A 230686-nucleotide genomic window follows, 5' to 3' on the forward strand; every position below is an offset into this window, starting at 1 on the left:
AGCGGATACCGGCCAATGTCATTAAGTTAAGGATTATATTGCTCTTTTGTAATTAGTTAAGGTTTTGTATTTACCAGACCTACGTTTGAGTTTTTTCACTCTTGGTAGTTTTCTGTTCGGCCTTATTGGTTCAATATATTGAGCAAAGAGGTTTTGTAATTGTATTAGTATTTTTTCAGGGTCTTTAAAAAGTAAAAGGCCTATGACTCTGTTCTTCATAATGCCAATGGCGGTATTTTTATTTATTTGATAGTCGTATTTGCGCTTGGAAACTTCATGATCGATTTTCTCCTGGGCTGGTTTGCTAATGATTTCCTGTAAGTTGGATAAGAAAACTGTTGCATGGAAATCCTGTAGAATTGTTTCAACTTTTTGTCCGCTGAAGGCTTCTAATTGCAACTGGTTCTTGAAGGAGCTGAACCTTGTTTCGATTCCCCAGCGCATAAAATAAAGTGCTTTAAATTCTTTATAAGGATATTGTTGTTGGTCAAATAGATTGGTAGCCAGCACTTCAATCGTTCCATCATCTAAAACAATGCGGATCAACCGTATCTTAATAGTTCCCTTTACTTTTACAATAAAACCCTGCTCTCTAAGCTCCCTCCGAATGGGTTTACTTGCTTTAATCATGCTGATCGCATCATTTACCCCGCTTTTTACAAATGCTGTTACCTCAGTACTGAACCCTACAGGGCAGCGCATTAAGAAGGGCTGTGGTGTTTCTTTGTTTTGATGATGAAACATGCTGATAAAGCCAGGATATGCACGATCGTAGATCAATAACATATCCGGCCCATAAGAAGGTATCCAGCTCAGAGCAATCTTTTGCTCAGAACAGCTGATGGGGTACATTCCCGCCTTTATAGTGATTTTATTCAAAACATCAAAGGCACACAGAACGCGGCCTAAAGTTACTGTACCCCGCTGATTTCCATGCGTTCCAAAATGTTCTGTTACTTCCTTCCTGTCGATCAGGTACGCTGTAGAACCATCTACCGCAATCACCCTAAATCCATTCCATCGTTTAATGTCAGCTTTATAATGAGTATAGAAACTATCGACTAACGTACTGTTTAAACAGCTGAAAAAGAAACTACTAATCTTTGAGCGCTGTTGACTGAAAGCAGACTTGGTGGCTTTCAGTTCCTGAAAACCCATATGATCGAAGAATGTCGATAACTCTATATCATAACTTCTTTTAAAAAAATTAAGCAGCATACATACTACCAGTTCAAAATGAAGCTTACGCCTTCTACTAAAGGCATTGCAAGAGTTGGTGAATAGCTGTCTTAACTCGCTATTTTGAGATGAAAGGGCAATAAAATTCCGTAAATCTGAAATGATCTTTAAGTTTGCTGACATACCACAGTTTTTTGATTCGTAACCATAAAGAACCGGATTTTATCCGGTTCTGAACTGTGGTGTTTCCTTAACTTAATGACATTGGGATACCGGCCCAATCACGTTTTTGAATATAACAAAGATGGCAACAGGTTTGAAACATACATCGGGGATATTAGGTGGGATGATGGGTTTACAATTGAGCCCGGTGAAGAAAAAGCAGTAACTGTAAGATTCCTTTTAGGTTGGAAAATAGAGCGCTACTTAAATATCGGCAGAAAATGGTGGATACACGAAGGGCCAAGATGCGTTGGAGAAGCGGAATTGTTTGAATTTTTATAAAATTAATCATAGCATACGCCGCCTTTAGTTGGTGCACGCGTGCCGCCCCCGCTGGCGCTTGCGGCAGCGTCGGATTTTATAGGCTAATCCCCCGTCACCTCGAAATACTAAAACTACCGCTTATTTCCACCACCTCACCGGGCGCCGAATTTTATAAGCTAATCACCTACAGGCGCAAGCGTAATCTACATCAGCAACACTTTCCAGGCATCCATTACCCGGCCGTTATCTAACAATTGTTTGGCTTTTAAATGCAGGTGCAGAGTGTGGGTGTCACTGGTGGCAGCATCAACCAGTTCTTTCATTTCATCGGTTTTGCTAAAAGCGCTTACCTCCTCATGGGATGGCAGCGTTTCAACAAGCCCCAATAGCCCCAGATCATTCCCGGTTAATACTTTGGAGTATTTAACCTCTATTGGAAAAGCATCTACACCGATACCTATGCCGGCGCTGCCTGTTGGTTTGGAAATTTTAAATAAATTATCACTGGTTACCCTGCAATACCAATCGCCGCCTAAACGGGCCACCAGATCTATTTTATGCGGGTCTATTTTATCATTAGCGTCCAAAATAGCTTCGCTGATATGGATCCGTTTCACCTCGGCAATAACCAAATTACCTGCGCCCCCGTTTTTTCCTAACGATATCACATCATTCACTGCACATTCCAATTGAACGGTCGACTCCGCTACCCTCGGTGGCTTTACCGTATCCGAAGCCAATTCGGTAAAGCCCGCTTTTGCAAATTCGTTTACCCCTTTTTTGTAATCCATACTGGTTAAATAGGTCTGTTGCACCATCTCGTAGTTCACAATATTGATCACACATTCAGGCACTTCCAAAACGTTTTCGAGTGTGTGCTTAGTGGTATTATCCCGCGCCCTGCTTGTGGGCGAAAAAACACATATTGGCGGGTTGATACTAAAAACATTAAAAAAACTAAACGGACTTAAGTTAACCTCGCCGCTTTTGTTGATAGTGGATACAAAACATATTGGCCGGGGTGCAATGGCATAGTGCAGATAAACCTGCATTTCCGCCGGTGTTAACGATGCTGCATCAATAGTTCTTAACTTCATTCAAGTTTTATTTAAAGCTTAATCGGCCAACCAGCTATTTCCTTTAATCCGGTACCAACCCTTTACGAGGAGCCAGGCGCCCCCGTTTTATTTAACACCGGCCTGGCCATCCGGCGAACGCCTCCATCTGAAATAAGCATCCAACACTTTAAGCGACGCAAGGTCCGGAACAGGGCCGGTATGCGCCGTTTGGGAAAAGTACATTACTACCGGACGGGCAGGGCTGTAGGCCGGCCATTCGGGCTTTCCGGCACCATTGGGGTCGCCATACTTTGCAAAGTTTGTCCAGTAAGTACTCATCGCATCCGAAATATCCAGGTTTGCTTTAGCCTGCGCACCTGAGGCATTAAGCAGGCCGAATACGTAAGCCACTTCCTGTGCATGCGGCGATCCATAACCTGTCTGCGGGGAACCTGCCGGATACTCGGGGTGTTGATCAAAATAATAATAAAAAACCTTAGATTTACCCCTTTTTGCCTGTAATGTAGCCCAGCTCCAGGTATGCCAGCCAAACGCCGCATCACGTGTTAAGTCGCGCGCGGTTTTTGCTACCGTACCTGTGCCGGGCGGATAAGCCTTGATAAGTTCATCGGCGAATTTTCCATAGCGGTTTTTTACTGCGGCGATATAGTCATCCGTAGTTTTAGGCGGCGAAAAACTGGCTCCTTCATCAGAGTTATAACCAACCAGTATCGGTATGTCGTTGTACTTCCCGGCTTCGTAGAGCCTGTACTGATCATCGGGAATCACCCAACCATCAACAATGGGCCATGCAAGCCCGCGTACGGCAGGGAGCTTATCAGCATCAACTTTTCGCAAACTGTCAATTGAGGGATACCCGGCACCTTTAGCATATGCTTCGCCGGCAGCCTCGGCATCATGCAGCTTTTTCATATTTTCGCCCGGAAAGGTTGTGGTACGCGTTGGGCCGAATGAGCCCCCGCTTTCGGAAATAGCCCCGCGAAACAGTCCTTTAGCCAATGGGCTTGCACATAACATACTAACCGCGATGCCTCCTGCCGATTCGCCAAAAATAGTTACCTTGCCAGGATCGCCCCCAAAGGCCGCGATATTTTGTTTAATCCATTTAAGTGCCGCTATCATATCAAGAAGGCCGTAGTTACCCGAAACGTGGTTGGGGCTTTCGGCGCTTAATTCGGGGTGCGCCAAAAATCCAAGCTGGCCCACGCGATAGGCGATGCTTATCAGCACTACATTTTTTTTTGCCAGATTGGCACCGTTATAAGCCCATTCGGCAGTGCCACCTGCATTGAAAGCACCGCCGTAAATCCATACAAGGACCGGAATTTTGCTATCGGGCGATTTAGCAGGCGTCCAAACATTCAGGTACAAGCAATCTTCACTTTTTCCCGACACAGGGTTGCCCCCCTGCATGGGTTCAGGGGCAAATCTGTCCGCCAAGCGCACACCATCCCATTTCGCGGCGGGCTGCGGAGGGCACCAGCGCAATTTGCCTACCGGAGGAGCGGCAAATGGAATACCTTTATAAACTGTGAGGCTATTTTCAAAGGTACCCTGCAGCAGCCCTTCATTTACCTTAACAGGAGCCGGTTGTGCATTGGCAGCTACCACAGTAAGCACTGAAGCAAGCATAAAAATTAAACGTCTCATAAAATTGCGATTGGTTGTTCAAAACTACCATTAAACCGCTAAATCGCAACTGTGAAAACAAGTATTTTACCGTGCTGGTGCGCGTTTCGCGGGTATCTCTAAACTAATATCAGATAAAGCACATGCGGCACATGTGCACGGTAATAAAAGTTACTCAAGCCTCGGGGCTGACGAAGCGAAGCTTCGTCATATACACAGATAAGCGCAAAGCTAATCTTCCCGGATTTAAGCAATGGTGGCAGTACTTTGTCACCATCAAGACTCCGTCAACTAGCCTCATCTAAAAAACATCAAAAAACGGATAAAAATATGCTAAAAAATCAGCCCCTGTTTGGATTAAGGGTGAAACACTAAACAAATACTCCAAAAAGTTTTAAATACTGATTATCAATAATTTAACTATGTTCGATGCAAAAACACAAACCACTGATTATCAACGAATAACATTTTTAACCTGTTCCGTTATTTTACACTTAAAAAATGGAACACATGGATTTTAAAAAAAAGAAGCACCGGCCTTTTTTCATTTTTTTTTCGGGAATCAAAAAATTGGGACAGCCCATTTGTTACAATGGTTTCTGGCCACAAACGCGCCTGCACATTATTTAAGAAACAAAAAGGGGCAGCAACCTACACCAGGCACTGCCCCTTTTTTGAAAAACTGTAATAAGCAAACCATTTAATACAGACGATTAATCTGCCCGGCTCTCCCCGCTCCCAAATATCATCCTTAGTGCCTGGTCGTGTGTTAAAAAGGCTATCGCCCAGTTATACAAAGTTTTAATTTTATTATTATAATTCACTAACGACATCAGGTGGATAAATAGCCATACGAATAAAGCTGCAATACCACTAAGGTGTACCTTGTGCTTAAACAAGTCGACCACGGCATTATGCCGGCCAACAATGGCCATATCTCCCCTGTCGAAATATTTAAATGGTTTTATGGCTTTGCCTTTTGCCATGGCTATAAAGTTCTTGGCGGTATTGCGTCCCATTTGTATGGCAACCTGTGCCAGTTGCGGGTGTCCTTTTGGATAAACCGGGTCGGTTATTTGCACACTGATATCGCCTATGGCATATACATCTTCAAGGTCTTTAACCCGGTTATATTCGTCAGTGATCATCCGGCGGCCTATGCCTAAACTACTTGCAGGGATCCCCTCAAAAGTATTGGCTACGATACCGGCAGCCCAGATCAGGGTTTTAGCTTCAAGTGTTTCACCATCGGCAAAGGTTATCACACCATTATTAAAATCGTTTACATGGGCATTTAATTTAACTTCAACACCCAACTCAATCAGTGCCTGGCGGGTTTCCTTGTGGGTTTTATCACTCATGGGGGCAAGCAAATCAGGGCCGCCATCAACTATGTAAATTTTACCTTTTGCATTCATTAGCTCGGGGTAATCCTTTTTCAGGATATAGTTTTTCATTTCGGCAAGCATACCAGCTACTTCAACACCAGTTGGACCGCCCCCGGCAACTACTATGGTTAAAAGCTTTTGACGCTCTATCGGATCGGTAGTAATGGCTGCCTTTTCCATTGTTTTAATAAGGCTGTTACGCATTCGGAGCGCGTCATCAATTTCTTTAAGGGAGATGGCATTTTGTTTGATACTCTCAATCCCGTAAAAATTTGTACTTGCACCGGCCGCGAAAACGAGGTAATCATAAGATAGCTCGCCATTACTCAAATAAAGAATCTTTGCCGCAGGATCAACCTTAACCATGGCTGCCATACGGAAACTCAATCTTTTATCCCTGAAAAGCTTACGGAAGGGATAGCTGATACTTGATGGTTCAAGGAAACTGGTTGCTACCTGGTAAAGCAGCGGTGTAAAATAATTGTAGTTATTTTTATCAACCAGGGTAACATCATAATACTTGTTTTTATATAGCTGCTGTGCAATGTTAAGCCCGGCAAAACCGCCGCCAACAATTACTATCTTTTTTTTGCCGCTTTGGGGTGTTATACTTGTCATGATACTTAATATTTTATAGGCAGGTAAAGCAGGATCAGGTCCCGATCTGAAAAATATTCCGGCTTCATTTGCCTCGTTTTTCTAACATAAATTTACTAAAGTTTATGGCAACCAGCCTCATCTTAGTGTAAATATTACACACTTAAAAACTCAACCCATTCCGCTGCATTACCTCACCTATGCGATACAAAATTGCGCAGTAATACCTGATTAAAAATGGCTAAAGTTCTGATGTTTTGGTCTATTTTACGGTTCGGGACAATTAATGATTGCAGTATGACAAATCGCAACCAAAACTGTTAATTCGAAGAAGATTTGAAAAACTAACTAAAGTAATTATTTAGAGTCTACTAATTTCATATAAAATATTTGAATAGAGTTAATAGACAATCTTTGGATTTAAGCTTAGCGCTTTTTGCGTTCCGCTTTTAGCTTTCAAATCCTGATACCTAACGGCTACTTAACCAGGTATTGAAGATTAGAAATATGAATAGGCGCGGGTTTATATTTTAATGAATATCCCTGGCGTGCTGATAACACCGCTTTAATTTCAGACATAATCGATAAAGCTATCTCTTCGGCCCCCTCTGCGCCTATATCCAAGCCTACCGGGCCATAGATGTTGTTCATTTGTGCTTCGCTGATAGATATGCCTGCATGTTCAACTTCTGCCAGCATACGCTCCAATTTCTTTTTGGGGCCGAGGATACCGATATAAGGTAACGATGTCGGTAATAGTTCTTTAAGCAGCGCTATCTCATAGTTATAATTGTGGGTCATCATAACAATAGCCGTACGACCATTGATCTTTATATTTGATAATACCTCAGCCGGTTTGGCAGTTACAATATTTTGAGCAACCGGGAAGCGCTGCTTAATGGCATAATTAGGCCGGCCATCTATCACGGTAATATTCCAGCCTAAAACCGCAGCTATCCGTGTTAAAGGAATTGCGTCGTTACCTGCCCCAACAATCACGAGCGAAATCACAGGTTTAATATGTTCTACAAAGGCAGTATATTCAGTATCAGCCTGGTAAAACCGTATTTCTGATCGCTGTTCCTCCAGTACCCTTTCGGCATCACTTACCAAAGTAACCTGGTATTGCAGGCGCCCGGGATGGCTTATCGTAAGTTTATCTTCGGTAAGGCAAAGGCAGGTACCGGGCTGTGGCGCTTTTCGGTCTTTAATAGAAAATACCGTTGCAAGTACGGCATGCTGACCATTGCTGACGATATTTTTCAACAGACTAATTGGGTTATTGATATCGCTGGTTATGGGTTCAATGAGAATATGGATAATACCGTTGCAACCCAATCCTACGCCCAGCTTGGCATCATCATCGTCGGTAGTATCATAGGTTACCAGTAAAGGTTGCTGCTGCAGGATCACCAGGCGGGCTTTGCGCAGGGCATCGCCTTCCAAACACCCGCCGCTGATGGCGCCGGTAAGTTGCCCGTCCTCAGTAATCAGCATACGTGCACCGGCCCGACGATAGGCAGAGCCTTCCACCAATACAACAGTAGCCAGGGCAGTTTTTTTTCCCAGCGCATATGCCTCATCATAGGCAGCAACAATATCAATGATCTCTTTCATCAGCAGCTTTACAGCTATATCAGTTTGTCGGGTGTTATGGGCAGTTCCCTTACCCTTTTGCCCGTAGCGTTATAAATGGCGTTTGCCAAAGCAGGAGCTACCCCTATCAACGAAATTTCGCCAATACCTTTGGTGCCTACCGGATTCAAAACCGGATCGGGCTTATCAATAAATATAGCTTCTATCTGCTGGATATCGGCATTTACCGGCACGTGGTAATCGGCAAAGTTACCGTTAATGTAGCGCCCGTAACGCTCATCAAAAACAGCTTCTTCAGTCATGGCCATGCCAACGCCACCAACCGCGCCGCCAATCATCTGGCTGCTGGCGGTTTTGTGGTTAACTATTTTTCCGGCATCAACACAGGCTACAATCTTCTTGATCTTTACCTGCCCTGTAAGCGGGTGTACATGCACTTTGGCAAAATGCGCCGAAAACGAGTACATGGAATATTTTTGCGCTTCTGGATTGCCTTTTGATTCTTGTGTAAGCTCAACCGAGGGCATATTGTTTTGCTTTAACACAGCAACGTAATCAATAGGCTCCATACTATCGGCAGGTTTGCCGGCCATGGTGTACAGCTTCTGTTTTAAAGCCACACACACATCATGCACCGCCGAACCAACAGATGATACCGTTGCCGATCCACCCTGCGTTGGCGCATTAGGAAAAGCCGAATTGCCCAGCTCAAACGTGATCTTATCCGCGGGAATCCCCAAAGTATCAGCAGCTATCAATACCATCGATGTGCCGGTGCCTGGGCCAATATCGCTCGTCGCACTCTGAATATTTACGCTACCATCAGCCATTAACTTTATTTTAGCCATGGCATTGCCCCGGTATGCACCAAACGCACCGCAGCCTATCCCGTAGCCTACCAGCCATTCGCCCTCTTTATTGGTACCAGGTTGTGCTTTACGATCGGCCCAGCCTATGGCCTCGGCCCCTTTCTGGTAACATTCCTTTAGGTATTTGCTCGACCATGGCTTGTTCCGTTCAGGATCGGTATCGGTATAGTTTCTTAGTCTTAGCTCTATGGGATCGAGGTTAAGCTTGTAAGATAACTCATCCAGCGCCGATTCAAGTGCGAAAGAACCTGTAGCCTCCCCCGGACCGCGCATAGGCGCAGGTACGCCTACATTTAAAGGCACTACCTTGTAAAGCGTATTTACATTAGGGCTGTTATATAAAAACTGCGATACATTTACTGCCCCCTCAGTAAATTCCTCATACACTGCCGTTTGCGAATGCGATTCATGGGTAATGCCAATCAGCTTACCATCGGCAGTTGCGCCCAGTCCTATTTTTTGGATGGTTAAAGGGCGATAACCTACCTGCGTAAACATCTGTTCGCGGGTAAGTGTAAGTTTAACCGGGCGTTTTACCAGCTTGGCTGCCTGTGCGGCTGCAATTTCATGTGGCCAGGTACGTAATGAAGAGCCGAAAGCTCCACCAACAAACCTCGAATTGATCTGCACATTATCGGGGTTAAGCCCGAACGCCGCAGCAATGGATCGCTGGGAACCTTTTACCCCCTGCGATTTGGTATACAGTGTAACCTTATCATCCCCATCCCAAAAAGCGGTGGTGACGTGCAACTCCATAGGGTTATGCACTTCGGTAGGAAGCAGATATTCCTCCTCAACCATTACCGGGGCATTTTTATAGGCATTTGCCTCACCGCGCACATAATCTTTATAATTACCTTTTTGCGGGGTTACTCCTTTATCTATGTTTTTATGAAAATCAGTTTCAAAAGGCTCCGTATTGTAAGTTGCTTTAACCAGGCTTGCCGCATAGGTAGCACGTTCAAAGGTATCAGCAACTACCAGCGCGATGGGTTGCGCGTTAAAGTAGATCTTATTATCATTAAATAACTTAAGCCCGCGTACCGGCCTTTCGGCTCCGGCCTGATAACCCGGTACTTTTGGCGCATTAAATGGCGTAATGACAGCAAGCACCCCCGGCGCACGCTCGGCAGACCTGGTATCAAGTGCAGTTACTGTACCAGAAGCAATGGTTGCCGATACCAGCACCCCATAGGTGAGGTTGGGGACTTTATACTCACCGCTGTATTTAGCTCCGCCGGTTACTTTTAACCGGCCATCAACACGGCTTAAGGAATCGCCAATTGCGTCTTTTTTCATGAAGATCAGTATTAAATCTATTAGCTAAATAGTTGTTAATTTATGATGCAAGGCCGGTGGCCAATTTTAAGGATTGTACAATAGCATTAGGTGCAAGCTTTAACTTAAACTTGTTGTACTCATAAGCTTTAGCTCCCTGCATGGCAATTTGCGCTGCATGCTTAAAATTATCTTCATTAACAGCTTTACCTTTTAAAAATGTTTCGGCAGTGGATAAACGCCATGGCTTATGTGCTACCCCACCCATCGCCAACCTTGCGCCTGTAATGGTATTATTTTCGATATGCAAGGCAGCAGCCACCGAAACCAGGGCAAAGGCATATGATGTACGGTCGCGGATTTTTAAATAGTAAACGTGTTTGTTATAAGCAGATGATGCTGTGGGCAGATCAACTGAAGTGATCAGCTCACCTTTTTGCAGGGTATTATCAAGTTCGGGATGGTCGCCTGGCAAGCGGTGAAAATCACCAATCTTAATGGCTCTCGGGCCTTTTACACCCGTTACGTGGATGGTGGCATCCAATGCGGCCAGCGCCACATTCATATCACTGGGGTTAACGGCAATACATTTATCGCTGGCGCCAAAAAGGGCATGCATGCGATTAATCCCCTCCAACGCTCCACAACCGCTTCCGGGTGTACGTTTATTGCAAGGCATGGCAGTATCAAAAAAATAAGGACAGCGGGTGCGCTGCATAAGATTGCCCCCAACGGTAGCCATATTGCGCAGCTGCGGCGAAGCACCGGCATTGATAGCCAGCGCCAGCAACGGGTATTGCGCCTTTATATAAGCGTGCTCAGCAACCTCACTATTGGAGGCTAAAGCGCCGATGTGCATACCTGTGGCCGTTTTTTCTATCTTTTTAAGCGGGAGGCGGTTAATATCAATCAACTTATCCGGTACTACCAATCCCATCTTCATCATATCAACCAAATTGGTTCCGCCTGCCAAAAAGTAACCGTTTGGTTCTTTTGCCAATGATTTAACGGCGACAGCCGTTTCGGCTGGTCGTGTGTATTGAAACTGGTTCATACCATACCTCCTTTAACTTCCTGAATAGCCTTAACAATATTGGGATAAGCGCCGCAACGGCAAATATTGCCGCTCATAAACTCCCTGATCTCTGTTTCAGAACCGGAATGGCCTTCTTTAAGCAAAGCCACAGCCGACATGATCTGTCCCGATGTGCAATATCCGCATTGAAAACCATCATGCTTAATAAAAGCCTCCTGCATAGGGTGCAGCTCTTCCTCTTTGGCAAGGCCTTCAATAGTGGTTATCTTTTTACCATCATTTGTTAATGCAAGACTTAGGCATGAGTTAACGCGTACGCCATTTACATGCACCGTACAAGCGCCGCACTGGCCGCGGTCGCAACCCTTTTTGGTACCCGTAAGGTCGAGGTATTCGCGCAGCACTTCCAGCAAGGTCACGCGCGGTTCAACCATCAATTCATGTTTTACACCGTTCACCTCCAGGTGCAGGGCTTGCTTTTCAAAAACGCCGGCAAGTTTCTCATCCCATTGGTTTTCGGCCGCTTTAACTACAGTACCCGGTGTTAAGGCAATGGCCGTTAACAGCGATGTTTGCTTAAGAAAATCACGGCGCGTTCCGTTTGAATTGTCTTCGCCGTCGGTTGGAGTGCAGGGCTTTGTTGTAGACATATACAGCGATTTATAATTACACCAAGATAGCACTTTTAATATCAATAACTCCGTAACAAATTTGTTTTGAACAATGAAAAATCCAATTATTCAATCGCTGCGCTTTTAATATTTCTTCTAACAAAAGTTTAGGGCTAACTTTAAGCAAATACTTCACAATGAAAATGATCCCACTTTTTAAATGCCGGGACTTACACCAGGCCGTTGGTTTTTACACTAACGTGCTTGATTTCAGGCTCAAATACCCAGAAGCCACCGCTGACGACGGCGTTATTGACCTAATAAGCGAATTTGGAGAGCTGCAGTTATCAGTATATGAAAGCGACCACTTATTTGGTTCGGTGGTAAATGTTTGGGTTAATGATATGGATAGCCGGTTTACATATTACCTATCCCGCGGGTTGGATACCTCAGTTAAAAAAGAATCGCCCATTCACCAGGGACCAACCGACCAAACCTGGGGAACGCGCGAGTTTTATGTTACGGATACTGACGGCAATACTTTACGGTTTTGCCAGCGGCAACGGTAGATATTTATTGAATTACCCTAATCCCGGCTGGGGCATTAATCACCGATTTCACTTTACCATCAGCCTGCTTAACATGTTTAATTTTCACAATACCATATGGCGTTGGATAAGTACCTTCGACAAAGCTCAGATCGCCCAAATGGGGTTCAATCTTAATTACCTTACAACCCGGCGCTATTACCTTTACACCCAATACATACTCGGTTAACCACGGTGTTGGCCCTGATGCCCAGCCATGCGAAAGGCTATGCCTGAAACCTTTATAACAATAAGCGCCATAATCACCATGGATATCTTTTTTACCATCGGGCACCAACTCATCTATCCGCGAAGCGTTGGGCAGCCAGTCGATATTAAAATCTTCCCAAAAAGTAGTAGCGCCAAGGTTCAGCATCGGTCCCCAAAAGTTACGGATAGCATCAATGCCACCCTGGTAGTCGCCGGCTTTGGCTTTGGTCAACAGCATATAATAACCAAAAAACGTTGAGTAATTGTGTACTCCATCTTTAGAAAGAATATCGTTTGCTTTTTCGGCAGGGAGTAAACCCGATAAGCCCAATAAGGCTGCTGCCTGTTTTGAACCGCTGGCATCCGGCACATTATTTTTTAGTTTAGCAACCGCGGCTTCGCATTTTTTGGCGGTGGCCGGATCTTTCAATATTTTGCAGAGCTCGGCACCGGCATTCAGGGTCATCACCAGCATGGCCTGTAAGCCGGCATGAATAGCAGGTTTATTTTCGCTCGATGGCCAGTCTAAAAACCGACCGGCACCGTCCAGCTTTTCGCTGCCGTTTGCATCAACCTGTACAGCGTACTGATCCAGCAACTTTACCAGGTAAGCTTTCTGCTGCTGCAGATATTTCAAATTACCGGTATGCATATACCAATCGCGTTGGATCAGGATCCACCACATGGAATAGGATACCATCCCGTTCATGTAGCCCGGCAAAGGGGTAGTGTTCCGTGCCAGATCAAGGCTCTTTGACACCACCGGATTATCGCCAAATACAGCGGCAATGGTTGATGTTTCGGGATGCATATCACCTACCCAAACCAGCTTATCGCGCTTGATTCCGTCCCAAAGATAATCCTGCATGTTAAGATGGACGGTGTACGCACCGGTAAGCCAGATTTTGTTAAGCAACGTATCACTGCATTTAAATGAGCCGAGGTAAGGGATATCGCGGTAAACAAAAATGGCCCTTGCTTCTTTCAGCTTAAGTTGACTGTTATCATCCACCAAATCTATCCGTACAAAACGAAAACCGGTGTTGCCGATTTCCAGCTTACCCAACCATGGCAGGGACACGATCATGTCGCGCATAGCGTGGTCGTTAGTAGCGCCTTTTATGGTATCGATATCTGACATAGCTTCGCTCGCCGATTCGCCAAAACGGATACGCACCCTCACCGGCTTGCCACCCCTCGACTGATCGGTTACCAATTGCAAACCGCCGTGCAATTCCTTACCAAAATCAAGCAATAAACCGGGCTTTCCCTTTTCATTACTTTGAAGAATGCACAAGTCATTACCTGAAAGATTGGCTTGTCCATCACCTTGCTTCAGCAGTTTTTCGGCATTGATAATATTGGTAGCGGCATCAGCCGATTTCCAAAGGATGCGGATCGGAGAAAGATATTTCCTCACCGTTTCTGTCGATTGCGCTTCGGCAGATCGCTTAGCATCAAAAACCGGAGGAAGCTTTTGGGCCTTGCAAATAAAACAGATGATAGTCAATATGAGTATACCGATGATTTTCTTCATGTGAAAATACCTTTTTGCCTACTTTTATAATTTCCCTCTGAAGAAGGTACACAATGGAAAATGCCACAGCAAAGGTGTATTTCGCACTGCTTTATTAGTTGCCCGGTTAAACATAGTCTTTTTCATCGATTCAAGTTCGTTAACCGCGCTTTCTTTGAAGATATTACCGAAGACTAAATACCAAATGATACAGATTTATCGTAAAAGCTGGTAAGTTTATAATTAAACAATACTAACGCTTTCATCATGATCTGGCATCCTGTACTATCTTTTTTAATACATTATATTATCGATTGTATTTAACGCTCTCCTCTGGAGATCTTACTTCAGGAACAAGTAAAAAATGTGCCGAAGGTGCAAAAGGTTTGCATGGCAATAGGATTATCATCTGCAACTAAACTCACCATGAGCAGGCCGAATAATATTGCAGACATAATCATTTTACGTTCCGCTCACGGTCTTCCGTTTGCATCCGGAAGACCATATGAGCCGAAAAGTGTTATTTAAACGGGGATCTTATCTGAAATGTGACCTCAGCATCCAGGCCATGCCTTCATGTGTTTCCATAAGGCCGGTAATAAAATCACTGGTACCGGCATCATTGTACTTGCTAACAAAAGGATCGATATTACCGCGGATAAACTCGATGATGCTTTCATGGTCTTCAAGCAATTCTTTCAAAAAACCAAGGCTATCATTTTTATGATCAAGTTTTTCGGTTAAATGGGTAAGTTGTAATAATTGGGTTAAAGTAGCAGGCGCGTAATGGCCTATCTTACGGATGCGTTCGGCCACGCTGTCCATAATTTCATCAAGCTCGTTGTATTGCTGTTCAAAAAACACATGCATTGAATGAAAGTCGGGACCTTCAATATTCCAGTGGGCATTACGGGTTTTGGTGTACAGTACAAATTCGTCGGCTAATAATTTGGCTAACTGATCTGAAACGACCTGGCGGTCGGCTTCGTTAATTCCGATGTTTGTTTTCATGATATATGTAATTTGTGATTGCTATTTCTTGTTATAACTTATTCATATTGGGGCGAATGCTTACACATGCTGAACTGTGTTTTTACTGGGCCAATATAACGTAAATGCGGTTACCTCAAAGTAAAAAATAAACAGTGCATGATGATCATGGTATGTGTATGACAAATCCCAACCAATAGATGACAGTACAGGCGTGATAAACACCATCGCCCCGCAGATTATGACTTTCATGCTATGTAGTTTTTTTGGAAGTGTCATCATACAATTTAGTCAGTACCACATTTACAACTGCATCAAATTAGTGAAGCGGGCAACGGCAATCATCAACGCTCTTTTCAGGTAGAGATCTATCAGGACAGGATCATTTCAATATGGTCGATACCATCTTCATCATAAATTTCACCATCAATTTTAAAGCCCGACTGTTCATAAAACTTGACAGCATAGTACTGTGCCCCTATCCGGATAGGCACATCCCCATAGATCTTTTTAGTTTGATCGATAGCGGCCTGGGTTAGTATTTTACCTACACCTGTACCGCGTACTTTTTTGCTGCTAACTATACGCCCAATTGATGCTTCGGCATATGATTTACCCGCGGGTACAATACGGGCATAAGCCACCAGTTCCTGATCATCATCAAACAATAACAGATGGTGGCAAGCGTAGTCTTTATCATCGGTGTCTAAAAACACACAATTTTGTTCAACTACAAATACCTCGCTCCTGAGCTTTAGTAATTGGTACAACTCGGTAACGGTTAAATCGTTAAAAGCTTTGCAAATTTGAGTGTAGTTCATGGTGTTTGATTTTTCTCTCGCAAAGGCGCAAAGTTTTTTTGCCGATTTGCTTGTGTCGCTAAAGTAAATATTTCTGAGAAAAGCAGAAAGTATGGCCAGTTACTTAAAAAAAGTCATACCGAACTTGTTTTGGGAATGCACAGAACAAGCCATCTGTTAAACATCCATCAACTTAGCATGTGGGCGCCTAAATAAAAGTGATGCCCAGTTGCTATATAAACTGCCACTTGTAATAAAGAGGCATTACCTTATCCCGTTGAAATCACATTTTTTTCAACAATCCCTTATTGCAACCTGGTAAAAAATTATTTTCGCAGCCTGATAAATTAATCATTCTATTACCCAACATGTCTGCATCTCATTCCCTGTCGCCGGTACAGGTCGATCTTGTACGAATTGTTTCAAAATATGTGTTGCTTGAAGAAAGCCGGAGAAATTTAAAAGGCCGCTGCCCTTTCCATAAAGACCAGGCAACCTCCCTGATGGTATCGCCCGAAAAAAATATTTTTCAATGCTTTGGCTGCGGTAAAGGCGGCGGCCCTGTTGAATTTGTAATGGCCATTGAACACAAAACCCGCGAAGAGGCAATTCAAATGATTGCGGGAACTAATTAGGGAAAACTTAATACAGCTTTTTAACCGCCTTCATCCACTCCCGGGCAATAAGTTCATGCCCTGCCGGCATGGGATGAACACCATCCCAGATCCAATGCTCAGCTTTGGCTTTTTGCAAGGCCTTATTAAACACATCCTGCAAAGGCACAAAAATGGCGTTAAATTTTGAAGCAAGTGAGTTAACCATAACCTGTCGTTTTTGAACTTCAGTTGTCCATAGCTCCGGGTTCTTGCTTACCATACCAACTGGTAAAATAAAAGGCTCTAACATGATCAGCTTAACGTCGGGTAACGCAGCTTTGGTTTGTGTTAACATCCTATCATAAGCATTGGCGAAATCTTTGGCGGTTGCTTTATCGCCCTGCATAATTACCCTGTGCACATCGTTAATGCCTATCAGTATGCTTAATACATCGGGCTTAATATCCAACGTATCCTTTTGCCAGCGTGCTGCAAGGTCATTTACGGTATTCCCGCTAATGCCCCTGTTAAAAAATTGGTAATCACGGCCGGGATAGTCAAAATTAATGCGGGCGGTTATCAGGTAAGCATAGCCCTGCCCGTAAACATGGTTCCAGTCTTTATCATAACTACGACCGCCATCGGTTATCGAATCACCTTGAAACAGGAAGGTTTTGCCTACGCCATCATCGGGAAGATATTTATCATCTGTGCCAGATGCTGATGCCAATCCTGGTGCTGCCACCACCGCGGCTCCGGCCAGCGATGCTTTCTTTAAAAAATCTCTCCTGCTGTTACTCATAAGCTGCTTACTAACTGGTATGATTTGCCTTTTTCTGTATTGATCACCAACTCATACCCCTCTTTTATTTTAACAGGAGTAACACTTAAACCTTTAACTGTCAGTTTAGATTTAGATAAAACACGACAGGTGCCTCCTGCTTTTGATAAAATATCGGCGGTCACAACCTTGCCCGCTGCCCATTTCATGTCAACTACAAATGCGCCCCTTGCTACCAAACCTTTAATTTCACCATTTGCCCAGGCATCGGGCAATGCAGGTAGCAGGTGTACATTACCGTTCTGGCTTTGCAGCAGCATTTCGGCCAAACCAGAGGTGCCACCAAAATTTCCATCAATCTGGAACGGCGGATGGGCATCAAACATATTTGGATAGAGGCCCCCACCCTCGCTGTAGTTGTATCCACTTTCGCCGGTTAAGCGCAGCAGATCGCGGTAAAGTTTGTAGGCATGGTTGCCATCTCTCAACCGGGCCCAAAGGTTTACTTTCCAGGCCAGGCTCCAGCCGGTGCTTTCATCACCGCGTAACTCTAACGATCTTTTAGCCGCGGCTGCCAACTCAGGATTTGTAGCTATCGAAATTTCATTAGCCGGGTAAACCGAATATAAATGCGATACATGGCGGTGATGCGGGTCAGGCGATTCCTGGTCTTTGTACCATTCCTGCAATTGGCCTTTACTGCCTATCTGATACGGGATCAGTTTAGCTTTTTTGGCGATAAGCGAATCCCTGAAAGCTGCATCAACGCCCAGTACCTTAGTTGCTGCTATCAGGTTATCAAACAGATCGCGGATGATGCCCATATCCATTGTAGTAGAAACAGAAACATCCCCGGTTTTACCCTCAGCATAAATAAAATCATTTTCGGGCGACATAGACGGTGCAGTTACCAAATGGCCCTGACCATCGGGCACTAACCAATCAAAAGTAAATTCGGCGGCGCCTTTCATTAAAGGGTAAGCTGTATTTTTTAAAAACGCTTTATCGCCGGTATATAAATAGTGCTCCCAAAGATGACGGGTTAGCCAGTCGCCACCCATTGCCCAGTTTGCCCATTTAGGGTCGCCATGACCAAGGTCGCCTACGGGGTTAGCCAAAGCCCAGATATCTGTATTATGGTGGGTTACCCAGCCCTTAGCATGGTAGAAATCTTTAGCAACACCAGCGCCCGTTTCCGACAATCCTTTGATCAGCTCAAATAAAGGCTGGTGCATTTCAGACAGGTTACAATCCTCTGCCATCCAGTAGTTCATTTGCACGTTGATGTTGCTGGTATAGTTTGAGCTCCATGGTGCACGTAATTCTTTATTCCAGATGCCCTGAAGGTTAGCAGGAACGCCCGGTGTTCTGGAGCTGCTTATCAACAGGTAACGGCCATATTGAAAATATAAAGCTTCAATGCCAGGATCAGTACCATGATTCTTATTGTAAAGCGCAAGTCGTTCATCAGTAGGCAATTCGGCATGACTGCCCTTGTTATCGTTAATTTTAAGGCTTACCCTGTTAAAAAAACGATGATAATCGGTCAGGTGGGCGGCGAGCAACTGTGCATAAGGTTTGGCAGCAGCTTTATCAAGGTATTTGGCCGCAACCTTTTCGTCGCCATCAGGGCATTGGTTGTATGCTTTAAAACTGGTGGCTGCGGTAACATACAGCGTTAAACTTGATGCCCCTTTTACGGTGATCCCGCTTGTATCGGCAGTTATTTTACCATCACTGCTTACGGCCTTTGCCAACACCTCATAACGCATACCCCGGCACTTATCATCATCGGCATAAACTATGGGATTTTTTGAATCAACATAGCTTGGCTCAACATGTGCTGGGGCCTTGCCGCTTAATTGTAGTATATTTTTATTCAGCACCTCTTTTTGAAACCTGAGCTGGCTGTTAGTATTTATTTTAAGATTTAACTGTTTAGGCTTATCGGCAGTAAACCGGATCACGATCACCTTATCGGGTGCCGAAGCAAAAATCTCGCGTTTATAGTTTACACCGCCAATCGTATATTTTGTTGTGGCAACAGCATTACCGATATTCAGGTCGCGGTAATAGTTTGCACTGTTAACTCCATTATATGATTGTTTGATATGCAAATCGGCCATAGGCAGATAGCTTTCAGAGTACAAACCCTGCATCTTTTTTGTCAGTTCATGCGCCTTTTGATAATCGCCTTTAAATAATGCCTCCCTCACTTGGGCCAAATACTGAAATGCACCGGGATTTACATTTTGCTTCACCGGCCCACCCGACCATAAAGTTGATTCATTGAGCTGCAGCAATTCATCATTAACCCCTCCAAAAACCATGGCACCCAACCGGCCGTTGCCTATGGGCAAGGCTTCCGTCCATACCTTTGCGGGTTGTTTATACCATAAAGTATTGTTTTGGGCGTTTGCGTTAAACGCAACCAGTTGCATGCATAGTGGTAAAACTGCAGACAGGAGTGCTGCTTTCAGAGCTTGGTTCATAAAATAGGTTACAATTGTTTTTACAAGTATAACAACGGGATATCTATAAAAAATAATGCTTATTGGCATTTTTATATCCAAAACGGTTAGTGCTCAATAAAAAAACCCGCTTTGCGGGCGGGCTCTCATCAGTTAGTAGTTAGTTATTGTGTAATTATCTTCTTTCGTTATAAACCTGGAACTCGGCTATTGATACCTGGTGATCGGCCTTATCTATCGAGATCCGTACTTTACCAGCCCATACCCTGTCAAAACGATGAACTTTAATCTTGTTAGCATTCTCACCGTCAAACAATGGCTTCCAGCTTCCGTTAAGGTAATATTCTAAACGGTAATGTGAAATATTCGGCTTTTCTTCGGCAATAACAATGGTATTCAGGGCCTGGTCTTTCTTAAAGTCGATCTCGTACCATGGATTCTTAACTGTTGGGTTTGATACCCATGAACTATGAAAATCATCATCGTTCGCAAAATCCATAATGGCCGAATCATCGCTCCAGCTTGAACTTGCCGGTTGATTTTTAGCAATATTTGATGAGATGATAGGCGCATCCAGTTGAGAGAGTTTAGCAAGCGGACCTTCGTTTTTCCAAAGCTTGCCGATCTCCTTAAGCGCGGCAAGGGCGTTATCGTCAAACAAGCCATCGCGATTAGGCGCTACATTCAGGATAAAATTGCAGTCAACGTTGTTCAACGGTTTCAGGATATCATTAACCAACTTGGCAGGTTCTTTAACCTGGGCTGCCGGGTGCTTTGTTTCCCAAAACCAGGTTGACTGCAGCGGTAAACAGGCAATGGCCGGCATGCGGTTATCTTTAGTTGATACACGTTGCCCTGCACCCATTTCATAAGTTTTGATATCGGTATAATACATGCCCTCGGCGGGGTATTTGGCTCCGTTAAGGTCCATTACGAGGCAGTTTGGCTGTAATGATTTTACCAGTGTGTAGATCTCTTCAAACGGAACATCATCATACGAGATCCTGGACCATGGGGCATCCCATCCGTCAATGATCAATGCAGAAACCTCGCCGTATTTGGTCATCAGTTCTGTGATCTGTGCTTTTACCATTTCAATATGCTTTGGCGTGATCATGTTTGGCCTTAACCTGTGATGGGTATCCAGAATAGAATAATACAGGAACACTTTTAAACCGTTAGCCCTGAACGCATCGGCATATTCTTTAACCACATCCTTTTTCAGCGGACTGTTCATTACGTTATAATCGGTTGTTTTGGTATCCCAGATACAAAAACCGCTGTGATGTTTGGTAGTGATACAACCGTAAGTCATGTTGGCCGATTTTGCCGCCTTTGCCCATTGATCGCAATTGAGTTTTTTTGGATTGAAGATGGTTGGCAATGCTTCCGGATCGGCCCAGTCCTGATCCATATAGGTTGGGATGTTAAAGTGGATAAACATGCCAAAACGCAGGTCGACAAATTCCTGCTGAAGCTGGGCAAGCGGTTTTACAGGCTGCTGCGCTGTTTGTGCTTTTAGTGAGAGTGAAGCCGCACAAAAGGCTGCTAAGCATATAGCTCTTAATTTAAACATGATTGGGTTGTTGGTTAAATTGATAAAACGTTTTAACAATCGCAATATCACATTTAAATTTAATGTTTAGATTATCGAAAATTGACATTACATTCAGCTTATTTGGCGTGGCGAGGATAAAAACATATGCCGCCGCTCGGCTCCAGCCGAGTGGCAACTATTTTGCGGCCTCTGGCCGCCGTGTTTAAACTTACGTTTGTTTGCAACGAGCGCTTAAAATGATTTGGCGATTGTATCGCCCGGTTGCGTTACAAACGCAAGACCATATTAAGCACTCATTATAAATGAGCGCAGGAGTGAGCAAGAAATAAACGCTTGTATTATTTGCGGCGGCCGGAGGCCGCGTGATAGTTGCCACTCGGCTGGAGCTGAGCGGCGGCAGGTTGTTTCACTAAAACAAATCCGGATAATCCGTAATCACACCATCAACACCTAAACTTTTGAGTTGTTCTATTTCCTTTTTGGTATTTACTGTCCATGGTAGTACTTTAATCTTTGCATCATGGCATTTCTTTACCAGGTTGGCATCAACCAGTTTATAGTCCGGGCTGTAGATGAATGGGGTAAAGCCCAAATCGGCCATATTATCTTCAAACGTTTTTTTGTTTTCGATGAGATAGGAAGTGCGTACATCAGGGTATTTTTTGTGGATGATCTGCAACGTGCGTTTATCAAATGACTGGATCACCACGTAAGGCAGGATTTTCTTTTCGACCAAGACAGCCATCAAACGTTCAACAAACTCCTCAGGGCTTGGATTATAGATACCATCTCCTTCGGGTGAGCATTTGGTTTCGATGTTGTAGAATACCGGCTTTTTATGATTTACCTTAATATAATTCTGAACCGAATCAATTAATTCAGACAGCAGCGGCATATAGGTTTTGATCTTCTGCTGGCGCGGAAACTTGCTGTACGGCTTTGAGCCTACATCATATTTTTTCAGATCCTCATATTTCATTTTATAGAGGATCAGGTTTTTTGCTTCCTCCTTGCTGATCTCCTTACCATCGGGCGTAAGCGAAAACAGCGGATTGATGTATTCATCATGCGATAAAACCACCTGCCCATCCGCGGTAACGTGCGTATCCATCTCCAGCGTGGTAACAACACCAAGATCAATGGCGTTTTTCATTGCCGGAATGGTGTTTTCGGGCCTCAGTCCCCTGCCGCCGCGATGCGCTTCGGCGCTGAATGAAGGAAAATCCGCGTTTTTAAATTCCATTTTTTTGACAACGGTAAAACCTGATAACAAGATAAGACTTATTCCGGCAACAATGTTCAATTTATTTTGCATCTAATTCGCTTGTATATTTATTCCCAAAACGATCCGTAGCCTCAACCCTAACCTTTTTAACCGACGGATCAAAGTGCGCCACAAACAGGTGCCCGGTTTCATGAGGTTCCACAAAATGACGGCCTGCAGGTAATTGATCGCCTTTATACAAACTTACTGATAAGGGGTCATATCCCTGTTCTTTTGTTAGGGCTCCCATTGGTTTGTCATCTAAATAATACACCACCTTCCATTGCGGGTCATAGTTCCAAACATTAGCAATCAGGCGCATCTGGTCGGTTAATTTTTCTGCATAAACACTGATCTGATTTTCGGCCGGTAACCCTGTAGATTTATAGTACCACTTTAATTCGGTGCCATTTACTGAGTACACACCATAACCTCGCGGGGTGCCATCAACGCATATGGGGCCTGTCCACCAGCCGCCGCATACGGTGCCATGATTATGTTCAAAAATGGCGTTGGTGATATTGTTATCATGGTAATGCGTGTGGCCCGACATGATGTGCACATTGCTGAAGCCATCCAGCACTTTATAAAAATCCTTATTATTCTTTACCTGGTTATACACAGGGATATGCAAGTTAATGATTAGCAATTCATCTTTCTTTACATATTGCAGATCTTTTGCCAGCCAGTTTAGCTGATCTTCGGTGATATAACCGTCATACTCGCGCTCAATGCCCAGGTAACGAACATTATCCAATACTACATAATGTGCTTTACCACGGTTAAAGGAATAATAAGTTGGCCCATAAATCTGCTTAAAAGTAACATCCGAGGTTTCGTCTCCGCCCATACGGTAATCCATATCATGGTTGCCTATAGCCTGGAAAAACGGGATCCCCATTTGAGCAACAGCTTCATTATAGGCCGGGAAAAGCTCATGGTTATCCCAAACAATATCACCTACGCAAATACCATGCACCAACGCGTTTTTCCCCAATGATTTTATGGTAGCGATAGTGTCCGGAACCGACGTGTCCATCATTTGCTTAACATCCTTTTTATTTTTCACCTGCGGATCGGCCCAGATAATGAAATGGTGATTACTGTCGTCAACTTTTAAGGGCTGCAGCCTAAAATCAAAATGTGAACTATCGCCTATGTTTTCGTAATGTTTGGCAACATTATAATCTGTTTTAAACTCATACCCCGATGGGGTACTCATGAAAATGCTTTTGGCTTTTTCACTGGGAGTAAGTTCGTAATAGCCCTTGTCATCGGTAATAACTACTGAAAAACCGTCGGATATTACTACTCCTTTAATTCCTTTTTTGCCTGCGGTAACACGACCTTTTACAACGTCTGTTGTGAGCAAGCGGGTAAGTCCGTTGGCACGCAGCGAGATGAACGCGCCGCCGGTTATAAGGCCTACGCCCTGTAAAAATGATCTTCTGTTCATTTGATGATATTTTGACCTCACCTAAATCCTCTCCAAAGGAGAGGACTTTAATAGATGAAATTGTAAAGCCCTCTCTTTTGGAGAGGGGTTGGGGTTAGGTTTTAGTTCTGAACCGTTGTAACGCCTGTAGCTGTTTCAATGGTGCTGATTGGCGACGTCAATGTTAACGGAATGCTGGTCACCGTTCTGCCGGTTACCCATCTGCCGGTAAGCGCGTCATAAACGCCACCAAGCTGGGTAAATTGGCCATCGGTTGGTAAAGTAAGTTTTGAGGTATTAGAACCACCGCCATAAAAGCCCTGCTCGGTATGGGTTACCGGGTTAATGGTGCTATAATAATCGCTGTTGGTTATGCGGTAACCAATTTCCGGCGGGCCAGCTGAGTACACTGTACCACCGCCACCGTACATGATCACATCAAGCGGAATGCTTCCGGCATTAACTGTTGTTCCCGCGAAAACTGCAACGCCTGCTACGTTACCACTATTAGCTAACAGGTTGGTAGTTACATCACCGAAATCAGCGCCGGGCACTTCGGCATACATAGTACTGTTGATCCAGTTTGATGAGCTGATATCGGTTGAGCCTTTACCCCAGATATTTTTATTACCACCTACATAAAAGAACTGGCCTTTTTTAACGGTGCCCGATGTAAGGTTAAACTTGTAAGTTTTTGCCAAACCTTGCGCCCAGCCATTGGCAGGTGCCGGGTTGGTACCCGCGTTATTACAGGTTACCACGGCATAATTGGTTACCGAAAAATCGATATCCTTAGTTGCCTTGAACTGAATATATTCATAATTACCATCGCTGCCCGAAGGATTTGTAAGGTATCCGGTTATAATAATCGGCGATGGCTTGGTTGCCGCAAGTGTAAACACATCATCAATAGTACGCGGCCAAAGCTGCAACCTGGTATCCGTACCAGATGTTACCGCAAACGGGATACCTGTAAAATTAGCGCTGAACGGCAATTCGGTACTTGCGAAAGCAGCGTTTGCCTCTGTATGCATGGTTATTTTGCCAAAACCATCATTAAGTGTTTTATCACCCGCGTAGGTTTCGCCCTGCTGCGGCTCCGGATCAGTAACCGCTTTGGCTATAGTAACCAGCGTGCCTTCATAAACGTCCAGCGAAGCCAGTAAAGTAGCTGACGGAACAGATTGTACTTTGATAGGTCTGTTATCGGCAACTTTACTTACTGATGTTTCAGTAAGACCTTTAACACGCATACTGCCATTTACTTTGGTAAGTGTAGCGCCATCAACTTGCACTATTACCGAATCGCCCGGAACATAATTTGCAGCTGCGCTGCCTATTTCAAGAGAAATACCTCGTACAGCATTGCGGCGGTTATTTTGTACCACCAATACGCCGGCCGGACTGTTACCTGCCGCCGCATTTGATATTATTACACCCACTATTTCCTTAGCCCCACCCATGTTGTTGCTGTTCAGCACAACATCCGAGCCTTTGTAAATAGCGCGAAGGTCAACAACTGCTATGATGGGGCTTAATGTACCTTCGGCATAATTATTCTTTTTACATGAACTTATACCGGCGGCCATTGCAAGCACCAGTAATAAATATACTTTTTTCATTTTATGGATCTCTTAGTTTAAAACCGGGTTATTATTGTTTTTGCCACCACACCTGTGTGCTTATCTCATCGGCACCCTGTGCAGCTACCGCAGCCTTGTAACTATCAGGATTGGCCGATTGTACATAAACCGGGTATTGCAGCCTGGCCGGCATAATACCGTTGTTCTTTAAACCATTACCTTTCGGCAATACCGGGTGGCCGGTACGGCGATATTCAAACCATTGCTCAAAATCAGTGTAAAACATGGAGTAGTATTTCTGAACATGGATCATCTCCATTTTTTCATCAAGCGGAGCAGCATTATCCCACGTAATATCAGCGCCTGCTAAATAGGTATCAATAGGTACTGTATATGTCGGGATCCAGAAAGTGATACCAGCCTGAACACCGTTTTTATAATAAGTAGCAGCATCGCCGGCTATCCAGCCCTTGGCAGCGGCTTCGGCAAGGATAAATTGCAACTCCGAATAGTTCATGATGTTACCCATCAACGGATCGTTCATTAACGTAGTTGTTGATGTGGTAGATTGGAAATATGATTTGATACCAACATTTTCACCTGGGGCATAACCACTTGGAATCCCCTGTATGCCACCCTGGTAACTTGATATCGACCAGCGGTTGTTAACCAGCCTCGGATCGGCCCATTTAGCCAGGTTGTTTACAAAAAACTCGCAAATACCGGGTTGCCGCCAGTCCTGTTCGCGTACTCCCCCAATAAATGGAGATGTCAAGGCACCGGAGCCTGTCCACCGCAAAACTGCCGAATCATCATTGCTGCCCATAATGGGGTAAGCATCCGGATTGGTATCAACAATTTGTTTGATCTTGGCGATCACATCAGCCGAAACATCGGCTTTGCCCGATACCCTTAACAACAACCTTAAATAAAGCGTGTTACCAAACTTGCGCCATTTTAAAGCATTCCCGTTAAACACCGGATCGCTTCCTGCTACAACATTTGCCGATGCATTAAGCAGGGTATCAGCAGCTTCCAGGTTTTTGAAAATATCCAGGTAGATATCTTTCTGCTTATCAAACTTAGGCGTAAAATTCCCGTCTTTGCCTTTATTCGAATCAAAGTAAGGCACATCGCCATAAGTATCGGTAAGCATTGAATACAACCATGCCTGGCATATCAGCGAAATGCCCATGTAAGTTTTATTATAAGTAACCTCCTTGCTGGCAATGGTATAAATATCTTTAAAGTTGGTTAACTGGGTATACCAGGCATTCCAGGTAACATCGGCCCAGGTACGTTTAATATCATACCTGAACACCCTGCCCTCCGAATCGCCGGCATCTACAGTAACCTGCATCAACTCGTTATTAAAATTACGAGCGCGAAGCATATTAGTCCCCAATGTGTTTACCAGTGCGGGTGCCAGCAATTGCTGTGGCAAGGCGTTTGGCGTGCCGTTGGGATCGGTATTAAGTGCAATAAAATCCTTTTTACATGACGACATTATGCTAACGAACAACATCATCATTGATATAAGTATATATCCGTTCCTTTTCATATTGTTAATTATTAAATGCCAATAACTATGTTAAAACCAAATGTGCGGGTTGATGGAAACTGCGCCACTTCAAATCCCTGCACAATGTCGGTACCCGAAAGCGTACCAAATTCAGGATCGAAGATTGGCCACTTAGTCCAGATGTATAGGTCACGACCATATACACCTACCGTAGCACGCGTTAATCCGAGGCGTTTAACTAAACGAGGGCTCAATGAATAATCAAACCTTGCCTCGCGGAATTTCAGGAAGTTGGTTGAAAACGTATTACCTTCGGCATTATCAATACCATAGTGTGAGCGGTAGTAACCGTCAACATCTGTTGCAATAACATCGTTCGGTCTGTAACTGCCGTCCGGGTTTTGGATAACGCCTTTGCCTATGATACCGTTATACCTGCCGGGTAGGGTGAGCGTTGTTTTACCCTGCTCGGCCAGTTTATAGTTTGAAAGCGAATATGATACACCGCCAACCTGGGCATCAAACAACAGGTGCAGGTTAAATTGCTTATACCTGAAATCGTGCCCCATGTTTGCTTTCCATTTAGGGATAGTGTTGCCTAAATAAACCAGGTTATCAGCTAATTTGGCAAAACCTGTAGAAGCATCATAAACGATCTGCCCATCAGGCGAGCGCAAATAACCGCGACCGTACATATCGCCCATACTGCCGCCTACACGGGCAACAATCTGGCCACCGCCGGTAGGGCCATTCCGCAACACAACCGCGCTATCGGCAAGTTGCTCAATGGTGTTTTTATTGGCGCTGAAGGTTGCAGTAACATTCCAGCTAAACACGTTGGCTTTGCGTATAGGCGTTCCGTTCAATGTAATTTCGATGCCTTTGTTGTTTACCTTACCTACGTTGATAACTGCCTGGTTATAACCTGACGATTGATCCACAGTACGGCTCAGGATCTGGTTTTTAGTGTTACCCGTATATAAAGCTATATCAAAACCTAAGCGATTGCTGAACATCCTGGTTTCGGCACCAACTTCAAGCGTTGTGGTGCGTAAAGGTTTCAGATCGGGGTTTGATAGTGTACGCGGATTTTGCAAACCACCTGCATAAGTGCTACCCGCCGATACATAATTAAATGAGGTTTGATAAGGATTTGTTGTACCGCTACCAACACCTGCAAGCGATGCCCTCACTTTTGCATAGTCAATAAATTTAGGCAGCTTGAATGCTTCAGATGGCAAAAAGCTCATGCTTGCCGATGGATAGAAGAAACCAACCTGATCGGTACGGTTCGCAGTAGCCAGCGTGCTGATCCAGTCCTGGCGGGCTGTTAAATCCACATACAAGTAATCTTTAAAAGATGTAGATAACAAGCCGTAAAAGCTGTTGATAGCATATTTTGACTTAAACGGCAACGTAACGAGTGGGCCGGCATTGTTGGCCATTGAATATACACCGGGATACACCAGTGAATCGGCACGTACCTCATCGCGGTTATAATTGTTGCGGAGCATGCTACCACCTGCCGTAGCGGTGATGTTAACATCGTGTGTTATTTTCTTATTGTATTTCAAAAGGAAATCGGCACCCTGCTCTTCCGAATAAATGTTTTGTGTACGGTACGAGCCTTTAGGGTATTTACTTCCGGCATCATACGGACGCTGCTGTGCGCGCTGCTCATAGCCCATGTCTAAAGTAGCACGAACCTGTACGCTAAACTCTTTTGTTACATTGTAAAGTGCTTCAACGTTTCCGGTAACCGAATTACGGTTTGATTTATTGATAAACTCGTAAGATACAGCATAAGGGTTTTCTGGGAACGAGCTGAAAGGATAAAAGATCGCTTTACCATCTTGCCCGTTTTTCCAGTAGTTCTTCAACCAGTTTAAATTGGCATTGGGCTGCCAGAATATAAACCAATACATCAGCGACTGGTTACCATAACCTGCACCAGGTAAGTTATCGCTGTTTTTATTATTGTAATTTACTTTTGCATTGATGGTTAACTTATCATTGATTTTGGAGTTAACCGATAAAGCAATGCTGTTACGGGTGTACCCTGTATTCGGCGTAATCCAGTGATTGGTAACGTTGGTTGCCGAAAAACGGGCCGTTGTTTTATCGCTGCCGCCGTCAACACTTACCGAGTTGGTGAAAGTTTGGCCAACATCAAAAAAATCACGGATCTGGTTTTTATATGGTACCCATGGCGTACGTGTTGTGCTTTGCTTTTGCGTAACCGGATCCAACTGATAAAAAAGCTGGCCATCAAATTTAGGGCCGTAAGCCGAGCTTGTCGAGCTGGTGCTTGCACCATCCGGCCCTGCCCCGTACGAATAATAACGGGAACCCGCCGTACCTTGTCCGTATTCATATTGTAAATCAGGCCAGCGGTTTACACTTTCAAGGCTTGCATTTGAGTTAAAGGTGATGCCCAGGCCACTATGCTTTTTACCCGATTTTGTTGTGATGATAATAGCACCATTGGCACCGCGCTGGCCATAAAGCGCCGCCGCGCCCGGGCCTTTCAATACCGTTACCGTTTCAATGTCCTCTGGGTTGATGTCGTTCAGGTTGCTGCCATAATCGGCAGGCATGTTATCGCTGCTGGTACCATAAGCCGATTCGCCGGAGTTGCTTGTACGTCTGCCGCTACCCTGGTTAATTACAACACCGTCAACCACTATCAAAGCTTCGTTATCACCGGTCAGGTTATTTTCACCACGCAGGATAATTTTGTTTGATCCCGCAGGGCCGCTGTTTGAACGGATGAGGTTTAAACCCGCTACTTTCCCCGATAATGCATCAGTCCAGTTGCCAGAAAGGGCGCCTGTTAGCTGATCACCTTTAATAACCGGGGCGGAATAACCCAAACTTTTATCTTCCCTTTTTATACCGAGTGCCGTTACCACAACCTCGTTAAGTTTATTATCGACCGGATTAAGGATGATATTTAAAACAGTATTGGCATTTGAACTAACGCTTACATTCTGAATTCTCTTAGTTTCATAGGAGATAAAGCTTGCTTCAACCGTGTAAATGCCCGGCACAATATTTAACGTGTATGAACCGTCAACACCGCTGATAGCAGTGGCGCCGGTTCCCGGAACTTTTACAGTTGCACCGGGAAGTGGTTCTGATTTTTCATCAACCACTTTCCCTTTAATGCTACCCCTATCCTGTGTTTTTGCAATGATGAGGATATTTCGTTCGCCTGCTGCCCTGTAAGTGCAGGTAGTTCCTTTTAAAAGCACGTCGAGTGTTTCGCCTAAAGAGCGCTCTGCTTTTGTTACATGTACTTTGCGTTTATCATCAAGCAGGCTATTGTTATAGCTGATAGAGATATCGCTTGATTTTTCAATTTGCTGAAAGGCATCCTTTAGCATGGTGCCCTCGGCACCAAACGTGATCCTTTTGTTTATTACTGTTTGAGCCTTAGCGTTTATGCCGCCAAAAGGCAATTGTAAAAAGAACAGCATGGTTAATAACCATAACTTTTTCATATATTTACTTTAATTTATACTTGTCTAACCGTGAGTTTAAATTGTCAAAATTCTGAAGCCTGGGGTTGTTACCAGCAACGTCCAGGCTTTTACCAATAGCCGGGTAAATACTATTTCATTATACTTCCTCCTTTTTGATTATTGTTTGAAATAAATAGCTGATTGCCTTTTTGTGTGTAGCCCAATCCGGATAGCGCGCTGAGGGTTTCCATGGCATCTGTCAATGTCATTCCCCTTAATTTGGCTGTAAGCCTTACATTGCCTAAGTCCTGTTCTGTAAACCGAATCTTAGCACCGTAATGATGCTCAAGCGAAGCGGCTATCTCCCTGTAAGTTGTATTGTAGAAAACAAATTCGTTATTGATCCACGAGCTTACTGATGATGCATCAGTGTTGTTAAAAGTATAGATACCATTTTGGGTATTGATGCTGATCTGTTCATTCTTTACCAGGTATTTAACCATTTGAGGTTTTCCCTGCACATTGGCCATTACCCCTACTTTACCGCTTTGCACGGTTACAGCTACTTTATGATCGGCCAGATAGGCTTTAATATTAAATGAAGTACCCAATACCACTGTTGTGATATCGCCGCTTTTAACTACAAATGGTTTAGCCTGATGGACCACATCAAAAAAAGCTTCGCCATTAAGCGTTACATCACGTTTTTCGCCGCTAAAGTTTTTGGCGTATCTGAGTCTGCTACCACCACCCAGATAAACTGTCGAGCTATCTGGCAGTATTATTTTTGAATGCTTGCCATCGGCATTGCTGATTTCTTCATAAACCAAAACCGGCGACTGTTTAAAATAACGGTATCCAAACCAACCGGCAGTACAAATAAGCAAACAAGCGGCGGCATAAGCCATCCAGTTAAATTTAGAACTGCGTTTAATTACCGGTATCTGGGGTTGGGTTATATGCGCATTGATTTTTGCCCAGGTGCTTTCGGCATTTTCCGGCTGTTTAAAATAAACTTTGGATGCTTCCAGGATCTGGATGGTTTCACTGAACTGGGCAAGGTTTTCGGGGTTCTCCTCAATCCACTCCTGTAACTGTGTTAAGCCATCATCACTGATGGTTTTTTCAAAATATTCAACTATTAAGCGGTAACTGTTATCTTCCATTAAATCTGTCTCTGCAATAAAGACTGATTTTACGTACCCGATACGTAGCGAAATGAGTTAAGTTTATATTAAGAAATCATTAACCCTCGGAAGTGAAATTATGCTGCCCTTTTAACAGCTGGCGGAGTTTTTTGATAGATTGATAAAGTGTAGTTTCAACCGTACGAACAGAAATACCCAACACTTTGGCTATCTCATTTTTATCAAGGTTATCAATACGGCTCATGAGCAATATCTGCCTCTGGCTGACAGGCAAGGTATCAATAAGGTTTAGTATTTTATTGTACGATTCGCGGCCAGAAAGAATTTTAAATGGATTATCCCTATCTTTTAACATGTGGCCCTGAAGGTCGATATCTTCGATAGAATGTACCGGATCTTTCTTTTTTTGGATATGATTTAAAGAGAGATTTTTGGCAGCAACAAACAGGTAACTTTTTACATTAAGGATGGCCGTATCGCGGTTGTCCCAGAGTTTAATGAAAAGATTGGCGGTGATCTCTTCGGCAACGGTATAATCTTTAGTGTACACCGTGCACAACTGACATAAGGTTTTGTAGTAACGATTAAAAAGAGTTTCAAGGGCAACGGGGTTGCTTTGCTGGATAAGCCCCATCAACGCTTCATCAGTAAGTGCAGGATACATGCCAAAGAGTTGTTTTGGCTCAAATGTAAGGCTGCTATGTTAGCATAATGTTAACAGACGACAAAACCTTTATTACCGAAAAATCTGACAATGGCTATTAAGCTATTCAATGATCAGGTTTTTTGATTGAGATGTAAGTTTCTGATGTGGGTTATCTAAAAATAGTTTCACATAATCAGTCCCATCTACACTAAAACCCGGAGCATGCCCCCTGTTATGGATGATCAATAATTGGCTATTAGGCATATACCGTTTTATCAACCTGTTATAAAACGGCCTGCAATCGGGGTCGACGTCACCTGCCGAAATTAATGCCGGTACTGTAGAATAAACAGGCTGCTTTGCTATAGCAGGTTCTGCCTTCACCTTCCAACAATTGCATATAGCATGATTTACATCATTAAACGGATACCCGGAAAGCCACGGCAATACCAAATGTTGTTGCGCTTCCAGCGTAGCATCATCGTATGAAATTTGTTCTGAGCAATAAACAGAATACCGCATACCCAGTGATACACTTAAGTTGCCCGCGAAATAGCCATCAAATACCTCCTGTATATATTTATCATGACGGCCTTCAATTAAATCGATCATTACCGCAGGCACTGTGTTAACCTGCCGGGAGTTCATCCGGTTTACAATGGCGTCAAGCATTTCATTTTTTGTATAATTGAGATTAACACTTTTATCACTTCCTTTCTCCTGATAAACTATATTAAACTTTTTCCCGGTGATGGAGCTGAAGTACTGATGGAACCTCATTCTTAAATCTTTATATTTTGTGGCAGCAGAATCCATTTCGCAGTTATGAAATACCTGCTCAAGCGCTTCGTTGATATTAAACAAAGCGTGTTCCTCAAAATTAACATAACCCGGCAGCGGCGAATTCAAAAGCAGCGCGCGAACGCCTTCAGGGTGGTTTCGCGCCACGGTAAGCATCAAACCGCCGCTATAAGATATACCAACCAGGTTAAGCGAATCAATATTCAAGGCTAATCTTAAATCATTTATATCCTCTGCGCTTTCAATGGTGTTATAAGCTGATAAATCGACACCTTGTTGTGTAAACCGGTTTCGGCATTGTGTAACGGCCTGTGATACGAGGCTGTCTTTATTTTTACCTTCCCTGTAACTGCGTTTAATAGCCGCTGCTACTTCCATGCAATCCAGGCATGGTTGCGCACGCTTTGTACCACGTTGATCAAAGGCAATAAAGCCGCCGTAAGCTAACCAACCGGAGTTATAGCTGATGCTATCTATATTAAGCGTGGTACTATAACCCGGCCCGCCTGTAGTGTAAAGCGAGATGTTTGTACGCGGGTCCTGATCCGGCCGGCGTACAAATAAAAACGGGATCTTCACTTTGCGCCCTTCGGGCTTGCTTCTATTTTCTGGTACAACGAGGTAACCTGTTTTTAAAACAAGCCTGGGGTCTGCCTTAACCAGCCCGGGGTAAGGTTCTAATACAGGCTTATATTTCTGGCTGTATACTTTTTGAATAAAAATCGTGACGCAGAGTAAGATGATAAAGATTTTTTTCATGACCGTTGTTTAGCCTACAAAGAAAGGGATTGACTTTACCCACTAAAAGTAAAAAACGGACAAATTAAAATTGATGCTTCGTTATCCTTTGGCCTGTAAGGTTCATGACATCCTTGTGAAAATGGCTCAAATCATAATATCCATAATCTATCGGAATGAAGTTTTCCCTGTCATTTACAAATGCTGTTAATGCGCTTCTGCCCCGCACAATTGAGAAATAATTTTTAGGCGGGGTGCCAATCACCCTGTTGAAATACCGATTGATAGTTTTAGAAGTAATAAACAGCCTCTCAGCAACTTTTGATGTATTCAACTGCATGCCAGTAGCCTGATATTCCCCAATGCTATCGTTAACAATTTTAACATAATGATCCTGGCTTACCTGTTTAATGAGCTTCTCTAACAAAAATGATTCAACAATGATTACACGCTTCTCGAAACTTACAGGCCGTTTTACTTTTTGAAGTAATTCCCAGGGCAAAATTTGATTAAGGTTAATGATCTTGTCAATAACCGGGACTTGATTTAGACCTAAAACGGCTTCTAAACCGCCCGGATTAAATTTAACCGTGAATATATTATCGGCAGGTAGTTTATGCCTGGTAACGTCCTCGTTTCTCAATATTAAAACATCCTGCTGCTTCCCTACATAATACCTCGTATTCTTCAAATCAATATAATAAGGCGAACCAAGGTTGATATAAAAAGTAGGTGTCCAACTGGGGAACATTTTCACCGTTGAAAACTCAGCTTTCACCTGCTGTGCAGATAAATCTAAAACTGATTGCGAATAAAATTCTATATAGTTAGCCAACTCTTCGCAAGGTGCGCTGAACCTGTATATTTTACGGATATTCTGAAATATCTCAACCATACCTATTGAGGTTAGCTATATCTGTAAAAATAATTTTTTTAATTAAGATACAACGTATACAGCAAGGTGAAAGCCAGGCATATGCTATCCATAAAAAACAAAAATGGCCGTCACAAAGGCGCCTGCCGCAGCACGCTCTTTATGACAACCAGTTTAATAATAGCAATATTCGTATCTATGGCAAAAAGAACACCTCTTTCAAAGGCACACTCACTGGCGAATGATCGGCATTAGTATCCATGATATCGGCCATGTATAACCACCATTTTTTCATAATAGGGCTATCAGGCAAATGATCAAGGGCTTCCTGATCTTCAACATCCATTACGCCAAAAAGCCAATGCGTGTCTTCATCTAAAAAAATAGAATAATTACTGATCCCCACATCTTTAAGCAAACTGCTCAATTCGGGCCAAATGGCATCATGCCGCGCCTTGTATTCGGCGGTTTGCCCTTCATGAAGCTTCATTTTAAACGCTACCCTTGCCATTGTAAATAGTATTTATATATGTCTGTTATCAAAAGAGCCTCAAGGCTTAAAGCAAAAAGCTCAAAGCTTTTAATAGTTTATTTGCAAAATAGGCTTTGAGCCTTTAGCTTTCGGCTTTAAGCTTATTTGAGGTTTTACCACATCCAATATCGGTTTATCGACGCCAGCTAACTGGTCTCGCTCAGGCTTTAACAGTTCCAAAACCTCAACATCATTATATCCCTTCTTTAACCATTCAACCGGCAGGTATAAAGTTTGCTGTGGACCGATGCCCCAGTACCGGCCAAGGTTATGCCCGTTTACCCATACCACACCCTTGCCCCAGTTACTCATGTCAAGGTAGGTATCCCCTAATTGATCCAATTTAAAGCCACCTTTCCTGATTACCGGCGATTGAGCATTTTGCCTTGCGGCAGAGAATTTCACAGTGCTTAGATCATGAAACGGCAGCGAATACATTTTCCAATGCTGCAATTCTGTTCCGTTTAAAAGCACCTGCTGAGTGATCCCTTTTTTATTTTGCAAAAGATACTTACCAAAGTTGATGCGGCCAAGGTTTTCTATCAAAATATCAAGCGTTACTTTACCTGCAGGCAACTTTAAGTAAAGGCTGTCCTGGTTAAGCCTGCGGTCGAGCGTGCCTACCTTTTTACCGTTAATCATGATCACTGCGTAATCCCTAAGCTCTTTTAGCTTGAGTTGCCCGCTTTGGCTTCCATTTAAAACCGTGCGGTACAACACAAAGCCATAGTCCTGGTGTAAGTCTTCAAACGTAAGCGGACTTATATTTTCTTTAGCAGCCGGCAGAGTATTTAATAAACTTACCGATTGTGTTAGTTTAACAGCCGGTATTGTTATTACTGGTTTGGCTGCCGGTACATCGGGCAATTGCACACCGGCAGGCAAATGCTTTTGGATCACCTGCCTGAATTGCATAAATTTCGGCGTGGCATTACCTGCCTCATCTAAGGGAGCATCATAATCATAGCTACTCGTTTGCGGTTCATAAGGCGAGGTATCTTTAAAATTTGCGCCATTCATAAACGCACGGGTGGTGCCACCATGAAACATGTACATGTTGATAGAAATCCCTGCTGCCAGTACGGAATCAAGCCTACCGGCATAACGTTCGGCAGGGATAGTGTGATGGGCAGTTCCCCACCAATCAAACCAGGCCGGATACCACTCGGCAATATAATACGGGCCCTTACCATCGTGATTTTCATTAATGATCTTTTTAACCTTTGCAGGATTATCAAGACCGTTAACAGCAGGAAGTAATCCCGGCAAATGACCAGCTACCAAATCGGGGGCAGGGTCGCAGGTGTACAGCAATCCATCAAAACCGGCTTCTTTAAATAGTTTTTGATTAATCCCCAGATACTCTTTATCGCTGCCATATGAGCCGTATTCATTTTCAATTTGTACCATCAGGATATTACCGCCATGATTTATCTGCAGCGGAGCTAATTGCCTGCCCACCTCTTTGATGTAGCTCTCATACTCCTTAAGATATTGAGCCTCTTTACTGCGTACTTCAAGACCTTTTTCATTCTGTAGCCAGTAAGGATATCCTCCAAACTCCCACTCGGCACATACATACGGGCTTGGGCGAAGGATCACCCACAGGCCTTCCTGCTGGGCAATGCGAACAAACTCGGCCACATCGTTATTACCGGTAAAATCAAACTTGCCTTTTTGGGGCTCGTGCAGGTTCCAGAAAACGTAGGTGCCAATGGTATTTAATCCCATAGCCTTCGCCATTTTCATACGGGCACGCCAGGCTTCGCGCGGTACGCGGGGATAATGCATTTCACCCGAGATCATCTGGAAAGGTTTCCCGTCAAGCAGGAAGGCTTCATCGCCTAACGCAAATGTATGTTTGGGTGCCTGGCAGAAGCCGGTTATACCCAGGGTTAAAAATGTTAAAAAGAATATAATAGTTTTTTTCATTGTGGTGGCTATCGGTTCAGCGCTTCCGCTTTTTTTTGTTTGTAATAGTTTTGAAGAATATAAAATGCTTTCTTTTTGTTGCCTTTATCATCATAAAGGCCCTTGCGGTTCCAGCCTTCCTGGTACACCGGGTTATTCCGTTTGGGCGACCGGAAATCGGCCATTACCCATGGCGACAAGCCCACGAAATTTGCAGGCATCCGTTTAAACATGGCCACCTGCTCTTTAAAATACCATTCCTGGTATTCCTCGCTGAAGCGGGTCAATGAATCGGCATGAAAACCGGTTTTAGCTTCGGCCCCGGTTTCGCTGATAAATAAAGGTTTATTGTATGGCGTGCTCCAGTTTGTAGTGCGGCATTTATCAGGCAGGCCGCCATACCAGCCAAGGTATTCGTTAAAAGCAACGAGGTCAACAAACTCACCCAGCGGATCATCCACCACATTCAAATCTTTACCTGAACCATAATTTACCTCAAGCGCCGCCGAAACCAGGCGCGTATCATCCAGTTGTTTGGCCCTGATAATCAGATCGTGCATAAAATTCGTACGTGTTGGGCTCACCGGTGTTTCGTTCCCAACCGACCAGATAATGATACTGGCACGGTTATGGTCGCGTGTAATCATTTCATTAAGCTGCGCTTTTGCCTTTTCAAGTACTGCTGCGTTGCCAAAGTCAATCGTCCAGTAAACCGGGATCTCCGACCAAACCATAATACCCAGCGAATCGGCCAGTCGGGTTATTTTTTCATCGTGGGGATAATGTGCCAGCCTTACCATATTGCAGCCAAGTTCATGCGCCTGATTTAACAATTGCTCAGCATCCTGCTGGGTGTAAGCCCTCCGTACATCCTGTGGTATTTCGCCATGGATACAGATCCCCCGTAAAAATACGGGCTTGCCGTTTAACAACAGCTTCGGGCCATACGCCTCAATGGTACGGAACCCGATCTTATCTTCAGTTTTATCAGCACCAGTACTTACGATAACCTTATACAGCTTAGGGGCTTCGGGCGACCAAAGCTGCACTTTTGGTAATTTAAAGCTGACCTGTATAAGCGCACCCGTGGCAGCAAACTGCTTACTAAACTTAAGCTCGGGTATTTGCACGGTGATATTTTGACCAGTTGGCGGAGAATTGCTCAATTTAACCCATCCGCTTACCTCCGGCTGTTTAGCAGGAGCGGCACCGTTAACAGGCTTTTTAAGCTGGATCACAAAATCGCGGATATAGGTAGACGGTACTTCCACCAGTTTTACATCGCGGGTTATACCACCGTAGTTCCACCAGTCGGTATTAAGCGTGGGCACCTCATCCGCATAGCGTTTGTTATCAACTTTAACCACTAAAAGATTATCCTTTTCCTTAAGCAGCCCGGCAGGTACTTCAAAATTAAAAGGCGTAAAACCACCTTTGTGCATCCCCAATTTTTTTCCATTCAGGTATACATCGGCCCTATAATTTACCGCGCCAAAATAAAGGTACTGCCTGCCGCCATTGGCCGGTTTAACGTAGTCGAACGATTTTTTATACCAGATAGTTCCTTCGTAATAAGTAAACTCCGGCTTTTGATGGCTCCAGTCGCCGGGTACATCAATGCTATATTTATCGATGTAGCCGTGCTCCTTTTTCTCAGTTTTATTAGCCGGGATGCCGCTGTTCCAATAGGCATCCCCATTTTTTTCGTTGAGCTCCTTATAGCGATAATCATAAAACCCGGTTTCGTACGGATCAACAATGTATTGCCATTTGCCGTTCAGATCAAGTGCTTTACGGCTTTGAATATTGGTAATGAGACTGTCCTGAGCAGTCGCCGTAACGGCAATGAACAGCAGACAGCACAAGCTTATAAAATTTCGCATATTATTTCTTAAATACGTCAAGGTTCCAGTTATCTACCCAGTTTATTTCGATGTCATCACCTTTAAAGCTGATGGGCAGCCAGAGGTAACGGCCGTCAATAGCGTCTTTTGGAGCCCATTTATCGGCTATAAATATGAAGGCATCTTTTTTACCGGCAATAGGCAATACATGCGTGCTTTGACCGCCGTAAGTTATTTTGCTATCCTGTCCCTGGCAGGGGTTGCCGTGGTAGGTCCATGGCCCCCAGATTGATTTTGCACTGAACCAACGGGCGGCGTTGGGTGCCCAACCTGTACAGCCCGAGCCTATCATGTAATAAATTCCGTTACGTTTAAATAATGCAGGAGCTTCAGTTTGGTGGCCTATATAAATACGGATAAACTTACCTGTATGCCCTGTATAATCGGGAGTTAGTTCGGCCAGGTCAAGGGTGTAGTTTTCTTCGGATGAAAAAACGTGGTAAGCCTTGCCGTCGTCATCAACAAAAACGGTCATGTCGCGGGCCATCTGGCCACCGGGCAAATCGCGGCAAAAAAACTTATCGGTTTCGTGAGCCGGATTAATACAGTTTATTTTATCACCTTCGGGTGTAAGTGCCGGATAAAACGGCATCTGCCCCGGGTTGGGGCGATAGCTTTTAATAAACTTGTACGGGCCGATCACCTTATCGCTTACAGCAACCCCGGCGCGGGCAGCGCTGTAGCCTTTGCCTAATAGTTCCAGGTGAAACCACATTACATATTTCTTTGTCTTTTTGTTATAAACAACTTTGGGCCTTTCCAGGATGCAGCCTTTTGCTATATCATTTGTGGTATCGGGCGAAACACTCAGCGAGATCCCCTCATCCTTCCAGTTGTATAAATCTTTTGACGAATAGCAATGAACCCCAACCATTGCCCGGTTGCCTGCATCACCGGCAATTTTGTGTTCGCCAAACCAATAATAAACCCCATTATTATACAGAATGCCTCCCCCGTGGGCATTAATGTGCACCCCTTTATCATCTGGCCAGATTGCGCCCGGACTAAAACTGGTTAATTTGGTTTGCGCACGACCGAGGATACTTAGCAGCAAAAAGGCCGGCAATAAAAAACGATAGTATTTCATATAAAGATGTTGTATTATTTTCTAATATCAAGTGCATGATCGGCAGGTGCATCCTGGCCGCTCCAGATTTTAACTGCGGTCCAGGGTTCGTCCGCATCAGTCCAAAACGGATCGGTTTCGGGCAAGCCTAATGGTACAAAAACAGTAGCGCAGAAATAAAGGCTGCCGGTTGTAATATAAAAATCGGCCAGGCCGGGCTGCTTGCCATATAAACCCATATTAAGCCAGCCATCGGCAGTAAAAGTTTGCGGTGCGCCAAGCGTTTTTTTGATCATAGCTGTTAGCGCGCATCTTACCTGTGCCGGTTTCAGGTTTGCAGGCAGTTGTTTTTTGTAGGCGATATTTGCTAAATGATGAAATGCGCCGCCGCGATAAACTATCGACCGTCCGATAGCCGGGAAGCTTCCATCAGCATTAATAAGGCGCTCAAGCACTTCGGCATAACGTTGGCCAACAGCCAACTCACGTTGTTCCTCACGCACATAAGTTTTCTTTTTAGCATCTACCTCTTCCAATATGGTACTCAGGTTTGGATGGATCACGATGCTATTATAATAATCGAGATGAAAGCTCATCCCGTCCGAATACATACCGTCGCCAACATACCAATGTTCTGTAAATTCGCGGATACCAAATTCAACCCTTACCGGATCGTAGCCAAGGTCATATTTGCAAAAGAATGCCTCTATCATCCCCGAAAACAAAATCCAGTTGGAATAAACCGGAACAGTTGCCCGGGTAGTTTTCATTACTTCAACCACTTGTTTTTTGGTAGCATCATCAAGATGCTCCCATAACAATGGACTCCGCACCAAGGCAAAAGCAACAAACGAGGCATCAACCAATGGCTGGCCACCGCTCCATTGCATATAGTCTTTAGCCTGCGGATTAACCGCGTTTGCAATAGCCTTTAAAGACCAGGCCCTGTATTGTTCGCGAAGTTTTACCTCGGCTGGATCACCACCTTCTAATTGTAACCACGGTGCTATACCACACAATGTACGACCAAAAGCTTCCAGGTATCCCACCTTAGCACGACTTTCCTTATTATCAACCCTATCAGACAATTCCATGGGCATTTTCTCTTTAAGCTGATCGGCAGCAAGGTTGCTAATCACCGGCCGGGCTACCTTATCCATGTAGCTTAACCACAATTTCCTGTCGGACACCTGGGCGATATTCTTTTTGCTTTGGGCGGATGCACAAAACGGAGCGCTTATCAATAGAAAGTAAAATATGAGTTTCTTCATCCGGGATGTTTATTTGTTTATTATACTTTGATTCAAGTTCCATGTTGTAAGTCTCAAGTCGAAAGCTCTAAGTCTTAAGTCGTTTTTTCTTAAAATATGTCTAAAGACTTTCGACAGACTTTCAACTTTAAAGCGTCCATTCCAATACCTGTATGTTAGTGGGCGGTATACTGGCTTTCCCTTCACCATCAACCTGGGCTACCTGTTGTACAAACAGGTTAAGAATCTTTTTATCTTTCCATAGCTCGGTATCATAAGTCGGTTCCCATTCCTCTACAGGCGTGGTAGTTAAATCACTAACCTGCCAGTTTGAAGTTTTCAGGTCGGCATTCATCGCCACCGAAACTTTATTACCGCGTTCAGCGTCCCTGAAAATTAGTGCTGCTGATTGCATCCCGCCATTGTTCCAGGTAATGATCTGCGGGCGAGATATCGGGATCCGTTTGGTACCTGTGCCTCCAAGGCTGAATGCCGTTTTCCTAAAACCAAGATTGGCCGAGTGCCAACCACTGCTGGTTTTAAAAACAATATGATACTGCGGTGCAGTTGAACTGCTATCGCGCCAATAGGTTGCGATAAAAGGGTTGCCCCCGTCATCGGCAAACATGGATGTTTGATTGATGAGCTCGCTGTGCTGCGGAATCCGGCATGCGTACTCAGCATTAGCAGCATTAATCGGGAGCATATATTTTTCGCCAGTCGATTTTTCCCAGGTTAAACCTGCGTCGTTTGATCGGGCGTAGCACATGTCATGATTACTTGCTACGTCTGGCGTTTCGCGCCATACCCATGAAATATGGATTGTCCCTTTTTTATCGATGCACATTTGCCAGTAGGCATTGCGTTTACCCTCACCGTCAATAAGATTTTGCTGTATGTTAACCCATTTTTGAGTAGTTATATTATACCTGTTCATGACCAGGTTTCCGTTACCCGAACCTCCGTCGCGGTAAACAAATAACAGATCGCCATCTTGTAAACGATAAAATTCGGGATAGCTGACCTTGTTTTCGCCACCCCCTGTCATGCTTTGTTGGGCCGACAAAGTTAGGCTTCCGGGCTTAATGCTTTTAGCATAGTTTAAAGTCTGATTATGGTGCCCCCAGGCAACATGCAAATAACCGGCACCATCAACCATGATACTGATATCCTTATGGGCATCAGCAGCATCGGCTTTATATTGCGTTGCAGCAACCTGCCAGTTACCAGATCCGCTTTTTCTCTTAGCCAACACTAAAGCCTGGTCGTTGTTATAATAAGCGGCGTATTGTTCACCCTTAAAAGTAACTAATGAGTTTTTGCGAAAAACAACTGTATTGACAGAGTTATTAGCCCAGCCCAAACCAATAGTGGTAGTAGTTACTTTGCCGGTTTGAGCAGATACAACAATAGTGCTCCCAAACAGGACACATGTAAAAAAAAGTGATCTTAAATGGTATAGCTTCATAAAAAGTAAAAGTAAGGGCAATGGATATTGCCCTTACTTTTTATTTGTGTTTTAATTTAATAACCCGGATTTTGCTCCAGCACCGCATCTTTATTCAATTGAATTTCAGACAGAGGGATAGGTAGCAGCAGATTCTTAGCTGCGAGCCCGGTTGTTGGGTGAACGGCATCGTTACTATTAAGCCGCGTGGCACGGTCAACCAGTGTACCTGTACGCATCAAGGTTTGGCGGCGGTTTTCCTCGCCGATCAATTCCCTGGCACGTTCATCAAGTATAAAATCAAGTGTCATTTGCGCGGCCGTTACCTGTGGTGCATTAGCCCGCGTCCTTAACACGTTAATAGAAGTGGCCGCATCGGCAGTTTTGCCTTGTTTAAACTGTGCTTCGGCGAGTAGCAGGTAAGTTTCACCTAAACGCATCATGATAAAATCCTTGATCATGGCGTAGCCAAAAGTATCGTTAGGATCAAACGCGCCCCATTTAGTTGTACTCGGGCAAATCCTGAATAAGGTATCCGCGCCAGCAAATGGTACAGGTTTTCCTAATAACGCAGGGTACTTAGGATCATTGTAATAGTATTGTCTTTTAATACTATATTGTGAATTACGAATGTCCCCTTGTGGATACAGCCCATAAAGCACCCAGTTACTTAATCTTAATCTCCCGATACTACGACCACCTAAGGAATCGCAAGGCAACATTCCCGGAATCTGATAGTATGCCGCGCCCCACACCCTGCGTTGCTGAGCATTATCCACATTTCCACCTACAACAACTGATGAATTTTCCTGTTCAAGCACCCAGATAGCTTCGGCGTTGCCTTGTGCACGGCGTTGATTGCCATATACAAACATATCTGAATAGTAATCGCCGGCGCCACCTGCCCTTACGCCATAACGGGCTTTGATCAGGCTAAATTTGCCACTATTGATAATGGCCTGAGCTTGCTGCTCAGCAAGGTCGTTTTTACCCATACGCAGATAAGCTTCGGCTAACAACTGCATTGCCATGTATTTGTTAGCCCTGCCAACCGGCTTACCCTGAGCGTTTGTTTTCGCGGTACCGGCATTAAGGTCGGCCAGGTTAGTAACTGCATAGTTAAGGTCACTGGTAATAAGCGCGTTTAAATCATCAAGAGACGCACGGGTAAAGTTTATCTTCGGAACAGTTAAAGCGTGATCAGTAAGCGGCACTTTACCAAATAAGGTAACCAGGTTATTGTAGGCATAGGCTCTGAAAAACTTGGCCTCTGCTTCCACTTGTTTTTTTCCTATAGATCCTAATTTTGTATTTGATGGATTTTCAGCATTGTCAATTATAATATTAGCGTTATTGATCATCGCATAATATTTGCCCCAGATATATTTGGCGGCGTCATCCTGTGGTGCCAGCGCACTATAATTATAATAAGGCACCTCTATCCCCTGCTGCTGGGCTGTAGCGTTCGCCACATCTGTACCTACCTGCCAAACACTTGGCCAGCCCTGCGCACCTGAATAGGTTAGGATACCGGTTTCAAGGTTGTATAAACCTATTGCCGATGCCTCCATACCCAATGAATCGGTAACAGTAAGGGGAGTATATGACGAGTATGGTTTTTCGTCGAGATATGATTTTTTGCAAGATGCGAATGCTGTTAACACACCTGCAAAGAGTAATATTGCTGAATAGTTTTTCATGTCTTTTTACGGGTTAGTTATTTTAAAGAAATATTAGCACCTAAAATGATTGTACGGGTTTGTGGATAATTATTTACCCAATCGCCCGATCCGCGGGTTGAGTAATTGGCCTCAGGGTCCCATCCTATCCAGTTTGTAAACGTTTTCAGGTTTCTACCGCTTAAATAAAAGGTTAAACCGCTTATGCCTGCTTTATCAAGCAACCTTTGAGGAACTACGTAACTAAAAGTCACATCTTTAATACGTGTATAGCTGGCATTACGCGGATAACCATAACCACGCGTGTTGGTATAAGTTAATGACTGAAACTCGTTACTGTTATTGGTTGGTGTCCAGTAACCAACCGCGGCAGGCGTATTTCTTCTGCCCGATTCATCGGCGTAATTTAAATCGGCGTTATTTTTTAACATACCCTGTGCCGTTTGTACAAAGATGCTCAGGTTAAAATTCTTATAATGAAATGTGTTGGTTAAACCGCCGGTCCATTTAGGGTCCTGCTGTCCTAATATTACCCTGTCCCCATCGGCAGTAATTTTACCATCACCGTTAATATCGGCAAATTTCAAATCCCCCGGCTTAGCAACGGGATCCTGCTTGGAAGGATCTTCGCCTGTTTGCCAAACACCCGTCATTTTGTAATCATATATCACATTGATAGGCTTGCCTATAAACCATTTGTTACCTATGTCATCTTTCCCATCGCCATAAAGGGCAACAATTTTATTTTTATTTGCTGCAAACACAATAGTACTTTCCCATCTAAAATCTTTGCCATCAATATTGCGGGTATTTAATGTTACCTCAATACCTTTATTTGCTACCTTACCTATGTTATCAACAACCTGGTTGTAACCGGTAATGGTTGGTAAGGCGCGGTTTAACAATAGTCCGGTTGTTCTTGAATCATAATATTCCACGGTACCACTGATTCTGCTATTCAACACAGAAAAGTCGGCCGCGATATTAGCCTGGTTAGTGCTTTCCCAGTGCAGGTTTCCGTTACCAAGATTGTTTGCCTGTATACCTACGGTACTTACCCCATTAAAAGGAAACCTTACCGTACCATCCGATGTAATGGTTCTGTAAACACTTACCGCCTCGTTACCGGTTTTACCGTATGATGCCCTAAGTTTTAAGTTATTGATCAGTTTGGAGTTTTTGAGAAAATCTTCGTTACTTACATTCCAACCAAGAGCTGCAACCGGGAACCAGCCATATTTGGAAGTATTGGCACCAAATACTGATGAACCGTCACGCCTTACGGTCAGGGTTACCAGGTACCTGCTGTCATATGAATAATTCAACCTGGCCATTTGCGAATTAAGCGCATACCTATCTGAATAACTCCCTGAAAAGCCATTTACACTTGCACCTGATACTGTTGCACCAATACCAATCTGGTTAAATGACAGTTCGTCGTTTATATAACCAGTACCGGCTATTCCCGAAATGAAATATTTACGTTGTTGAGCACTGTATAAGCCGGTGAAATCGATCCGGTGCTTACCAAAATCGCGGGTATAATGCAACAGGTTATCCAGCGTGTAGCTATTTGTTTCGGAACTTACCGCGGTTGCCGAACCTAAAGGTGTATTAGCTAAACGGCCGCTATAGCCGTCTACACGGGTAGGCAGGTAAGTATACCCGGCATTTAAGCGGTATTTTAAGCCTTTGAGCACACCTCCAAATTTCACTTCAGCATAGCCATTACCGCTAATGTTTACACTGCGGTTTATCTGATTTGTAGTTAAGCCAAGCAATGGATTAACATATAATTGCTCAGGCGCCATCGGGTAAATAGTATAAGTGCCATCGGCGTTATATACGTTGCCATAGGGACTCATGGCTGTAGCGTTCAGTAAGTTTGCCCTGCCGCCATCATAGTTATTATTAGCGAAATACAAATTTGCGCCCACGCTCAGGTAGCTGGTTACGTTTACATCCAAGTTTGAACGTACGCTTGCACGGTTATACTGATAGCCTTTTATCACACCTTTTTGTTTCAGATAATCGCCTGATAAAAAGTATTTAACATCGGGGGTACCGCCTGTTACACTCAGGTTATGATCTTGCATAAAGCCTTGCTGGGTAGTTTCTTTTACCCAATCAATAGTACGGCCCGCTGCATAGTTAGCCCTTTCTGAGTTATTATACACCGGCTCCGGGAATTGTTGAGTTAAGTGGTTTTGAGATTCATAATCAAGGAACTTCTGGGTAAATGAGGCCGGATCGCGTGGTTCAAGGATATGCCCAAGATTTTCATAACCGGCATATCCGTTGTAACGAATTACAGGTTTACCAGTAGTACCACGTTTTGTAGTGATCAGGATAACGCCTTGCGAGCCGTTAGCACCATAAATAGCAACTGCGGAAGCATCTTTAAGGATTTCCATTGACGCAATATCGTTGGGGTTAATATCATTAAGTGATCCCCCACTTTTTGTAAGCGGGATACCATCAACTACCACAAAAGGCCCCGAAGCTGCCGATATGGAATTTTGACCCCTCACCGTAACTGAAGGCTGGCGACCAGGAATTGATGATGTGGTGGTTACAGTTACCCCGGCAACGGCACCTTCTACGGCCTGCAATACGTTAGTTACCGGCAATTGTGATAAGCGGGACTTGGGTACCGTTGTAACCGAACCGGTAACGTCCGATCGTTTTTGCGTACCGTAACCAACCACTACAACCTCATTAAGCTGCTTGTTACTATCTTCAAGTACGATATTTAATGTGGTGGTATTTTTTGTAACCGCAACGAATTTGGCTACCATGCTCACAAAAGAGATTTTCAGTGTTGAGCCTTCGGCAACCTCTATTTTAAAAGCGCCATGAACATCGGTTGTGGTTGATTGGGTTGTGCCCTGGATGTTTACAGTTGCACCGGGCAACACATTGCCGGTAGCATCTTTTACAACACCTTTTACATTAATTTTTGTTTGCGCGTTTGCCAGTTGAGCAATGCCTGTGAGCATCATCATTAAAAGCAATACGGAAAAACTTTTTAAGAGAGTAAATCTATATTTCATAATTTAATTTGGTTTATAAGGGTTCATTTAATTTGGAATTTTGTGTGGTAACTGAGCCTATCCGGGCCGATTTAACACCACGGCATTAGCTGCCCGGTTGCGCATTTTTGAAATTTTCATTGCATTAATTTTTAGTTTATGAATTGCCGGCAATAAAATATTGGTACTGATTATTGCCTGTCGGTTAAAACGAAATAAGCGGAATTTGGCTTTGCGAGAGAGGGGTAAAACTATAAATTACCGGGGTCAAAATATATAAAAAACCCTCTTTTTGATAGTTTTTGTAGAATAAGCAATAAAATAAGTGTCAAATTCACTTTTATTTTTCCGGAAAGCTTTTCCGGCGACAACGTACTATCCCGGTAAGGCAGGGTCTTATTTGGAAGAGTTTTTTTCAAACTCGTTCATACGATACGAAATTTGAAAATTTGCGCGGTGTTTTTTGATAAAATCAGACGGATTGATCCCGTATTGTTTGAAGAATTGTTCGCGAAAGTATTTCACATCGCTAAAGCCAACCTGGAATGCAGCTTCATTAACATTACAATTGGTTTGAATGAGTAATTCGGCAGCTTTGCGCAGGCGCACAAACCGGATAAAGTTATTGACCGATTGCCCCGTGATGTTTTTAAGACGTTTAAATAAGGTTGCATAGCTGATACCAATCTCTTTGGCCAGCACATATACATCAAACTTATCGTCGGTAAAATAATGCTCAATTACCGAAATACAATTATTCAGAAAGTCCTTATTTTCCTGTGAGATACTGCGACCGGTGCTTTTCTTGGTAACCTCCTTATAAAAGTAATTCTGAAGCTCGGTTTTATTGCGTAGCACACTTTTTACGCGCGCTATGAGTAATTCTTTATCAAAAGGCTTGCGCAAAAAATCAATGGCCCCTTCCTCTATACTCTTAAGCATTATATCCGGCGTTGTATCGCCGGTTAAAAGGATAACAGGGATATGGCTTATGGCCTGGTCTTCTTTAACAATCCGGCACAGTTCAAGCCCGCTGATACCATCCATCACGATATCGCTTATAATTACATCGGGGATATGCTTTTTAATAAGTTCAAGGCCTGTGGTACCGTCCTGCGCCTCGATTACGTTATAGCCCGGCGTAAAAATCTTTTTGATGTATGAACGGATCTGGTCGTTATCATCAATCACCGTAAGCGTATGCCTGGCCGAACTGAAGAGCTCCAATCTCGCCAAATCCTCGTCTTCCGGCACAATATCTTTGTTATCTTCGCTAATAAGCTCATTTACATACGTGTAATCCGGCACAACATCATCGACAATAACCTCTCCCGAAAAATGTGCTTTACCCTTTGGCAGCGCCAGGACAAAGGTTGTCCCCCCATCAGGGTTGTTGGAGTAGCTAATATTACCTTTATGGCTTTCAATAAAAACCTTAACCAGGTATAAACCTATGCCAAAACCCTTACGGAAATAGTTTTTATCCTTTGCCTGGTAAAATTTATCAAACAGCCTGTCGCCGGCCTCGGTATTTATGCCTATGCCATTATCGATTACTTTAAAATATACATAAGTATCGTCCTGTTCAATTACAACATGGATAGTACCACGGTCGGGAGTAAATTTTATAGCGTTTGAGATGAGGTTAAACAAAGCTATTTCTATCTTTTCCAGGTCGCAGTACACCTCAATGGCATCTGAGCCACCCTCGAGGGTATAACGAAGATGTTTAATTTTGGCTTGCTGAATAAAGCACGAATAAACCTCGTTACATAAAGTCACAAAATTTAACCTGCTTACTTTCAGCGAAGCATTTTCGCTTTCGGTTTTCCTGAAAAGCAGCAAATGATCAACCAAACCAAGCAGTCGGCGCGCATTGCGGTAAATTGTGCTCAGCTCTTCTGCATTTCCTTTACTTTGATTAAGAAGGTCCTTTATAGGGTTAATAATAAGCGTTAACGGCGTTCTGAACTCATGCGATACATTGGTAAAGAAAGTCAGTTTCTTTTCGTTGAGCTCCTTTTCTTTCTCCACCTGCAGGTTGGCCAGCTTTACCTTAAACCTGAGCCTGGCCTGGTTTAATCTGTACCTGTAAAACGCGTAGCCTATAGCAACTATTAATGACAGGTAAACTATATAGGCCCACCAGGTACGATACCAAGGTGGCAAAACAATAATTTTAATGGTAATGGGTGGCGCTGTCCACTGTCCTTCCGTATTGGTAGCCCTGATTTTCAGTGTATAGGAGCCTTCATTGAGACGCGAAAAGTAGGCCGACTTTAGCTTGCCTACATAGTTCCAGCCATGGTCCCAGCCTTCAAGGTAATATGCATAGGAGATCTTTTCGGGAAATGAATATTCAAGCGCTGTATAACTGATGTTCAGCGTTGCCTGGCTAAACGGGATGGTTATATTTTTTAATTCATTTAACGGCAGTTTTGGGCCATATACACTATCGAGCTCAATTGAAACGTTGTTTATTTTAAAATCAGAAAGCATGAGCCGGGGCTGGTGTGCATAAGGAGCGATACTATCGGGCGAAAACAAATTAAACCCTTTGATGCCGCCGAACAACATTTTGCCCGATGCCAGCTTTAAGGCCGCGTTGTAATTAAACTGGTTGCTTTGCAAACCATCAGATGCATTGTAATTGGTGATCTTTTTTGTGATTACATTAAAACAGGAAAGGCCATTATAAGTACTGCACCATAAATTGCCGCTGTTATCAACCAATATATTCAGTACAGTATTGCTCGGTAACCCTGCCGATTCGGTGTATCTTTTATACTGATGGGTGTTGGTATTATATTGAAGCAGCCCTCCGCCTTCGGTACCAATCCATAAATTGCGTTTATTATCTTCGGTAATAGCCCTGATGGCCTGGCCGATAAAATAAACCTGGTGTTTTTTATGCTGAACATCAATTTTGATGAGGCGACTATAATTTCCCGCCCACAAATTACCTCTATGATCTTCAAAAAGCGCGTGGAGGTTTACCAGGCTGTTATCAAAAAGTTCAAACTGATCTTTGGCCCGGTTGTACAAAAACAATGCCCCTCCCCAGGTACTGCCTGCCCACAAACGGTGCTGCGAATCTTCATAAAGCTTCCAAAAATTCCGTTCTTCTTTTTTATCCACCGGGTTATAACAGCTATAATGTTTAAACCGGCCGGTTGCATTATCAAACGCATCAATGCCACCATTAAAGGTTGCCACCCAAATCTTATTGGTATAGTCGTTTAAAATACTTACAACAAAATTACTGCTGATAGATCCCGGAATATTTTGGTGTACATAGGCAGTAAACGTATTTGTTTTAGTGTTCCAGTAATTTAACCCGCCGCCGTCAGTGCCTATCCATACATTATGCTGTCTATCTTCGCAAAACGACAGGATAAAATTATTGATAACGCTATTTTTATTAAAAGCATCATGCGCGAATACATGAAATGAGACCAGCTTATGGTCAATAATGTTTACACCACCCCGTAAGGTTGCTATCCAGATCCGGGATTCATCATCCTCATAAACAGCATCAACAGCATCACTGCGTAAGCTATTAGGTGTTTCGCCAGCATTGATATAGGTGAGCGTGTTCGCCTCGGGATTCCAAACTTTTATACCTCCCCCATTGGTTGCAATCCAGATATCGCCGTTTCTTGTTGTGGTGAGGCTAAAAATATTGTTATTGGTCACTTTGTTAAGCCCGTTCTCCAGCCTGGTAGTTTTCAAGGTGACAGGATCATACATCCATAATTCATTACCTGCGCCTGCAATAATTTTACCTTTTCCATCAATGGTGATACAACCTGCATATGCCAGTTCTGGTGATACAATTTTTATCTTTTCAGCCGGTGCATCGTATCTGCCAAGCCCAACCCCGTTTACCAGAATCCAGATAGTGCCCTGTGTATCCATCTGGGCAGCAATGGTATTAAACTGTTGTTTTTTGACATCATACAGGATCTCTTTGCCAATGGTATCTGTTTTCCCAAATTTTAGGAAGCCGTATGTACCATTGGTAGCGAAAATATTACCCGACCGATCGGAGACTATCTCATTGATATTAAACCCAATTTTAATTGGCTCATGCTTTTCATTATAACAATAAAGCGCATGAAAGCGCGAGTCGGCATAATCAAAATACATGAGTCCTTTTTCGGTTCCTACATATATTCGTCCGCCGCTGGCGTTAATGGATTTAATGTGATTATTGACGAGCGAGTTTTTATCTCCCCAGATGTTCCGGAAGACTTTAAATGTGTAACCGTCATACCTGTTGAGCCCGTCATAAGTTCCCATCCACATAAAGCCATATTTATCCTGTGTAATACAGGTTACCGCATTGTTTGAAAGACCATCTTCAATACCTAAATACCTAACTGGGAAACCAGGGCCTTTTGCTATGGCTGCTAAAGAATAGCATATAAAAAAAATGAGCAAAAAGGCCTTTAATCGCTGAAACATTCGCCGTATAATCAATAACTGGTTGTTTTCAAAGGTATCAAAATGTAGCAGGCTTTCATTCGCAAATTTTATCCTGTTTTGGTACATCATAAATTACAATACATCAAAAGTGTATCAGAAAATATAAAGAAAATAGAGCAACCAGCAACGACAAATAATTAACAATTAATTATATTTGGGAGATTGTAAACCTGTTCTTAATAAACATTATTGTGTATGACCGTCATCCCAAAAAATGGGAGAATGCAGTAATTATGCATTTTAAATTATTGCAGGCCATACTACTTATTGAAAACATTTGATTAAACATTTACCTGCATTGACTAAGTACTTATTTATTTTTTATGTATGTCTGTGGGCACTTACTTCCCGTGCTCAAAATATACTCCGGGTTGATAAAGGTATTCAGCAACATAAGTTTACCCTTAACGAGGTAAAATACCTGCAGGATAGCACCGGGAAACTAACTTTCCGGGATATACAGGAAATGAGCTCCTCTTTTACCGAAAACAGCTCATACTACCCCAGCAATCACCATAAAAACTCTGCTTACTGGTTTCGCGTGCGGATGTACTTCAGCGAACCTGTAAACAACAACAGCATTATTGAGCTGTTTGATCAAACAACCGATGAGGTAACGGCTTATATGCCTGATGCGGCAGGTAACTATATCAAAAGTGAATCGGGCGCTAACCTTAATTTCAATAGCAGGCTTTTCCATCATAAAAACTTTGAGTTTCTGATCGGGGATACCAACCCTGGTTATCATACCTATTATTTCAGGATCAAATCGCACAATGCGGTGAACGTTATCATAGTTTATCGTACTATTAATTACTTTATTCATTATGCGCTTAATGAATACTTAACCTATGGCTTGTTTTATGGCATGATCCTTATTTTTTGTTTCCATAACCTGCTTATGTTCCTTGCGGTTAAAAAGAAACAATACCTGTACTACGTATTTTACATTTTAAGCGTAGGCCTTTACGAAATGAGTGCCGATGGCATCGCGTTCCAATATTTATGGCCGGGAGCGCCAGCTTTAAATAATTACGGGAACGGCACTGCCCTATATTTTACCAGTATTTGCGCCCTGATATTCAGCAAGGAGCTATTGCAGGTTAAAATAAAAGCTCCGCAGTTTAACAGGCTAATCAATTGTGTGATATTGCTGCGCACCACCTATTTTCTGTATTGCCTTATCTTCAACAATTCGCTGTTTGTATATAAGTTTGTTGAAGTGATCCCGCTATCGCTGGCTTTTGCTACCGGTGTGTATATCTATAAAAACGGCTACAAGCCGGCCCGCTTTTTTGTGCTGGCCTACTCAATTTTGTTTGTGGGCTTTATAGTTAAAGCGTTTACCGCCCTTGGTTACGCTTACTTTTTACCCGCACCTATAAGCTACTATAGCCTTAGTTTTTGTTTTATTATTGAGATGATACTGTTATCATTTGCTATTGGCGACCAGGTAAGGATCCTGCGGAAAGAGAAGGATGCAGCCCATGAAGAAACCATACGGCAAATGCAATTGAACAGCCAGTTGAAGGATTCAATAAATGAGGAATTGGAGCGCCAGGTTGAAATCCGCACACACGAACTGGTTGAAAAATCAAACGAGGTGAGGCAACAAAGCCAGATCATCGAAAACCAAAACAAAGAATTGTTACGGGCCAACGAGCAGTTGGAAAAGCAGGCCGGTGAAATATTAAGAATGAATATTTTACTTGAAAAAGATAATGTTCAGCTCAAAACAAACATTGAAAAGGTTACCGAATCACGAGCGTTATCCACAGAGTTGGGCTATGAAGAATTCAGCGCAAAGTATCCCGACCAGGAAACCTGTTTTAAATTCCTGTCGGCTTTAAAATGGAAAGATGGCTTTATCTGTACCCGCTGCTCGAATACAACGTATTGTGCCGGCAGGCTGCCACACAGCCGCCGGTGTACCAAATGCAGTTATGAAGAATCGGCCCTGCATAATACCATATTTCAAAACAGCCGCATTCCTATCAATAAGGCTTTTTATCTCACCTATCTTATTTACAGTACTAACGGCACGATATCATCGCACCAGCTTTCCGAAAAGCTCGATATCCGCCAAAGCACCTGCTGGACTTACGCCATCCGTATAAAGAAAGTATTGCAGGAAAAGAAAAAATCAAGGAAAAAGAATGATCAGCAGGGATGGACGGTGTTGGTGATGTGATGGCTTTGTTGGACTGAGCGATTCATGTTCTCTTTTACATTCTACCAGCGCCTCTTGTAGATTTAAGTTAATCCGGAAAATTACTTGTCGTTCAATCAGCAATATGTCTTGTTTTGTCCCCCTGAGGCAGGGCCTACAAACCTTTTACACCTCTCACCTGTACTTCAGTACATCTCAATTAACGTTTATTTATCAAATTATAAAAGTCCCCCAGAGGGGGAAAAGGTTTGTAGAAATAATATTCCTGAAATAATATCCACCCCGCCTGCACGAACCCCAAAGGGGTTCAACCCACGCTGATCAATCAATCGACAATAGCCGTTTGCCATTAGTTTTGTGCGTTAACCCAGACTCACGGAAGGTCCTCACTGCGCGAAAACTTCATTTTTATCATAATAAAGCAGGTTTTAACCACTGCCTGTCCCCACTCAAATTATCATTTTTCAAATTATTTTCACTTTTTTTTCTTGTTCACAAAGCGTATCAGCTGCAAAAACAAACCGGGTGTAACCTGCTGTAAATACGCCACTTCAACGTTTGAGTTCCTCGTTATCAAAACGTATCAAAATTGATTTAAATATCTTAAAATCAACAACTTACAAACAATTCACCTATTGCATTATTGGTTTATTCCACGTTAAATTTACCCCCACCAATACCAATTAGTAATACGCTTAACCAACAAATCGCTTATATGAAGTAAAGATTGCACAGCAGTTATTACCTGCATCGCTATGGTGTAAACCAGGTTTGCCTATAGCCCATTCCGGCAGCCACGGGCTGCTTAACCAATTAAACAGCAATTAATTATGAAGAAAAAAATTACGCTAATTTTTGTTTTACTTATTACAATACTAACACGCACGTTCGCACAGGACATTACCGTGAAAGGTATTGTTAAAGACAACCAGGGTCTGCCAATACCTGGCGCCACTGTAAAAAACAAGTCAACAGGTGCGGTAACCGTTACGGATTTAAAAGGCAGCTATTCTATCACAGCCAACGGCAACGCTACACTTGTTTTCAGCTTTGTGGGTTCGGCCACACAAGAGCAGCCGGTTAATGGACGCACAACAATTGATGTAACACTGGCCGATGCCAACAAACAGCTGGAAGAAGTTGTAGTAATAGGTTACGGCACACGTGCCGTTAAAGATGTTACCGGTGCCATCAGCAGTGTTAAGGCCGAGAAATTAGAAAATGAACACCCGGCCAGTGCTACGGATATTATCAGGGGCAATATCCCGGGTATATCGGTTGCCTTGAATACCTCGGCCAAAGGCGGCGGTACCGGCGATTTGCAGATCAGGGGTAAAGCCTCCCTTTCGGGCAACGTACAACCTGTTATCGTATTGGATGGGGTTATTTATCCGGGTCAGCTGGCTGATATCAACCCTAACGATATCGACCGTGTCGATGTGTTACGAGATCCAAGCGCACTTGCCGTATACGGTGCACAATCTGCCGGTGGTGTTGTAGCCATTACTACCAAAAAAGGTAAAAAGGGTGGTACTCAAATCACTCTGAATGCCAATTTCGGTATTGCTCAACTATTGCAAAATCAAAAATACTATACAGGCGATGGCTTCCTTAACTGGCGTGCCGACGGAGCCCGTAGTTCTAATACTTCAAATCCTTATTATTATTACAGCAACCCCAACAAACTGCCTGAGGGTGTAACGCTTGACCAGTTCCTAAACGGTGCTACAGGCGATCCTACCACCATCTGGCTGCAGCGTTTGGGCTTATTCCCTAACGAGATTGCCAACTACCAGGCTGGTAAAATGACCGACTGGTCAAAACTGATTTTCCGCAATGGCTTCCGTCAGGATTATACAGGCAGCTTTTCGGGAAGTTCAGAAACCGTTAAATATTATGTATCGGGCAACTACACTAAAAACCAGAACCTGATCCAGGGCGGACAGTATACCGACGGCCGTTTCCGCGTAAACCTGGAAGGTAAGGCAGCTAAGTTTTTAACCCTGGGCGTAAATGCACAGTTTGCAAGCCGTGATGAAGGCGCTGCCAGTACCCCGCTAAGCGGTCAGGGCATTGATGGTACCGAAGCCGACTGGACGCAGATCATTAACTCATCTCCTTATGGAGATGTGTACAATGCCGATGGCTCATTACGCCGTATCGATACCGATGACAGCGGTTTAAATCAGCGTAACCCATTTCTCGGGAACCGCTATAATCAAAACGTAGCGGTTCAAAACACGCTGTTCTCGGTACTTTTTGCCCGTTTGGATCTTCCTTTCGGTATTAAGTATACGGTGAATTATGCACCAACCATCGAATCGTACCGAAACTTCTTTTTCCGCCCGGTAGCTAACCCTAATGAACTTTCGGGTGGTACTGCCATCCGTACACAGGAAAACCGCTACAGGTACAACCTCGATAATATTTTAAGCTGGAACAAAACATTTGGCATACATAGCTTTGATGCAACCTTCCTGCTTAACAAAGAAAAATACCAAACCTGGTATACCAATGCTTCAAACACACAGTTAACCCCAACCGATATTTTGGGTTACCACAACATAGGCGCCGGTAATTTACCTGTTGAAAGCAGCGATGACCGAATTTATAATGCCGATGCCATCATGGGCAGGATCAACTACACCTTGTTGGGCAGGTACATTGTTACCGCCACTGTACGCCGCGACGGTTTCTCTGCATTTGGCTTGCAGCATCCACGCGAGGTATACCCTTCTGGAGCAATTGCCTGGGTATTCAGTGATGAAAGCTTCATGAAAGGTGACGCTTTTAAATGGCTTGACTATGGTAAATTACGTTTCAGCTACGGTGCAAATGGTAACCGTACCTCTACAACCACTGCCGATCCATCTATCTCATTAGCTGTATTGGGTGGTATCAAATATCCAACAGCAAACAATTCAGGTACTGTAACCAACAACAGCGGCATTTATGTAAGCACGCTACAAAATGCCCAGTTAAAATGGGAACGTACTGTAGGTCCTAACATCGGTTTGGATTTCACCATATTACACAACAGGCTTAGCGGTTCGATAGATGTTTATGACCGTAAAACTACCGACCTGCTGGTTAAACGAAGTATTCTTGATGTTCAGGGCTACAACTCATCGGGCGATTTAGTTGGTGGGGCTAACAACTCCAACCCATACACCAACATCGGCCAGGTTAACAACAAGGGGTTTGAAATTTCATTGGATGGCAAGATCATTAAAAGCGAAAACTTTAACTGGAATGCCAGTGGAACGTTTTTCTTAAACCGCAACAAAATTGTTCACCTGTACGGTGCATTCCCGGTTACTGATGCCAACGGCGTTACCACCAATGTTGAAAAAGATGATATCGGCAACGGCTGGTTCATTGGTCACGATATCAACGCTGTTTGGGATTACAGGATCCTGGGTGTTTGGAAAACCGCAGATGCTACTGAAGCAGCTAGATACGGCGCTAAACCCGGTGATTTTAAACTGCAGGATGTAAACGGCGATTTTAAATTCACCAATGATGATAAGCAATTTCTGGGTTCAACCAATCCACGCTTTAGCTGGTCTTTACGCAATGATTTCAATTTCCTTAAACATTTTGATGTATCGTTCCTGCTGGTATCAAGCATTGGTCAGTTAAGGCAATACAACCAGGCTTTAAACAACCCGGGCAGCGTAGGCTTTGCGCGTATGAACTCATACGTATTGCCTTACTGGACACCTGATAACGAGATTGACGATTACGCCCGCTTAAACTCAGGTTCATCAGGCACAACCATTAATGTTTGGCGTAAAGCTTCGTTTGTAAGGCTGCAAACCGCTTCTATCGGCTATACTTTCAGTCCGCAGCTTATCAAACGCCTGGGCATATCAAGCGCCAAATTATTTGTGAATGCAAGCAATGCAGCTGTGTTTTCAAGCTGGCCGCTTTGGGATCCGCAAAACGGCGGTCCTACTCCAAGATATTTATCAGCCGGGTTTAACGTAGTTTTTTAAAGGAGGGATTTAATACATGAACAAGATAAACAAAAACATCATGGCTGCGGCTTTAACAGCGGCAACCATATTTATAACCGGGGGTTGTACCAAGCGGGCCGATCTGTATCCGCAGGCACCTTCAAAATTTACACCCGACGTAACTTATACCTCACCTGCTGCATTTAAAGCAGCTTTGGCTACATTAAATGTAAGCGTCAGATTTGAATACTTTGGCGACTCGGCCCCGTTGCTTACCGAATCGATATTTACCGATGCCGCGGTTGAGGGTACTACCGATAAAACCACACCTGCACAGGATCTGAACGCGCGTATCACCCCTACCGCCAACCTAAACAGTGACGACTATAACAAGATAGGTCGCTACTGGAGCGCATGGTACCAGGGCATCCATGACTGTAACGTTATTTTATCGAGGCTGGATAACATTAAATGGCCGTCAGACGCCGATAAAAACCTGGTAAAAGCGACAGCTTTATTTCACCGGGCTTACCGTTACTATCGCTTAGTACATGAGTTTGGCGATGTGCCATTGCTGCTAAAAGAAGAAACTGCGGTAAACACCGGCTACTTCAGTACGCAGCGTATCGTTATCCTAAAGCAAATGAAAACAGACCTGGAGTTCGCCGTAGCTAATCTTACCGATGCGAACGCTAAAGGCGAGATCTCCAAAGGCGGTGCTGCTCACCTTTTAGCTAAAGTTGATTTGGCACTTGGTTTATTTGATGATGCCATTGCGGCTGCCAACGTTGCCATCAACGGCCCGTATCACCTCATGACCAATCGTTTTGGTATAGTTGCGGGCGATGCTTCAAAAAACATCATCTGGGACCTTCACCGACCCGAAAACAAGGCTTTGGGAACAAATGCCGAGGCTTTATATGTAGTACTTGACCGCGAAACACTTGACGGCGCTACGCCAAACGGATCGCAGGTGATGAGGAACTGTGTGCCGATGTGGCATAACGGTACTATACTTACCCCCGGAGCGCTGAAACCGGGCATTTCAGATAAAGTAACCGAAGAATTCCCGCTTACTTTATGGTATGGCCGTGGTATTGGTCGTTTACGCGGTACGCCTTATGCTACCAAATACATCTGGACAGATAATACCGACTTAAGGCACGCTCCCGGAAACTGGATGAACATGACTGATCTGGTTTACAATAGCCCGGCCATTAAAACCTCCGATCCGGCATGGTATGGCAAGCATCTTGAGCAATATACCGATGCTAACGTTAAGCAACGCTTCCTGAATGGTGCAAAAGATACCATCCGTGCCTGGTTTGGCTGGCCGCATTACAAAGTGTTTATTGGCTCGGGCCCTATCGCGCTTGATAAATGGTGGAGCCCGCCGCGTGGTACCAACACCGACTGGTATGTTTTCCGCTTAGCCGAAACCTATCTGTTACGTGCCGAAGCCTACGTATGGAAAGGCCAAACCGCACTTGCTATGGATGATATCAACAAAGTAAGGGCACGTGCAAATGCACAGTTGTTAACAGATCCAGGCAAAGTTAATATCGGCACTATACTTGACGAACGCCAGAGAGAACTGTATTGGGAGGAGCCACGTAAAACTGAGCTTACCCGTATCGCTTTCATCTTTGCGCAAACAGGAATTGCCGCTTATAATGGAAAAAGCTACAACGTAGCTAATTTTTCAACAAGCAACTTCTTTTACGACAGGATCATGGAGAAGAACGACTTCTATAAAAACCCTAATGTTGTAACCAATTCGGGTAATCACTATACTATTTCGCCATACCATGTTTTATGGCCTGTCCCGCAAAGTGAGATCGACCTGAATGTAAATGGTCATATTAACCAGAGCAAAGGATACGCAGGTTCAGAAACCAATATCCCGCCTCTTGATAAAGTAGTACCATAATTTAGTTGATTTGTAACATTTGAGCCGGGCATTAGTCAATTGATTAGTGTCCGGTTTTTTGTTTTATATAGATTTAAAAGCATAAATAATTAGCCGGGAGCACATTCATTTATTTGTTTTTTTACATATTTAATCATTATTTAAACCTGACATCCAAAAATATGGGCCTGTTCAATATCCTTCGTAACGAATTTATAGATGTAATAGAGTGGGTTGATACCACCCAGAATACGCTTGTATGGAAATTTCCGCGCCATGATAATGCCATAAAGATGGGTGCAAAACTCATTGTTCGCGAATCGCAGGCCGCTGTTTTCATGAACGAGGGACGCATCGCCGATGTATTTACTCCCGGTACTTATGAGATTCAAACGCAGAACATGCCTTTGTTAACCACCCTAATGAGCTGGAAATATGGCTTTGAAAGCCCGTTTAAAGTTGATATATTCTTCGTAAGCCTGCGTCAGTTCACCAACCAAAAATGGGGTACCAAAAACCCGGTAATGATCCGCGATGCTGAATTTGGACCGGTACGGCTAAGGGCATTTGGTTCGTTTAACTTTAAGGTTCAGGATCCTAAAGTATTTATTAAGGAAATCGCCGCCACTAATCCCGATTTTATCATTGAAGATATCAATGAGCAGTTGCGGAACACCGTTGTTTCGCGGGGGATGGATGCCGTAGCCGAATCAAAGATAAACGTGCTTGATCTGGCAGCCAACTACAACGAAATGGGCAAATTCATAACAGAATCTATCCAACCCGATTTCGCTGAGCTTGGTTTAAACCTAACCAAACTATTAGTCGAAAATATCTCCCTGCCACCCGAAGTTGAGCAGGTGCTGGATAAACGCAGCGAAATGGGCATATTGGGTAATCTCGGCGCTTATGCACAATTCCAGGCTGCCAATGCTATTGAAAAATCTGCCGAAAATACTATTGGTGGTAACTTAGGAGCTGCCGGTATGGGTTTGGGGGTTGGCGCTGCGATGATGGGCCAGGTTGGCAATATCTTTCAGCAAAATCAGGTTACTCCTAATAATACCGGTGGTGACGTACCGCCTCCGCCGCCCCAGCCAGGCATCCAATATCATATTGTGAAGGACGGAAAATCAGACGGGCCGCACACTATCGATGAGATTAATGCTATGATCGCCAGCAGAACCTTAAGCAGGGAAAGCATGATTTGGAAAAAAGGAATGGCTGCATGGGCGGTTGCATCATCTGTTGAAGAGATAGCAGAATTATTCAACAATGTACCTCCACCGATAGCCTGATCTGCAACTATTCCTAAATCTATATTTTCGAGATGAACAACCAGGTTAATCCGTCAGCAATAAACAATTCTTTAAATTGTTCGGGCTGCGGAGCATTACTGCACTTTAATCCCGGCACTCATAATTTGCTGTGTGATTACTGTGGCGTGAGCAACGCTATTGAAAGTGCCCCCGACAGCCGCGATATTCTAGCTTATGATTATGAGGAATTTGTCGCCGGTATTGACAATAATAAACAAAGTGCCGATCTTAAGGTAGTGAATTGTAAAAGCTGCGGCTCGCAAACCATCCTCGATCAGTTTGTAACCTCGGATAAATGCCCGTTTTGTACAGCTCCCCTGGTTTTGGACCTTGAAAGCGGACAGCAATATGTGCCGCCTCATTATATTTTGCCATTTGCCGTTACCCAACAACAGGGCGTTGATTTTTTTAAAAAATGGCTTAAAAGCCTTTGGTGGGCGCCAAATGACCTGGCTAAAAAGGTAAGCGACGCATCATCAGCACTAAAAGGTGTTTACCTGCCACACTGGACATACGACACCTATACCATAACCGATTATAGCGGTGAGCGCGGCGATTATTACTATACCACCGAAACCTATACCGAAACCGTTGACGGAAAAACGCAAACCAAAACAAGGCAGGTACGCCATACTGACTGGTCGTACGCTTCGGGAAGAGTAGAGTGCGATTTTGGTGACTTGTTGGTACCCGCCAGCAACTCATTGCCCGAAAAAACGCTTACCAAACTCGGCCCATGGAACTTTAATATGCTGGTTAAGTTTGATGAACGTTATATGAGCGGTTTCCATTCCGAAACTTACCAGTTAGACCCGGAACAAGGTTTTAATAAGGCAGTTGAACAAACTGTTGGAGCGATAAATTCGGCCATACGAGACGACATAGGCGGAGACGAGCAAAGAATTAACAGCACCGATACCCAATATCTTGATAAAGCTATAAAATACCTGATGTTACCGGTTTGGGTAAGCGCCTATAACTACAATAACAAGATTTATCAATTTACAGTTAATGCCAGTACCGGTGAAGTTATCGGCCAGCGCCCGGTAAGCGCCATTAAAATTATCCTGGCCGTGATTTTTGTAATTGCTTTAATAATAACTGGGGTGATATTGTATCAAAATGCCCATGCTGCATAAAAAACTGCCCTAAAGCACAAAGCGTCCAATCATTTTTTAGTAGAGATGCATCACATGCGTCTCCCATAAGACAAACAAATATACGGGAGACCCATGTGATGCGTCTCTACATTTTTAATAAGACATCCAAAATAAAAATGAAAATAAATTTGCGTAACTCACAAGTTACATATAAGTTTGAGTAACTTAAAAGTTACCTATCATGGCAAAAATCATTCAGCACCAATTATTTTACCCGCATCCACCCGCAGTGGTTTGGGAATTTTTAACCGATCAGGAACTGATATCGCAATGGCTCATGCCCGGCGATCTGAAACCTGTACTGGGTCACGAATTTCAGCTTAAGGCCAAACCTATGCCCGAGATGGATTTCGACGGGATTTTTTATTGCAAGATCCTGGAGGTTATCCCCTTCAAAAAACTCTCTTATTCATGGAAATTCGGCTCAGGCAATGGTGAACTAAGCAATTCGACAGTGAACTGGATGCTAATAGAAAAAGATAACGGCACCGAACTTTTGCTGGTACACCGTGATTTTGCAGACTCTGTAAACCCGTTGATGTTTAGCTCGATGGAAAAAGGCTGGTTGGTGCTTATCAACAAAATGCTGCAGATCATAAACGCAGAAAAAGATGGAACAGCACAGGCTTGATGTATTCCAGGTAATTGCCGACCCAAGCAGGAGGCAGATCCTGCACCTGCTTTCAAAAGATAGTCGTACAATTAACTCACTGGCTGAGAACTTTGATATGAGCAGGCCGGCAGTTTCAAAGCATATCAAAGTGCTTTACAACGCCGGGTTTATCTCTATACAAGACATCGGCAGGGAAAGGCATTGTGTTTTAAAACAGGACGGATTTAAAGAACTTAATGAATGGTTAGCCTACTATGGTAAATTCTGGGGCGATAAACTGGACAAACTGGGAGTTTTAATGAACGATAAAATGAACAAAAAATGAAAGATCAGGATTTAACTATAACCATTTCGGTAGATAAAACCTCTAAAGAGGCTTATGATGCCATCAATAATGTTCGCGGATGGTGGTCGGAAGAAGTTAAAGGCGGCACAGAAAAACTCAATGACGAGTTTACCTACAAAGCCAGGGACCTTCACCGCTGTACCTTGAAATTAACAGAAGTTGTTCCCAACCAAAAAGTGGTTTGGCTTGTACTGGACAACTATTTTAGTTTCACCAAAGATCAAACCGAATGGAAAGGCACCAAAGTGATTTTTGAAATTTCCGAACAGGACGACAAAACACAAGTCCGCTTCACCCACCAAGGCTTGGTTCCACCTCATGAATGTTATGAGGTTTGCTCAAACGCCTGGGCCAGTTATATTACGGGAAGTTTGTACAACCTCATTACCACAGGTAAAGGAGAGCCTAATCCTAAAGAAAGTTAGTTAACGAAATTAAAGCTAACCAAATAAAACATCATATTCTATTAGTCAATATATTGAAACTAAAACCTGAAAGTTTCGAACAACTTTTAGGCAAGAAAGCGCCTTTCATTTTTCATGAAAGGCGCTTGAGGGTTTAATCAATTATCAATTAGGGTTTTATCTCAAACTTTATACTGCTAAAAATCAGGGTTGCTTAACCAATTAGCTTAATTAAATATTAACCTGTTACATTTCAAACCAGGACATTAAAGGAAATCTGATTTACAAAAAACAGTATTATTGTTACATTAACAGTTAAAAACGCTATTGCTTTTCAATTCTATTCTTCGATATTTGATTTAGTCGCGCATAAGCACCGGCTTTAACCAGTTTACCTTTTAATCAGCAAAAAATGAAGGTGTCCGCCCCCTGACGGCACCCGTATTTTGAAGAAAAACAACCTGCAAATAAAACTATTTACTACATGGAAAAATCACGCCGTACCTTTATCAGGCAGGCCTCGTTAGCCGGGGCCGGAATTATGCTTGCCCCCAAAAGTTGGAGCGCACAAAGTTATAAACGTATCATTGGCGCCAATGACCGGGTCAGGATTGGGGTGGTAGGCTTTTCAGACAGGCACAAAAGTTCGCACGTGCCCAGTTTCATGAACCATTATAAAGAACTCAACTTTGATGTGGTAGCCGTATCCGATATCTGGAACAAACGGCGCGAGGAAGGCTCTGCCCTCTGGAAAGAAAAAATGCAGCATGACGTAAAAGCTTACCGCAATAATGAAGAATTATATGATAGTAAAAGTGTGGACGCCGTATTCATCAGCACTGCCGATTTTCAGCATGCACGCCATGCTATTGAAGCTGTGAAGGCCGGCTGCGATGCTTATGTAGAAAAACCATTTGCCGAAACCATGGAAGATAACCGGGCTGCCTTAAAGGCAGTAAAGGAATCGGGCAAAATTGTGCAAATTGGATCGCAGCGCAGAAGCGGCGCTAATTATCATGCAGCCAATGAATTTATCAGTTCGGGCAAGTTTGGTCCTATCACCATGGTTGAGCTCACCTGGAATGTGAATCAACCAGGCCGCTGGCGCCGGCCGGAGTTATTAGGACAGCTGAAGGAACAGGATACCGACTGGAAACGTTTTATAATGAACCGGCCTTATGAAGATTTCGACCCGCGTAAATACTTGGAGTACCGCCTGTTCTGGCCATATTCGTCAGGACTGCCGGGGCAGTGGATGAGCCATCAGATTGATACGGTACACTGGTTTACGGGCTTAAAACACCCGCGTAGTGTAGTTGCCAACGGCGGCATCTATATGTGGAAAGATGGGCGCCGCAACTGGGATACCATACTGGCCGCTTTTGATTATGGCCCGCTTAATGATCCTTCAACCGGCTTCCAGGTTACTTTTGGCTCACGCATGCACAATGGCGATGAGCACCCAGCCGAAATTTACTATTCAAACGGCGGCGAGCTTAACCTCATCACCAATACAGTATCGCCAAAAGGAGGTCTTACTCAAAAAATGGCCGATGCCATGCATATGAAGGCAAACCTGCTGCCTGAGATTAGCCTGGCTAATACCGAAAAGGTGGTAGCATCAGCCAATACCGGAGGTGATATACTTACTTCAAACCACGTACGCAACTGGATGGAATGCGTGCGCAGCCGTAAGCAGCCAAACGCCCCGGTTGAAGCCGGTTACAGCCATTCGATAGCCAATATCATGACCAATGCAGCTGTTCATACCGGCTACAAGGCCACTTTTGATGAAGCTACCCAGGAGGTAATGGCTAATGGAAAAGTTTTTAAATATTAATAGCTGGATAGGTCACAAACATTATTGACATCGGCTGTGCCTTGCCATTAGCGCACAGCCTTTTTAACCTTACATCAAGCAATGAAGATCATAAAAAAACTGGGACTTGCCGTTGCCGCAAATATGCTATTGTTTCCTGTAGTACACGCTCAAAAAGCCGAACCGGTAAGGCTGGTAAAAACAACAAATAATAAAATAGATATCCTGATAGGTGGAAAACCCTTTACCAGTTTCCTGTATTCGGACAGTTTAGAAAAACCCGTTCTTTATCCTTTGCGGTCGGCAAACGGCACATTGGTGACCCGCGGCTTTCCGCTGGCCCCACGGCCTGGCGATCCTACAGATCATCCGCATCACATAGGGTTATGGTTTAACTTTGAAAACCTGAACGGTCTTGATTTCTGGAATAACTCTTATGCCATACCGGCCGCTAAAAAGAGTGGTTATGGTTGGATCCGAACCGACAAAATTTTGGAAACAAAAGATGGGACAAAAGGCATATTAGCCTATCATGCAAACTGGACAGATCAGCAAAAACAAGCAATACTGGAAGAGCAAACCCGCTTTGAATTTAGCGGAAATGCCCGGGAACGGATCATTGACCGTGTAACTACGCTTACTGCGGATAAGGACGCTCTTTTTAAAGACGCTAAAGATGGCATGCTTGGCCTGCGCCTGGCCCATGAGCTGCAAATCCCTGATCCTGCCGACCAGAAATTTACTGACGATAAGGGTAATGTTACCATAGTAAAAGGTGGCACCGATAAAGTTGCCAACGGTACTTACCTCACCAGTGAGGGCAAAACAGGTAACGACGCATGGAGCACCCGCGGTGTATGGTGCAAGGTATATGGTAAAATTGGAGCAGATTCAGTAAGCGTTACTATTATTGATCATCCTCAAAACCCTAATTATCCTACTTTTTGGCATGCCCGTGGCTACGGCCTGTTTGCAGCCAATCCGCTGGGCGAAAAGGTGTTTACCAACGGCAAATCTGAAAAGAACCTGACTTTAAAGAAAGGCGAATCGGTAACATTCAGGTATCGGATCATTATACACAATGGCCCGCAAACTAACAGCGCAGCGCAATTAAACCAGGCTGCGGAGGCTTTTAAGTCATTTAAATAGCATCACCATATCAAACAAACCGGTCCGGGATATTTATCAGAATTACTTTTTATCATTTTTAAATATCCCGGCAGGTATGTCACGGCCCGCTGATCCCGGCGCAAGGTTCAGGTAATTACGGGGTTGTTACTTTTCGTTTCAGTCGGGCTGTGTGTCGTTACCGGCATCAGTTCGTTGGATATAGCCCATATAGCCATCATTTTACCGTGATAAGGGTATTACTCAAAAAACTCTCCCTCAATATTGTCTATCAATTTTGCGCCCCTTGCCCATTGCTGTCACCCTGTTTTAAATCATCATTGTTAACGCCGCGTTTCTTCTTAGGCATCTGCGGACCAAAATTCATTTTACCGAAATTGTAGGCAAAGCTAACGCCAAAAGATCTGAACGGCACTGAGAACCTGCTGCTTTGACTAAGCGGGCCGCTATTGATATTGGAAGTAAAGTCTTTATAATCCTTAAATGGCTGGGTAATGTTCAAACCAATAGTTCCGCGTTTTTTCCAAACATCCTGCTTCAAACCTATCACCCATAAATTGAAAGAGGGGTTTGTTCCCTGGAAAGTTCTCCTTGCCGAGTTCTGGATCAAAAAAGTTTCGGCAGACAAAGCCTTGTTTATTTTTACTGTTCCGCTAATGAAGGCATTGTACTGAACATAGGTAGACTGGCTTGCTTGCTGTAGGCTACTGATCACCTGCGGTTTATAGGTAAATGCATTAACGTTGCCCCGTATGGTTAGGACCTTGAACAATTCTGTTGAGCCAAAGAAGGTTACACCAACGGAATTATTGTTACCCACGTTAAGGTAATTGGTGAGGGAAACATCCCTGGTAACCGGGTTCCCGTTATTATCCACCGTGGTGTAAGGCACTGTACGCACGTAGCTTTCAATAATATCATCGGTCTTCCTATAATAGACGGAGGCATTGATCACACTGCTTTTGATGAAGGTAGAATAAGTCATTTCCACGGTCTGCGTAATTTCTGGCGACAATTCCGGGTTACCCTGCGTTTGGTTGAGAGGGTTGCTGGTATTCAGAAACGGGTTTAAATATTGCAGGCTCGGCCGCTGGATACGCTTACTATAGCTTAGTTTCAGCGTTTGGGTAGGCGTTAAAGCCTTTGAAATCACAAAGCTTGGAATAAAATTGGTATAGGTATTATCAAAAGGTGCCAGGCCCGCACTGACATTACCCGAATTTCCATTAATTTTTGTATTCTCTAACCGGGCACCTGCCTGTACAGTAAAACCATCTTTCAAATTTGCAGTAAGCAAGCCGTAGCCCGAGTACACGTCCTGGTCGTAACTATAGGTGTTGGATGTGGCCGTATTAAATACGTACGCGCCTGAAGCATCTGGATTGAAAAAATCGTATTCGCTGGATATCCTCCTTAAAATACTTTTCGCACCTGTTTCCAGCTTAAATACCCTGCTGATTGGTAGTACGTAATCCAGCTGGTAAGTATACTCGTTATTGGTACCGTTATTAACCGCACGCTGGTTTTGGGTAAAAGCAGAATATTCTGACAGATAGTTTACATCTGATGTGCCATGTGTCCATTGAAAAGCAAAGCTTAATTCTTCACCTTCCTTTTTAAACTTATGGGTAAAATCGTTATTCCAGTCAAAGTTGGAGACTTTGAATTCGTTGCTTGTTAAGGCTGTATAATCGATATTTCCCTCTGATGCAGAATTATTGCTATTGACCGAGTTACCTTTATTTTTAAATGCCCCTCCCCTTAGGCTAAAAGTAGAGTTAAACGTGTTTTGATCATTAAAATCATATCCCAAAGATGCCGAGCCATTGGTAAAATGACGATTTGATGTACTTTGCCCGTTTGACGAGGATGATGTACCCAGTTCGGTATTTTGACTGTTAAAGGATTGATAGGTGGTTTGCGGCCATCCAACGTTATAACCAAGGTTAGCTGTAATGCTTAATTTATTTTTGTTAAAATTGATATTTCCGCTCTCATTGTTTTGACGGGTACCTATACCCATATTGATAGAGCCGCTTACACCGGCAACCTCCTTCTTCTTGGTAATAATATTGATAATGCCGGCCGAACCTTCCGCATCGTATTTAGCCGAGGGCGCCGTTATCACTTCAATATTCTTGATCTGATCGGAAGGCATGGATTTCAAAACGTCGCCCGCGTTGGTTACCAACGCTCCTGAAGGCTTGCCATTGATCAGTATCCGTACGTTCTGATTTCCGCGGAGGGAAACATTCCCGTCCATGTCAACCGAAACCATGGGCACTTTGCGCAGGATATCAGAAGCATTGCCGCCGGCACTGGTTACATCTTTTTCTGCATTAAAAACTAATTTGTCAATGTGGTTTTCCACCAGGGCTCTTTGCCCGGTAACCTGAACATCAGCCAGCATCTTAGCGCTTGGCGAAACGATGACCTGCCCAAGGTTTCTGTCGGTTTTGGCTCCCGTTAAAACAACGCCGTCAATTGTTTTGGTGGAGTAACCTATAAAAGCGATTTGGACGCGATAAGTTCCCGGCGCCACACCAGTGATTTTGAAACTCCCTTTCTGATCTGCCAGGCTACCGTTCACTGGAGCAGTTGTACCTGCTTTAAATAAGCTTACTGTCGAATAGTCCAGTGGCTTTTTAGTCAGGGAGTCTATTACGGTTCCGAAGATAGTTCCATTACCCAAAGAGGCACCTGATGGCGGGCCTGCGGGCTGTTGGGCTCGCACGGTCCCTGCTGCCAATAAAAACCAGGTTATCAGTTTCAATGTCCGCAGGCTCGTTGTATTTTTTAAGTTGAACTTGTAATTTTCAGTTCCCATATTCGAGATTTTGAAACAAAACAAAGTAAATACATTGATCAAAATCTGCAGAATAGACGGATCGGCCTTAATAATAGACCAAACGAACGTTAGAGTCTATGGCTTTGTGATTGGAGGAATTTTCAATATAAGCTATAGATCAAAGTTGTCATTCTGTCTATTAATTCCTGTAAACCATCTATTCCTTAAAAAAAATAAAAAAACATTTTGTCATTTGCAGCATCCCGGTGAGATGGGATTTAGTTGATTACTGTATTTGATACAGTATGGTGCGTTTTGCCTGAGAAACAAAACGCACTTTTTTCCGCTATTTTTATGGTAAAATTCGCGATATGGCTTTTTCAGGCTTAAAGAAGATCTTTTTCTCAGTTCACTTTTATATAGTGGCCTGTTTATTAGCGTTAATGTTATTCCCATTATCCTGGCCCTTAAAACTCCCCGGTGAATTTTGGATCAAACAGGTATTGATACATTTGGTATGGGCAACATTATTCTATGCCAACCTGTTTTATTTTACTCCCCAATTGATTTACAAAAACAAGGCTGTATTATTTGTTCTTTTGATGATAGCTATTCTCGTCTCCGTTGTGTACTTAAACAATTGGTTAGATGAAATAACCGGTTGGAAGGCTGTATTTACCAAAGTTTACAAAAACCCGGCTAAAAAATCATCTGACGATAACCATGTTTATAATTATTGGACTATCATAACTGCACTTGTTTTACTCGGAGTAAGCACAATCATCGCGGTCTCCCGGAAGATCAAGGCCGACCAGGAAGCCTTCCGTGCCACCGAACAGGAAAAAATCAGCTCAGAGCTTTCTTTTTTAAAAGCGCAGATCAATCCGCACTTCTTTTTTAATATCCTGCATACCATTTATGCACTCGCCGATAGCAACCCTGTGGCGTCTAAAGATGCGGTTTACACGCTTTCGCATATGATGCGTTATGTTATTTATGAAACCAAGAACGATCTGACCGACCTGGAAAAGGAGATCAAATTTATTGAGGACTATATCAAGCTGATGAAGCTGAGGCTGAGCGATGATGTACAGATCATTTTTGAAAAACAGGTCAACCTAAAAAATCATGAAATAGCCCCCATGCTTTTCCTGCCATTTGTTGAAAATGCCTTTAAGCATGGCATCAGCGGTGTACACCCAAGTTACATTTATGTAGAGATCAGCCAATCTGCCGACGAGCTGAAGTTGGAGATCAGGAATTCCCTTTTTGAAGAACAAACGGCTCAGTTGGAAGATAGTAATGGCATCGGTATTGTCAATACGAAAAGAAGGCTCGACCTGCTATATCCCGGGCGCTACACATTATCGGTTGACCGCGACTCCAATATCAGGGAATTCATTGTAAATTTAACGTTCCGATTCAAATGAAAATTGACTGCATAGCTGTAGACGACGAACCGATAGCTTTAAAGCTAATTACTTCGTACATTGAACAAACCCCGTTTTTAAATTTACAGGGTAGGTTCGGCAACGCTATCGAAGCGCTGAAAGCTATTCATCAACAACCCGGCCTTCAATTGATATTTTTAGACATTCGGATGGCCGACCTAAGCGGTGTTGAGCTGGCAAGGATCATAGAGCAAACCGGAAAGAAAAAAGGTCCGCGCGTTATATTTACAACGGCTTATGATCAATATGCTTTAGAGGGCTTTAAGGTGAACGCGTTAGATTACTTATTGAAACCGTTTAGTTTTGTTGATTTTTCAAAGGCGGCTGCTAAAGCATATGATTATTTTGAGATTTTGGAAAGCGCTCAAAATAATATAACTCCCGGAACGCCTGTTGAAAAGAACTATATTTATCTTAAGGTCGATTATCAGCTGGTAAAAGTTAACATAGCAGACATCCTTTATATCGAAGGACTTAAAGATTATGTAAAGATTTTCCTGGCGAACCAGGATAAACCCTTATTGACCCTCACAAGCCTGAAAAACCTTGAAGAGAAACTCCCGGCCAGTATTTTCCTGCGAATCCACCGCTCATTTATCGTATCCAAAGAAGCAGTCAAATCCGTTACCAAAAATTCTGTCCAGATTGAAAATACTACGATACCTGTAACCGAACAATATAAAGAAGTTTTTACCACATTCCTGAAAGATTGGTCTTGATCATCATTGGTTGTCTATCAGGGGTTAAATATTTATGAGCCGGCATAACCCTCGTTTCTCCAAAACGGCTCTGCATGTTCCAATACAAACTTTACAGATCCTGCCAGAAAGGAATGGAGTTTTGCATGGGTCGTAGACGCCCATCCTACTTTGTGAAATACTTTAAGAAGCACACGCAGCAATCACCTGCTGATTTCCTCAGGAACGGTTTCCCGAATATGTCTTTTCTTTTGGGACCGTCGGCTTTGGGAATAAATAAAAAAGTTAAGGACGCTAATTTTTATAAAATGAAATTTTATCAATTACTACGCCAGGGTCAATAGCCCTGATAGATAATTTATGTGTCCCGGTGGTTAATGCTGGTAAGTCTATTAATGCACTAACGTAATTATTTCTAATACCCTGGTTACGGTTGGGTCCATTCTCATCTTCCTTGCCATTTGACCCCGGCACTTCTGTTGTTGAAATAAATTTATTATCAACTAAAATGGCTACCCTTAATTGCATACCCGGATAAATTCTAAAAGTTGGCATAAAATCAATCCTCACCTTTGCTGAATTACCATCAGTTTTAAAATTGTAATTCAATGTTGGAGCTTTTACATCACCAGGTTTCCATAATAAATTAAGGTTAACCGGTGTCAATGCCATAGCCTGGCCGCTATTGCCCAATCCTGGTATAACCGACCATTTTGCGGTTCCAGCTGTGGTTTGTTCATCGGCAGATGAAGCGTTTATTATTATATCCGCCTGAATTGCTTTTTTGGTGGTATCCGGTTTCCTGGTTTCGGCCCATGGCCATGCTACCTGGCTATTCCATGATAGAAGATTTTGACCGGTTACTGTTCCCGGCATCATATATTGCCATTTCCCCCCCGCTATTTTATTGTTGTAATTATCAACTTCGGATTCCAAAGCAGCTTTAAGGCGATCTATCTCGACCTGATGGGCAGCTTGATTTGCGCCATAAACAATTGCCCTGTCATGCATAAATATAAGTCCGGTTTCTGCCATGATACGGGCCGGAAAACCAATCATTTCTGTGTAAGGATCCTGCTTATTTAAAGGTACAGACTTTGCTACAGAAGTTTCAAGATTTAATAATCTCTGATAATCAGCTTGTAATTGCACAGCTTCGTTATCCGACAAAGAAATAGCCCAATCACGATTCATTAATTCAGGTTTTCGTACTGTGCCTAAACGATAAAATTCTGTAAGCAAATTGTTAAGCGTAGTTACATTTTCATTAAAATGTTCTGTAAGAAATGCTTTTAAAAATTGGGGTTGTGCATCCGTCTTTTGACTTTCCGGGTTCCATGATAAGCGTGAAAAATAGTCGATCCCCAATTCCATCGGTTTAACATCACCTACGTTAATCACCCACATCGTCCGGGCCTGATTTTCCCAGGCCTTATGAAACTCTTCCCACATCAATGCCGGGGCGGTAGAATTGATCCAGGTATACGAATGAGGACCACCGTAGTAAGATAAGTGCCAGTATAATCCGCTTCCGCCAGACCGCTTCCTTTCGGTTGGATTCGATAAGCGGCGAATGTACCCAAAATTGTCATCTACCCAAATCAGAGTTACATCATCAGGTACCTTTAAGCCGGCATCATACACAGGCAATACCTCTTTATAAGGAACAAAACATTGGGCAACAGGCCCCCATTGTTTATTGACGTATTGATTAATAAGATCTCGCTGGTCTTTAAATACCTTTTCCAAAAGGGTTATCCTTTCAGGTATACCTGACGGTGGCGATTCCATACCACGATCATGTATACCGCGTATACCCATTGTCCAAACTGCTTCTTTGTCTTTTCTGTGCTTAGCAGTTTCTTTCCAGTATTTATAAATACTATCAGGATTAGTGCTATAATTCCATACACCTTTAAGTTTCTCGTTCCAATGCACGTTATTATACAGCATCGGTTCGCAATGTGATGAACCTGCAACAATACCATAATGATCGGCCAAAGCTACATTCTCGGGAGTGTCGCCAAATTCTTTAGACACTTCATGCATAGCAGGCCAAATATAGTTGAGCCGCAAACGCAACATCAATTCAAATAATTTTTCATATATTTTGGGGCCAATGCCATGTGCAAAATCCTTTTCAAAGTTTTTCCTCGCCCATTGATTTATTCCCCAGTCTTCATCGTTAATAAAAATGCCGCGATATTTAACTGCCGGTTCATCCCAAGTTGGTTTAGGTACGGAGATCGTAACTGTTTTTCTTTTAGCAGTAGGAACATCTGCCCACCAATGCCACGGCGATACACCTATTTTCCTTGAAATTTGTAAGAGTCCATAAACTGTCCCTCGTCTATCGCTTCCAACTATAATGAGCGCTTTTTTTACACCAGGTGCGGGGTTGTTAACTATTTGCCATAATGAAGCCTCCCAACGGCCTTTAATTTTATTAATATCTTTGATCTTGTGTGCAGCTATCAACCTATCAATAGCTGGGCTTTTACCAATAGTGCCGGCAATAATCATTTCACCGGCGGGGTGTTGCAAAGTAGTAATAGCAGGCGAAGTTCCGGTAACCTGTTTTATATCGTCAGCAAAAAAGCCAGCCGCAAGTTTCACCGCCTGGTAATCAGAATTATCAATAGCTAAACTTATACTTTTTTGAGCAGTGGCCACTGTAATATCTGTTGATTTTGAGGCTAAAGCAGTTTTTACAATCAAATTTTGAGCACTAACGCTTATTGTTGTTAAGGTTACCAGTAACAGTAGCGGTGTTGCTTTTAATATACTGCGGTTATAATATCTATAATAACTTATGCGGGTATTCAAGAGTGATTTTAACATTTATAATATTGTATCATGTGACCGTATTAAAAATCAACCGAACTCGTGAGTTAAACCACCAGTTTAGTTAGATTATTAATATCCGTAATTCTGCTCTAATTTAGCGCCTTTATTCTATTTTTCAGCGGCCTTTATAGGCCGTAGTTATCGGCAGCCATAGGTAACCGTAATATCGGTTACATTTTTTCACCCTATCATAAAATAGCCCAGGCTGTTAATGTCGATCGGGGTTGTCCAGGCAGGATTAGCATTTCGCCCGCTCTATATTTGATAAAAAACAGTGAAAATTTACGCAAACGTTTGTCTTTGCAGTAACAAACGTTTGCGTAAGTTTCAAGGCTCCAGGGCATAGAATTATGCATAATCTTTCCATAAAATTTTAGTTAGTTTCGGACATATTAACAGAAAAAAACCAACAAATTTTTATGCGAAAACCAACCTGTCTGCTACTTTTATTATTGCCTATACAGCTTTTAGCGCAACAATTTGATCCTGTAAAAGCACTGGTTAAAAGGCGCGCGCCGTGGTTAAGCAACCATATCGTTTTTGAACCCTTAAAAAACACCAGTTCAGAAATAGTTGAACTGCAAACCATCAAGAATAAACTGGTTATCCATGCTTCAGGAGCCAATGCGGCGGCTGTTGGTGTAAACTGGTATTTAAAATATTATTGCCATCGTTCTATGTCGCACATGGGTGATAACATGTCGCCCGTGTTTCCTATTCCTAATGTTAACAAAAAAGTAACCGTACAAGCTGCGGCCAAGTATCGTTATGCGTTAAATTATTGCACCTATAACTATACCATGAGCTTTTATAGTTGGCCCGACTGGGAACGGGAGCTTGACTGGATGGCGTTAAATGGTGTTAATACAATGCTTACTGTTGAAGGGATGGAAGCGGTATGGCAAAACACGCTGAGGAAAATAGGATACACTGAAAGTGAAATTAACAGTTTCAGTGTTGGGCCTGCTTATACCGCATGGTGGCTGATGGGAAATATTGAAGGCTGGGGAGGTCCCATGCCGCAAAGCCAGATAGACAACAGGAAGCTGATTCAACAGAAAATGATGAAGCGGATGCAGGAGTTGGGTATACAACCTGTGTTGCAAGGTTTTTATGGCATGGTGCCAAGCACATTAAAAAACAAAAGTAAAGCACATATTATTGATCAGGGTACCTGGGGTGCTTTTAAAAGACCTGATATACTTGACCCCACTGATCCTGAGTTTAGCCGCATTGCCGGCATCTACTATAGCGAAATTCAAAAATTATACGGTAAGAACATCCATTTTTTTGCCGGCGACCCTTTTCATGAGGGTGGTAAAACGGAAGGTGTTGATTTGAAAAAAGCAGGCACCGCCATACAGGCATCGATGCAAAATTATTACCCCGGTTCAACATGGGTATTGCAGGGCTGGCAGGATAATCCCAAGCAGGCCATGCTTGATGGCCTCGATAAATCAAAAGTATTGGTACAGGAGCTTTTTGGTGAATTTACAAATAACTGGGAAAAGCGTAAGGCTTACGATAATACACCATTTATATGGTGCAGCGTTAATAATTTTGGCGAACGGCCTGGCGTATATGGAAAACTGCAGCGCTTTGCCGATGAGGTATACCGTGTCCGTAAAAGCACTTACAGCAATTATCTTAAAGGTGTGGGGATTATGCCTGAAGGCATCAATAACAACCCTCCTGATTATGACCTGATGCTTGAACTGGGCTGGCACCAGGAACATGTGGATACCCGGAACTGGATCGATAAATACGCTCTATATCGTTATGGTAAAAGCAATGGGCATGCAAGTAATGCCTGGCAAGGATTTTTACAAACCATTCATCAAAGCCTTCCCGGTTACCAGGAAGGGGCTGGCGAATCCATTTTTTGCGCAAGACCCGCACTTAAAGTTAAATCAATTTCCAGTTGGGGTACGCTCACTCGTAATTATGACACGGTTGCTTTTGCATATGCGGTAAAAGAATTTGCAAAAGCAGCACCAGATCTTAAAAATTCGGCCACTTATAAAATAGACCTCATCAATATGGTGCGGCAACTGCTGGCTAATAAAGGCACGCTCACATTTAATGAAATGGTAACTGCTTATAACAGCAAGAATCTGCAAACATTTAACGCAGCCAGCGCAAAATTCCTGCATATGATAAGGCTGACAGATGACCTCTTAAATACCGATCAATATTTCAGGCTCAACACCTATCTCAAACAAGCTATAGATAACGGCAATACCGCGGAAGAAAAAGCAAACAATTTAAAAAACGAATTAATGCAAATTACCTATTGGGGCGAAAATGTGCGTACCGAAGACAATCTGCATGAGTATGCTTATAAAGAGTGGGCCGGCCTGATGGATAGCTATTACTTGCTCCGCTGGGAGATTTATTTTGATTATCTGCGCAGCAATTTGCAAGGTAAAAACGTTCAGGAACCTGATTACTTTTCCTGGGAACGAAAATGGGTGGACGACAACCAAAAGCTAAACCCTGAAAAGCCTCAAAGGCCTTTACTGGAAGTGGTTGATGAAATTTTATCAATGTAAAAACATCGCCCTTTTTTAACACTCTTTCTTAAAACTGACGTCAGCTATCCTCCAAATGAAAAAAACGTTAACAGGTATTTTATTGGTTTTTATTGCATTTTCCCCTTTATATGCCCAAAAGAAAATAGGAACAGAAACACCCGAACAAAAAGCCAAACGTATGTCCTGGTGGACTAATGACCGCTTTGGTATGTTTATCCATTGGGGGCTTTATTCGCAGGCAGCAAGGCATGAATGGGTAAAAAGATGGGAGCGCATGACGGATGCGCAATACCAGCCTTATTTTGATGAGTTTAATCCAGATTTGTTTAATCCCAAAGAGTGGGCAAAGAAAGCTAAGGCAGCCGGGATGAAATATGCTGTGCTTACTACTAAACATCATGAAGGGTTTTGCCTGTTTGATTCAAAATATACTGACTACAAGGCTACTAAAACCGCTGCTAAAAGAGACCTTGTAAAGGAGTTTGTTGATGCATTTAGAGCCGAGGGTATAAAAATAGGTTTTTATTATTCACTGTTGGATTGGCATCACCCAGACTTTACCGTTGATGTTTTACACCCCCTGCAACCGGCAAGCGAAAAAGATGAGGATTATGATAAGCTGAACAAAGGCCGCGATGTGGCCAGGTACCGCACCTACATGCATAACCAAATTAAAGAACTGCTTACCAATTACGGCAAAATTGATATGCTATGGCTCGATTTTTCGTACCCTGATAATGGCAAACATGGGAAAGGGGCCAAAGACTGGGGATCTGTTGAACTCGTTAAAGAAATAAGAAAATTACAGCCCAATATTATAATTGATAACCGCCTCGATTTAAATGAATACCAGGATGGTTGGGATTACCTGACACCCGAACAGGTAAATTTATCGGAGTGGGTCAAAAAAAACGATTACAAAACTTATTGGGAAACCTGCCAAACGTTTTCTGGTTCCTGGGGTTATTTCCGCGACGAAAACAGCTGGAAAAGTACCACGCAATTAATTACCATGCTGATAGAGGCTGTAAGCAAAAGAGGTAACCTGTTGCTTAACGTGGGCCCTACTGCACGCGGTTTATTTGATAAACGTGCTAACGAAAGGCTGGACGGAATAGCAGCCTGGATGAAATATAACAGCCGCTCCATTTATGGATGTACCGAAGCTCCGGAAACCTTTGTAGCCCCGGAGCACACCCTGCTTACCTATAATGCAAATACCCGGCGCTTATACGTGCATTTGTTAGCATATCCCGGCAAAACACTTACTTTACCAGGCTACAAGGATAAAGTAAAATACGTTCAGTTTTTACATGACGCGTCGGAGATACAACAGGATAGCAAATCAAAAGGCACAGGTAACGACCTGATATTAAATCTACCGGAAACCAAGCCCGATAGTGAGATACCGGTAATTGAATTGGTTTTAAATTAATGTTTGCTCATCTACCTATGAAAGCAAAACTATCAATGTATTATATCATCATGATCCGAAAACTTTTACCCTGCCTGTTTATTTTAGGATGCACCCAGGCGGCATTGGCACAAAACGAACATAAAATGTCAGATACGTACCAGCTTCCTAAAGATTCGCTGGTACGGCAAAAACTTGCCCGCTGGCAAGACCAAAAGTTTGGTTTATTTATGCACTGGGGAACATACAGCCAATGGGGTGTGGCCGAAAGCTGGACTATTTGCCCTGATGACTGGGTTACGCGTACCGGCCCCTACAGCAATGATTATTTCACTTATAAAAAAGCATACGAAAACCTCCAAACCACTTTCAACCCCGTCAATTTTAACCCCGAAAAATGGGTTAAAGCGGCCAAGGCTGCGGGGATGAATTACGTGGTATTTACCACTAAACATCACGATGGTTTTAGCATGTTTGATACTAAACAAACAGATTATAAAATTACCGACCCTAAAACTCCGTTTTCGAAAAATCCGCGAAGCAATGTAACCAAAGAAATATTTAACGCCTTCCGTAAAGACAATTTTATGATCGGGGCATATTTTTCCAAACCCGACTGGCATAATGAAAATTATTGGTGGCCTTACTTTCCTCCTAAAGATCATAATGTAAATTACGATCCGCAACGATATCCTGAACGCTGGCAAAAATTTAAAGATTTTACCTACAACCAAATTGAAGAGTTAATGACCGGTTATGGTAAAATAGATATTTTATGGCTCGATGGCGGCTGGGTACGGCCATCGGTTACAAAGGATAACGACCCGCAACATTATAACCAGGACATTGATATGGCCCGGATAGCAAAAATGAGCCGCAGCTATCAGCCAGGTTTGATTATGGTAGACAGGACAGTGACCGGCGAATTTGAAAACTATACCACGCCCGAACAGGAAGTACCGGACAAGCCCTTATCCTACCCATGGGAAACCTGTATGACCATTGGCAAATACTGGAGTTATGTTCCTGATGACGAATTTAAGCCCAGCCGCCTATTGGTGCAAACGCTGATAAAAATAGTTTCAAGAGGAGGTAACCTCTTGCTTAATATAGCCCCCGGACCGGATGGCGACTGGAATCCGATTGCCTATCAAAGGTTACAGGACATTGCGAATTGGATGAAGATTAACGAAAAAGGAATTTACGCTTCCGAACCTGTTATACCTTATTCTGTTGGGAACATATATTTTACAAGGTCAAAAACAAAAAAAACATTATATGCCTTCTGGCTATCAGAAAAAGATAATGTAACCCTTCCGGCCGAGGTAAGTTTCCCTGTAAACAATATTAAACGGATTAAAAAAGTAAGCCTGTTGGGCAACTCTGAAAAGTTAAAATGGGCCTATCAAAATGGGCAGTTGCGTATTCAAATTCCCAAATCTTTACAAAAGAGCAGCATATTAAAGTATAGTGACACTTTTGAATTGGAATATTAAAGAGTATACAAACAACAAGCCTATCAACTTCTACCTTATAAATTCAAAAAAAACGAGGCGGTATGATGAGCCTCGCTTTTTTGGGATTTTTCAGATACTAAGCGATATATAGTGTTGGGTTGGATTTACCCTGTTAACAAAGAGGGGTTAACAGGGTTAACACAATTCGGGGTTAACACCCACATATATATTTAATAATCAACTTATTAAGTGTAATTTCTAAAAAATATGCAAACCCCTTTTTGTATAAATATTACCCGCTAATGCTTTATGCAAATCAAAACCCGAACTTCTTTATAACCTTATCCTATACATTGGTACGCCCTCTGTGAGACACCATACTGGAATCAAATACCGCATGATGGAAAACCGGGGTTAACGACGCTTCACTGATGCGATCATCAATTATTTTAAAAAGTATTTCGGCCGCTTTTATGCCCTGCTTTTGGGGAAATTGTTCAATGGACGCCATTGGGGCACTATCCATAAAACTCCAAATAGGAGAATTTGCAAAACTGACAAAGCTAATATCGTGATTGGGAGCCAGATTATAGTTCTTCAACAACTTAATTGCATCGCGTGCCACATAATCGTTAAAAGTGATAATAGCTGTAGGTTTATCTGCTAAAGATAATAGCCGCCGCATAGCATAAGTATTTTGGGCAGACGACAGATCCGAAGAGACTATCAGGTCCGTATTTACTGCTATCTGATATTTATCAAGCCCCTGTTTGTAAGCATCCAGGCGCTCTTTACTCGCAGCCAGTTGCGATGGACCATTAATTAACCCAATACTACGATGCCCTTTTTCTATTAAGCAATCAATGGCTTGTAGCATTCCCGATTGGAGATTACAAACCGAGTAATGAATATCTTCCATGCCAGGAATACGGTCAAAAAACACAACAGGAATGTTATATTTTTTCAATTGTTCAAACACTTCATAATTCGTGGTATTTTTGCTTATCGAAATGATAATACCGTCTAACCGATGGGTTTTCATTGTTTCCAGGATACGTTTTTCCTTATCAGGGTTTTCTAACGATTGCCCAATAAAAACGTTATAATTCCTTTTGCTGGCGTAATCTTCTATCCCACTGAGGGCCGAAGAAAAAAACGCGTCAGAAAAATCCGGAACAATTACACCAATAGTTAATGTTTTTCGTTGTTTAAAAAATACAGCTGTTTGATTTCGCTCATAATTTAGTTCGCTTGCTACCTTATTAACCCGCATGGTAGTTACAAGGCCAATGCTGGGATGACCATGAAGAGCACGCGACACTGTTGAAGGGCTTACTTTTAAGCGTTTAGCTATCTCTTTAATTGTGGGAATCTTTTCCATTTTGTAATCAAGATTAAAAACAATGGGTATTGATTATTGATATGCCCCTTTACTTATCTGCTTATTTACGATACGCGTATTACCATCAAAATCAACCGTACCGTTAACGCCATCAGATATCACCTGCCCGCTATTTTTTGCTACTGAGGACGATTGCAGGTGAAAATCAAGGCCGGATGTATTGACAAATAAAGGATCGGTGCCATATGTTGAACTGGCGTCTCCACCGCAGGCTGCATTCCATAAATTATAGTCGGTATAGGCCACGCCGTTCCAGGTCCACTGCGCGGGGCCTGTGGTGTAATACAGGTTATAATCTATGATATTACCCGATCCGCGGTTGGTATATTTATGAATAAACATATCTGATGCCCCGCCATAAATGATGTTATTTTTTATAACGTTATTGGTGCAATCTTCCCTAATACTTATCTCCCCTTCTATTTCGCCAAAGGCACCTAATGCCTGGTTGTTATTATACAAGGTATTGTTTACTATAGCCGAGTTGCTTGTACCACCGCCTGTGTAATTTAAATACCCACCCATATAGATCCCGGAGCACCAACAGTTAAATACCAGGTTATTCCTTATGGTAACATGATCGGTGGGGAAGCCAGTGGTTTCGCTCACAACACCAATCCCCCTGTCTGTAACGGACACTTTGTTTTTTTCCACTACCACATTCCTGCCGCCGTCTACATAAATACCTATGGCGCCATGTCCACCAAGCGGCCCTCTTTTGCTTTCAATGTTATAGAGGGTGTTGCCGCTGATAACACCATTACGGGCATAGTTAAGCGTTGGATCGCTATTTGCTGCATAGCCTCCTGCTGCATCTATCCCAATATTTTGAGCATTATAAATGGTATTATTGGTGATGGTAAAACCGTCAACATAGCCATTGATGGTTAAATTTTCGCCGTACCCGGTTTTACAATCATGGATTGTGTTCCCGGTAACGGTAATATTAGTTACGGGATCGGCAGTATTCCCGATGATCAGTATAGCATTTCCGCCTCCATTGAGCGGGAGCTGAGTATAATCAATACCGTATACCGTATTGTTTTTTATAATAATGTAGTCGGATCCACCTTCAACCATAATGGCTTTGGGATCGCCGGTTGCGGTTTTAAGATTGCGTATTTCAAAGCCATCTACAACTATATACTTTGCCTTATCAATGGTTACCAGGGCTTCCCTCCCGTTAACACTAAAAGAACTACCGTCAATTATAGGTGTTTCTCCATGGTAAGCTTTCAACGTAATATACTTATCCATTACGCCAGATTTGGGAAATACAACCTTTTCGCTATATACTCCACCCCTTACCATTACGGTATCGCCGGGAATGGTATGGGAAAGCGCTTTATTGATAGTTTGAAAAGGTGCGTCAATTGTTCCTTTATTTGACTCTAACCCGTTGGCAGCTACATAATAAACATGAGTGCTCCCGGTAATTGTGACATTACCGCCGGCATCGTTCTTTTTACTGCAGCCAAATGCCTGTATAGCAAAACCAAGCATTAAAAAAACATAGACATTACATTTCATAAGCATACTTTTTTAATTAAACATCTTACTGCTGTGCGCCTTTACTTATCTTATTATTTACAATGCGGGTATTTCCGTCAATATCTGTGGCGCCATTTATATCGGCAGAAATTACATTTCCGGTATTTTTTGCAGGAGAGGCCGCTTGTATATGAAGATCGGGCGACGAGGTGTTCAGCAAAAGAGGGTCTTGCCCATTTGTTGAATTGGCATCGTTACCGCTGGCTGCGCGCCAAGCATTTAAATCGGTATATGGAGCACCGTTAGTACTGTTCCAGATCCATTGCGGAGTGCCAGTAGTATAGTATAAATTATTGTCGATAATGTTATTGCTGCCTGTTGTGGTATACTTATGAATAAATACATCAACGGGCCTTGCATAAACTATGTTATTTTTGATCACGTTATTGTCGCAATGCTCTGTAAGCCTGATCTCTCCTTCAATTTCGCCAAAAGCGCCCGGTACACGGTTATTCTGATATAAGGTATTGTTTATTATGTAACAGTTTTTAGTTCCGCCGGATGTGTAGTTAAGATAATCGCCCATGTATATACCTGTGCGATAGCAGTTATATACAAAATTATTTCGCACGATGGTGGTTTTGGTTGCATACACGTTGCTTTCGCTCACCAGCCCTATCCCCCGGTCGCTGTTGTATACTGTATTTCTTTCGATAATGGTATTAGCACCGCCGCAAACATAAATGGAGATAGCACCGTATCTGTCGGGCCCCCAGGTTTCCGGCGTCCTGGTCATGGTATTATCGTGAAAAATATTATCACTTATCACTCCATTGCGGGCATAGTTGGTAGCTACATCTCCTTTAGGGTTTAAACCATCACCACCGGCAACAATTATCCCGATGTTTTCTGTATCATATACTTTATTATGGCTAAAAACAAAGCCGTCAATATTACCGGCCAGCGTTACATTTTCACTTGTACCGGTCTGCGTATCATGTACAGTGCAGCCTGTGATAACCAGGTTAGTAATGGCAGTGGTTCCGTTACCTATCGCGAGTATAGCATGTCCGCTTCGCCAATTAGCCAATGAAGCACTGTTTTTTATATTATAGATATTGCAGTTCTTAACGGTGATATCGTGCGAATTGCCATTGATGGCGATCCCTTCAGGATCGGTATTAAAAGTTGAGCTCGTGAGATTGCAGATATCAAAGCCATCCAATGTTATATATCTTACATTGCTCAGTGTAACCAGCGGCACCCAGCCCGAAATAATTATTTTACTACCGTCTATCATCGGCCTTTCGCCGGGGTAAGCCTTCAATGTGATCAACTTATCCATTGCCCCCGATTTAGGAAACACCACCTTATCATAATAGCTGCCACCTCTAACCATAACGGTATCACCGGGCAAGGCATGATCTAAGGCGGCATTGATGGATTGGAAAGGGGTATTGATTTTATCCGAATTAGCATCAGAGCCATTCACCGATACATAGTAGATATGTGTATTACCCGTTGAAGTGATTACGTCATTACCCACCGTTTTTTTGCTGCAAGCCATTGCCTGAATGGCAAAAGCGGGTATTAAAAAGATATTTATATAATGTTTCATTAAATTTATTCAAAAAGTGGGGCTATGCTTTGTTTAAGTTTATTCGCACTTAAAACCGCGCAGTACCTGCCCGTAGCAGAAACGTGTTTCTGCTACGGAGTACCCTTAAATAAACCCAAACAATTATTAACTACTACTCATATTTATCCCGGACAACAAGGATATGCCTGGGTTGAAAAATAAACTGTGATAGTATTTTAAAAAAGGATCGTTATTATTCCGAAACTATTTTTCTTATCCGGTTGTTGTTTTTATCCAAAACATATACGGTTCCATTCTTATCAACAGCAACACCGGTTGGCCCGCTGAAAAGCGCAGATCCTCCTATCGCGTCAGCATAACCTGCTGTACCGCTGCCGGCAAAGGTGCTTACATCAAAAGTATTGGCCTGTATAAAGCGGATACTTTGATCGGGGTTATAGCTACCGCCGTCCCATGTTCCGTTGCCTGCTACATAAATATTATTGCTGTTATCAACCGCGATACCCCATGGATAAGCAAATTTTGCAGTCGTAGCGGCTCCGTTTAAATAACCAGAAACACCAAGTTGCCCTGCTATGATGCTACCGTTCCAGTTGCCGGCACTGAACTTCCTGATAACCTGGTCGCCGTTAACTGATACATATAAGTTACCGGCTTTGTCAAATTTGATTCCTGCAGGATAATTAAGGCCGGATATAACCTGTTTGGTAGTCCACTGAGCTGATACCTGGTAGATGTTTCCGGGGCTGGAGCAACTGGAGTAATAAACAAAACCCGTTGTTTTGTCGACAGCAACACTCCATGGCGATTGATTTCCCCAGGCCCAGGTGGTTGCAGTACCATCGGGGCTTATTTTACGGATGTCATAATTTCCCGGATCAACGGAATATACATTTCCCTGGGTGTCAACGGCAACATCATAAGGTATGGAGAAATTTGCCGCGCTCCCCTTACCATCAGCATAGCCCGAAACCTGGGGATTACCGGCGAGTGTAGATACGTTGCCCGCAGTGTCAATTTTCCTGATGCAATGATTTCCGGGATCGGCAACATAAACATTCAGGTTGTCATCAACCGTCACCCCGCAGCTTCTGTACCAGCTTTGCCCGCTAAAATCAAACATAGCATCTGTTCCTTTACCGTTTGCAAAGCCGGCTTTACCTGATCCTGCCAGCGTGGTGACAGTCCTGGTATATTGATATGTAAAATTATCCGTGCTTGTTGCGGTTCCTTTTCCAATAGTTACAACTATGGGCCCGGAACCTGCTTTCTTAGGCACCACTACCATCATTTGTTTGGTGTTGGCACCGATGACCTTCAGTTTAAACCCATTCAGGGTAACCGAAATTTGCGAGGTATCTGTTGAAAAGTTAGTACCGGAGATCAATACTTCGGTACCACCGCCACCCTGTGCCGGGATAAATGTACTGATGCTGATAGGTGATGCAGGATCGTGTGCAGGCACTTTTTCTTTTTTACAGCTTACAAAAGCTATCATTATAAAAAGCGCCCCGGCAAGCAGGTATTGATTGATGCCTTTTGCCAATATATTTATGAATGTTTTCATTTGAATAATTACGGTTTAATTATTTATTTCCAGACCTTTTACACCCTGTAGGGTAAATAAGAGCCAGCATTACCAACCAGGGTTTTGTACCAATGCCCTATCGCGGTCCAATTGGTACTGGGATATTGGGAACAGGTACATTTTATTGTTCCATACCCTTTTTTGAAAAAGCGTTTTGTTGTAAAGCCCGGTAAATGCGAATCCCAGGCCCTGATCGTCAGTATTAACATTAAGGCCATAAATAGTCTGATTTTCATCGGCACCCAACAACAGCCTTCTTACAAGGGTAAAGTATCTGTCGCTTTCAAAACAAAGCTCTACCTGGCGTTCCCTTAAAATATATTTCCGCATTAAGTCCTTATTTCCAACAGTTCCCGGATAAACGGTCTCGATGCCAGGCAAGCCGGCCCTTGTTCTGATCTGATCAAGATAAAGCACGATATTAGGGTTCGAGGGATCATATTCATTCAGGGCTTCTACATAATCCAGCAATATCTCGGCGTACCTGATCAATATGAACGGCCTGTAGTTGGTGGCATCCATCCTTATATTATCGGCAGGGCTTACATTTTTTAATACATCATATCCGGTAATGTTATTACTTGCGCCGCTGGCTTTTGCGCCGGCTTTACCGTTATAATAAAATTCAACCCGGCCAGTGCCGTCAATATTCGCTGCAGATGAATAATAGTTTTTATCATCAACAGTTGGCGCAGGCAGTACCGGCCGGCCATTATACTGGATATAGGCATAGAACCGCGGTTCGCGATTGGCATACATGTTCCATTGCCCTTTGCTGTGTTCCCAATATTTTGCGCCATTACTTTGAGCAAAACTCGTGGCTGTATATCCCGAAAGCGGATCATCAATGGTACGGCCATTATTCATATAAAACGCGTCCACAACATTTTGGGTGGCATTGTACATGCTATATCCTCCCGGCCCGGGCGACACACATTTGGTATATCCCCAATAATTCCAGGAGTTTCTTGAAAATATGATCTCACTGTTCCAGTTTGTTAAGAAAAGGTCCCTGACAGACAGATAAGGATCAAACTGGGTTCCGCCGTTATCCAGATTTGTAAATAACTTGTACGAACCAAGATCAATTACAGCTTTGGCTGCATCGGCAGCTATTTTCCATTTGCCGGCATCAAATACTGTGGGTGCCAGCGGGGTGCCATCCTGGTTTTTAAAAGAAGCAAACGATGGATTACCATTCCATAATGGGCTTGCCGACAATAAGGCCAGCTGAGCTTTTACAGCAAGGCAGGCACCTTTTGTTGGCCGACCGTAATTGCTGGTTGAAGGCCATTGCGCCGGTAAACCCGAAGCGGCCTGATCCATCAGTTGGTTAACGTAATCCTTACATTCGTCAAAAGACGCTCTAGGGTACTTATTGAAGTCATCATTTAAGCTTAACGTTTCCGTTACTTTTACAACAGGGCCATATTGCTTCATTAACTGCCAGTAAAACCATCCGCGTAAGAACCTGGCTTCGGCTTTATATTGATTTTTTAAGCTAACACTTAGCTGGGTAGCAGGAACCTTATCAATATTGGCTTCAAAAATGAAGGATGACCGGATGCCGGTGTAATACCTGTCCCAATAATCAAAATAAGCATTTACAGGGCTCCAGTTGCCAACAACCATTTGTCTTACATTGGTACCCGGAATGGATACCGACGACTCGTCACTTGCGCCCATCGCGCTGTAATCTCCCCCATCGGTTTGTACAATGTAGCCGTAAATGTTATACAGGTACGATTCGGCATTAGCCCTTGTGCTCCAGATCAGATCTGATGTTAACAGGTTATCCGGTTTTTTATTGAGGTAATTACAGGAAGATAAACAGGTACCCAGGAAGCAGATCCCAACTACCATTATTAGTATGTTTTTTTTCATTTGGCACACTTTAAATTCTTTTGAAACTGATTTAAATTCACGATCTCTATAACGCAACCCTTAACCCTAAGGCAAGTATTCGTACCGGTGGATAGCCTGCCCCGTTAGAGCCAAGTTCAGGGTCCCAAAGTTTGAATTTGGAGAATGTTAGCAGGTTTTGCCCCGTTAAATAAAGGTAGACTGAGTTAATACCCGCCTGGGTAAGAAAGGAGGGCTTATAAGTATAACCTAATGTGGCCTGTTTTAAACGGACAAAACTCGCATCTTTTGACCACCATGTACTCGGCTGATAATTATTGCTGTTTTGATTAGCAATGCCTAAACGCGGATAGTATACATTCTGACTTGGGTTATCAACTGTCCACCTGTCCTCAAGGCTTGCAAGCATACCCGATGGATAAGTGCCCATACCTGTAAACGGTACAATACCTGCCCCGCCTGCACCTGCACCGGTTATAGAAGAACCGTTTGCCATAATAATTACATTACCGGTTCCCTGGAAGAAAAGAGAAAGATCGAACTTTTTATAACCAACCGTAAACCCTGCGCCGTATAATATGGTAGGTATGTCGGATTTACCTGTATAAACCTTGTCATAGCTGTTGATCACGCCATCGCCATTTACATCTTTATACTTGATATCGCCGGGCCTCAACACAGCGCCAAACTGGGTGGGGCTTTTATCAACATCTTCCTGCGAGGTAAATAACCCTTCGGCAACGTACATCAGGTTATCGCCATATTTGCGACCAGTAGCCTGCTGATAGGCGTATAATTGTTTAGGCTCATCTTTCTGTACAATTTTATTATTGTTATAAGTAAAATTGCCATAAAGGCGCAAGCCTACCTTACCTATATTATCATTATATTCAATGTTACCCTCAATACCATGGTTATTCATTTCACCTAAGTTGGCAAATACAGCCCCGCTTACACCCAGTATCCCTGATAAAGAACTGCGTTGAACTAAAATATTTGTCCGCCTCTCTTTATAGGCATCAATAGTGATATTCAGTTTATTGAACAACCCTATCTCCAGTCCAATATTATCTTTCCTGGCTTTTTCCCATGTCAGGTTCTCCACTCCTATAACAGTCTCGGTAGTACCACCATATATTGTTCCGTTAAGGCCTAAACCCACTGAGCCGCCACTGCCATATTGGTTAATATAAGGAAACCTGGTGATACGGTAATCAGATCCTATTTGATCGTTACCTACGAGACCATGTGAACCCCTTATTTTAAGCAGGTTAAACGTTTTTGAAAAATCTTTGAAAAAAGGCTCCCTTGAAATTACCCAACCCGCAGAGACAGCCGGGAAAAAGCCAAACTTTTTGCCCGGTTCAAAGTTTTCCGAACCGGTATAGCCCGCATCAAACTCAAGCAGGTATTTATCGGCGTAAGTATATGTTGCCCTGCCGGCCAAACTCTGATTGTTATAAGGAATAGAGGTAATAACACTCCCCGCGGTGCTCTGGACTCTCGATCGCATATTGTATAGAAGCAATCCGCCCACATGGTGCTTGCCGAAGGACTGATCATAATTAATATTGGTTTCCAGGTACATGGTTTTTTCGGCAGATGAATACTGCGTATAACCCAAAAACTGGTTTCCGTACCTCGATTGACCTAATACCAGGTTACCCTGCGGATCTCTTGACGTAGCTAAGTAAAGATCATTGGTACCTGTTCTGCCATTGTCATTTTCGCTGTACGAATCGAACGAGAACCTGGCCATGGCGCTCAAGCCGCTGGTAATTGCATCCAGTTTCTGGTTAATGGAAAAAACAGACTGGATGGTAGGGCGAAACTCGGTGTTATAACCTGAGTTTTGGATATCGTTTACCGGGTTAGACCCGCCATTGTTATACGGACCGGCCCATTTGCCATCGGGGTATCTTATCGGGAACGCGTTAGGTGGGGTTAAATATGATTCATACCAGATGTTTCCTGCCGAGATGCCGGGATAACGGCTGCTCACCAGCATCGCATCCAGGTTCATGGTCAATAAAGTGGTTTTGCTGATATCGATATCAAGGTTTGACCTGAAGTCATAACGCTTAAAGTTAAGGTTGGGATTATAGCCATTTTGTTTGGTTACTTTATAACTTCCATCCTGGTCATAAAAAGAAGCGGAAACATAATACCTTACCGACGAAGCACCGCCGGTTACATTTAAGTTGGTATTATAGCCGGGGGCCCAATTCTTATATACAGACTTTATCCAATTTACATTGGGATAAAGGTATGGGTCTAACCCGCTTGCCGTTTTCTGGATAGTTTCTTCAGAATATGCAGGAGGGTTACCATCATTTGTAGTTGCTTCGTTATGCAACCTCATCCATGAAACGGCATCCAGCATTTTTGGGGTCCTGGTAAGGCCCGACATGGATGTTTCTGTCTTAAAGGAAATTTTAGGTTTACCTGCAACACCTTTTTTAGTGGTAATGATCAAAACTCCGTTGGCGCCTTTAGCCCCATATACAGCGGTTGACGATGCATCTTTTAACAGGGAAATGCTTTGAATATCCTCCGGATCGATGTTGTTGTAAGCTCCGCCATAAGTACTGTTCACGTCATCCCGCTGCACTCCGTCTATAATAATAAGCGGGTTTGAGTTACCTGTAAAAGTGCCAATACCCCTGATGGTAAATGACGCGTTATCATAACCCGGCTCCCCGCTTCTTTGCATCGATATAACCCCGGCTACCTTACCTGCCAGGGCATTAGACAGGGAGCGATTTGGAGTTGTTATATCAGCAACATTCACGGTTGTAACAGCCCCGGTTATGGTCAGCTTTTTTTGTTTACCATAGCCTACTACCACTACCTCATTTATACCTTTGGTATCGTCAAGTAACTGAACGGTCAGGAAGGATGTTGCTCCGGTAACCGTAATTTCTTTGGCAATGAAACCGGCAAATGAAATAACAAGGGTGCTGTTATCATTAGCTTCAATGGTAAACCGCCCCTCGCTATCAGTTATTACACCTTTATCAGTCCCCTTGATACGTACGCTTGCGCCGGGTAAAGTGACCCCTTTTGAATCAGTAACAACACCTGAAACTTTGATAGTAGGTACAGCCTGAACGGAGGGCTTAACAGGCGCAGGCTTAGGTTTTATAATTATTGTTTTCTCTTCTATGCTATAGATAAACGGCTGACCCGAAAGTGCCAGTTTCAATACCTCTTCCAATTCTGTATTCCGTACATTGATACTAACCGGATTAGCTTCTTTAATCAGCTTTGAGTTATAAAAAAAATCGTACCCGCTTTGCTCTCTTATTTCTTTAAGCACTTTTTCTAACGGGGCATTTTTCTCTGACAATGTGATTTTTTGTGCATAGCTTTTAGCACTTACCTGAAGTATTGTTGCCAATAACAATATGATCGATAATTTCATGATCAACAGTGCTTTATTTTTTATACGGGGGATTGTGTATAAACTTATTTCATAACATTTCATACATTTGAACTTGTTTTGGGTTTAATCTGTAATTGGACTACGAATTTAATTTCATGGCAAAGCCCTAACTTTCCGGCCGGAAGTGTTCCACCACTTCCGGCTTTCCTTTTTAGGCTACCTTATGCTGGGTAATGATCACGGCATAATGATAACCCTCCTTCCTTCGATCCTGGTTTTTATGTTCCCTGTCTGTTCAATTATCTTCAATGCCTGCGCAAGGTCTTTTGAACGCGACACCATCCCCCCAAATCTTAAATTATCCACATTGCCCTGGTATTCTACCTCAACATTATACCAGCGGGCAAGCTTGCTCATAATGCTTTTCAAATCTTCGTCGGTAAAAAGAAAATAACCATTTTTCCAGGCCACAACCTCTTCGGTGTTAACCGGTTGTATCGAAATTGAATTATTTGCGTAATTGATATCAGATTGCTGACCAGGTTTCAGTAATTTGGATTGATTAGCCTTGAGCGCAGATACCTTAACCGAGCCCTCCAGCAAAGTAGTTTTAACAGAGATGTCATCCGTGTAGGAGCTAATGTTAAAGTGTGTTCCCAACACTTCAACCACCTGGGTATTGCTCAGCACTTTAAATGGCTTATGCGCATTTTTAGCAACTTCGAAGTAAGCTTCTCCTGATAATTCAACCCTACGTACTGTACCATCAAAATTTGTAGGATATTTGAGTGAAGATCCGGCATTTAACCAAACCTTAGTGCCATCGGGTAAATCAACCTGGTATTGCCCTCCCTTTGGAGTTTCAATAACATTGTATTCAGGCAAACCCGTAGCATTGGCATGCGATGCTGAATTTTCAACCGTGTAAACCAACTGCCCATTTGCCGCCTTAGAGACTTTTGTACCTGATTGTTTGGCCAGTTCACCGGATGCGGCATCATCCAGGGTAATTTTTGAACCATCGGCTAAAGTCAGCAATGCTTTATTTCCTCCCGGGGCAATACTGTGCTTGTTTACAGGATGTGTGCTATTTTTTACGATGAAATATGAGCTGTTATACTTCATATAAAAAACCAAAGAAGCCGACGCGATCAGCAATGTTGTGATAGAAGCCGCCACAAACCACCTCCTCAGAAAAATCATTTTTTTAGGTGCAGATTCACGTTTTTTTATCTCTGACAGTATCTTGCTGTACAACTCGCTCTTTGTTACATTTTCATTGCCCATTTCAAGCTCATCCCATTGCAGCTTGTTCTTTTGGAGTGTATCATAATAGCTTAGCAACCGGGCCTCTTCTTCGGGAGTAGCCTCGTTTGATAAGTATTTGTTTATTAAGGTTATCAGTGTTTCTTTTTCCATTTGGGTAGTTATTGTATGTAAGTAACCCTGAACAGGCCATACCCCCAAAGACTAATAAAATATTTCTACAGCATTAAGGAATCATGAAATTTTTGAGAGTAAAACCTGTAATAATATCTAAGAAAGGGATAAATGCAACCAGATACAGGTAAAAAAGCTTAAAACCAACGCCCGCATAACATAATGGCGGCTATGCAAACAAAATCGCCCAGCGTTTTACGTAAGCGGTTCAGGGCTACAGTCAGTTGGTTTTCGACTGTTTTTGGCGCGATACCCAGCCGTTCGGCAATTTCTTTGGTCGATAAGTGTTCTTTGCGGCTCATAATAAAAATCTGGCGGCACTTTTCAGGTAACTCAGCAACACCTTGTTCCAGCAAACGGTTAATTTCTTTTTCAGACAGGAGCTCCTCGCCGCCGTTATTGCTAAAAAGCTCCTCCAGCCTGTTAAAAAGATCGGCCCTTACTTTACCCGAACGGATAACATTAAACACCTGGTAACGAACAGATGTATATAAATAGGCATTTAACGAAGTGAGTTTAAGATTGGCCCGTTTTATCCACAGGTTTACCAGTACTTCCTGGGTTACATCTTCAGCTACCTGGCGATCTCTGATGATGTTATATGCTGAAAGATAAAGCTTTGACCAATATTTATTATAAATACGTTCAAACGCCCCAAGGTCATTTTCCCTGATCAATGCTATAAGATCCTCATCCGTCATCAGCTGAATTTCCAGGCTATTCATTCTGCATTATAAAATTTATAGTTGGCATCATCCAAAGAATGTATTTATTATCGATTATTGGTTTTAACTTTTAAAAATTAAAAAAGCTATTCCTTAGGGGCTTGGTGTAAGCCATTTATGTTAAGCTTTTCAAAATAATCAGAAGTTATAAATAAAGTCAAAAAAAAACTGAAAATGAAAGCGGGCAAACAATAAATATAAATAATTAAAACGTTTTTTTTGTGATTTATAAGCTATTCAGTCGTTCCTGCGCAGCCTGAAGTGTTTCGGCGGCAGTCTTATTTTTCAACTCGCCTATGTCAAAACCTTCCAATATATTTTTTAGCTGAAGTAATTTATCCTGCTGGTTATTTTTTATAAACCCTTCCTTTAAAATATTAATTTTTTCAAAATCCTGGATGCCCTCGATCAATCGTTCCAGGCGAACAGAGGACCGTGGACCGGGATAAACGAGGTAAGCATCGCCCGATGACCATGCCCCAAATCGTGTATCACGTAAAGGATCTTTGGTCCAGCAATTGTAAGCCCATCTCAAATACCCGTCATATCCTTTGTAAGCGGCATGCCATGCCAGCCAAACCGACTCGGCCGGGGCCGAAAAACTGAATGTATTGGGATATCCTTCTGTGCAGCAGGTATAATAGGTGGTATTTATACCCGATTCCCTGCGCAAACGAATTGTTGCCTCATCCATTAACTGATTTGACGCCACACTATAATCAAACAAATCTTTTTCAATTTCCGGATGATAATTGCCTGCTAACGAAATCTTAAAATTTTTATCAGCGCTTTTTATTAACGCAATAGCTTTTTGCATATCGGCCATGGATCTTTCGTCCATAGCTATAGTGGTTTTATTAAACCATCCTTTTTCTTTAAGATGGCGGGCAAAATCCATCAGCATTGGGCGCCAATGTGCCTCGTATTCTGCCGAGCCAGGTTTAGCCACGATCATCGTGTCTTTTCTCAGGGCTTCGTCATAGTAGTAAAACTTTAGATTCCAGGGAATCATACTATAGCAGTTGATTAACTTATTAATCCCCAATGACATCATAAAAGACACCCACTTATCAAATATTGAATAATCATATCTCCATGAGCCATTCTTATTTTTTGTCCATTTTATCATCGATCCGTAAATATCATAGGTTTGGCTATTCCACGGATCATGAATGAGTGTGGTAGTAATTGCTTTCTGCCCGGCATTTGCCAGCATTTTCATGTAAGGGCGCATTACATAAAAATGTTGCTTTGACCATGGCTTTACACCATACACCCGGGCCACCGAATAGGGATTTTGCCACAAGTCAAGGTGAAATTTCCAGTGCTCCGGTGCAGGCAAGGTATGATTAAGCACTTGTATAGCGTAATGTAAAATTAAAGGCGGTGCATTTTTCCCTTCAATTACTTTCACATTCCCTCTGTAAAGGCCTTCAACAGCAGTAGCCGGTACACTCACACTTAACCAAACCGGCCGGGTTGTATTTTTACCCGCCGGAAGCATTTTTACAAGGTCAATAACATCCTCAACAAGGCTGGAATCATGGCCGGGCAATATACCACAGCCACCGCCTTCTTTGTTTAACCCATCGGCCATCACATAACGTACAAAACTCACGTTTATATTTTTTTCGGGGATTTCATGCCCTTTACCATCTTTAAGTTTACTCCATATAAAGCTTAGTTGTTTCAGGTTCCGGGTTGTCCATATCAGGAATTGAGTATGCACTTTTTCTCCTTTCCACGCTTTGGTTTTCCATTGAGCCTGCAGAGGAGATATGGCAGGAGCATTATGTTTATCATAACGTATATCGGCGGTAGCAAAGCTTACATAAACCCCGGGTTTCAGCGCACTCCAGCCTGCCCGTTTTACAGGTTTGGGATCCGGAAGCTCCTGGTAAGTTCCATCAACTTTAACCTGTGCCAAAGCCACTGAACTATATAATACCATTATTAATATAAGTTTCATTCTCATAAAATCGTCGTTTTTCCGGGATCTACATTATCAATAATAAAAACAAAAAACTCTGTGCTATCACCTTGCAAATAACTTCAAACACATATAAATGCCGCATGGCTATGTTAAGCTTCAAGCTTTATTTCCCCAAAAAACTCCGGGTGGTGAAAGTCGGGGTCGTCGCATTCAATATTATGCCACGTTAAAAAGTGTGGCTCAGGTAGTTCATCTCCACATTTATAAAAATTAGCATGGCATTGTTGTCCTTTTAATGATGTAAATGAATGATGATAAAACATATCCAACGGTAACATCAGGGTAAGCTCCCAGCTAATATCGCCATGCCCAATATTTGTTTGCTGTGTTAACCGCACCTGAGACTTTATAAGCCGTATTAGCTTTTCAGGTGATAACTCGCGATTTTCCCTACCCCTTCCGAACCCAAGCGAACAAGTGCCGATACAGTTAAACCCAAAATTGTAATACTCCAGCTCGGTACCAAAACCAATGAAAAATTCCACACAGCTATCCTGGTGAACAGGTTCATTAGGTTTGTAACAGGAAGCTTTTATCGCTTTTTCTTTTACGTAATATTTCAACATAAAACAATCGGTACTGTAAGCTATTGCAAAATGAACATCGGGTTTGTAATTATAATCGGGCCATGGTACAATTCCAACAAGGTGCTTCTCCTGTTCGTCTAACAAAACAGACATGTGTTCAATAGGGCTGCTTTTGTCCACATCTTCTAAAAATGCTACTGTAAGTTCCATTATTTAATTTCGGTTGTTATCTGTATGTACTTTTTTGCTGTGTTATGAATTATCTGATCAAAAACGTCGTAATTTTTCTCAAGCTTACTAAGCAGCTCGAACTGCGCCCTGGCTCGCTGTAAATTATGTTCGGGAGAGTGGATCTTGTAATAAACATCCCCTTCTATATAATCCGTCAGGAAACGCACACCCTGCATATAGGGTATTAATAAAACTCCCATCGAAAGCGATTTAACTTCTGTATCTGACAAAAAGCTACCGGCGTATTCAAAATACCCCGCTGCATAAGCTTTAAATAAGGGGATGTTTAGTTCTATTTTAGTAACATCCTGCTCATCCTCGGGCGCGGTATTGATGATAGTGCGGATGGCATCGCCAAAATCATATGCCACATAGCCTGGCATAACTGTATCCAGGTCAATTACACATTGTTCATGATCATTCATATCAAGCAATATGTTATTGAATTTGGTATCGTTATGAATAATGCGCAGCGGCAATTTCCCTTCCTTTCCCAAATTCATGATAGTAGCCATCTGATCTGCTCTTTCAATTATAAACGACAACTCAGTCAAAACATCCTTAATCCGGTTTTTCGGATCAGCCAATACCGCTTTGTTTAAACGATCAAGCCGCATGGTGATGTTATGAAAGCCTGGTATGGTTTCGTAAAGTAATCCGCTATCAAGATCTGACAACAGTAACTGGAATTTTCCAAATGCTTTTCCGCCTTCATAAGCTTGCTGTTCGGTTAATACCATGTCATAACTCTTGGTATCTTTCAAAAAACAATACATTCTCCAGTAATTACCTGTTTCATCACAAAAAAAACACTGTTTGTCTTTAGTCGAAACTATTGTCAGTACTTCTTTGTCGGGGCTTGAACCCGGAATGCCGGTCAATTTTTCTTTTAAATGATCTGTTACTAATTGTACATTTTTCATCAAAGCCGGAACGTTTTCAAACACATGATGATTGATTCGCTGAAGCAAATACCCTGGCAAACCCGGGTTTGTATTTTTTAAATGAAATGTATCGTTTATGTGCCCGGACCCATACGGAATAATAGCTGCGACATTTCCTTCAATGCAAAAATTAGATACTATTTCAGAGATATTATATGACATTTATTTTTCGTTTATACGTTGCGATCAGGAAAATGTTTACGAACACATTAAATTAAAATAAACACCTTGATACAAATATAATTATATTAGTGTGTTCGCACACATTTTGTTAATTTTTTGTTACTATTTTTTTTGAGGACAATGCGCCGGAAAAACCTTCGGATTATATAAATGAAACAGATTAGTCAGCGAGAACTTATCGGCGAATACCACGCTGAGCTGAGCCGCTCTGGTTGTGTACAAAAATGTTATTAAAAAAGTTTTTTGCGTACAAGGACACTAAGCCGCAAATGGGAAACTTAAAAGCATAGCGCCTTTGTGAGAGATCAAGTAATTTATTGTACCGTTTTTCTTTAACCCATAAAAATTGGGCTTTGGCAGAAAAGGATTTGACCAGGGGTTGAACCGGATAACCGAACAATGGCGGATACAGACCTCTGAATGAAGTATAATTAGCTAAGGAGAGATCAAATATCTAAATAAACGACATCCTCATCATCAACATAATAGTTCACATTTTCTTTTGTAACGATATCAAGCGGAAGATACTTAATAATTGGCACTTCTTTTTTGAACACCAGGCTGTCGGTTAATTGATAGATACCCCAATAACCTTGTCCCTTAGGGTTTTGATTAATCAGGAAACTGATTGTCCCTTTGTTCAGAAAATACAGATTAGGAGGCAATAGATCATATCCTATTATTTTAATATGTTTTATATAGCGCTGTTCCAGGTACTTCGCAATTTCATGAGCTTTAGATGTTGTCACGAAAATACTGCCTAAATCAGGGGTGCTGTCAATAACATCCCCCAGTTGTTTCATAAAAACTGCGGCATTTGACCTGTTTAACTCAACCCTCAGAATTTTGTACTGATGATCCAGGTTATTTTGAGCAAAATAATTGCGAAATCCCTGCTCCTTTTTTAAAAGGTGAGCGGCGTTGCTCGTCTCTTCATCAATGTGCGCAATTAAAACAGAGCAGGAATCGGGTTGTCCATAATGAATAAGCTTACCAGCCAAAAAACCACTCTGATATGAATCCTGGCCGATATAACTTAAGGGCTCACATTCAGCAATTTGTGTATTAAACAACACAAATGGAATTTCAGCAGCCTTCCATTTCTCGAAAAAAGGCAGGGTTTCCCTGTAAAATATAGGCGATAAAATTATGCCGTCCGGCTTATCATTGGTTAATTTACTGGCCTTGCTTATAAATGAATCTACATCATATGGATCAAAGACATATTGTTGTACAATAATGCCATATTGCTTTAAGTCTTTCTCTGCCTTTTCAATACCGGCCTTAGGCGCATACCAATAGGAATCAATTTCATGATCAGGTATCAAGGCCGCTATTTGATATATTTTATTTGATCCCAAAGCCCTTGCCATAAGATTGGGCTCGTAATCCATCTCTTCAATAATTTTGAGCACTTTCTCTTCTACCTTTTTTGACACCCGCCCGCGTTTATGCAGTACTCTGTCAACCGTACCTGTCGAAACCTTCGCTTTTTCGGCAATGTCTTTAATGCGAACAATTTTATTCTTCATAATAAACTTTAGCGTAGAAAAGATAGCAAAAGTAATTTAATATAACCCATCTCATCAATATCGACTATCATTTGATAGAAATTACTTTTAAAACGATTCCGCTATACTGAACTTATTTCTGCGTTTCACATGTCAAGCGCATTTCATACCCGCATCTTTATTATTTTTTAAGATATGGCACCAATGTTACCGCCAGCTTTTGATAACCAACCTCATTGGGGTGCAAGCCATCCCCGAAAAGTGATTCATCGATCTTCCCTTTATGGTTAAGCAATAATTTGCCCGGATCAATAAAACGGACTTGGGTTTGAGCTGCCAGTTTAGCAATAGCTTTATTAAGCACCTTTATCCGGCTTTCCATTGCCCTCCTGGGCAGCAAACCCGATAAAAGAACCTCCGCTGTGGGCTGACGTTCCTTCACAGCCAGCACAAGCATTTTCAACCCTTCTGATATTTCCTGGTCACTGCAGGCAGACAAGTTATTAGTGCCTATCATAATCATCACTTTGTCCGCCTTAAACCCATCTATTTCTTCATGGTATACGCGCCATAGCACGTTCTCTACCTGGTCCCAGCCAAAACCAAAATTTTTCACACCCAGAGGTTCCATATATTTATCCCACGAATCAGCTCCTCTTGCTAAAGGCGCCTTAGGCTCACCACCCCAGTAATTCAGGATCGAATTACCAAGAAATACAATCTTTGGCGAACTGGTTTTGATAAGCGTTAATATTTCATTATGCCTGTTTCGCCAGTCATAATACCCATCCCTGCTTTGTACTGCGGGCCGCGTGGCTGAATAGCGGCCAATTGGTTCATTAATTATAACACGGATTGCTTGCTCATATGCTGCGGCATACTGCTCCATTCCGATATCATTAGGATGTAAGCCATCAACTGTTGAGTTGATACCAAACCCGATTTCTTTGCCAGTCAATAAATAAATACCCTTTGTTCCGGCTGCAATCAACTTTGAATAAGCCAGGTCAAGCACTTTATTAACATGACCATAACCGGCATTTCTACCCGTATCCAATAGTCCGCCCGCGTTCCCCCCGCTGTGTTCAACAAGCAATATCGGCACCAATGGGTGCTTCTGCTTTAAAGTTTGTATCGCTGCAGATAAACGTGCTTCGATTTCCTGGTCAGAAAAACTTATCATATTAGGCATACAATCAAGCACATATACTTTCGCATCCACCTCTGCCATCAGATCAATAACTGATTTCTCAAGCAATCCGGAGCCGGAAAAACCAAGATTAATCAACGGGCGATCCAGCGCGCGCTGCAAAATGGAGGTCCATGCTAAACCTGGCCTTGAAGCACAGGCCCCCTGCGCAATGGATGTTCCGTATACAAGCACCGGCTTTTCTTTGGATAAAGGCATAAAATTAAATGCACTACCAGGTGGAATGCCTATTTCAAGCCATGATAACGAATTATACAAAGGCAGAAAAAGCCTGTATTCATAACTTCTCCCCGCAAAATCGGCACTTACCTTAATATTTGAAAACCGGTAAGTAATAGTATCCTTAAACGAGAAACTGCCCGGAGCAAGGCACCATTGGCCATTAGCATCCAATACATAAAGGTCCAATCCGCTTACACCAGTGGCCGGCATATGTGACATGGCAAACTCGCCATTAACCTTATACCGGATAACCAGGTTTTGAGCATCTGTTTTAAACTTAATGTACAACCCAGCACTGCTATGCGAGATGTTCCACACATTAGGATTAAGGCCCTTTTGAGCACGCGCCGGAAACCTGTCATAACTGCCCGCCGCTTCTTTTGACCAGGCCTGCCCTTCTATAACCGGAAAATCAGCCTTAACCGGGTCATACCATTTATATGGAGCTAAATTTTGCGAAAAAGATGTTTTATTGAAAAAGCAAAGGATTAGCAATACTACTACGAATACGCGTTTCATTTTTATTTTTTTAAAAGCCATGTTGCCATGCACATCATCATGCAGGCTAATGCGTCTGCGCACACACTCATAACATCAATTTATAATTCAAATCAGAAGACAAACAAATGGATTAAACCGTCATTTTACAGGTACAGCGTTTAAAACCATCACTTCAAACGGCTCAAGCTTAACAGCATGCACGGTTCCCTTAAACACATACGACTTCGTTTCTTTACTGCTAACTTTAACATTATAAAAGATATAATTTGGATTATTATTTGATGGCAATTCAAATACTTCCCGGGTATTAACCAGGTACGTTTTAGCTGTATTTGAGGGATTTCTTAAGGTAAGAACAGCCTTTTTCGACGACCAGGCTGCAAAACCGTAAACATCCCCTTTAGATGGGTCGCCGCCTACCCAATGTACATCCGGCATAATATCTGCATTTTCGCGCGACCATTTTATGGCAGCGGCAAGGCAATTCCAGTTGGCCTCGTTTAACTTATGAGGATTGATATACAACTCCTGCAAACTGGTTCCAGATCCAAAAAACGACCATATCTCGTCAGAAATATCTTTATCATCCATGTCAAACTTAGCAGGCGCACCATTATCCGCGATACAAATCCCGTGATACATCAGGGAGCTTAAAGGGTAAAGGGGAGCGCGCATTACAATATTCTTATAGGCCTGACCATCCCGGTAATTGAGCCATTGCTGACGGCCATTGCCCTGCCCTTCTGTATTTGTATCCCAGCCATTCCGCCAAATTACATCACCATATTTAAGCCAGAAAGGCGACGGCCAGGTACCTATGGTGAGGCTAAAATATAAATCCTGTTTTACCTTACGCAAGCCCGTTACTAAATTCAGCAAAGACTCCATATCTGTTTGATATTCAACAGTGGCGCCTGTAGACTGATCTCCTGCCCCTACACCATCAAATTTAAACATAGAGATACCATCACTGGTCACGAACTTAGCGGCAGTACTTTTAAACCTGGACGAATAAACCGGTCCGGAAAGAGAAAACCCATGCAAATTAGTTTCAAAAGGAGGGTTTTGGCTTCGGCCATATTGTAGCCGCTGTTCCTTTGCCTGCTCGTAACCACCCCAGGGCGACATCCACACGCCCAATGAAGCCCCGTATTTATCAGCCAGCGTTTTAATGTTATCAAAACCTGCAGGAAAATTCTTTTTGCTGATCTGCCACAATGTTTGGTTGTCATCCCAGCCATCGTCAAACAAAAATGCGTTTAAGCTAATATGACGTTTTGCGGTAAGACTGTCGCCAAATGCCTGAATACGATCAAGACAACCAACTTCAGTTAACTTACGATCGGCCCAGGAAAGGTCATACCACGAATTATAATGAAGCATCTGGCGGTATGGCACCGCTCTTTCCCGTTCCAGGTAATAAAGAAAGCCCCTCCGTAACTGCCCTTTAGGGGCAATGCCCCATACAGTAGATGCTTCGAAGTCAAGAGTTGGCTCCTGCCGTTCAATATAGCTGCTGATCCGGCCATACTGATTATTATATTTACTTATCGGGCTTTCACAGGCAAAAAAGAAATCATCCGATACCATTGGCGATCCGTCCACAACCCCCAACGGCTTAATGCCCGTTTCTGCCGGAAAATTGATCAGATTCAATTTCCTGATCTTTAAAGAGTCTTTCAAAGCAAAAACGCCGAAAACTTGTCTGATATAATTGGAATTATCTTTCAAAATAGCCTCCCACTTTACACGAATGCCATATTTCACATTCAAAAATTCGGCTAAAATTTTCACACCATCTTCCTTTTCAGAAAATTTAACTGCCTCAGGATCTCCTTTGATCTGAACAATTTTCGGAGTGGTACTTAATTGAAAATCAGCAAAATTTATTACAGTACCATCCTTAAACTCTAATCCAAATAAAGGAGAGCCTTTTAAATTAATTTGTTTCTTATTCTGAACGGCAGATTCGTTTATGGCAATTATCGATTTACCAGCAAGCCACTTTACAGATAAACAATTATTTTTTAAAACCAGTGCCCCCTTAGTCGAAAACACCAATGCCTTGCCCGGTTTTACACCCGAAAGAAAAACATCCTGAGCTTTAGTAACGCTTGTTAGGCCGATACAAATTAAAAACAACAGTCTTTTTAGCATAGTTGATAAATTACGAGAAAAATAAAATAATAATTTGTGTGTGTGCGCACACAAATATAAAACATAATGAATACCCTAAAAATTGGAAGGAGCCTGTTTGACACTCCATATGGGCAAAAATGATGAGATCATATGTATCGTGCGAGAATACAGTGCAAAACAATCGGTTGCGCCTTTTTTCAGCCACAGGCGCAGCATCAGGCTAATTTCGAGAGGAGAACGGTATATGCCGCAAATAAAAGACATACTTCATTACAGATAGCGCCATAAGTTATGCCTGTCACTTCCAGGTGGTAGTGATATTAGCTGCTAAATCAAATTCCCCATGTAAAAACTACCTATGGGCATAAAAAAAGCCCATTTACTTATGTAAATGAGCCTTATAAAAGCGGGTAAGCAATGGGGCTCGAACCCACGACCCCCAGAACCACAATCTGGTGCTCTAACCAACTGAGCTATGCCTACCGTTTTGTTTTTCGAGTGTGCAAAAATAGAAATCTCCTGGTTAATTGCAAACTCTTTTTTAAAATTACATTAAGCTTACCCGTTTAATTTAGAATGATTATGCATAATAAGTATTTTTGTAAAATGGCTGAGCAATTGATAGAACTAAATGTGACCGGCATGCATTGTAATAATTGCGCGATGTCTGTCCATAAATTCCTCGAAAAAAAGGGCTTACACAATATCCTGGTTGATTTCGCAAGCGAAGAAGTAAAATTTTCAACCAGCGATGAAACCCGACTGCCTGAAATAAAAAAAGGGATAGAAAGTTTAGGTTTTAAAGTTGTCGAGGATCTCAGCACCCATTCGGTACCGTTTTACGAACGGGTAGAAAACAAATTTATCTTCTGCGCCATCTTTACCGCACCACTTTTGCTGCACATGATATTACCCTGGCACTTTCTGCATCAGCCCATAATTCAATTGTTGTTATGCCTGCCGGTTTTTATTGTTGGGTGTTTGCATTTTGGTAAAAGCGCCATCAGCTCACTTAAAGGCGGCGTTCCTAATATGGATGTGCTCATTTTTGTGGGCTCAACATCGGCATTTATATATAGCCTTATCGGCACAATACAAAACCTCGGCCCTCAATACCAGTTTTACGAAACTTGCGCCACCATTATTACCCTGGTGTTGTTAGGTAATGTGTTCGAAAAACGTTCGGTGAGTCAAACTACCTCGGCTGTAAAAGACCTCATCAAATTTCAGGAAGTGAATGCCAATCGCATCATAAATGGAAGCGTTGAAATAATCAATGCCAAAGAGGTGCGCCCTGGTGATACATTACTGGTTAATGAAGGCGATAAAATACCTGTTGACGGCGAGATCCTTTCAGGCCAGGGTTCGGTTAACGAGGCCATGCTCACAGGCGAAAGTATCCCGGTTGAAAAACAAAAATACGATAAGGTTATTGGCGGTACTATATTGCTTAATGGCAATTTCCATATGCTGGCAACCCGTGTTGGGTCAAATACCATCCTCGCCCAAATTATCGACCTGATGAAAAAGGCCCAGGCGGCTAAACCACCTGTTCAAAAACTCGGTGATAATGTTGCGGCTGTATTTGTCCCTGCGGTAATACTGATAGCATTGATCACCTTTATGCTTACTTACTTTGTTGGCGGTTCGGGTTTACAGCATGCTATCATGAATGCTATTGCAGTATTGGTAATATCCTGCCCATGCGCTATGGGCTTAGCCACACCCACCGCTGTTATGGTTGGCTTGGGCCGGGCAGCTAAGAACGGCATCCTGGTAAAAGGCGGAGATACGATTGAAGCCGTCACTAATACCAGATATGTAGTTTTTGATAAAACAGGCACACTTACAACCGGCAAGTTTACCGTTAATGAGATCAGGATTGAGAATGGTGCGGATATAGAACACATCAGGGGCATGATCATTGCTATTGAGGAACGATCTAATCATCCTATAGCCAAATCGCTTGTAAACGTTTTAAAAGGATTACCTCAGCAAAAGCTCATTTTAAAATCGGTTAAAGAAGAAAAAGGCCTGGGTATGCGTGCCGAAGATATCCACGGCAATAATTACTTTTTGGGTACAGCGAAAACCAACCATCAGGCCAATTTCAACATTGTGCTATATAAAAACCAGGTACCGATGGCGCAAATTGCTGTCGATGACCAGATAAAACCAGAAGCCTCCACGCTTATAACTCAACTTAAACAAATGGGTATTATCCCGGTACTGTTGAGCGGTGATAAAAAAGACCGTTGCCTTAGCGTAGCTCATCAATTAGGTATCACAGAGGTTCATGGCGAAAAACTTCCCGAAGAAAAACTGAAGGTGATTGACATTTATAAACAAAAAGGTAAAACCATTATGATAGGTGACGGCATTAACGATGCTCCTGCCCTAACCCATGCCGATGTTGGCATATCTATGAATGACGCCAGTCAGGTGGCAATTCAGTCGGCCAGTGTGGTACTATTAAATACCGACCTACAGTCGGTGATTAAGTTTTTGCAGATCAGCAGGCATACGCTGCTTACCATAAAACAAAACCTTTTCTGGGCTTTTGCCTATAATATCATAGCTATCCCAGTGGCGGCAATGGGTTTCCTTAATCCTATGGTTGGAGCACTGACTATGGCTTTTTCAGATGTTGTAGTTATAGGTAATTCATTGAGGTTGAAGATTAAAAGAGTCGATAGACCATAGTCTATAGCCCATAGTTTTTATTTGCTTTAGATCAATGCAACGTATGATTTAAAGTTTCTTACTTTTGCCATGGACTATCAACTATCGTCCATGGACTTAAATATGATAGAGATTTTTACAGACGGGGCTTCAAGCGGAAATCCGGGGCCGGGTGGTTATGGTGTGATATTGCGTTCTGGACAACATTACAAAGAGCTTTCGGAAGGGTTTCGCAAAACCACCAATAACCGAATGGAGCTACTTGCGGTGATCAAAGGCCTGGAAGCGCTGAAAGCGCCCAATCAAAATGTAATGATCTTTTCCGATTCTAAATACGTTATTGATGCCATTGAAAAGCGCTGGGTTAATGGCTGGGTTGCCAAAGGCTTCGCAGGCAAAAAAAACAAAGACCTGTGGATGCGCTATTTAGAGATTAGCAAACTGCACAAAATTAAATTTACCTGGGTACGCGGTCATAATGGGCACCCTGAAAATGAACGCTGCGATCAACTGGCTGTAGCGGCAGGTAAACGTCCTCCCCTGCTTATTGATTCGGTTTTTGAGGCGGAGAATGCAAGGGCGGGGATGGTGTAACTAATCACCTATTCACAATTTACCATTTCGACGAACCTGACATGGAAAGCGCGTGAGCGGTGAGGAGATATCTTATACCTCATGCTTTAAGCCATGCATCGTTGCTTTACAAAGCGTAGAAGATTTCTCTTTCGCCCCAATGCTCAAATCCATTCGGCTCATTCAAATAACAAAGCTTTCTGCTTCCTACCCTGCCAACTCAATCACCTGTAAGTCCTGGATCTTATCGCCATCAATGTTAAACCTTAACAAGGTGCGCACCTTATGCCAGCCCTGCTTACCTGCCGCACCGGGGTTCATGTGCAGGCAATTGATCTTCTTATCAAACATCACTTTTAAAATATGTGAATGCCCGGTGATAAACAGCCTGGGTGGATTACTGTAAATTTCAGCTTTGATGTTTTGACTATACCTGCCGGGATAGCCTCCGATGTGGGTCATCCATACATCCACATCTTCGCATTTAAAGCGTATATGTTCGGGGTAAACAATTCGTACATCTTTATCGTCAATATTGCCGTATACACCTTTTAAGGGTTTAAAGGCGGCGAGCCTGTCGGCCAGCTCAATGGTGCCGAAATCTCCGGCATGCCAGATCTCGTCGCAATTCTCAAAATGTTTAAAAACGGCATCGTCGAGGTAACTGTGAGTATCAGAAATTAGGCCTATGCGGGTCATGGGATAAAGATACGTAGTAAGAGGTAAGAATTAAGATGCAAGAATCAAGATAGGGGTTAAAATATCGTCAGGAAATCTTTTAACATTTCACGGTATGCTTCTGTGTATACTTTTGGTTCGCTGTAGATCACAAATTTATCGGCTATCGTCTGCGTGTCGTTTTTTCCAAAAGCAAGAATTTCCCGGTGTGCGGCATCATTCTTAAAGGAGTGTATACCGATCGTTTCTTGCAGATAAAGTCCGTTTTGCGAGGCGAGGTCTTTCACCAATACCGAAGTATCTGTGGGCAGTATCAGCCAACAAGTACCCTGCTCTGTGAGCCGGTTTGCCACCGATATGATCAATCTTTCAAAAAAGCCTTCATCAGCATGCTTGGCCAGATTGGTCTTTGCTCCCGGTGATTGCAGGGAGTTAATATAAAACGGCGGATTTGATACAATGAGGTCATATCTCTTTCCAGGATAATCTTCAAAAAACTGTTCAAATCCATTTGCATAAAGTGTTAATCTGTTTTTAAATGGCGAATTGCTGAAATTGTTTTTCGCTGTTATAGCCGCCTGCACATCAATTTCAACTGCGTCTATTTTGGCCCCGGTAAAACGCTGGGCAAGCATCAGGGCGATTACGCCAGTTCCGGTGCCAATATCAAGTATGCTTAGCGGATTTCCTTCGCCGGCAATGGCGCCCAGCAATACACCATCGGTATTGATCTTCATAGCACAGCCGGTTTGGTCAACGCTGAATTGTTTGAAACGGAACATGAGGGCGAAGTTAGAGTTTAAGGGGAAAAACAAGATATTTCTGCTAAATAACTTACATCGTCGCCCTCTTGGCCGGGCGAGGGCCAGTTACTTTACCTTAGATGCAAAGTAACCAAACATCAAGGCAAAAAAATGCTTCAACCCACAGGCCATACTCCCTGGCCCGCTTTTTTGCCGGGCCTTTACCCGCTTTCGTTTTGGGATTTATAACATTATTTTATTTGCCCAAAGATCCATCCTTTCATGAAGTCGTAATTTCTTTTCTTGTTTCTTGGCTCTCACTGTCCTGAATCTCTTCCCCTCCTCGTCAGCAGGTAAGCTTCGGGAGAAAGCGGGCAGAACAATGGTGGCCTTGTGCGGCTGCAGGGGCATAGCAAGTTTTTGCAGAAGCATTGGGCACATGCGAAGCGGGGTAAAATAATTGCAGCCCGTGGTTATGCCCGGTTTGCAGGGCAAATGCCAAGCAAAGGCAAATGGGCGGGCCAGTGCGGCAAAGAAGCCTCCCTGCTGACTTGACTTTTTGGTTACTTTTGTGTCAAGACAAAAGTAACAGCCATCCCGCGGCAATTGAGCGGGCCGATGATTGTTAATAACAACAAAAGTTATTTAAAACGAAGCAGACTTGTCCTGTGGGATGCCGAAATAAATTCGGCACGACTACCTAAATTAGATCTCATACAACTCCAGCGGCAAACCATCCGGATCGGCAAAAAATGTAAAGCGTTTGCCTGTAGTTTCGTCTACACGAAAAGGTTCAATATCCACACCAAAAGATGAGATATGCGCTACCGCCTCATCCAGATCATCAACCTCAAAAGCTAAATGCCGCAGACCTGCCGCTTCGGGGCGCGACGGGCGCGCGGGAGGATCAGGAAAAGAAAAAAGCTCGATCTGGTAGAAGTTTCCCACTTCCAGATCAAGCTTATATGATTGTCGTTGTTCGCGGTAAACTTCGCGGACTATTTTTAAGCCAAGTACTTCTGTATAAAACCGTTTGGATTTTGCATAATCCGAACAGATGATAGCTATATGATGTACCCGGTTAAGTTTTAACATTATTCGCCTAAAATACCGTGAAGGATGTTAGCATGAACCATTTTCAGGTCGGTAACATGACCGAAGGCTTCTTCATCAACAGTTAAACCACCGTTGGTTACAGTACCCAATAAGGTAAATTCAACCTCGCTGGTAGCCATTACCTCAACAAAGCGCTCCTCCTCTTCGGGTGCAACGCTTACCACTACCCTGCCTTGTGCCTCGCCAAACAGAAAGGCATCTTTACGGATGCTGTCATCAGTAGCTATATCAAAACCAAGTCCGTTAGGCATGGCCGACTCTAACAGCGCAATATATAAACCACCGTCAGCAACGTCATGAGCCGATTCAACCACTTTGTGTTTGATCAGTTCCTTAACAGTTTGCTGCATATCGTACTCTTTATCGATATCGAAATGTGGCGCAGGTGCTTTAGTTATTTTATGCCATGAAGCAAGGTATTGTGACGAAGCGATGTCATTAACCGATTCACCGATCAGATAGATCAGGTCTCCGGGCTGCTTGAAGTCGGCGGTCATGATGTTTTCAACGTTGTCCATCACACCTAACATACCAATAGTTGGCGTTGGGAATACCGAACCACCATCCGCAGACTGGTTGTAGAAACTTACGTTACCACCGGTAACAGGGGTTTCAAACTTGCGGCAGGCATCGCCCATACCTTTAATAGCGCTTACAAACTGCCAGTAAACTTCAGGAATGTAAGGGTTACCAAAGTTTAAGCAGTTGGTAATAGCCACAGGCTCGCCGCCGGCACAGGTAATGTTACGTGCTGCTTCGGCAACGGCAATGGCAGTACCTTTATATGGATCGGCGTATACGTAGCGTGAGTTACAGTCGGTGGTTAATACGATAGCTTTGTCGGTATCTTTAACGGCAACAACGGCGGCGTCGCATGAGCGGTTGGCAGTCATGGTTTGTACACCTACCATGCTATCGTACTGGTCGGTTACCCAACGTTTTGAAGCAATATTAGGATGACCAACCAAATGCTCGGCAACCTCAACCAGGTTTGCAGGCTCAGCAACGTCGTCTATATTGAATTTCTGGTTTTCGGCAAAGTAAGCAGGCTCGCGGTATTCGCGCTGGTAAACCGGGGCACCGCCGCCTAATACAAGGTCATCGGCAGGAACATCGGCAACTTTTTCGCCGTGCATAAAGTACTCTAAACGTTTGGTATCAGTAACTTCACCAATAATGGCGCAGTTTAAATCCCATTTATCAAAAATAGCTTCAACTTCTTTTTCGCGGCCTTTGTGAACTACGATCAGCATGCGCTCCTGTGATTCAGAAAGCAGGATCTCGTAAGGTTTCATGTTGTCCTGGCGGGTTGGCACTTTATCCAGGTCTATACGCATACCGTGCTCGCCTTTGGCGCTCATTTCAGAGTTTGAGCAGATGATACCGGCAGCGCCCATATCCTGCATACCAACAACGGCACCGGTTTTAATAACCTCAAGGGTAGCTTCCAGTAACAATTTCTCCTGGAAAGGGTCGCCTACCTGTACGGCAGGAAGGTCGTTCACCGAATCTTCGGTAATATCTTTAGAAGCAAAGGCGGCACCGTGGATCCCGTCTTTACCTGTAGCCGAACCAACTATATAAACCGGGTTGCCCACACCATACGATGTAGCAGAAACGGTTTCGCCAGCCTTAACAATACCGGCCGACATAGCATTAACCAGCGGGTTAACATTATAGCAATCGTCAAAAAACAATTCGCCGCCAACGGTTGGGATCCCGAAAGCATTACCATAGTGGCTTATACCTTTAACCACACCTTTAACTAACCATTTGGTTTTGTCGAGGCTTAGATCGCCAAAGCGCAGGGAGTTGAGCTGCGCGATCGGCCTTGCGCCCATGGTGAAAATATCGCGGTTAATACCGCCCACGCCTGTTGCAGCACCTTGATAAGGCTCAAGGGCCGAAGGGTGATTGTGCGATTCGATTTTGAAGGCGCAGCCTATGCCATCGCCAAGGTCAACCAGACCGGCATTTTCTTCACCTGCCTTAGCCAGCATCCGCGGACTATCCTTTGGCAAAGTTTTAAGCCATGTAATTGAATTTTTATATGAGCAATGCTCGCTCCACATAACCGAGAAAATAGAAAGCTCGGTAAAGTTGGGCACACGCCCTAATATTTCATTTATACGTGCAAATTCTTCGGGTAAAAGGCCCAGATCTTTAGCGGTTTCAACGGTGGTTAATTCCTGGTGCTCCAATGTAATATTGTTTTATTTGAAAGGATGCGCAAAAGTATGAAAAAAGGCGGAAAGGTGAAAGGGAGTTTAGGTTTAGGTGAAAGGTAAAAGCTGAAAGGCTAAAGGTACGAGCAGATGATTGCATAAGTTAAGGTATTCAATTGTAACAAAGCGGCTGTCCCAATTTTTGATTCCCGAAAAAAAAATAAAAAAATCTCCGGCGTCTTTTTTTAAAAATGAGCATGTTCCAAATTTTGAGTGTGAAAACGCGGGACGCCTTTTTATTGAAACACACTGATAATCAAGCAGCTATCATTTTACCTGAAACACCACTAAACAACTCATAATCAGCGAATAAAACTTTAACGAATAAAAAAAAGGATCAAACCATCGATTTTTCATCTTCCATTTATTTCACTCATTTTTTATGATTTTTTGGAGATTTTCTGCAATCTGCGCTTGAGGCTTGATGGGGTACTGGCAACATATTGCCACCATTAGTGATTTTGAAATTGTTAAATAAAGTATTTATTTTTCCACCAATTCTTCATGCGGTCATCAAAGTTGTCAGTTAGCAAAACTACTTTGCAATTAATCTATATCTTCCAACTTTACAAGCTCATTCTTTAAAGCGAACAAGATTAAGCCTGGTCTGTTCTTAACGTTAAACCGCGTGAAAATCGAAGCACGGTACCCATCCACCGTCTTAGGACTAAGGAACATTTTATCAGCTATTTGTTCATAAGTCAAATCAGAGCAAGCAAGCTTAATAAATTTACGTTCGTGTTCAGCGAGACTCAGCCAAATCGAATTTCCGTCCATTGCAACATTTTGCAGGACAACCGATGCCTGCTGCTGGTATGAACCAATGAGTTTTCCTGTCAGAAAATCTGTATAATAATATCCTTTGTTTTTAATGGCACGCAAGGCCTGGTGAATATCATCTACTTCAATATCCTTTGATAAATAGCCCCTGACGCCAAGTGTAATCATACGAACGATCGCTTCTTCAGTTGTAACCATAGATATAACAAGCACTGCTATTTCCGGGTGATTAGTGCGTAGCCATGACATGGCCTCATAGCCATCCATATCCGGCATATCCATGTCGAGGATAAGGATATCCGGGAGCGCTTTTTTATCTAATTTCCTGATCATATCCTTACCACTTTCAGCCTCTAATACGACAAGATAGTTCTCTTTATCAGCAAGGCTGATCAACGTAATAATACCTTTTCGAAAAAGATTATGATCATCAATTATTCCGATTTTTACCGGAGGTGTTCGATACGCCATATCCAATTAGTTTGTTAATGGTAATGTAAGTTCTACTATCGTACCATTGCCAGGGCTTGTGGTGATTTTTAACGATCCTTTTATAATCCTTGCACGCTCCGCAATATTTAGTAATCCCGTGCTCTCCCGTTCAATACTGCGCGACTTAGCCAGATCCAGATCAAACCCTATTCCGTCATCGGCTATTCTCAAATAAAGGTTTTCCTGTTCGTAGTCAAGGTTTACAAAGATAGAATTGGCTTTTGCATGTTTGATAATATTATTAAGAATTTCCTGACATAAACGAAAAAGAACAATTTCTTTTCCAGCCGGAAGTGTTACGGGCATGCCAGTTTGTTGATATTGCACTTCATAACGCTTTGTATTTACCAATCTCTGAAGTTCATTTTCCAGAGCCTTGTAAAAACCCGATTTCATGATGAAGTTAGTATTTAGTGATATACTTAACGCTTTCACTTCTCCCATCAGTTGCTTGGTCAACGATTTTGTTTCACTAACCTGTTCATGAACTTCACCTGAACATTGAGGTAAAATTACAGCCAGATTGATATTGATTAAGGAAATCAAATGGCTGAAATTAGCGTGTAATTCTTTCGCCATGTGATCGAGAGTCCGTTCCTGTATTTCCAGCTTTGATTGTAAGATTAGTTGGTTAAATGATTCTTTCAATGCTGCGACTTCTTGTACATGAAGAAATCTTTTTTTTTGCTGCCTAAAGAAAAAAATGGTTAACAGCAGTACAAAAAGTAAAATAAGCATGGTTGAAATAATAATTGTCAGGACGGTTTCCTGGGTGACGGTGTTTTGCATAAGAAGGCAATTAAGTAACAGATATACATAAGTATATTAAGTATAAGCAGAATATTAAATAATGCTACAGCCAGTGGAAGGTTATTACGGCTCAAATAGTTGATCGAGATAAAATAAGGTAAGCTAACTGTATTAAAAACAAAAGCACCTAGTGAGATCCAAAACAACGATTGCCTTTGTACAGGTAAAGGATTCTGGCGGTTTAATTCATGTATAAAATACGTAATACTATAACCGATGACCAATGCGTTTCCTACAATAATCGTATATGTATTGAGTTCCTTAATCGATTGAAAAAACGTAATGTTCAAGATGCAGAAAATCAGATAGCCTACCATAATCGTCTTTTTCATTTTCCTTAATGCTGGCTCGTCAATCATAAGGGAAAAGAACAGAAAATAGAACAGGTACTGGGGTGGTAGATAAATATTATATATCCAAAGATTTGCGTTTGGAAAATCCCAGTACCTGTTGTGATGTAAAAAAAACTTCCAACTGATCGCAAACAACTCATTTGTAAGGGTTGCCATCAGAAACAGCGAAAAATACCGATAAGGTTTTGCCCATTGATTTTTAAAAGAACGTAAGCTAACTACTGTACTGGCTGTTAACGGTATAAGATATAAATAATAGACAAAGTTTGGCATCACTTAATGTACACATTATCTGGAAGTTTTTCACACCTTTTAACAAATGGGAGGACACGGAGAGCCAACATTGAAATCGCGGGTTTGGTCCGGATCCAGGGAGCGTGCCTGAAAGTCCGGTGCATTTTCAATAGTAATGTCTACCTGGCGTCCTTGTTCGTCTACCTGGGTCATGACCATTAACAGGCATAACTGGCCGCTGTAATTTTCATTTTCTCCGTACATACCTAAGTGGATCCTCAAGCCGTCGGCGTTGGCCTTTTCCATTTCCGCTAATAATTGCGTAATGTGGTCACGGGTATACCAAACCGATTTGGTGTCCGGTTTGCTAATGGCCCCGCTTAGCAGCGGGTGTTTCGACTCTTGGTACCTGTTGATTCGCTCCTGAGTCACTGTCTGGCCTACAAAAAAGAAGGGCAGCGGTTGCGCGTTGTCTTGCTTTAACATAAATCTAAAAATTGAATAAAATGAGCTGCAAGTATAGTTCAGTAATGCAGGGGTAATCAACATCTTAGGTCAGGGAACTGGTATTAATGGCCTTTTATTGGCAAAAATCAGGGTTTATCAGGAAAAACCCTTGCAGTTTATAGGATAATTCCCTTTTGGACCCAACATGAAATCTTTCCATCTCAGGTTTCAAATCCACAAAAGTCAGCGAAAACGATGCTACTCACCCACTAAACATCCGTTTTAGGATTTCTCCTGTCTGATTCAGGTTTTTTCCCAAAAGGTAACGATATAGTTTTGAGACTCAAACAAACCCATTTATGGCATTATATACAAGTGATTATTTAAAGCGTACCGCGCAGAATAAATCCTTTAGTGAAAGGGTAGAACTTTCAGCGCAAAAAGACAGACAACATGGAAGCTTCGATGTCTTCCTTTGCCACAGTTATCTTGACAAAGATGAAGTCGAAGGCCTATACATTGTTCTTACGCGGCTGGGCTTGAAGGTATACGTTGATTGGATAATTGATCCGCATCTTGACCGTAACAATGTTACCAAAGAAACAGCTGAACTAGTCCGTCAACGCCTTCATTCTTCAAAAACATTATTGCTTGCGCTTTCCGCCAACGCTAACCTTTCGAAATGGGTACCCTGGGAGTTAGGTTACGTAGATGGCCACACCCAACAATGTGGTTTAATTCCGGTTTCAAAAGACAATGCCAATAGGGCGTCTTTTACAAGAACAGAGTATCTCCTACTATATCCGTATATCGAAAAACCAAACGATTTCAATCTTTTTAACGACAAATTATGGACAGTAGAAAGCGCCAATAGCTATATCGATTTCAAAGACTGGCTTAGAGGTAATAAACCAAAGTACGCTTCAACAAGATTTTTCTAATTCAATAAACTAAAAAAATGGCAGACAAAAAAATCATTTTTATCGCGTTCGCAATTGAGGACGAACGTCAACGCGATTTTCTTAAAGGGCAATCAACACTTGGTCATAGCCCTTTCGAGTACATCGATCTTTCCGTTAAGGAAGCTTATGTAAGCGATTGGAAAGAGAAGGTCCGGACGAGGATCAAAAGGTCACACGGTGTTATAGTATTGATCAGTAAGAACTCGAAAGATTCATCTGGTCAGAAATGGGAAATACAGTGTGCGAAGGAGGAAAAAAAACAAATCCTGGCAATTTGGGCCTATACAAACGATAGGACCGCAATTTCGGACTTATCCACCAAGGAATGGACATGGGAAACGATAGGGAATTTTATTGATAATCTTTAATATCATGGGGATGAAATTAGCATTAATCGTCGGTATTAACTACTATGAACATGGCAGCGGGCTTACTGGTTGTGTAAATGATGCGTACAGCGTTGAAAGCATGTTAAAACGAAATGACGGAGGATCCATAAATTTTGAATGTAATCTTTTAACCGCCTCCGGAAAACCCGATAGCATTTCACGCGCAAAACTCAAGGACTCCATCGCGCAGTTGTTCAACACGCCCAGTTTAGAAACGGCCCTGTTCTACTTTGCAGGTCATGGGCACATAGAATCGATAGGAGGGTACATCCTCGCCTCTGATGCCAGGCGAGGGGATGAAGGCGTTTCCCTAGGTGAAATCATGACCATGGCAAATGAGTCAACAGCGATAAACAAAATTATTATATTAGACAGCTGTCATTCCGGCATAGCCGGGGCAACTCCTGGTAAAGACAAATTATCTGTTGTGGCAGATGGGATGACTATTCTCACTGCTTCACGGGCAGATCAGGCTGCCGGGGAAAAGAATGGCAGCGGGGTTTTTACCTCTTTGATGGTGGACGCGCTCAGCGGAGGTGCCGCAGATTTGGTTGGACACATTACCCCGGGTAGTATTTATGCACACATTGATAAGTCTTTGGGAGGTTGGGAACAGAGACCAATTTTTAAGACAAATATTCAAAAATTTGTTTCGCTTCGCGAGGTGACCCCTCCAATCTCCCGGGATGATTTGCTTTCCTTAACAGATTATTTTCCTAAGGCTACATCTGAATTTCATCTGGATCCTACTTTTGAACCCGAAAAAAGGGGGAGGAAGAAAGGTGCTCCTGCACCGATCGAAGAACATACTAAAATATTCGCAAGGTTGCAAAAGTTCAATAGGTTAAACCTTTTGGTACCCGTTGGTGCACCACATATGTGGCATGCGGCCATGGAAAGCAAAAAATGCAAGCTTACTACGCTTGGTCAACACTATTGGCAGCTTATCGCCCGAGGTAGACTATAAAGATTATTCACTTTATTTAAAATTAAAAAAATGAACACTTATATAATAGGATATGATCTGGATAAGCCAGGGCAGGATTATACACATCTTAACGAAGCAATAAAGGAAATTGGTACTTGGTGGCATTGCCTGGATTCCACTTGGTTGGTTAGATCGACACTTTCCGCAACAACGATCAGGGATCGGTTGATGAAAATAATGGACAATAATGATGAACTTCTAGTAGCAAAATTATCAAACGAAGCTGCTTGGTTTGGTTTTAACAAGAACTGTACTGATTGGCTTCATCAAAATATCAAGTAAATAATGGATGTTATTATTGTCTTTGCTCTGAACTTCTCAATTAGCTTCCTGTTAGAAATATTTTGTTTAATCAGGAGTCAAATAAACAATGTGTTCTAAATCTATGGACAAAAATCTCATTCTTTTAATCGGCGCCCTCGCCGGATTGGCGGGCGCCTTGATAACCCAATTGTTCACCGGACTTTTCTCATATCTAAACGATATGAGAAAACAAAGATACGATCTTAGAAACCAGTTCAGGCTTAAGCGATTGGACATCGGCGAAAATTTCTATTTTATTAATACTGAACTCCTGTCTATGGTCCGAAAGAATATTGACTATTGGCGTAATTTATGGAAGGATCGCAATGATGAAACGCTAGCATTCATGAAAAAGGAAATGGGGAAACTCGACGCTTACCAGGCCAAATTACGCTTGGAAAACTGGAAGTACAATGTAGTGGACATCTATTTCAACATTCCATTCAATATAAGCGAAATGGAAAAGGTAAATGAACTATCGCGCAAGTTGTATGTTGCAGTAATTGACTTTGCAAATAAAATACAATCAACACCCGCGGCTGAACGGGAAGAGCTTTTTAAATCTTATAATATTGCTGTTTTTAACCTCTGCTCACATTATGAACAAGTGCACGATAAGATAAGCCAAAACATCTCAGCAGTAAAAGCAGAACTACTGCTGGAATTTCAAAGCGAAATAACAATGCGTAAAAGATTGAACAAGACTTCGACATAACGTCTGATTTGAACAACTATTCACAATATCAGCTAAAAGCATGGCGTATTCGTGATCGTACAGCAACAACTAAAATTGCCATTCTCCCAACAATTCCCTAATTTTATTCAACCAATTATCAAATCGAACATAGCTACGACGGCCTCCAGTTGCAGACGCACTGCGGATTCGTTGGCAACAGTATTTAAGGGTTAACCCCATGTCCATATTCATAAAAATTATATCCACGGCGTTGCTTATCCTAAGCACAGGAAATACTTTTGTCCAGGCAGGCAGCCCATCTCCATCAAACATCAATTCAAAGCAGGTTATCATCTACCGGTACAATCCGCACAACAAAAAAGACCATAAGGTTAAGGCCATAGCACTTTCGGCAGCTAAGTGTTATTACTTTAAAAAAATACCGCACGCGCAAATAGGCAAACCTTTATTGGCCGAAAACGGTAAATACATAGCTGATGCCGCCATGACCAATTTCATGAGCAAGCTGACCGCAAAAAATTTCGAAAACATCAACAAGCGGGAATGTAATTGCGGCGGCATGAGTGAGGAAACCTATGTTGTTGAGATAAGCCCCGACGGGCAGCCCGCCGGCCGAAGGATTTTTTATGTTCCCGTAGTTAGTAACTGCCCGGCCAATTCGCCATGCGCGGTTATTGGCACTATTACCGATTTTTTTGCAAAACTGAAGCAAAAATAAGTCATCCCCACCGGTCTCCCAACCGGCGAGGGGATGTAACCACTTAACTATTAACTATTACTATTTAAGAAACAGATCTCCTGTAGCCCAGGTTGGTTTTTTGGCCAACGCCTTCCAGAAGATCTGATCAAGGGCAAAATCGAAATTAGCTTTGAAACTGCGTGTGTTGGTCAGGATCACAAAATTAAACCCGTTACCCAAACGGGCTTGTTCTGTAGCCGTACCCGGCAAGCTTCCCTGGTGAAAATAGCTATCGCCTGCAATGGCCCAGCCGCATCCATAACCTGCATTGGCCGTTGAGCCGGTATACATGGTGGTTAGCGAAGCCGACGTAAGGATATCTGGCCGTACCGGAAACTTATCAATATAAACCAGGAACCTGGCCAGGTCGGCAGCGGTAGCAACCCAGCCCCCGTGCGCATCCATCCGCGTAATATTATAAGCATAAGGATCCTCTCCGGATTGACCGTAATAGGTAACTTCTTTGGCCTGTTTATCGGCCAGTGTGTTGCCACCAATGGTCATATCCGTAATTCCGATTGGAGTTAAAACCAATGTTTTTACAGCTTCAGCATAGGTTTGGCCGGTAATTTTTTCTATTACACGCCCCAATATGCAATATCCAAAGTTAGAGTAGTCGTAATTGGTACCCGGTACATGATCGAGCGGGCGGTTATCTAAAGTCCAGGTGATGAGCTGTGCCGTCGTCATTGTCGGGTTACTGAACATCGGGTCATCTGTTTCATTCCCCCAGCCGCCCGAGGTGTGGTGCAGCAACTCATCAACCGTAATATCGGTAATGTGTAAGCCATAGGCTTTAGTACCATAGGTTTTACCTAAAATAGCGCCATCGCCAAATACTTTGTCCGATAGTTTTATTTTGCCCTGCTCAAGCAGTTTCATGATGGCAACCGCCGTGAATTGTTTTGAACAGCTGGCCAACCGGTAACGGTCGCTAATAACAGCTTTGGTACCTTTAGATTTGTCGCTTACGCCGTAAGCTTTCAGGTAAACCAGCTTTTCGCCTTTGGTAATCGCTACAGATACCGCCGGTACATCATAAGTAGTCATAAAGGTATTTACCTCATCATCTAAAGCGGCAACAGCAACTTTGCTGGGGGTTAGGGTATCAACAATGGTACCCGTTCCTCCACCTGTGCCTGTTCCGGTGCCTGTACCCGTTCCTTTACCGGTTGTATCTGTACCATTGTTTGTTTTAGTTACAGAAGGTGCGTCCTTTTTGCAGGCGGCAAAAAAAAGCAGACACGCAATTGCAATTAATTTACTGCTTTTCAAAGCATTAAACGATAGGCTATAAAGCCCGGATGGATAAGTGTTTTTCATAGGGTATTTAATTGATATTAGGTTTAGCGTAAATTGCAGGCTTTATGGCCGGGGCTATAACGCGGATGCAATTAGCTTACAAAAAAACGTTACTGGTAAAAAAAACACTTACGCGCATGTTGCAAATACTTTCGAGTTTGTTGCATTTTTGTTGCAGCACCATGCGCGCATAAATAAATCCTTTCACCTTTAAAAGATTGATGAAATGAAACGAACGCTCATCCTGTTATTATTTTTCTGCAACGCTTTAATAGCCCGGGCGCAAAAAGTACTGGAACCATCAGCAGCAAAGCACCCGGAATGGACCCGGCCGTTTCCCCCATTTCAAATCGCGGGCAATCTTTATTATGTAGGCACCACCGATTTGGCTTGTTATCTCATCACCACTTCCGGAGGCAATATCCTGATCAATACCGGGCTTGCGTGTTCCGAACAGCAAATCACAGCAAATATCAAAACCCTGGGATTCAGGATTTCAGACACAAAAATTCTTTTAACAACGCAAGCACACTTTGATCACATGGGTGCGATGGCGGCGATAAAGAAGATCACAAAAGCCAAAATGATGGTAGATGAAGGCGACGCGGCGGTAGCAGCCGACGGGGGGCTTTCTGATTATGATCTTAAAGGGGATGTGCGCACATTCAGGCCTGTAAAAGCAGACCGTATTTTACACAACGGCGATAGTATTAAGCTGGGTAACATGAAACTAACCATACTTCACCATCCGGGCCATACTAAAGGTTCTTGCAGCTATTTATTTGATGTAAAAGATAATAAACGAAACTACAGGGTTTTGATCGCCAACATGCCCACTATCGTTACCGATAAAAAGTTTTCAGACATCTCTTCCTATCCCGGCATCGCCAATGACTATGCGTATACCTTAAAAGCAATGAAGGGATTGAAATTTGATCTTTGGTTAGCATCCCATGGTATCCAATTTGATCTCCTCAGCAAACACAAGCCCGGCAGCGCTTATAATCCGATGGTTTTTGCTGATAAGAAGAATTATTACGATGAAATAAATGAACTGCAGGCTGAGTATGATAAGAAAATGGCGGTAAAATAATTTGGGGGGATCGTTTACTGGTCGAAATTTAGCAACGGCGTAACATCAAATATGAATATCAAGCTGCATATCTGAGGTATACAAGCGAGGCTCCCGCAAGCGTCTTTGATTGTGTCCCGCGTTCGGGTCATAAATATGCATAGCATATATATTTTCAGTAACTATTTTGTTATTCTGCTTTGAAGTAAAGTGTTTTATTGTAACTTACGGTAAAACTTAAGCCTTTCGCAATGATCAGAAAAATCGCCTTACTATTTACTTTAACACTTATCGGTTGCCGTGCTTTTTCGCAAACCTGTAACTGTGAAACCGAAGTAAAATATATCGCCAGCTTTATGGAAAAGAATTACGCCGGTTTTAAGGACAAGCAGGCACTGATGACTAAAGCCGGCTACGATAAAATGCTCAGTGAATATATCGGGCTTGCAAAAAAGCCCCATGCCAATGAACATTGTCTCCTGATCATCGCCCAATACCTTGGTAAATTTAAAGACCACCATGTATCCGTTGGTGTTAAATTTGATGCAACTAAAATTGATTCGGCGTATATAGCAAACCGGGAGATCGTTCCTATAACAGCAGAAAAAATTGCCGAATTAAGAAAATCCAAAGGCTTTGAGGGTATTTATGATTTTCATGATCCGGCCAAATATAAGATAGCCGTAATAAAAGACAAAACACCTTTGCACGACTATCTGGCCGTGATTATAAGCTCCAACCTGCCGGGATGGAAACCAGGCATGATCAAATGGGAAGCTAAAATGGTTAATGACAGTATTGGGCGTGGTGTATTATATATACTTAACGGGATGCCAAAAGTAGAAGGGTTTTATTTTAAAGGCAACCGGATTTATGGCGATTGGCATCGCGAGGGGACTACAGTTACTGAGTCCGCCTCATCCAAATACGAACCGGTGGCGTTCCGTAAACTATCTGATAAAACCAGCTATCTGAAAATATCAACCTTTTCTCCGTCAAATGCAACAAACATTGATTCTATTGTTAAGGCAAATAAAGCGATACTTTCAAACACCCCTAATTTGGTTTTAGATTTGAGAGGCAATGGCGGCGGCGCCGACTATACCTTTACCCCCTTAATGGATTTGGTGTATACCGGCCCGATTAAACATATAGGTAATGATTTGCTGTCTACCGATGCCAATATAGCCGGCTGGAAAAATATATTAAATGACAATGACAGATCCGAAGAAAACAAACAATCGCTCAGAAAAACAGTTGCCTCGCTTGAAGCAAACAGGGGTAAAATGGTAATGAATGCTAACGATTTTGACATCACGGGATACAAAATACAGCCCAACCCGGCTAAGGTTGTTATATTAATTGATAATAATTGCGCCAGTACTACCGAAGAGTTTTTACTACAAAGCCGCCAAAGTAAAAAAGTTACGTTGATGGGGCAGAACACATCAGGAACGCTCGATTATTCTAACGTACTACAAGCTCCGTTTTCTTGCATGCAGTACGTTCTTAATTATTCTTCCTCTCGTAGCCGCCGCGTGGATGTAGGCCAGGGAATTGATGAAACGGGTATAAAGCCCGCCGTTTATTTGCAGGAAAAAGACGATTGGATCAAAAAAGCCCAGGAAACATTGGAACACTAAAAGGCACAATCTCTCATATGTGTTAAGCAGCAAATGGGGCTATCCGGCGCTCAAGCCTAAATTCATTAAAACAGCCGATACTTTATAGTAATGGCCGTTCTGTTTTACCTTCACAGGTCTCCTTCACTGGCCCAAGTTTACCGATAGCGTAACTTCCGCCCCCTTCATCCCTCCCAACCCGCATCTCGTCAATTATCCCAACACAATCATCAATTCATCAAACCCATACCGTTAGCATTCGCTATTTTGTTATCAAAAATCAATAACCGGTATGAAAACATCGCGCTACCTTATTTTCATCGTTTTAATATTTTGCGGCTGTTCGTCAGCTCCCCAAAGCGATAACCTTGCCGCCGACAAACTTGCCCTTCAAAAAACCAAGGCCGCTTTTACTACGGCTTTTGCTCATAGTGATGTAAAGGCTATAGTAGCGTTGCACCATCCCGATATTGTTAAATATTTTGGCGGCAACAATGTGGTTACCGGTCGCGCGCAGCTGGCCCGGCAGTTAACAGCCATGTTCCGTACATCCAGGATGGAATTAATCCAAAACCAGGTTGAAAGTACCGCCTTTAATGGCAACACCATTATCGAAACCTGCATATTCGCGTTTAGGGCAACCCCGGTAAATGGCGGCAAGCCGTCTGTAGGCAGGGGGCGGTCGATGACTGTTTTTGTAAAGTATAAAAACAGCCCTTACGGTTGGGTTTCTATAAGGGAAATGGCCCAGGCCGCTCCGGAAGTTGCAAAATAATTCTGCCCAGCCTCAGCTGTCAGTAAAATAACGCCGCTTTTTACATTCACGTAAAAACCGCACACGCAAAGCGTGATTCAACGCATTGTATTTCAATATTTTATATTTAATTTCATTCATCTAACAGCAATAAAATCATACCAACCAGCAATCAGGATTTGCACAAGCACAATTGCGCTTTACCATAATTAGCACTTTATTAAAAGGCGAAATAAATGAAACCACGCGATCATAGTTTCTGGCCGTTTACACCAAAGGTGAGTATCATTACCGCCGTTGTTGTTTTATTGGTGCTCCTGCTGCTTACGGGGGTGCTCCGTGTTTATACAGGCTGGCCTGCCGAATCGGCCAATAACACCGTTTTGATCGGTATTTTTATCCTTAGCCTGCTCCCTATCGTCCTCGCAATCCTCAATGTAGTTATTGAGCGCGGGGGCAGCATAGGCTATGGCGACCTCAAGATCGACTTTTCAAAAATCCAGCAACTGTCAAATTCGGGCTTTACCGTGCCCGCCAATATCGGTGTACGGGGACAGTACGTTGCCGACAGCGGCACCTCCAATATCCTCGAAACACTGCGCGCGGCCACCTCTTCGGGTGTCGCGGTGATCGACCTTGAAGATGGCCACGCCTGGTGGGAAACCCGGTTGTTAGTTTTGCTGGCCGGTGCCGACCGCCTAAAAAAGCCCGATAAAATTGTTTTTGTAGCAACTGTCGAAGCAAGAGAGCAAACTTATTTAGGCTGGGCCCGCCCCGGCGACCTCCTGGAACAATTGCTAAAAGAAGACCCCCGATACTTAAGAACCTTTTATGCCGCCCGCGCGGCTGCCGCACAATGGGCATTATTAGGTCCGTTAGCCCTCTTGCCGCCCGGCAGTTATTATAATGCTCCGCCGCCACCGCCCTGGATGCAGGGTATCCTTGCCCTGAGCCACGCCTGGATGGCATTTTCAACTACCACCGGTTTACCTAACGAATTATTAACCGAGCAGCTTTTACAGAACGAACTTGGCCAAACTATTGAAAGCACAGGCGGCGCAAAGCATATCAGCACCGTACACCTTGATAATTTATTTAAGCCGGTACTGATAAAAAAACAGATAGACAAAAACTGGGATAATGAGCAGCAAACAAATGCCCTGTTTGCAAATGAAGATCCTTTTATTGTGATAACAGAAAGTGGAAAATACTCGGCGATAGTCTCGGCACAGTCTTTATATAATGAGGTATTAAGAGGCTTTTTAAAAACAGCCTGATGAAGATTTTATAAAAAAAGGCCTCATAACTTCATTACTTAAATAACGCGACAGTAAGTTACTGATCGTTAAATGTGTTTTCCCGATCAATATTATAAATATGGGCGTTGCCTGCGGCCGTGCTATACGCTCATACGCCTGCAGGCCTTATGCTCATTGGCCGGTATCCGCTCCTATCACTAACGCGGCCCCCGCGCACCATCGTTAAAATCTATTTTATACATCACCGCAATTTTTTCCGGGCTCCCAAGGGTGGCTACCCGCAATGACGAATTTTGTTTTTTTATGTAGAGACGCATCACATGCGTCTCCCGCATGCAAATTCCTGAACTTAATGACTTACAAACCAGCTTGCCCTATGGGAGACGCATGTGATGCGTCTCTACCAAAAATCTTTTACCTGTTCATAAATAACTTCCGGGAGGCATGATGAATAACAAAAAGCCCCGCTTGCGCGGGGCCGAAACAGTTAGCTACTATATAACACACATTTAATTAAAAACACACAGCAAATTATTACCTATTCTTCTGTCGCTAACTGAAAGCTTATTGGGATACTGTACCTAACCCGCACATTCTGGCCGTTTTGCACACCAGGCTTCCAGGCTTTGGCTAATTTAAGTACACGTAAAGCTTCCTCATCAAAACCATAGCCTGCAGGACGGTCCACTTTTATATTTGATAAAGTGCCATCTTTTTCAATAATGAAACTCAGAAGAACTTTGCCTGAAACACCCTGCTCCTGGGCAACCGCCGGGAAACGCAGGTTCTTTTGCAAAAATTTAGCCCATGCTGCAGCACCGCCAACAGGTTCTGGCATTACTTCAAGTACTTCACCAAGTGTATGAACGCCATCATCAACTTTGGCAGTTCCTGTTCCTCCGGGAGTTCCTTCGTCTGTTTTGGCTACATTATCTGTTCCGCTCTTCCCTACTGCATCTACCGGCCCAATGGCAACATTTTTCAGTTGATCTATTGTAGGCGGGTCTGTTGGCGGGTCTGTTGTTACCAGGTGCGGCGTGGTGAAACCTTTTGCTTCAACCGGGGCAGCCGGCTTTTGATGCTCCATTGGAGCAGGAGCATCCGGCTGCTTGGGTTTAGCCTCAACAGGTGGTTTGGGGATGGAAGGATCAAGTGTCACTTCTATTATCCGCCTATTATCAATTGGCTTCGGCTTTGCCTTAAAAATAATGGCTGCAGCCGATAAAAGGGCTACTGCCGCAAAGGCGATCCCCATGGATTTTGTCATGGTACGCCCATAGCTTTGTCTTAATTCATAAGCGCCGTAATTTTTGTTGCGATGGTCAAATACAAGGTCGAGCCACTCGGCATTGTACAAATCAAATTTGGTGATAAGCATAGTTTCAGAATTAAATTTCAATTATAACGAATATAGTTATATTATATTTTGTATAAAACTAAATTTATCGAAAATAATTTCGTCTAATTTTTCATCAAATTTTCATCTTCTTACAAAAACCATCAAATCATAATAATCTGTTTAAAAATCAATAACCAAGTCCATTTTTTTTGCCAATTAAATAAAAACAGCACAAAAACATTCATTTAAACACAATTTTTATATATAAATCATCAAAAACTTAAAATATTTTAAAAAAAAGTACAGTTATTTTATTTTTTTATTACTTTTAGATATGGTTAACAGGCTTTATAAACTTATCGCCTTATTTTTTTTACTCTTTAGCGGCTTCACAGCATCCGCCAAGGGTGAATTATACCATTATTACCACAAAACCACAAAAAAAACCACGGTATCTGCGACAATACCGCACCATCGCCCGTTAAATTTTGAATTCGCACTCAATAATGCACTCACGCCCGCTATTAATATACACCAGCATAGGGGTGCACATTCTTTACAGGCCTTTGTAGCAATGCCCGGCGGCTACGCCATTAAATTTAAATACCTTGATTTCATTTGCGAACTGGATACAAGCAAGCTCTCCAGGTTCCGCAAACTCATCCTTTTTCCGTTTCACGATTTTTGGTAGGCAAAAAACAATAAACCAACCCTCATGCTCTGATTAAGCATGCAGGATTTATTGTTTTTTAAAAAAATTTAGTTTTAATGCTGTCCGGTATTTTTGATTGGATACCGGGCAGTATTATTCAAATCTTCATTTTTCCTCCCTTAAACCCAAAACATGAAAAAATTCATACCCTTCGGCATACTTTTAATTGTAATTGTATTAGCCCTTCTATACCCTTCAGTTACTCTTACAACCATTAAAGACAGCAAAATTGATACAGGTGATACCGCCTGGCTATTAGTAAGTACCGCCCTTGTACTGATCATGACCCCTGGCCTGGCATTTTTTTATGGTGGTATGGTGAGCAAAAAAAACGTACTGTCAACCATGCTGCAAAGCTTTGTTTGTATGGGTGTAATTACTGTTATATGGGTAATATTCGGCTTTAGCCTTGCCTTTGGCGAAGATGAGTTTGGTGGCTTTATCGGCAATCCCGGCACTTTCTTTATGATGAAAGGCACATTGGGCAACGCCACCTGGGAACTGGCCCCAACTATCCCGCTGATACTATTTGCTATGTTCCAGCTAAAATTTGCGGTTATCACCCCGGCCCTCATCACCGGCGCGTTTGCCGAAAGGATCCGCTTCAACTCTTATGTCATCTTCCTTTGCCTGTTCATGGTGTTTATATATGCACCCTTAGCTCACGCTACCTGGCATCCAAAAGGCTTCCTTTTCGGAAAAGGTGTACTTGATTTTGCCGGCGGCACCGTGGTGCACATGAGTGCAGGCTGGGCAGCTTTGGCATCAGCCATATATTTAAAAGGCCGTAATGAAACATCACACAATCCGGCCCGGATCAGTTATGTATTATTAGGCACAGGCCTATTATGGTTTGGCTGGTTTGGCTTTAACGCGGGTTCGGCATTAGGTTCGGGCACATTGGCAGCAACCGCTTTGGCAACAACCACTACAGCATCAGCCGCGGCTGCTATGGCCTGGATGTTCTTTGATATCCTTCGCGGCAAAAAACCGGGTGTATTAGGTGCCTGTATCGGCGCGGTTGTAGGTTTGGTGGCTATCACTCCGGCAGCGGGCTATGTAACTATTCCCCATTCATTAATTATCGGTATCGTAGCAGCAGTAGTAAGTAACCTGGTTGTGATCTGGAGAACAAAAACCAGCATTGATGATACCCTCGACGTATTCCCATGCCATGGTGTAGGCGGCATGGTAGGCATGTTATTAACCGGCGTATTTGCACACCAAAACGTAAACGCCGCCAACACAACCGGTAACGGTTTATTTTACGGCGAAACACACCTTTTCATTATTCATTTAATTACCCTTGTAGGTGTATCAGCCTTCGCTTTCTTCGGCTCATTCATCTTATTAAAGATCACCGACATGATCAGCACACTGCGTGTAACACCAGAAGAAGAACTTGCAGGCCTTGACATCAGTCAGCACGACGAAGAACTGTAAACCAGATCCTACCCTACCTGATTAAACTCAATTAACAACATAAAAAATAAGCCGCACCCTTTACAGTGTGCGGCTCTTTTATTTCATCTTGCACATTATTTACTGAAATTGCAAAACTGCAACTGCAAACTCAAGAAAACTACCATTCTTTAGTAGATACCCTTTTTACTTTTTTAACTTCCGCCGGCTTCTCAAGCGATGAGGTTTTAAGCATATAAGCCTTTAAATTATCACCTACATGCTTGCTGTTGCTCAGCACCTGGTTTAAACAGGCATTAAAATCAACCTTCGATAATTTTTCGGCTGCCTTTTCCAGGGCGACATCCTTGCCATGCATATGTTCCACATTACCATAACGGTTACGCTGATATGGCTGATAAACAAAATCTGTTAACCAATAACGGTATTTACCATCTTTTACCTCTACTTTAAGCGTATAGCTTAGCTCGCCGCCTTCACTATTACCCATCAGGCCTTTTTTGTTAACCAAAAAAATACCCGTACCGGTAAGCGCATTGCCATCCTTATCGGCCTTTGCCAGTTTAAGCACTTTTTTAGGATAAGCCTTGGTCAAAAAATACAATCCCCTGCTATAAAGCGAATCTGCAATGGAGCCGGGCTGGTCAACCGTTTTATAATAAATGTATTTATTATTCTCATCAAAAGCCAGCGAATCCTTCTGCGCAAAAGCGCCTGACGAAAAAAGGAGACCAACAAAGCCTAATAGTATCTTTTTCATTTAACAAATATAAAAGCCGTTCCGGATAAACCCGGAACGGCTCGCGATAAAAATAGATTAAATTATTTTTTTTAGAAAGCGTACACAGCAGCTACAGCAAACTGACCGGCTGATTTCGAAGGATCGCCAGAGTGGTTCAGGAATGATGTAGACGAGCCATGATCTAACCTGATTTCAGGAATGAAAGTAAGCGGGCCTGATTTAATATTTGCAGTAAAGGTAAATGCTTTAACATTTTGTCCCGGAGGAGGGCCTAAAGTTACTAAATCACCTTTTTTAGTTTTAAAGTACTCGCCCCTTAAACCTAAAGTTACTGTTTTTGATACTGCTAACTGCGGATATAAAGCAACGCCGCTAAAACCACCACCATCATGCGGAGCAGAATAAGTAGCGCCGTTTAAGCCCAGTTTAAAGGCATCAGTAATTTGATAAGCGGTTGTTAAATCAACTTCGGTACCTGAAGTGCTTCCGGTAGCAAGATTAAGATAAGCAGTCCATCCTTTAACAGGAGATACAAACAACTGTGAGCCGAAAGTATTTACCTTATGCGTTGAAGTATAATTGTTCCAGGTATCATTAAAAATACCGGCCATTAAACTTACTTTATCGCTAAACGCGTAAGTTAATTTAACACCAGGGTTTTGGAACGGACCGTTGGTAAATAAATACGAAGTAGAGTAGTTAAAGTTACCTACCGGGCTAATAACCTCATAACCAATAAAGGTAGCCATATAACCACCGGTAAGGTTTAATTTATCGGTTAGATCATATGATACGTACAAATTTTGAATGTGGAATGAATCGCCATTAGGACCATTAGGAATTGATTGGGCCTGGCCACGCGGACCAAATGAAAGCTCGCCCACAAAAGCTGCTTTACCAACTTTTTTCTTCAAACCCAGATCAATCATACCAATTGATACTGAATTATGATCACTTGCAAAGCTGGTAGGGATTTGTGAGCCCTTATCAGAAAAATCATATTTATAATAGGTATCTACCGAACCGTAGATCACCAGAGGGGAATCTGAGGTTGTTTTAACCGTGTCCTGAGCCTTAACCGTAAAGGCTGCAATTGAAAAAAATGAGAAGAGTAGAAATACTTTTTTCATGATAACGATTTAATTGTGAATTGATAAACTATTTGTTAATTGTTGTTTTTTCGGGAAAATACACTGTTATTATTTGATTATCAATACCTTGCAGTTAAAAGGATAGTTTATGTGTCGGCATAAAAAATCCCTGCACAGTTGGCAACGGCAACGTCCATTTAAACAACTAATGCTGTTTTAATATGAAATGCTGTTTAGTCTTAAGCCACCACCTTAGTTTAAAGTCAGAAATGAACTCCCGACTTTAAACTGAGGACTATAGGCTAATACTACCACTCTCCAACCGCACAAGGCATCAATATCTTTGTTTAAGCTGTTAAGCTCCTATATGATCAGGCTTCAGAAGCAACCTTAGCGCCATTATCAAAAAGGCCGCTTAAGCTGATCTCATCATCCTGAACTGGGTAAACTTCGATACCGTGGTCAAATACGTCGATACCACCTGCGCCTGTTTCACCATGCTCTTCGATACGTAATTTCCATGGATGACCTAATTTGTTGATCACAAACATCATCACATAAGTAATTACAAACACAGCAACGGTAATAGTCAAGCTACCTATAAGCTGCGCCTTCAACACATCAAAGCCGCCGCCATAGAACAAACCTGCTACCGGAGCAGAGTTATCTGCGCCTGTTGGGCCTGTAGCACCATACTGGCCTGAAGCAAATAAACCCAATGATAAAGTACCCCAGATACCGCAAAGACCATGTACTGACACCGCACCAACCGGATCATCGATACGGAACCACTCGATCAGGTAAACACCTGCAAATATTACAAAGCCGGCAACCACACCCAACAGGATCGCGCCAAGCGGGCTTACCCAATAACAAGGACAGGTAATTGCAACAAGGCCACCTAAAAATCCATTTATTGTAAAGGCCAAATCAAATTTACCTTTAGTTGGACCAAACCATAAAGCGGCAAGCATAGCAGCAAAACCGCCGGCGCAGGCTGCAAGTGTAGTGTTAGCAGCAACACGGCCGATACCCTGCATATCCATTGCTGATAGCGTTGAACCAGGGTTAAAACCATACCAACCAAACCAAAGTATAAAACCACCTACAGCAGCAACCAATAAGTTGTGACCTGGAGGCAAACCGCCTTTTTCTTTATCATCGCGGGCAAATATCCTGCCTAAGCGTGGGCCTAATACCATTGCACCAGCCAAAGAAGCCACACCACCAATAGTATGTACTACTGTTGAACCTGCAAAGTCACGGAAAGGCTGAGCGCTTATTGATTTAAAGAAGCCTGAAGTTCCCATTAAGGCAAGGAAACCATCCGGACCCCATGCCCAGTGACCGATGATAGGATAAATAAAGCCGGTAATACCGATACTGTAAAGAATATCGCCACGGAAACTGGTACGACCGATCATTGCACCTGATACGATGGTTGAGCAGGTATCAGCAAAAGCGTACTGGAAAATCCAATGTGCCAATACCGGGATGCCGGTTGAACCATAAGTTTCAGGGGTGTTTTGAAGGAAGAACCAGGTTTTGCCATCAGCACCACCCCAGCCAATAAAGCCGTTACCGTTGCCAAACATAAAGGCATAACCTACAGCATAAAATAGTAAACCACAAAGACAAGTATCAAAAATACACTCCATCAGCACGTTCACTGTTTCGCGTTTACGGGCGAAACCAGCCTCGAGCATAACAAAACCCGCCTGCATACCAAATACCAAAAAGGCAGCAACCAGTGTCCAAACAGTATTAACCGTGTTAATTAACGCTGTTTCATGGGCGGTGTACGTTTCGGCAGCGTTAGCTTTTGTGCCAAATACACCTGGCAAAACCATCATTGCGGCAAACACCAGCAATAAGCCAATCATTTTCCCTGTAAAAATGGTTGCTCCCAGCGCCCATTTTTCACGTGTCAGCTGTCGGACTGCACTTAGGAAGTTGTGTTTTGTAGAACCTACTTTCATCGTTTAATTTAGTTTGATTGTTTTTTAAAAATTAATTAGTTTGATTGTTGTATTTAAATTTAGTTTGATTGCTATCCTGAATTACAAAACCCTTTTCACCTCCAAATCCTCAATCCCGCTTCTAATCTTTTTCATTTTTTTATAAAAAGCATAATAATTGGTGTGTTTTCGTAAATTATTTTCTGAAATTAGGTAGTATTTTTAAGAATAACAAATTATTAATGATAAATTAATGGTAAAAAATCGAAAAATTATGAAAATTGCAAAAACAAGGCTCTTATAATGTCATTTTTTAAACATTTAAAAATGATATTTTCAATCTAAATTCATTTTCATCATAAAAAAAATTGAAAAATCTAATTTTTACAGTTTAAAACACCAATTAATCAGTTTTAAAAGCAAAAACACGCCCAAAAACATTAAAAAAACACGATTTTATTAATTTAAAGCAGAATTTTCAGAAGAATTAAGACTTTCCTTTAAATTATATCAGTTTTTTAATGATTAGGTGGTATGTTATATTTCACTTAATTTTGCCCGATATTTTAAAGGATAGTTATATTTTTGAACACTAACCTTTATTTAAACCTCATAAAATATGTCCAATATCCGTTTTAAAGCCTTACAGGATGTACTTTCAAGAACTATCCCTGAAGTAAAACCGCCTTCACCAAAAATTTCCGATTATTTCGGATCGAATGTTTTTGATAAAAAGAAGATGAAGGAATACCTTTCATCAGAGGCTTACCAGGGAATTGTAAATTCAATTGAAAAAGGTGAGCCAATTCCGCGCGACCTGGCAGAACAGATAGCCTCGGCAATGAAAGCCTGGGCTTTAGGCAAAGGCGCAACCCATTATACACACTGGTTTCAACCGCTTACGGGCACCACTGCCGAAAAACATGACGCTTTTTTTGAGCCCACTGCCGATGGCGGCGCTATAGAACGTTTTTCGGGCGATGCCCTTGCACAACAGGAACCTGATGCCTCAAGCTTCCCGAGCGGCGGCATCCGTAATACTTTTGAAGCCCGCGGTTATACTGCCTGGGACCCTTCCTCGCCTGCCTTTTTAATGGCGCGTACCCTGTGTATCCCAACGGTGTTCGTATCGTACACCGGCGAAGCACTTGATTATAAAGTACCTTTATTAAAGGCACTGAACGTGCTTGATAAAGCGGCCGTTGATGTTTGCCATTATTTTGATAAAGGCATTGAAAAAGTAAATGCATCATTAGGTATTGAGCAGGAATACTTTTTGGTTGACCTGGCCTTATTTAATGCCCGTCCCGATCTTTATTTAACCGGCCGCACTTTATTCGGCCACATGTCGGCCAAAAACCAGCAACTGGAAGATCATTACTTTGGCTCGATACCTGAGCGCGTGTATGCTTACATGCAGGATATGGAAGCCGAAGCATTGCAATTAGGCATCCCGCTTAAAACCCGTCATAATGAGGTTGCTCCATCCCAGTTTGAATGTGCACCGATATATGAAGAGATCAACCTCGCTATCGACCATAACCAACTGTTAATGGATTTGATGGACCGTGTTGCCAGGCGCCATAACTTTAAGGTATTACTTCATGAAAAACCATACGCAGGCCTTAATGGTTCGGGCAAGCACAATAACTGGTCGTTGATAACCAATACAGGCAAAAACCTGTTATCGCCAGGCAAAACGCCTAAAAACAACCTCATGTTCCTGGCCTTTTTTGTGAATACCATCAAAGCGGTACACGAGCATGCCGACCTGTTAAGGGCATCCATTGCATCAGTTAACAATGACCACCGTTTAGGCGCCAATGAAGCCCCTCCGGCCATTATATCTATATTTTTGGGCAGCCAGCTTAGCGACGTGCTTGATGAGATAGAAACATCCCGCATCAGCAAAAAAATTAAAGAAGAAAACCTGTTATGGCAGGGCATCCCTAAGATCCCGCAAATTTTACCCGACAATACCGACCGTAACCGTACCTCACCTTTTGCCTTTACCGGTAACAAGTTTGAGCTGCGCGCAGTAGGCTCATCAGCCAACTCGGCCAGCCCGATGACCATTCTTAACCTTATCGTTGCCGATCAGCTTAAAAAATTCAAATACGATGTAGATAAGCTGATGAAGAAAGGCGAGAAAAAAGATCTGGCTTTATTAATGGTGATCAAAAAGTACATCAAAGAATCAAAAAACATCCGCTTTGAGGGAAATGGTTATAGCGAAGAATGGGAAAAAGAAGCCGCGCTAAGAGGTTTACCCAATGTTAAAACCACACCAAAAGCGCTGGATGCTTTAATAAACGATAAGTCGGAACACCTTTTTGCCGAAACCGGCGTGTTCACCGTGCGTGAAGCGCATGCACGTCACGAGATCTTACTTGATGCTTTCTACAAAAAGCTACAGATAGAAGCCCGCGTAATTGGCGAAATGGTGATGAACGTGATTATCCCGGCAGCAATTGCTTATCAAAGCAAACTGATTGAAAATGTAAAAGGACTAAAAGACATTGGCCTGGATAAAGCAACTTATGCTTCGCAGCTGGACATCATTAACAGGATCTCCGAGCATGTGAACTTCATTAAAACCAATACCGAGCAAATGGTTGAAGAGCGTAAAAAAGCTAACGTTATTGACGACCTTCGTCAGCGCGCTATTGATTACGATGAAAAGGTAAAATCATTCTTCCAGCCTATCCGCTACCACGTTGATAAACTGGAGCAACTGGTTGATGACCGCCAATGGCCGCTGCCAAAATTCAGGGAGTTGTTGTTTATTAAATAGAACTTTGATTTTAAAATACAAATGCCGCTGATGTTAAACGTTAGCGGCATTTTTGTTTTAGCACTATAACCTCACCACTATTGGCAAAGTACTGAACGTACCTCAAATACTTTTTGCGACCGGTATGTTAATACCTTTGAAATTTCACTGTTAAAAAAACGCTGCAAAGTTAACCAACTGCTTGCATTCATGCTGCTATTTACATTTTTATCCAAGTCATTAATAATTTTCAGATTGCCGACAAACTTCATATTATCCTTAAACTGCAAAAAATCCTTTCGCCAAATAAGTAACCCGTAACTACCTAAATAATAAGGCTTAATTTCGGGATGATATTGCCACATACATTGAATTTGAGAGTCCGGATATTTAAAATTACCGCCCTTATAAACGGCCTTCCCCCAAAAGCCACTATTGATGGCATCCTCAATTACAGGGATCTCTTCATTATCATATGTTAAGGCAGCAAAAATGCAATAATGCGGGCTCCGCGCTTTGTAAATACTCGTGCAGATGATCACTTTATACCGATTATCTGCCGCCAAAAAAGTAAACACGTCGCCTTGATTCATATTTTATATAGCTTACTATCTACGCAAACAAATCACTCGCCTTATGCTGTTCAATAATCACAGCCCTGTATTTTGACAGCAATGCCGATTTGGATATAAAGCCGATAAAAACCTCATCTTTTACTACCGGTAACTGCCATACGTCAATGGCATCAAAGGTGTCCATAACGCTGCTGGCCGGTTGATCATAATCAATTATAGCCGGTGGTTCAATCATGATATCGGCTATATTTTCATCCGCGATGTCTTTATTGAACAAGCGCCGGCGAATGTCGTCTATCAATACAACACCTTCAAGACTTCCGTCCTCTTTAAGCACCGGGAAAATATTGGCATCGGTTTTTGCCAGTACCTGGTAAAATTCGCCAACCGGCATTTGTTTATCAACCGGGGTGTATTTGCGGTTAATGATGCTATCAAGCATTATACTGTTAAGCATGCCATAATCCTGCCCCGGGTGAATATTGTTATGATGAATCAGCTGGCTCCAGTACATATTATGAGGCGATGAATAGCGCGATATGATGTATGACATAGCTGATACGATCATGAGCGGGATAAACAGCACATATCCACCGGTAATTTCGGCTATCAAAAATATAGCAGTTAAGGGTGCATGCAATACGCCAGCCAGGGCCCCCGCCATACCCACCGCAATAAAATTAACCGTATTTAAATGTATCAGCCCGGTTTGATTAACCCCGTAAGCCACAAACAAGCCCAGGAAAGCGCCGGTAAATACCGTAGGTGCAAATGTACCGCCATTGCCACCGGCACCAATGGTAATACCCGCAGCAATGATCTTGGTAAACACGAGTGCCCCTATAAATAACAGCATGACAAGCGGTTCGGAAAGCCAGTTGGCAAAAAAGCTTTCTTCCTTTAATACATTGATATTACCATTTAAAATTTCGGTGAGATAATGATACCCTTCGCCAAACAATTGAGGAAACACAGCAATGATCAACCCTAATATCACACCGCCACCAACTGCCCTCACGTACCGGTTTTGTTTTTTTAGGATCCCTCCTTCAAGTTTACCCCCTACTTTGGATATATATATCGCTATCCATCCGCTTAATATGCCAAGCAGCACATAAAAGGGCAGGGCGTTCATTGCCCAGCCTTCGGTAACCAAATGGAACAATTGCCCCGAGTATAATAATTTGGAAACCACAACTCCCGTAGCAGAGGCTATCAATAAAGGTATAAAAGTAGGAATGGTGATCTCTCCTATTAATATCTCCAGCGAAAAAAGCACCCCGGCAATAGGACTGTTAAATACTGCAGCTATGCCCGCCGAACACCCCGCTGCCAACAGTACTGTTTTCTCATACGGTGTAAGCTTAAAAAACTTGCCCACATTTGAGCCAATGGCAGTACCTGTACAAACAATAGGCGCCTCCAACCCTGCCGAACCGCCGAAGCCTATGGTTAATGAACTGGTTATTAAATGCGAATAAATATTATTGGCTTTGATGTTTGAGCGGTTCTTTTTGATATTGATGAGCACCTTACCTATCCCTTTTTCAATCTTATCGCGATTGATCAGGTGCTGATACAGCACCGTACCCAAAATGCCTATTGCTGGCAAAAACACATATGCTATATGATAATACAGGTGCGAAGAGATATTCCGGCTTAACTCTTCCATTAAATGCACTAAAAACTTAAGGGCAACGGCGGCCAGTCCGCCCATAAAACCTACAAACACGCTGCAATAAATTAAAAAGTTACGTTGACTATTGCGTTTTAACCGCCAGCGGTTTATTTTGTAGGAAAGCGTTTTTAACATAAGAAGTATATACTACCAATTCTGCTGATGAAGAGTTATGAGCGCGAATTGTTTTCAATTAAGCTGATAAAACAGACTAATGACGTGTATTAGTCGATTTTCTTACAAAGAAACACAATTTCGGTCAATTTTATTAATCAGGTCACACTCATAATTTAAACTCCGTATAAGGAGTAGCACTCTTTCTGAAAATTAAGGTTAATAGCATTATATTTGCCCATGATTTCTTCGCAAAGATATGATCAGCGTGGCGTATCAGCCTCCAAAGATGACGTTCATAATGCCATAAAAAATATCGATAAAGGCATTTTCCCAAAAGCTTTCTGCAAAATAGTACCCGATATCTTAACCAACGATCCTGAGTATTGCAATATTATGCATGCCGATGGTGCTGGTACCAAATCGTCCCTGGCTTATACCTACTGGAAAGAGACAGGCGATATCTCTGTATGGCGCGGCATAGCCCAGGATGCCATCATCATGAACCTTGATGATTTGCTTTGTGTTGGCGCTACTGACAACATCCTGCTGTCATCAACCATCGGCCGCAATAAAGGCCTCATTCCCGGTGAAGTTATTGCCGCTATCATTAATGGTACCGAAGAAATTTTAGCTGAACTGCGCGGGGCCGGCATCGGCATTTACTCAACCGGCGGCGAAACTGCCGATGTAGGCGACCTGGTACGTACTATCATTGTTGATTCGACGGTTACCTGCCGTATGAAGCGCGAAGATGTGATTTCAAACCATCGTATTGAGCCCGGCGATGTAATTGTAGGGCTTGCCTCATACGGTCAGGCTACTTATGAAAAAGAATACAACGGCGGCATGGGCTCAAACGGCCTTACATCTGCCCGCCATGATGTATTCAATAAAAGCATTGCCGATAAATTCCCCGAAAGCTATGACTCGGCCATCCCTTACGAGCTGATCTTTTCGGGCAGTAAAAACCTTACCGATGCAATTGACATTGGCAACGGTGAAACCGTAACGGCAGGCAAGCTTGTTTTAAGTGCGACCCGCACCTACGCGCCAATCATTAAGCAAATACTTGATGGCTACCGCAGCCAGGTTCATGGCATGGTACATTGCAGCGGCGGCGCGCAAACCAAAGTATTGCATTTTGTAGAAGGTTTGCATATCATAAAAAACAACCTGTTCCCCGTACCACCATTGTTTAAACTCATTCACGAGGAGTCAAAAACCAGCTGGCAGGAAATGTACAAGGTATTTAATATGGGGCACCGCATGGAGCTTTATGTGCCTGAAGCTATAGCTGCTGACCTGATCAATACCTCAAAAAACTTTGGTGTTGATGCACAGATCATTGGCCGTGTAGAAAAGGCTGATACTAAAAAAGTAACCGTGACATCGGAGTTTGGAGTGTTTGAGTACGAGTAAATAATAACGACATAAATTTATGCTGAGGTTTTTGGCTACTTTGTCCCCATTAAAATTATGGGCGATATTTTTAGCCGAAAACCTTTTTGTTACTACCCTGGCCCTGCTATTCGGATGGTTGATCTTAAAACTATCCAACAAACCAATAAAACGGACAAGCCGAAACGAGATTCTGGTATGCATGTTAACCAATGCCATCAACACAGCGATCACCTATGCCGGTTATTGGCTTTTTAAGCACAACTATATAACACTCACGTTCCAGTTAAAGTGGTACACCCTTCTTGATTTCTTGCTCTTATTTATGCTGATGGACCTGGCTATGTTCATTTTCCATTACTTCATCCACCACTCAGTTATTTATAAAGCGATCCACAAATTTCACCATCATTACGCCGATCCTATCCCTATCGACCTGTTTGTTCTCCATCCTATCGAAACGATTGGCTTTGGCTCGTTATGGCTTATAATATTGGCTCTTTATGGTTTCAATTTCTATGCGGTACTGATTTACCTTACAGCCAATTTATTTTTCGGTATCATGGGCCATTTAGGTATTGAGCCCGTTCCTGCCTCTGTTCGAAAAATGGCTCCTTTTAAATATTTAGGTACACCCTCTTTTCACCATCGGCATCACCTGGAAATTGATTTTAATTTCGGCTTTTATACCAACATCTGGGATAGGTTATTTAAAACTTATAAGCCTTAAACAATAAGCTTATAAGCTCACCTTTTATAAAAAATAAAAGCCGGAGGCGATGCAAATGCTCCCGGCTATAATTGGTTAGATCGAATTTTATCCTTGCTTATATGTTCAACGACACCTCATATGGTATGCGCTTAGAATTATCTTTTTTAACCAGGCAGATGATCCACATAACTATAAAGGGAATCATCGAGACTGCCAAATCCGGCGCTATTAATAAAAAGATGACCGTATTTGTGCAAACAGTTAACAGAAAACACGCCGGAATAAAGATCAAAAAGACTTTATAATACTTTGATGATCTTATGAAGGGCAGCGCTAACAATCCAAGATGAAACAACACTAAAAGTGAGATATTTAGTTGATTCCAAAAGCTATTTCCGGGGTTTAATATATCTTTCAATAACGTAAATTCAAACGACACAATTGACATAGTAAAGCCTAAGTGTACGGAGAAGCCGATTAAAAAGCTAAAGAGGATGAGCGCGATGATTTCGATATTTGTTTTCATAGGCGGTGATAAAATTTAAGTATTATTCAAATATAAAACATAATTCAAAACAAAGTCAATGTATTGATTAATAATTATTAACCAATACATTAACTTTCACTCACTATGAAATAATATAAATATATAATCAAATTATTTCTAACGAAAAAAAGCCCCGGTCAAATTGACCGGGGCTTTAAATCATATGGTAAATTCAATTAGTTAAAGAGATACCTTAAACCAATTTGAGCTTGCCAGCGTGATACCTGCGAAATACCGTTACCAAAAGTTGATGTAAGCGGGATTTGGTTTTTATCATCAAAGTAAGGGAACGAGAATGTTGGCTTACCGATGTTAGGATCATTAGGATTAGCATTGTTGGCGTAAACACCTTTAAATGATAATGGGCTTGTACGGTTAACAAATTTAAAGTTACCCCAGTTCCTGTTCAGGAAGTTACCAAGGTTGATGATGTTAAATTCAAACTGTAAAGTATTTTTAAACTTACCGGTTGAGGCATACAGGTCCTGGGTAAAGTTAAAGTTAACCAGGTGAAAGTATGGCAATACCAAAGCATTACGCTTAGCATATTGACCGCGGTGTTTGCTCAGGTATGGGTCCTGGTTAATAAACGCGTTCAACTGCTGGTAAGTTTGGTCTGTGGTACGTTTATCATTCAAGTTATCAGCTACCAACACGATATCACTTGCATCTTTAGGGATGTACATCAAATCGTTGGTAGTTTGACCGTCACCGTTCAAGTCGCCATTATAAGTGTATGAAGCAACACCGTTGTTAGCGCTTTCGTAAGTTAAACCAACCGAAGTAGTAAGGTGTTTGATATAATCCTTACGGAATGATACCGAAGCGATGATACGGTTTGGCTGGTAGAAGTTAGCATATGAAGTAACATCAGCGTTTGGATCGCCGGATACAACACGGTCTCTCCAGGTTGACTGGGCGATAGAACCACCGTCATTAACCGAGCGTGAATCAGAGTGAGTGTAAGCTATGTTAAAGTAAAGCTCTTTAAACGTTCTTTGTAACTGGCCGGTAACGCTGTAAGTATAACCTTTGCTGGTGTTTTTCATCAGGATAGCATCGGTAATATTAGGTACCGCCGCTGTGTTACCACCCTGGGCAGCAGGGATTGAAGGATAAACAGTAGTACTGCTGTAACGGATCCGGTTATCATTACCCTTTAAAGCCTGACCTGATGTAGGCAACGCAAGGTTAACAAAATATACCGAGTTGATATCTTTTGAATAGATACCTTCTAAAGTACCGATAATACCTAATGGCAATTTCTGGTCAACAGCTAAGTTTAGCCTGAAGTTTGAAGGGAACTTGAAGTTCTTATCGGTAACAACCAGGTTGTATGATGTATTGGCTGCAGCGCCTTGCGGCCTGTTTTTGTTAACATCCGGGCTGAAGATCAAACGAGGGTCGGTTGTTGATACACCACCGGCACCAGGCACAATGCTATATGAACCAAACTGTACACCATTGTTGCTGGCCTGGTTTGATATATATACATAAGGAACCGGACCGGTAAAGATACCTGCACCACCACGCACTTGTGTGCTGGCATCGCCGTTAACATCCCAGTTAAAGCCTACCCTTGGTGAAATTTGGATATTCGTTTTAGGGAACTGTGCAGTATTAATCTTGTAACCATCCCTGAAACCTGTTAACGCTGCAGCATTGGTATTATACTGACTGTCAGTATTATAAACTGGTAAATCAAAACGAACACCGTAAGTTAATTTGAAGTTATCGTTAACTGTCCATTTGTCCTGAGCGTATGCACCAATAGTATATGATTTTACGATAGCAAAGGGGAACGAACCATCAGGCAGCGCTGAATAGCGGAAATCATAACGGGTAGCAAGTGCTCTTTGTGCATCTGTAAGACCGTTGTTAGGATCTGCCGATGCATAAAAATCAGCTAAACTTTTAAAACGGTAACCGCCATAATAGTTAGGGGCAAAACCATTTTTAAACTTGTTCGATTCGTATGATAAACCGAAGTTAAACTCGTGTTTACCTTTGTAAAGGGTTAAGTTATCAGATGCCTGCCAGGTATCGGTATTCAATACGTTGTTGGCAGTAAACGGCTCATAACCAAATGAGGTTAAAGTAGTACCATTAGGGTTTTGGATATCAACCAATGGGAATGAACCACCGCCCGGAGACTCGCGGAAATCGCGCAGGGCCTGGTAACCTACAGTTAATTTATTGGCAAGGTTTGAGCTAATACGGGTGTTCAACTCGGCAATACCAATATTGAAGTTGTTGTTGATGGTATAGTAAGATGAAAAGAACGGCAACGAAGTGCTGCTTGGTGCACGACCACCTGTAGGTGCACCTGAACTGCTTGGAGGCACGTCACGGAAAGATTTCAAATAGAAATATTTCAATGATAAAGTGTTGTTCTTGTCAATGTTCCAGTCTAATTTGGCAGCAATTTTATCTGATTGCGTACGTAACTGGTAGTTTTCAAATGCTCCGGGATTGTATCCATAATTTTTTTGAAGGAATGAAGACAATGCGGTTAAATCAGCATAAGAAGCCTGGGAGATACTACCACCTGCTGTCTGACCATCACGTAAAGCTGTATAAGAAGTAGCCGGATCTTTAATCCTTTCCTGTTCACCAGATACGAAGAAGAATAATTTGTTTTTGATGATCGGGCCACCTAAGCTGATACCACGTTGATTGTAGTCAATAGTTGGTTTTTGAACATCAGTAGTAAGCGTATGCAAACCTAATAAACCAGCCGAACGTTTGTAGTAGTAAACGCTGCCTTTAAATTCGTTGGTACCTGATTTAGTTACGGTATTGATACCGGTACCGGCAAAACGGCCCTGGCTTACGTCGAAAGGAGATACAGAAACCTGGATCTGCTCAATCGCGTCTAATGAAATTGGCTGTGAGTTTGCCTGGCCACCTAAGGTGTTTGATAAACCAAATGAGTTATTGAACAAGGCACCGTCAACAGTTAAGTTGTTACCATTACCGTTACGGCCGCCAAATGAAGTACCATTTGCAGTTGGAGTTAACTTGGTGTAATCATAAATTGACCTTGTGATAGTAGGTAAACGATCAATTTGTGCACGGTTAATAATCTCCTGCGAACCTGTTCTTGAAGTATTGATAACCTTGTTCTGTACACCCGAAACCACAACTTCCTTAAGTTCGGTATTGGTAGGTGCAAGTTTAGCGTTGATCTTAAAGTCCTGACCTAAAGATAGCGTGATGTTATCCTGGCTAAAGGTATTAAAACCAATAAATTTAAAACTGATAGTGTACGGACCGCCAACACGGATGTTTGGTAAGTTGTAACGGCCGTCGGCGCGGCTAACAGTTGAATAATTAGTACCTGTGGGTGTGTGTAACGCGGTAATGGTTACACCAGGGAGTGGTAATCCCTTTTCATCAACCACTGTACCAGACATGCTACTTGTAGTAACGTTTTGCGCGAACGCAAAGTTTAGTGTGAGCAGCGAAAAAATGAATAAAAGAAGGTAATGCTTCCTCATAAATTGCTTTTTTAATTATACGTTTAATTAATTGGCGCAAAGATAATTAATGAACTAATTACCAATGTTAAGTTAACGTTAACAATTATTATATATTTATCAACATTTTACATTATAAGCATAAAAACCATAAAACAATCGTCAAAAACAATGAAAATATTACAAATAATATGGTTTAAATCATACCCGGGCTTAACGGTTGCTTTACGCCCTTTACTTTTATGACACAGCGCAGATATAAATAACGCGTGGCAGGTGATATATACCGGCAGTACATTTTTTGGTTTCAGCCCTTTTCCTTAGCTTTGGCATTCAAAAAATAGGGGGCTGCGGAAAAACCACAAAAATCCGCGCAGCTTATTTACCTTTGAAACGAAATTAAAGTATATCAATAATAATATGGATTACGATGTAATTGTTATTGGGTCTGGTCCGGGTGGCTATGTTGCTGCTATCCGCGCTTCCCAGCTTGGTTTAAAAACCGCCATTGTCGAAAAAGAATCATTAGGCGGTATCTGTTTGAACTGGGGTTGTATCCCAACCAAGGCTTTGTTAAAAAGCGCCCAGGTTTTTGAATACCTTAACCATAGTGCCGATTACGGTATTAAAATTAACGGCGCCGGAGAAGTTGACTTTGCCGCGGTTGTTAAAAGAAGCCGTAACGTTGCCGATGGCATGAGCAAAGGCGTTCAGTTTTTGATGAAGAAAAACAAGATAGATGTTCTTGTTGGCTTTGGTAAATTAAAAAGCAAAGGCGCTGTTGAAGTTAAAGCCGCCGACGGTACAGCTAAAACCTACAGTGCAAAACACATTATATTAGCAACAGGCGGCCGCTCGCGCGAGTTACCTAACCTGAAACAGGATGGTAAAAAAGTTATCGGTTACCGCCAGGCCATGGTATTGCCGCAGCAACCTAAGTCAATGGTTGTAGTTGGTTCGGGTGCTATCGGTATTGAGTTTGCTTATTTTTACAACTCAATAGGTACAAAAGTTACCGTAGTTGAGTTTTTAGATAATATTGTTCCGTTAGAGGATGAGGATGTATCAAAAGGATTAAACCGCATTCTTAAAAAACAGGGTATCAACATCATGACCAGCTCCAATGTGGAGTCGGTTGATACCAGCGGCGACCTGTGCAAGGTAACCGTAAAAACAGCTACCGGCACTGAAGTGCTTGAAGCCGAGATCGTTCTTTCTGCAGTAGGTATCGCCACCAATCTTGAAGGCATCGGCCTTGAAGAAAACGGAGTTAAAACCGAGCGCGGCAAAGTATTGGTTGATGATTTTTACCGTACCAATGTGGAAGGTGTTTACGCCATTGGCGATATTGTTAAAGGCCAGGCTCTTGCACACGTAGCATCTGCCGAAGGTATTATCTGCGTTGAAAAAATTGCCGGTCAAAACCCTCACCCGCTTGATTATAACAACATTCCGGGCTGTACCTATTGCTCACCAGAAGTTGCTTCTGTTGGTTATACCGAAAAAGCGGCTAAAGAGGCTGGGTATGAAGTTAAAGTTGGTAAATTCCCATTCTCAGCCTCAGGTAAGGCAAGTGCTGCCGGCGCCAAAGATGGCTTTGTAAAAGTGATATTTGATGCCAAATACGGCGAGTTCTTAGGCGCTCACATGCTTGGCTACAACGTTACCGAAATGATTGCCGAAGTAGTTACCGCCCGCAAACTGGAAGCTACCGGTCATGAGATCATCAAATCGGTACACCCTCACCCAACCATGAGTGAAGCTGTAATGGAAGCCGCTGCCGAAGCTTACGGCGAGTGTATCCATTTGTAGTATTCTGGCCCATGGTCGATAGACCATAGACCATGGTTGATAGCTATTATAGCTACAATAAATATTTAAAGCCTCAAATTAAATGCATTGCATTTGGTTTGAGGCTTTTTAGTTTCATACTTTATAACCACAACTTATCTTAAAATATTATTCTAATTTAGCCCTATCAGCACATTATAAGTCACGCCCATTATCTATGGACCATCGACTATGGACTATGGACTATAAACCATGAACTAAAATGAAACTACATACCATTGATACAGGCTTTTTCAAATTAGACGGCGGGGCTATGTTTGGCGTTGTTCCGAAAACCATCTGGAACAAAACCAATCCCGCCGATGAAAACAACCTTTGCACCTGGGCCATGCGCTGCCTGCTGGTTGAACATGAAAACAGGTTAGTATTAGTTGATACCGGCATAGGCAACAAACAAAGCGAAAAGTTTTTCAGCCACTACTATCTTCACGGCAATGCAAGTTTAGATAGTTCGCTGGCCTCTCTTGGTTTCCACAGGAATGATATTACCGATGTATTTTTAACCCACCTGCACTTTGACCATGTGGGCGGGGCCGTTGTACGCGAGGGCGAAAACCTGCTCCCTGCCTTTAAAAACGCCACCTACTGGAGTAATCCCAAACACTGGGATTGGGCAGTTAACCCCAACGAACGGGAAAAAGCTTCCTTTTTCAAAGAAAACATCATCCCTATACAGGAAAGCGGCCAGCTAAAATTTGTTGATACTGAAGACGGCATCAACTTTATGAAAGATTTTGAGATCCGCTTTGTATCCGGCCATACCGAATCAATGATGCTGCCGTTCATTAATTATAAAGGCAAACAGATCCTGTACATGGCCGATCTGCTGCCATCAATCGGGCACCTGCCTATCCCTTACATAATGGCTTATGATATGTTCCCGCTTCAAACGCTTACTGAGAAAAAACTTTTTTTAAACGAGGCCCTTGAAAAAGAATACGTACTATATTTTGAGCACGACCCGGTTAATGAATGCTGCACTTTACAGCAAACAGAAAAAGGCATCAGGGTTAAGGATACATTTAAACTAAGCGACCTATGACCGTTGATTAGTTTTGATTTCGATGATTCCGTTGATTCTTTAACTCATAAAACACAAAAGGCATCCCCTCGCGGGATGCCTTTGTTCAATTGATCGGTTTAGGTTAAAAGCCTCGTCAATTAAATCAGTGCGGTTGAATCATAAAGCCGGATACTATCACAGCAACTTACCTCTAATCTCCAACCTCTGATCACTATAAAAAGGTTTAGGTATAAAGAACGTATTATCTTTTGCCGGAGGGAGCGACTAACCACCAACCTCCAACCGTTGATCTCTTAACAAAAGGTTTAGGATTTTGAGTTATCTGTACTCTCCCTCAAAAATCTCTAATCACAAACCTTTGTCATGATGCATAATTTGAAGGGATTACATAATCAACCTTTAATTTTTATGCATTTATTTTAATTATTCGCCTTTAGTGCTGGCGCCGCCCTTGCCCTGGTTTTCGATCTGCAGTTTTTTGAGCATCTCGGTGCCTATAAGGGCATCAATCATACCACCGCTGCCACCCTCTTTACCGCTTACCAGTATCTCAGGCACTAACCTGATACCTGCGGCAGCCAAAGCTTCGGCCACGCGCACTATGGCGTATTGTTCGGTACCCATGGCTTCGGTTTTTTGCTTGGTAACCTCGGCTTCTGATAAACCTATGGCTTTGATCTTGGCACCTTCGGCCATACCATTCACCTCTGTGGCGTTGGCGTCGGCCTTTGCGTTCACTGTTTTTGCTTCGGCATCAGCCTTGGCTATCGTGATCCTTACCTCAGCATCGGCTTTTGCGTTGATGGTTTTAGCTTCTGCCTCACCTTTTGATGCGGCAACCCTTGAAGCGGCCATCTGGGTGTTAATCTCAACCTGGCGGGTTGATTTTACTACTTCAGGCTGCATATCGGCACCGGCACGGGCGCTTTCAAACTCCTTACGCTCAATTTGTGCATGGCGCTGTATCTCGTAAGTAACCTTTTCCTCTTCGGCCAGCTTACGGTCGGTAAGGGTTTTCATCAGGGCAGCCGGAGGTACGATGTCGCCTATCAGGGTATCCACACCAATTACGTTGTAGGTTTCCAGTACGCGGCCAATATGCTCACGGGCATCAGTTTGCCTTTGGATACGGTTGGCCAGGAAGCCGATCACATCACTTTTTTGGGCCGAGTTACGGAAGTAGTTGGCAATGGTTGGCTCCAGCACCTGCGATACCAGGTTTTTCATTTTACCAAACCTTGCTATCACTTTCGGTGCTTCGTTGCGAGGTACGTGGATGATCTGTGACACATCCAGGTTGAAAGTAAAACCATCGCTTGACCTTACCGTGATGGTGCATAGGTTCTTATCCAGCTCGTGCGATTCGGTACGGCTATCGGCCCAGTTAAGCACGATGTTGGTTGTGGGTACAATTTCAACGGCGTGGGTATAGATGTTTACCGGGTGCTTACCGGGATCGAGCGGTTCGTCCCAAACCCCTTTTTCATTTCGTTTCACGATGTTACCATGTTTGAAATTATCGCCACTGGTATCCTTGCCTTCCGGGCCTACGAACGAGTTCACAACACCTACATAACCAATTGGGATATAGATCATATCTACCTGCTCAACGCTCACAAACCAGGGGTTAAGATAGTAGGTACCCGCCAGGATCACGTCCTCCTGCAAACCCTTGCGGCCACCTGCGGTGATAAAAGCAATTGGGTCCTGGTAGTTTTTATGCCCTGCAACCGATTCGCCGGCTATCTCGCCTTTGTTCAGCGGCTCACCATCCAAAGTGGTAATAATACCTACCTTGTTTTCGTGGATCTGGGTGATAGGCACCATCTCAATATCAAACAAAAAGGTGTTGATACGATAGCTGCCCGGTGTAAGGAAAGCTGCCTGAGGGCCTTTTTGACCATTATTATCCAAAAATGCTACCGCATCCTGAAACTTATCACAATCAACCGGTTTACCCAGCACACGGCCGGTATCAAACGAGGCCCCGTCTTTTGCTTTTACCAGGCCAAGCTTGTTTTGCTCAATAATGGTAAAGGGCTGCATGATAATAGTATACTGCCATGGCCACATTTTCCAATATAAGCCCGGCGCAAGGCCACGGCCCTGCATACCAGCCTCGCCTTTGGTGGCTATGATCCGACCATCGGGCAGGCGGCTGTTACCCGTAAGGGCAAATTTCTTGATCACCAACCCGATACGGTCGTCCGGAACGATAACCATGCCGCAAAACACGCGCAAAACAAATTTGTACATCAGCAATAACACTATGACGGGTATAACCCACCACAGACTAACAATTAGATTGTCCATTTTTTTTAAGATTGTTTTTGATTTTTTTAACGGAACCCTTAAGGTGCGGGCCCTCACAATACTTATAGCTTACCTGGAAGAGTACCTTGGCTATATAGTGTCATTAAGACAGTTGCAATTATGCTTTGTTACGAAAAATCATAAAAATATTTTAGGAGCGTCGTCAAATTCATGTAATTAATTGATACACAGAAAGTAAATTTTTAAATAATTTTCAGGAAACATTTTACAACAGGTGTAGTTAAATAAGTATCCTATTGTTTAATGAATACTTAACATTACCGCTATGAGTATCCCCAAAGACATCAAAAAAGAAGGTACCAGGATAAGTCCGGTAAAAGCGGGTGGACAGAAAGCCAAAGAGATCAAAACCGAGGGCCCGCTAAGTGAAAAAGACGAAGTGAAGCAAGCCGAAGAGCGTACTAATAAAGGTTTGAAGAAGAGATAGTGTAAAGTCAATAGTCTTAAGTCGGATGTCAAAAGATCTCTTTTTCCTCACCGCATTTCAGACTTATGACTTTAGACTAAAGACTAACCCTTCGCTTTCAATTTTAAAAGCAATTGTATAGTTTTATCCAAACATTTTTCTGTTATGATAAAACAAGGCTTTTTATTGTTTGCTGTAGTGGTGCTTTTTATAGCATCATGTAAACCTGAAGTTTCGGTTAGGACGCTTACCGGCAAATGGAAATATATAAAAATTGAGCATCCAAATGCAAGCCCGCCCGATACCGTAAAACAAGCCGAGTTGGATGCCAACGTACCTTATATTCAGTTTACGCCCGAAATGAAATTCCTGATTGTATGGGCCGGCAAATTCCTGTCGCACGGCTCTTTTACGCTGAATGGAAGCAACATGAATGTAACCGAGAAACTCCCTGATGGCAAAACCCGCAATTTCGTTTTTTACGTTTCGGAACTAACCGAAAATAAGATAGTTTTTGAAAGTACCGGCCCCGAAGGCTCAAAGGTTACAGCTTTGCGGGCAAGCAAATTTTAAATCAGTTAATTCTTTGCTTGCAGGCCACAAGGTACTGTCTTGTGGCCTGCACTTACAAGTAATTTAAAATCAAGCTAATCCTGTAATCCTTCGCCGTTGTTGGTGTTGTCACCAACAACTCTGCGCTATGCAATTGCAATGCTGAATTAGCTTGTAATTAATAAAAGCAACGAATAGGAAGTTGTTGGTGACAACACCAACAACGGCGCGAGTAATTTAAAATCAAGCTATCCTGTAATCCTAAAATCAAGGCTCAATGTGCCGCAACAACCTCTCCACTGGCTTCAACCTTGTTTTTTATAAACCGCTTGCCAATAAAAACAATCAGAAGTGCCAAAATTGATGACGCCGCCATAACCGCCGCCATGGGCAGCGAACTATGTTGTTTTATTACCGAAATACCGATGGATGACAAGGCCCCCACGGCCATTTGCGATGCGCCTAATATTGCAGAAGCCGAACCCGCATTTTTAGAGAAGGGAGCAAGGGATAATGCCGATGTATTGGGCGCGCAAATGCCAACGCAGCACAAAACTCCAAATATCATAGCTATAGTACCACCTATCCCGAACCAATGATTTAATGAACCCGCCAAAAACACTGTGGAAATAATCACCATTAAAATAAGTGATGCGCCTATCATTTGTTCGCTTTTGTATTTTTTTATCAGCACACTGTTTAGCTGACTTGAACCAATAAACCCGACCGAAAGCCCGGCAAAGATCCAGCCGAACTGCTTTTCGCTTACTTTAAAGCCCTCAATAAACACGATAGGCGAAGACGAAACATAGGCAAACAAACCCGCGAAAGCGAACGCGCCGCCTATGGCATAGGTTACAAACTGCGCATCCTTTAAAACTGTTATAAAATGCCCTATAATCGGCCCTGGTTTTAAAGAATAAGCAGGATCGGGCTGATAGCTTTCGGGGAGCCAGAATATTACGGACAGCAATATGAGCACCGCTATAATAGTTAATACCAGGAAAATGACCTGCCATTCAAAAGCCGCGGTAATGTAACTACCTGCGGTTGGAGCCAGCATTGGCGAAGCACCCAGTACCAGGATCAGCAACGAAAATACTTTGGCATTATCCTCAACCGGGAACAAATCGCGCACCATGGCCATAGCGGCTACGCTTGCAGCGCAGCTGCCCACCGCCTGAAAAAAACGCAGTGCAATAAGCATTTCGAGCGATGAAGAGAAAAAACAGCCCATTGATGATACGATATAAAGCCCAAGCCCCCAGTATAATGGGTTTTTACGGCCAAACCTGTCGAGCAAAGGTCCATAAAGTAATTGCCCGGCGGCGATGCCAATAAAATAGCTCGATAATGACAGCGCTACCTCATCGGTACTGGTATGCAAGTACTTAGCTATGGCTTTAAAGCCTGGCAGGTACATATCTATAGAAAAAGGGCCAAGTGCTGTAAGCGAACCTAATATGAGGATCAGTACTGTATATTTTTGTTTGGTCATACGTGTGTTAGTTAGTTGATGGTTCATGGTTGATAGTTCATAGCTGTGAATGGGCACAATAGTATAATGGTCATGCTAAAATTCCATGAACCATGATCCATAACCTATGAATCGAAGCATCAAAACGCCTCGCCTAAATTAAGACTTATTGATGAAAAGTTTTTGCTCACGCCATAATCGAGGCTGATATTGGTTCCCGTTTTTTTATTGAACTTAAAACGCAGGCCTGTGCCGGCGGCCGGGTGCCAATATACAAAGGCATGGTTCTCGGGCTCGGTAACGGAATTTACATTGGCAAATACCACAAAACCCAATAAGCCATTGCGGGTGATATCGCGGCGGTATTCAGTTTCAAAATATACCAGCCTGTCGCCCCGGTAACGGCTTTGCGGAAATCCCCTGCCCGATCGCTGATAAGGCTCCCAGCCAAGACTTGGCAGGTTAAGATAAGGTGTGCGGGGTGTAAGTGTTGTCCAGTAATAGGCCCAGAAAGCCAGCACGTTTTTAGGCCCCGAGTTGGTTAACTGCACATATTTACGCATATCGATATATAGAGAACTCCAGTTGGTATGGCTTCCAAAAGCTTTGGCATTAACCCGGTAAACTATATTGGCATAAGCTCCGGGCAGCGGATTGATAGAGTTTTTGCGCGAATCGTATAATAAATTGACTGTTACACCCGATGAAAACGCATCCTGATCGGTCGCAGTACCATATTTATAACCGGTAAACTTACGCAGGTTTTGATCGCCGTTGCTTTCAATATCTATATAATAGTCAAGATTATAGCCTAACCCGGCATAAAAGTATGGCTTAATCTGCTTTAACACGCTTTGATAAAAGCGGAGGTAATTATAATTTACCAGGAACTTATCTTCGGGACCCTGGTTACCTCCCAGGCCCCATGTATATTGAGGATAAACCATCAGCCTGGTGTCGCCCTGTATATTCCACTCGTTATTATTAAGCCAGATATTTGACCGGATAGGCAAGCCATACCTCCCCTTTAAATTAAAATAAGGGGTAAAAGTAAAGCTTGATAAATTAGTAGTAGCTTCATCCCCCAGGTAAAACCCAGCCGTTGTTGAAGTAAACAATGCTTTTCCGCCGCTCCGCCCGTCGGTTGTTGAGGTGGGAAAAACAGAAAAGTAGATCTTCTTTCGCTGCGTTGCCTGCTGCCGGGGCTTAATTTTAAAAAGCGAACGTACAATGTCAATAACATCCCGTTGCGGTACTGTATCTTTTTTTACGCTGATGGTATCTGCAACCGGCTCCTGTGCCAGCATCATTGCCGGAATCAAACATAAAACTATTACAGATAACCCTTTTACCATCGTACTTTAAACGAAAAATATTACCGTGCTGTTTGGCTGTTAGTAAGTTTAATAACGGATAAAACAGGGCAATCGCTTCAATTTAGCTAAATTTTAATTTAAATAAAAAAGGCCTGTAAGTATTGAAACCTACAGGCCTTTATAACAACCATTTAAATTAATGGTAAGTTGTTTGTTTAGTTACGGTTGTTTTGGTTGTGGTATAATGGTGATGCGGATGTGCCCTGCGCCAGGCAATGCGGGCAGCACGCTGCCTTTTCTCTTCGCGTCGGCGGGCTTCATTACCGATAATATAACCGCCACCGGCACCAAGCGCACCGCCAACTAAAGCGCCGCCTGCACTATGCGTAATAAGGCCACCCGCAATTGCACCGCCTGCTCCACCTATGATTGCGCCTTTGCCTTGTTTACTTATTCCCTTTTTCTGTGTGGTTTGTGCATTGGCAGTGATACTGATGGATAGCATCAGGCCAATTAAAAAGCACATATATATCATTAGCTTTTTCATAATGGTATGTATTTATAAGTGTTAACATATACACTCATGCAAATAACAGACCATTATCGAAAATAACGGCACAAAATTCAACAACTGAACATTAACCGACAATGTTTATTTCAGGAAAGCCATTACAGCTTTTGAAAATTCGGAAGTGCGGCTGGCGCTGTTATGATCGCCCGGAACGTGAACCAGCTTTGAGCCGGGAATGAGTTTATGAAGAGCAACCTCGTCGCCGTTATCATGATCTTCGCTCCCATCTATGAGCAGTACCGGGATTTTTACCTTAGCTAATTCCTGTTTGCTGGTTGATGGCTGCCACTTTTGCTGATAGGCTAAAGCAAGTTCATCAAAAGGGTTACTGTGGATATAATTGATCATCCCATCAACATCATGAAAGCTGGTATCGCCCATTAAAGCCTTATAAGCATGAATCCTCCGCGGCCATTCGGGGTTAGTGTAAGCATCGCCCATACCACCCATTACCGCCTTTTGAATCCGCTTATCCAGCACAAACACGCGCGAAGTAATGATCGATCCGCGCGAATATCCAACAATATCATATCGTTTCAGCCCAAGGCTTGTAGCCAGGCCCATAATGTCTTTAGCTTCGGCATCGTTAGCATAACCCGCGTCATCGTGGGGCTTGTCCGACAGTCCGTTGCCCCGCTGATCCAGTATGATCACTTTATAACCAGCCGTTAACAGATCATTATAAAGCTTTCCTTTTTTCCAGCCTTCGCCTGTGCCCGAAAAACCATGTACCAGTATCACCGGGAAGCCATCACCTTTCGCTTCATAATGGATTTTAACACCATCAAACGAAGTATAATAGCTACCCGGAGCAGTAACCGGCTGCGCTAATGCACCATTGCTGGTGATCAGCATAAAAATTAACAGGGCTAAACTTGCTGATAGTTTTTTGATAACAAACATATTTTTATTTAATAAACAGGTTAATAATACTTACTCCCGCAAGCCCTATAACAGAAACAAGCGTTTCCATTAACGACCATGATTTTATAGTATCTTTAATACTTAAATTAAAATACTCTTTATACAGCCAAAAACCCGAATCGTTTACGTGCGAAAATGCCAGGCTACCGGCCCCAATGGATAATACCATTAAATTGGGATTAATATGATTTTGCAAAACCAGCGGCGCGACAATGCCTGCAGCTGTTAGTCCGGCAACTGTTGCCGAGCCCAAACTAACGCGGATAATAGCAGCTATCACCCAGCCTAATAACAGTGGCGGCAAATTGAACGATTGCAGTTGCGCTGCTATCTGGCCGCTTACACCGCTGGCGGTTAAAACTTCCTTAAAGGCGCCCGATCCCGCTATGATCAATAATATCAAGGCCACATCCTTCACCGCATCAGTAAAATTGCCCGCAAGCTGGCCCATGCTTTTACCTTGCTTTACACCTAAAGTATAGGTGGCAACCATAAGCGCTATCAGCATAACAATTGATGGATCGCCAAGAAATGTGATGAACTTTGCTACACCCGGATCCTGTATGTTAAGGTATGGAAAAAACGCGGTAAGCATTAAAAGCAAAACCGGCAATAAAGCTGTAAAAAAGCTATTGAACGCGCCGGGCAGCTTTTCGGCAGGTAATTCTTCAGCCCTGAAAGTAGCCAGTGGCTCCGATGGGATTTTTTTAAGAAATTGTGCAAACACTGGCCCCGCCAGTATAATAGCCGGAATAGCTATCATAAGCCCGTAAATAAAGGTGGTTGCCATATTAGCATGAAACAAGGCCACTAACGCCGATGGCGATGGATGCGGGGGCAAAAAACCATGCGTTACCGACAGCGAAGCCAACATAGGTAAGCCTATATACACAGCCGGCAGTTTATACTTGTAAACTACAGAGAATATAAGTGGGACCATCAGCACGAAGCCAATACCATAAAACAGCGGAATACCTATAATAAACCCGGCTGCCACCAGCGCCCATTGAATATATTTTTCGCCTACGGCGGCAACAAGTACACCTGCTATTTTTTGCGCAGCCCCGCTTACAGCAACCAGCTTGCCCAGCATAGCGCCCAGGCAAATAATGATGAGCAGCTGACCTAAAATATCCCCCATGCCTTTTTGAACGGAAGCGGTTACCTTATTAATGGGTATGCCCAATAACAAACCTGCAATTATCGAAACAATGAGAAAGGCAATAAAAGGGTTTATTTTTACCAGGCTCACCAGCAAAACCAGTAAAACAATACAAAAAAAGACAGTTAACAGTACCATTAAGTTATAGGTTATGTGTGGCCAGCGGGTGTGCAACCTCAGTATAGGGCGCCTGCTGATGCCAACTAAAGTAATAACAAAATTTGAGTTTAGGGTTTTTATATGGTAAAAGCTTTGATAACCCGGTCTCAATCATCAATCAGCCTTGTAATTTTATCATCTGCACTCAAAAACAAGCGGTTTGTGTAACTAACATACAACATGTTGCTATTTATAACATTGTTTTATTAATTTTATAAAAAATAGTTTTAATTTTGCATTAAAGTTTTATCCGATAAGATTAAACCCAAACCACTACTTTACAGGATACTGTAATTTTAACGCATACTTTAATACCTTTTCGGCATTTATTTCTTTAACTTTTATTATGGTAAAGCGTATTTTAGTATTGGACGACAATCAAGACATACTTGATATTGTTCATGAAACCCTTACTTATGAACAATTTGAAGTCAAAAGCACATCAATAAGCAATGATGTACTTCCGCTGATTGAGAGCTTTGAACCGGATCTTGTTATACTTGATTACCGGGTGGCTGGTACTAATGGCGGCGAAATTTGCCGAAACATAAAAGTACATCCTAAATTTGGCAATACTCCTGTTATTATATTCTCGGCCTATGTGAACAATGAAAATGAGCTCATCAGCTACGGGTGCGACGCAATAATAAACAAACCATTTGATTTGACCGAACTTGTTGAAAAGGTTAATAACCTGCTTTAAAAACGTAATCCCTGCCTCAACGGTCAATTTACCTCCCCTTGCACTATCCATTTAACCTTTATTTCATTCCTTTATTCTGCCAAACCGGGATAATAATTATAAAAAAAGCAAAGAAAGCGCTTTAAAGCTTCCTGCATTATAAATACAGCACATTTTTAACGCATAAATTGATTAATTATCAATACTTAAACAGCACGGTTGAAATATTGGTAATTATTTTAACTTTGTTTTATAGGCTAAAGCAAAATAATTAGTTAAATACAATAAGCCCTTGATTGTATTATGGTACTATCAATAAACGAACACGAGAAAACAGAAGTAAAAAAGGCGCCGGTATGCCCAAGGTGTAAATCAGAGCTTGATAACCGTGTGCCCAGAGGCTTTTTTGTGAAAAAAGTTTTGTTTTTTCTCCCGCTAAAGAGGTACATGTGCTACAAATGCCAGCGCAAGAGATACATATTACGATAATTAATTTCATAAAAAGAAATTAACACTTACTTAAAAGTACTTTTCCTTTTTTTCTTCTTCGCCAATAATATAGATATTGTATTTTGGCTGCCTGTTATTTTAAGTTTGTGGAAGAAAACGAAGCCAAGTCAAAGAAAAGATATTATTGTTCAAAATGCGGAGCCCCTTACCATTTCCAGATGCGAAGGAGTTGGTTTTTGAAAAACATCCTGTTTTTTATACCGGTCAGGAAATATTTTTGCGCAAAGTGCAAAAAGCCGGCTCACGTTTTCATCAAATAATTTTCCATTAATCAATTTTCTTTGGTGTTTTGATACCCTGTTACTTCAGAAAATGCAGGTAATCTGCGTTTATAACCTTCTTGTACTGTCATTTTAAAGCCCCGACCTTATTTGTATACAACAATATACCCGTTGTATATCATTATAAGTACAGAATTACAGAGCATTCCCTTATAAAGCCTCATAAAATCCAAATTTGAACTAAGATAGTTACGCCTAATACTTGGTATAAAAATTGCATAGTGTTTCTCGATATTGTATAAAGCCATATCGCCATTGACTTTTTTTGCTGATACATCTTTTTAACAACTTACCTATGCGACGGATTTTAGCGGTGGACGACGACAAAGATATTTTAGAAATCATAAAATATATACTGGAAGATTCAGGCTATGAGGTTGATACCTTAACTGAAGGCAGAAACTTGTTTGACCGGATAAAGCAACACGAGCCTGATTTAATTTTGCTTGACATTATGCTCGGCAATTTAGATGGCCGTGAACTTTGCAAAACCCTTAAAAATCAGCAGGAAACTAAAAACATACCTGTAATATTAATTTCGGCAAGCCATAATCCGGGTATGCTAAGCCAAGCCGGTTCGCCCGATGATTTTATAGCCAAACCTTTTGACATTGATGTTTTGCTGGATAGTATAAACAGGCAGTTAAGAAGTGCCGCCTGATATACAGGATATATTCCCGAAAAAAACGGAGCAGGCAAATACTCGCCTACCCCGTCAAATCAAAACAAAACTAAACATTTATAGTAAATGCATTTTCCCGTTTAGCGCGGTTACGCAGCTTAAAGAAAATGACAAGGTTTAGGAAATGCATACCGCCCAATATTAAAATTATCCAGCCCACTTTATAACTCAGTACCTCAACCACTACCTGCATACTGGCAATATTGCCATACTCCTTTAAGGCCAGGCTCATATAGCCTATATTTACCAGGTAAAAGCCTACTACAAGCAGCTTGTTCACAGAATCGGCCAGTTCACTGTTGCCGTGAAAAATATCCACTAAAAATATACGCCCGTTTTTAAACAGCACTTTGGCCACCCATACTGTTAATGCTACACTTGCCAACAGGTAAATAACATAGGTTAAAATAAAGTAGTTCATAATGTTAAAGATTTAGTTATTATTAATTATTTAGAATTTTCAGTAAAAATTGAAATTTATTTATAAAAAAATTTATTTAAACACTTTCAATATCGAACCAAAAAACCAGTTCTCTTCGGCCTTGAGCATGGTATCAAGTGTTTTGTTCACGTTGTTAGCCAGCTTATTTATATCAGTAACCGTGGTTTTAAATGTTTTATAAGCCGGATCTTTTGCATCGCCATTCACTCCGGCAAGTTGATCAAGTATCTTAATGATTGGTGTAAGCTCGCGCTTTTTACGTTCTTCGGCAACACGGCGGGCAATAGTCCACACATCTTTCTCTGCGTAAAAAAACTCCTTACGCTCACCTGTTTTATGCTGCTTTTCAACCAAACCCCAATCAATGAGGTCGCGCAGGGTCATATTGGCATTACCGCGTGATATACTTAATTCGGTCATCACTTCTTCAGTGGTCAAAGCCTCCGGCGAGATCATCAGCAAAGCATGTACCTGGGCCATGGTGCGGTTAATCCCCCACTCCGACCCTAGCTTACCCCAGGCCTCAATGAACTTTAACTTTGCCTCTGCCAATTCCATGCACAAATATAAACAAGTTTTTAAACTTTCAAAAAAAAATGAAAATTTAGGTTAAAGGTTAAAGGTTAAAGGTTAAAGGTTAAAGGTTAAAGGGCAATGCACTTTCACTTGCTTTGTTTAAAAAGGTAAAATAAATATCCACCAGTTTTATTAACCTGTTTACTGAAAACACCTTGCCTCTTGCCACGCTCAATTGGAATTTTTATACTGTAAATTTTACACGGGTTAACCGGTAGGCTCCTGGTCAGCATCGCCAGGCCGGTGTTATCAGTTAATAATTACCGAATGTTGATTGTATAATTTAGATTGCTGATATTGCCTGAGTGGAAAATGTTAAAATTGTCACCATAAATACATGGAAATGTGATGGTGAGTATCGGGTGCGCATGGGCATACTTGCCAAACAACTTAAACAATTAAAACCTCATGTTATAGCTTGCCAGGAATGTTTTTACAGCGAAGAAGCAAATGCCGATACCCTGAAATTTTTGGCTGCCGAATTAAATATGAACTACTGTTTTTTACCCGGCCGATCGAAAAAACGCCTGTTTGAAGGCAGGGTGGTTGACAGTACGTCGGGCCTGGGCATATTATCAGTTTACCCGGTTACCGAAACCGGGAGTTTTGATTTACCCGTAGTAGCCGAAGATAACGACCGTAAAGCTTTCCGGGCAAACGTAAACCTGCCATCGGGAAAAATAGTTACTGTTACCACTACCCATCTTACACACCTGGGCCAGCATAAAGGCATAAGAAAAGCCCAGGCCGAAGCCCTCGCGGGTTTTGTTACTGAGGAAAGCCCAAAGCCATACCACATTATTTGCGGCGACTTTAATGCTACACCCGATTCGGAAGCGGTTATGGCTTTCCGGGAATTATCTAAAGCTGTTGACTGTTATACCGAAGGTAATGGTGCAGAACCGAGATACAGCCTTACGGACGCCTATTACAAAGCCAACAAACAGGTATGTGTTGACCAGATCTTTACTTTGCCCTTCCCTGATACGGATAATTACCCGCGGTTTATCGATTCGGCAGTGGTATTAAACGTGCCTGATGAAGAAACCGGCTTGTACCCGAGCGATCATTTCGGCATCACCACAACACTTGTAATAAATTGACTATACACAACCTGCCGTCAATCGGTAATTTTGCCATTCAAAATATAGCGGTTCAAACAATCCGCCCTTTTCATCCATAAAAAACCACCATGGGCAAGCTATTTTATGTTATCGGCGCATCCGGAGCAGGCAAAGACACCTTGATGAATTACGCCCGCAAGCAAATTAACGGATCGGAAAATGTGGTATTTGCGCACCGGTATATCACCCGGCCCCCATTTTCTGGCAATGAGAACCACGTTAGCTTAACCAATGAGGAATTTGCATTGAGGAGCAAAGCCGGGATGTTTGCTTTAAGCTGGGGCAGCCACGATAAATACTATGGCATAGGCCAGGAAATAAACAACTGGCTTAATAAAGGCTTTAATGTGGTGGTTAACGGATCGCGCGAGTACCTGCCTGTTGCGCAGCGGCTCTACCCCGATCTGATAGTGATATTAGTAACGGCGAGCCCCGAAGCTATTGCAAGTCGCCTGGTTGGGCGCGGCCGGGAAAACACTGAAGAAATAGCCAATCGTATAGCCCGCACTGCCGAACTCAATACCAATCTCGAAAACTGCATCGAAATACAAAATGACGGTGCTATTGAACTTGCCGGGAACGAACTGGTAAACCTGATCTCGGTAACAGAAAAACAACTGGCTTAAACCTGCTTTCAATATGTGATGAAAACTATTGATGGTTCAATACGCCCGAAAGATTACTGCGTTGATAATTGAGTAGATATTTTGGTTTTTTTTAAACGCAACCCATAAAATAACGAAATATACTGAAAAAGGGGTATTTCAAGGTGATAATATTAACGCTATTTTTAGAAAATATTTAGAAAAGTATTTAAATATCGAACCTAAACCCTATCAATATAAATTAGCCATCTGCCCTGAACAGCAAATGGCTTTTTTGTTTATATACAAATCTCAAATAATTGTTGCCAGCTATCGCAAGGTAGCATAATTATAAAACTGCAACCTGCCATTCCCCTGGATGGTAATGGTTTTGGTTTCAGTTGCGCCCTGGGCATTTTTGAGGGTAATACGTACCTGGTTATCTCCTTTTTGCAAAGGGATCCGTGCATAAGAAATATAAGCCGGCAGACTTTGCCAGTTACGGGTATCTGCTTTTTCGGATAGTAAGCTGTAAAGCTGAATGCCGTAACCAAGTCCTTCCAATAACCCGTTGGTTTTGCCATCACTTTTGGCAGCTGCACGTATCGAATATTCGGCTATCTTCTTCACCGCAAGGCGCGACAGGATCCCGCTCATCTCTTTTAATGCACGCTGCTGCAAAGTTTTAAATGCCAGCTCATTAATATCTTCAGCTTTTATCAATGACGCATCCTGGTTATTAACCGAGATACTTGCACTTGAATAATATGGCGTTTGCGCAACATATTTAGGAAATGCGACCCGTAGGCTTTCAACCGACTTGGTGTTTACCCTGTTCCTGTCACCGTCGTAATTAAAGGGAATTACCAGGCCTCCGGCAGCATCGGTAAAAAACAAGTCGCCGTTGCTGTTACGGATCAGGCTAAAAAACAGGTCGACCTGTGTTTTTACCGGGGCAAGGCCGTTCTCCCAAAAAAATATCAGTTCACCGCCTTCCGATGGTTTTACAGGTTCATATTTAATGCCAAAGGTTGTTTCAAACTGGTCAGCTTCAGTTGTAAAGCCGTTCAGCTTTGCCGTGCGGATCACATCTTCTTCTAGTTCAACGGGCATTGGGGTACCGTAATAAGTTTTATCAGGACTTTTAAGATAGATCTCCGCCGCGTTCCTATATGATATAAATGCATTGTTTACATCGTTGTTACTTTCATACAACATCCCCTGCAACGTCAGCGAAAATGCGTCGTTTGAGTAACGGCTGTCTTTATTATTATACTTATCGCCCTGTTCCTGAGCCTGTAGAGTAATGCGGCGGGCTTCAACAATAGCATCCTCTGTTTTATTCAGGTACAAATAATTGAGCGCCTTATAATAATGGATCATGAACTTTTCAAAATCCTCCCCTTTATACCTTTGCGATGCTGAATTAAGCAAAACGCCAACAGCGGCGTCAGATGCGCTGGTCAAACCTTCATCAAGCAACTGATCTGCCTGGTTAAAGTAGTTGTTACTATTTTCGTACTCGCCTTTTAAATGGCAGATCCTCCCCTTCTCCATCAGGTACAGGAGCTTATTTCGGGGCTTTTGAATCAGGCTGTTATTATCAAGCTCCTTCTCGGCCTGTGGATAGTTACCGGCCGATACATTTTTGTAATAAGGAGCAACACTTTGATTATAGGTTGAACACGCCGATAAAAAAAGCATCAGCCCGATAAAAGAAAATACCCGGAGAATATGCGTACGTAAGTTGATCATTATTAAATGCAAACTGCCCCAAACACAGGCGTACCATGTTCAGGGCAATGATGTTTACCAGCTTTAGTTTTTAACGTATTTGGCAATTTTCTTTTCGCCTATCCAAACCACTTCATTTGTCTGAATGTTGGTAAGCTCCAGATTTACCTGGTAGTAAACAACTTTTTGGCGTTTGTGCGAATCAACTATTGAATTGATTGAGCCCTGCAGTATATAATCGGCACCGTTTTCCAGGCCAAATTTTTTCATGCTTGATACCGTAGCGTTTGTTTGCTGATCGGCCTTTTCGGCACGTAACTCATCACGTTTTTTACCGCCCTGCACCAAACGTACTTTTTGCGATTGGATGAATGAGCTCTCAATATCGGTTAAGAATGTTTCGGCATCAATATGTTCGTGGCTTTTGTTTTGGACAAAGCCAACTATAACTACCGGGCGTTTACCCTGGTGCTCGTTAAGGTGAGTATCTATCCAGTTAGCACCTAAAATTTTGCCGGTAAGCTCATCGGCTGCCATTCGTGCATCACTGTTATTCCAGTTGCCGCTAACATCAATAGTTTGGTCGGTGCTAACGCGTGTAACCTGCCTTGAACATGAGGCTATAAAAATCCCTGAAACTGCTATTGCAGCAACTGTTAAAATCCTGTTAAATTTCATTTGTAGTATATTATAAATTATGATGTGTTAGATTGAATGCTGCTTAATTTTTACCAGCCAAAACCGATACCGATGCTTGTACGGCCGCCCCAGCGACCACCATAATAGCCGCCCCAGCGGTTGCCCCATCCATAGTTTAAAAATGGCGAATAAGAGTAGCCGCCATATAAGCCCCATGACGGTGAATAATCATAATATCCGTTCATGCGTTCCTCATGCCGCCACGCGCGGTTTTGACGGCGGCGTTCCAGTTTGGCTTCATACCAATCGTAAGCTTTGTAAGTATTTTGTATGGTTACCCCGTGCAGGCTGTTCAGGGTATCGGCAACCCTGATATATTTTGCCTGGCTTTCCATGTAGCGTGGATTTTGATCGGCAACCAGCGATGCAGTTTCCTGGGCCTTTACGGTGCCGCTAAACAAACCGCCTAAAAGCATCAAGCCTATCATAAAGATATTCCTTTTCATTGCGCTTAATTTTATAAGTAAAGTTACGTAAAATGCAGTCTAAATATTACACCGGCGCCGGGCATAAACCGTTAAATTATGTTAATCGGGAGCATTTTTACTTAATTATGAATTGCAGTAGCATTATACAGTTTTTTTCACCATGAAAATGGTCGGTACAACTGTCACTATCGGTCATGGTGGCGCGTCATAATGATATATTTAATACATTTATATAAAGCTAAAAACTGAACGCACAAAGCCAAAAACTTAACATTCTGTTTATTAACATTATATAATTATTTTATGTAAATTAATTATTAGACGCTCTATCATATCATGAAAAAATCAACCTATACCCTGTTTATTATTGGCTTTGCCGCAATACTGTCTGCCTCCGTTGCCAAAGCGCAAACCAAGGCCTTTAAACCCAAAGACCAGCAGTTATTTAACACCATCGCACACATGGACAGTGTAATGTTCAACGCCTTTAACAGCCGTAATTTAGAAGTGATGAAAACGCTGTTTGCGCCCGATGTTGAATTTTATAACGATGGTAAGGGCTTAACCGGTTATGAAGGCACCATGGCCGGCTTTAAAGGAATTTTTGAAAACAAACAAGCCGCCGACCTGCGCCGCGACCTGCTTAAAGAAACGCTTGAGGTTTACCCCATGCCCGGCTTTGGCGCTATTGAAATGGGTACGCATCGTTTCACACATACCGAAAACGGCCAACCGGTAATCGGTCTGATGAAATTTGTACACATTTGGCAGTATAAGGACGGGCAATGGAAAGTGACGAGGGTGGTAAGTGTAGGACATTAATTATGCTAACAGATCTGTTAAATGTTTTCAATCCCTATTTAAGCGCGGGGCTTTCGCAATATAACCCGCCGGTTCAGGCATTCGTGCTTGAGCCGGCAATCGCCCCATTTTTAATTAATATCTAATCACCAAGCCTCAAATTTCTTCAATACGAACTCACATTGCTATAGTCAACATTTGTAATCCCGCTATAATCAGGCACAAACGTATTTTCGCTGCTGATGGCCATATCAAACTCAAACGATGCCGGATAAGGTGTGTTTAACAAACTGCCTTTGGGGATGTAAGGGAACAGCTCACCATAAGTCAGGATCTGGCTGTGGTTAACACGGCGGTAAATATACATGCGGTGCAGGTCGCACGGTTTGCTTAAACCGGCGGCACCTATCATTTGAATGGCGCTGCCCACGGTTTGCCGGTGGAAATTAGCCACACGTACTTTTTTATCATCCACTACGAGGCCTTTCATCAGGCTTTTATCCTGTGTAGCCACACCGGTTGGACAGGTGTTCGTGTTGCATTCCAGCGCCTGGATGCAGCCAAGGGCGAACATCATGCCACGGGCACTGTTGCACATATCGGCGCCGAGGGCAAAATTTTTGACCAGGTCAAAACCCGTGGCTACTTTTCCTGATGCTATAAGCTTGATATGTTTTTTAAGATCGAACCCGGTCAGCGCATCATAAACAAAAGCCAAAGCCTCGCGCAGCGGCATCCCTACCGAGTTACTGAACTCAAGCGGGGCAGCGCCGGTGCCGCCTTCTCCCCCATCAACAGTAATAAAATCAGGAGTAATGCCTGTTTTGACCATGGCCTTGCAAATAGCTAAAAACTCGCTTTTATGACCAACACACAATTTAAACCCGATTGGCTTGCCGCCTGAAAGATCCCGAAGCTTTTGAATAAATACCATCAGCTCCAATGGATTGGTGAATGCGGTATGGTATGGCGGTGAAACCACATCCTCCCCCATCTCTACCAGCCTGATCCGCGCAATTTCAGGAGTGACCTTGGCAGCAGGCAATATCCCCCCATGACCAGGCTTTGCCCCTTGCGACAGCTTGATCTCGATCATTTTCACTTGTGGCAGCACCGCGCGTTCGGCAAAGGCATCGTAGTTCATAGTACCATCCTTATGGCGGCAACTGAAATAGCCGGTGCCTATTTGCCAAATGATATCGCCGCCTGGTTGTAAGTGGTAATCACTCAATCCACCTTCGCCGGTGTTATGGGCAAAGTTATCCAGTTTTGCACCGCCGTTAAGGGCCAGGATAGCGTTCATACTCAACGAACCAAAACTCATAGCCGAAATATTGAATACGCTGGCCATATAAGGCTGCGTACAGGCAGCCCCGCCAACCTTTACACGGGGATCCATATTTAATTGATGGTGATCAATAGCGGCGATGCTGTGGTTAAGCCATTCGTAGCCGTTATCATATACATCAAGCTCGGTACCAAAGGGACGGGTGTCATCAACCTTTTTGGCTCGCTGGTAAATTACACTCCTGTTTTGACGGTTAAAGGGTGTACCGTTGGTATCGCTTTCAATAAAGTACTGGTATATTTTAGGCCTAAGTTCTTCCATCAAATACCTCAGGTGGCCAAACACCGGGTAATTGCGCACAATGCTATGCTTAGGCTGCACCATATCATAAAAACCGATAAGATATATAGGTCCAATGAACAAGAACGACCATGCAGCGGGTGGCCAGATGACGGTCCACAAGGCAAGCATACTGAATATGATAAAGAACGAAACAACGAAGAGCTTTCTCATGGATAGTTAATTTTATATGAAGCGGCTATTAAGTTTGATAAAAATAGATTTATAATTTAAACAATAGGGCAAATTTGTGGTTAAGAAACTTACTCAATGTCGTTTTAAAGTCACAAAGTAAAAATACATGTTTAAACATCTATTTTTGTACTTATCTTTGTATCAACAAAAAAGAAATAAAAATCATGGCAACAGAAACAGCAACAAAATGGGTTATTGACCCTATGCACTCAGAAGTACAATTTAAAGTTAAACACCTGGTTATTTCAACCGTGAGTGGTTTTTTCAAAAGCTTTAACGGTGAGTTATTAACTGATAATGATGATTTTGAAAATGCTGAAATTGATTTCTCTTTAGATATCAACAGCATTGACACCAATCAGACACAACGCGACGAGCACTTAAAATCAGCCGAATTTTTTGACGCTGAAAAATATCCTCAGATCACTTTCAAATCAACTTCATTCACCAAAACTGATGATGAAGAATATGAATTGAAAGGCAACCTGACCATTAAAGATCAAACCAAACCGGTAACCCTCGACGTAGAATTTGGTGGCTCGGCTGCTGACTTTTATGGCAACACCAAAGCTGGTTTCGAGATCAGCGGCAAAATTAACCGTAAAGATTTCGGTTTAACCTGGGATGGTGTAACCGAAGCAGGTTCAATTGTAGTTGGCGAAGACATTAAATTGTTGATCAACATCCAGTTCACTAAACAAGCTTAATTGTTTTAATACTGTTGCTGTGTTTTAACTTTTAAAATGCCGCTGTTGTTAAAGGATCCAAACAACACGGCATTATTGAAACAGCAAAACAGGTTAAAATTTAAATAGCAAAGCCATTCTGATTTAATCGGAATGGCTTTGTTTGTTATGAACCAACCAAACTTACGAAGTTTTAAAAACTGCTATGTAGAAAAGCACAGCTGACAAGAGTGAGATTTTGTCTTCACATAAAGATATAATTTATTTTCAGTAATAAAAAAAGTCTCAAACTGCTATGTGCGATCTTATGCCGCAAGTAATTGTATGGAATAAAAAAGGGGTACGAATACTTCGTAATGTAATTAATTACCGTTTTTAAACTGCGTTTTCCCCTTTGTGTTTTTTCGAGCTGTAATTTATTATTACTGAATCTGTTTTAATAATTTTACGATGCTGTAAGAAACGGAAGCGGCTCTGCTGAGGAGCAACCAGCCAGGGATATTACAGCCGGATAATGCATATCAGCCAGGCATGGGCACATACAGTTCAGTGCCTGGCTGTTTATTTATATGCTGTTCTGCGATGCCTGAAGAAAACCTTTCCGCTTTCAGAGCCTTCATTTTTTGGTATTCCTGTTGCTTTTGCTTCAGATAATCTTCCTGGTAAGGTTTTCCGCTTATGGCCACGCCTTTGGCGATCATGGCCAGTTTACGGGCTACTTTAACAATCGCCTTTTTGCTGTCTTTTCCGGCATGTTTGCTGTAATAGGCAAACATGCTGCGGGACTTACTAATCGCTTTCCAGGAAGCCTCTATCAGCAATGGGCGCAAATGGCTGTTGCAGCGGGGCTGCATCCCTTTGGTTTTAACCGTATCGCCCGAACTATCTTCCCATGGGCATAAACCAAGGTAACTGGAATATTTATCGGCGTCATCGAAACGACTGAAATCTGCCAGCTCGGCAATTAAACCCATCGCTGTAATACTCCCGATGCCAGGGACGGAAAGCAGGCTTTCATAAGTTTGTTTATGCAGGATCAGGATCTCCGTACGTAATGATTTGGTAATCCTGTATAATTGCTCCCGCTGATATTTTAAATCTGCTATATATTGCTGCAATGTTAGCGTACCTGCCATGCTGCTCAATTCGATGGCTAACCAATCCAAAACCTTAACGGATAAAAACCCGGTTGTTGATACTGTTTCCGGTATCACTATACTATGATACATCAGAAAACTTTTGAGCTTATTATTGCTTCGCACTATGTCAGCTACTTTACTCTGACGTAATCGGAACAGGCCCCGCAATTCCTGCTGGTCACGGCTCAATACATGAATGCCATGTAAATTGCCCCGCTCAAGGTGTTCGGCAATAGCACGACTGTCATGCAGGTCTGTTTTATTCTTCTTTTGTTTGTCTGTCACCGGGATATCAGCGGCATGCAAAAGGATATTATTGATCCCCAGTTTACAAAGCTCCTCATGAGCGTAAGTGCCGCAAAAGCCGGCCTCATATGCTGAATGATAGTGCCCACCTGGAAAGTTTCGCTGTAAATAATCATACAAACCTTCGGCACCCGGAGGCTGCGTGAAGTGACCTACCTGAATACCCAGGCTTCGGATCGTTACTGACCATGATCGCTTGTGAACATCAAGTCCAACATAAAAATCCTGACCGCTAAAGTCATTTTGTTTTTGCAAATTTGTTCTTGGCATAGCGCAGCTTTTTAATTGTTAATCATTGCGAAACTTAAAGTTATCGCTTAAAATTAAAATTTCGGCCCTCCGTAAAGGGGGATGACCGCAGCTCCTGCGCTATGCTTTTCTTACATAATTACTTCGTAAGTTTTCCGCATTACAGTATAAATCATCGCAAACACATGATTTAAAGCGCGTTTAAGCCTCATTTTTAAACTAAGTAGCCTTATATTTGTTCTTATACTTATGCTAATTAAAATATATCCCGAAAACCCTAATCCAAAGGCTATTGAGCAGGTGGTGGAGGTGTTAAAAAAAGGCGGCCTCATCATATACCCTACCGATACCATTTATGGTTTGGGTTGTGACATTACCAACCACCGCGCTATTGAGGCCATTTGTAAGATCAGGAACATCAAACCCGAAAAAGCAAACTTCTCATTTATTTGCTATGATCTGAGCCATATTTCTGATTACATCAAACCGATTGACAATACTACTTTTCGCGTGCTCAAGAAAGCGTTGCCGGGGCCATTTACATTCATATTCAATGCCAGTCATATGGTGCCCAAAATGCTCAGCTCCAACAAAAAAACGGTTGGTATCAGGGTACCCGATAATAATATAGCGCGTGAAATTGTGCGTGTGTTAGGGAACCCTATCCTATCAACCTCAATAAGGGATGACGATGATATTATAGAATACTCTACCGATCCGGAACTGATCCACGAGAAATATGAAGATCTGGTGGATATTGTGATCGATGGCGGTTATGGCGATAACATCCCATCAACCATAGTTGATTGCACCACCGGCGACTTTGATATTGTGCGTGAAGGTAAAGGCGATTTGGAGTTGTATTTGTAGTTTTAATTATTATCACCCGTCATTGCGAGGTACGAAGCAATCCCAAACTTTACAGAGATACTTGCATAGCTGCTCTGCTAATCGGGGATTGCTTCGTACCTTATAATGACGTGGTTGTAAGTTATTGATTATTAAGTATATTTTTCTTGATGGATTTTATAACATGGGCGTTGCCTGTGGCTCGGGCTTTCCGTTGCAAGTCCTCGCCTTTCCTGCCCGCAACCCCTTTGCGCGCTCCGGGCTTTACACTGCAATCCCTAACGCGGCCCACGCGCAACACCGTTAAAATATATTTTACATGTCATTACATTTTTTTCAAGGCTTCCCTAATGGATACTCGCAATGACGTGATGGAAAATGGACTTACGGCCTTATCCCCTTAACAAACCCATCAATCTTATCCATATACCCCTCCTCGCCTAAAAGCTTCACAAATTTGCTGCCTATAATTGCCCCATTGGCATAATTACATGCTTTGGCAAAGCTGCTGCTATCAGTAATCCCAAAACCAATAATTGTCGGATTCTTTAGCTTCATCGCGGTAATGCGTTTGTAATATTCTTCTACACTATCACTCAGTTTCAGGTTATAGCCGGTTATTGTCGATGACGACAGCAGGTAAATAAAGCTGTTGCTCAGTTCATCAATTTTGCGGATGCGCTCTTCGGATGTTTGCGGGGTTACCAGGAATATGTTGCTCAGGCCGTTATCGATAAAATATGACGAGTACATTTTTTCATATTCATAGATCGGCAGATCGGGTACAATAATACCATCAACACCTATCTCAGCAGCCTTTTTACAAAACCGTTCAACACCATACTGTGCAATGGGATTAAAATAGCCCATGAGCAAAATAGGAATACTTACCCTGCTGCGTAGTTCGGCAAGCTCTTCAAACAAAACTTTAAGGCTCATGCCATTTTCCAATGCTACCTCTGAGCTATGCTGAATAGTCGGGCCATCAGCTACGGGATCAGAATAAGGAAAACCGATCTCCAGAAAATCAGCACCTGATTTTTCAAGGGCTTCGGCAATATCAACTGTAGTGTTCAGCGCTGGGTAACCGGCGGTAAAGTATATAGATAACAGGTTATTTTTTTTTGATGCAAAAAGTTTGTTTAAACGGTTCATTGTATTTTATTTGTCTATGGACGATAGACCATAGTCCATGGTTTTATTTTTTATTGTTGATTTTTTTCACGGATCAGCCATGGTCTATAGACCATCAACTATAAACCAATTAGTACCCAAAATAATTAATATACGTATCCAGGTCCTTATCTCCCCTGCCTGAAATACAGATCACCACATTATCGTTGGCCTCAAACTTCATTTTCTCTAACTGGGCCAAAGCATGGGCTGTTTCAATAGCCGGGATAATCCCTTCCAGCTGACAGCAAAGTAAACCTGCCTGCAAAGCCTCCTCATCGGTAATACTTACATATTGCCCGCGGCCGGTTTTAAACAAATGTGCGTGCTGCGGCCCTATACCCGGATAATCCAGTCCCGCCGAAATTGAATAAGGCTCAACCACCTGTCCGTCTTCGGTTTGCATCAATATGGTGCGACTGCCATGCAGCACCCCTTCATCGCCCAAAGCTGTTGTAGCGGCAGATTCACCACTATTTACGCCTTTACCTGCAGCCTCAACAGCTACCAGTTTCACAGCCTCATCCTCTATAAAATGATAGAACATCCCCATAGCGTTGCTACCCCCGCCTACACAGGCCATCACATATTGCGGTAACTCCTTGCCGGTTTGCTCAAGCAACTGAGCCTTTGTTTCCTGCGATATGATAGCCTGAAAACGGGCCACAATATCCGGGTATGGATACGGGCCAACCACCGAACCGATGATATAATGCGTATCAACCGGGTTGCCTATCCAATCGCGCAGGGCCTCATTGGTGGCATCTTTGAGCGTTTTACTGCCAGATGTGGCGGGTACAACCTTAGCGCCCAGCATTTTCATACGGGCCACGTTTGGCGCCTGCCTTACCATGTCAATTTCGCCCATGTAAACAACGCATTCAATATTCATGAGCGCGCATACGGTAGCGGTTGCCACCCCATGCTGACCTGCGCCGGTTTCGGCAATAATACGCTTTTTACCCAGGCGTTTTGCTAACAGGATCTGCCCTATGGCGTTATTGATCTTATGTGAGCCGGTATGGTTCAGGTCCTCGCGTTTAAAGAAGATATTAGCGCCATATTTTTCCGAATACCTTTTGGCATGATATAACGGAGAAGGCCGGCCGACGTAGTTTTTAAGCAGATCATCAAACTCGGCTTTAAAATCATCGTCATTTATGATATTGAGGTATTGCTCCCTTAATTCCTCTACGTTAGGGTACAACATTTCGGGGATATATGCTCCCCCAAAATCGCCATAATAACCTTGTTCGTTAACTCCGTATTTCATCTGTTGTGTTTTATTTTTGATGATTTTAAATGCCTCTTTTAATTTTTCGATATTCTTCAAGCCGGGCTCATTTTCAAACCTGCTGTTAAGGTCAACCCCATAAAATTGGGAATGTGTGATGTTTTTAACCTCTTTTATATTTTCAAGCCCCACCCCTCCTGATAAAAAGAAGGGAATGTCCAGTTTATATTGATCAAGAATAGCCCAGTCAAAAGTTTTGCCTGAGCCTCCATATTCTTTTGTTTTGGTATCGAACAGGAAAAGATCGACATTGTTGGCATAATCTTTTAACTGTTCAAAATCAAAATCTTCGTTAATACCAAAAGCTTTGATCACGGTTACCCTACCTTTAAAAGCAGCGCAAAATTCCGGACTTTCATCACCATGCAACTGAACCGCGTTAAAGCCATATTCAGTGACCAGGCGATCAATATTTTCAGAGCTTTCATTTACGAAAACACCCGTTTTTTGGATAGAGGCGGGTATAGTTTGCAACGCATCTGTCGCCAGGTTTGCCATATAGCGTGGCGATTTGCCATATAAAATAAAGCCTACATAGTCGGGCTGTAAAGCAGCAACCGCATTAATATTTTCAGGATGTTTTAAACCGCAAACCTTTATTTTCATGGTTTAGTTTTGTAATAAAGTATTAAAACTCCTCAGCGCTTTTTTGCTTAACAATGCTTCTTCGGCTTCATAAAAACAATCACCAAAAGTTTTTTCAGGGCCGATGGTTTTAATGGCCAGCGCGGCGTTAGCCAGTACCACGTTATTTTGGGCTGGGGTACCTTCGCCTTTAAGCACCGAACTAAATATGGCTGCCGAAGCTGTCACAGTATCGCCGCCGATGATTTCTTTAGGATCAAGCTTTTCAAATCCAAGGTCTTCGACACTGTTGATCTTTTCACCATCTGCCGAAAAGGTCTTAAAATCGCAGGTTAATGAGATTTCGTCATAGCCTTCCAGGGCGTTTATGATAGTATATTTTGTAGTTGATTTTTGGTAAAGGTAAGCGTATACCCGGGCAAGCTCCAGGTTAAACACCCCTACCAATTGATTATCGGGCTTCGCCGGGTTAACCAGAGGCCCCAGCATGTTGAAGAAGGTTTTAACACCCAGTTCCCTGCGGATGGGCGCAACGGTTTTCATAGCCGGGTGAAACAATGGCGCGTGCAGAAAACAGATATTAGCTTCCTCGGCACTCCGTTTCAGCTTGTCAATATCGTTGGTAAACTGGTAACCCAGGTACTCCATCACATTTGATGAACCGCAGCCCGATGATACCCCATAGTTACCATGCTTGGCCACCTTATACCCCGCACCCGCAACAACAAATGAAGCAAGCGTTGAAATGTTAAAAGTATCCTTACCATCGCCTCCGGTACCGCAAAGGTCAATGAGGCCATCGGTTTCCAGGTTAACGGGCAGACAAAGTTCCAGCATGGCATCGCGAAAGCCTTCCAGTTCTTCAACGGTAATGCTTCGCATACAATAGGCTGTCATGAAAGCTGCCATTTGCGCGTTATTGTACTTACCCTGCGCAATATTGATCAAAATGCCTTTTGATTGTTCCCTGCTAAAGGTTTTGTGTTCAAAAAGATGATTAAGTATCTGTTTCATTTGCTTGCCCCCCGGCCCCCTAAAGGGGGAGTTGGTATAGTTTAATTGTTTTTTTCGCCCTCCCTACAAATCACTCCCCCTTTAGGGGGCTTTGGGGGAAGAGGCATAAAAAAAGGGTTGCCGTATGGCAACCCTTTTGAATATATCTTTTAAACAAACATGGAATTGCCTTACGATTACTCGTTAAGCCACCACCAATTGTTGTTTAATTTTGTCATTGTTACTTGTTGGCACAAATATGTAAATAGTTTTTATAAAAACAAACAGAACAGTACATTTATTGAATTATTGATTTACTGAATTATTGATTTAGCTACTAAATTAGTAGAAGATCAGAGTAAACTGTAAACATTTTCTAAAAATCGATAATTCAATAACTCATAATTCAGTAATTAGCTCCATGGCTATACATAAAGAGAAAATTAATCCCGAAGATGATCTTGGTTTTGGTACCCAGCCGGTTATTAAAAGCCAGCCGGTTATAAATAAGGATGGCACTATCAATGTAAAACGTACCGGCCTTCCGTTTTTTACTACATCAAACAACTACCACTCGCTCATTACCATGAGCTGGCGCAAGTTTTGGTTCATTGTTTTTAGCTGCTATTTTATAGTAAACATTATTTTCGCGTTTATTTATTTTTCCTTGGGTCCTGATGTGCTTGACGGCAAAAGCGGCAATACCGATTTCGACCGCTTTATGGACGCCTTCTTTTTTTCGGCACAAACTATTTCAACCGTGGGCTATGGCCATATCAGTCCCAGGGGCATGATTCCCAATACCATCGCCGCGCTCGAATCAATGATGGGCCTGCTGGCCTTTGCTTTGGCAACCGGTTTACTTTACGGTCGTTTTTCGCGCCCCTCGGCCAAGATCACGTATAGCCGCAATGTGCTTATCGCGCCCTATCGCGACGGTGGTAAAGGTTTGATGTTTCGCCTGGCCAACGAACGCAGAAATATCCTCATCGACCTGGAAATGGAAGTAGTTTTCAGCTATAACGACGAGGAAAACGGCAAAACCGTACGTAAATTCTTCCAGCTCGAACTGGAACGAACCCGGGTTAGTATCTTAACCCTGAACTGGACAGTAGTTCATCCGCTTGATGAAAACAGCCCGATTAAAGATATCACACCCGAAGAGCTTGAACGCAGGCAAGCCGGCCTTTCGGTAATCCTGAAAACTTTCGACGATACCTTTTCGCAAACCGTCCATTCGCGTACTTCATACCAATACGACGATTTTGTATGGGACGCTAAATTTAAACCAGCCTTTGAGCGCGACGAAACAGGCCGCGTTGTATTGGATTTGAGCAGGATCAGCGCATATGATATCATTCATTAAGTCATTGCGTCATTAAGTCATTTTTTTTGCAGCGTAAGTGCAATGACTCAATGACCTAATGAATGAATGAATGAATGACTAACGAAGAAGCGGGTCCCGTTCTTTGGTAAAATGCTTATAAACCATTTTATCTAAAAATGCCGGTATAAATTTACTCAGGGCTACAGTAAGTTTGCCCTGGCCGGTGAGGGTTAATGTGCGGACCCGGTTTTCAATGCCATCAACAATATGTTTGGCTACCTCATCGCTGCTCATCATTTTTTGTTCTTCGAGGGTGCTCTCGCCTTGCTGTTTACCTTCGCTGTTCAAAGCGGTGTTGCGTATGTTTGATGCCGTAAAGCCAGGGCAGGCTGTTAATACATGTACCCCTGTTTTAAGGTTTTCGATCCTTAATGAATCTAAAAAGCCGTTCATGGCAAATTTTGATGCCGAGTAACCTGAACGACCGGGCAAACCTTTATACCCCGCTATAGATGATACACCTACTATACTGCCTTTGGTTTTAGTAATTTCGGGCAGTGCATATTTGATGCAGTTAACCATTCCCCAAAAATTAACGTCCATCACCTGTTTCAGCACATCCACTTTTACATCCTTAAACAGGGCGCGCATAGTGATGCCTGCGTTGTTGATCAATACGTCAATTTTATCAAAAGTAATAAGGGTTTGTTTAATAAGCTGAGCGCAATCATCTTCATTGGTTACATCACACTGTATAGCTAATGCTTTGATTTTATATTCCCGCTCCAACTGTTCGGTAAGCTGGCAAAGGGTAACATATTGCCTTGCCGCCAGTACCACATTGGCGCCGCGTTTAGCACATTCATAAGCAAGTGATTTCCCGATGCCCGACGAAGCACCAGTGATGATTACAATCTTATCATTTAACTTCATACGAAGGAGGAATTAGCTGGGGGATGCCTTCCACCTTAAGTTCGGGCACCTTAAATAAATATTTGGACGCGAAGATAATCATCGCCCCATAATATTCTTTAATGTGTGCCCAGCTAAATTTAACCTTATTTTGGATGTTAAAATTGATGATATATGTTTTGGGGAAATAGTAGTTCTTAAACCCGGCAAGCCTGATCCGATATGAATAATCGATATCATAACCATAGGTATGAAAACGCTCATCCATTATTCCTACCTGGTTAAGCGCCTCTTTCCGCAGCAGCATAAACGCACCGTTGATGATATCCGATTCGGAGGTTTGAAACTCTTCAACCCAGTCTTTACTTTGCGGGCTGGTAAGCCTTGATTTTGAAAAGTGTTTTGCCAGGCCGGTTAGCTTGAAAAAGGTTTCCCAGGGCTTTTTGAACCCGCGTTTTGATTCTTTTAAAAATTTACCTTCAGGAGTTATCATACGTACCCCCAAACCACCGGCGTCGGTATGCAGATCCATAAACTCAAGAGCCTTTTCTATGGTCTTCTTGCCTGTAATAGTATCCGCATTGACCAGTAAAACATACTCGCCTGTAGCCAGTTTAAGTGCATGGTTATATGCCCGGGCCATACCCTCGTTTTTATCGTTGGCTATTATCTTTACATCCGGAAATTCAGTATTTAACATGGCTATCGACTTATCAGCCGAAGCATTGTCGACCACAAAAACCTCGTGACTAATGTCCTGGGCAGCCCTGACCGCTGCATTCAGGGCAATTCTGAGCAGGTTGCAGGTATTATGGCTAACAACAACTATAGATAGTTTCATGCTTACTTAGATAGTGAATTTTCGTACGGAACGCGGGTAGCTATGGAACGGCCCAAAGTTATCTCATCTACGTACTCTAATTCACCACCAAAAGCTATGCCACGAGCTATAGTTGTGATGGTAATATTGAAATTTTTTAATTTTTTATGAAGGTAGAATAAGGTTGTGTCACCTTCCATAGTGGCGCTGAGGGCAAAAACCACTTCTTTAACCTCGTTATCAGTGATTGGCTTAAGACGTTCGACCAGGGTATCCACCTGCAAATCTGACGGCCCAACGCCATCCATCGGCGATATTAAGCCGCCCAGCACATGGTAAACGCCATTAAACTGATTGGTATTTTCAATAGCCATTACATCGCGGGTATCCTCAACTACACAAATAAGGCTGTGGTCGCGGCGGTGCGATGAGCAGATCTCGCAAACCGGCTGGTCAGAGATATTATGGCAAATCCGGCAAAACTGTATTTCGTTGCGAAGTTTGGTTACCGCGGTACTGAAACGTTCAACATCCTCCTTATCCTGGTTAAGTAAATGCAGCACCAAACGCAGGGCGGTTTTTTGACCTACCCCTGGTAATTTAGCAAATTCGGCTACAGCATTTTCCAGCAATTTGGACGAAAAATTCATTGTGCGAAGGTAGGGAATTTAAGTCGGAAGTCCGAAAGGCTGGGAAGTCGGAAAGTCCGAAAGTCGGGAAAGTCCGGAAGTTGGATGTTTGTATATTTAGAAAATTTAAAGCAGAGAAGTTATGATTGGCAAATCTTACAATGTATTTGTATTTTGCAAAAAATCCTCCGGACTTTCGGACTTACCCGGCTTCCGGACTAAATAAAAAATCTTTCGGACTTCCGGACTTGCCGACTCTCGGACTTACCCCGACTTTCGGACTTACCGACTTCCGGACTAAAAAAACACCTATGTCGCCAGGAGTATTATTGTCATTCATCATCGGTTATTTTTTGGTATTGCTCATCATCTCGTGGCTTACATCAAAAAAATCTTCGGATAACGATACCTTCTTTGTAGCCAACCGAAATTCCAAATGGTATTTAGTTGCCTTCGGGATGATTGGTACGGCATTGAGCGGGGTTACTTTCATCTCCGTTCCCGGTAAGGTTGGCACCGATGATTTTGCTTATTTCCAGTTTGTGCTGGGCAACGCTGCCGGCTTTTTCATCATAGCCACGGTATTACTTCCCTTATATTACCGGCTTAAACTCACATCCATTTACAGCTACATTGAAGGCGCTTTAGGCGTTTGGAGCTATAAAACTGCTGCTGCTATATTCCTGGTGAGCCGGGTTATTGGCTCAGCATTCAGGTTATACCTGGTGGTTATCGTACTGCAGAAGTTTATTTTCGACAGCTACCATATTCCCTTTGCGGTTACGGTGCTTATTTGTTTGCTGCTTATCTGGTCGTACACCTTTAAGGGAGGATTGAAAACCATTATCATTACCGACAGCTTGCAAACATTTTTCCTGGTAACATCTGTTTTCCTGTCGATATATTTTATTTGCCAGAGCCTGCACATGAACATTTTCGAGGCAGCCGAAACCATCAAAAACAGCAGCTATTCTAAAATATTCTTCTTTAATGATTTTATGAGCAGCAAGCTGCATTTAGGTAAACAGTTTTTAGGCGCCATGTTTATCACTATCGGTATGACCGGGCTTGATCAGGACCTGATGCAAAAAAACCTCAGCCTTAAAAACATCAAAGAAGCGCAAAAAAACATGTTCAGCTTTGTTGGCGTTTTCGTAATTATTAACATATTTTTCCTAAGCGTAGGCGCTTTGCTTTACATGTACGCCGCTAAAAACGGTATCAATGTTACCAAAACCGATTACCTGTATCCTACTATCGCCCTGCAATATTTAGGATTGGTTCCGGCTATGATATTTATGCTGGGTTTAACAGCCGCCACCTTTGCCACTACCGACTCTGCTCTGACAGCACTCACTACCTCTTTTTGTGTAGACTTTTTAGGTTTTAACAAGCGCAAGGATGTGAACAGCAAAAAAATGGTGGCCGTGCGCCATTGGGTACACATTGCCTTTTCGGGGCTGATGTTTTTAACCATCATCATATTTAACGCCATTAATAATGATGCTGTAGTTAGCGCCATATTCACCGTGGCATCGTATACTTACGGCCCGCTGCTTGGCCTTTATTCATTTGGCCTGTTTGTAGGCAACAGGCAGGTAATGGATAAACTGGTGCCCTTCATTTGCATACTCTCTCCTGCTATATGTTATTTTTTAAATGCCGAATCAAAATCAATTTTAGGCGGATATGTTTTTGGTAACGAACTCATCATTGTAAACGGATTAATTACATTTTTTGGGCTGTGGGTTACTTCGAGTCCGAAAGTTGGGGAAGTCCGTAAGTCGGAAAGTTAAAAACTATTCGAGTCGGAAAGTCGGAAATGTCCGAAAGTCCGAAAGTTAAAAACTTAACAATTACCTATTCGAAATTCATTTTCTTTGTACTTTGCATTAATTAAAACAAAAACATCCGGACTTACAGACAGCGGACTTCCCGGACTTACGGACTAAAAAAGCTATGACAGGAGAAGATAAAATAAGACAAGCATTCGAGAACAAAAACTGGCAGGAAATTAAGGTTACCGACTCCTGGCAGATCTTTAAAATAATGGCCGAATTTGTTGACGGCTTTGAAAAACTGGCCAAAATTGGCCCATGCGTATCCATCTTCGGGTCGGCACGAACGCATACCGATAACAAATACTACCAGCTGGCGGTAGAAACCGCCCGCCTGCTTACCGAGCATGGTTACGGTGTAATATCAGGCGGCGGGCCCGGTATTATGGAAGCGGCCAACAAAGGGGCTTATGAAAACGGCGGTAAATCGGTTGGCCTCAACATTGAACTGCCTTTTGAACAATTCCACAATAAATATATAGACAGGGATAAGATCATGGAATTTGATTACTTCTTTATCCGTAAGGTTATGTTTATGAAATATTCGCAGGGTTTTATCATTTTGCCCGGCGGCTTTGGCACTATGGATGAATCGTTTGAGGCCATTACACTTATCCAAACCGGTAAAATTGCCCGTTTCCCAATCATTTTTGTTGGAGTTGAATACTGGAAAGGCCTGTTTAAATGGGTTGAAGAAAAAATGCTGAACGACCAGCACAATATCAATCCCGACGACCTGAACCTTTACCGCGTGGTTGATACCGCGGAAGAAGCTGTTGAGCACATCACCCGTTTCTATAACAAATACGTACTTAAGCCAAACTTTTAACAGGCAATACAATAAAAAATGCCGCTCCAACAGGGCGGCATTTTTGTTTTGATATAGTTTTAGGTTGCAATCAGCTATTTCATGTTTTGTTTTGGCGTAGCAGCAACCTCCACGGCAACCGGCGCTTTTGCCATGTCAATCATTGTGCTCACTTCTTCTACCAGCCCATCAGCCGAGCCATCAAACCCCACAACCTTAAAGCGGACATTGCCGTTTTTATCGATGATGAACTTGGTTGGAATACCGGTTACTCCAAATTGTGAAACCACTTTTGATTGCCTGCCATCGCTGCCTTTTTCATCTACCAGCACGTTAAAGGTGTAATTATTATCTGCAATGAATTTCTTTACGCCATCAATATAATTATCGCCGTTTTCCCAGGTATCAATAAACAGGAATTTCACATCCTCATCATCCTTATATTTATTTACAGCCATTTGCATCCCCGGAAAAGATGCTTTACAAGGGCCGCACCAGGTAGCCCAAAAATCAACTATAACAATTTTGCCTTTTAAGTCAGCCAGCGAAACGGTGTTCCCCGCAAAATCTTTAAGGGCAAATTTGGCAGCAGGCTCGTTGATCATTTGTTTAGCCACCTCCTCTTTCTTTTTGTTTTTTGCAATAGCCGATAAACCGGCCAGGTATTGATCGTAACCTGCTTCATTGCCTTTTAAGCCTACATAGGCCTTTTTTAACTCTTCTGCTAAAGCAGGGGAAACTTTAGCTGCCTTAAATGCGCCCTCAATCACATCTTTTGATTCGGCATATTTGCCAAGGGCATTTAAAATAAGTACGTAATGCTCGTTAGTGATAGGGTCGTTATCCTTGTTGTCTGTATAAACCTCTTTTTGATATTTAAGGGCCTCGTTATATTTTTTCTCTTTATATAAAATGAATGCGTAACTATCAGCATACATGTTATATACATCCTTATTTTGCTTTTGCATGCTTTTTACCGACATAAACGGCGAAGCCTCGGGATGCTTCATTTTTTCAGTAACGATGTCCAATGATTGTTTTGATAGTTTTTCAGCCTCATCAAGTCGCTCATCTTGTTGAGCCCAGCCATAAGCTATGTTGTTATAGCTGTTTGCAATGCTTGATTTATTTTGGACTTGTGCTGCATAAGCATTAAAAGCAGCTGTATTACCATCAGTCAAAAAGCCGGTAGCCAGTTGTCCTCGTATATAATCTATTCGAGAACCTTTATCAGTAGCCATAGCCGGGAATTTGGCTATATATGCTTTATAAAGCGAATCTTTTTTGTGCACATCCTTCTCGCGCATCATGGCAAATTCCGCCTCGTTTTTTACGGACTCGCCGTTAGGGTACTTAGCTTTGATGATCTCTCCCAACGAATCGGCAGATGCTTTTTGGCTTCGCCAGTTCAGGATATTGGCTGCAAGGATCAGGTCTTTCTCCACCGTGCTTTTTTCAAGCGATTGAACCTTGGCGTTTAACATAGCTGAGGTAGCCGGGTCTTTTTTCCTGGCCAACAAGTAGTAATAATTAAACTGATAAGGCTTTTCGGCCTGTGGGTTAGTATCGTATTCCTTTTTAAACAAGGCCAGGCCTTCTTCAGAGTCGGTTTTTATTTTGGCAAAATTACTGCCAACCCCGCTGGCCAATATGTAAGCTTTTGCTTCATAAGCACCCTGAACAGGTTTTTTATCTTTATAAACTAAGTATACGTACCCTTTGTCATTATTATTATCAATATCACCGTTACTAAAAATCTTTACAAAAAAAGCTTTCGCTGCGGCAGGAATGGTAAAATCACCGGAAAGTAAAGTGCCATTAGGTTTTAGTTCGATGTCGGCTGCCGGGTTATCTTTTCCATCAATGTAATATACCTCTGCGCTGATATCCTTTTTACCGGCAACAGGCGTACCCTCCGGGTCATAAGTAATTTTAACTTTTTCAGTTGTCGATGGATAACTATCAGATAATGTAAGATGGTTACTTTGTGCAAAAACACTTTGCACTGCCAGCAGTGCCGGCAATAGTAGCATTGATTTGTGTGGTTTCATAGGTTTAACTAATTATATAGTTCAAGTTAAATACAAATTATTATAAATACAATTATTTTAACAATTATTAACGTTAATAATTTATTTTGCGCCATGGATAAGTCCGTCAAGAATAAACCCCAGGGAGCTTTAGGCTTTATATTTGTTACTTTACTGATTGATGTGGTAGGCTTAGGGATCATCATACCCGTACTGCCCAAACTGATTGAAAAATTGATCCACGCCGGGTTGAGCGAAGCTTCTTTGTACTCAGGCTTTTTAACGCTGGCCTATTCGGTAATGCAGTTCCTTTTTTCGCCAATGATAGGCAACCTGAGTGATAAGTATGGCCGCCGCCCGGTTCTGCTTTGTTCCTTACTGGGTTTTGGCATTGATTATTTGTTCCTTGCCTTTGCACCATCCATATGGTGGCTATTTTTAGGCCGCGCCATTGCGGGCATTACCGGCGCCAGCTTTACCACGGCATCGGCCTATATAGCCGATGTGAGTACTCCCGAAAAGCGCGCCCAAAACTTTGGTATGATTGGCGTTGCCTTTGGTCTTGGCTTTATCATTGGTCCGGCAATTGGCGGTGTGTTAGGTAAAATGGATGTTCAATATCCCTTTTTTGCTGCCGCAGGTTTAGCCTTTTTGAACGCCCTTTATGGTTTCTTCATCCTGCCCGAATCGCTGGATGAGGCGCACCGCCGCCCCTTCGATTTGAAAAGGGCAAACCCGCTTGGCTCATTGCTGCAGCTTAAAAAATATCCGTCGGTTATTGGTTTGGCCCTATCGCTGTTCCTGGTATATTTTGCAGGGCAAGCCGTACAAAACGTTTGGACATATTTTACTTTCGAAAAATTTAAATGGGGCGAGGATACTGTTGGTTATTCTCTCGCCTTTATAGGCCTGATGATAGCGCTGGTACAGGGCGGCCTGATGCGCCTGATCTTACCTAAACTGGGCATGGAACGTTGCATTTGGGTTGGCTTGCTGCTATATAGCATCGGCCTTATCCTGTTTGCTGTGGCAACCCAGGGTTGGATGATGTTTGCCTTTATGGTGCCTTATGCCCTTGGCGGTATTGCAGGCCCCGCGTTGCAGGGCATCATGACCAACCAGGTACCTGCCAATGAACAGGGCGAACTGCAGGGTGGCCTAACCAGCCTCATGAGTCTGAGCGCCATTTTTGGCCCCTGGGTAATGACCACTTTATTTTATTATTTCACCAATGATAAAAGGCCCTTCTTTTTTCCGGGAGCCCCCTTTATTTTAGGTGCAATACTGATGTTGATAAGCGCGTTGCTTGCTATCCGTAATTTCAAAAACGTGAAGAAAACCTCAGCAAAGGCTGTGGATGCCTTAGCAACATTGCATTAAAAGCCAAAAGCAGAATGCACAAAGCTTAAAGCTTTGCTGTTGTTATTGTTGTAATACATGTTTGGAAGATGAAAATTATTGGGAGATTAAACAAAAACCACGTCATTGCAAGTAGCCAACAGGGAAATCCTGAAAAAAACCGTGATGCTGGTTAAAATATATTTTAGGGGACGATGAGCGGGAGCCGCGTTAGGGATTGCAGTGAAAAGCCCGGAGCGTGGATTGGGCTTGCGCGGGAAAAGCGAGGACTTGTAACGGAAAGCCCGGGCCGCAGGCAACGCCCATATTGTAAAATTGATAGATAAACACCCTCAACCTGCCGTTGTTGGTGTTGTCGCAAACAATCATTTCGATCCTCATGTGTTAATAATATCATGAATGCACTATTGCCGGTCACAAAGTTGGTGATAACAACAGCGAAGAGTAGCAAAAGCGTAAGTATAAATTAAATATCAAACTGTAAAACAGCCCATAATAAAACTTTTAATCAGCTTAAACCTTTATCATTATTAATGAGCGCCAAACCTAAAAAACATACCGCCGCCTTAGGGTTTATTTTCGTAACGCTTTTTATTGATGTGCTTGGCTTAGGCATCATTATACCGGTAATGCCCTCGCTGCTCGAAAAACTGGGCAACATGGATGTGAGCACCGCGGCGCAATATAATGGCTATTTAACGTTCACCTACGCCTCTATGCAGTTCCTGTTTTCGTCGTTGCTGGGCAATTTAAGTGATAGGTACGGGCGCCGGCCTGTATTGTTAGGATCGCTTATTGGCTTTGGGATAGATTATATTTTCATGGCTTTTGCTCCTACTGTGGCCTGGTTATTTATTGGCCGTGCTATAGCAGGTTTTGCCGGTGCCAGTAATACCACGGCAACCGCTTACATTGCCGATATCAGTACCGGTAAAAACCGCGCGGCAAACTTCGGTTTAGTTGGGGCAGCGTCCGGGCTTGGATTTATTATTGGCATAGGCACCGGGAGCTTTTTGGGTGCATTAAATGTGCGGTTCCCTTTTATGCTTGCGGCCGGTCTGGCACTCCTGAATGCGGCGTATGGCTATTTTGTATTACCCGAATCATTAAATATCAAAAACCGCAGGCGTTTTGAATGGAAGAAGGCTAATCCCATTAGCTCATTACGCAGCCTGTCGCGATATAAATCCTTAACCGGATTGATCGGAGCATTCTCGTTGGTTTATATCGCCCAAAAAGCTGTTGAATATGTGTTATCCTTTTACGTAACCGAAAAGTTTGACTGGTCGCTGAAAAGCATTGGCTTTTTAGGGTTCTTCATCGGCATTGTACTGGTAGCCATACAGGGAGGGCTCATCAGATTTACCATTCCAAAATTTGGACAGGAGAAAAACATTGTAGCCGGCTTACTATTCTATACCATCGGTTTAAGCCTCATAGCATTTGCCAACCAGGGTTGGATGATGTATGTGTTCATGGTACCTTATTGCCTTGGCGGTATTTCGGGCCCTTCACTTCAGGGTATGATTACCAGTACAGTATCAGCTAAAGAACAGGGCGAATTGCAGGGCTCATTGACCAGTATCAGTAGTTTAGCGGTGATCATCGGCCCCCTGTTAATGAGTTCGGTGTTTCATTTGTTCACCCATCGCAATACTTCAACCTATTTTCCGGGCGCTCCGTATATTTTAGGTGCGATTTTAATGCTAATAGCTGTTTTTTTGGCAGTAAGGAGTTTTAAGAAAGCCGGGGTGACAGATTCAAAACAGGTGGAGGTGTTGCCATAGGAACGCGCAAGCCCCACCCAAACCCTCCCCGGAAGGGAGGACTTTGAAAATTCAAAAAAGTCTCCCCTACCGGGGGAGATTTAGAGGGGGCCGGGCTGGGCTAATCCAACCCACTCACCCCACCAGATATCACAAACTTCATCACATCGGCTGCACTCTTATCCATCGGTTTTACCTTATCGGCAGCAATGATGATTACCTGCCCCGCAAACGAGTAGGAATATGGGAAGTATACGGCTACCTCGCCGGGCAAGCCAATCTTTGCCAAATCTTTCTGAACCAAGAAACCTATCTTTTTTAAACCAAACTCATTAACTTCAACCAGTACCGGTTCGTTGAACTTTTTCTCTTCGCCAACAAAGGCTTCTGTTAAATCTTTTATTGAGGAATACAGGAACGCGAAGATGGGCAAACGTGCAAACCACCGCTTAAACCAGCCTTTAATGGGTTCGGTGATTACGTTGGTAACCAGTACCCCCATGATCATGATAACCACTACCACATTCAGGATCCCCAAACCCGGGATATACATGTGCTTTCCGGTTTTATCAACCCAAAGATCGCTCAGATTAAGCGCCTTATCAATGCTGGCCACCGCCCAGTACATCAGGAAAATAGCTGCGCCTACCGGTACAACCACCAACATCCCTTTTACAAAATACCTGAATAATGCCCGCGCTAACCTGTTCATTTTAAGCCCCTGATTTCTACTCGTAAAAGTACACTCTTTTTACCCTTTGCGAAATATTGGTTAATATTTCGTAGGGGATGGTACCTATTTGCTTTGCCAGTTCTTCAATGCGCTGGTGCTCATCAAAGATGATCACCTCATCGCCTTCCTGCACGTCAAGACCGCTCACATCCAGCATGCACATATCCATTGTGATGTTGCCAACTGTGGGCACAAGCGTGCCTTTCACCAGCATTTTTCCCACGCCTTTGCCAAAGGCACGCAGGTAACCATCGGCGTAGCCGATACGAACAGTAGCTATTTTCCCGTCTTTAACAAGGCTCCCGCTTCGCCCGTAGCTGATTGTGTCTCCTTTTCCAATCTTTTTAACCTGGGCAACGCTTGTTTTTAAACTGGCTATAGGCTGCAAGCCCGCATCAGACTCCGGCACCGACGAGTCGATCCCATATAAACCTATCCCCAATCGAACCATATCATAGTGTGCCGAAGGCCAGCGGATAATGCCGGCAGTATTGCAGATGTGCTTGATCACCTTATAACCCAGCGTGCGCTCTATTTCTTTAAAAGCCTTTTCAAAGCGCCTGATCTGCTTTTTGGTAAACTCGTCATGTTCCGGAGCTTCGCTTGCAGCCAGATGCGAAAATACCGATTGCACCCGTATATATCGATTGACCTCCAGCATATCACAGAGGGTTTCTATCTCGTAATTTTCAAAACCCAGGCGGTGCATACCAGTATCAATTTTAAGATGCACCGGGTAACCGGCAATGCTCTGTGCCGAAGCATAGCTCACAAAATCATCTAATAAACCAAAACTGTAAATTACAGGCTCAAGCTTATATTCGGTGAGCTTATCAAATGCCGAAGCCTCGGGGTTAAGCACTTTGATGGGCAGGTTAATCCCGGCCTGCCGTAAAGCTACCCCCTCATCAATATAGGCAACCGCCAAATAATCTACTTTATTATACTGTAGCATATTGGCCACCTCAAAAGTGCCGCTGCCATAGCTAAAAGCCTTTACCATAGCCATCACTTTTACGCCGGGCTTAAGCTTTGATTTATAAAAGTTGAGGTTATTTAGTAAGGAGTTCAGGTTGATCTCCATTACGGTTTCATGCGCTTTTTGGGCCAACGCACGGCTGACCTGCTCAAACTCAAAACTGCGCGAACCTTTGATCAGGATGGTTTCATCTTTAAAATTGAGTGCTTTTAACTGTTGCAGCAGTGTGGCTGTATCGGCATAAAAATGCTGTTGGGCTATGTCAAAATATTGCTGGTGGCTGAGCAGCGCCTCCCCTACGCCAACAAATTTATCAATCTTTTTAGCCCGGATCAATTCGGCCACCTGTTTGTACAGCACATCCTGCTGCAGGCCCGATTGATAAATATCCGACAGGATCAGCGTCTTTTTTTGATGCTGATTTTGCTGAGACAAAAAGTTAAGCGCTATCTCCAGCGATTGCAGATCTGAATTGTATGAATCATCAATAACGGAACAGTTGTTTACGCCGTTTTTTAACTCTAACCGCATACTTACCGGGGCGAGGCGCTCTATGCGTTTGTCGGCCTCTACAGCACTGTAGCCTAAAGCCAGCATAGTAGCCCAGCAGGTTATGGCATTTTCTACCGAGGCCTGGTCGGTAAAAGGAACGAGGCATTCTATTTCTTTACCCTGGTACCGGGCACGAAAGTAATAATTTTTAGAGATCACCGTCTCGCTGAAAACATACAGGTCAGCTTCACGGAATTTACGGCTCCAGGTAAAGGTTTCTTTAGCCGCGATATCTTTTTCATAACCGATTAGCTGATCGTAATTATGGATTAGCAGCCTGCTGTTTTTGAATAGCCCCAGTTTTTCCAGGAGCTTTTGCCTGGGCGATTCAAAACCCTCGTCATGCGCAGGGCCTATGTGGGTGAGTACCCCTATTTCGGGCTTAATGATAGCTTCCAGCTTATTCATCTCATTTATGGTAGAGATGCCCGCTTCAAAAATCCCCAGTTCGTTCCGGTCGTTGATTTGCCATACGGATAATGGCACACCGATTTGCGAATTATAACTTTTAGGGTTACGTACAATATTTTTATCAGCCGAAAGCAACTGGTAAAGCCATTCCTTAACTATAGTTTTGCCGTTACTGCCCGTAATGCCTATTACCTCCAGCTTAAAGCGGCTGCGGTGATAGGCTGCCAGTATTTGCAGGGCAGCCAGCGGATCTGGCACAATCAAAAAGTTTGCGCCGGGCAGGTTAAACTCCGGGCCATGTTCCACTACAAAATTGCGCACACCGCCTGCATAAGCTTCGGCAACAAACTCATGGCCATTGCGTCTGCCGCTCAGGGCAAAAAATAAGCCTTCGGCAGGGTTGTTGATCCGGCGGCTATCGGTAAAAAGCGCACTGATCGTATATTCTTCAACGATGTTGCCATCTGCCTTGATGATCTTTTTTATAGCGCTTATGGTGTACGTGTTATTGGGCATGCTGCTAATTTGGAGATATTAAAACAAATAGAATAATTTTTAACGAATTTTGGTTTTTAAATGGATCAACCCAAATCAATTAAAATTACTGACGAGAAAGTTGCCCTTGCAAAAGCCGAGCACTTTTGCGCCTACCAGGAGCGCGCCCAGCAGGAAGTACGCGACAAACTTTACGAGTGGGGACTATGGCCTGACGCTGTTGAACGCATTATAAGCCAATTGATAGAGGGCAATTTCCTTAACGAGGAACGCTTTGCACGAATCTATGCTAAAAGTAAATTTAACCAAAAAGTGTGGGGACGTATTAAAATTAAACAAGGGCTTAAACTTAAACGAGTGCCCGATGTATTGATCAAAAAAGCTCTCCTCACTATTGACCCTGACGATTATTTGACTGCTTTGACCCACTTATTACAAAAAAAAGAAGCTATCCTAAACGAGAAGAACCAGCTGAAGCGCCGGTACAAGCTGCAGCAGTACGCCATGGGCCGCGGATTTGAAGCTGAGCTGATAGCTGATATTTTGAAAAACAGCAAGTTATAAACTATTTTAAAAAAAGTTAAAATTTCCCTTGCAGAGTATCCAATTCTACCTATATTTGCACTCCCGCAAACGAGATAAGCAGCCGGTTAAACGAAAGCTTACTTCAAGCGAGAAAATACCAATGCGAAAGTAGCTCAGTTGGTAGAGCACGACCTTGCCAAGGTCGGGGTCGCGAGTTCGAATCTCGTCTTTCGCTCAAAGCCCTTCCTGATTGAAAGAAGGGTTTTATTTTTAAAAGGTTAGACACCTGCTCAGATGGTGGAACTGGTAGACACGCAGGACTTAAAATCCTGTTCCCGTAAACGGAGTGCGGGTTCGATTCCCGCTCTGAGTACTTAGACAGAAATGCAAGTTTGTGATAGTTTGACTATCAACAACTTGCATTTCTTGTTTTAAATAATCTTGATTGCACTTTCTGATAAGGTGGCTTTGATTAAAGTATTAATTCGCTAATTATCAAGTACTTATAATGTCAAAAGTGTTTAACTCCCTCTCTCCCCTTTGTTGTTAGTCGAACACAAGCAACTTTTTGATTATCAATAATTTATACTATTAAACTTTTTAACAATCCCGTGCATTTTGTAATATTGGGCATTAAACACCTCAGTTCATTATAAACCAATCTCTTTCTTAATTATCTTGACAATTATCTCTACAACTTTATTTACCAAGGCTTCTTCGCTGCCTGCATACATATTTCTATCTAAAACTTTCTTTTTTATTGGTCGATCTGCTATTCTTTTGGCTTGTCTCTTTGCTGTTTTCATAAAGACTGTAAAGACAATCTTTAAGCCATTATTTTACACCAAAAAGTTGATCATCAATTTTATTTTTCAGATTTGAATTTAGCTGGATAGCTTTTAGGTATTGCTTGCGTGCTTCATTTTTAAGATTCATATCATAGAGTTTGTAGGCATAATCCATATGCTGAACAAAATCAGCAGAATCTCTGCCTTTGAACAATTTTTCATAACCTTTTATAATTGCTTTATCTTTTGAATGCCGGTTTAAAAAAGCTTTATACTCTGATTTATATTCTGTAGAGTGTGGGTTTAAATCAACAGCTTTTTTTAAATATCGTGGTGCGTTGACCGTATCTCTAAAAGTCCGCCATAGAAAAATACCATATTGCTCACATGCATCAGCATAATTGGGATTGATCTTTATAGCCAACTCATATTGTCTTTTTGCGGCTATATTATTGCTGTCGATAATGTATTTATAGACCCTATTGGTAAGATAACCGGCGTATTTAAGATGTATTTCTGCGCTGTTAGGATTAGCTGCTAAAAGACTATCATAATGCGCTTTAACATAAAAAAACTTAACTATTTGTCCATTTGCATGCACTTTATATTTTATATCATTATCCCTTACATCTATAATTAAATTTTTGCTTATGCAACCATCGTCTCCGGAGTAGTACCCTCCTTTTGATCCATCATCTTTTGTATAAGTACCCTGGTGGTGAAAACTGGCAATAGCTAACTCGGAAATTAGTTTTCCATTTTTGTCGATAGTGGCTAAATACTTTTTTGACCCATAACTGTACCCTCCTTGATCGCCTATCTCTTCATAAATAATCGCATTGTATTGAGGCATTGTTACGATTGTACTTATCATGTAGAAACTCCTATCTGCCAAATAATCATCAATAGAAACTTTTTGCATATTTCCTATATCGACGGAATCGGGATTAAGAAACAAATGCTTTTTTATATAATCATTAGACAATCTTTTTTTTCCTTTAAAATAGTTTTTGTTGTTATTTATAAAATCCTCAAATAACCCGTTGTCCTCATTATATCCTCCAACTTCTGCGTCTGAATAGCCAACGCATATCAAAGGTGAATCAATTTTTGCTACAGACGATTTAACAATGGATTTACTGGAAAAAATTTGTGCCGAATTTTTGTTTGCCGCTCTTTTTGGTACTTGATTACATCCAATCAGGAGTAAAAACATTACTACAGCCGGCATGAATGCATTAAAAGGTATGATTGGGCGGCACATTTTATTAAATATTTTGACAAAATTCAGTGGTATGAAGATAGTTATTTTCATAAGACATTTGGTGTTCAAAAAATCCAGCATGTTAAATTCATTGAACACATTAAATAAGAAAAACTATAGCAATTATTCACTTTGATTGCATGATTTTTTTTCCCGATATTTTTGCAGAATCCGCTCTACAATCATCAGGAAGTCATAAATGTGTTCAATTAGCCTCCCGGTCTCGGTACAAAAGCAGCGTAAAATCGCTTCAAAAGCCCTTAAATCAAATGATTTAGGGGCTTTTTTTGTTATAAACCCACTCAAAATCTGCAAATAAACAGGGTCATGAGGGGATCAAGCAGAAAAATTGTGGGGGAATAAAAAAAGTGTTTGCTTTGTGGATATAAAACTCAACAGGCATCCACTTGTCATCAGCATACGAAACCCTCGTCCGTTTAATCCTACCAGAAGGCCTTTTAGACTATTTTGAACTTACAGATGTTCATTCCTCCGAGAAGGGTCAATTGAATATCTATCTTGAAGAAAAGAACCTGGTGCCATCAGGTTATGATAAATCACAATTGGAGTCGAAAGGCTTCTTGCCGGAGACAGCAATTCAGGATTTTCCGATTCGTGGCCATAAAGTAGCCTTATGGCTTATGTTTGAATTCTTAGTTTAGTTATTCATCAACAACACATAGAATTCGATACCCGCTTAGTTGCAGGCAATCAGGAATCAAAATCATTTAGCAGTTTAATCTCGTTGCGATATAATAGGATCTTGCCATTATTCTCCAGTATCTTAAGCAGGCGTGAGATCACGACTCTCGATGTAGCCAGTTCGTCAGCGATCTGGTAATGGGATGCTTTAACAACGCTTGAACCCGACAGCCTTTTCTTTTCTTTAAGATAAGCGATCAACCTGTCGTCCAGTTTATGAAATGCAATACTTTCTATAGACTTCAGCATTTCTGAGAAGCGCTCGTTAAAACTCCGCATGATATAATTCTTCCAGCTCGGATAGTTACACAACCACTCATCCAGCTTGTTATGGGGGATGGCGATGATTTGCAGGTCACCTTCGGCAATGGCTTTTACTTCACTTTTCTTCTCTTCCAGGCAACAGCTATAAGCCATCGAACAGCTCTCGCTGCTGGATAGATAATACAATAAAATCTCATTGCCATTATCATCCTTTTTAAGAACTTTTAAGGTGCCTTTAACTACGAGCGGCATCATACGGATATATTTCCCGTAATCCATCACCAGTTCACCGTCTTTGAATGATCGTAACTCGCCAAACTCCTCGATCTCTTTGATCAGGGCCGGTTCAAACTGAAAAACAAAATTAATGGGTTCGTCCATGCTGCTAAGTTAACAGTATTGGGCTACATTATTCCAACTTCCGCCATTGGTCACATTGGCAAACCCGCTTTTTTCAAGTATGAGTTTCGCCTGCCCGCTTCTGCCCCCGCTTTGACAACAAACAATAATGTTCTTTTTGCCCCTGAACATGGCCTGCTGGGAAGCTACCTTATCCAGTGGGATATTGACGGAACCTTTTGCGTGTCCACAGGCAAACTCGGCGGGTGTGCGTACATCTATGATCAAAGCACCTTCTTTGATCAGTTCTTTTAGGTCAACTGCGGGTGAACCACCGAATAATTGCTTAAATAAATTCATGTCCTTATCGTTTAAATTTCAAATAATTCAATTTTTTACGCCGGCTGCTTTCAGGATCAACTCCAACGGGCAGAATCTGGTAAATGCGGATTGCAGAAGGTTTACGCCGACAAATACGCCTAACCAAAGCCAGTTAATATTTACAGTGTAAGCCAGTATTATACTGGTTAAAACTATTGTGCCGGCAACGGCACGAACGATTCTTTCTTTCATGGTTTTTGAATTTTAGGGTTAAGTTTTGTTTTACGCATCATTTTAAAGTAGAGCAAAGGCACCACGATCAATGTCAGGAAAGTGGAGGTGATGGTACCGCCCATCAGTGAGATGGCCAAGCCCTGGAAGATCGGGTCGAATAGAATGATCACCGCGCCTAAAGCCACCGCACCTGCGGTCAATAAGATCGGTGTGGTGCGTACCGCGCCGGCTTCAATGATGGCTTGTTTAAGCGGGATGCCTTCATCCAGCCTGATATTGATAAAGTCGATCAGTAAAATGGAGTTACGTACCATTACACCGGCCAGGGCGATGAAACCGATCATCGAGGTCGCTGTAAAATAAGCGTGCAGCATCCAGTGGCCCAAAACGATCCCGATCAGCGATAGTGGTATTGCGGCCAGCATTACCAGCGGCACCGTAAAGTTCTGGAACCAGCCTACGATCAGGATATAGATCATGATGATCACCACGGCGAAAGCGATACCCAGGTCCCGAAATACTTCGAACATGATCTGCCATTCCCCGTCCCATTTCAGGCTGTAATTGTCTTCCAAATCGGGTTGATGGGTATATTCCTCTTTCAGCGAGAAGCCTTTAGGAACTTTCACGCTTTTTAAATGATCGGAAACATCGGAGATTGCATATGAGGGACTTTCCAGGGCACCTGCCATATCGCCCAGCACGTAAACCACTTCTTTCTGGTTTTTACGGTAAATGCTTTTCGGCTTGATCTGCCGGATTACAGTAACCAGATCTTTTATGGGCACAGCATTCCCCTGCATACCCATCACTTTTAAATTTAGTACATCGTCTATACTGCTTTTATCGGCATCGCTCAATTGCAGCTTGATGGCGGTTTGGTTATAAGCTGCGGGCTGGGCGATATTACCTACCGGCATACCGGATAAGCCGGCGTTAACCGTCGCAGCTATCTGTGCGGTGGCTATACCATAACGCATGGCTTTTTCTTTATTCACTTCAATATGGTATTCGGGCTGGGCGTCTTCAACCATCCAGTCCACATCCACCACATTGGCGGTTTTGTTCATCAGGTCTTTTACCTGCCGGGCAACTTTGATCTGTTCCTTATAGTCGGGCCCGTAAATTTCGGTCACTAAAGTAGAGAGCACCGGAGGGCCTGGCGGCACCTCTACGATCTTCACATTCGCATGGTATTTCGCAGCGATGGCTTGTATCGGGCCGCGCATTTCCTTGGCTATACCGTGACTTTGGCTACTCCGATCTTTCTTATCCATGAGGTTCACCTGTATGTCGGCCACGTTGTCGCCTCTTCTTAAATCGTAATGGCGCACCAAACCGTTAAAGCTGATCGGTGCTGAGGTACCGATATAGGTCTCATAATTTCTGACCAGTGCTTGCCCGGAAATGTAGGAGCCGATGTCCTTTGCTACTGCCTGTATTTTCTCCAGCGTAGTGCCTTCCGGCATATCGATCACCACTTGGAACTCATTCTTATTATCAAAGGGCAGCATTTTCACGGCAACTGCTTTGGTGTAAAACATGGACAGCGAGGCAAACAGGATCACCACAGTGCCCAGGATAAATGTCCAGCGTTTCCACCGGGTTTCCAGTAGTGGCTGGATAGAAGAGCGGTATATTTTATAGACCCGGGTTTCTTCCATTAGCTTGGGTTTGTTCTCTTCGTGTGCGATGCCGTGCTTTTCTTTCCCGCGCAAAAAGATGTAACCGAGGTATGGGGTCAAGGTTAAAGCGACGATCAGCGATAAGATCATGGCGATAGAGGCACCAATCGGCATCGGGCTCATATAAGGCCCCATCATGCCCGATACGAACGCCATCGGCAATACCGCAGCAATAACGGTAAAAGTTGCAAGGATAGTTGGGTTACCTACTTCGTTAATGGCATAGATCGCGGCCTGCAATGGCGGCAGCTTCTTCATCTTAAAGTGCCGGTGCATGTTCTCCGCGATGATAATGGAATCATCCACCACTATACCCGTGATAAATACCAGCGCGAATAGTGTTATACGGTTAAGCGTATAGTGCATAAAGTAATAAGCGAACAGCGTAAGGGCGAAGGTTACCGGTACTGACAGAAATACCACCAGGCCACCGCGCCAGCCCATGGCTAGCATCACAAACACCGTTACGACTATGATGGCGATAAACAGGTGAAGCAATAATTCACCTACTTTATCCGACGCGCTTTCGCCGTAATTTCGGGTAACGGTTAAGTGCACATCGTTTGGCAACAATCCGCTTTTTAAATGCTCAACTTTATTTAAGATCTGCTCCGATAACTTCATCGCGTCCGCGCCTTTCTTTTTGGCTACCGAAAGGGTGATGGCCGGGTAATTGGATTTAAAGGCTTGTAAATTTTTAATATCCGCTTTTCCATAACCAAATAGCACATACTGATTTGGTGTTTCAGCGCCTTCTTCAACTTTGGCGATAGATTTCAGGTAAACCGGTTGTTGCTGGTTAATGCCCACCACTAAATTGCCTACATCATCCGAAGAGGCCAGAAAATTTCCGGTCTCAACGGAAAAGGCCGTATCTTTTTGAAGCAGGGTGCCGCCTGGCAATTGCATATTGCTGCCCTGTATCTGTTTGCTGAGAGATAAAAAGTCCACATGGTTCTCCGCCATCTTGTTTTTATCAAGCAATACTTTTACCTCCCTGTTGCGGCCACCAATAATGTTAACATCCGATACATCATTGATCTTTTTGATCTCGTTTGCCAGTTCCTGGCCCATTTGTTTCAGCTGGTAATCATCATATTTATCGCTCCAGAGGGTTAAACCCAATACCGGCACATCGTCAATGGCCCTGGTTTTGATCAATGGCAGTGTAACGCCCTGCGGCATTTTGTCCATGTTCTTCATCAGTTCGCTGTACAGCTTCACTAACGAGCGTTCCACGTCTTCGCCGACATTGAACTGCACAATCACCATCGCTTGTCCTTGCATGGAGGTAGAATATACGTATTCCACCCCTTTGATATTCGAGATCATTTTCTCCATCGGAGCGGCAACTTTCGTTTCTACATCTTTTGGTGACGCGCCGGGATACCCGATAAATATATCGGCCATCGGCACCTGTATCTGGGGTTCTTCCTCGCGCGGAATTAAGAACGTACTGTAACCGCCGATGAGTAAAAAGGCGATCATTAACAGTATGGTTAATTTCGATTGTATGAATGCCTTCGCTATATTTCCTGCAAATCCGTCTTTCATATCCTTATTTTATTTTAACAGCTACGCCGTTGTATAATCTACCTTCCGCGCTCACGATGAATGGTTCATTCGCAGCCAGTCCGCTTAATACTTCTACCTGGTTACCCTGCGTTCTTCCAAGCCTTACCCAGCGCAGCAAAGCGGTGTGGTTGCTGCCAATGGTATACAATCCGGTTAATTGGTCTTTATACTGAACGGCAGCTAACGGCACCATGACCTGATCACTTACATTGGTTTTTACTGGCTGTGTAACCGGGATAGTCACATTGGCGTACATACCGGCGAACAAACCTTTCTTTTCGTTATCCGGAATAGTTGCTTTGATCAGGTACTGGCCGCCGCTGTTCTCTGAAGACTGACTGATCTGTGCTATTGTTCCTTTGATTGATTTATGAATAGCGTCGATATTTATTGTTACCGGTGTATTTTCCTCTATCAAACTAATCTCACTTTCCGGCACGGAGGCCCTTACCTGGTAACTGCGGCTTTGTTCAATGGTCAATAGCGGCATCCCAGGGCTGGCCATGCTGCCGGCGTCCACCATTTTCTGAGTAACTGTGCCGGCAAAAGGAGCGGTCAGGTTAGTATAGCTCAGCATGGCGTTTACTTCCCGGCGTTGTTGTTTCGCCGCTTCTAATCTCGCTTTGGCCGAATGGTACTGCAGTGTAATATTGTCCAGTTCTTTGGCTGAGGCGCTTTGTTGTTTATACAATGCGGTAAAGCGGTCATAATCTTTTTGCGCGTTTTGGTATCCGGCGTTAGCTTCGGCAATCATTGCATCAACTTGTGCTCTTTTGGCTAGAATGTCGTCATTGCTGATTGTAGCCAATGGCTGGTCTTTACTAACGCGGTCGCCAACCTTGACATCAATCTTTGTAATATAGCCCATTACCCTGGTGCTGATATTAGCTGTTTGACCAGCTTCTATCTGCCCGCTTACAGTCAGTCCTTGTTTTGCATCGGCCAAAGGTTGGCTCACCGTAACCAGTATTGCCGTATCTGCACTGGTGGCTGTGTCTTTTTTTTCATTGAAAGAACAGGAACTAATGACCATTAAACCGATACCGATTAGTAATTGCAAAGCCCTGTTTTTATGGATAGGTAAGTTCATATCTGATGGTTATTTGGTGGTGGTAGTTGTTAATAATTGTATGTAAGCGCGGGTAACGTCGACAGTAAACTGCGCTTGAGCTAATGAAAACTTTAATTGGGATAACTGGGTGTCGGCAATCAGCACATCGGTGGTGTTGACCAGTCCTTGCTGGTAACGGTTCTGCAATATTCGCAGGGCCTCGGTAGCTTGTTCTATGGCAGCCTTATCCTGATCCGCTTCAAAGCTGGCATCAGAAAGGTCGCGGTAAGCTTTATCCAGCTCCGTTCGGCTCTGGTCTTTTTGCTGGGCTAACTGCACCGAAAGCTTATCTCGTTTTAGTTTTTGGGAAGCGATGACATGTTTGGTTTTATTCCCGTTAAAAATATTCCACGATAACTGAATTCCAACCAAATACGCATTTGCGCCGAAACCGGCTAAGCGACTGTCGCTATATTGAAAACTACCAAACGCATTCAGTTTAGGCAGGTAATTCATCTGGCTGGATTTGATCATCAGTCCGGATGCTTCAATAGCTCTTTGCATGGCCATAAAATCAGAACGGGTAGCAAAAACCTTTTGCGTACTATCTATAGCCGGCAAGTTTGTTTCCGGTTGATCAACAAGGCTATAAGCTTTTCCGGTAGGCTGCCCCATTAACAAGCTGAGGTAATCAGACGCGTTAAGGATGCTGCTTTTGGCTTTTGCCAAGCTACTTTCAACTGCCGTTACATGAACCTGGGCATTCAATAAGTCTGACTTTTGGATCAATCCCTGCTTGAAGTGATTGTCGGTGAAAGTATATACCGACTTTGCAGTCTGGCTTGCTTCCGTCAAAACTTTCTCTGCCTGGTAAGCCAGCTGCAGTTGCAAAAATGCTTTAGTGGTTTCGAAAGTAATATATTCCTTAATGCGCTGGGTTTTATATTGGTAAACTTGGGTTTGCTTTTTGGCTCCCTTCCGCATGTACAGCATATCGATATTAAGCAATGGCTGCTTAACCTCCAGCTGTGCCATATAATTCGTTGCAGAAGGATGGTTTAAAAAGGCAGGATTAAAATCATTTTGGGTAATACTGCGTTGTTGTAGTTTAAAACCAAAAGCATTAAGAGGATTGTTGGTGCTCATGGCCGTATAAGTGACATCAACCTGTGGCAGGTAGACCGCCTGGGTCTGGTTGTAATCCAACTCCGCAATACGCTCGTCTAAACCGGCCAGGCGGATAGTTTTGTTGTTGGCTAAAGCTGCTGAAATGGCCTCATTCAGGCTCAACTTTTCGTGAAGGTCCTGGGCTTGCGCTACTGAAAGGAAGCCGGAGAAACCTATAAAGAGGAACAAGCCCGCTTTGATTAAACGCCTTATCGTTTTCATTAATTTATTTTTTTAACAAAAGTAGGTTCGGCTAAAAAGCTAAACGGTAACATTTGTTACCTACGTCGGCAAGTGAATAATCACGCCCCGTAAATTCAGTTTTGTTTAGCAGCAGCACTGATTAAAAGGTGTTAGTTGTTGTATGATCCAACCGTTTTTAGGCATGTCTACCACCGACTCCTTATACGAACTTTCAAAACCACCAAAGAGCAGCGCAGGTAGTTGCGAGCAAAGGTCAAATCAGCGCAAGGGTAGCTTTAGCGATTGGGCTGTACGTTTACGCAAGCATAGCGCATTTTGACCGCTGGCCGAGGCAACGTTGTCGTTCAAGCTTATCTTATATTTGTTGGCCAGCAATCTCCTTTTTAATTCTCCGCATACCTTAGCGTCACCAATGCAGCCAGCCTTAAATGATGTGATGATACTATATTTATGGCTTTGTTTTATCAAAATGAGCTTCTCATTTTAGCTTAAAATCAGTCATGCTTTTTATTCGTTGAGGGTAATGACGGAGACTTTTTTCGGAGGTTGGAAGAGAACAAGTAAAGTCGGTAAACCTACCAATCACAAAGCAATATTTCATGCCACAACCTCTCAAATGTTTAGCGACAGAGATGTACTGACCAGAAAAGTCATTTCCCTGATCATTTTGCTTTCGGCAGTGACTTCCGTTCGTGCGCAGACCATCAATGGTGCTATGCCAAAGCGCTCCAGCAAAAATATCCGTCTGCAAAAAGTGAACTGTGTGCCGGCTTTAAGCGCTGGATCAACCCTTATTTCAGGTCTGTTGCGGACACTTCGGAGCACCGCCCGCGGGTGACCTATTATGTCTATACGGAAGCACATCGTTTACTGCAGGAACAATCAGATTTGCCATGAACGGGCAAGTATGCTGCCTGGACTCCCGGATACGGCCAAGCCAGTGAAACCGGCGTCTACCAGCAGTCCAATCAGGAGTCTGCGGATATGATTGCCAAGGGACACTGTCAGGCCTGGATACTTTTGACCTGGTGTACGGACGCAGCCATTCTTTCAGACACCTATACTTTCAATGCGGCGATGGAATACCAGGGACAGAACATCGGTACCGAACTGGCGACTGAAGAACTTTGCCGAGAACTGGCAGGACACGGAAAGCCGGCCGTTACCGACAGAGTGCATATCTGGTGCGGTACCTTTGGGAATCAGTGTAAATACACACATATGCCACCGTAAATTACCGCGGATTGACGAACTGATCATGGCCAGGCCTCCGTTTCAATACGTCAACCAAATTTTGATCAGGATCAAGCCACAACGGTATGAATGACTTTAATTTTGAAGGCACCTGCCGGAATTACCCGGAAGCCCAATGCTCTTCATTATTGAGGCGGGAAAACATTCATCTTCACATATTTATGCAAACCTATGGCAACAAACGATCGGCTACGCTACCCCTTTGAACGGCTCGATGAAATCATCGGCACAGCGCTCGTTCCCGGAAGCAGCACCTCGAAACAGATCAGTCTAAAAGATCTGCCCGGCCTGCAACAGCAAATCCGTTCCGAAATCGGAAAGATCTGGAAAAACCTGAGCGCTCAAACCTTCCTGCTCTTAAGCCATAAAAAGATCGCCGCTATGCTCCGGCAATACCAGGAAAGCCTGGACGAACTTAAATGGCAGGCCATAGTCAACATGGCCGCCTATCCCGAAGACAATCCCCTGAACAGCTTCTTTAATCAGGTCCTCGCGGAACTCGAACAGCTGGACCAGCAATTCCGGCGCCGCTACCGACATTATTTTAACGGCGAGACGGATACTCATAAATCAGCCGGCAGCGGACCGGCAGCGGGGGATCACCAACCTCTTTTTAAAATTACCTGCCGGCTGAGCGTCGACCAGGTCGCTATCCTTTTAAAGGCCGCCGACGAAACCCGGCTGCTGAGCGCCCGTTCGTTCAGCCTTGTTCTCCGCAGCATTACGCCTTTCCTTTCAACGGAAAGAATGCCCAATTTTTCCTGGAAAAGCGCGCGTAGCAGCACCTTGAAAATAGAAGAGCGGGATAAAGCGATAGCTATCGGCACGCTTGAGGAACTGATCAGAAAAATTAAGACCTATTGACGGGCTGCTGCTTCCGCTAAGACTGACGCACTCATCAGGGATGAGTACCTGTCGATTATCAGCCTCATCGTTTGACCGGACTCATGAGCCGGATACTGGAAAACCCGATCCGGATCGCGCTGGCTTATCGCTATAAATGATCTTTGATCCTGTTCTAAAATATCTAATAAATGGGATATTTTAGTTTAAAAGTTTGTACCAGTGTTCCTCTGGACAGGGTATCTTCCCGGCTGATCATTACATATAAATGTCGTTTGGAAGGTTTTCTGAACTTAATTGTACCGGTTGCCGTTGAATCTGCGTAGATGAATGTCGTTTTCAAGTTCAGGCAACAATCATCGGTGATCGTGTCAGTAACCACCTTTTTATTTATAACGGTGTCTGATAACAGCGTAATTTTATTCCAGGAGTTCTTCCGGGAGCTGATCTTCAGTACGATGACCTGGTCTCTCGCGGACACAGTTGAAACTGCATTCAGGGATACGCAAGGTGTCGTTTGCCTTACGACGGGGTTGAACGCGGGTGACCCAAATTGGATGAGTAAACCTATGCTGTAAAGAAAGACGCCTATTGAAGTTAAAATAACCGCAGACTTAAACCGGGAATTACTCCGCTTTATAGCATCATTGAAAGCAGTTTGTATCGAGGCAACTTCATTGGCATAAAAGGATTGCGGAACCGGGAATCCGGCGACCGTTGCCAGCCAATAGGCCAGCGTCAATCCCATAAAACCAAACCCAAGTACCAACAAAGCCCATACATTCCAGTCGCTCTTACCAAAAACGGTCGAACCAATGGTCGTAGCCGTGTAGACACTGAATACCCAAGCGATGGTAGCCTGAAGTTTTTGCACGGCATCTTTTCTGATTTGTGTAGAATTGTATATTTCTTCCGCTCCTATATTCAGCCAGAATATGTCTGAGCTCTGGTTTTGATCGTTAATGGGCATAACGTTAAGAACATTTAAGTTGATATTGATTCTTGTGACCTAATACACAGATCAGGGTAAAGAGGTGAACTTCCGATGCCCCTTCTGCAGCTTTTTTATGTATCTGGTAACGCGCCTGTACATCCTGAAAACCCAATTCGCTTTCCATTATCGCATCCAGGTGATTAATACCTGTCATAGCTTCTTTGTCGCCCGGGGTGTTTTCCAGGCGCTCCATCAGATCAGTCCGGATCTGAAACAACGCATTTGTTTTTATACAGGGATCCGAGATCCAATGAGGACATCCCGGGGTAATACATTTGATATTTGGCATATGATATGGGGTTATTTATTCGTTATACTGTTATCGTCAAGATTCCATTGAATCGACAGAAACCCAAACAGCTTGGGATGTTTAACGTCATATTTCAGGGTAACGGGTAAAGACATTGATTTGGAAAAATGAACCCGAAAAATAGCATTGGCGTTTACCGTGTTCCTCGCCTCATTAGCATAAGTTTGCCCATGATCCAGCCAGATATCCTCACAGGCCAGTTCAAATTCGAATAAAGGGCTCCCGGCGCCTGAATTATCGTTAATCAATACTTTATTGATGCCCAGGGAAACCCTCGAAATATTTCGGGACAAGCCACGCTTACTAATTGAATCCTGTAAAAAGATATTGTTTAACTGCAGGTCAACGTTCCATGCTTTATTATGATTTTTACCAAGACCAACGAGGTATTCAAAAGAAATATTCAGGCTGTCGATCTTACCGGTATTCGATCTGTACCGGGAATTGATACCCAGTGTTGCCAGGCCTCTCGAGTTGAGCGCTTTCACCTTGGCATTATAAACCTGTTGCAGGCTATCCAAGAAGGCGCTTTCGTCTCTGTGCAACATTAATGCGGAGAGACTGTCACGCACTGCCAAAAGTCCTTTTGGAAGATCCATCAGATTATTGGAGTCCCTGTATTTATTAATACCGGCAACCAGTTCCTGAACAAGGGCAGGGTCTCCCGTTATTTTGTCTTTATAGATCTTCAATGCCTTTTCCTGAAAATTCCCGATGGCTTCCAGGCCTGATACGAGGATATTAAAAAAGTTAAAATCACTGCTGTCCCGGCGGTTTACGATCGCATATTTGAATCCGCCATTAAATATATTGTAGCTTCCGGAGTTGTCCTTACTCACCCCCAGTTGATATTCAAAATTCCGTTGAAATTTCCCTAACTTACTGTTATAATAATCTGACAAGTCCAATTTCCCGTGTTTAAAAAAATTGGCTGTTCCGAATAACGTAGACTTAAACGTAAATCCGCCATTATTTTCAGTCGTCACACCGGCCTGTACGAACTTTGAAAGCGCTTCATAGCTTATACCCGCTTTAGATGGCCCTTTTTGAAAAAAACGCTCCACTTCAGGATTGAACTTATCGGTGTCAGCCATCAGACTATCTGCCCGACCAAAGGCTTTTCCTGTTAGAACCAGCACAAACAGCGCCATGAGAGAAAGTTTTTTCATGATCTATATCAGTTTAAAGTATATGGCTTAATAAAACTTTTGATGATATTGCCGGAAAAGGAATTATCATCGGCAGTTGTTAACACGTTCCCCCGGGCGTCTGTAACCTCAACTGTGATTTTTCCACCGTTTGGCGCGCTTCCGGTTACCACAATTATCTGAATACCTGGCGCTTGGTTAACGGTGAATGACTGCGTGTCGCCATTATCAGAATTGATACATTTACCATCATTCCCCATGCTTACGTCAAAAAAGCATATACCGCCTTTCCCATCGTAAAACTTTACAGTGAAGGTGATAGGTCTCAGCCCTATTTCAGCTGTCAATTCCCGGGCAAATCTGTTTTTAGATGTTAAAACTTTATTCACATTGCTTTTAATCCACTGGACCTTTGGCGTTCTTCTCCTTTCCCGCCTGCTGCCTATATACGCACGCATGCTGTACTTGAGCGACTGGCCAGCTGCGTATTTTTGCTGCCAGCCGCCGCCTGCGTTAACGTTATAGTATCCGATATACCCGCCGGGCAATAACTCAAAAGCTTGGGTGATATGGTTGCAATAATCATATTGCGTGTTAGGCAGGTTAAAGTTTTGAAACCAGGATGGGAAAACAAAATCGGATACCTGAACGCCGTTAATCGCGTAACTGTAGCGGTCGTCTTCACAGGCATCACAATTTTCGTAAGCGTAAAGGATCCCACCGTTGGCCGAGTTTTCGATAAAAACGGTCAGATTGATATCCGGGTCGCCAAGCATTTCCAGCAATTCATGACTGGCGGTAACGGTCCATGAGTTGCCGTATGCCAAATCCGTACCGGCAAAGACTTTGCCGAGCGGCAAACCTTCATTCGTTAAATCATGATAGCCCAAAGCGCCGGCCTGGTCCGAGTTGTTTAGAATAACCAATTGCCAGCATCCGGCGGGTGCCTGACCGTCAGGATAGAAAGTGACCTCAGCATCGATTCCCCATGCCGGTTCAAAGTGTTCATGTACTTGTATCTGTAAGGCTGTAACTGCTGCGGCAACCTCGTCGTCTGTTAAGCCTGCAAATTGATTCAGGACTGCTATTCTGATACCGTTCATTGTTTAAGTTTTTTAGCGTGAGCAATAAGTTTTGTACAGAACAAATTTAAATCGCTTATAAACAGATAATTAAGAGGAAAAACCCGGTATATAAAACCGGATTTTTCCGGTACAAAAATTTGACAGGAGGTTTTATAATTGTATTCGCTTCAGTAAGAAAAAGGCGGTTAAGCTCTTTGAGGTATAATTTTTTTTGTGCAAATTAGATCGGCTTATGCAGGTATGCAATATTAAGCACAATAACAACCTAACATCGATCTGAATCACAAATTTCCCCATGAAGATAACAGTAGGTATAGCCGATGACCAGCAATTATTTCTGCGGTCATTATCCGGTCTGATCAATTCATTCGATAATTTCGTAGTAGTAGTGGAAGCCTTAAATGGTGCGGAGCTGCTAAGACAGTTAACCACGCTGGATAAGCTGCCCGATATTGTTTTGATTGATGTACAGATGCCGGTAATGGATGGTCCTGCGACAGTCTCCCGGATCGCGGAACGCTTTCCCTTAATAAAAACGGCGGCGTTGTCAATGAAAGAGGATGACCATTCGATACTAAGCATGTTGCGGGCTGGTTGCTCCGCTTATTTGTTGAAAGATGTGCATCCCAAAGAACTGGAAACGGCGTTGCTTCAATTAAGTGAAACAGGTTTTTATAATGGCGACACATTTCGGCTGCATTACCGCCGGCTGTTAAGGAATCAGGAAGAAATGAAGTTTACTGACCGGGAAAAACAGTTTTTGACTTTGGCCTGCAGCGACTTTACCTACAAGGAAATTGCCTCGAAAATGTTTTTATCCGAGAAAACCATCGATGGTTACCGGGAATCGCTGTTCAGCAAATTAAACGTAAAGAGCCGGACCGGAATGGCATTAGAAGGCATAAAATTAGGTCTGGTTGAACTGAAAACTAAGTAATCTTAAAAGAATAAATTATTTTAACCTTTAAATTTTTACATTATGGCTGCTTCTCCCCTTCTGGTTTTCCCATTTGGTGAAACCTTATCCAATCCTGGCAATAATGATAGCGGTGTAAACGCTGAGATCAAAATAGGAAAGGACACTACCGGTACGATCAATTCGGCGGTTCTGACTGTTACAATTCCTATTGATCCCAGATTATTCAGAGTCGTCCCGCCGGACGGCCAGGGTGAGTATAAACTGGCTAAAAATGAAGTCGGTTTTGCCAGTACGGACAAAATGTATTTACCCGAAACGGCCCAGCCCAAAGGCGGGAACGCGCTGTCAGTAACTTTTACTGATCAGCAGGGCTTTTTGAATTTACAGCTTGCGCTTGCCGAACCCAAAAGGGATTATGGCAACTGATCATGTGTAATAGCTTAAGTGGAGGGGGGATAAACCACATCGATAAACTCCCTCCATTTTAAAACCTCAATTAAGCTCGTGACAAATGGTGCACCGGGAATTATAAACAACTGCTCGATTGCTCCGGGCGGCTGCTGCGCTTCCTGAGGGAAATAAATGGATATACCGGTCGGCCGTTGTTTGTCTATCGTTTGTGAGGTTCCCCGCCCATCTGCATAAAATCCCCTGCCAATGGTACTTGCTGTTCTTATTGCGGTACTCGCTACTTTTAATGATTTTTTCAAAGCTCTGATCCCCGCCGAATACGGCTTTTTCAGCGCCGGTTTATCAGATCGCTTTACGAGATCAAGCATATAATTGTTCAGATCTATAAATTGATAGTCCATGTCCTGAACGATCCCAAATTCGTAATCATGAGCCCTGGCGGCCCGCATCTCACCAGGCAGTTCCGTGAAAGTCCGGATCATTTCTTCCATAGACTGGATCCAATCTTTTAAAGCAGCAATCATTTGTTGTTCATAGTCTTGCAGCGAAAAAGCAAATACGCCAATAGCTTTTAGGGCCGCAGCGCGTTTCCAGAATATATAATTCTTTCGGAAGGTATTCACCGCCAACCTGGCAAGCTGTTTACCATCAATGTTTCCCTGACTCTCTTTGATTGACCTGGCAATAGCTTTGTAGTCATAACCGGGAGCGCAGATACTTCCTTCCGGAGCTACCAGGTGACTCACATTTTTACAAAGGGAAAAACAGGTATGCACATTTTGCATAAAACAGTTGAACATGAGCAATACATCGACCTGCTTTCCTTTAAAACCCATGCTGATCGCTTCTGCCAGCTTATCATTGGAAAGCAATGCAAAATCTATTGTTTGCGCTTCTTCAAAAGTGCCTGACCGCATTTTTTCAGTAAAAAAAGTATCCGGTCGTAAAAAGCGCCTATTTTTCACTACCAAGATTGTCTTGTTCTCATCGAGCTTTTTTTGTGCCAGGACCTTATAACACGGAGATTCCGGTACCTTTGTGTTTACGGATAGAAGGTCCTCCTTCGCCTGGATCGGCAAATCATCGGCCATGCCTGTCCCCCCTCTGGCCGGGCTAACCTCTTCATCTTCAGAACGAGGCGGATCTTTCAGCTTTTTTTTAAAAATACCAAATGCAGATCCATGATCCCAGGTGATCAGCATGTTCTTTTCGGCCGGATAATACCGGTCTATATAACGAAATACCTTTTTTATGCTGTCGCTTTTCTGTGCAAAGTCACGGTCCTCCAATTGCTGCAGTTGCAACAAGGTGTTATTTCCTTTACAGGGATCGAAGATCAGTCGGCTAATGTAAGTCACGTCGCTTTGAATAATCTCATCCTTTATCTGAACTTTATTTTCTATTGTGAGCAGGTTGAAACTGTCATGCGTATCAATTTCGAGTATTATTTTCAGAAGTTGATCAAGGTCTGCTTTCACATCCGCTTCATAGCCATCCCGGCCATTAAAATTAGTTGTAATATCCTCCAATTCTGCATATATTAGAAAAATAATATTCCATTTCCGGATAACAGCATGAGTTTCCATATTGCGTGTTTTTTACTCCTAATATATTCATTTAAAAGCGTTTCCCAACAGACGGAGACCCATTTATTATTAAAATATACCCAAAACGACGGCTTATCAAGTTATAATATTCACCATACCCTGCAGGACCCTAAAGGCTTTATGTGGATAGCGACCCAGGACGGGTTAAATCTTTTCGATGGCAAGGCCTTTTCCAAGTATACGGAGAACGCCGAAAAAACCCGAAAGCTTTACGGCACGGATATACGCTGGCTGATAACCGATACTTCCAGGCATTGGGTCTGGGTTTTAAATCCGGAGATCGTATTAAACGCGGTTGACTATGAAACCGGGAAAGTAGTTAAAACAATCAGGGGACTTCGCGCAGACAATGACGACTGGGCGGTGTCGATGACCCTTTATCGGGACCAGCTTTGGCTGGGTTGTACCAACGGTATCAAAATATATGACATCGTCAGACAAGCCTGGATCAACGGCCCTTCCTCCCCGTTTAAAAAAAACGGAGACGACGATCTGTACGCTGTCAGGACAATCTTCACTGACCGCTCAGGCCGTATCTGGGCTTTCTTTAACCACTACGGGATTGCCGTTATTGACGGAAAGACCAAAAACATCATTAAGGTCATCACCAATGCACAACTGACCGGAGAAACAGGCCCGCTGATCTTTAAGACCGTTATAGAACTTAAACCAGGAGAACTTCTGCTTGGCACATCATCCGGTTTGATCGCCCTAAGTTATAACAACAGTCTGAAACTTGTCATCCGCCATCGGTTTGCCGGCCCCCTGATGACCCTGGCCCGCGAGCAGACCACAGCGATGACAAAGGCCGCCGGTCATATTTATCTCGCCGGAAACAGCGGCTTGTATAAGACCGACGAAGGACTGTCAACCTGCGTCAAGATCAAGGAGTCCAACAGCAATGGCGAAGAATCCTGGTTAAACGAAATCAACCACCTGTGTACGGACAGTGATGGCAACCTGTGGATCGGTTGTAAACGGGGACTTGCCTATCTGTCCACTACCTCATCCGCGTTCCGGGGTTTTAATAATACAGGGTATGCACACGCCGGACTTACGCATACCTATAATCTGTATCCCTTACCTTTCGGTAAGATATTGGTTGGCCAGGAAAAAAGTCTTTTGCTGTATGATAGCACGACCGACAGATTCTCTAAGATCGACCAAAAAAGATCTTTCAATTTTGCCTTCACGGACTTCAACAAGCGCGTAATTGTTTCAGGTGACGACGGGCTATATGTGTTTACCGCGGGAAAATTAATCCCCGTTAACGCTTATTACCCGGAATTAAAACCGGTGTCAGGCAACTATATCAACAGCGCGATAAGGATAGGTGATTCTCTCGAGGTAATAGGTTCAGATAATGACAGAGGTTTTTTTTGCTGGAATTTCAAACGGCGGACACTCCGGATCGTCAATAATAACAGCTCACCTATAAGGTTGCGAAGCAATATCGTAAAAAAAATCTTTCAGGACAGTTCCGGTCGGTTATGGGTATTATCCGATTTCGGGATCGATGTCATCGAAAAAGATTTCTCAAAAGTGAGTTATCTGAATATAAAAAACCCGGTTTCCGGTAATCCATTAAGACTGTATTTTGATATATGTGAGGTCAATGGCCGGTTTTGGCTGGCCAATTACAGCCTCGGAATAGTGGAAATCGACGCCGCCGGCAAAGTATTTCAAGTACTCAACAGTGCTAACGGCTTATGCAATGACGGTGTTTATAAAATATTCCGTGTTGATCGCGATAACCTGATGGTAACATCAAACAATGGCTTATCGGTGTATAATCTGTCTACCTCATCCTTTACCAATTACTACGAGGAGGATGGCCTGCATTCCAGCGCCTTTGATGAAAATTGTGGTATCGAATCTGGAGGGAAAATATATGCAGGCGGTTTGAACGGGTTCACGATTATTGACCCTAAAATGCTGATCATTGATCGCCATCCGCCAAAATTGTACTTCACCGATATCAGGATAGACTCCAAATTAGCCAGCACGGTATCGAGAAATTTAAACATTTCAGAATTATTGGTTCCCGATGACGCCTTACAAACCACGATCTCTTTTACCGGCTTACATTACAATAATTCCAAAAGAGTTCAGTACCGGTACAAAATTGAGGAACTTAACGATGACTGGATCGACTTAGGAACAAGAAATTTCATCAACATTATTGGTATCAATCCCGGTCGCTATCATTTATCAGTGGAATCTTCCAATGAAAATGGTATATGGACTACCGCGCCGATCAGGTTATCGATGATCTTTGTCCCCAAATGGTACCAAACCCTGTGGTTTGAAGTATTGATGATCCTTTCCCTATGCAGTGTTTTGTATAGTATTTACCGCTATCGTATTGAACAGGTTAAAATTCAGCACCGCATCAGGCGGGATATTGCCAATGACCTGCATGACGACCTGGGCAGCAGCCTCAACTCAATCAAGATTTTCACACACCTCGCGATCGAAAAAAAACAGAACCAATCCTACCTGAACGAAATTGAAACGCTTATAACCGGTATGACAGCGGGCCTCCGTGACATGCTATGGGTCCTCGAGGATTCACAGGACAATATCGACGTGCTGATGGAACGTATCAAAAACTTCGTGCTGCCCCTGGCTCATGCGAACGGGATTAAATTTGAAACATATGTTGATCCGGGAATAAAAAACCAGCATTTGTCCAAGATCGAAAAGAGAAACCTTTTATTGATCGCGAAAGAGGCGATCAACAACTGCTTTAAATATTCGAAATGCAGTAATATCAGCGTCGTCATTAAACCAGACCATCATAACAGGCTATCATTTGCTATAACCGATGACGGTATAGGATTTCAGGTCAGCAGCAAACCTACCGGCTATGGATTGGGAAACATGCAGCACCGGGCAGAGCAAATCGGGTTTCAGTTTTTATTAGCTTCGGCACCGGGAAAAGGAACATGCATAACTATAGCAAGAGCGTAAGTTTCCGGCCGGCCGGGAAAAGCGATGATTTTTTGGCTAACAACGAAATGCACTTACTACCCATTTCCGCTTTAATTATTTAATAGCATAAAAATGTTTAAATCTGTAAAAACGTGGCCATATTTATTAAATAAGACTCGTATATGATCTACCTGTTTTCTTAAATACTTTGTATGGACAACGGGGTTCTCCATACAAATAACCATTTGCTCCTTATGAAATACATTCTGAATAATAAGCCTGCCATAACAAGGTTAATCAAGCTAAATCAACATACAGTCCGGAAAGGCAAATGAAGCAGTCTATGCAGGCCTAAAAAGATCTGCAATCTTCCAAAGATGCTTTTCTGCGATAGACGGACGTTGTTGCCGCAAGTAAAATGAGTTGAATCATCTATAATCCCTGTCCAATATCTTCCCAGGCGAGCCAGTATTCATTCAGTGGAACGGCACCATTTTTCTTATAAAAATTTAAAGCGACCAGGTTGTCAGAAGCGCAATTGACACAAATGCGTTTTGTACCCTGTTCTATAAACCAGTTTTTCAAAAGCTGAAATAAACTTGTGGCAATGCCCCTTCCCCGGTAGTCAGGTATAGTGTCAATCCATTGCAGTTCTCCATCGAAATCATAACGGCGGGTTAAATGTCCTGCTACAAATCCAATAACCCTGAAATCGTCAGTAGCGATGATAATAACACGCGGGGTTAACGCCAGTTGTGGGCTGTGTGTACCGTGATAATAACCGGAAATCCGGTTAAACCAATAGCTTTCAGAATTATCATCCGTCCCGCGAATAGCAGCCAGCGCCTTTAAGTCGTTTGGTTCAGCGAAACGAAATTCCATGCCCCAAGATACAGAATTACAGTAAAATGAGCGCATACAAGTACGTAATAGGCATTACAGTAAATTAATGGTTCGTTATTAATATAATGATCTCGATGCCGGCCTCGCGACATGCTCTCCTGGCGGCGAACGGCGGCTTAAAGGCTGAATTCATCCGCTTTGATTACGATATCGAAAAAGCAGTCGGGACTATAGCACGAAGCGAACTGCCGCATCGATTACTTAAAGCCTGTTAATTCAAATCACATAGTTGTGTAAAAACATTCCGGATAAGGGACAAACTCATTAAATTAACAGATGACAGCGAGACGCTTACTAAGGTTTATTGCAAGGCTATGATTCCAAATAGATCGTTTTTTTCAAGGTCGTATTTTAAAGTTATCGGAAATGATAACGAAGATGCCAGTTCTATTGTATCAGATAAAAAACAGCAGCATACCTGGAGACGGTACCGGAATCCTTTACGGCTTCCTCATTACCGATCATCACTTTTTCTACCTCATATTTCTCCTGATTGAGTTGTAAACGTAACTCCCCGGCTTCCTTTTCTCCCAGCTTCAGATAGATAACATCGGCAGGTGATTTTTGCAGAAAAGTAAGATTACCGAGGAATAAGGAATTGAAATTGAACTTCTCATTACCATAAGAAAACCCTGGTCGTATCGCAAAGTCCATTGGGATGACATTGCTATTTCCATCTTTCCGGTATACAGCGATCCTGTCTTTTGTATATGATCCTGTTGTCTTATCATTTAAAAGATCGTCTCCGTTAGTGTTTTTTATGACTAAATTAACTTCGGGCCCACGTACCGGGGAGCATGCACAAAGTCCGCCGCCACCAACATTTTCTTTCTTACAGCCGACACTTACGATAAATAACAGGGTAAAGATGATCAGGAATTTTTTCATGGTAATTCAGGTTACGGGTATAATAGATATTACGCAGGAAAATCGTTGTACGATACAGTTTTATGGTAAAGATTAATGACATAAAAACAGATAGCTATTTGGATTACTTCTTTTCCCGGATTTCCTATGGGATTCTGAACAAATCTCCATCCCGAAAGGCCACTTTAAGCTCAGTGCTTAAAAACCGGGGTTATAGTCAATCCTCGCTGAAATTAGGCCGTTTGTTGGCAGCAAGCTATTTTGGTTATCACTGTTGTTATGGCCTGGTTTAAATGGTGGTTCAGTTACCTGATCGGCCGCCCTGGTAGCCCGAACGTTTGAAAAAATCGTCCACTGCTACCGGGTTTGCGTAATCTAATTCGATGATTTCCTTTAGCGCCGCTTTTTTATCTTTTGCCTGGTCATAATAGGCCTGGCATATCCGGTAACCGATAAAGTAGCCCAGGTCAGGCGCGGGCAACGCCGGGTTTTGGCCGGTACTCACCCAGTTATCATTGTTTTGCGTATACATTTCCTGTCGGAAAGAGTGCCACACTTCCTTTTCGTGCAGGGGACCGTAGGCCATATAAGGTGTTTTCATTGGGATGCCGGTTACTTGTTTGGCCACAAAATCGCAGGCCCCCTCCCGGATAGCCGAAGTCAGTACATTGATATGCTGAAAATCCGGACGCTTTTGCTGCGTGTGGGTATACTCGTGGATCCCCATGCGTACCAACTGATCGCCTGTCATCTCAGGATCGTTCAACACGACTTCCACCCCGATGAGCGACAGACTGCCGCGGACCGTGCCGCCCTGCCGTTGTAAACCAACAATAAAATAGGACCGTGCGGGCTTCAGTCCGGGATATAGCTTTTGAAAGCGGGCGATCTGTCTTTCCAGTTTTCGTACGGCAGCATTGACCATGAATTGCTTTCTTTGCAGGGTATCCCAAAAGCCGGGATTGCTCTTAAGCAACGCCAGCCATTTACGGTCCAGGCCGTCTTTATTACGCATGAACGCTTTCAGACCTTCACTGGCGTTGCCTATATACAGACGGTTAACCGCGGCAAGTTGCCGGGCTGTATCAGAGCTGGCTGATACCCTATCGCGCATCGTCCAAAAATTCTTCCAGTCTGTTTGAGAAACATGCTGTGCCCGGCAAAGCACCGGGGCCAACAAAATCAGGAACATGATTTTCTTCATCATTAAGTTGCTTTAGTTCTATTCTTCGGGGTATTTAGCAGGCCAGTAAACTGAGAAATGGTAAATAACTTACTCCGTTCGTAGACTTTTGGCCGGGTTGGCAATCGCTGCCCTGACAGATTGAAAACTAATGGTGATCAGGGCGATCAGTATAACCAATACACTACCGGATACAAACAACCAGCAGTTGAGTATAATTCGGTAGGGGTAATGTTGCAGCCACTGGCTGGCCGCGATCCAGGCAAACGGAATAGATATGGCGAGCGCGATAACGACCAGCTTAAAAAAATCCGCTGAGAGGATTACCACTACGTTGCCTGCTGAAACTCCAAGCACTTTACGTATGCCGATCTCTTTGACCCGCTTCTCAACGGCCAATACAGATAAGCCGAACAAGCCGATACAGGATATAAAGATAGTAATTGCGGCACTGAATAAAATGATCGCTTTCCACCTGGCTTCGGCTGCATAACTTTGCTTATTCTGGTCTTGTTTAAAGTTGTAAACGAAAGGACTCAGCGGGAACAATTCTTTAAATACCCGGCCAATGAACCGGAGGCTCGCGGTCTCTGTGCCGGGCTTGATTTTAATGTACATCATACCGAAACTATTTGCCGGATTCATGGTGAAAAGCTGCGGGCCTGTTTTTTCAGTCAAAGGCTGATAATGGTAGTCCTTAACCACACCTATGACCGTGTAGGTCTCATTACCAAAGGTGTTGATTTGCTGCCCAACGGGTTGCTTCCAACCGGCTTCTTTGACAAACGCCTCATTGATCAAGGCTGATTTTAGCTGATCCGACGGATAGGTAACTGAAAAATTCCTGCCGGCAATAACGGGTACACGAAGGAGCGGTAAATAATCAGCATCTATCGTTTCAACAGCAATGTTAATCTGCTGATCACCATTTATTTTTACTGTATTGTTATTATAACCGCCATTTTTAGGAGCAGCTTCAACAATATTGGGATTCTCCATCAATTTCTTTTTTATCAAAGCAGCTTCACTTCGGGTCAAAGGGAATTGGTCAACCGTAATCAAATTACGATCATCATATCCCAGACTTTGCGTGGTCAGGTAATTGAACTGTAAAAAAATGGTGATCGCGCCTATGATTAAAAAAGAAGCCAGCGCGAACTGAAAGACGACCAAGGCCTTTTGTAAATAACTTTTCCCGGCCAGGTTAAAACGACTGTACAATGTTTTGACCGGGTGGTAACCGGACAAAATGATAGCGGGATAAAACCCGGCCAGTAAACCGGTGAGCACAAAAAGCGCGATATAACAGCTCACCAGTTTTGCATTAAGCAAATAAGTAAGCGACAGCACTTTATTGGCTAACCCGCCAAATACCGGTAATACCGTTATAACGATCCCCAGCGCGATGGTGAAAGCGATCAAACAAAGCAGAAAAGACTCGCTTAAAAATTGCAGCCGTAATTGCTGCCTGGTGCCGCCGATCACTTTACGGATACCGATCTCTTTTGCCCGCTTTACTGAACGTGCTATGGTAAGGTTAACAAAATTGATACAGGCGATCAGCAGCACAAAAAGGGCAATAGCCGAAAGAATATACGCAAATTCAGGGTTACTTTTATCGCGGAGTATTTCGTTTTCACCCGGCACCATCTTACCCAGATGAATACCAGTAAGCGGCTCCAGCAAATAAGCTATACCGATATTTTTTACGTGATATTTATTTTTTATCTCCCCAATGGCTTTGCCGGCATCTGATACAAATACCTGGTTCATTTTTGCTTCAACAGCTTTAATATCCGCACCGGGAGATAGCACGACAAAAGTGCTGAGAAATGAGTTAAACCAATTAGCATTATTATTTTCGGCTGCAGCAGAAACATGCAGCGGTCGCAGTACCTGGAATTTGAGGGATGAATTTTGCGGGCAATTCCTGGCAATCCCTGTGATCATGCAGGGTCTAAATACACTGTCGTCCTTGATGGAGATAATCTGGCCAACGGCGTTTGAACGCCCAAAATACTTTTTCGCCATTTCTTCGGTAATTACCGCGGAATTGGGCTGGGTTAATACGGAACGTGCATCACCACTAAGTAAAGGAAAGCTGAATACCGAAAAAAAGTTAGCATCGACAAAACATACACCCTGCGAATTGACATCTGTGCCGATTTTAATATCTGCCTGCGCCGGTTGAAAGCGGACAAAGCTTTGTATCTCCGGGATCTTTGCAGCAAAACGCGGACCGGGGAAATAACCGGTATAACTGCCGTTGGAGACACTGTTATCATCTTTGGTCGTTTGCTTATCGATCCGGTAGATCTGGCTGGCGTTTTGATGAAAGCGGTCGTAGCTTACTTCATCCTGAACATATAGCATGATCAGCATGGCGCAGGCCAGCCCAATACTTAAACCGGCGATATTGATGATGGAGTACAACTTTTGCTGACGGAGGTTTCTGAATGCAGTTTTAAAATAATTGCGGAACATACGATTGCGTTTTAATTTTTCGGAGACCCGATTTGGCGGACTTTCCGAACGCAATATTACTGGCCGCTTATGCGGCAGAATGGCCAATTTATCAAATGGCCATTCTTTTTTCAGGTTGTTTTTGTATTCCACAGGGGTCTTTCCGGTCATTTCTTTAAAAACCCGGTTGAAGGTTCTTTGGGAATTGAACCCGGACCCGAAAGCGATGCCGAACAGGGTCAGGTGGTTATAGCTGCTATCCTGCATTTTCCGGACGACTTCCCGTACCCGGAACTCATTGATAAAATCATTAAAATTCTTTTTCATACCCAGGTTAATAATCCGGGACAAGTCATGCGGATGCATCGCCAGTTTCACCGCCAGAGTAGCCAGGGTCAGTTCGGCATCTTCATAAAGGCGGCCGGCGGCTACCGCTTCTTTAAGTTTCCGGCTTTTACTTCTGGCATCCGGTATGTCCGTCGTTACCGGTTGTGGTTGCACCGATCCAAGGGGTTTTAGTATTGCACCGGCCGTCATCCCGAACAATACCAAGGCTACGGCAAAACCGAAGATGGTGTAAAATGACCAGAGCAGGCAGAGCACAGCCAGCAAGAAAAGTCGCTGTTCCAGCCGCCGAAAAGCAAGCCGGGGCCGGTCCATCAACACCGGCTGTATCCGGTCATAGAAAATACTGATCAAACGATGTGACAAATACAAGTAACCAATGGTCGAAATTAATACCAGCCATCCCGGCATCCAAAATCCAGGCAGCAAGAGGCAGAAATGCAGCAGCTCTATTAGTTTGAATCGTTGGCCGGGACAGGTTTGCTGCCGCACATAAAAATACAACAGCGGCCCCAGGGCCGGCAAAAGAACCGGTGTAAGTCCGCCGGTCTTCAATACGACTGTAACCAACGCAGAGCTTAAAAATAAGTTACTGCTACGGTCGGTGCTTTTGGCTGCCAACAGCAAAGCAAGCGTCAGCCCGGTAAACAAGCTTCCAAGGGATGCCAGATCGTAAAAGGTCATATAATAGGAATATGATTCACGTGCTCAATTAGCTCAATCGTCATTCCAAATCAATAACTAACTAACTAATAAATAGTTATAAAAACTTTCACATATTCATTTGTAATAAAACCGCACAGGCAGCGTACGTTTTTAATAAATAACATAGCCCTTCATAGCCTCAGATAACCGGGAAAACCTATTAAAGGGCTCAACATTTGCTATCCCATTGTTAAAACGAGGATGTTATGCAGTGACCTCACAGAATAAAAACATTTATAAAGAGCAGAAAAGGTTTCGGATACCTTCACTGCAACGGCGATATTACAATTGAAAGAGCAGGGCAAGTAGATAAGCCATTTTGATTGACCCCTCTTCGCCGATTTCGTTTACATTCAGAACCGCTTGATTATTATAAAAAAATTGGCCGACTTTCTCCTGAAGATCAACGCTCGCTTTTGATCTGTCAAATATCAAGTTATTCATCTTAGTGACCTTGTTTAGCAACGCTTTCATGACAATAGTTGAATGTGCTGATACCACGGGTCCGGATGAGGTAGTCAAAGTTTCGCGGGATGGTTGTTATCAAATATTCAAATGTAACACCATCATATAAATACCTGAATATTAACACACTATCAAAAATCAAGCTATCAGTAAGCCACGAAATCCCGTTAATGTGATTTTGAATTATTGATATATGAACAAAATTTATTCGGATTCACAGGTAATCCGTGACCGTGCATGTTTACCAGCCCCAAAACCGAGCGGATCAATCCGTCTGAATTGAAGCCGGCTATGTCCGCGTCCGGCATAATGAAATAAATTTCCTGCATAAAAATAAATTTGCTTTATTGTGCTTTATTTAAGTCGAAATTTAAGTTATAACGCCAGCCAATTCGTTTCAAGATTTTCAGTACATCTTCATAGGAGTTGATCGGCCATTTTACTCAAATTGCGTTTAATGTCAAAACCACATTTAATACATCTGCCAATTAATAACTTGATTATTTACACGCAATGGCTGCTTACGTCAGTCAGGTGTGCTTTTTTAGGTAACTTAAATAATCGCGATGGTCAATTATAACACATTAAGCGATTCCGAATTAACAGATCTTCTCAAGCTGGATGATCCGCTGGCCTTTGCAGAGATATACGACCGGTATTTCGGTTTGCTTTATATCCATGCGTTTAACCGCGTAAGGGATAAAGAAGAAGCAAGAGACGTAGTGCAGGAGTTATTCGCTTTTTTGTGGGCTAATCATGGTTCCATTGAATTTAAAACCAACCTGTCAAATTATTTGTATACTGCTACCCGAAACAGGATCCTGAACTTAATAGGGCGTAAACAGATCCATGAAAGATATAGATTGAAACTTCCTGACCAGCTTATCGCCCCTATCATGACCGATCATCTGGTGCGTGAACGGCAACTGACCGAGATCATTAACAAAGAAATTCAGGCCTTACCCCCAAAAATGCGCATCGTTTTTGAAATGAGCCGCAAGCATCATATGACCTATAAGGAGATTGCCGGTAAGCTGGATATTACCGAACAATCTGTAAGAAGCCATGTAAAAAATGCGCTTAAAGTATTGAGGGTTAAATTGGGCATCATAACATTTTTGATTTTTATTTTATTCGATAAATAATTTTTACCCCCCTGGCTACCGGGCTATTTGTCTATAATAAATAAGACAATACTTAGCCAGTTGAACCAAAAAATCAATCTTCAGGAGTTATTAAGTAAATATCACGCCGGCACGATAACCGACGAAGAGCGCATTTTATTGGAGGAGTGGTACGCCCAATGGACACCTGAACAACAGGAGCTTTCATCCGAAGAAATTGACCAGATGAAAGCGGATGTTTGGCAATCATTAAATGTAACTGTACTGCCGGCCGCAACCAAACGGCTATGGCCACGAATAGCATTGGCAGCTTCTGTGATACTTTGTTTATCAGTAGGGGGCTACTATTATCTTTCAAATTCGAAAGCCAGTCAGCAACAAATGACGGCAAAGGTTGAAAGGGTAGACATTGCCCCTGGCGGTAATAAAGCGGTCCTGGTACTAAACAACGGCCTCAAGATTAATTTAAACAGCCAGATAAACGGGACAATAGCTAAACAAGGCAATATCAGAATCGTAAAAACGGCTAACGGTCAGTTGGCTTATGCACCTGACAATACCGATCCTTCAGTTGTAGTTTACAATACTTTGAGTACCCCCCGCGGGGGGAAATATGACCTGGTGTTAGCTGATGGTACCAAGGTGTGGTTAAACTCTGCCTCATCCATCACTTACCCCACGGCTTTTAAAGGAAATGATCGCACCGTAAATATTACCGGCGAAGTTTATTTTGAGATTGTACATAATGCGAAACAACCATTCAGGGTAAATTTCAAAGGGCATACTATTGAAGATATCGGTACTGAGTTTAATATAAATGCCTATGATGATGAACAGGTAATAAAAACTACCCTGGTGGCAGGCAGCATAAAATTATCAAGAGATTCAAGGAGTGTGCTCCTCCGCCCGGGACAGCAAAGTATAACGTCTTTATCAAATACAGCAATTGAAATTAAAGACGCAGATATTAACGAGGCAACCGCCTGGAAAAACGGGCTGTTCAAATTTAAAAAAGCAAAAATTGAGGATGTTATGCGGCAGTTATCGCGTTGGTACAACGTTGATGTTTCATACCCGTATGGTGTTCCGAAAACCGTTTTTTCTGGCGAAATGATCAAAGATGCGAACGCCACACAAATACTGGATATGCTGGCTTATTTTAAAGTAAACTATGAAATTGTACAGCAAACCAAAGGCTCAGAAAAGAAAATTATCATTAAACCTTAAACCTACACTAAATAAATAACCAATTATTTAACAGCTAACCTGAAAACGATGAAAAAAATATTACGTCAAATAACCTGATCAGAGAAAACAGGGTTCTTAAAAGAACGCAGAAGTGGTTCGAAGCACTTCTGCGATAAAGCTTGAGTCAACCCTTCCGAATAAATCGGTAAAACAAATGGAGTATTATCTTATGTGTTAACCTCAAACCTAACAAATGTAATGAATTTTACAGGTGTCCTGACAGTGATATGCCCTAAAAAAGGCTCACTGGTCCATAAACTTATTATGGTTATGAAACTAACCACCCTCCTACTAATAATTACGCTATTACATGCAAGCGCTAAAAGTTATAGTCAAAAGATCAGTCTAAACGAAAAAAATACCCCCCTGGAAAAAGTTTTATCCCAGATTAAAAACCAGTCAGGTTATGTTTTTCTGTATACCGATCAAAACCTGGTGAATACGTCCATCAGTGTTAATGTTAAAGACGCCTCGATCGAGGAAACATTGAACGCCTGTTTTAAAAACGCGCAGATCGGCTACAAGATCACCGGTAAAAATATTTTGCTGAGAGCAACTTATCCTCAAACAGCTGAGCAGGAAAACGCTCCTCCGCCGATCACCGTCAAGGGAAAGGTTGTTGATGAGACCGGAAAACCCCTTATGGGTGCATCGGTAAAATTAAAAGGCGGAAGTTTAGGTACACAAACCGATACCGAAGGGCGTTTCACGTTAAGCAATGTTCCGGATGATGGTATCCTGGTTATCTCTTTCGTGGGATTTACCACTTTGGAAGTACCGGCGAAAAAGAACCTCGATAATATCAAGCTTGTTCCTCTGGCTTCAGATCTGAGCCAGGTTGTTGTGGTTGGTTACGGCACGCAGAAAAAGGTCGTTGTGTCGGGCGCGGTATCAGATGTAAAGGGCTCGGAGCTGGCCAAATCAGCCTCTGTTAACCTCTCTAACTCTCTTGGTGGCCGCCTGTCGGGTGTAGTTGCTATCCAATCAAGCGGCGAACCTGGTGGTGATGGCTCTACTATTCGCATCCGCGGTATCAACTCCTTATCAGGCGGTAACACAGATCCGCTGATTGTAATTGACGGGGTACCGGGACGTGCAGGTGGTATTGACAGGATCAATCCTAACGACGTAGAAAGTATATCAATCCTGAAAGATGCATCAGCCGCAATATATGGATCAAGGGCCGGTAACGGTGTAATTTTGGTTACTACCAAGCAAGGTAAATCGGGTAAGCCACAATTCAGTTATGATTTTTATTATGGTTTGCAGCGTCCTACCCGTGTACCCAAAATGGCAAACGCACCGGAATATGCCGAGATCATGAACGAATTACAAATATTCAATTCGGGCTTAAATCAAAGCAACTGGAACGATGCCTGGCAAGCTTTAAAAAACACAGGCACGTACACCCGGCCTGATGGCAGCAGCATAAACGCTGCTTTTTCGCCGGAGGCTATGCAGAAATTCAGGGATGGATCTGACCCGCTCCGATATCCCAATACCGATTGGTTTGGCACCGTATTTCAAAAATGGTCGCCGCAACAAAGGCACAACCTGCAGGTTACGGGCGGTAACGACTATACCAAATACCTTGTTTCGCTGGGCTATTTAAACCAGGACGGTTTTTATAAGAACTCGGCCACCAGATACAAGCAGTACGATTTGCGAATCAATGTAGAATCTAAAGTTAGTAAATATATCACCACCAGTTTAAATGTTACCGGCAGGGAAGAAAACCCTAACTACCCAACAGTGAGTGCCGCCAACATTTTCAGGTTTATTATGCGTGGCAGGCCAACGGATGTAGCCATTTGGCCCAACGGTTCGGCCGGTCCGGATATTGAAAACGGTATTAACCCGGTTGTGGCTACAACTAACCAAACCGGATATGATAAAAACACTAAAGATTACCTGCAGACTACCGGTAAAATAGAAATTAAATTGCCGGGCGTAGAAGGCCTAAAATTAACCGGTACAGCGTCGCTGGATAAATACTGGGACAGGCAAAGTACCTGGAGAACACCATATGAATTGTATTCGTGGGATAAAACTACCTTAAATAATGATGGCAGCCCGCAATTGCAGGTTAAAAACTTCTATCCTGACCAGTTTCATACACCAAATCTTACAGAAAAAAACATTAATGAGCTGGATATAAACTTAACCGGCATCATCAATTATGACAGGAACTTTAATGGTCATGCGGTTTCATTAATGGCCGGTGTACAGCGCCAAACTGCTAATAGCAGCGGCTTTACAGCTTTTAAAACCAACTTTATATCCTCGCAAATCCCGCAGTTATCATTTGGCCAGGAATTGGGACAATCAAACGGGGCCAATGATGTATTTAAAAGTGCGCGCTTAAGCTATTTCGGTTCTGCCAATTATAACTATAAAGAAAAATATATCGCGCAATTTCTTTGGCGTGTAGATGGCTCCTATATCTTTCCGCCCAGCCACCGGTTTGGCTTTTTCCCGGGTGTTACGGCAGCATGGCGCATTTCGGAAGAGGGCTTCTTTAAAAACAACATTCACTTTGTCGATAATTTGAAGCTAAGGGGCTCATGGGGCCGGATGGGGGCCGAAGCATATTATGGCGGTGCGCTTAAAGAGTACCAATACCTAACTTTATTGGCAACCAGCAATAACATGTTTAACGGACAGCCCGTTGCGACGGTTTATGAAGGCACCGCACCTAATTATGATTTTACCTGGGAAGTTGCAAACAATACCGATGTTGGCCTTGAAGCAAGCTTTTTAAACAGCCGGTTATCAGTAACGTTCGATTATTTTTATAACCTCCGCTCAAATGTGCTGGCGCCTAAAACCGGATCGATACCGGGAAGCGCAGGTATCCCTGTATACAACTTCCCTCCTGTTAACCTCGGCAGGTTGAAAAACTCGGGGTATGATTTCAGCGTGAATTACAGTGACCGCGCCGGCGATTTTAATTACAGCGTTAGTGTAAACGCCGGATATGCTAAAAATAAAGTATTGTATTTTGACGAAACCCCGGGCGCGCCAGACTGGCAGCGAGCAACCGATCATCCAACAGATGCCTGGCTGTTATACCAATATGACGGCGTTTTTAAAGACCAGGGAGATATCGACGCCAATAAGCTTGACTACAGCGGATTAGGAATTTCAAATTCGAGCTTAAGGCCCGGAGATATGAAATTTAAAGATGTAAACCACGACGGTAAAATTAATGGTGATGACAAAATACGGATGGATAAAAACGGCACTCCTACCTTTACAGGTGGCGTGAACATCAACCTGGGTTACAAAGGATTTGACCTAAGCGTATTGGTTCAGGGAGCTACCGGCGGCTTACAAAAAATAGGGCTGACCGAATCAGGAAGTATCGGTAACTACCTGGAATGGTCATATCAAAAACGCTGGAGTATTGATCATCCTAACAACCTTTATCCGCGGTTATCTGACTCTAATAGCGGCGCTACCTACTTCACTTCCAGCGCGTCAGACAATAGCTATTATGTAATCAACAGCAATTACATCCGGATAAAGAATGTGGAGTTGGGTTATACACTTCCGAAAGAATGGATACAAAAGTTAGGGCTCAATTCATTGAGGATCTACGCTAATGGCATCAACCTGGCCACTTTTGATAAGATCAAAATTTGGGACCCCGAATCTACCAATACCAGCGGACAGTATTATCCGCAGGCTAAGGTAATTAACATGGGTGTTAAAGTTACTTTTTAAGGAGCGTAAGAAAACGCATTATGAAAGGAATTGATATGAAAACGACATTAAAAAATAAAAACCTGTATCTGCTGGTGTTCATTATGATAATGGGCGCGGCTTGTAAAAAGGATTTCCTGAATGTTGCTCCACCCAACCAACTATCTGCTGATGTGGTTTGGAGCGACCCGACTTTGGCCGAAGCCTATATGAACGATGCCTATAAAGGCCTGATAAACGGTGGATTATCTGAGCAAATGCTCGCCTCCGTATCGGACGAATCTCTGTTTAACCATACCGGACGAGGTATCGATATCGTCAATACGGGCAATGTTAGCCCCACTACTACCGGCTGGATCGACGATTCGTGGAACTGGGACAGGATGTACCTGTATATCAGGACCTGTAATACGGCCATCGACAGAATTGTAAGCGGCAAAAACAGCATTTCCGACCAGACCAAAAAAGACCAGTTTTTAGGTGAAGCCTATTTTTTGAGGGCCTATTACTACCAGCAATTATTACGCTTTTACGGCGGTGTCCCCCTCATCACCAAAGTATATAACATTACCGACGACCTTAAGGTAAAGCGTAATACCTACGAGGAGTGTGTAAACTTTATTGTAAAAGATTGCGATGAAGCGAACAAATTATTATCCGGTAAAACAATGGGGCAAGGTCGTGCTACGGCGCTTGCAGCCCTGGCCATTAAATCGAGGGTATTACTTTATGCAGCGAGTGACTTGCATGATAAAGCTAAACTAACGGCAAAAGTTAGTGGTATTCCGGATCAAACCCTTCCCCTGCTGTGTTACACAAGCGGCAACCAGGCCGATCGTTACCGCCTGGCACAAACCGCGGCAAAGGCGGTAATGGATGCTGATCCGCGCACCGGTTATAAACTAAATTTATCAGCTCCTGTTTCAGCCAGTCAGGGTGCTATTAACTATGCGAGTATCGCAATGGGGGGAGGTAGTAAAGCGCCCAATATTGACCCCGCCGGGGCTTCGGAAATCATCTTTGCAAAGTATTTCCTGCTGCCAAACTATGCCGTAACACCAAACCTTTACAACGGGCCTAACGGTTATCATAACTGGGGCGGAAACTCTCCGATTGGCTTACTTGTTGATGATTATGATATGCAGGACGGCACTCCATTCAGTTGGTCGAACCCATTAGAAAAAGCTGATCCCTATAAAAACCGCGACCCCCGATTTTATGCAACGGTGCTGTACGATGGCTCGGATTGGAAACCCCGCGATAAAGTATCCGGCAATGTTGACCCCGCCAATCAAATTCAAACCGGTACTTATGATTTGATGGTGAGCGGCAAACTAACATCTTTCAGCGGACTGGACACCCGCAACAGTTCGTTAGAAAACTGGAACGGTACCTACACCGGCTATTACTATCATAAATTTACCGATCCGGATCCTAATATCATTGATCAAAACATGCCGCAAACTATTCCCTGGCCTTTTTTCAGATATACAGAAGCGGTTTTGAATTATATTGAGGCGTCTATAGAACTCGGTGACACAGGCCCGGCGGTAGAATGGTTAAACAAGATCCGCTTCAGGGTTGGTATGCCCGCGGTTACCGCCACAGATCAAACAAGCCTGAGAAACATTTACCGTCATGAGCGCCGGATTGAGATGGCCTATGAAGAACAGCGATATCATGATGTACGAAGATGGCTGATAGCCAACGAAACCGTAGGCAGGAAGGTAACCATAGTAACTGTTACCGGAAAATTCAAATCGGGAAAAACGCAATCCTCTCCTTACCATTATGACCCATCGGTTTATGATTATAGCTACACACCGTCCGAATATAATGTATTGGAAAACAGGGCCTGGAACAACGCGCTTTACTTCAGGCCAATCACTCGCGATGAAGTAAACAAGAACAATTTACTAATACAAAATCCCGGATATTAAATATATCCGAAAGAAACCTCTAAGTTGGTTTAAACAGAGGTTGTTGGTTAACCCACAAACAGTAAAAGGCCGCTTGCGCGGCCTTTTACTGTTTGCTATTAATAAATTTCAGATTACTTTCCCTTTAAAAACCCGGATTATTAGGTAACAACTTCGGATTGACATCTGTTTCCTGTTTAGGCAGCGGGAACAGCAGTTGTTTATCGGTAAACGTGGCGCCAAATACTGTTTTATGGCCTATAAAATTATCCCAGTTACCGGTAACATCGTTATGAACTTTGCGGGTTCGGAGCATATCAAACCACATTTTATTTTCAAAGCAGAGCTCAAAATACCGCTGCAACCACACTTCCTGCTCAAATGCTGATTGGGTTAACGCCCCTATCGGGGCCAGCTTAGCCCTTGCGCGGATATTGTTAACCATCAATATAGCCGTAGCATTTGGCGCGCCTTCGGCTTCGTTTGATGCTTCGGCGTACATCAACTCAACATCGGCCAAACGGTAAAGGGTGTAGTTAAGATCAGATTTTAACGTGGTATTAATTGCAGTAGAATCAAACCACTTGTAGATATAAGGGCTGCGGAAAGTGATTTTTTTGCCCGTTTTTGTATTGGTATAGCTGGAGTAAAAGAATTGCTTTTCTTGTACTCGTTTATCGCCGGCAGCAAATGATGCTAAAAACTGAGTTGTAGGATAAACCGAACCATACTCATCTGAGTATTGCGAAACACCCGAAAAATTCGGAATAGTAAGCGGTGTAAGCGGATTTGACGATGGTACCGACGCCGCATATTGCACCTGGAATATAAATTCGCCTGTATTTTTATTTGCAGGTTTGATCATATCGGTATATTCCGGAAACAGGGTATAACCACCATTCTGGATCACATTGAGCGAGCGCTTGGCCGATTCGGCGTAGAATGTTTTACCACCATTGATCGCGGCACCTGCATACGTTAAATACACATCGGCCAATAAGGCCTCAACAGCACCCATAGATACTTTACCCGTGTTGTCTTTCCATGGCAGCGTTGATTTTTCGGCAGCTAACAGATCGGGAATAATCACTTTATCATATATATCCTTCGCAGCTGTACGTGGAACATTGAGGTTCAGGTCTTTGGGCGTTTCGGTAACCATGGGTACCGCGCCATACATACGTACCAGTTGAAAATAGTAAAGCGCCCGCAGGGTTTTTACTTCGGCCAGCATATTGTTCTTTACCTCGTCAGTAAGGCCGGGTGCATTGATGGTTGGTATTTTACCTATGGCCAGGTTACACGCGCCTATGCCAAGGTACATTTGCTGCCACCATGTATCAAAGTAAAAGGAAGTACTGCTATAAGTTAGGTTCTGGTAATTTACGTAACCGGTTTGCCCAAGGTCGCTGCCTGATTTACCGGTCATAAATTCCATCAAATTCCAGGTATTACCGCCGTACGAACCACTTTGGCCTGATAAAAAGCCCTGCAGGTTTTGGTAACCCGAATTGGCAAAAGCCCTGGCCACTTTAACACTCGATACATTCGACTCGGGCGTAAGGAAACTGGTAGGCTCCTCCTTCAAAAACTTTTTGCAGGAGCATGTAAACAACACCAGCCCTACAAGCAATATATTTTTTATGGTTTTCATTTTTATATAATTTAAATTAAACTATCAATCGATCCTCTACCCCTGTTTAAAAAGTTACCTGTAAACCAAGGTTCCATACTCGGGGGCGAGGGTTTGAGAAGAAATCTAAATTCTGCGAGAACGAACCGTTCGACCCGTAGCTTGAATTGAAGGTATCCACCTCCGGGTCATAACCGGTATATTTGGTTATGATGAACGCGTTTTGAACACTTGCATATATCCTGAAACGATTGGCATGAAGCTTTTTAAGCACCAGCTGTGGCAAGGTATAGCCCAACGTAAAGTTTTGGCCGCGAATAAACGAGCCATCCTCAACCCACCAGGTATCGAAATGCGAATCCTGCGCGAATTTGTAGTTACGCACCTGCGAAATATAGGTGTTCTGGTTATTAGGTGTCCAGGCGTTAAGCACGGTGGCCAAACTGTTTGAAAGGGTTTGCCTGTCCTCAACCGAGTGTTTGAAGTTGGCGGCAGTATTTACTCCCTGAACAAATCGGATATCGAACGAAAAATCAAAAGCTTTGTATCTGAAGCTGCTGCTGAAGGTGCCCGTCCATTTAGGATAAGCGCGGCCGATGATACTATAATAATTACTGCCATCCGGATTGTAAATATATTTCCTGTCGCCGGGCTTTAAGCTGTGTTTAGCGGCCTCGGCTACATCCTCGGCCGAAGTGCTATAGGTACCAAGCCTTGTCATACCATAAAACGAACCGATAGGTTCGCCAACCCTGATCACAAAGTTTTGACCGAGGAAATTAGGGCCTGGGAAGATGTCCGCGCCGTTATCATTTAGTTTTAAAACTTTGTTTTTATTGGTAGTGAATATAAAATTGGTGCTCCATTCAAAATCGGGAGTTTTAACGTTTAGGGTGTTCAGACTAACCTCGACACCGGAGTTACGCACTGATCCTACGTTTTTATATACATTGGCATTGGTTTCACCGGCAGACCATGGTATAGGGGCCTGCAACAACAGATCTTTAGTGGTGCGGTTATAATAATCGAGGTTAAGGTTTACACGATCATGAAATAAACCTAACTCCAAACCGGCATCAAACTGAACAGAACGTTCCCATTTTAAGTTAGGGTTACCAATATAGCTTGGCAACAATGTTGACTGAGCAGCCCCACCCAAAACCGTGGTGCTCGGCTGGATCTGTGCCAGCGAACGATAGTTACCTATCTCCTGGTTACCCGAAGTACCGTAACTGGCCCGCAATTTCATGTTGGTGATGGTATGGTTATCCTTCAGGAAATTCTCCTGCGATACACGCCAGGCGGCACCCACCGAAGGGAAGAATGCGTACTTATTATTCACCCCAAACCGCGATGAGCCATCGTACCGGCCGGTTGCGGTAAACAGGTATTTTTCATCCAGATTGTAAGTTAAACGGGCGTAATATGAACTTAATGATGATTTTTCATCCTGCGTTTCATTGGCGCTCCTTACAGACCCTGCCTGCTCGTAGTGGTACTGAAAAATATCATCAATAAAATTCTGCGTTTCTGAGCGTACCCGGGCATACCCTTGTTGCTGGAACGAGATACCTAACAAAGCGGTAAAACGCTGCCTTTCGTTGATCTTTTTGTTCCAGGTAAGGTAGTTCTCTGTTTGCCAGTAATAATTATTATAAGCGTTTACGTTAGCTACACCTCCCTGATCCTGTGATAAGTGCGGCAGATCGCCTGCTGAGTAGAAGTTATTTTTTTGAGCGCTTAAGTTATAGCCGAAATCTGTTTTAAAATCCAGCTCTTTTGTAATGTGGAACAGCGAGTAGATGTTACCTAACATTTGCAGGTTATTGTTAAGCGTGTAACGCTCGTTGGCAACCTGCACCGGGTTCGGCGCGCCCTCAAGACCGGCAATATCATAATTGCCTGCCCATGTGCCATCAGGATATTTAACAGGCACTATTGGCACCTCTTCTGATACGTCCCTTGGCACGTTTAGCCCACCATTACCATCGGTAACTAAACGTTGCCTGCTGCTGATGAGGTTAATGCTGCCACCCACTTTCAACCAGCTTTTCAGGTCGTTATCCATTGTCATTTTGATGGTATATCTTTTAAAGGCCGATGTTGGCGCAAGACCATTCTGGTTAAAATAGCCAAGCGATAAACTGTAAAGCGACTTTTCGCTACCACCCTGAATGTTTAACTGGTGACTTTGCGAAAACGCTGGTTTATAGGTTTCCTTTTCCCAATTGGTATCATAAATTGGGTTATTATTAGCGTCAAAAAGCTTAGGGAAATTGGTATGGTTTAATGCAACCGGTGGTGCCCATACCCCTCCGGCCGGGTCAAATTTTTGACCGTTGGCGAATGATTCATTGTAAACTTTAACAAACTCGGCCGAGTTTAAAGTGCGTAAATGGCGATACAATTCGCTTACGTTAAAGTTATCATCATAAGTAATAGTTGCAGCACCAGTACGGCCACGTTTTGTCGTGATCATAATTACACCATTGGCACCACGCGAACCATAAATAGCTGTGGACGAAGCATCTTTTAACACCTCGGCCGAGGCTATATCCAGCGGGTTGATAGAGTTTGGATCAACTCCTACCACGCCATCCACCACATATAATGGATCGACATTGGAGTTGATGGATCCGATACCCCTAATTCGTACTTTAGCGCCCGCGCCGGGGGCCGTGCTGTTAACACTAACTTCCACACCGGCTATTTTGCCTTGCAGGGCCTGGGTTACGTTAGCCACGGGTTTATCATTTAACTGATCGCCTTTGATGCCGGTAACAGCGCCGGTAAGATCCGATTTTTTAACAGTTCCGTAGCCGATCACCACAACTTCGTTAAGGGCGCTGGACGTGCCAGCTAACTGCACGTTAACGACAGTTTTGCCAACGGTTGATATTTCCTGGCTGGCATAACCTGTATATGAAAATATCAATACAGGTTTGGCACTGGTTACCTGTATCGTGTAATTTCCGTTAAGATCCGTCTGGGTACCACCCTGGGTGCCCTTTATTTTGATACTTACACCAGGTAAAGCTGAATTATCCTTAGCATCGGTTACCTTGCCGCTGATCTTAACCTGCGCCATCGTGTGCAGCGACAGCAAGGTGAGCAGAATTGAGTAGATAAGATTTTTCTTCATAACATTGTTTAGTAGGTTGTTTTTAAACTGGTAATTATAGGAACACTTCTCTGCGAAGCATTCATGGCGGTTTATAACCGCCGCAAGGCCGGAAGTTGCCTTTCAGAAAGGGCAAAGAAGTCCGGATTGCCTTTATAGCATCATTTTTTTTCATGAATTTGGATTATAGTTTGCTTTAGTTTATGTAAGCCTATCGGCTGGCAGACTACCGGTTTTTAGCAGCCCATTGCCTTAGTGCCGTAATGGCATCATATAAAACACCCGCCTCACCCCTGAAATCGCCCGAACCTTTTGGTGTGCCGGATTGCACATCATACCATTCAAAAAAGCCCTTGTTTGCAAGCATCCTGTCGAGCATCGGTGACAACTCGGCGTAAGCTTCCTGCGGGTGACCATAGATAATGAGCGGTGCTATCATTCGTCCGCCAAACCATGTCCAGTCGCCGCCGTTTTGATAACTATAGGGCTTCATGTTTGGATACTGCTTTTCAGGATAAGGAGGGTACACTGTAATGCCGATAGTGGCATGCTTTTCTTTAGCCGCGGCTGCAAGCATTTGTTTGTTTATTTCCAAAACTTCGGCCGGAGTGTTAAACCCTGCTATGATAGCACATATGGATCCACCGGTGTATAAGATCCCTTTTTCATTAAAATCCGAAGAGAAAGGGCTGCCGTTAAGGTAGATATGCGGGATATATTTTTGAGCGGCAGCATCCCAAAGGTATTTACGAACATTGGCAGTGACCTTTGCGGCAATGATCTTCCAATCAGTTTGGGCTTTATAGCCTCGGGGTGCCATCGCAAGGAAATCTTGAACTGCCTTTACAAACATGGCATTATCATAAATATCCAACGCCCACTTGGTTTTATCATTAATGGCCACGCCCCAGCCGTTTTCGGATTGCACATCGCCCCAATCAATAGTGGTGGCTCCGGTTATCAAACCATATTTTTCCGACCAGCGATCTTTATGCAGATAGGCCAGCGCCTCCTCCATTCGTTGCAAAATCGTTTTACCACCAATACACTCGTTTAAAATAGATTGGTCTCCGGTAAAATCAATGTATTTTTTCACAGCCTGGATCAATGACGATTCCTGGTCGGTCTCTACCGTGTTTTTATGCGCTGCCCAACCCGGTAATAAGGATGAGTAGCGATATTTATAACCTACACTGGCTTTAGCGCTGTCAACCACACCATCCACAATATCCCCGCCCTGGCCCTGGATGCGGAAAAACATCAATAGTTTGGTTTTTACTTCTTCTCTGGGATGTACTTTTAATGAGCCATTGATGAAAGTGTTGAAGTCGCGGATCCACACCTCGCTGTAAGATGTACCTGCAGAAAAACCGGATAACAGTTTTAAAGCTTTCGCCTGGACTGTATCAAGCCGGATATCGGCAAGAATTTTCCCCGCCAAAGCTTTGTTGGAGGACTGTTGCGCTCCGGCAATGGAAAAAATAAAGCAAGACAATGCCGTAGAAATGAGTAAACGTTTTTTCATGCAGGTAAATATGTAATTAGGTTACTGCCTTACCAGATAGAAATGGAGACAGATTGTTATAGTATGTACAAACATAGTATCATAATATTATATTCCAAAGTTTTTCCAAAGTTTTTCCAAAGTTTTTTTATTAACCATGATAAAAAATGAACAGAGGTCAGAAAATTACCTTAGTAAAGGAAGCTGCTACTGAACCCCAAAACCGTATTATAAAAAATTCAACCTTTTTCTGCTCCGTAGATGTTCCTCCTCCAAAGGTGATACCACTACATGCCGGCCCCTGCCGTTTTCCTGATAAATTATTACCTTGCCACTTAATTCATTATGAAAATTTCCATCGATCATAAAAGCGCAATACCCTTACATATCCAGGCAGAGAACCTGCTAAGAGAGCTCATCCGCGAGCCTGAATATCAGGCCGGTAAATTATTGCCTAACGAGGTTGATCTTGCTAAAAAGTTAGCTATATCGCGCACCACTTTACGCCAGGCTATTAACAAACTGGTTTATGAAGAGCTGCTGGTGAGGAAAAAACGGCTCGGAACCAAAGTGGCCCATACCAAAATGAGCTCCAAATCAATGAATTGGTTGAGCTTTACACAGGAGATGGAAGCCCGCAGCATCCCTATAAAAAATTACGAGCTTCATATTAGCTGGGTCTTTCCGGAAGATCATATAGCCAATTTTTTCGATATCAAAACAGATAAGAAAATTTTGAAAATGGAAAGATTGAGGGGGAACGCCGAAGAAGCTTTTGTATATTTTATTTCGTATTTTCATCCAAGGATCGGGCTTACTGGCGAAGAAGATTTCAAGAAACCACTTTACGAAATGCTTGAGAGTGAGCATTCTGTAGTTGCAGACCTATCAAAGGAAGAAATAAGCGCCAAGGCGGCCGATAAATTCATAGCAGGTAAACTGGAGATAGATCCGGGCAGTCCTGTTTTGATCAGGAAACGGTTTGTTTACGACCAGGGCGAACGGCCGATGGAGTATAACCTGGGCTA

Annotated in this window: 171 protein-coding genes and 3 tRNA genes (1 of these 174 cut by a window edge); 67 read left to right on the top strand and 107 right to left on the bottom strand. The window is 42.9% G+C overall.

The window, feature by feature from the left end; all coding sequences use genetic code 11:
- Positions 1-33 precede the first annotated feature (33 nt).
- Positions 34-1362 carry an IS4 family transposase gene (locus tag BLP33_RS21095; RefSeq protein WP_139160035.1) on the bottom strand — a complete coding sequence of 443 codons (1329 nt, stop codon included), beginning with the start codon at positions 1360-1362 and terminating at the stop codon, positions 34-36.
- Between the two features lie 75 nt (positions 1363-1437).
- Here BLP33_RS21095 and BLP33_RS21100 point away from each other — a divergent pair, with 75 nt between their 5' ends.
- Positions 1438-1683 carry a hypothetical protein gene (locus tag BLP33_RS21100; protein WP_090532882.1) on the top strand — a complete coding sequence of 82 codons (246 nt, stop codon included), beginning with the start codon at positions 1438-1440 and terminating at the stop codon, positions 1681-1683.
- A gap of 185 nt (positions 1684-1868) precedes the next feature.
- Here the strand turns inward: BLP33_RS21100 and BLP33_RS21105 are convergent, their stop codons facing one another.
- The 7 genes from BLP33_RS21105 to BLP33_RS21135 form a co-directional block, all read right to left on the bottom strand.
- Positions 1869-2762, bottom strand: a complete 894-nt coding sequence (locus BLP33_RS21105) for a flavin reductase family protein (RefSeq protein WP_090532884.1) — start codon at positions 2760-2762, stop codon at positions 1869-1871.
- An 87-nt stretch (positions 2763-2849) separates the two neighbouring features.
- Positions 2850-4394, bottom strand: coding sequence for a carboxylesterase/lipase family protein (locus BLP33_RS21110; RefSeq protein ID WP_090532885.1), 1545 nt, complete (start codon positions 4392-4394; stop codon positions 2850-2852).
- A 692-nt stretch (positions 4395-5086) separates the two neighbouring features.
- Entirely contained in the window at positions 5087-6379 is a 1293-nt protein-coding gene (locus BLP33_RS21115; protein ID WP_090532886.1) for an NAD(P)/FAD-dependent oxidoreductase, read from the bottom strand.
- A 456-nt stretch (positions 6380-6835) separates the two neighbouring features.
- Positions 6836-7975, bottom strand: coding sequence for an XdhC family protein (locus BLP33_RS21120; RefSeq protein WP_090532888.1), 1140 nt, complete (start codon positions 7973-7975; stop codon positions 6836-6838).
- Between the two features lie 14 nt (positions 7976-7989).
- Positions 7990-10122, bottom strand: a complete 2133-nt coding sequence (locus BLP33_RS21125) for a xanthine dehydrogenase family protein molybdopterin-binding subunit (RefSeq protein WP_090532889.1) — start codon at positions 10120-10122, stop codon at positions 7990-7992.
- A gap of 40 nt (positions 10123-10162) precedes the next feature.
- Positions 10163-11155, bottom strand: a complete 993-nt coding sequence (locus BLP33_RS21130; protein WP_090532891.1) for an FAD binding domain-containing protein — start codon at positions 11153-11155, stop codon at positions 10163-10165.
- Positions 11152-11787, bottom strand: coding sequence for a (2Fe-2S)-binding protein (locus BLP33_RS21135; RefSeq protein ID WP_090532893.1), 636 nt, complete (start codon positions 11785-11787; stop codon positions 11152-11154). The genes BLP33_RS21130 and BLP33_RS21135 overlap by 4 nt, the downstream gene beginning before the upstream one ends.
- A gap of 158 nt (positions 11788-11945) precedes the next feature.
- On the opposite strand from BLP33_RS21135, the gene BLP33_RS21140 reads away from it, so the two are divergent.
- Complete coding sequence (locus BLP33_RS21140) at positions 11946-12317, top strand: VOC family protein (RefSeq protein WP_090532895.1); 372 nt, start codon at positions 11946-11948, stop codon at positions 12315-12317.
- 4 nt (positions 12318-12321) lie between these two features.
- Here the strand turns inward: BLP33_RS21140 and BLP33_RS21145 are convergent, their stop codons facing one another.
- From BLP33_RS21145 to BLP33_RS21155, 4 genes are all read right to left on the bottom strand, one after another.
- Positions 12322-14082, bottom strand: a complete 1761-nt coding sequence (locus tag BLP33_RS21145; protein ID WP_090532897.1) for an alpha-L-rhamnosidase-related protein — start codon at positions 14080-14082, stop codon at positions 12322-12324.
- A 516-nt stretch (positions 14083-14598) separates the two neighbouring features.
- Entirely contained in the window at positions 14599-15072 is a 474-nt protein-coding gene (locus BLP33_RS21150) for a Dps family protein (RefSeq protein ID WP_090532899.1), read from the bottom strand.
- A gap of 60 nt (positions 15073-15132) precedes the next feature.
- A complete protein-coding gene (locus BLP33_RS27530; protein WP_175490077.1) occupies positions 15133-15303 on the bottom strand; it encodes a hypothetical protein in 171 nt (56 codons plus the stop codon).
- A 119-nt stretch (positions 15304-15422) separates the two neighbouring features.
- Positions 15423-15872, bottom strand: a complete 450-nt coding sequence (locus BLP33_RS21155) for a GNAT family N-acetyltransferase (RefSeq protein WP_090532901.1) — start codon at positions 15870-15872, stop codon at positions 15423-15425.
- 347 nt (positions 15873-16219) lie between these two features.
- Here BLP33_RS21155 and BLP33_RS21160 point away from each other — a divergent pair, with 347 nt between their 5' ends.
- On the top strand, positions 16220-16486 hold the full coding sequence (locus tag BLP33_RS21160; protein ID WP_139160036.1) for a CHC2 zinc finger domain-containing protein: 267 nt from the start codon (positions 16220-16222) through the stop codon (positions 16484-16486).
- Between the two features lie 7 nt (positions 16487-16493).
- On the opposite strand, the gene BLP33_RS21165 is transcribed toward BLP33_RS21160, so the two are convergent.
- From BLP33_RS21165 to BLP33_RS21265, 21 genes are all read right to left on the bottom strand, one after another.
- Positions 16494-17249, bottom strand: coding sequence for an SGNH/GDSL hydrolase family protein (locus BLP33_RS21165; RefSeq protein ID WP_090532904.1), 756 nt, complete (start codon positions 17247-17249; stop codon positions 16494-16496).
- On the bottom strand, positions 17246-19720 hold the full coding sequence (locus BLP33_RS21170; protein ID WP_229701583.1) for a glycoside hydrolase family 95 protein: 2475 nt from the start codon (positions 19718-19720) through the stop codon (positions 17246-17248). The genes BLP33_RS21165 and BLP33_RS21170 overlap by 4 nt, the downstream gene beginning before the upstream one ends.
- 154 nt (positions 19721-19874) lie before the next feature.
- Positions 19875-21275, bottom strand: a complete 1401-nt coding sequence (locus BLP33_RS21175; RefSeq protein ID WP_090533375.1) for an alpha-L-fucosidase — start codon at positions 21273-21275, stop codon at positions 19875-19877.
- Positions 21276-21666: 391 nt separating this feature from the next.
- Positions 21667-22500 (bottom strand): glycerophosphodiester phosphodiesterase, encoded by an 834-nt coding sequence (locus BLP33_RS21180; RefSeq protein WP_254780215.1) that lies wholly within the window; start codon positions 22498-22500, stop codon positions 21667-21669.
- Between the two features lie 61 nt (positions 22501-22561).
- Positions 22562-23977 (bottom strand): calcineurin-like phosphoesterase C-terminal domain-containing protein, encoded by a 1416-nt coding sequence (locus BLP33_RS21185; protein WP_090532907.1) that lies wholly within the window; start codon positions 23975-23977, stop codon positions 22562-22564.
- A 101-nt stretch (positions 23978-24078) separates the two neighbouring features.
- Positions 24079-25578, bottom strand: coding sequence for a DUF5689 domain-containing protein (locus BLP33_RS21190; RefSeq protein ID WP_090532908.1), 1500 nt, complete (start codon positions 25576-25578; stop codon positions 24079-24081).
- Positions 25579-25609: 31 nt separating this feature from the next.
- On the bottom strand, positions 25610-27100 hold the full coding sequence (locus BLP33_RS21195) for a SusD/RagB family nutrient-binding outer membrane lipoprotein (RefSeq protein WP_090532909.1): 1491 nt from the start codon (positions 27098-27100) through the stop codon (positions 25610-25612).
- A gap of 11 nt (positions 27101-27111) precedes the next feature.
- Positions 27112-30564, bottom strand: coding sequence for a SusC/RagA family TonB-linked outer membrane protein (locus tag BLP33_RS21200; protein WP_175490078.1), 3453 nt, complete (start codon positions 30562-30564; stop codon positions 27112-27114).
- A 110-nt stretch (positions 30565-30674) separates the two neighbouring features.
- Positions 30675-31691, bottom strand: a complete 1017-nt coding sequence (locus BLP33_RS21205) for a FecR family protein (RefSeq protein WP_090532910.1) — start codon at positions 31689-31691, stop codon at positions 30675-30677.
- A gap of 79 nt (positions 31692-31770) precedes the next feature.
- Positions 31771-32337, bottom strand: coding sequence for an RNA polymerase sigma factor (locus tag BLP33_RS21210; protein ID WP_090532911.1), 567 nt, complete (start codon positions 32335-32337; stop codon positions 31771-31773).
- 102 nt (positions 32338-32439) lie between these two features.
- Positions 32440-33879, bottom strand: coding sequence for an alpha/beta hydrolase (locus tag BLP33_RS21215; RefSeq protein ID WP_090532912.1), 1440 nt, complete (start codon positions 33877-33879; stop codon positions 32440-32442).
- Positions 33880-33943: 64 nt separating this feature from the next.
- The gene (locus tag BLP33_RS21220; protein ID WP_090532914.1) at positions 33944-34753 is read right to left on the bottom strand and encodes a helix-turn-helix domain-containing protein; all 810 of its coding nucleotides are present in this window, start codon (positions 34751-34753) and stop codon (positions 33944-33946) included.
- A gap of 175 nt (positions 34754-34928) precedes the next feature.
- Positions 34929-35243, bottom strand: a complete 315-nt coding sequence (rhaM, locus tag BLP33_RS21225; protein ID WP_090532916.1) for an L-rhamnose mutarotase — start codon at positions 35241-35243, stop codon at positions 34929-34931.
- 69 nt (positions 35244-35312) lie between these two features.
- Positions 35313-37196, bottom strand: coding sequence for a glycoside hydrolase family 35 protein (locus BLP33_RS21230; RefSeq protein ID WP_090532918.1), 1884 nt, complete (start codon positions 37194-37196; stop codon positions 35313-35315).
- An 8-nt stretch (positions 37197-37204) separates the two neighbouring features.
- A complete protein-coding gene (locus BLP33_RS21235) occupies positions 37205-39058 on the bottom strand; it encodes a glycoside hydrolase family 2 protein (protein ID WP_090532920.1) in 1854 nt (617 codons plus the stop codon).
- 1 nt (position 39059) lies between these two features.
- Complete coding sequence (locus BLP33_RS21240) at positions 39060-40166, bottom strand: glycoside hydrolase family 43 protein (RefSeq protein WP_090532922.1); 1107 nt, start codon at positions 40164-40166, stop codon at positions 39060-39062.
- A gap of 14 nt (positions 40167-40180) precedes the next feature.
- The gene (locus tag BLP33_RS21245; protein WP_090532924.1) at positions 40181-41416 is read right to left on the bottom strand and encodes a DUF2264 domain-containing protein; all 1236 of its coding nucleotides are present in this window, start codon (positions 41414-41416) and stop codon (positions 40181-40183) included.
- Between the two features lie 127 nt (positions 41417-41543).
- The gene (locus BLP33_RS21250; protein WP_090532926.1) at positions 41544-42863 is read right to left on the bottom strand and encodes a BNR repeat-containing protein; all 1320 of its coding nucleotides are present in this window, start codon (positions 42861-42863) and stop codon (positions 41544-41546) included.
- A 56-nt stretch (positions 42864-42919) separates the two neighbouring features.
- The gene (locus tag BLP33_RS21255) at positions 42920-44542 is read right to left on the bottom strand and encodes a RagB/SusD family nutrient uptake outer membrane protein (protein WP_090532928.1); all 1623 of its coding nucleotides are present in this window, start codon (positions 44540-44542) and stop codon (positions 42920-42922) included.
- A gap of 17 nt (positions 44543-44559) precedes the next feature.
- Positions 44560-47574 carry a SusC/RagA family TonB-linked outer membrane protein gene (locus tag BLP33_RS21260; protein WP_090532929.1) on the bottom strand — a complete coding sequence of 1005 codons (3015 nt, stop codon included), beginning with the start codon at positions 47572-47574 and terminating at the stop codon, positions 44560-44562.
- Between the two features lie 375 nt (positions 47575-47949).
- Positions 47950-52110 (bottom strand): hybrid sensor histidine kinase/response regulator transcription factor, encoded by a 4161-nt coding sequence (locus tag BLP33_RS21265; RefSeq protein ID WP_090532931.1) that lies wholly within the window; start codon positions 52108-52110, stop codon positions 47950-47952.
- Positions 52111-52339: 229 nt separating this feature from the next.
- Between BLP33_RS21265 and BLP33_RS21270 the strand changes: the two genes are divergently transcribed.
- The 10 genes from BLP33_RS21270 (at position 52340) to BLP33_RS21315 (ending at position 66889) form a co-directional block, all read left to right on the top strand.
- A complete protein-coding gene (locus BLP33_RS21270; protein WP_229701587.1) occupies positions 52340-54232 on the top strand; it encodes a 7TM diverse intracellular signaling domain-containing protein in 1893 nt (630 codons plus the stop codon).
- An 809-nt stretch (positions 54233-55041) separates the two neighbouring features.
- The gene (locus BLP33_RS21275; RefSeq protein ID WP_090532933.1) at positions 55042-58209 is read left to right on the top strand and encodes a SusC/RagA family TonB-linked outer membrane protein; all 3168 of its coding nucleotides are present in this window, start codon (positions 55042-55044) and stop codon (positions 58207-58209) included.
- A 16-nt stretch (positions 58210-58225) separates the two neighbouring features.
- Positions 58226-60100: a RagB/SusD family nutrient uptake outer membrane protein gene (locus tag BLP33_RS21280; protein WP_090532935.1), complete on the top strand. Its 1875-nt coding sequence runs from the start codon at positions 58226-58228 to the stop codon at positions 60098-60100.
- 161 nt (positions 60101-60261) lie between these two features.
- The gene (locus tag BLP33_RS21285) at positions 60262-61377 is read left to right on the top strand and encodes an SPFH domain-containing protein (RefSeq protein WP_090532936.1); all 1116 of its coding nucleotides are present in this window, start codon (positions 60262-60264) and stop codon (positions 61375-61377) included.
- Between the two features lie 32 nt (positions 61378-61409).
- The gene (locus BLP33_RS21290) at positions 61410-62537 is read left to right on the top strand and encodes a zinc finger domain-containing protein (protein ID WP_090532938.1); all 1128 of its coding nucleotides are present in this window, start codon (positions 61410-61412) and stop codon (positions 62535-62537) included.
- 202 nt (positions 62538-62739) lie between these two features.
- On the top strand, positions 62740-63189 hold the full coding sequence (locus BLP33_RS21295) for an SRPBCC family protein (RefSeq protein ID WP_090532940.1): 450 nt from the start codon (positions 62740-62742) through the stop codon (positions 63187-63189).
- Positions 63170-63496, top strand: a complete 327-nt coding sequence (locus BLP33_RS21300) for an ArsR/SmtB family transcription factor (RefSeq protein WP_090532942.1) — start codon at positions 63170-63172, stop codon at positions 63494-63496. Before BLP33_RS21295 ends, BLP33_RS21300 begins: the two co-directional genes overlap by 20 nt.
- Positions 63493-63942 carry an SRPBCC family protein gene (locus BLP33_RS21305; RefSeq protein WP_090532944.1) on the top strand — a complete coding sequence of 150 codons (450 nt, stop codon included), beginning with the start codon at positions 63493-63495 and terminating at the stop codon, positions 63940-63942. Before BLP33_RS21300 ends, BLP33_RS21305 begins: the two co-directional genes overlap by 4 nt.
- 463 nt (positions 63943-64405) lie before the next feature.
- The gene (locus tag BLP33_RS21310; RefSeq protein ID WP_090532946.1) at positions 64406-65761 is read left to right on the top strand and encodes a Gfo/Idh/MocA family protein; all 1356 of its coding nucleotides are present in this window, start codon (positions 64406-64408) and stop codon (positions 65759-65761) included.
- An 81-nt stretch (positions 65762-65842) separates the two neighbouring features.
- The gene (locus BLP33_RS21315) at positions 65843-66889 is read left to right on the top strand and encodes a DUF6807 domain-containing protein (RefSeq protein WP_090532947.1); all 1047 of its coding nucleotides are present in this window, start codon (positions 65843-65845) and stop codon (positions 66887-66889) included.
- 250 nt (positions 66890-67139) lie between these two features.
- On the opposite strand, the gene BLP33_RS21320 is transcribed toward BLP33_RS21315, so the two are convergent.
- Positions 67140-69695 carry a TonB-dependent receptor domain-containing protein gene (locus BLP33_RS21320; RefSeq protein WP_090532949.1) on the bottom strand — a complete coding sequence of 852 codons (2556 nt, stop codon included), beginning with the start codon at positions 69693-69695 and terminating at the stop codon, positions 67140-67142.
- A gap of 404 nt (positions 69696-70099) precedes the next feature.
- Between BLP33_RS21320 and BLP33_RS21325 the strand changes: the two genes are divergently transcribed.
- A complete protein-coding gene (locus tag BLP33_RS21325) occupies positions 70100-71086 on the top strand; it encodes a sensor histidine kinase (RefSeq protein ID WP_175490079.1) in 987 nt (328 codons plus the stop codon).
- Entirely contained in the window at positions 71083-71826 is a 744-nt protein-coding gene (locus tag BLP33_RS21330) for a LytR/AlgR family response regulator transcription factor (RefSeq protein WP_090532953.1), read from the top strand. The genes BLP33_RS21325 and BLP33_RS21330 overlap by 4 nt, the downstream gene beginning before the upstream one ends.
- A gap of 273 nt (positions 71827-72099) precedes the next feature.
- On the opposite strand, the gene BLP33_RS21335 is transcribed toward BLP33_RS21330, so the two are convergent.
- Complete coding sequence (locus BLP33_RS21335) at positions 72100-74646, bottom strand: glycosyl hydrolase 115 family protein (protein ID WP_090532955.1); 2547 nt, start codon at positions 74644-74646, stop codon at positions 72100-72102.
- A 425-nt stretch (positions 74647-75071) separates the two neighbouring features.
- Here BLP33_RS21335 and BLP33_RS21340 point away from each other — a divergent pair, with 425 nt between their 5' ends.
- From BLP33_RS21340 to BLP33_RS21350, 3 genes are read left to right on the top strand one after another with little or no spacing between them, the layout of a single operon-like run.
- On the top strand, positions 75072-77204 hold the full coding sequence (locus tag BLP33_RS21340) for an alpha-N-acetylglucosaminidase (protein WP_090532957.1): 2133 nt from the start codon (positions 75072-75074) through the stop codon (positions 77202-77204).
- A gap of 55 nt (positions 77205-77259) precedes the next feature.
- Positions 77260-78621, top strand: a complete 1362-nt coding sequence (locus tag BLP33_RS21345; RefSeq protein ID WP_090532959.1) for an alpha-L-fucosidase — start codon at positions 77260-77262, stop codon at positions 78619-78621.
- A gap of 17 nt (positions 78622-78638) precedes the next feature.
- Entirely contained in the window at positions 78639-80096 is a 1458-nt protein-coding gene (locus BLP33_RS21350; RefSeq protein WP_254780217.1) for an alpha-L-fucosidase, read from the top strand.
- Positions 80097-80403: 307 nt separating this feature from the next.
- On the opposite strand, the gene BLP33_RS21355 is transcribed toward BLP33_RS21350, so the two are convergent.
- The 15 genes from BLP33_RS21355 to BLP33_RS21425 all read right to left on the bottom strand — a co-directional run bounded on the left by BLP33_RS21355 (position 80404) and on the right by BLP33_RS21425 (position 103495).
- Positions 80404-81438 carry a LacI family DNA-binding transcriptional regulator gene (locus tag BLP33_RS21355; RefSeq protein WP_090532961.1) on the bottom strand — a complete coding sequence of 345 codons (1035 nt, stop codon included), beginning with the start codon at positions 81436-81438 and terminating at the stop codon, positions 80404-80406.
- Positions 81439-81471: 33 nt separating this feature from the next.
- A complete protein-coding gene (locus BLP33_RS21360; RefSeq protein WP_175490080.1) occupies positions 81472-82989 on the bottom strand; it encodes a right-handed parallel beta-helix repeat-containing protein in 1518 nt (505 codons plus the stop codon).
- A 25-nt stretch (positions 82990-83014) separates the two neighbouring features.
- On the bottom strand, positions 83015-84568 hold the full coding sequence (locus BLP33_RS21365; protein ID WP_139160037.1) for a right-handed parallel beta-helix repeat-containing protein: 1554 nt from the start codon (positions 84566-84568) through the stop codon (positions 83015-83017).
- Between the two features lie 214 nt (positions 84569-84782).
- Positions 84783-86117: an IPT/TIG domain-containing protein gene (locus BLP33_RS21370; protein ID WP_217633204.1), complete on the bottom strand. Its 1335-nt coding sequence runs from the start codon at positions 86115-86117 to the stop codon at positions 84783-84785.
- Between the two features lie 69 nt (positions 86118-86186).
- A complete protein-coding gene (locus BLP33_RS21375) occupies positions 86187-88022 on the bottom strand; it encodes a RagB/SusD family nutrient uptake outer membrane protein (RefSeq protein ID WP_090532965.1) in 1836 nt (611 codons plus the stop codon).
- 46 nt (positions 88023-88068) lie between these two features.
- The gene (locus BLP33_RS21380; protein ID WP_217633205.1) at positions 88069-91425 is read right to left on the bottom strand and encodes a TonB-dependent receptor; all 3357 of its coding nucleotides are present in this window, start codon (positions 91423-91425) and stop codon (positions 88069-88071) included.
- 198 nt (positions 91426-91623) lie between these two features.
- Positions 91624-92805 (bottom strand): FecR family protein, encoded by a 1182-nt coding sequence (locus BLP33_RS21385; RefSeq protein ID WP_090533383.1) that lies wholly within the window; start codon positions 92803-92805, stop codon positions 91624-91626.
- A 158-nt stretch (positions 92806-92963) separates the two neighbouring features.
- Positions 92964-93551 (bottom strand): RNA polymerase sigma-70 factor, encoded by a 588-nt coding sequence (locus BLP33_RS21390; protein WP_090532970.1) that lies wholly within the window; start codon positions 93549-93551, stop codon positions 92964-92966.
- A 226-nt stretch (positions 93552-93777) separates the two neighbouring features.
- A complete protein-coding gene (locus BLP33_RS21395; RefSeq protein ID WP_217633206.1) occupies positions 93778-95520 on the bottom strand; it encodes a DUF4091 domain-containing protein in 1743 nt (580 codons plus the stop codon).
- A 113-nt stretch (positions 95521-95633) separates the two neighbouring features.
- Positions 95634-96281: a carbohydrate-binding family 9-like protein gene (locus BLP33_RS21400; protein ID WP_090532973.1), complete on the bottom strand. Its 648-nt coding sequence runs from the start codon at positions 96279-96281 to the stop codon at positions 95634-95636.
- Positions 96281-97408 (bottom strand): phosphotransferase enzyme family protein, encoded by a 1128-nt coding sequence (locus BLP33_RS21405; protein WP_090532975.1) that lies wholly within the window; start codon positions 97406-97408, stop codon positions 96281-96283. Before BLP33_RS21405 ends, BLP33_RS21400 begins: the two co-directional genes overlap by 1 nt.
- A gap of 467 nt (positions 97409-97875) precedes the next feature.
- Positions 97876-98961: a LacI family DNA-binding transcriptional regulator gene (locus BLP33_RS21410; protein WP_090532977.1), complete on the bottom strand. Its 1086-nt coding sequence runs from the start codon at positions 98959-98961 to the stop codon at positions 97876-97878.
- Positions 98962-99121: 160 nt separating this feature from the next.
- Complete coding sequence (locus BLP33_RS21415) at positions 99122-100891, bottom strand: SGNH/GDSL hydrolase family protein (RefSeq protein WP_090533385.1); 1770 nt, start codon at positions 100889-100891, stop codon at positions 99122-99124.
- Between the two features lie 120 nt (positions 100892-101011).
- Positions 101012-103030, bottom strand: coding sequence for a hypothetical protein (locus BLP33_RS21420; RefSeq protein WP_090532978.1), 2019 nt, complete (start codon positions 103028-103030; stop codon positions 101012-101014).
- Positions 103031-103421: 391 nt separating this feature from the next.
- Positions 103422-103495: transfer RNA gene (locus BLP33_RS21425), tRNA-His, on the bottom strand.
- A 123-nt stretch (positions 103496-103618) separates the two neighbouring features.
- Here BLP33_RS21425 and BLP33_RS21430 point away from each other — a divergent pair.
- Positions 103619-105715, top strand: coding sequence for a heavy metal translocating P-type ATPase (locus BLP33_RS21430; RefSeq protein WP_090532979.1), 2097 nt, complete (start codon positions 103619-103621; stop codon positions 105713-105715).
- A gap of 102 nt (positions 105716-105817) precedes the next feature.
- Positions 105818-106288 carry a ribonuclease HI gene (gene rnhA / locus BLP33_RS21435; RefSeq protein ID WP_090533387.1) on the top strand — a complete coding sequence of 157 codons (471 nt, stop codon included), beginning with the start codon at positions 105818-105820 and terminating at the stop codon, positions 106286-106288.
- 186 nt (positions 106289-106474) lie between these two features.
- Here rnhA and BLP33_RS21440 read toward each other — a convergent pair whose 3' ends face one another.
- From BLP33_RS21440 to BLP33_RS21480, 7 genes are all read right to left on the bottom strand, one after another.
- On the bottom strand, positions 106475-106966 hold the full coding sequence (locus BLP33_RS21440) for a metallophosphoesterase family protein (RefSeq protein ID WP_090532981.1): 492 nt from the start codon (positions 106964-106966) through the stop codon (positions 106475-106477).
- 56 nt (positions 106967-107022) lie between these two features.
- Positions 107023-107727, bottom strand: coding sequence for a tRNA1(Val) (adenine(37)-N6)-methyltransferase (locus BLP33_RS21445; protein ID WP_090532983.1), 705 nt, complete (start codon positions 107725-107727; stop codon positions 107023-107025).
- Positions 107728-108393: 666 nt separating this feature from the next.
- Positions 108394-108783 (bottom strand): SMU1112c/YaeR family gloxylase I-like metalloprotein, encoded by a 390-nt coding sequence (locus BLP33_RS21455; RefSeq protein ID WP_090532987.1) that lies wholly within the window; start codon positions 108781-108783, stop codon positions 108394-108396.
- On the bottom strand, positions 108783-111005 hold the full coding sequence (gene purL / locus BLP33_RS21460; RefSeq protein ID WP_090532989.1) for a phosphoribosylformylglycinamidine synthase subunit PurL: 2223 nt from the start codon (positions 111003-111005) through the stop codon (positions 108783-108785). The genes BLP33_RS21455 and purL overlap by 1 nt, the downstream gene beginning before the upstream one ends.
- 570 nt (positions 111006-111575) lie before the next feature.
- Positions 111576-112280 (bottom strand): response regulator transcription factor, encoded by a 705-nt coding sequence (locus BLP33_RS21465; protein WP_090532991.1) that lies wholly within the window; start codon positions 112278-112280, stop codon positions 111576-111578.
- A gap of 6 nt (positions 112281-112286) precedes the next feature.
- Positions 112287-113090, bottom strand: coding sequence for a sensor histidine kinase (locus BLP33_RS21470; RefSeq protein WP_090532993.1), 804 nt, complete (start codon positions 113088-113090; stop codon positions 112287-112289).
- A 686-nt stretch (positions 113091-113776) separates the two neighbouring features.
- The gene (locus tag BLP33_RS21480; RefSeq protein WP_139160038.1) at positions 113777-114184 is read right to left on the bottom strand and encodes a hypothetical protein; all 408 of its coding nucleotides are present in this window, start codon (positions 114182-114184) and stop codon (positions 113777-113779) included.
- 320 nt (positions 114185-114504) lie between these two features.
- Here BLP33_RS21480 and BLP33_RS21485 point away from each other — a divergent pair, with 320 nt between their 5' ends.
- From BLP33_RS21485 to BLP33_RS21510, 6 genes are all read left to right on the top strand, one after another.
- On the top strand, positions 114505-115086 hold the full coding sequence (locus BLP33_RS21485) for a toll/interleukin-1 receptor domain-containing protein (RefSeq protein ID WP_090532999.1): 582 nt from the start codon (positions 114505-114507) through the stop codon (positions 115084-115086).
- A gap of 17 nt (positions 115087-115103) precedes the next feature.
- Positions 115104-115475 (top strand): TIR domain-containing protein, encoded by a 372-nt coding sequence (locus BLP33_RS21490; protein ID WP_090533001.1) that lies wholly within the window; start codon positions 115104-115106, stop codon positions 115473-115475.
- A 10-nt stretch (positions 115476-115485) separates the two neighbouring features.
- A complete protein-coding gene (locus BLP33_RS21495) occupies positions 115486-116463 on the top strand; it encodes a caspase family protein (RefSeq protein WP_090533388.1) in 978 nt (325 codons plus the stop codon).
- A 30-nt stretch (positions 116464-116493) separates the two neighbouring features.
- The gene (locus tag BLP33_RS21500; RefSeq protein ID WP_090533002.1) at positions 116494-116766 is read left to right on the top strand and encodes a SinR family protein; all 273 of its coding nucleotides are present in this window, start codon (positions 116494-116496) and stop codon (positions 116764-116766) included.
- Between the two features lie 103 nt (positions 116767-116869).
- Positions 116870-117502 carry a hypothetical protein gene (locus tag BLP33_RS21505; protein WP_090533003.1) on the top strand — a complete coding sequence of 211 codons (633 nt, stop codon included), beginning with the start codon at positions 116870-116872 and terminating at the stop codon, positions 117500-117502.
- 199 nt (positions 117503-117701) lie between these two features.
- Entirely contained in the window at positions 117702-118202 is a 501-nt protein-coding gene (locus BLP33_RS21510; protein WP_090533005.1) for a hypothetical protein, read from the top strand.
- A 60-nt stretch (positions 118203-118262) separates the two neighbouring features.
- Here the strand turns inward: BLP33_RS21510 and BLP33_RS21515 are convergent, their stop codons facing one another.
- Positions 118263-119546, bottom strand: coding sequence for a serine hydrolase domain-containing protein (locus BLP33_RS21515; protein WP_090533007.1), 1284 nt, complete (start codon positions 119544-119546; stop codon positions 118263-118265).
- 205 nt (positions 119547-119751) lie between these two features.
- On the opposite strand from BLP33_RS21515, the gene bla reads away from it, so the two are divergent.
- The 4 genes from bla (at position 119752) to BLP33_RS21540 (ending at position 124250) form a co-directional block, all read left to right on the top strand.
- The gene (gene bla / locus BLP33_RS21525; RefSeq protein WP_090533011.1) at positions 119752-120618 is read left to right on the top strand and encodes a subclass B3 metallo-beta-lactamase; all 867 of its coding nucleotides are present in this window, start codon (positions 119752-119754) and stop codon (positions 120616-120618) included.
- A 230-nt stretch (positions 120619-120848) separates the two neighbouring features.
- The gene (locus BLP33_RS21530; protein WP_090533013.1) at positions 120849-122240 is read left to right on the top strand and encodes a S41 family peptidase; all 1392 of its coding nucleotides are present in this window, start codon (positions 120849-120851) and stop codon (positions 122238-122240) included.
- 271 nt (positions 122241-122511) lie between these two features.
- Positions 122512-122994, top strand: a complete 483-nt coding sequence (locus BLP33_RS21535; protein WP_090533015.1) for a YybH family protein — start codon at positions 122512-122514, stop codon at positions 122992-122994.
- Between the two features lie 215 nt (positions 122995-123209).
- Positions 123210-124250, top strand: a complete 1041-nt coding sequence (locus BLP33_RS21540; RefSeq protein ID WP_090533017.1) for a hypothetical protein — start codon at positions 123210-123212, stop codon at positions 124248-124250.
- 520 nt (positions 124251-124770) lie between these two features.
- Here BLP33_RS21540 and BLP33_RS21545 read toward each other — a convergent pair.
- Complete coding sequence (locus tag BLP33_RS21545; RefSeq protein WP_090533019.1) at positions 124771-125610, bottom strand: energy transducer TonB; 840 nt, start codon at positions 125608-125610, stop codon at positions 124771-124773.
- A 295-nt stretch (positions 125611-125905) separates the two neighbouring features.
- On the opposite strand from BLP33_RS21545, the gene BLP33_RS21550 reads away from it, so the two are divergent.
- Together BLP33_RS21550 and BLP33_RS21555 are read left to right on the top strand one after the other, a co-directional pair.
- Positions 125906-126262 carry a hypothetical protein gene (locus BLP33_RS21550; RefSeq protein WP_090533021.1) on the top strand — a complete coding sequence of 119 codons (357 nt, stop codon included), beginning with the start codon at positions 125906-125908 and terminating at the stop codon, positions 126260-126262.
- A 153-nt stretch (positions 126263-126415) separates the two neighbouring features.
- A complete protein-coding gene (locus BLP33_RS21555; RefSeq protein WP_090533023.1) occupies positions 126416-127726 on the top strand; it encodes an ammonium transporter in 1311 nt (436 codons plus the stop codon).
- Positions 127727-127865: 139 nt separating this feature from the next.
- Here the strand turns inward: BLP33_RS21555 and BLP33_RS21560 are convergent, their stop codons facing one another.
- The 3 genes from BLP33_RS21560 to BLP33_RS21570 form a co-directional block, all read right to left on the bottom strand.
- Entirely contained in the window at positions 127866-128465 is a 600-nt protein-coding gene (locus BLP33_RS21560; RefSeq protein WP_090533025.1) for a DUF4468 domain-containing protein, read from the bottom strand.
- A 71-nt stretch (positions 128466-128536) separates the two neighbouring features.
- A complete protein-coding gene (locus tag BLP33_RS21565; RefSeq protein ID WP_090533026.1) occupies positions 128537-129577 on the bottom strand; it encodes a porin in 1041 nt (346 codons plus the stop codon).
- Positions 129578-129909: 332 nt separating this feature from the next.
- Positions 129910-131517, bottom strand: coding sequence for an ammonium transporter (locus tag BLP33_RS21570; protein ID WP_090533028.1), 1608 nt, complete (start codon positions 131515-131517; stop codon positions 129910-129912).
- A 598-nt stretch (positions 131518-132115) separates the two neighbouring features.
- Between BLP33_RS21570 and BLP33_RS21575 the strand changes: the two genes are divergently transcribed.
- Positions 132116-134290 carry a glutamine synthetase III family protein gene (locus BLP33_RS21575; RefSeq protein WP_090533030.1) on the top strand — a complete coding sequence of 725 codons (2175 nt, stop codon included), beginning with the start codon at positions 132116-132118 and terminating at the stop codon, positions 134288-134290.
- A 77-nt stretch (positions 134291-134367) separates the two neighbouring features.
- Here the strand turns inward: BLP33_RS21575 and BLP33_RS21580 are convergent, their stop codons facing one another.
- Both BLP33_RS21580 and BLP33_RS21585 read right to left on the bottom strand, forming a co-directional pair.
- Positions 134368-134862 carry a hypothetical protein gene (locus BLP33_RS21580; RefSeq protein ID WP_090533031.1) on the bottom strand — a complete coding sequence of 165 codons (495 nt, stop codon included), beginning with the start codon at positions 134860-134862 and terminating at the stop codon, positions 134368-134370.
- Positions 134863-134881: 19 nt separating this feature from the next.
- Positions 134882-136657 (bottom strand): chloride channel protein, encoded by a 1776-nt coding sequence (locus BLP33_RS21585; protein ID WP_090533033.1) that lies wholly within the window; start codon positions 136655-136657, stop codon positions 134882-134884.
- Between the two features lie 219 nt (positions 136658-136876).
- Here BLP33_RS21585 and BLP33_RS21590 point away from each other — a divergent pair, with 219 nt between their 5' ends.
- The 3 genes from BLP33_RS21590 (at position 136877) to BLP33_RS27535 (ending at position 139054) form a co-directional block, all read left to right on the top strand.
- The gene (locus BLP33_RS21590) at positions 136877-138058 is read left to right on the top strand and encodes an AIR synthase related protein (RefSeq protein ID WP_217633207.1); all 1182 of its coding nucleotides are present in this window, start codon (positions 136877-136879) and stop codon (positions 138056-138058) included.
- Between the two features lie 19 nt (positions 138059-138077).
- Complete coding sequence (locus tag BLP33_RS21595) at positions 138078-138767, top strand: sterol desaturase family protein (RefSeq protein ID WP_090533034.1); 690 nt, start codon at positions 138078-138080, stop codon at positions 138765-138767.
- Between the two features lie 101 nt (positions 138768-138868).
- Positions 138869-139054 (top strand): hypothetical protein, encoded by a 186-nt coding sequence (locus tag BLP33_RS27535; protein ID WP_090533036.1) that lies wholly within the window; start codon positions 138869-138871, stop codon positions 139052-139054.
- Positions 139055-139472: 418 nt separating this feature from the next.
- Here the strand turns inward: BLP33_RS27535 and BLP33_RS21605 are convergent, their stop codons facing one another.
- Positions 139473-142796: a TonB-dependent receptor gene (locus tag BLP33_RS21605; RefSeq protein WP_090533037.1), complete on the bottom strand. Its 3324-nt coding sequence runs from the start codon at positions 142794-142796 to the stop codon at positions 139473-139475.
- Positions 142797-143195: 399 nt separating this feature from the next.
- Between BLP33_RS21605 and lpdA the strand changes: the two genes are divergently transcribed.
- Both lpdA and BLP33_RS21615 read left to right on the top strand, forming a co-directional pair.
- Positions 143196-144587 carry a dihydrolipoyl dehydrogenase gene (gene lpdA, locus BLP33_RS21610; protein WP_090533040.1) on the top strand — a complete coding sequence of 464 codons (1392 nt, stop codon included), beginning with the start codon at positions 143196-143198 and terminating at the stop codon, positions 144585-144587.
- Between the two features lie 241 nt (positions 144588-144828).
- Positions 144829-145668, top strand: a complete 840-nt coding sequence (locus BLP33_RS21615) for an MBL fold metallo-hydrolase (RefSeq protein WP_090533042.1) — start codon at positions 144829-144831, stop codon at positions 145666-145668.
- A 405-nt stretch (positions 145669-146073) separates the two neighbouring features.
- On the opposite strand, the gene BLP33_RS21620 is transcribed toward BLP33_RS21615, so the two are convergent.
- On the bottom strand, positions 146074-147963 hold the full coding sequence (locus BLP33_RS21620) for an SPFH domain-containing protein (RefSeq protein WP_090533392.1): 1890 nt from the start codon (positions 147961-147963) through the stop codon (positions 146074-146076).
- A gap of 286 nt (positions 147964-148249) precedes the next feature.
- Here BLP33_RS21620 and BLP33_RS27540 point away from each other — a divergent pair, with 286 nt between their 5' ends.
- Together BLP33_RS27540 and BLP33_RS21625 are read left to right on the top strand one after the other, a co-directional pair.
- Positions 148250-148411, top strand: a complete 162-nt coding sequence (locus BLP33_RS27540) for a hypothetical protein (protein WP_175490081.1) — start codon at positions 148250-148252, stop codon at positions 148409-148411.
- Between the two features lie 144 nt (positions 148412-148555).
- Complete coding sequence (locus BLP33_RS21625; protein WP_090533044.1) at positions 148556-148963, top strand: hypothetical protein; 408 nt, start codon at positions 148556-148558, stop codon at positions 148961-148963.
- Between the two features lie 253 nt (positions 148964-149216).
- On the opposite strand, the gene BLP33_RS21630 is transcribed toward BLP33_RS21625, so the two are convergent.
- The 5 genes from BLP33_RS21630 to BLP33_RS21650 all read right to left on the bottom strand — a co-directional run bounded on the left by BLP33_RS21630 (position 149217) and on the right by BLP33_RS21650 (position 154530).
- On the bottom strand, positions 149217-150467 hold the full coding sequence (locus tag BLP33_RS21630; RefSeq protein ID WP_229701779.1) for a multidrug effflux MFS transporter: 1251 nt from the start codon (positions 150465-150467) through the stop codon (positions 149217-149219).
- A 92-nt stretch (positions 150468-150559) separates the two neighbouring features.
- Positions 150560-151774, bottom strand: coding sequence for a BamA/TamA family outer membrane protein (locus BLP33_RS21635; RefSeq protein WP_090533046.1), 1215 nt, complete (start codon positions 151772-151774; stop codon positions 150560-150562).
- Positions 151775-151931: 157 nt separating this feature from the next.
- Positions 151932-152282 carry a glycine zipper domain-containing protein gene (locus BLP33_RS21640; RefSeq protein WP_090533047.1) on the bottom strand — a complete coding sequence of 117 codons (351 nt, stop codon included), beginning with the start codon at positions 152280-152282 and terminating at the stop codon, positions 151932-151934.
- Positions 152283-152387: 105 nt separating this feature from the next.
- The gene (locus tag BLP33_RS21645; protein ID WP_090533048.1) at positions 152388-153209 is read right to left on the bottom strand and encodes an alpha/beta fold hydrolase; all 822 of its coding nucleotides are present in this window, start codon (positions 153207-153209) and stop codon (positions 152388-152390) included.
- Positions 153210-153213: 4 nt separating this feature from the next.
- Positions 153214-154530 (bottom strand): gluconate:H+ symporter, encoded by a 1317-nt coding sequence (locus tag BLP33_RS21650; RefSeq protein WP_090533397.1) that lies wholly within the window; start codon positions 154528-154530, stop codon positions 153214-153216.
- A 367-nt stretch (positions 154531-154897) separates the two neighbouring features.
- Here BLP33_RS21650 and BLP33_RS21655 point away from each other — a divergent pair, with 367 nt between their 5' ends.
- Both BLP33_RS21655 and BLP33_RS21660 read left to right on the top strand, forming a co-directional pair.
- Complete coding sequence (locus BLP33_RS21655) at positions 154898-155254, top strand: response regulator (protein ID WP_090533049.1); 357 nt, start codon at positions 154898-154900, stop codon at positions 155252-155254.
- Between the two features lie 1065 nt (positions 155255-156319).
- Positions 156320-156685 carry a response regulator gene (locus BLP33_RS21660; RefSeq protein ID WP_090533051.1) on the top strand — a complete coding sequence of 122 codons (366 nt, stop codon included), beginning with the start codon at positions 156320-156322 and terminating at the stop codon, positions 156683-156685.
- 70 nt (positions 156686-156755) lie between these two features.
- Here the strand turns inward: BLP33_RS21660 and BLP33_RS21665 are convergent, their stop codons facing one another.
- Together BLP33_RS21665 and BLP33_RS21670 are read right to left on the bottom strand one after the other, a co-directional pair.
- A complete protein-coding gene (locus tag BLP33_RS21665) occupies positions 156756-157127 on the bottom strand; it encodes a hypothetical protein (protein WP_090533053.1) in 372 nt (123 codons plus the stop codon).
- 72 nt (positions 157128-157199) lie between these two features.
- The gene (locus BLP33_RS21670) at positions 157200-157706 is read right to left on the bottom strand and encodes a GbsR/MarR family transcriptional regulator (RefSeq protein WP_090533055.1); all 507 of its coding nucleotides are present in this window, start codon (positions 157704-157706) and stop codon (positions 157200-157202) included.
- Positions 157707-158029: 323 nt separating this feature from the next.
- Here BLP33_RS21670 and BLP33_RS21675 point away from each other — a divergent pair, with 323 nt between their 5' ends.
- Positions 158030-158827: an endonuclease/exonuclease/phosphatase family protein gene (locus tag BLP33_RS21675; RefSeq protein ID WP_090533057.1), complete on the top strand. Its 798-nt coding sequence runs from the start codon at positions 158030-158032 to the stop codon at positions 158825-158827.
- Between the two features lie 89 nt (positions 158828-158916).
- The gene (gene phnN, locus BLP33_RS21680; RefSeq protein ID WP_090533059.1) at positions 158917-159474 is read left to right on the top strand and encodes a phosphonate metabolism protein/1,5-bisphosphokinase (PRPP-forming) PhnN; all 558 of its coding nucleotides are present in this window, start codon (positions 158917-158919) and stop codon (positions 159472-159474) included.
- Positions 159475-159762: 288 nt separating this feature from the next.
- Here the strand turns inward: phnN and BLP33_RS21685 are convergent, their stop codons facing one another.
- The 3 genes from BLP33_RS21685 to BLP33_RS21695 all read right to left on the bottom strand — a co-directional run bounded on the left by BLP33_RS21685 (position 159763) and on the right by BLP33_RS21695 (position 162311).
- A complete protein-coding gene (locus BLP33_RS21685) occupies positions 159763-161187 on the bottom strand; it encodes a COG3014 family protein (RefSeq protein ID WP_090533061.1) in 1425 nt (474 codons plus the stop codon).
- Positions 161188-161250: 63 nt separating this feature from the next.
- Positions 161251-161844: a penicillin-binding protein activator LpoB gene (locus BLP33_RS21690; RefSeq protein WP_090533063.1), complete on the bottom strand. Its 594-nt coding sequence runs from the start codon at positions 161842-161844 to the stop codon at positions 161251-161253.
- A 50-nt stretch (positions 161845-161894) separates the two neighbouring features.
- Positions 161895-162311 (bottom strand): hypothetical protein, encoded by a 417-nt coding sequence (locus BLP33_RS21695; RefSeq protein WP_090533065.1) that lies wholly within the window; start codon positions 162309-162311, stop codon positions 161895-161897.
- A 318-nt stretch (positions 162312-162629) separates the two neighbouring features.
- Here BLP33_RS21695 and BLP33_RS21700 point away from each other — a divergent pair, with 318 nt between their 5' ends.
- A complete protein-coding gene (locus BLP33_RS21700; RefSeq protein ID WP_090533067.1) occupies positions 162630-163115 on the top strand; it encodes a nuclear transport factor 2 family protein in 486 nt (161 codons plus the stop codon).
- 145 nt (positions 163116-163260) lie between these two features.
- On the opposite strand, the gene BLP33_RS21705 is transcribed toward BLP33_RS21700, so the two are convergent.
- Positions 163261-164895 (bottom strand): FMN-binding glutamate synthase family protein, encoded by a 1635-nt coding sequence (locus BLP33_RS21705; protein WP_090533069.1) that lies wholly within the window; start codon positions 164893-164895, stop codon positions 163261-163263.
- 185 nt (positions 164896-165080) lie between these two features.
- Here BLP33_RS21705 and BLP33_RS21710 point away from each other — a divergent pair, with 185 nt between their 5' ends.
- A complete protein-coding gene (locus tag BLP33_RS21710; RefSeq protein ID WP_090533071.1) occupies positions 165081-165623 on the top strand; it encodes a YceI family protein in 543 nt (180 codons plus the stop codon).
- A 500-nt stretch (positions 165624-166123) separates the two neighbouring features.
- Here BLP33_RS21710 and BLP33_RS21715 read toward each other — a convergent pair whose 3' ends face one another.
- Positions 166124-167317 (bottom strand): IS110 family RNA-guided transposase, encoded by a 1194-nt coding sequence (locus BLP33_RS21715; protein WP_090533073.1) that lies wholly within the window; start codon positions 167315-167317, stop codon positions 166124-166126.
- Positions 167318-167545: 228 nt separating this feature from the next.
- Here BLP33_RS21715 and BLP33_RS21720 point away from each other — a divergent pair, with 228 nt between their 5' ends.
- Positions 167546-168166 (top strand): L-threonylcarbamoyladenylate synthase, encoded by a 621-nt coding sequence (locus BLP33_RS21720; RefSeq protein ID WP_090533076.1) that lies wholly within the window; start codon positions 167546-167548, stop codon positions 168164-168166.
- Between the two features lie 363 nt (positions 168167-168529).
- Here BLP33_RS21720 and trpA read toward each other — a convergent pair whose 3' ends face one another.
- The 3 genes from trpA to trpD form a co-directional block, all read right to left on the bottom strand.
- Positions 168530-169300 carry a tryptophan synthase subunit alpha gene (gene trpA / locus BLP33_RS21725; protein ID WP_090533078.1) on the bottom strand — a complete coding sequence of 257 codons (771 nt, stop codon included), beginning with the start codon at positions 169298-169300 and terminating at the stop codon, positions 168530-168532.
- Between the two features lie 109 nt (positions 169301-169409).
- The gene (locus tag BLP33_RS21730) at positions 169410-171218 is read right to left on the bottom strand and encodes a bifunctional phosphoribosylanthranilate isomerase/tryptophan synthase subunit beta (RefSeq protein ID WP_090533080.1); all 1809 of its coding nucleotides are present in this window, start codon (positions 171216-171218) and stop codon (positions 169410-169412) included.
- Positions 171219-171221: 3 nt separating this feature from the next.
- The gene (gene trpD, locus BLP33_RS21735) at positions 171222-172211 is read right to left on the bottom strand and encodes an anthranilate phosphoribosyltransferase (protein ID WP_090533082.1); all 990 of its coding nucleotides are present in this window, start codon (positions 172209-172211) and stop codon (positions 171222-171224) included.
- Positions 172212-172611: 400 nt separating this feature from the next.
- On the opposite strand from trpD, the gene BLP33_RS21740 reads away from it, so the two are divergent.
- On the top strand, positions 172612-173556 hold the full coding sequence (locus BLP33_RS21740; protein ID WP_090533084.1) for an ion channel: 945 nt from the start codon (positions 172612-172614) through the stop codon (positions 173554-173556).
- A 78-nt stretch (positions 173557-173634) separates the two neighbouring features.
- Here BLP33_RS21740 and BLP33_RS21745 read toward each other — a convergent pair whose 3' ends face one another.
- Genes BLP33_RS21745 through recR form a run of 3 tightly spaced genes read right to left on the bottom strand, consistent with a single transcriptional unit; the run spans position 173635 to position 175899 of the window.
- Positions 173635-174450 (bottom strand): SDR family oxidoreductase, encoded by an 816-nt coding sequence (locus BLP33_RS21745; protein ID WP_090533085.1) that lies wholly within the window; start codon positions 174448-174450, stop codon positions 173635-173637.
- Positions 174437-175270, bottom strand: a complete 834-nt coding sequence (locus BLP33_RS21750) for a glycosyltransferase family 2 protein (RefSeq protein WP_090533087.1) — start codon at positions 175268-175270, stop codon at positions 174437-174439. The genes BLP33_RS21745 and BLP33_RS21750 overlap by 14 nt, the downstream gene beginning before the upstream one ends.
- A gap of 2 nt (positions 175271-175272) precedes the next feature.
- Positions 175273-175899, bottom strand: coding sequence for a recombination mediator RecR (recR, locus tag BLP33_RS21755; RefSeq protein ID WP_090533089.1), 627 nt, complete (start codon positions 175897-175899; stop codon positions 175273-175275).
- Positions 175900-176189: 290 nt separating this feature from the next.
- Here recR and BLP33_RS21760 point away from each other — a divergent pair, with 290 nt between their 5' ends.
- Positions 176190-177674 carry a sodium:solute symporter gene (locus tag BLP33_RS21760; RefSeq protein ID WP_090533091.1) on the top strand — a complete coding sequence of 495 codons (1485 nt, stop codon included), beginning with the start codon at positions 176190-176192 and terminating at the stop codon, positions 177672-177674.
- A gap of 163 nt (positions 177675-177837) precedes the next feature.
- The gene (locus BLP33_RS21765) at positions 177838-178545 is read left to right on the top strand and encodes an LOG family protein (RefSeq protein WP_090533093.1); all 708 of its coding nucleotides are present in this window, start codon (positions 177838-177840) and stop codon (positions 178543-178545) included.
- Between the two features lie 74 nt (positions 178546-178619).
- Here BLP33_RS21765 and BLP33_RS21770 read toward each other — a convergent pair whose 3' ends face one another.
- Entirely contained in the window at positions 178620-180575 is a 1956-nt protein-coding gene (locus tag BLP33_RS21770) for a TlpA family protein disulfide reductase (protein WP_090533096.1), read from the bottom strand.
- 93 nt (positions 180576-180668) lie between these two features.
- Here BLP33_RS21770 and BLP33_RS21775 point away from each other — a divergent pair, with 93 nt between their 5' ends.
- Positions 180669-181934 (top strand): TCR/Tet family MFS transporter, encoded by a 1266-nt coding sequence (locus BLP33_RS21775; RefSeq protein WP_090533098.1) that lies wholly within the window; start codon positions 180669-180671, stop codon positions 181932-181934.
- A 512-nt stretch (positions 181935-182446) separates the two neighbouring features.
- A complete protein-coding gene (locus BLP33_RS21780; RefSeq protein WP_090533099.1) occupies positions 182447-183700 on the top strand; it encodes a TCR/Tet family MFS transporter in 1254 nt (417 codons plus the stop codon).
- A 100-nt stretch (positions 183701-183800) separates the two neighbouring features.
- Here BLP33_RS21780 and BLP33_RS21785 read toward each other — a convergent pair whose 3' ends face one another.
- Complete coding sequence (locus tag BLP33_RS21785; RefSeq protein ID WP_090533101.1) at positions 183801-184391, bottom strand: DUF502 domain-containing protein; 591 nt, start codon at positions 184389-184391, stop codon at positions 183801-183803.
- Positions 184392-184407: 16 nt separating this feature from the next.
- The gene (locus BLP33_RS21790) at positions 184408-186870 is read right to left on the bottom strand and encodes a bifunctional UDP-N-acetylmuramoyl-tripeptide:D-alanyl-D-alanine ligase/alanine racemase (RefSeq protein ID WP_090533103.1); all 2463 of its coding nucleotides are present in this window, start codon (positions 186868-186870) and stop codon (positions 184408-184410) included.
- A gap of 60 nt (positions 186871-186930) precedes the next feature.
- Here BLP33_RS21790 and BLP33_RS21795 point away from each other — a divergent pair, with 60 nt between their 5' ends.
- The 3 genes from BLP33_RS21795 (at position 186931) to BLP33_RS21805 (ending at position 187747) form a co-directional block, all read left to right on the top strand.
- On the top strand, positions 186931-187413 hold the full coding sequence (locus BLP33_RS21795) for a regulatory protein RecX (protein ID WP_090533105.1): 483 nt from the start codon (positions 186931-186933) through the stop codon (positions 187411-187413).
- A gap of 123 nt (positions 187414-187536) precedes the next feature.
- A tRNA-Gly gene (locus tag BLP33_RS21800) sits at positions 187537-187609 on the top strand.
- Positions 187610-187662: 53 nt separating this feature from the next.
- A tRNA-Leu gene (locus tag BLP33_RS21805) sits at positions 187663-187747 on the top strand.
- Between the two features lie 277 nt (positions 187748-188024).
- Here BLP33_RS21805 and BLP33_RS27545 read toward each other — a convergent pair.
- Together BLP33_RS27545 and BLP33_RS21810 are read right to left on the bottom strand one after the other, a co-directional pair.
- Entirely contained in the window at positions 188025-188180 is a 156-nt protein-coding gene (locus BLP33_RS27545; protein WP_175490082.1) for a hypothetical protein, read from the bottom strand.
- 28 nt (positions 188181-188208) lie between these two features.
- Positions 188209-189477, bottom strand: a complete 1269-nt coding sequence (locus tag BLP33_RS21810; protein ID WP_090533107.1) for a hypothetical protein — start codon at positions 189475-189477, stop codon at positions 188209-188211.
- A gap of 356 nt (positions 189478-189833) precedes the next feature.
- On the opposite strand from BLP33_RS21810, the gene BLP33_RS27550 reads away from it, so the two are divergent.
- The gene (locus BLP33_RS27550; RefSeq protein ID WP_090533108.1) at positions 189834-190088 is read left to right on the top strand and encodes an ISAon1 family transposase N-terminal region protein; all 255 of its coding nucleotides are present in this window, start codon (positions 189834-189836) and stop codon (positions 190086-190088) included.
- Positions 190089-190137: 49 nt separating this feature from the next.
- Here BLP33_RS27550 and BLP33_RS21820 read toward each other — a convergent pair whose 3' ends face one another.
- Genes BLP33_RS21820 through BLP33_RS21845 form a run of 6 tightly spaced genes read right to left on the bottom strand, consistent with a single transcriptional unit; the run spans position 190138 to position 196986 of the window.
- A complete protein-coding gene (locus tag BLP33_RS21820) occupies positions 190138-190773 on the bottom strand; it encodes a Crp/Fnr family transcriptional regulator (RefSeq protein WP_090533110.1) in 636 nt (211 codons plus the stop codon).
- Between the two features lie 9 nt (positions 190774-190782).
- Entirely contained in the window at positions 190783-191091 is a 309-nt protein-coding gene (locus BLP33_RS21825; protein ID WP_090533113.1) for a rhodanese-like domain-containing protein, read from the bottom strand.
- Positions 191092-191118: 27 nt separating this feature from the next.
- Positions 191119-191304 (bottom strand): YgaP family membrane protein, encoded by a 186-nt coding sequence (locus tag BLP33_RS21830; RefSeq protein WP_090533115.1) that lies wholly within the window; start codon positions 191302-191304, stop codon positions 191119-191121.
- The gene (locus BLP33_RS21835) at positions 191301-194525 is read right to left on the bottom strand and encodes an efflux RND transporter permease subunit (RefSeq protein ID WP_090533117.1); all 3225 of its coding nucleotides are present in this window, start codon (positions 194523-194525) and stop codon (positions 191301-191303) included. The genes BLP33_RS21830 and BLP33_RS21835 overlap by 4 nt, the downstream gene beginning before the upstream one ends.
- A 4-nt stretch (positions 194526-194529) precedes the next feature.
- Entirely contained in the window at positions 194530-195636 is a 1107-nt protein-coding gene (locus BLP33_RS21840) for an efflux RND transporter periplasmic adaptor subunit (RefSeq protein WP_090533119.1), read from the bottom strand.
- A gap of 9 nt (positions 195637-195645) precedes the next feature.
- A complete protein-coding gene (locus BLP33_RS21845; protein ID WP_090533121.1) occupies positions 195646-196986 on the bottom strand; it encodes a TolC family protein in 1341 nt (446 codons plus the stop codon).
- A 142-nt stretch (positions 196987-197128) separates the two neighbouring features.
- On the opposite strand from BLP33_RS21845, the gene BLP33_RS27555 reads away from it, so the two are divergent.
- The 3 genes from BLP33_RS27555 to BLP33_RS21865 all read left to right on the top strand — a co-directional run bounded on the left by BLP33_RS27555 (position 197129) and on the right by BLP33_RS21865 (position 199086).
- Positions 197129-197287, top strand: a complete 159-nt coding sequence (locus BLP33_RS27555; protein WP_175490083.1) for a hypothetical protein — start codon at positions 197129-197131, stop codon at positions 197285-197287.
- 701 nt (positions 197288-197988) lie between these two features.
- Entirely contained in the window at positions 197989-198201 is a 213-nt protein-coding gene (locus BLP33_RS21860; protein ID WP_139160041.1) for a hypothetical protein, read from the top strand.
- Positions 198202-198393: 192 nt separating this feature from the next.
- On the top strand, positions 198394-199086 hold the full coding sequence (locus BLP33_RS21865) for a hypothetical protein (protein WP_090533129.1): 693 nt from the start codon (positions 198394-198396) through the stop codon (positions 199084-199086).
- Between the two features lie 163 nt (positions 199087-199249).
- On the opposite strand, the gene BLP33_RS21870 is transcribed toward BLP33_RS21865, so the two are convergent.
- Genes BLP33_RS21870 through BLP33_RS21885 form a run of 4 tightly spaced genes read right to left on the bottom strand, consistent with a single transcriptional unit; the run spans position 199250 to position 202620 of the window.
- Positions 199250-200035: a hypothetical protein gene (locus BLP33_RS21870; protein WP_090533131.1), complete on the bottom strand. Its 786-nt coding sequence runs from the start codon at positions 200033-200035 to the stop codon at positions 199250-199252.
- A 4-nt stretch (positions 200036-200039) separates the two neighbouring features.
- Complete coding sequence (locus tag BLP33_RS21875; RefSeq protein ID WP_139160042.1) at positions 200040-200348, bottom strand: hypothetical protein; 309 nt, start codon at positions 200346-200348, stop codon at positions 200040-200042.
- An 11-nt stretch (positions 200349-200359) separates the two neighbouring features.
- A complete protein-coding gene (locus BLP33_RS21880; RefSeq protein ID WP_139160043.1) occupies positions 200360-201538 on the bottom strand; it encodes a hypothetical protein in 1179 nt (392 codons plus the stop codon).
- 8 nt (positions 201539-201546) lie between these two features.
- Positions 201547-202620 carry a hypothetical protein gene (locus BLP33_RS21885; protein ID WP_175490084.1) on the bottom strand — a complete coding sequence of 358 codons (1074 nt, stop codon included), beginning with the start codon at positions 202618-202620 and terminating at the stop codon, positions 201547-201549.
- Between the two features lie 277 nt (positions 202621-202897).
- Between BLP33_RS21885 and BLP33_RS21890 the strand changes: the two genes are divergently transcribed.
- Together BLP33_RS21890 and BLP33_RS21895 are read left to right on the top strand one after the other, a co-directional pair.
- On the top strand, positions 202898-203539 hold the full coding sequence (locus tag BLP33_RS21890) for a response regulator transcription factor (RefSeq protein WP_090533136.1): 642 nt from the start codon (positions 202898-202900) through the stop codon (positions 203537-203539).
- Positions 203540-203581: 42 nt separating this feature from the next.
- The gene (locus BLP33_RS21895) at positions 203582-203947 is read left to right on the top strand and encodes a hypothetical protein (protein ID WP_090533138.1); all 366 of its coding nucleotides are present in this window, start codon (positions 203582-203584) and stop codon (positions 203945-203947) included.
- A 14-nt stretch (positions 203948-203961) separates the two neighbouring features.
- Here BLP33_RS21895 and BLP33_RS21900 read toward each other — a convergent pair whose 3' ends face one another.
- A complete protein-coding gene (locus tag BLP33_RS21900) occupies positions 203962-205518 on the bottom strand; it encodes a clostripain-related cysteine peptidase (RefSeq protein ID WP_090533140.1) in 1557 nt (518 codons plus the stop codon).
- On the opposite strand from BLP33_RS21900, the gene BLP33_RS21905 reads away from it, so the two are divergent.
- Positions 205507-208512 carry a ligand-binding sensor domain-containing protein gene (locus tag BLP33_RS21905; protein WP_090533142.1) on the top strand — a complete coding sequence of 1002 codons (3006 nt, stop codon included), beginning with the start codon at positions 205507-205509 and terminating at the stop codon, positions 208510-208512. The genes BLP33_RS21900 and BLP33_RS21905 overlap by 12 nt on opposite strands.
- 393 nt (positions 208513-208905) lie before the next feature.
- Here the strand turns inward: BLP33_RS21905 and BLP33_RS21910 are convergent, their stop codons facing one another.
- The 4 genes from BLP33_RS21910 to BLP33_RS21925 form a co-directional block, all read right to left on the bottom strand.
- Positions 208906-209355 carry a GNAT family N-acetyltransferase gene (locus tag BLP33_RS21910; RefSeq protein WP_175490085.1) on the bottom strand — a complete coding sequence of 150 codons (450 nt, stop codon included), beginning with the start codon at positions 209353-209355 and terminating at the stop codon, positions 208906-208908.
- Positions 209356-209763: 408 nt separating this feature from the next.
- Entirely contained in the window at positions 209764-210264 is a 501-nt protein-coding gene (locus BLP33_RS21915) for a hypothetical protein (protein WP_090533146.1), read from the bottom strand.
- Between the two features lie 280 nt (positions 210265-210544).
- A complete protein-coding gene (locus BLP33_RS21920) occupies positions 210545-211450 on the bottom strand; it encodes a DUF2268 domain-containing putative Zn-dependent protease (protein WP_090533149.1) in 906 nt (301 codons plus the stop codon).
- Positions 211451-211516: 66 nt separating this feature from the next.
- Complete coding sequence (locus tag BLP33_RS21925) at positions 211517-214918, bottom strand: ABC transporter permease (RefSeq protein ID WP_090533151.1); 3402 nt, start codon at positions 214916-214918, stop codon at positions 211517-211519.
- A gap of 1052 nt (positions 214919-215970) precedes the next feature.
- Between BLP33_RS21925 and BLP33_RS21935 the strand changes: the two genes are divergently transcribed.
- From BLP33_RS21935 to BLP33_RS21950, 4 genes are all read left to right on the top strand, one after another.
- On the top strand, positions 215971-216549 hold the full coding sequence (locus tag BLP33_RS21935) for an RNA polymerase sigma-70 factor (RefSeq protein WP_090533154.1): 579 nt from the start codon (positions 215971-215973) through the stop codon (positions 216547-216549).
- A gap of 60 nt (positions 216550-216609) precedes the next feature.
- Complete coding sequence (locus BLP33_RS21940) at positions 216610-217755, top strand: FecR family protein (RefSeq protein ID WP_090533155.1); 1146 nt, start codon at positions 216610-216612, stop codon at positions 217753-217755.
- Between the two features lie 291 nt (positions 217756-218046).
- Entirely contained in the window at positions 218047-221502 is a 3456-nt protein-coding gene (locus BLP33_RS21945) for a TonB-dependent receptor (RefSeq protein WP_090533399.1), read from the top strand.
- Positions 221503-221537: 35 nt separating this feature from the next.
- Positions 221538-223421: a RagB/SusD family nutrient uptake outer membrane protein gene (locus BLP33_RS21950; protein ID WP_090533401.1), complete on the top strand. Its 1884-nt coding sequence runs from the start codon at positions 221538-221540 to the stop codon at positions 223419-223421.
- A 124-nt stretch (positions 223422-223545) separates the two neighbouring features.
- Here the strand turns inward: BLP33_RS21950 and BLP33_RS21955 are convergent, their stop codons facing one another.
- The 3 genes from BLP33_RS21955 to BLP33_RS21965 all read right to left on the bottom strand — a co-directional run bounded on the left by BLP33_RS21955 (position 223546) and on the right by BLP33_RS21965 (position 229679).
- A complete protein-coding gene (locus tag BLP33_RS21955) occupies positions 223546-225054 on the bottom strand; it encodes a RagB/SusD family nutrient uptake outer membrane protein (RefSeq protein WP_090533157.1) in 1509 nt (502 codons plus the stop codon).
- 46 nt (positions 225055-225100) lie between these two features.
- Positions 225101-228175, bottom strand: a complete 3075-nt coding sequence (locus BLP33_RS21960) for a SusC/RagA family TonB-linked outer membrane protein (RefSeq protein WP_090533159.1) — start codon at positions 228173-228175, stop codon at positions 225101-225103.
- 205 nt (positions 228176-228380) lie between these two features.
- A complete protein-coding gene (locus BLP33_RS21965) occupies positions 228381-229679 on the bottom strand; it encodes a GH36-type glycosyl hydrolase domain-containing protein (protein WP_090533161.1) in 1299 nt (432 codons plus the stop codon).
- A gap of 324 nt (positions 229680-230003) precedes the next feature.
- Between BLP33_RS21965 and BLP33_RS21970 the strand changes: the two genes are divergently transcribed.
- Positions 230004-230686, top strand: the 5' portion of a protein-coding gene (locus tag BLP33_RS21970; protein WP_090533162.1) for a GntR family transcriptional regulator. The gene runs 52 nt beyond the window's last position; 683 of the gene's 735 nt are visible here — the first part of the coding sequence; the start codon lies at positions 230004-230006; the stop codon falls past the right edge of the window.

Origin of the sequence: Mucilaginibacter sp. NFR10 (assembly GCF_900100445.1) — a bacterium.
GTDB classification, from domain to species: domain Bacteria; phylum Bacteroidota; class Bacteroidia; order Sphingobacteriales; family Sphingobacteriaceae; genus Mucilaginibacter; species Mucilaginibacter rubeus.

Bases quoted from the DNA above. Each gene is read 5' to 3' on its own strand.
- BLP33_RS21095 (WP_139160035.1), bottom strand. From the start codon at position 1,362: ATGTCAGCAAACTTAAAGATCATTTCAGATTTACGGAATTTTATTGCC.
- BLP33_RS21100 (WP_090532882.1), top strand. From the start codon at position 1,438: ATGACATTGGGATACCGGCCCAATCACGTTTTTGAATATAACAAAGAT.
- BLP33_RS21105 (WP_090532884.1), bottom strand. From the start codon at position 2,762: ATGAAGTTAAGAACTATTGATGCAGCATCGTTAACACCGGCGGAAATG.
- BLP33_RS21110 (WP_090532885.1), bottom strand. From the start codon at position 4,394: ATGAGACGTTTAATTTTTATGCTTGCTTCAGTGCTTACTGTGGTAGCT.
- BLP33_RS21115 (WP_090532886.1), bottom strand. From the start codon at position 6,379: ATGACAAGTATAACACCCCAAAGCGGCAAAAAAAAGATAGTAATTGTT.
- BLP33_RS21120 (WP_090532888.1), bottom strand. From the start codon at position 7,975: ATGAAAGAGATCATTGATATTGTTGCTGCCTATGATGAGGCATATGCG.
- BLP33_RS21125 (WP_090532889.1), bottom strand. From the start codon at position 10,122: ATGAAAAAAGACGCAATTGGCGATTCCTTAAGCCGTGTTGATGGCCGG.
- BLP33_RS21130 (WP_090532891.1), bottom strand. From the start codon at position 11,155: ATGAACCAGTTTCAATACACACGACCAGCCGAAACGGCTGTCGCCGTT.
- BLP33_RS21135 (WP_090532893.1), bottom strand. From the start codon at position 11,787: ATGTCTACAACAAAGCCCTGCACTCCAACCGACGGCGAAGACAATTCA.
- BLP33_RS21140 (WP_090532895.1), top strand. From the start codon at position 11,946: ATGAAAATGATCCCACTTTTTAAATGCCGGGACTTACACCAGGCCGTT.
- BLP33_RS21145 (WP_090532897.1), bottom strand. From the start codon at position 14,082: ATGAAGAAAATCATCGGTATACTCATATTGACTATCATCTGTTTTATT.
- BLP33_RS21150 (WP_090532899.1), bottom strand. From the start codon at position 15,072: ATGAAAACAAACATCGGAATTAACGAAGCCGACCGCCAGGTCGTTTCA.
- BLP33_RS27530 (WP_175490077.1), bottom strand. From the start codon at position 15,303: ATGAAAGTCATAATCTGCGGGGCGATGGTGTTTATCACGCCTGTACTG.
- BLP33_RS21155 (WP_090532901.1), bottom strand. From the start codon at position 15,872: ATGAACTACACTCAAATTTGCAAAGCTTTTAACGATTTAACCGTTACC.
- BLP33_RS21160 (WP_139160036.1), top strand. From the start codon at position 16,220: ATGTCTGCATCTCATTCCCTGTCGCCGGTACAGGTCGATCTTGTACGA.
- BLP33_RS21165 (WP_090532904.1), bottom strand. From the start codon at position 17,249: ATGAGTAACAGCAGGAGAGATTTTTTAAAGAAAGCATCGCTGGCCGGA.
- BLP33_RS21170 (WP_229701583.1), bottom strand. From the start codon at position 19,720: ATGAACCAAGCTCTGAAAGCAGCACTCCTGTCTGCAGTTTTACCACTA.
- BLP33_RS21175 (WP_090533375.1), bottom strand. From the start codon at position 21,275: ATGTTTAAATTAAGAGCTATATGCTTAGCAGCCTTTTGTGCGGCTTCA.
- BLP33_RS21180 (WP_254780215.1), bottom strand. From the start codon at position 22,500: ATGGAATTTAAAAACGCGGATTTTCCTTCATTCAGCGCCGAAGCGCAT.
- BLP33_RS21185 (WP_090532907.1), bottom strand. From the start codon at position 23,977: ATGAACAGAAGATCATTTTTACAGGGCGTAGGCCTTATAACCGGCGGC.
- BLP33_RS21190 (WP_090532908.1), bottom strand. From the start codon at position 25,578: ATGAAAAAAGTATATTTATTACTGGTGCTTGCAATGGCCGCCGGTATA.
- BLP33_RS21195 (WP_090532909.1), bottom strand. From the start codon at position 27,100: ATGAAAAGGAACGGATATATACTTATATCAATGATGATGTTGTTCGTT.
- BLP33_RS21200 (WP_175490078.1), bottom strand. From the start codon at position 30,564: ATGAAAAAGTTATGGTTATTAACCATGCTGTTCTTTTTACAATTGCCT.
- BLP33_RS21205 (WP_090532910.1), bottom strand. From the start codon at position 31,691: ATGGAAGATAACAGTTACCGCTTAATAGTTGAATATTTTGAAAAAACC.
- BLP33_RS21210 (WP_090532911.1), bottom strand. From the start codon at position 32,337: ATGTATCCTGCACTTACTGATGAAGCGTTGATGGGGCTTATCCAGCAA.
- BLP33_RS21215 (WP_090532912.1), bottom strand. From the start codon at position 33,879: ATGAAAAAAATCTTTATCATCTTACTCTGCGTCACGATTTTTATTCAA.
- BLP33_RS21220 (WP_090532914.1), bottom strand. From the start codon at position 34,753: ATGGTTGAGATATTTCAGAATATCCGTAAAATATACAGGTTCAGCGCA.
- rhaM (WP_090532916.1), bottom strand. From the start codon at position 35,243: ATGGCAAGGGTAGCGTTTAAAATGAAGCTTCATGAAGGGCAAACCGCC.
- BLP33_RS21230 (WP_090532918.1), bottom strand. From the start codon at position 37,196: ATGAAAAAAACTATTATATTCTTTTTAACATTTTTAACCCTGGGTATA.
- BLP33_RS21235 (WP_090532920.1), bottom strand. From the start codon at position 39,058: ATGCGAAATTTTATAAGCTTGTGCTGTCTGCTGTTCATTGCCGTTACG.
- BLP33_RS21240 (WP_090532922.1), bottom strand. From the start codon at position 40,166: ATGAAATACTATCGTTTTTTATTGCCGGCCTTTTTGCTGCTAAGTATC.
- BLP33_RS21245 (WP_090532924.1), bottom strand. From the start codon at position 41,416: ATGAAGAAACTCATATTTTACTTTCTATTGATAAGCGCTCCGTTTTGT.
- BLP33_RS21250 (WP_090532926.1), bottom strand. From the start codon at position 42,863: ATGAAGCTATACCATTTAAGATCACTTTTTTTTACATGTGTCCTGTTT.
- BLP33_RS21255 (WP_090532928.1), bottom strand. From the start codon at position 44,542: ATGAAAAACTATTCAGCAATATTACTCTTTGCAGGTGTGTTAACAGCA.
- BLP33_RS21260 (WP_090532929.1), bottom strand. From the start codon at position 47,574: ATGAAATATAGATTTACTCTCTTAAAAAGTTTTTCCGTATTGCTTTTA.
- BLP33_RS21265 (WP_090532931.1), bottom strand. From the start codon at position 52,110: ATGATGTACCAAAACAGGATAAAATTTGCGAATGAAAGCCTGCTACAT.
- BLP33_RS21275 (WP_090532933.1), top strand. From the start codon at position 55,042: ATGAAGAAAAAAATTACGCTAATTTTTGTTTTACTTATTACAATACTA.
- BLP33_RS21280 (WP_090532935.1), top strand. From the start codon at position 58,226: ATGAACAAGATAAACAAAAACATCATGGCTGCGGCTTTAACAGCGGCA.
- BLP33_RS21285 (WP_090532936.1), top strand. From the start codon at position 60,262: ATGGGCCTGTTCAATATCCTTCGTAACGAATTTATAGATGTAATAGAG.
- BLP33_RS21290 (WP_090532938.1), top strand. From the start codon at position 61,410: ATGAACAACCAGGTTAATCCGTCAGCAATAAACAATTCTTTAAATTGT.
- BLP33_RS21295 (WP_090532940.1), top strand. From the start codon at position 62,740: ATGGCAAAAATCATTCAGCACCAATTATTTTACCCGCATCCACCCGCA.
- BLP33_RS21300 (WP_090532942.1), top strand. From the start codon at position 63,170: ATGGAACAGCACAGGCTTGATGTATTCCAGGTAATTGCCGACCCAAGC.
- BLP33_RS21305 (WP_090532944.1), top strand. From the start codon at position 63,493: ATGAAAGATCAGGATTTAACTATAACCATTTCGGTAGATAAAACCTCT.
- BLP33_RS21310 (WP_090532946.1), top strand. From the start codon at position 64,406: ATGGAAAAATCACGCCGTACCTTTATCAGGCAGGCCTCGTTAGCCGGG.
- BLP33_RS21315 (WP_090532947.1), top strand. From the start codon at position 65,843: ATGAAGATCATAAAAAAACTGGGACTTGCCGTTGCCGCAAATATGCTA.
- BLP33_RS21320 (WP_090532949.1), bottom strand. From the start codon at position 69,695: ATGGGAACTGAAAATTACAAGTTCAACTTAAAAAATACAACGAGCCTG.
- BLP33_RS21325 (WP_175490079.1), top strand. From the start codon at position 70,100: ATGTTATTCCCATTATCCTGGCCCTTAAAACTCCCCGGTGAATTTTGG.
- BLP33_RS21330 (WP_090532953.1), top strand. From the start codon at position 71,083: ATGAAAATTGACTGCATAGCTGTAGACGACGAACCGATAGCTTTAAAG.
- BLP33_RS21335 (WP_090532955.1), bottom strand. From the start codon at position 74,646: ATGTTAAAATCACTCTTGAATACCCGCATAAGTTATTATAGATATTAT.
- BLP33_RS21340 (WP_090532957.1), top strand. From the start codon at position 75,072: ATGCGAAAACCAACCTGTCTGCTACTTTTATTATTGCCTATACAGCTT.
- BLP33_RS21345 (WP_090532959.1), top strand. From the start codon at position 77,260: ATGAAAAAAACGTTAACAGGTATTTTATTGGTTTTTATTGCATTTTCC.
- BLP33_RS21350 (WP_254780217.1), top strand. From the start codon at position 78,639: ATGAAAGCAAAACTATCAATGTATTATATCATCATGATCCGAAAACTT.
- BLP33_RS21355 (WP_090532961.1), bottom strand. From the start codon at position 81,438: ATGGAAAAGATTCCCACAATTAAAGAGATAGCTAAACGCTTAAAAGTA.
- BLP33_RS21360 (WP_175490080.1), bottom strand. From the start codon at position 82,989: ATGAAATGTAATGTCTATGTTTTTTTAATGCTTGGTTTTGCTATACAG.
- BLP33_RS21365 (WP_139160037.1), bottom strand. From the start codon at position 84,568: ATGAAACATTATATAAATATCTTTTTAATACCCGCTTTTGCCATTCAG.
- BLP33_RS21370 (WP_217633204.1), bottom strand. From the start codon at position 86,117: ATGAAAACATTCATAAATATATTGGCAAAAGGCATCAATCAATACCTG.
- BLP33_RS21375 (WP_090532965.1), bottom strand. From the start codon at position 88,022: ATGAAAAAAAACATACTAATAATGGTAGTTGGGATCTGCTTCCTGGGT.
- BLP33_RS21380 (WP_217633205.1), bottom strand. From the start codon at position 91,425: ATGAAATTATCGATCATATTGTTATTGGCAACAATACTTCAGGTAAGT.
- BLP33_RS21385 (WP_090533383.1), bottom strand. From the start codon at position 92,805: ATGGAAAAAGAAACACTGATAACCTTAATAAACAAATACTTATCAAAC.
- BLP33_RS21390 (WP_090532970.1), bottom strand. From the start codon at position 93,551: ATGAATAGCCTGGAAATTCAGCTGATGACGGATGAGGATCTTATAGCA.
- BLP33_RS21395 (WP_217633206.1), bottom strand. From the start codon at position 95,520: ATGAAACTTATATTAATAATGGTATTATATAGTTCAGTGGCTTTGGCA.
- BLP33_RS21400 (WP_090532973.1), bottom strand. From the start codon at position 96,281: ATGGAACTTACAGTAGCATTTTTAGAAGATGTGGACAAAAGCAGCCCT.
- BLP33_RS21405 (WP_090532975.1), bottom strand. From the start codon at position 97,408: ATGTCATATAATATCTCTGAAATAGTATCTAATTTTTGCATTGAAGGA.
- BLP33_RS21410 (WP_090532977.1), bottom strand. From the start codon at position 98,961: ATGAAGAATAAAATTGTTCGCATTAAAGACATTGCCGAAAAAGCGAAG.
- BLP33_RS21415 (WP_090533385.1), bottom strand. From the start codon at position 100,891: ATGAAACGCGTATTCGTAGTAGTATTGCTAATCCTTTGCTTTTTCAAT.
- BLP33_RS21420 (WP_090532978.1), bottom strand. From the start codon at position 103,030: ATGCTAAAAAGACTGTTGTTTTTAATTTGTATCGGCCTAACAAGCGTT.
- BLP33_RS21430 (WP_090532979.1), top strand. From the start codon at position 103,619: ATGGCTGAGCAATTGATAGAACTAAATGTGACCGGCATGCATTGTAAT.
- rnhA (WP_090533387.1), top strand. From the start codon at position 105,818: ATGATAGAGATTTTTACAGACGGGGCTTCAAGCGGAAATCCGGGGCCG.
- BLP33_RS21440 (WP_090532981.1), bottom strand. From the start codon at position 106,966: ATGACCCGCATAGGCCTAATTTCTGATACTCACAGTTACCTCGACGAT.
- BLP33_RS21445 (WP_090532983.1), bottom strand. From the start codon at position 107,727: ATGTTCCGTTTCAAACAATTCAGCGTTGACCAAACCGGCTGTGCTATG.
- BLP33_RS21455 (WP_090532987.1), bottom strand. From the start codon at position 108,783: ATGTTAAAACTTAACCGGGTACATCATATAGCTATCATCTGTTCGGAT.
- BLP33_RS21465 (WP_090532991.1), bottom strand. From the start codon at position 112,280: ATGGCGTATCGAACACCTCCGGTAAAAATCGGAATAATTGATGATCAT.
- BLP33_RS21470 (WP_090532993.1), bottom strand. From the start codon at position 113,090: ATGCAAAACACCGTCACCCAGGAAACCGTCCTGACAATTATTATTTCA.
- BLP33_RS21480 (WP_139160038.1), bottom strand. From the start codon at position 114,184: ATGTTAAAGCAAGACAACGCGCAACCGCTGCCCTTCTTTTTTGTAGGC.
- BLP33_RS21485 (WP_090532999.1), top strand. From the start codon at position 114,505: ATGGCATTATATACAAGTGATTATTTAAAGCGTACCGCGCAGAATAAA.
- BLP33_RS21490 (WP_090533001.1), top strand. From the start codon at position 115,104: ATGGCAGACAAAAAAATCATTTTTATCGCGTTCGCAATTGAGGACGAA.
- BLP33_RS21495 (WP_090533388.1), top strand. From the start codon at position 115,486: ATGAAATTAGCATTAATCGTCGGTATTAACTACTATGAACATGGCAGC.
- BLP33_RS21500 (WP_090533002.1), top strand. From the start codon at position 116,494: ATGAACACTTATATAATAGGATATGATCTGGATAAGCCAGGGCAGGAT.
- BLP33_RS21505 (WP_090533003.1), top strand. From the start codon at position 116,870: ATGGACAAAAATCTCATTCTTTTAATCGGCGCCCTCGCCGGATTGGCG.
- BLP33_RS21510 (WP_090533005.1), top strand. From the start codon at position 117,702: ATGTCCATATTCATAAAAATTATATCCACGGCGTTGCTTATCCTAAGC.
- BLP33_RS21515 (WP_090533007.1), bottom strand. From the start codon at position 119,546: ATGAAAAACACTTATCCATCCGGGCTTTATAGCCTATCGTTTAATGCT.
- bla (WP_090533011.1), top strand. From the start codon at position 119,752: ATGAAACGAACGCTCATCCTGTTATTATTTTTCTGCAACGCTTTAATA.
- BLP33_RS21530 (WP_090533013.1), top strand. From the start codon at position 120,849: ATGATCAGAAAAATCGCCTTACTATTTACTTTAACACTTATCGGTTGC.
- BLP33_RS21535 (WP_090533015.1), top strand. From the start codon at position 122,512: ATGAAAACATCGCGCTACCTTATTTTCATCGTTTTAATATTTTGCGGC.
- BLP33_RS21540 (WP_090533017.1), top strand. From the start codon at position 123,210: ATGAAACCACGCGATCATAGTTTCTGGCCGTTTACACCAAAGGTGAGT.
- BLP33_RS21545 (WP_090533019.1), bottom strand. From the start codon at position 125,610: ATGCTTATCACCAAATTTGATTTGTACAATGCCGAGTGGCTCGACCTT.
- BLP33_RS21550 (WP_090533021.1), top strand. From the start codon at position 125,906: ATGGTTAACAGGCTTTATAAACTTATCGCCTTATTTTTTTTACTCTTT.
- BLP33_RS21555 (WP_090533023.1), top strand. From the start codon at position 126,416: ATGAAAAAATTCATACCCTTCGGCATACTTTTAATTGTAATTGTATTA.
- BLP33_RS21560 (WP_090533025.1), bottom strand. From the start codon at position 128,465: ATGAAAAAGATACTATTAGGCTTTGTTGGTCTCCTTTTTTCGTCAGGC.
- BLP33_RS21565 (WP_090533026.1), bottom strand. From the start codon at position 129,577: ATGAAAAAAGTATTTCTACTCTTCTCATTTTTTTCAATTGCAGCCTTT.
- BLP33_RS21570 (WP_090533028.1), bottom strand. From the start codon at position 131,517: ATGAAAGTAGGTTCTACAAAACACAACTTCCTAAGTGCAGTCCGACAG.
- BLP33_RS21575 (WP_090533030.1), top strand. From the start codon at position 132,116: ATGTCCAATATCCGTTTTAAAGCCTTACAGGATGTACTTTCAAGAACT.
- BLP33_RS21580 (WP_090533031.1), bottom strand. From the start codon at position 134,862: ATGAATCAAGGCGACGTGTTTACTTTTTTGGCGGCAGATAATCGGTAT.
- BLP33_RS21585 (WP_090533033.1), bottom strand. From the start codon at position 136,657: ATGTTAAAAACGCTTTCCTACAAAATAAACCGCTGGCGGTTAAAACGC.
- BLP33_RS21590 (WP_217633207.1), top strand. From the start codon at position 136,877: ATGATTTCTTCGCAAAGATATGATCAGCGTGGCGTATCAGCCTCCAAA.
- BLP33_RS21595 (WP_090533034.1), top strand. From the start codon at position 138,078: ATGCTGAGGTTTTTGGCTACTTTGTCCCCATTAAAATTATGGGCGATA.
- BLP33_RS27535 (WP_090533036.1), top strand. From the start codon at position 138,869: ATGTTCAACGACACCTCATATGGTATGCGCTTAGAATTATCTTTTTTA.
- BLP33_RS21605 (WP_090533037.1), bottom strand. From the start codon at position 142,796: ATGAGGAAGCATTACCTTCTTTTATTCATTTTTTCGCTGCTCACACTA.
- lpdA (WP_090533040.1), top strand. From the start codon at position 143,196: ATGGATTACGATGTAATTGTTATTGGGTCTGGTCCGGGTGGCTATGTT.
- BLP33_RS21615 (WP_090533042.1), top strand. From the start codon at position 144,829: ATGAAACTACATACCATTGATACAGGCTTTTTCAAATTAGACGGCGGG.
- BLP33_RS21620 (WP_090533392.1), bottom strand. From the start codon at position 147,963: ATGGACAATCTAATTGTTAGTCTGTGGTGGGTTATACCCGTCATAGTG.
- BLP33_RS27540 (WP_175490081.1), top strand. From the start codon at position 148,250: ATGAGTATCCCCAAAGACATCAAAAAAGAAGGTACCAGGATAAGTCCG.
- BLP33_RS21625 (WP_090533044.1), top strand. From the start codon at position 148,556: ATGATAAAACAAGGCTTTTTATTGTTTGCTGTAGTGGTGCTTTTTATA.
- BLP33_RS21630 (WP_229701779.1), bottom strand. From the start codon at position 150,467: ATGAACCATCAACTAACTAACACACGTATGACCAAACAAAAATATACA.
- BLP33_RS21635 (WP_090533046.1), bottom strand. From the start codon at position 151,774: ATGGTAAAAGGGTTATCTGTAATAGTTTTATGTTTGATTCCGGCAATG.
- BLP33_RS21640 (WP_090533047.1), bottom strand. From the start codon at position 152,282: ATGAAAAAGCTAATGATATATATGTGCTTTTTAATTGGCCTGATGCTA.
- BLP33_RS21645 (WP_090533048.1), bottom strand. From the start codon at position 153,209: ATGTTTGTTATCAAAAAACTATCAGCAAGTTTAGCCCTGTTAATTTTT.
- BLP33_RS21650 (WP_090533397.1), bottom strand. From the start codon at position 154,530: ATGGTACTGTTAACTGTCTTTTTTTGTATTGTTTTACTGGTTTTGCTG.
- BLP33_RS21655 (WP_090533049.1), top strand. From the start codon at position 154,898: ATGGTAAAGCGTATTTTAGTATTGGACGACAATCAAGACATACTTGAT.
- BLP33_RS21660 (WP_090533051.1), top strand. From the start codon at position 156,320: ATGCGACGGATTTTAGCGGTGGACGACGACAAAGATATTTTAGAAATC.
- BLP33_RS21665 (WP_090533053.1), bottom strand. From the start codon at position 157,127: ATGAACTACTTTATTTTAACCTATGTTATTTACCTGTTGGCAAGTGTA.
- BLP33_RS21670 (WP_090533055.1), bottom strand. From the start codon at position 157,706: ATGGAATTGGCAGAGGCAAAGTTAAAGTTCATTGAGGCCTGGGGTAAG.
- phnN (WP_090533059.1), top strand. From the start codon at position 158,917: ATGGGCAAGCTATTTTATGTTATCGGCGCATCCGGAGCAGGCAAAGAC.
- BLP33_RS21685 (WP_090533061.1), bottom strand. From the start codon at position 161,187: ATGATCAACTTACGTACGCATATTCTCCGGGTATTTTCTTTTATCGGG.
- BLP33_RS21690 (WP_090533063.1), bottom strand. From the start codon at position 161,844: ATGAAATTTAACAGGATTTTAACAGTTGCTGCAATAGCAGTTTCAGGG.
- BLP33_RS21695 (WP_090533065.1), bottom strand. From the start codon at position 162,311: ATGAAAAGGAATATCTTTATGATAGGCTTGATGCTTTTAGGCGGTTTG.
- BLP33_RS21700 (WP_090533067.1), top strand. From the start codon at position 162,630: ATGAAAAAATCAACCTATACCCTGTTTATTATTGGCTTTGCCGCAATA.
- BLP33_RS21705 (WP_090533069.1), bottom strand. From the start codon at position 164,895: ATGAGAAAGCTCTTCGTTGTTTCGTTCTTTATCATATTCAGTATGCTT.
- BLP33_RS21710 (WP_090533071.1), top strand. From the start codon at position 165,081: ATGGCAACAGAAACAGCAACAAAATGGGTTATTGACCCTATGCACTCA.
- BLP33_RS21715 (WP_090533073.1), bottom strand. From the start codon at position 167,317: ATGCCAAGAACAAATTTGCAAAAACAAAATGACTTTAGCGGTCAGGAT.
- BLP33_RS21720 (WP_090533076.1), top strand. From the start codon at position 167,546: ATGCTAATTAAAATATATCCCGAAAACCCTAATCCAAAGGCTATTGAG.
- trpA (WP_090533078.1), bottom strand. From the start codon at position 169,300: ATGAACCGTTTAAACAAACTTTTTGCATCAAAAAAAAATAACCTGTTA.
- BLP33_RS21730 (WP_090533080.1), bottom strand. From the start codon at position 171,218: ATGAAAATAAAGGTTTGCGGTTTAAAACATCCTGAAAATATTAATGCG.
- trpD (WP_090533082.1), bottom strand. From the start codon at position 172,211: ATGAAACAGATACTTAATCATCTTTTTGAACACAAAACCTTTAGCAGG.
- BLP33_RS21740 (WP_090533084.1), top strand. From the start codon at position 172,612: ATGGCTATACATAAAGAGAAAATTAATCCCGAAGATGATCTTGGTTTT.
- BLP33_RS21745 (WP_090533085.1), bottom strand. From the start codon at position 174,450: ATGAAGTTAAATGATAAGATTGTAATCATCACTGGTGCTTCGTCGGGC.
- BLP33_RS21750 (WP_090533087.1), bottom strand. From the start codon at position 175,270: ATGAAACTATCTATAGTTGTTGTTAGCCATAATACCTGCAACCTGCTC.
- recR (WP_090533089.1), bottom strand. From the start codon at position 175,899: ATGAATTTTTCGTCCAAATTGCTGGAAAATGCTGTAGCCGAATTTGCT.
- BLP33_RS21760 (WP_090533091.1), top strand. From the start codon at position 176,190: ATGTCGCCAGGAGTATTATTGTCATTCATCATCGGTTATTTTTTGGTA.
- BLP33_RS21765 (WP_090533093.1), top strand. From the start codon at position 177,838: ATGACAGGAGAAGATAAAATAAGACAAGCATTCGAGAACAAAAACTGG.
- BLP33_RS21770 (WP_090533096.1), bottom strand. From the start codon at position 180,575: ATGAAACCACACAAATCAATGCTACTATTGCCGGCACTGCTGGCAGTG.
- BLP33_RS21775 (WP_090533098.1), top strand. From the start codon at position 180,669: ATGGATAAGTCCGTCAAGAATAAACCCCAGGGAGCTTTAGGCTTTATA.
- BLP33_RS21780 (WP_090533099.1), top strand. From the start codon at position 182,447: ATGAGCGCCAAACCTAAAAAACATACCGCCGCCTTAGGGTTTATTTTC.
- BLP33_RS21785 (WP_090533101.1), bottom strand. From the start codon at position 184,391: ATGAACAGGTTAGCGCGGGCATTATTCAGGTATTTTGTAAAAGGGATG.
- BLP33_RS21790 (WP_090533103.1), bottom strand. From the start codon at position 186,870: ATGCCCAATAACACGTACACCATAAGCGCTATAAAAAAGATCATCAAG.
- BLP33_RS21795 (WP_090533105.1), top strand. From the start codon at position 186,931: ATGGATCAACCCAAATCAATTAAAATTACTGACGAGAAAGTTGCCCTT.
- BLP33_RS27545 (WP_175490082.1), bottom strand. From the start codon at position 188,180: ATGAAAACAGCAAAGAGACAAGCCAAAAGAATAGCAGATCGACCAATA.
- BLP33_RS21810 (WP_090533107.1), bottom strand. From the start codon at position 189,477: ATGAAAATAACTATCTTCATACCACTGAATTTTGTCAAAATATTTAAT.
- BLP33_RS21820 (WP_090533110.1), bottom strand. From the start codon at position 190,773: ATGGACGAACCCATTAATTTTGTTTTTCAGTTTGAACCGGCCCTGATC.
- BLP33_RS21825 (WP_090533113.1), bottom strand. From the start codon at position 191,091: ATGAATTTATTTAAGCAATTATTCGGTGGTTCACCCGCAGTTGACCTA.
- BLP33_RS21830 (WP_090533115.1), bottom strand. From the start codon at position 191,304: ATGAAAGAAAGAATCGTTCGTGCCGTTGCCGGCACAATAGTTTTAACC.
- BLP33_RS21835 (WP_090533117.1), bottom strand. From the start codon at position 194,525: ATGAAAGACGGATTTGCAGGAAATATAGCGAAGGCATTCATACAATCG.
- BLP33_RS21840 (WP_090533119.1), bottom strand. From the start codon at position 195,636: ATGAACTTACCTATCCATAAAAACAGGGCTTTGCAATTACTAATCGGT.
- BLP33_RS21845 (WP_090533121.1), bottom strand. From the start codon at position 196,986: ATGAAAACGATAAGGCGTTTAATCAAAGCGGGCTTGTTCCTCTTTATA.
- BLP33_RS27555 (WP_175490083.1), top strand. From the start codon at position 197,129: ATGATCCAACCGTTTTTAGGCATGTCTACCACCGACTCCTTATACGAA.
- BLP33_RS21865 (WP_090533129.1), top strand. From the start codon at position 198,394: ATGGCAACAAACGATCGGCTACGCTACCCCTTTGAACGGCTCGATGAA.
- BLP33_RS21870 (WP_090533131.1), bottom strand. From the start codon at position 200,035: ATGCCCATTAACGATCAAAACCAGAGCTCAGACATATTCTGGCTGAAT.
- BLP33_RS21875 (WP_139160042.1), bottom strand. From the start codon at position 200,348: ATGCCAAATATCAAATGTATTACCCCGGGATGTCCTCATTGGATCTCG.
- BLP33_RS21880 (WP_139160043.1), bottom strand. From the start codon at position 201,538: ATGAAAAAACTTTCTCTCATGGCGCTGTTTGTGCTGGTTCTAACAGGA.
- BLP33_RS21885 (WP_175490084.1), bottom strand. From the start codon at position 202,620: ATGAACGGTATCAGAATAGCAGTCCTGAATCAATTTGCAGGCTTAACA.
- BLP33_RS21890 (WP_090533136.1), top strand. From the start codon at position 202,898: ATGAAGATAACAGTAGGTATAGCCGATGACCAGCAATTATTTCTGCGG.
- BLP33_RS21895 (WP_090533138.1), top strand. From the start codon at position 203,582: ATGGCTGCTTCTCCCCTTCTGGTTTTCCCATTTGGTGAAACCTTATCC.
- BLP33_RS21905 (WP_090533142.1), top strand. From the start codon at position 205,507: ATGAGTTTCCATATTGCGTGTTTTTTACTCCTAATATATTCATTTAAA.
- BLP33_RS21900 (WP_090533140.1), bottom strand. From the start codon at position 205,518: ATGGAAACTCATGCTGTTATCCGGAAATGGAATATTATTTTTCTAATA.
- BLP33_RS21910 (WP_175490085.1), bottom strand. From the start codon at position 209,355: ATGGAATTTCGTTTCGCTGAACCAAACGACTTAAAGGCGCTGGCTGCT.
- BLP33_RS21915 (WP_090533146.1), bottom strand. From the start codon at position 210,264: ATGAAAAAATTCCTGATCATCTTTACCCTGTTATTTATCGTAAGTGTC.
- BLP33_RS21920 (WP_090533149.1), bottom strand. From the start codon at position 211,450: ATGATGAAGAAAATCATGTTCCTGATTTTGTTGGCCCCGGTGCTTTGC.
- BLP33_RS21925 (WP_090533151.1), bottom strand. From the start codon at position 214,918: ATGACCTTTTACGATCTGGCATCCCTTGGAAGCTTGTTTACCGGGCTG.
- BLP33_RS21935 (WP_090533154.1), top strand. From the start codon at position 215,971: ATGGTCAATTATAACACATTAAGCGATTCCGAATTAACAGATCTTCTC.
- BLP33_RS21945 (WP_090533399.1), top strand. From the start codon at position 218,047: ATGAAACTAACCACCCTCCTACTAATAATTACGCTATTACATGCAAGC.
- BLP33_RS21950 (WP_090533401.1), top strand. From the start codon at position 221,538: ATGAAAACGACATTAAAAAATAAAAACCTGTATCTGCTGGTGTTCATT.
- BLP33_RS21955 (WP_090533157.1), bottom strand. From the start codon at position 225,054: ATGAAAACCATAAAAAATATATTGCTTGTAGGGCTGGTGTTGTTTACA.
- BLP33_RS21960 (WP_090533159.1), bottom strand. From the start codon at position 228,175: ATGAAGAAAAATCTTATCTACTCAATTCTGCTCACCTTGCTGTCGCTG.
- BLP33_RS21965 (WP_090533161.1), bottom strand. From the start codon at position 229,679: ATGAAAAAACGTTTACTCATTTCTACGGCATTGTCTTGCTTTATTTTT.